Annotated in this window: 191 protein-coding genes, 5 tRNA genes and 6 pseudogenes (2 of these 202 cut by a window edge); 89 read left to right on the forward strand and 113 right to left on the reverse strand. The window is 39.7% G+C overall.

Annotated elements, in window-relative coordinates; translation table 11 throughout:
- Together CMT41_RS16605 and CMT41_RS16610 are read right to left on the reverse strand one after the other, a co-directional pair.
- Positions 1-66, reverse strand: the beginning of a protein-coding gene (locus CMT41_RS16605; protein WP_232299983.1) for a DUF4097 family beta strand repeat-containing protein. Its footprint begins 762 nt before the window's first position; the window shows 66 of its 828 coding nt (coding positions 1-66); the start codon lies at positions 64-66; its stop codon lies beyond the left edge, outside the window.
- Positions 67-192: 126 nt separating this feature from the next.
- Entirely contained in the window at positions 193-1,236 is a 1,044-nt protein-coding gene (locus tag CMT41_RS16610; RefSeq protein ID WP_058027886.1) for a YeiH family protein, read from the reverse strand.
- A 229-nt stretch (positions 1,237-1,465) separates the two neighbouring features.
- Between CMT41_RS16610 and CMT41_RS16615 the strand changes: the two genes are divergently transcribed.
- The gene (locus tag CMT41_RS16615; RefSeq protein WP_057182855.1) at positions 1,466-2,350 is read left to right on the forward strand and encodes a LysR family transcriptional regulator; all 885 of its coding nucleotides are present in this window, start codon (positions 1,466-1,468) and stop codon (positions 2,348-2,350) included.
- 194 nt (positions 2,351-2,544) lie between these two features.
- Here the strand turns inward: CMT41_RS16615 and CMT41_RS16620 are convergent, their stop codons facing one another.
- Positions 2,545-3,633, reverse strand: coding sequence for an extracellular solute-binding protein (locus CMT41_RS16620; protein ID WP_083494315.1), 1,089 nt, complete (start codon positions 3,631-3,633; stop codon positions 2,545-2,547).
- A gap of 640 nt (positions 3,634-4,273) precedes the next feature.
- On the opposite strand from CMT41_RS16620, the gene CMT41_RS16625 reads away from it, so the two are divergent.
- Positions 4,274-5,143, forward strand: a complete 870-nt coding sequence (locus tag CMT41_RS16625; RefSeq protein WP_157466391.1) for an alpha/beta hydrolase — start codon at positions 4,274-4,276, stop codon at positions 5,141-5,143.
- Between the two features lie 81 nt (positions 5,144-5,224).
- Positions 5,225-5,551: a hypothetical protein gene (locus CMT41_RS16630; protein WP_058027888.1), complete on the forward strand. Its 327-nt coding sequence runs from the start codon at positions 5,225-5,227 to the stop codon at positions 5,549-5,551.
- A gap of 132 nt (positions 5,552-5,683) precedes the next feature.
- Here CMT41_RS16630 and CMT41_RS16635 read toward each other — a convergent pair whose 3' ends face one another.
- Positions 5,684-6,082 (reverse strand): Cd(II)/Pb(II)-responsive transcriptional regulator, encoded by a 399-nt coding sequence (locus CMT41_RS16635; RefSeq protein ID WP_057182860.1) that lies wholly within the window; start codon positions 6,080-6,082, stop codon positions 5,684-5,686.
- Between the two features lie 284 nt (positions 6,083-6,366).
- Here CMT41_RS16635 and CMT41_RS16640 point away from each other — a divergent pair, with 284 nt between their 5' ends.
- Genes CMT41_RS16640 through CMT41_RS16650 form a run of 3 tightly spaced genes read left to right on the forward strand, consistent with a single transcriptional unit; the run spans position 6,367 to position 11,947 of the window.
- The gene (locus tag CMT41_RS16640) at positions 6,367-7,767 is read left to right on the forward strand and encodes a TolC family protein (protein WP_058027889.1); all 1,401 of its coding nucleotides are present in this window, start codon (positions 6,367-6,369) and stop codon (positions 7,765-7,767) included.
- A gap of 4 nt (positions 7,768-7,771) precedes the next feature.
- Positions 7,772-8,818 (forward strand): efflux RND transporter periplasmic adaptor subunit, encoded by a 1,047-nt coding sequence (locus CMT41_RS16645; protein ID WP_058027890.1) that lies wholly within the window; start codon positions 7,772-7,774, stop codon positions 8,816-8,818.
- 9 nt (positions 8,819-8,827) lie between these two features.
- A complete protein-coding gene (locus tag CMT41_RS16650; RefSeq protein ID WP_058027891.1) occupies positions 8,828-11,947 on the forward strand; it encodes an efflux RND transporter permease subunit in 3,120 nt (1,039 codons plus the stop codon).
- A gap of 13 nt (positions 11,948-11,960) precedes the next feature.
- Here the strand turns inward: CMT41_RS16650 and CMT41_RS16655 are convergent, their stop codons facing one another.
- From CMT41_RS16655 to CMT41_RS16675, 5 genes are all read right to left on the reverse strand, one after another.
- The gene (locus CMT41_RS16655) at positions 11,961-12,842 is read right to left on the reverse strand and encodes a TIGR01777 family oxidoreductase (RefSeq protein ID WP_058027892.1); all 882 of its coding nucleotides are present in this window, start codon (positions 12,840-12,842) and stop codon (positions 11,961-11,963) included.
- Between the two features lie 279 nt (positions 12,843-13,121).
- Complete coding sequence (locus tag CMT41_RS16660) at positions 13,122-13,487, reverse strand: YdbL family protein (RefSeq protein WP_082606597.1); 366 nt, start codon at positions 13,485-13,487, stop codon at positions 13,122-13,124.
- Positions 13,488-13,495: 8 nt separating this feature from the next.
- Positions 13,496-13,678, reverse strand: a complete 183-nt coding sequence (locus CMT41_RS16665; protein ID WP_057182871.1) for a YnbE family lipoprotein — start codon at positions 13,676-13,678, stop codon at positions 13,496-13,498.
- 281 nt (positions 13,679-13,959) lie between these two features.
- On the reverse strand, positions 13,960-16,584 hold the full coding sequence (locus tag CMT41_RS16670; RefSeq protein ID WP_058027893.1) for an intermembrane phospholipid transport protein YdbH family protein: 2,625 nt from the start codon (positions 16,582-16,584) through the stop codon (positions 13,960-13,962).
- A 136-nt stretch (positions 16,585-16,720) separates the two neighbouring features.
- A complete protein-coding gene (locus CMT41_RS16675) occupies positions 16,721-17,446 on the reverse strand; it encodes a hypothetical protein (RefSeq protein WP_058027894.1) in 726 nt (241 codons plus the stop codon).
- A gap of 273 nt (positions 17,447-17,719) precedes the next feature.
- On the opposite strand from CMT41_RS16675, the gene CMT41_RS16680 reads away from it, so the two are divergent.
- On the forward strand, positions 17,720-20,578 hold the full coding sequence (locus tag CMT41_RS16680; RefSeq protein WP_058027895.1) for a CHASE domain-containing protein: 2,859 nt from the start codon (positions 17,720-17,722) through the stop codon (positions 20,576-20,578).
- A 118-nt stretch (positions 20,579-20,696) separates the two neighbouring features.
- Here CMT41_RS16680 and ahpF read toward each other — a convergent pair whose 3' ends face one another.
- The 4 genes from ahpF to CMT41_RS16700 all read right to left on the reverse strand — a co-directional run bounded on the left by ahpF (position 20,697) and on the right by CMT41_RS16700 (position 25,411).
- Positions 20,697-22,268, reverse strand: a complete 1,572-nt coding sequence (ahpF, locus tag CMT41_RS16685; RefSeq protein WP_057182878.1) for an alkyl hydroperoxide reductase subunit F — start codon at positions 22,266-22,268, stop codon at positions 20,697-20,699.
- Positions 22,269-22,502: 234 nt separating this feature from the next.
- Complete coding sequence (gene ahpC / locus CMT41_RS16690; protein WP_057832855.1) at positions 22,503-23,072, reverse strand: alkyl hydroperoxide reductase subunit C; 570 nt, start codon at positions 23,070-23,072, stop codon at positions 22,503-22,505.
- 670 nt (positions 23,073-23,742) lie between these two features.
- The gene (locus CMT41_RS16695; RefSeq protein WP_058027896.1) at positions 23,743-24,423 is read right to left on the reverse strand and encodes a hypothetical protein; all 681 of its coding nucleotides are present in this window, start codon (positions 24,421-24,423) and stop codon (positions 23,743-23,745) included.
- Between the two features lie 124 nt (positions 24,424-24,547).
- Positions 24,548-25,411, reverse strand: coding sequence for a hypothetical protein (locus CMT41_RS16700; RefSeq protein ID WP_058027897.1), 864 nt, complete (start codon positions 25,409-25,411; stop codon positions 24,548-24,550).
- A gap of 213 nt (positions 25,412-25,624) precedes the next feature.
- Between CMT41_RS16700 and CMT41_RS16705 the strand changes: the two genes are divergently transcribed.
- Positions 25,625-26,539, forward strand: a complete 915-nt coding sequence (locus tag CMT41_RS16705; RefSeq protein WP_231733113.1) for a tyrosine-type recombinase/integrase — start codon at positions 25,625-25,627, stop codon at positions 26,537-26,539.
- Positions 26,532-27,596 (forward strand): IS91 family transposase, encoded by a 1,065-nt coding sequence (locus CMT41_RS16710; protein ID WP_057183656.1) that lies wholly within the window; start codon positions 26,532-26,534, stop codon positions 27,594-27,596. The genes CMT41_RS16705 and CMT41_RS16710 overlap by 8 nt, the downstream gene beginning before the upstream one ends.
- Before the next feature lie 281 nt (positions 27,597-27,877).
- On the opposite strand, the gene CMT41_RS16715 is transcribed toward CMT41_RS16710, so the two are convergent.
- A complete protein-coding gene (locus tag CMT41_RS16715; protein WP_157466392.1) occupies positions 27,878-28,675 on the reverse strand; it encodes a hypothetical protein in 798 nt (265 codons plus the stop codon).
- 1,076 nt (positions 28,676-29,751) lie between these two features.
- Between CMT41_RS16715 and CMT41_RS16720 the strand changes: the two genes are divergently transcribed.
- Positions 29,752-30,063: a type II toxin-antitoxin system HigB family toxin gene (locus tag CMT41_RS16720; RefSeq protein ID WP_057182896.1), complete on the forward strand. Its 312-nt coding sequence runs from the start codon at positions 29,752-29,754 to the stop codon at positions 30,061-30,063.
- Positions 30,063-30,479: a helix-turn-helix domain-containing protein gene (locus tag CMT41_RS16725; protein WP_058027899.1), complete on the forward strand. Its 417-nt coding sequence runs from the start codon at positions 30,063-30,065 to the stop codon at positions 30,477-30,479. The genes CMT41_RS16720 and CMT41_RS16725 overlap by 1 nt, the downstream gene beginning before the upstream one ends.
- Before the next feature lie 223 nt (positions 30,480-30,702).
- Here CMT41_RS16725 and CMT41_RS16730 read toward each other — a convergent pair.
- Positions 30,703-30,978, reverse strand: a pseudogene (locus CMT41_RS16730) (MarR family winged helix-turn-helix transcriptional regulator); the annotation flags it as partial.
- 205 nt (positions 30,979-31,183) lie between these two features.
- Between CMT41_RS16730 and CMT41_RS16735 the strand changes: the two are divergent.
- Together CMT41_RS16735 and CMT41_RS16740 are read left to right on the forward strand one after the other, a co-directional pair.
- Positions 31,184-31,606: an organic hydroperoxide resistance protein gene (locus CMT41_RS16735; RefSeq protein ID WP_058027900.1), complete on the forward strand. Its 423-nt coding sequence runs from the start codon at positions 31,184-31,186 to the stop codon at positions 31,604-31,606.
- A 50-nt stretch (positions 31,607-31,656) separates the two neighbouring features.
- Positions 31,657-32,046 (forward strand): DoxX family protein, encoded by a 390-nt coding sequence (locus CMT41_RS16740; RefSeq protein WP_057182902.1) that lies wholly within the window; start codon positions 31,657-31,659, stop codon positions 32,044-32,046.
- Positions 32,047-32,478: 432 nt separating this feature from the next.
- Here the strand turns inward: CMT41_RS16740 and oxyR are convergent, their stop codons facing one another.
- From oxyR to CMT41_RS16775, 8 genes are all read right to left on the reverse strand, one after another.
- Positions 32,479-33,378 carry a DNA-binding transcriptional regulator OxyR gene (oxyR, locus tag CMT41_RS16745; RefSeq protein WP_057182904.1) on the reverse strand — a complete coding sequence of 300 codons (900 nt, stop codon included), beginning with the start codon at positions 33,376-33,378 and terminating at the stop codon, positions 32,479-32,481.
- Between the two features lie 87 nt (positions 33,379-33,465).
- On the reverse strand, positions 33,466-34,083 hold the full coding sequence (locus CMT41_RS16750) for a LysE family translocator (protein WP_058027901.1): 618 nt from the start codon (positions 34,081-34,083) through the stop codon (positions 33,466-33,468).
- Positions 34,084-34,279: 196 nt separating this feature from the next.
- Positions 34,280-34,405: a hypothetical protein gene (locus tag CMT41_RS19760; RefSeq protein WP_257721029.1), complete on the reverse strand. Its 126-nt coding sequence runs from the start codon at positions 34,403-34,405 to the stop codon at positions 34,280-34,282.
- A 295-nt stretch (positions 34,406-34,700) separates the two neighbouring features.
- Complete coding sequence (locus CMT41_RS16755) at positions 34,701-35,750, reverse strand: isoaspartyl peptidase/L-asparaginase family protein (RefSeq protein WP_058027902.1); 1,050 nt, start codon at positions 35,748-35,750, stop codon at positions 34,701-34,703.
- 210 nt (positions 35,751-35,960) lie between these two features.
- On the reverse strand, positions 35,961-37,466 hold the full coding sequence (locus tag CMT41_RS16760; RefSeq protein ID WP_057182910.1) for a Na+/H+ antiporter NhaC family protein: 1,506 nt from the start codon (positions 37,464-37,466) through the stop codon (positions 35,961-35,963).
- A gap of 218 nt (positions 37,467-37,684) precedes the next feature.
- Entirely contained in the window at positions 37,685-37,876 is a 192-nt protein-coding gene (locus CMT41_RS16765) for a hypothetical protein (protein WP_057182912.1), read from the reverse strand.
- 287 nt (positions 37,877-38,163) lie between these two features.
- Positions 38,164-39,366, reverse strand: a complete 1,203-nt coding sequence (locus tag CMT41_RS16770; RefSeq protein WP_058027903.1) for an anhydro-N-acetylmuramic acid kinase — start codon at positions 39,364-39,366, stop codon at positions 38,164-38,166.
- The gene (locus CMT41_RS16775) at positions 39,359-40,837 is read right to left on the reverse strand and encodes a peptidoglycan DD-metalloendopeptidase family protein (RefSeq protein WP_232299984.1); all 1,479 of its coding nucleotides are present in this window, start codon (positions 40,835-40,837) and stop codon (positions 39,359-39,361) included. The genes CMT41_RS16770 and CMT41_RS16775 overlap by 8 nt, the downstream gene beginning before the upstream one ends.
- A 557-nt stretch (positions 40,838-41,394) precedes the next feature.
- Between CMT41_RS16775 and tyrS the strand changes: the two genes are divergently transcribed.
- The 3 genes from tyrS to CMT41_RS16790 all read left to right on the forward strand — a co-directional run bounded on the left by tyrS (position 41,395) and on the right by CMT41_RS16790 (position 47,789).
- The gene (tyrS, locus tag CMT41_RS16780) at positions 41,395-42,594 is read left to right on the forward strand and encodes a tyrosine--tRNA ligase (protein ID WP_058027905.1); all 1,200 of its coding nucleotides are present in this window, start codon (positions 41,395-41,397) and stop codon (positions 42,592-42,594) included.
- A gap of 330 nt (positions 42,595-42,924) precedes the next feature.
- The gene (locus tag CMT41_RS16785; protein WP_058027906.1) at positions 42,925-47,127 is read left to right on the forward strand and encodes an RHS repeat-associated core domain-containing protein; all 4,203 of its coding nucleotides are present in this window, start codon (positions 42,925-42,927) and stop codon (positions 47,125-47,127) included.
- Positions 47,124-47,789 carry an ankyrin repeat domain-containing protein gene (locus tag CMT41_RS16790; protein ID WP_058027907.1) on the forward strand — a complete coding sequence of 222 codons (666 nt, stop codon included), beginning with the start codon at positions 47,124-47,126 and terminating at the stop codon, positions 47,787-47,789. Before CMT41_RS16785 ends, CMT41_RS16790 begins: the two co-directional genes overlap by 4 nt.
- Before the next feature lie 304 nt (positions 47,790-48,093).
- On the opposite strand, the gene CMT41_RS16795 is transcribed toward CMT41_RS16790, so the two are convergent.
- Positions 48,094-48,552: a hypothetical protein gene (locus CMT41_RS16795; RefSeq protein WP_058027908.1), complete on the reverse strand. Its 459-nt coding sequence runs from the start codon at positions 48,550-48,552 to the stop codon at positions 48,094-48,096.
- A 181-nt stretch (positions 48,553-48,733) separates the two neighbouring features.
- Here CMT41_RS16795 and CMT41_RS18810 point away from each other — a divergent pair.
- Positions 48,734-49,007: pseudogene (locus CMT41_RS18810) on the forward strand (nitrous oxide reductase accessory protein NosL).
- A gap of 312 nt (positions 49,008-49,319) precedes the next feature.
- Here the strand turns inward: CMT41_RS18810 and CMT41_RS16800 are convergent.
- Positions 49,320-50,210, reverse strand: a complete 891-nt coding sequence (locus CMT41_RS16800) for a TraB/GumN family protein (RefSeq protein WP_058027909.1) — start codon at positions 50,208-50,210, stop codon at positions 49,320-49,322.
- Between the two features lie 226 nt (positions 50,211-50,436).
- On the opposite strand from CMT41_RS16800, the gene CMT41_RS16805 reads away from it, so the two are divergent.
- The 3 genes from CMT41_RS16805 (at position 50,437) to CMT41_RS16815 (ending at position 52,122) form a co-directional block, all read left to right on the forward strand.
- Positions 50,437-51,012, forward strand: coding sequence for a DUF4136 domain-containing protein (locus tag CMT41_RS16805; protein ID WP_057182921.1), 576 nt, complete (start codon positions 50,437-50,439; stop codon positions 51,010-51,012).
- A 100-nt stretch (positions 51,013-51,112) separates the two neighbouring features.
- A complete protein-coding gene (locus tag CMT41_RS16810; RefSeq protein WP_058027910.1) occupies positions 51,113-51,436 on the forward strand; it encodes a ribonuclease E inhibitor RraB in 324 nt (107 codons plus the stop codon).
- A gap of 23 nt (positions 51,437-51,459) precedes the next feature.
- The gene (locus CMT41_RS16815; RefSeq protein ID WP_057182925.1) at positions 51,460-52,122 is read left to right on the forward strand and encodes a lysophospholipid acyltransferase family protein; all 663 of its coding nucleotides are present in this window, start codon (positions 51,460-51,462) and stop codon (positions 52,120-52,122) included.
- A gap of 68 nt (positions 52,123-52,190) precedes the next feature.
- Here CMT41_RS16815 and CMT41_RS16820 read toward each other — a convergent pair whose 3' ends face one another.
- From CMT41_RS16820 to CMT41_RS16850, 7 genes are all read right to left on the reverse strand, one after another.
- The gene (locus CMT41_RS16820; protein ID WP_058027911.1) at positions 52,191-52,853 is read right to left on the reverse strand and encodes a trimeric intracellular cation channel family protein; all 663 of its coding nucleotides are present in this window, start codon (positions 52,851-52,853) and stop codon (positions 52,191-52,193) included.
- A 35-nt stretch (positions 52,854-52,888) separates the two neighbouring features.
- Positions 52,889-53,854, reverse strand: coding sequence for a cobalamin biosynthesis protein CobD/CbiB (locus tag CMT41_RS16825; RefSeq protein ID WP_057182929.1), 966 nt, complete (start codon positions 53,852-53,854; stop codon positions 52,889-52,891).
- Between the two features lie 63 nt (positions 53,855-53,917).
- Complete coding sequence (mtnN, locus tag CMT41_RS16830) at positions 53,918-54,649, reverse strand: 5'-methylthioadenosine/S-adenosylhomocysteine nucleosidase (protein WP_058027912.1); 732 nt, start codon at positions 54,647-54,649, stop codon at positions 53,918-53,920.
- A gap of 115 nt (positions 54,650-54,764) precedes the next feature.
- Complete coding sequence (locus CMT41_RS16835) at positions 54,765-55,514, reverse strand: pantothenate kinase (RefSeq protein ID WP_058027913.1); 750 nt, start codon at positions 55,512-55,514, stop codon at positions 54,765-54,767.
- A complete protein-coding gene (birA, locus tag CMT41_RS16840) occupies positions 55,511-56,512 on the reverse strand; it encodes a bifunctional biotin--[acetyl-CoA-carboxylase] ligase/biotin operon repressor BirA (RefSeq protein ID WP_058027914.1) in 1,002 nt (333 codons plus the stop codon). The genes CMT41_RS16835 and birA overlap by 4 nt, the downstream gene beginning before the upstream one ends.
- Positions 56,505-57,620, reverse strand: a complete 1,116-nt coding sequence (murB, locus tag CMT41_RS16845; RefSeq protein WP_058028269.1) for a UDP-N-acetylmuramate dehydrogenase — start codon at positions 57,618-57,620, stop codon at positions 56,505-56,507. Before murB ends, birA begins: the two co-directional genes overlap by 8 nt.
- Positions 57,621-57,982: 362 nt before the next feature.
- Positions 57,983-58,639 carry a nitroreductase family protein gene (locus CMT41_RS16850; protein ID WP_058027915.1) on the reverse strand — a complete coding sequence of 219 codons (657 nt, stop codon included), beginning with the start codon at positions 58,637-58,639 and terminating at the stop codon, positions 57,983-57,985.
- 591 nt (positions 58,640-59,230) lie between these two features.
- Between CMT41_RS16850 and CMT41_RS16855 the strand changes: the two genes are divergently transcribed.
- From CMT41_RS16855 to CMT41_RS16870, 4 genes are all read left to right on the forward strand, one after another.
- On the forward strand, positions 59,231-59,584 hold the full coding sequence (locus tag CMT41_RS16855; protein ID WP_058027916.1) for a hypothetical protein: 354 nt from the start codon (positions 59,231-59,233) through the stop codon (positions 59,582-59,584).
- An 83-nt stretch (positions 59,585-59,667) separates the two neighbouring features.
- On the forward strand, positions 59,668-60,330 hold the full coding sequence (gene pspA / locus CMT41_RS16860) for a phage shock protein PspA (protein WP_058027917.1): 663 nt from the start codon (positions 59,668-59,670) through the stop codon (positions 60,328-60,330).
- Positions 60,331-60,430: 100 nt separating this feature from the next.
- Positions 60,431-60,661, forward strand: coding sequence for a PspC domain-containing protein (locus CMT41_RS16865; RefSeq protein ID WP_057182943.1), 231 nt, complete (start codon positions 60,431-60,433; stop codon positions 60,659-60,661).
- Between the two features lie 38 nt (positions 60,662-60,699).
- Entirely contained in the window at positions 60,700-61,041 is a 342-nt protein-coding gene (locus CMT41_RS16870; protein ID WP_058027918.1) for a hypothetical protein, read from the forward strand.
- A gap of 24 nt (positions 61,042-61,065) precedes the next feature.
- Here CMT41_RS16870 and CMT41_RS16875 read toward each other — a convergent pair whose 3' ends face one another.
- The gene (locus CMT41_RS16875) at positions 61,066-61,803 is read right to left on the reverse strand and encodes an enoyl-CoA hydratase-related protein (RefSeq protein ID WP_058027919.1); all 738 of its coding nucleotides are present in this window, start codon (positions 61,801-61,803) and stop codon (positions 61,066-61,068) included.
- Positions 61,804-61,953: 150 nt separating this feature from the next.
- On the opposite strand from CMT41_RS16875, the gene CMT41_RS16880 reads away from it, so the two are divergent.
- The 4 genes from CMT41_RS16880 (at position 61,954) to CMT41_RS16895 (ending at position 65,071) form a co-directional block, all read left to right on the forward strand.
- Positions 61,954-62,397 (forward strand): copper chaperone PCu(A)C, encoded by a 444-nt coding sequence (locus CMT41_RS16880; RefSeq protein WP_058027920.1) that lies wholly within the window; start codon positions 61,954-61,956, stop codon positions 62,395-62,397.
- 33 nt (positions 62,398-62,430) lie between these two features.
- Complete coding sequence (locus CMT41_RS16885; RefSeq protein ID WP_057182950.1) at positions 62,431-63,426, forward strand: DUF2333 family protein; 996 nt, start codon at positions 62,431-62,433, stop codon at positions 63,424-63,426.
- 4 nt (positions 63,427-63,430) lie between these two features.
- On the forward strand, positions 63,431-64,186 hold the full coding sequence (locus CMT41_RS16890; RefSeq protein WP_058027921.1) for a TIGR04219 family outer membrane beta-barrel protein: 756 nt from the start codon (positions 63,431-63,433) through the stop codon (positions 64,184-64,186).
- A gap of 330 nt (positions 64,187-64,516) precedes the next feature.
- Positions 64,517-65,071: a PEP-CTERM sorting domain-containing protein gene (locus CMT41_RS16895; RefSeq protein ID WP_058027922.1), complete on the forward strand. Its 555-nt coding sequence runs from the start codon at positions 64,517-64,519 to the stop codon at positions 65,069-65,071.
- Between the two features lie 111 nt (positions 65,072-65,182).
- On the opposite strand, the gene CMT41_RS16900 is transcribed toward CMT41_RS16895, so the two are convergent.
- Positions 65,183-65,839, reverse strand: coding sequence for a lytic transglycosylase domain-containing protein (locus CMT41_RS16900; protein WP_058027923.1), 657 nt, complete (start codon positions 65,837-65,839; stop codon positions 65,183-65,185).
- A 148-nt stretch (positions 65,840-65,987) separates the two neighbouring features.
- Between CMT41_RS16900 and CMT41_RS16905 the strand changes: the two genes are divergently transcribed.
- The 3 genes from CMT41_RS16905 to CMT41_RS16915 are packed head-to-tail and all read left to right on the forward strand — an operon-like array spanning position 65,988 to position 70,334.
- Positions 65,988-67,841 carry an assimilatory sulfite reductase (NADPH) flavoprotein subunit gene (locus tag CMT41_RS16905; protein ID WP_197410303.1) on the forward strand — a complete coding sequence of 618 codons (1,854 nt, stop codon included), beginning with the start codon at positions 65,988-65,990 and terminating at the stop codon, positions 67,839-67,841.
- Positions 67,841-69,580, forward strand: coding sequence for an assimilatory sulfite reductase (NADPH) hemoprotein subunit (cysI, locus tag CMT41_RS16910; RefSeq protein ID WP_058027924.1), 1,740 nt, complete (start codon positions 67,841-67,843; stop codon positions 69,578-69,580). Before CMT41_RS16905 ends, cysI begins: the two co-directional genes overlap by 1 nt.
- On the forward strand, positions 69,573-70,334 hold the full coding sequence (locus CMT41_RS16915; protein ID WP_057182961.1) for a phosphoadenylyl-sulfate reductase: 762 nt from the start codon (positions 69,573-69,575) through the stop codon (positions 70,332-70,334). Before cysI ends, CMT41_RS16915 begins: the two co-directional genes overlap by 8 nt.
- 1,318 nt (positions 70,335-71,652) lie before the next feature.
- Here CMT41_RS16915 and CMT41_RS16925 read toward each other — a convergent pair.
- Positions 71,653-72,507 (reverse strand): LytR/AlgR family response regulator transcription factor, encoded by an 855-nt coding sequence (locus CMT41_RS16925; protein WP_058027926.1) that lies wholly within the window; start codon positions 72,505-72,507, stop codon positions 71,653-71,655.
- A 145-nt stretch (positions 72,508-72,652) separates the two neighbouring features.
- On the opposite strand from CMT41_RS16925, the gene CMT41_RS16930 reads away from it, so the two are divergent.
- Complete coding sequence (locus tag CMT41_RS16930) at positions 72,653-73,795, forward strand: acyltransferase family protein (protein ID WP_058027927.1); 1,143 nt, start codon at positions 72,653-72,655, stop codon at positions 73,793-73,795.
- Between the two features lie 555 nt (positions 73,796-74,350).
- Here the strand turns inward: CMT41_RS16930 and epmA are convergent.
- From epmA to rplK, 11 genes are all read right to left on the reverse strand, one after another.
- Positions 74,351-75,328, reverse strand: coding sequence for an elongation factor P--(R)-beta-lysine ligase (gene epmA / locus CMT41_RS16935; protein ID WP_058027928.1), 978 nt, complete (start codon positions 75,326-75,328; stop codon positions 74,351-74,353).
- A gap of 337 nt (positions 75,329-75,665) precedes the next feature.
- A complete protein-coding gene (gene tuf, locus CMT41_RS16940) occupies positions 75,666-76,850 on the reverse strand; it encodes an elongation factor Tu (protein WP_057182970.1) in 1,185 nt (394 codons plus the stop codon).
- Between the two features lie 101 nt (positions 76,851-76,951).
- The gene (fusA, locus tag CMT41_RS16945) at positions 76,952-79,051 is read right to left on the reverse strand and encodes an elongation factor G (RefSeq protein WP_058027929.1); all 2,100 of its coding nucleotides are present in this window, start codon (positions 79,049-79,051) and stop codon (positions 76,952-76,954) included.
- Positions 79,052-79,318: 267 nt separating this feature from the next.
- Positions 79,319-79,792, reverse strand: coding sequence for a 30S ribosomal protein S7 (gene rpsG, locus CMT41_RS16950; RefSeq protein ID WP_019030130.1), 474 nt, complete (start codon positions 79,790-79,792; stop codon positions 79,319-79,321).
- Positions 79,793-79,908: 116 nt separating this feature from the next.
- Entirely contained in the window at positions 79,909-80,283 is a 375-nt protein-coding gene (gene rpsL / locus CMT41_RS16955; protein WP_057182976.1) for a 30S ribosomal protein S12, read from the reverse strand.
- Between the two features lie 320 nt (positions 80,284-80,603).
- Positions 80,604-84,830 carry a DNA-directed RNA polymerase subunit beta' gene (gene rpoC, locus CMT41_RS16960; protein WP_058027930.1) on the reverse strand — a complete coding sequence of 1,409 codons (4,227 nt, stop codon included), beginning with the start codon at positions 84,828-84,830 and terminating at the stop codon, positions 80,604-80,606.
- Positions 84,831-84,934: 104 nt separating this feature from the next.
- On the reverse strand, positions 84,935-88,963 hold the full coding sequence (gene rpoB, locus CMT41_RS16965; protein WP_057182980.1) for a DNA-directed RNA polymerase subunit beta: 4,029 nt from the start codon (positions 88,961-88,963) through the stop codon (positions 84,935-84,937).
- 237 nt (positions 88,964-89,200) lie between these two features.
- Complete coding sequence (rplL, locus tag CMT41_RS16970) at positions 89,201-89,566, reverse strand: 50S ribosomal protein L7/L12 (protein ID WP_057182982.1); 366 nt, start codon at positions 89,564-89,566, stop codon at positions 89,201-89,203.
- 117 nt (positions 89,567-89,683) lie between these two features.
- The gene (gene rplJ / locus CMT41_RS16975; protein ID WP_058027931.1) at positions 89,684-90,178 is read right to left on the reverse strand and encodes a 50S ribosomal protein L10; all 495 of its coding nucleotides are present in this window, start codon (positions 90,176-90,178) and stop codon (positions 89,684-89,686) included.
- Between the two features lie 340 nt (positions 90,179-90,518).
- The gene (gene rplA / locus CMT41_RS16980) at positions 90,519-91,217 is read right to left on the reverse strand and encodes a 50S ribosomal protein L1 (RefSeq protein WP_057182986.1); all 699 of its coding nucleotides are present in this window, start codon (positions 91,215-91,217) and stop codon (positions 90,519-90,521) included.
- A gap of 3 nt (positions 91,218-91,220) precedes the next feature.
- The gene (gene rplK, locus CMT41_RS16985) at positions 91,221-91,649 is read right to left on the reverse strand and encodes a 50S ribosomal protein L11 (RefSeq protein WP_057182988.1); all 429 of its coding nucleotides are present in this window, start codon (positions 91,647-91,649) and stop codon (positions 91,221-91,223) included.
- A gap of 921 nt (positions 91,650-92,570) precedes the next feature.
- Between rplK and CMT41_RS16990 the strand changes: the two genes are divergently transcribed.
- Together CMT41_RS16990 and CMT41_RS16995 are read left to right on the forward strand one after the other, a co-directional pair.
- Entirely contained in the window at positions 92,571-93,398 is an 828-nt protein-coding gene (locus CMT41_RS16990) for an ion transporter (RefSeq protein ID WP_058027932.1), read from the forward strand.
- A gap of 141 nt (positions 93,399-93,539) precedes the next feature.
- The gene (locus CMT41_RS16995) at positions 93,540-95,357 is read left to right on the forward strand and encodes a glycoside hydrolase family 9 protein (protein ID WP_058027933.1); all 1,818 of its coding nucleotides are present in this window, start codon (positions 93,540-93,542) and stop codon (positions 95,355-95,357) included.
- 608 nt (positions 95,358-95,965) lie between these two features.
- Here the strand turns inward: CMT41_RS16995 and nusG are convergent.
- The 10 genes from nusG to CMT41_RS17045 all read right to left on the reverse strand — a co-directional run bounded on the left by nusG (position 95,966) and on the right by CMT41_RS17045 (position 101,413).
- Complete coding sequence (gene nusG, locus CMT41_RS17000) at positions 95,966-96,586, reverse strand: transcription termination/antitermination protein NusG (protein WP_232299985.1); 621 nt, start codon at positions 96,584-96,586, stop codon at positions 95,966-95,968.
- Between the two features lie 2 nt (positions 96,587-96,588).
- Positions 96,589-96,969, reverse strand: a complete 381-nt coding sequence (secE, locus tag CMT41_RS17005; RefSeq protein ID WP_058027934.1) for a preprotein translocase subunit SecE — start codon at positions 96,967-96,969, stop codon at positions 96,589-96,591.
- A 92-nt stretch (positions 96,970-97,061) separates the two neighbouring features.
- A tRNA-Trp gene (locus tag CMT41_RS17010) sits at positions 97,062-97,138 on the reverse strand.
- Between the two features lie 413 nt (positions 97,139-97,551).
- Positions 97,552-98,736, reverse strand: a complete 1,185-nt coding sequence (gene tuf / locus CMT41_RS17015) for an elongation factor Tu (RefSeq protein WP_058027935.1) — start codon at positions 98,734-98,736, stop codon at positions 97,552-97,554.
- A gap of 76 nt (positions 98,737-98,812) precedes the next feature.
- Positions 98,813-98,888: transfer RNA gene (locus CMT41_RS17020), tRNA-Thr, on the reverse strand.
- A gap of 16 nt (positions 98,889-98,904) precedes the next feature.
- Positions 98,905-98,979, reverse strand: a tRNA-Gly gene (locus CMT41_RS17025).
- 77 nt (positions 98,980-99,056) lie between these two features.
- A tRNA-Tyr gene (locus CMT41_RS17030) sits at positions 99,057-99,141 on the reverse strand.
- 60 nt (positions 99,142-99,201) lie between these two features.
- Positions 99,202-99,277, reverse strand: a tRNA-Thr gene (locus tag CMT41_RS17035).
- Positions 99,278-99,616: 339 nt separating this feature from the next.
- Complete coding sequence (locus CMT41_RS17040) at positions 99,617-100,300, reverse strand: DUF2726 domain-containing protein (RefSeq protein ID WP_058027936.1); 684 nt, start codon at positions 100,298-100,300, stop codon at positions 99,617-99,619.
- A 468-nt stretch (positions 100,301-100,768) separates the two neighbouring features.
- A complete protein-coding gene (locus tag CMT41_RS17045) occupies positions 100,769-101,413 on the reverse strand; it encodes a dUTP diphosphatase (protein ID WP_057183003.1) in 645 nt (214 codons plus the stop codon).
- 187 nt (positions 101,414-101,600) lie between these two features.
- Between CMT41_RS17045 and CMT41_RS17050 the strand changes: the two genes are divergently transcribed.
- The gene (locus tag CMT41_RS17050) at positions 101,601-102,479 is read left to right on the forward strand and encodes a GGDEF domain-containing protein (RefSeq protein ID WP_058027937.1); all 879 of its coding nucleotides are present in this window, start codon (positions 101,601-101,603) and stop codon (positions 102,477-102,479) included.
- A 52-nt stretch (positions 102,480-102,531) separates the two neighbouring features.
- On the opposite strand, the gene CMT41_RS17055 is transcribed toward CMT41_RS17050, so the two are convergent.
- Entirely contained in the window at positions 102,532-103,554 is a 1,023-nt protein-coding gene (locus CMT41_RS17055; protein WP_058027938.1) for a GlxA family transcriptional regulator, read from the reverse strand.
- Positions 103,555-103,703: 149 nt separating this feature from the next.
- On the opposite strand from CMT41_RS17055, the gene CMT41_RS17060 reads away from it, so the two are divergent.
- The 4 genes from CMT41_RS17060 (at position 103,704) to CMT41_RS17075 (ending at position 112,340) form a co-directional block, all read left to right on the forward strand.
- Positions 103,704-105,599: a beta-ketoacyl synthase gene (locus CMT41_RS17060; RefSeq protein WP_057183009.1), complete on the forward strand. Its 1,896-nt coding sequence runs from the start codon at positions 103,704-103,706 to the stop codon at positions 105,597-105,599.
- A 163-nt stretch (positions 105,600-105,762) separates the two neighbouring features.
- Complete coding sequence (locus CMT41_RS17065) at positions 105,763-106,653, forward strand: DMT family transporter (protein WP_058027939.1); 891 nt, start codon at positions 105,763-105,765, stop codon at positions 106,651-106,653.
- A 557-nt stretch (positions 106,654-107,210) separates the two neighbouring features.
- Complete coding sequence (locus CMT41_RS17070) at positions 107,211-110,189, forward strand: TonB-dependent receptor (protein WP_058027940.1); 2,979 nt, start codon at positions 107,211-107,213, stop codon at positions 110,187-110,189.
- A 195-nt stretch (positions 110,190-110,384) separates the two neighbouring features.
- Positions 110,385-112,340, forward strand: coding sequence for a DNA topoisomerase III (locus tag CMT41_RS17075; RefSeq protein WP_058027941.1), 1,956 nt, complete (start codon positions 110,385-110,387; stop codon positions 112,338-112,340).
- A 12-nt stretch (positions 112,341-112,352) separates the two neighbouring features.
- Here the strand turns inward: CMT41_RS17075 and CMT41_RS17080 are convergent, their stop codons facing one another.
- Positions 112,353-112,775 carry an SRPBCC family protein gene (locus CMT41_RS17080; RefSeq protein WP_058027942.1) on the reverse strand — a complete coding sequence of 141 codons (423 nt, stop codon included), beginning with the start codon at positions 112,773-112,775 and terminating at the stop codon, positions 112,353-112,355.
- 216 nt (positions 112,776-112,991) lie between these two features.
- Here CMT41_RS17080 and CMT41_RS17085 point away from each other — a divergent pair, with 216 nt between their 5' ends.
- The 4 genes from CMT41_RS17085 (at position 112,992) to CMT41_RS17100 (ending at position 116,657) form a co-directional block, all read left to right on the forward strand.
- Complete coding sequence (locus tag CMT41_RS17085) at positions 112,992-113,477, forward strand: potassium channel family protein (RefSeq protein ID WP_058027943.1); 486 nt, start codon at positions 112,992-112,994, stop codon at positions 113,475-113,477.
- Between the two features lie 296 nt (positions 113,478-113,773).
- Complete coding sequence (locus CMT41_RS17090) at positions 113,774-114,520, forward strand: substrate-binding periplasmic protein (protein WP_057183021.1); 747 nt, start codon at positions 113,774-113,776, stop codon at positions 114,518-114,520.
- 13 nt (positions 114,521-114,533) lie between these two features.
- Positions 114,534-115,697: a hypothetical protein gene (locus CMT41_RS17095; protein ID WP_058027944.1), complete on the forward strand. Its 1,164-nt coding sequence runs from the start codon at positions 114,534-114,536 to the stop codon at positions 115,695-115,697.
- Positions 115,698-115,799: 102 nt separating this feature from the next.
- Positions 115,800-116,657, forward strand: a complete 858-nt coding sequence (locus CMT41_RS17100) for a PA4780 family RIO1-like protein kinase (RefSeq protein WP_057183053.1) — start codon at positions 115,800-115,802, stop codon at positions 116,655-116,657.
- Positions 116,658-116,807: 150 nt separating this feature from the next.
- Here CMT41_RS17100 and CMT41_RS17105 read toward each other — a convergent pair whose 3' ends face one another.
- The 3 genes from CMT41_RS17105 to acnB all read right to left on the reverse strand — a co-directional run bounded on the left by CMT41_RS17105 (position 116,808) and on the right by acnB (position 123,295).
- The gene (locus CMT41_RS17105; RefSeq protein WP_058028271.1) at positions 116,808-118,901 is read right to left on the reverse strand and encodes a S9 family peptidase; all 2,094 of its coding nucleotides are present in this window, start codon (positions 118,899-118,901) and stop codon (positions 116,808-116,810) included.
- 462 nt (positions 118,902-119,363) lie between these two features.
- Positions 119,364-120,395 carry an oxygen-dependent tRNA uridine(34) hydroxylase TrhO gene (gene trhO, locus CMT41_RS17110; protein WP_082606602.1) on the reverse strand — a complete coding sequence of 344 codons (1,032 nt, stop codon included), beginning with the start codon at positions 120,393-120,395 and terminating at the stop codon, positions 119,364-119,366.
- A gap of 296 nt (positions 120,396-120,691) precedes the next feature.
- Positions 120,692-123,295, reverse strand: a complete 2,604-nt coding sequence (gene acnB / locus CMT41_RS17115) for a bifunctional aconitate hydratase 2/2-methylisocitrate dehydratase (protein ID WP_058027945.1) — start codon at positions 123,293-123,295, stop codon at positions 120,692-120,694.
- Between the two features lie 482 nt (positions 123,296-123,777).
- Between acnB and CMT41_RS17120 the strand changes: the two genes are divergently transcribed.
- Entirely contained in the window at positions 123,778-126,603 is a 2,826-nt protein-coding gene (locus CMT41_RS17120; protein WP_058027946.1) for a bifunctional aconitate hydratase 2/2-methylisocitrate dehydratase, read from the forward strand.
- Between the two features lie 120 nt (positions 126,604-126,723).
- Here CMT41_RS17120 and CMT41_RS17125 read toward each other — a convergent pair whose 3' ends face one another.
- Positions 126,724-127,104 (reverse strand): hypothetical protein, encoded by a 381-nt coding sequence (locus CMT41_RS17125; RefSeq protein ID WP_083494318.1) that lies wholly within the window; start codon positions 127,102-127,104, stop codon positions 126,724-126,726.
- A gap of 156 nt (positions 127,105-127,260) precedes the next feature.
- Here CMT41_RS17125 and CMT41_RS17130 point away from each other — a divergent pair, with 156 nt between their 5' ends.
- Entirely contained in the window at positions 127,261-127,899 is a 639-nt protein-coding gene (locus tag CMT41_RS17130) for a DUF1326 domain-containing protein (RefSeq protein WP_057183061.1), read from the forward strand.
- Between the two features lie 127 nt (positions 127,900-128,026).
- A complete protein-coding gene (locus tag CMT41_RS17135) occupies positions 128,027-128,659 on the forward strand; it encodes a DUF2182 domain-containing protein (RefSeq protein ID WP_232299986.1) in 633 nt (210 codons plus the stop codon).
- Positions 128,660-128,701: 42 nt separating this feature from the next.
- On the opposite strand, the gene CMT41_RS17140 is transcribed toward CMT41_RS17135, so the two are convergent.
- Together CMT41_RS17140 and CMT41_RS17145 are read right to left on the reverse strand one after the other, a co-directional pair.
- Positions 128,702-129,517: a substrate-binding periplasmic protein gene (locus CMT41_RS17140; protein WP_058027949.1), complete on the reverse strand. Its 816-nt coding sequence runs from the start codon at positions 129,515-129,517 to the stop codon at positions 128,702-128,704.
- 204 nt (positions 129,518-129,721) lie between these two features.
- Positions 129,722-132,940 (reverse strand): glycoside hydrolase family 2 TIM barrel-domain containing protein, encoded by a 3,219-nt coding sequence (locus CMT41_RS17145; protein WP_058027950.1) that lies wholly within the window; start codon positions 132,938-132,940, stop codon positions 129,722-129,724.
- Positions 132,941-133,218: 278 nt separating this feature from the next.
- Here CMT41_RS17145 and CMT41_RS17150 point away from each other — a divergent pair, with 278 nt between their 5' ends.
- Positions 133,219-133,830 carry a hypothetical protein gene (locus CMT41_RS17150; protein WP_058027951.1) on the forward strand — a complete coding sequence of 204 codons (612 nt, stop codon included), beginning with the start codon at positions 133,219-133,221 and terminating at the stop codon, positions 133,828-133,830.
- Positions 133,831-133,914: 84 nt separating this feature from the next.
- On the opposite strand, the gene lpdA is transcribed toward CMT41_RS17150, so the two are convergent.
- From lpdA to ampD, 6 genes are all read right to left on the reverse strand, one after another.
- Positions 133,915-135,348, reverse strand: a complete 1,434-nt coding sequence (gene lpdA, locus CMT41_RS17155) for a dihydrolipoyl dehydrogenase (RefSeq protein ID WP_058027952.1) — start codon at positions 135,346-135,348, stop codon at positions 133,915-133,917.
- Positions 135,349-135,591: 243 nt separating this feature from the next.
- Complete coding sequence (gene aceF, locus CMT41_RS17160) at positions 135,592-137,250, reverse strand: dihydrolipoyllysine-residue acetyltransferase (RefSeq protein ID WP_058027953.1); 1,659 nt, start codon at positions 137,248-137,250, stop codon at positions 135,592-135,594.
- A gap of 25 nt (positions 137,251-137,275) precedes the next feature.
- Entirely contained in the window at positions 137,276-139,963 is a 2,688-nt protein-coding gene (gene aceE, locus CMT41_RS17165; RefSeq protein WP_057183075.1) for a pyruvate dehydrogenase (acetyl-transferring), homodimeric type, read from the reverse strand.
- A gap of 93 nt (positions 139,964-140,056) precedes the next feature.
- Entirely contained in the window at positions 140,057-140,818 is a 762-nt protein-coding gene (gene pdhR / locus CMT41_RS17170; RefSeq protein ID WP_057183077.1) for a pyruvate dehydrogenase complex transcriptional repressor PdhR, read from the reverse strand.
- A 290-nt stretch (positions 140,819-141,108) separates the two neighbouring features.
- Positions 141,109-142,032 carry a beta-lactamase regulator AmpE gene (gene ampE, locus CMT41_RS17175; protein ID WP_057183079.1) on the reverse strand — a complete coding sequence of 308 codons (924 nt, stop codon included), beginning with the start codon at positions 142,030-142,032 and terminating at the stop codon, positions 141,109-141,111.
- A gap of 1 nt (position 142,033) precedes the next feature.
- The gene (gene ampD / locus CMT41_RS17180; protein ID WP_057183081.1) at positions 142,034-142,603 is read right to left on the reverse strand and encodes a 1,6-anhydro-N-acetylmuramyl-L-alanine amidase AmpD; all 570 of its coding nucleotides are present in this window, start codon (positions 142,601-142,603) and stop codon (positions 142,034-142,036) included.
- A 119-nt stretch (positions 142,604-142,722) separates the two neighbouring features.
- On the opposite strand from ampD, the gene CMT41_RS17185 reads away from it, so the two are divergent.
- Together CMT41_RS17185 and nadC are read left to right on the forward strand one after the other, a co-directional pair.
- Positions 142,723-143,244: a retropepsin-like aspartic protease family protein gene (locus CMT41_RS17185; RefSeq protein ID WP_058027954.1), complete on the forward strand. Its 522-nt coding sequence runs from the start codon at positions 142,723-142,725 to the stop codon at positions 143,242-143,244.
- Between the two features lie 13 nt (positions 143,245-143,257).
- The gene (nadC, locus tag CMT41_RS17190) at positions 143,258-144,169 is read left to right on the forward strand and encodes a carboxylating nicotinate-nucleotide diphosphorylase (RefSeq protein ID WP_057183085.1); all 912 of its coding nucleotides are present in this window, start codon (positions 143,258-143,260) and stop codon (positions 144,167-144,169) included.
- A 229-nt stretch (positions 144,170-144,398) separates the two neighbouring features.
- Here nadC and CMT41_RS17195 read toward each other — a convergent pair whose 3' ends face one another.
- The 3 genes from CMT41_RS17195 to CMT41_RS17205 all read right to left on the reverse strand — a co-directional run bounded on the left by CMT41_RS17195 (position 144,399) and on the right by CMT41_RS17205 (position 148,759).
- The gene (locus tag CMT41_RS17195; RefSeq protein WP_058027955.1) at positions 144,399-146,585 is read right to left on the reverse strand and encodes a DUF6351 family protein; all 2,187 of its coding nucleotides are present in this window, start codon (positions 146,583-146,585) and stop codon (positions 144,399-144,401) included.
- A gap of 95 nt (positions 146,586-146,680) precedes the next feature.
- Positions 146,681-147,235 (reverse strand): peptide-methionine (S)-S-oxide reductase MsrA, encoded by a 555-nt coding sequence (msrA, locus tag CMT41_RS17200; protein ID WP_058028272.1) that lies wholly within the window; start codon positions 147,233-147,235, stop codon positions 146,681-146,683.
- A 411-nt stretch (positions 147,236-147,646) separates the two neighbouring features.
- Positions 147,647-148,759, reverse strand: coding sequence for a DUF3083 family protein (locus CMT41_RS17205; protein WP_057183089.1), 1,113 nt, complete (start codon positions 148,757-148,759; stop codon positions 147,647-147,649).
- Positions 148,760-148,855: 96 nt separating this feature from the next.
- On the opposite strand from CMT41_RS17205, the gene CMT41_RS17210 reads away from it, so the two are divergent.
- Both CMT41_RS17210 and rmf read left to right on the forward strand, forming a co-directional pair.
- Entirely contained in the window at positions 148,856-149,101 is a 246-nt protein-coding gene (locus CMT41_RS17210) for a DUF3820 family protein (protein WP_057183091.1), read from the forward strand.
- Between the two features lie 437 nt (positions 149,102-149,538).
- Positions 149,539-149,712 carry a ribosome modulation factor gene (gene rmf, locus CMT41_RS17215; RefSeq protein ID WP_057183093.1) on the forward strand — a complete coding sequence of 58 codons (174 nt, stop codon included), beginning with the start codon at positions 149,539-149,541 and terminating at the stop codon, positions 149,710-149,712.
- A gap of 158 nt (positions 149,713-149,870) precedes the next feature.
- Here rmf and hemN read toward each other — a convergent pair whose 3' ends face one another.
- The 4 genes from hemN to CMT41_RS17235 form a co-directional block, all read right to left on the reverse strand.
- Complete coding sequence (gene hemN / locus CMT41_RS17220) at positions 149,871-151,241, reverse strand: oxygen-independent coproporphyrinogen III oxidase (RefSeq protein WP_057183095.1); 1,371 nt, start codon at positions 151,239-151,241, stop codon at positions 149,871-149,873.
- A gap of 144 nt (positions 151,242-151,385) precedes the next feature.
- Positions 151,386-151,874: a DUF2489 domain-containing protein gene (locus CMT41_RS17225; RefSeq protein ID WP_057183096.1), complete on the reverse strand. Its 489-nt coding sequence runs from the start codon at positions 151,872-151,874 to the stop codon at positions 151,386-151,388.
- 5 nt (positions 151,875-151,879) lie between these two features.
- On the reverse strand, positions 151,880-152,518 hold the full coding sequence (gene yihI, locus CMT41_RS17230; RefSeq protein WP_057183098.1) for a Der GTPase-activating protein YihI: 639 nt from the start codon (positions 152,516-152,518) through the stop codon (positions 151,880-151,882).
- Between the two features lie 124 nt (positions 152,519-152,642).
- On the reverse strand, positions 152,643-152,900 hold the full coding sequence (locus CMT41_RS17235; protein ID WP_057183100.1) for a hypothetical protein: 258 nt from the start codon (positions 152,898-152,900) through the stop codon (positions 152,643-152,645).
- 174 nt (positions 152,901-153,074) lie between these two features.
- Here CMT41_RS17235 and tesB point away from each other — a divergent pair, with 174 nt between their 5' ends.
- On the forward strand, positions 153,075-153,932 hold the full coding sequence (gene tesB / locus CMT41_RS17240; protein WP_057183102.1) for an acyl-CoA thioesterase II: 858 nt from the start codon (positions 153,075-153,077) through the stop codon (positions 153,930-153,932).
- Positions 153,933-153,993: 61 nt separating this feature from the next.
- On the opposite strand, the gene CMT41_RS17245 is transcribed toward tesB, so the two are convergent.
- The 3 genes from CMT41_RS17245 to CMT41_RS17255 all read right to left on the reverse strand — a co-directional run bounded on the left by CMT41_RS17245 (position 153,994) and on the right by CMT41_RS17255 (position 156,805).
- Positions 153,994-154,536 carry an Mpo1 family 2-hydroxy fatty acid dioxygenase gene (locus CMT41_RS17245; RefSeq protein WP_058027956.1) on the reverse strand — a complete coding sequence of 181 codons (543 nt, stop codon included), beginning with the start codon at positions 154,534-154,536 and terminating at the stop codon, positions 153,994-153,996.
- Between the two features lie 26 nt (positions 154,537-154,562).
- Complete coding sequence (locus tag CMT41_RS17250) at positions 154,563-155,834, reverse strand: mechanosensitive ion channel family protein (RefSeq protein WP_058027957.1); 1,272 nt, start codon at positions 155,832-155,834, stop codon at positions 154,563-154,565.
- Positions 155,835-155,905: 71 nt separating this feature from the next.
- Entirely contained in the window at positions 155,906-156,805 is a 900-nt protein-coding gene (locus CMT41_RS17255; RefSeq protein ID WP_058027958.1) for an acyltransferase, read from the reverse strand.
- A 349-nt stretch (positions 156,806-157,154) separates the two neighbouring features.
- On the opposite strand from CMT41_RS17255, the gene proB reads away from it, so the two are divergent.
- Positions 157,155-158,252 (forward strand): glutamate 5-kinase, encoded by a 1,098-nt coding sequence (gene proB, locus CMT41_RS17260; protein ID WP_057183110.1) that lies wholly within the window; start codon positions 157,155-157,157, stop codon positions 158,250-158,252.
- A 79-nt stretch (positions 158,253-158,331) separates the two neighbouring features.
- On the forward strand, positions 158,332-159,588 hold the full coding sequence (locus tag CMT41_RS17265; RefSeq protein WP_057183112.1) for a glutamate-5-semialdehyde dehydrogenase: 1,257 nt from the start codon (positions 158,332-158,334) through the stop codon (positions 159,586-159,588).
- Between the two features lie 543 nt (positions 159,589-160,131).
- Here the strand turns inward: CMT41_RS17265 and CMT41_RS17270 are convergent.
- Positions 160,132-161,106, reverse strand: coding sequence for a transposase (locus CMT41_RS17270; RefSeq protein WP_058027959.1), 975 nt, complete (start codon positions 161,104-161,106; stop codon positions 160,132-160,134).
- Between the two features lie 103 nt (positions 161,107-161,209).
- A pseudogene (locus tag CMT41_RS17275) lies at positions 161,210-161,410 on the reverse strand (Type I secretion system protein TolC); the annotation flags it as partial.
- 226 nt (positions 161,411-161,636) lie between these two features.
- Here CMT41_RS17275 and CMT41_RS17280 point away from each other — a divergent pair.
- Positions 161,637-162,677, forward strand: coding sequence for a GGDEF domain-containing protein (locus CMT41_RS17280; protein WP_198149760.1), 1,041 nt, complete (start codon positions 161,637-161,639; stop codon positions 162,675-162,677).
- A gap of 273 nt (positions 162,678-162,950) precedes the next feature.
- Here the strand turns inward: CMT41_RS17280 and CMT41_RS17285 are convergent, their stop codons facing one another.
- The 3 genes from CMT41_RS17285 to CMT41_RS17295 all read right to left on the reverse strand — a co-directional run bounded on the left by CMT41_RS17285 (position 162,951) and on the right by CMT41_RS17295 (position 166,344).
- A complete protein-coding gene (locus CMT41_RS17285) occupies positions 162,951-163,925 on the reverse strand; it encodes a transposase (protein WP_058027962.1) in 975 nt (324 codons plus the stop codon).
- A 424-nt stretch (positions 163,926-164,349) separates the two neighbouring features.
- A complete protein-coding gene (locus CMT41_RS17290) occupies positions 164,350-165,492 on the reverse strand; it encodes a Fic family protein (RefSeq protein ID WP_057183116.1) in 1,143 nt (380 codons plus the stop codon).
- A gap of 462 nt (positions 165,493-165,954) precedes the next feature.
- Positions 165,955-166,344, reverse strand: coding sequence for a hypothetical protein (locus CMT41_RS17295; protein WP_057183118.1), 390 nt, complete (start codon positions 166,342-166,344; stop codon positions 165,955-165,957).
- Between the two features lie 121 nt (positions 166,345-166,465).
- Between CMT41_RS17295 and yegD the strand changes: the two genes are divergently transcribed.
- A complete protein-coding gene (yegD, locus tag CMT41_RS17300; RefSeq protein ID WP_058027963.1) occupies positions 166,466-167,839 on the forward strand; it encodes a molecular chaperone in 1,374 nt (457 codons plus the stop codon).
- A 95-nt stretch (positions 167,840-167,934) separates the two neighbouring features.
- On the opposite strand, the gene CMT41_RS17305 is transcribed toward yegD, so the two are convergent.
- Complete coding sequence (locus tag CMT41_RS17305; RefSeq protein WP_057183123.1) at positions 167,935-168,396, reverse strand: NfeD family protein; 462 nt, start codon at positions 168,394-168,396, stop codon at positions 167,935-167,937.
- Positions 168,397-168,432: 36 nt separating this feature from the next.
- The gene (locus CMT41_RS17310; protein WP_057183126.1) at positions 168,433-169,404 is read right to left on the reverse strand and encodes an SPFH domain-containing protein; all 972 of its coding nucleotides are present in this window, start codon (positions 169,402-169,404) and stop codon (positions 168,433-168,435) included.
- A 333-nt stretch (positions 169,405-169,737) separates the two neighbouring features.
- Between CMT41_RS17310 and ilvD the strand changes: the two genes are divergently transcribed.
- Both ilvD and CMT41_RS17320 read left to right on the forward strand, forming a co-directional pair.
- Complete coding sequence (gene ilvD / locus CMT41_RS17315) at positions 169,738-171,417, forward strand: dihydroxy-acid dehydratase (protein WP_058027964.1); 1,680 nt, start codon at positions 169,738-169,740, stop codon at positions 171,415-171,417.
- Between the two features lie 370 nt (positions 171,418-171,787).
- Entirely contained in the window at positions 171,788-172,615 is an 828-nt protein-coding gene (locus CMT41_RS17320) for a hypothetical protein (protein WP_058027965.1), read from the forward strand.
- 30 nt (positions 172,616-172,645) lie between these two features.
- On the opposite strand, the gene ppnP is transcribed toward CMT41_RS17320, so the two are convergent.
- Positions 172,646-172,960 carry a pyrimidine/purine nucleoside phosphorylase gene (ppnP, locus tag CMT41_RS17325; protein WP_057183131.1) on the reverse strand — a complete coding sequence of 105 codons (315 nt, stop codon included), beginning with the start codon at positions 172,958-172,960 and terminating at the stop codon, positions 172,646-172,648.
- Between the two features lie 416 nt (positions 172,961-173,376).
- Positions 173,377-174,858: a ketol-acid reductoisomerase gene (gene ilvC, locus CMT41_RS17330; RefSeq protein ID WP_058027966.1), complete on the reverse strand. Its 1,482-nt coding sequence runs from the start codon at positions 174,856-174,858 to the stop codon at positions 173,377-173,379.
- Between the two features lie 207 nt (positions 174,859-175,065).
- On the opposite strand from ilvC, the gene ilvY reads away from it, so the two are divergent.
- Positions 175,066-175,944 carry an HTH-type transcriptional activator IlvY gene (ilvY, locus tag CMT41_RS17335; RefSeq protein WP_058027967.1) on the forward strand — a complete coding sequence of 293 codons (879 nt, stop codon included), beginning with the start codon at positions 175,066-175,068 and terminating at the stop codon, positions 175,942-175,944.
- Positions 175,945-175,959: 15 nt separating this feature from the next.
- Here ilvY and CMT41_RS17340 read toward each other — a convergent pair whose 3' ends face one another.
- Positions 175,960-177,483, reverse strand: a complete 1,524-nt coding sequence (locus tag CMT41_RS17340; RefSeq protein WP_058027968.1) for a YifB family Mg chelatase-like AAA ATPase — start codon at positions 177,481-177,483, stop codon at positions 175,960-175,962.
- 443 nt (positions 177,484-177,926) lie between these two features.
- Between CMT41_RS17340 and ilvG the strand changes: the two genes are divergently transcribed.
- The 3 genes from ilvG to ilvA all read left to right on the forward strand — a co-directional run bounded on the left by ilvG (position 177,927) and on the right by ilvA (position 181,726).
- On the forward strand, positions 177,927-179,591 hold the full coding sequence (gene ilvG, locus CMT41_RS17345) for an acetolactate synthase 2 catalytic subunit (protein WP_058027969.1): 1,665 nt from the start codon (positions 177,927-177,929) through the stop codon (positions 179,589-179,591).
- A 1-nt stretch (position 179,592) separates the two neighbouring features.
- The gene (ilvM, locus tag CMT41_RS17350; RefSeq protein WP_057183140.1) at positions 179,593-179,856 is read left to right on the forward strand and encodes an acetolactate synthase 2 small subunit; all 264 of its coding nucleotides are present in this window, start codon (positions 179,593-179,595) and stop codon (positions 179,854-179,856) included.
- Positions 179,857-180,157: 301 nt separating this feature from the next.
- The gene (ilvA, locus tag CMT41_RS17355) at positions 180,158-181,726 is read left to right on the forward strand and encodes a threonine ammonia-lyase, biosynthetic (RefSeq protein WP_197410305.1); all 1,569 of its coding nucleotides are present in this window, start codon (positions 180,158-180,160) and stop codon (positions 181,724-181,726) included.
- Positions 181,727-181,859: 133 nt separating this feature from the next.
- Here the strand turns inward: ilvA and CMT41_RS17360 are convergent, their stop codons facing one another.
- The 5 genes and pseudogenes from CMT41_RS17360 to CMT41_RS17380 all read right to left on the reverse strand — a co-directional run.
- Positions 181,860-182,339, reverse strand: a complete 480-nt coding sequence (locus CMT41_RS17360) for a YybH family protein (protein ID WP_082606605.1) — start codon at positions 182,337-182,339, stop codon at positions 181,860-181,862.
- Between the two features lie 35 nt (positions 182,340-182,374).
- Positions 182,375-183,253 carry a copper resistance D family protein gene (locus CMT41_RS17365; RefSeq protein WP_058027970.1) on the reverse strand — a complete coding sequence of 293 codons (879 nt, stop codon included), beginning with the start codon at positions 183,251-183,253 and terminating at the stop codon, positions 182,375-182,377.
- 11 nt (positions 183,254-183,264) lie between these two features.
- A complete protein-coding gene (locus CMT41_RS17370; RefSeq protein WP_231733103.1) occupies positions 183,265-183,675 on the reverse strand; it encodes a copper resistance CopC family protein in 411 nt (136 codons plus the stop codon).
- A gap of 311 nt (positions 183,676-183,986) precedes the next feature.
- Entirely contained in the window at positions 183,987-184,370 is a 384-nt protein-coding gene (locus CMT41_RS17375; RefSeq protein ID WP_057183146.1) for a CopL family metal-binding regulatory protein, read from the reverse strand.
- A gap of 250 nt (positions 184,371-184,620) precedes the next feature.
- Positions 184,621-184,847 (reverse strand): annotated as a pseudogene (locus CMT41_RS17380) (hypothetical protein); the annotation flags it as partial.
- Between the two features lie 154 nt (positions 184,848-185,001).
- Between CMT41_RS17380 and CMT41_RS17385 the strand changes: the two are divergent.
- From CMT41_RS17385 to CMT41_RS17415, 7 genes are all read left to right on the forward strand, one after another.
- Positions 185,002-185,427 carry a hypothetical protein gene (locus CMT41_RS17385; protein WP_058027971.1) on the forward strand — a complete coding sequence of 142 codons (426 nt, stop codon included), beginning with the start codon at positions 185,002-185,004 and terminating at the stop codon, positions 185,425-185,427.
- A gap of 187 nt (positions 185,428-185,614) precedes the next feature.
- Positions 185,615-186,211: a DUF411 domain-containing protein gene (locus CMT41_RS17390; RefSeq protein WP_058027972.1), complete on the forward strand. Its 597-nt coding sequence runs from the start codon at positions 185,615-185,617 to the stop codon at positions 186,209-186,211.
- Positions 186,211-187,614 (forward strand): TolC family protein, encoded by a 1,404-nt coding sequence (locus CMT41_RS17395; protein WP_058027973.1) that lies wholly within the window; start codon positions 186,211-186,213, stop codon positions 187,612-187,614. Before CMT41_RS17390 ends, CMT41_RS17395 begins: the two co-directional genes overlap by 1 nt.
- The gene (locus CMT41_RS17400) at positions 187,614-189,380 is read left to right on the forward strand and encodes an efflux RND transporter periplasmic adaptor subunit (RefSeq protein WP_058027974.1); all 1,767 of its coding nucleotides are present in this window, start codon (positions 187,614-187,616) and stop codon (positions 189,378-189,380) included. The genes CMT41_RS17395 and CMT41_RS17400 overlap by 1 nt, the downstream gene beginning before the upstream one ends.
- Positions 189,380-192,511: an efflux RND transporter permease subunit gene (locus CMT41_RS17405; protein WP_058027975.1), complete on the forward strand. Its 3,132-nt coding sequence runs from the start codon at positions 189,380-189,382 to the stop codon at positions 192,509-192,511. The genes CMT41_RS17400 and CMT41_RS17405 overlap by 1 nt, the downstream gene beginning before the upstream one ends.
- A 109-nt stretch (positions 192,512-192,620) precedes the next feature.
- Positions 192,621-193,412: a substrate-binding periplasmic protein gene (locus CMT41_RS17410; RefSeq protein ID WP_058027976.1), complete on the forward strand. Its 792-nt coding sequence runs from the start codon at positions 192,621-192,623 to the stop codon at positions 193,410-193,412.
- A gap of 149 nt (positions 193,413-193,561) precedes the next feature.
- The gene (locus CMT41_RS17415) at positions 193,562-194,143 is read left to right on the forward strand and encodes a hypothetical protein (RefSeq protein WP_057183160.1); all 582 of its coding nucleotides are present in this window, start codon (positions 193,562-193,564) and stop codon (positions 194,141-194,143) included.
- Between the two features lie 189 nt (positions 194,144-194,332).
- On the opposite strand, the gene CMT41_RS17420 is transcribed toward CMT41_RS17415, so the two are convergent.
- From CMT41_RS17420 to CMT41_RS17455, 8 genes are all read right to left on the reverse strand, one after another.
- On the reverse strand, positions 194,333-195,055 hold the full coding sequence (locus tag CMT41_RS17420) for a LytR/AlgR family response regulator transcription factor (RefSeq protein WP_058027977.1): 723 nt from the start codon (positions 195,053-195,055) through the stop codon (positions 194,333-194,335).
- Positions 195,052-195,804 (reverse strand): sensor histidine kinase, encoded by a 753-nt coding sequence (locus CMT41_RS17425; protein ID WP_198149761.1) that lies wholly within the window; start codon positions 195,802-195,804, stop codon positions 195,052-195,054. Before CMT41_RS17425 ends, CMT41_RS17420 begins: the two co-directional genes overlap by 4 nt.
- Before the next feature lie 430 nt (positions 195,805-196,234).
- On the reverse strand, positions 196,235-196,852 hold the full coding sequence (locus CMT41_RS17430) for a hypothetical protein (RefSeq protein ID WP_058027979.1): 618 nt from the start codon (positions 196,850-196,852) through the stop codon (positions 196,235-196,237).
- Positions 196,853-197,148: 296 nt separating this feature from the next.
- A complete protein-coding gene (locus tag CMT41_RS17435) occupies positions 197,149-198,459 on the reverse strand; it encodes a dipeptidase (RefSeq protein ID WP_083494321.1) in 1,311 nt (436 codons plus the stop codon).
- Positions 198,460-198,585: 126 nt separating this feature from the next.
- Positions 198,586-199,128, reverse strand: a complete 543-nt coding sequence (locus CMT41_RS17440) for a hypothetical protein (protein ID WP_058027980.1) — start codon at positions 199,126-199,128, stop codon at positions 198,586-198,588.
- Positions 199,129-199,318: 190 nt separating this feature from the next.
- Complete coding sequence (locus CMT41_RS17445) at positions 199,319-200,023, reverse strand: HupE/UreJ family protein (RefSeq protein ID WP_058027981.1); 705 nt, start codon at positions 200,021-200,023, stop codon at positions 199,319-199,321.
- A gap of 597 nt (positions 200,024-200,620) precedes the next feature.
- Positions 200,621-200,935, reverse strand: a complete 315-nt coding sequence (locus tag CMT41_RS17450) for a helix-turn-helix domain-containing protein (RefSeq protein ID WP_057183175.1) — start codon at positions 200,933-200,935, stop codon at positions 200,621-200,623.
- Positions 200,922-201,254, reverse strand: coding sequence for a type II toxin-antitoxin system RelE/ParE family toxin (locus tag CMT41_RS17455; protein WP_057183197.1), 333 nt, complete (start codon positions 201,252-201,254; stop codon positions 200,922-200,924). Before CMT41_RS17455 ends, CMT41_RS17450 begins: the two co-directional genes overlap by 14 nt.
- Before the next feature lie 139 nt (positions 201,255-201,393).
- Here CMT41_RS17455 and CMT41_RS17460 point away from each other — a divergent pair, with 139 nt between their 5' ends.
- Complete coding sequence (locus CMT41_RS17460; protein WP_058027982.1) at positions 201,394-201,966, forward strand: site-specific integrase; 573 nt, start codon at positions 201,394-201,396, stop codon at positions 201,964-201,966.
- Positions 201,967-202,023: 57 nt separating this feature from the next.
- Positions 202,024-202,590 (forward strand): annotated as a pseudogene (locus CMT41_RS17465) (IS91 family transposase); the annotation flags it as partial.
- A 286-nt stretch (positions 202,591-202,876) separates the two neighbouring features.
- On the opposite strand, the gene CMT41_RS19640 reads toward CMT41_RS17465, so the two are convergent.
- Both CMT41_RS19640 and CMT41_RS17475 read right to left on the reverse strand, forming a co-directional pair.
- A complete protein-coding gene (locus tag CMT41_RS19640) occupies positions 202,877-203,173 on the reverse strand; it encodes a hypothetical protein (protein ID WP_231733104.1) in 297 nt (98 codons plus the stop codon).
- A 224-nt stretch (positions 203,174-203,397) separates the two neighbouring features.
- Positions 203,398-203,577 carry a hypothetical protein gene (locus CMT41_RS17475; RefSeq protein ID WP_057183181.1) on the reverse strand — a complete coding sequence of 60 codons (180 nt, stop codon included), beginning with the start codon at positions 203,575-203,577 and terminating at the stop codon, positions 203,398-203,400.
- Between the two features lie 387 nt (positions 203,578-203,964).
- Between CMT41_RS17475 and CMT41_RS17480 the strand changes: the two genes are divergently transcribed.
- Positions 203,965-204,885, forward strand: a complete 921-nt coding sequence (locus tag CMT41_RS17480; protein ID WP_058027984.1) for a tyrosine-type recombinase/integrase — start codon at positions 203,965-203,967, stop codon at positions 204,883-204,885.
- A pseudogene (locus CMT41_RS19275) lies at positions 204,878-205,724 on the forward strand (IS91 family transposase). The gene CMT41_RS17480 and the pseudogene CMT41_RS19275 overlap by 8 nt, the downstream one beginning before the upstream one ends.
- A 284-nt stretch (positions 205,725-206,008) precedes the next feature.
- Here the strand turns inward: CMT41_RS19275 and CMT41_RS17490 are convergent.
- From CMT41_RS17490 to CMT41_RS17515, 6 genes are all read right to left on the reverse strand, one after another.
- The gene (locus CMT41_RS17490; RefSeq protein WP_057183199.1) at positions 206,009-206,305 is read right to left on the reverse strand and encodes a HigA family addiction module antitoxin; all 297 of its coding nucleotides are present in this window, start codon (positions 206,303-206,305) and stop codon (positions 206,009-206,011) included.
- A complete protein-coding gene (locus CMT41_RS17495) occupies positions 206,305-206,583 on the reverse strand; it encodes a type II toxin-antitoxin system RelE/ParE family toxin (protein WP_058027986.1) in 279 nt (92 codons plus the stop codon). The genes CMT41_RS17490 and CMT41_RS17495 overlap by 1 nt, the downstream gene beginning before the upstream one ends.
- Positions 206,584-206,942: 359 nt before the next feature.
- A complete protein-coding gene (locus tag CMT41_RS17500; RefSeq protein ID WP_057183672.1) occupies positions 206,943-207,968 on the reverse strand; it encodes an IS110 family transposase in 1,026 nt (341 codons plus the stop codon).
- A 121-nt stretch (positions 207,969-208,089) separates the two neighbouring features.
- Entirely contained in the window at positions 208,090-208,284 is a 195-nt protein-coding gene (locus CMT41_RS17505) for a hypothetical protein (protein WP_058027987.1), read from the reverse strand.
- Between the two features lie 457 nt (positions 208,285-208,741).
- Positions 208,742-209,254 (reverse strand): hypothetical protein, encoded by a 513-nt coding sequence (locus CMT41_RS17510; protein WP_058027988.1) that lies wholly within the window; start codon positions 209,252-209,254, stop codon positions 208,742-208,744.
- 150 nt (positions 209,255-209,404) lie between these two features.
- Positions 209,405-209,752 (reverse strand): PDZ domain-containing protein, encoded by a 348-nt coding sequence (locus tag CMT41_RS17515; RefSeq protein ID WP_057180803.1) that lies wholly within the window; start codon positions 209,750-209,752, stop codon positions 209,405-209,407.
- 1,043 nt (positions 209,753-210,795) lie between these two features.
- Here CMT41_RS17515 and CMT41_RS19815 point away from each other — a divergent pair.
- The 13 genes from CMT41_RS19815 to CMT41_RS17580 all read left to right on the forward strand — a co-directional run bounded on the left by CMT41_RS19815 (position 210,796) and on the right by CMT41_RS17580 (position 227,168).
- Positions 210,796-210,891, forward strand: coding sequence for a phage integrase N-terminal SAM-like domain-containing protein (locus tag CMT41_RS19815; protein ID WP_331456604.1), 96 nt, complete (start codon positions 210,796-210,798; stop codon positions 210,889-210,891).
- Positions 210,892-211,413: 522 nt separating this feature from the next.
- Positions 211,414-212,898, forward strand: a complete 1,485-nt coding sequence (gene xdhA / locus CMT41_RS17525; RefSeq protein WP_058027990.1) for a xanthine dehydrogenase small subunit — start codon at positions 211,414-211,416, stop codon at positions 212,896-212,898.
- Positions 212,891-215,314, forward strand: coding sequence for a xanthine dehydrogenase molybdopterin binding subunit (xdhB, locus tag CMT41_RS17530; RefSeq protein ID WP_058027991.1), 2,424 nt, complete (start codon positions 212,891-212,893; stop codon positions 215,312-215,314). Before xdhA ends, xdhB begins: the two co-directional genes overlap by 8 nt.
- Positions 215,315-215,367: 53 nt before the next feature.
- Entirely contained in the window at positions 215,368-216,264 is an 897-nt protein-coding gene (gene xdhC, locus CMT41_RS17535; protein WP_058027992.1) for a xanthine dehydrogenase accessory protein XdhC, read from the forward strand.
- Positions 216,265-216,550: 286 nt separating this feature from the next.
- Positions 216,551-217,918 carry an allantoinase AllB gene (gene allB, locus CMT41_RS17540; protein ID WP_058027993.1) on the forward strand — a complete coding sequence of 456 codons (1,368 nt, stop codon included), beginning with the start codon at positions 216,551-216,553 and terminating at the stop codon, positions 217,916-217,918.
- Between the two features lie 127 nt (positions 217,919-218,045).
- Positions 218,046-219,113 carry an allantoicase gene (gene alc / locus CMT41_RS17545; protein ID WP_057183228.1) on the forward strand — a complete coding sequence of 356 codons (1,068 nt, stop codon included), beginning with the start codon at positions 218,046-218,048 and terminating at the stop codon, positions 219,111-219,113.
- A gap of 91 nt (positions 219,114-219,204) precedes the next feature.
- Positions 219,205-219,726, forward strand: a complete 522-nt coding sequence (uraD, locus tag CMT41_RS17550) for a 2-oxo-4-hydroxy-4-carboxy-5-ureidoimidazoline decarboxylase (RefSeq protein ID WP_058027994.1) — start codon at positions 219,205-219,207, stop codon at positions 219,724-219,726.
- 63 nt (positions 219,727-219,789) lie between these two features.
- On the forward strand, positions 219,790-220,131 hold the full coding sequence (gene uraH, locus CMT41_RS17555; RefSeq protein ID WP_057183231.1) for a hydroxyisourate hydrolase: 342 nt from the start codon (positions 219,790-219,792) through the stop codon (positions 220,129-220,131).
- An 85-nt stretch (positions 220,132-220,216) separates the two neighbouring features.
- On the forward strand, positions 220,217-220,726 hold the full coding sequence (locus CMT41_RS17560) for an ureidoglycolate lyase (protein WP_057183233.1): 510 nt from the start codon (positions 220,217-220,219) through the stop codon (positions 220,724-220,726).
- Between the two features lie 116 nt (positions 220,727-220,842).
- Positions 220,843-222,180, forward strand: a complete 1,338-nt coding sequence (gene guaD / locus CMT41_RS17565) for a guanine deaminase (protein WP_058027995.1) — start codon at positions 220,843-220,845, stop codon at positions 222,178-222,180.
- 327 nt (positions 222,181-222,507) lie between these two features.
- Positions 222,508-223,698, forward strand: coding sequence for a urate hydroxylase PuuD (locus CMT41_RS17570; protein WP_058027996.1), 1,191 nt, complete (start codon positions 222,508-222,510; stop codon positions 223,696-223,698).
- Between the two features lie 63 nt (positions 223,699-223,761).
- Positions 223,762-225,957, forward strand: a complete 2,196-nt coding sequence (locus CMT41_RS17575) for a malate synthase G (protein ID WP_058027997.1) — start codon at positions 223,762-223,764, stop codon at positions 225,955-225,957.
- A 587-nt stretch (positions 225,958-226,544) separates the two neighbouring features.
- Positions 226,545-227,168, forward strand: a complete 624-nt coding sequence (locus tag CMT41_RS17580; protein WP_058027998.1) for a TetR/AcrR family transcriptional regulator — start codon at positions 226,545-226,547, stop codon at positions 227,166-227,168.
- 97 nt (positions 227,169-227,265) lie between these two features.
- Here CMT41_RS17580 and CMT41_RS17585 read toward each other — a convergent pair whose 3' ends face one another.
- A complete protein-coding gene (locus CMT41_RS17585; RefSeq protein WP_057183246.1) occupies positions 227,266-227,736 on the reverse strand; it encodes a hotdog fold domain-containing protein in 471 nt (156 codons plus the stop codon).
- Between the two features lie 401 nt (positions 227,737-228,137).
- The gene (locus tag CMT41_RS17590) at positions 228,138-229,259 is read right to left on the reverse strand and encodes a pyridoxal-phosphate-dependent aminotransferase family protein (protein ID WP_057183247.1); all 1,122 of its coding nucleotides are present in this window, start codon (positions 229,257-229,259) and stop codon (positions 228,138-228,140) included.
- Between the two features lie 199 nt (positions 229,260-229,458).
- On the opposite strand from CMT41_RS17590, the gene CMT41_RS17595 reads away from it, so the two are divergent.
- From CMT41_RS17595 to CMT41_RS17605, 3 genes are all read left to right on the forward strand, one after another.
- Positions 229,459-230,274: a hypothetical protein gene (locus CMT41_RS17595; protein WP_057183249.1), complete on the forward strand. Its 816-nt coding sequence runs from the start codon at positions 229,459-229,461 to the stop codon at positions 230,272-230,274.
- Positions 230,275-230,366: 92 nt separating this feature from the next.
- Positions 230,367-230,585, forward strand: coding sequence for a hypothetical protein (locus CMT41_RS17600; protein ID WP_057183250.1), 219 nt, complete (start codon positions 230,367-230,369; stop codon positions 230,583-230,585).
- Positions 230,586-230,634: 49 nt separating this feature from the next.
- Positions 230,635-230,686: the start of a malic enzyme-like NAD(P)-binding protein gene (locus CMT41_RS17605; RefSeq protein WP_057183252.1), read on the forward strand. The gene runs 1,196 nt beyond the window's last position; only the first 52 of its 1,248 coding nucleotides appear in the window; it begins with the start codon at positions 230,635-230,637; its stop codon lies off the right edge, out of view.

Genomic DNA, 230,686 nt, shown 5'->3' on the forward strand with positions numbered 1-230,686 from the left:
TTTAAAAGTATTTTTAGCGTTGAACATAGGGTATCTCCATATATCTTTATTTGTTTTATCAGTCATTGTCATTGCTAAGTGAGATGCCGCAATAACAAAAAAGGTTTAAATTTACTTTATAATTTATGGATATTTAATTTATATCGGTAATAAAACTAAATATTTGCCTCGGTTTTCCATGAAATTAAGCCTTTAGATTAACCATGAGTTTAAGAAAAAACCACCACAAATTAACATAATAAACAATATCAAGGCCAAGATAAGCGGCTTAGGCCCGGCCTTTTTAATGCTGGCCCACTGGGTTTGCGCGCCGAGTGCCGCCATGGCCATGGCTAAAGAGAACTGACTGGCAAAACTCAAAACTGCTTTCAGTGACTCGGGTAAAATAACAACACTATTAATCATCGCAGTTGCCATAAAACCAAAAACAAACCAAGGGATAATAAGGACACTTTTTTCACGCTGAGCTTTATTGTCAATATGGCAACTGGCACAGCCATTAGCAGTACTAGCGATACGGCTATCGTTTCGATTGCTAAGATGACACAGTACTGAGCTCAGCATTAAAATAAATGGCGCTAACATCATCACACGAATAAGTTTGACAACCACTGCCGTTTGCATGGTTTCATCATTAATACTTTGTCCAGCAGCAACCGCCTGCGCAACTTCATGGGCGGTACTGCCGATATAAATACCAAAAGATTGCTCACTCATATCCACCCATTGATAAATAAATGGGTAACTAAACATGGCTAAGGTACCAAAAAGTACCACTGTCGCTATGGCAATAGTTACCTGTTCTTGTTTCGGTTTAAGCACAGATTCGGTCGCTAGAATAGCCGCAGCACCACAAATAGCGCTGCCGGCAGCAATTAAAATAGCAACATCGCGATGCAGCTTTAGTACCTTGATACCCACAAAAGTACCGACAGAAAACACTGTACCAATAACGATCAAATCAACAACAACGGCTTGCCAACCTACCGCCAATATTTGCTGAAAACTCAGACCAAAACCAAATAAAATAATGCCTAATCTAAGTAGCTTTTGTTTACAAAAGGTCGAAAATTGTTGCTCTCTTTTATCCTCGACTCTTAATGAAAAATGACCATAAAGCATGCCAAAAACAATCGCTAACGGCAGGGCACTCAAACCAAAAGCGGATACTTGCTCTATTTTTGCTAAGGCAATTGCCAACAAGGTAATAATGGGCAGAACTATATAGGTAGGCATAAGGCAGCTCTTTTCTGACAAAAAACGAATAAATAGCTAATAACTAATTGGCAACGAGTTATCACTCTATGGAATATAATATAAGGCAAAGTTTACAATAAGAATAATGGATATATTTAATGTATAGTATTCAAAAAACCGAACTGTTCTTTAGTTTAAATAAAAATCAGAGACGAGTAACTAAGGCCAACTATTCCTAAGGCCTATTGTTGCTGAAGGAAACTTAGTCATGAGTATTTCGATAAAAAAACTACAACTATTTGAAGCCACGGCACGCTTAGGTAAACTCAGCAAAGCCGCCAATGAGCTGGCGTTAAGCCAATCTGCCGCCAGTCAAGCATTGAAAGAATTAGAGCAAAGTTTAGGTTATCCACTATTTGAACGGGTTGGTCGAAATTTAGTGATCACTGAGAATGGTCTTAAATCCCTACCTAAAGTCCGCCAGATAGCCGATTTACTTGCTAGCTTGCAGCTTGCCAATCTAAATACCATGAGTGGTATCTTGCGCATTGTCGCCAGCGCCACCATAGCCACTTATTTGCTGCCTAAATTAATTGCTAAATTTATAAAATCTTATCCTGAAGTAGTACCTGAAATACACATAGGTAATACCCAGATGGTGATAGATCATTTAGACAAGGGCAAAGCCTCTATTGGTTTAATAGAAGGACCCGCGCTACATAAACATTTAAAAATCATCCCGTGGCAAGATGACAAATTACAAATTTTTTGCCAACCTAATCATCCGTTAGCAAAAAACTCGACCATCAACCTAGAGCAACTGCAACAACAGTCTTGGGTATTGCGTGAACACGGCTCTGGTACACGGGCTATTTTTGATGCTGCCACCGAGCAAAGAGGTGTACAAATTAATTTAGCCATGGAGCTAAGCAGACAAAGTGCCATTAAAGAATCAGTTAAGGTCGGTTTAGGGCTAGGTTGCCTGTCACAACTCAGTATTGCTGAAGAGCTAAAAAATGGCGGTTTAGTGGCGCTGAAATCACCACTGGACTTATCAAGACGTTTTTCCTTGGTGACTCATAAAGACAGTCACCATAACTTACTTACGCAAAAATTCATTGATTACTTGATAACAGCAAGTCCGAATAAATAGCAGTGCAAAAGCAATAAACTAGCCAATAAAAAACGGCAATGAATAGTATTCACTGCCGCTGCTATTTAATATCAGCTATTAGCCACTTATGCCGCGCCCTTTATTCATCTACTGTTATTCATACCTAAGCCGCTTTAATAATATTTTTATCGCCACTTTAACTGCTTATTTTAATCTGTTAGCCAGGGTATAATTTATTCACGTTCATCAGTAACTTGTTCAACCATTTGCTGCATTAAGCTATAAGAAAGTTGACTATAGGGCGGCACAAATAAATCCGCATTAAACAGGTTTGGGTAGTGATCTAATAGTCCCCTACTGTCTAGGTTAACCGAGGCCGGTAACATAGAAAGTTCATCGACAATCCTCTGCTGAACTTTTTTATCAATAAAATAATTAGCAACAACTTCTGCTGCTGCTAGCTTGTCACCTTTTAGCTCACGCACAAAATTAATGGTATCAAGCCAAGCCAAATGGCCTTCTTTAAAATTAATTAACTGCCATTTCCCTCCATGCTCATTTTGCCTCTTTATCTCAGGCCCCCAACTAGATACGATTTCAAGATTGTCATTAAACTTTGTTGAGCTTTGCCAAAATCCGCCAGCATTATTATAGAGCTGCTTAAATTTATTGAGCACAACGCCCTGCTTGGCCAGTAACTCCTTTAAAGCACTGCGATCATTTTTTTGTGCTAATTGCTCTAAGTAAAAAGGATGAAAGTCTAACGCTTGCAGTGTTAAGCCGACGTTATACCAAAACTGTCCTTGATTTAATGAGAACTTATTACGCCACTTAGCAGCCCATAAATCCTTGACTGAGGTCGGTATATCCTCTTGCTTAACCTTATTAGTATCGACAAAAAAACCATAAACACCTCCTCCCCAAGGGATATAGAGTGGTTTACCTTGCTGCATGCCCATTGCTATATGAGTTAGTTTGGGATCTAGGTTTTTATAGTTGCTTAATCTAGGCGAATTAATATTTATCGGTTGCAGCAGTCTGGAAATCTGTTCACCGTGCATTTTAATAAAAAAAAGTGTCAGGAAAGTAATATCACATTGCTTATTTCGGATCACGGCAAACATTTGATCGGCATCTTCAGCTTTCGTAGTGATGACTTCAACTTGATAGTTATAACCCTTACTTATCAATATTTCATTTACTTGCGTTATATTTTCAGCGGTCACATAGCCTGCCCAAGTAAAAATCCTTAGTTTTTCCATTGCCAATAATTGCCAAGGCAAAAGTAAAAGAATACTAAATAATGCTAGTTTGCTCACCACAGCGAGCCCCTTCATTGAATACTGATTATTTCAGTATAGAATGCTCTCTAAGTTAAGCTTAGATATTTAGTGGACACAGCCATTTTCAGCTTAAGTTATTTTCATTACTTTTCATGCCTATGTACATGGTTCAGGATCGTCATCCCCGTGGTGTCTTAATCGGGGATCCAGCTTCTAAAAGCAATGGATCTTCGATCAGAGACTTCGAAGATGACGTTTACAACGACGTCCTGAGCTAACTACATAGCCATGTTACTTTTTATTGTTAACGCTGGGCAACTACCAAGGCTCAAATAGGCCATCGCTATTGGTGGTAACCGCTAGATAAAAGAGCAATAGATAACTGACCGACTAGGGCTATATGCTTGAAATTGAGTATTTATCAGGCCAACTTTAAAAAATTTAATCTGCGATTAAAGCTATATATCTTCACTTTTTCAGACCTTTTCTCTGCAGCATAAATGATCACCCCTAGAGCCCAGTAAAATTTTAAATTGAACATATTAACGACATTATTGTCCTAAATAATCAATCATTTAAGATCAACACCATTGATGTTAGCCTAGCGAACAGCTAAATAAACACCGAACGTTAATGCTAAAGATGGCATTAACCTTTCAACAACAAGGAATGTGACCCGATGAAAATATGTACAACACTGTTAATTATAATTTTTATGCTCTCTGGCTGTGCGGTAAATATTACCGCAGACTCTTTTATTTACCAAGATGACAAGGTAGAGCCTTCGCTAGATTTAATACAAATAAATAATAAAATCACTCACGATGCCACGTTAATTGATATATCTAAAATATCCCTGACTACACCAGAAGGTTTATTACTTAATGGCGTAAAATTATTACACAAAAATGCACAGGTAAATGTCATATTCTTTGCTGGCAACGGTATGAAAATAAGCCAGTCTGCTGGCATTCTAGATCAGTTTGCCCTATTACCTGCCAATGTGATTTGGTTTGATTATCGAGGCACAGGGGTTAGTGAGAAAAGAAGCAATTTAAGTGTCAAAGATTTACAAAATGATGCACTGAACATTTTTGATTTCTCAAAGGAAAACTTACCCGACAATCTGCCAACCGCCGTTCATGGTTTATCCATGGGCTCATTATTAGCTAGTTATATAGCAAGCGAACGAGCAATCGATGGTTTAATTCTTGATGGTGCCATTAGTACTGTACCCGAATTAATTGATAATTTAGTACCCGCTTGGTCCACAGTATTTTCAACGGTAACGGTATCACCTGAACTAGCGGCAATAGACAATATTAAACTTATTAGAAAATACACTAACCCTTTATTGTTTCTTATTGGTAAAAATGATTCAACCACCCCTGTTGAATTTTCTCAAGCCTTATATGATGCTTCCAATAGTAAAGACAAAACCTTAACAATCATCGCTGATACCGAGCATAGTCAAACGATGAAAAGAGAGCAAGCCATTAAAGCTTATGCTACTTTTATTAAAGGCTTAATTTGTTGTGAAGATGGCTAACAGCTTAGGCTGAGTAGCTTTACTGTCAATGGACCGCTGGCAAAGATTATGTCAGCGTCAAGGTTGTATCTAGGAGTAAAAATGTATCAAAAAATCACTTGCACCATCATCTTAACGACGCTATTAACGGCTTGTATTATACCCATTAGCTCAAGCTGTAGTAGAGACCAAACTTTTGATAATGGCAATAATGGTTTCCCCCCTAAAGGACAAGATTGTAGTACCGCCGATGCGGCCATTTATCTGGCCAGTGCACTTTATAACGAAGTACAAAATCAACCAGAAAAAGAAGCTGCAACCAGTAATCCTCCCCAAAAAAATGCTAAGTGCTCACACTTGATAGGAAAGTCTCAAAAAGAATGTATCCATTTAAAGGACGATGCATACGATCCTTTAGATGAGTTGTAAATCATCATAAGCAAAGTAAGTACCTTAATTAATTGACCACTTAGCGAGAATCAAAAGGCGGGCTAGAACATTGGCCCAAGTTAGTTATTACTCAATAATAAATAAGTAACCTGAACTCTGGATATGTAGTAATCAACTGGGTTTTTCTTGCTGAAGGTTCTTTAATATCTGACAATCACCGACCTTATCGTTAGGGCAAGAGGTCGCTAGGGTATGCAATGTTTGCTCTAGCAAGGTTAGCTCGGCAATGGTTTTTCTTACCTTATCTAACTGCTGCTCAATCAAAGCATCAACTTCCTGACACGACGACTTTGGGTCAACCTGTACTACTATCAAGGTCTTAATTTGTTCTAGCGGAATTTGTAATTCTCGACAACGCCTAATAAACACCAAACGTTCAATATCGTTATTACCATATTCTCGATAACCATTGTCATTGCGATACGCTGCAGGCAATAATCCAATGTCTTCGTAATAGCGAATGGTTTTACTGGCAACATTGGTGACCTTAGCCAGCTGACTTATTTTCATACTCACCTTACTTTGAGCCTTCATAGTAGTTTTTACACCTCTTTCATACTTGAATTCATACACTTACTCATAATAGTTTTATAACTGTTTTTTTAATCGTTGACCTTACTGTTACTGGAAGGTTTATTATGCCGCCATTATAGCGATAAGCCTTAGTAGGTGTTAGCTGAAAATATCAGAAAATTATAACTATCGGACCAATAAATCGTCGTTATGTAACCGTTAACTTGGCTAAGTAACTCACCTACCTAAGTGAGAAAATTTAGTAAATATTAGGAAGAGCAATGTTTTCATCTTATTACCACTCGTTAGTACTCCATCATGTATGGAGAAAAACTAGCTTATTAACTTATCCAGTAGCCTACCTAGTTATCTGCGTAGCTATATTGCTACTTAGTCCTAACGCAATAGCACAGGGCAATAACGCTGCTACTGATAAGCCAACAATTTTAACCTTAGCCACGGCAATTAAGCGTACCTTAGCTAAAAATCCGGCTTTTAAAGTATTCGCTCTGCGCCAAGCCTCACTGGATGGCCAACATCAAACTCAAGCACTAGCACCTGGCTATCAGCTAGCGTTTGAAGCAGAAAATTTTGCTGGAACGGGAGAGCTAAAAGGTTTTTCTGGCGCTGAGTTTACCGTGTCGTTATCGTCTGTTATTGAAATGGGTGGTAAGCGTGATGCACGTCGTGATTTTGTTAGCCATAGAAGTGCCATGTTAGCTGCTGAACGGAAAATTACCGCGCTAACTTTATTAGCGGAAGTTACCCGTCGCTATATTGATGTACTGACTGCTCAAGCAAACTTGAACTTAGCATATGAAGCAACACAACTGGCAGAAGACACTTTGCTTGCCGTGGAAAAACGCGCCAAAGCAGGCTCGACGCCAAAAGCCGAAATCAAACGCGCCATGGCCGCTGTCGGCAGTGCCCGTTTAGGCGCTGCGACCACACAGCAGCAGTTTTCCGCCACTAAGTTTTCCTTGGCTTTGTTATGGAATGAAAGCTCGCCGAGCTTTACTAACGTTGCCGGTAACTTATATCACTTTGCTGCAGATATCACTTTTGATCGACTCTATGCCAAGGTAAAACAAAATCCTGCCATCCTCGCCTTTGCCAGTGAAGAGCGGCTTAAAAACGCACAAGTGCGCTTAGCCAAAAGCCAATCGAGTACCGATATTCAGTGGACCCTTGGCATAAAACAGTTGCAAGGTATTGGTGATACCGCCCTCGTTGCTGGCTTTAGCATACCGTTATTTAGCTCAAGTAATAATTCAGGCGCTATTATTTCAGCGCAAGCAGAGCGAGATGAAGTACAAGCGAGAAAAATCACCGCTATGTTGCAGTTGCATAACCAATTACAACAAGCCTATGCCAGTCGCAAGCAGGCTATTTACACCGCAAATAGCTTAAGAAATACCATTATTCCACTACGTGCAGAAGCACTTGCTGAAACAAAAATCGCCTATCAACGTGGCTTATATAGTTATCTTGATTATTTAAGTGCGAGACAAGAATTACTTATTGCTAAACAAATACTAATTACCTCGGCATCAGCAGCGTTACATTTTGGCGCCGACATTGAACAATTGATTGCCGAGCCCTTACCTGCCTCACAGCATTTTCAACAACAAGCCTCATATGAAAATATTTCACCGACAAACAAGCGCTTTAGCCAAGGATAATTTAATGAACAAACACTTTTTAGCTCGCCGCCTGAAGGTCGGCCTAAAGAACGGATTATTAATGAGTGCTGTGATGGCTACCTTATTATTTACCCCGCCATTTTCTCTAACAAGTTATGCAACTTACTATGCAGATAAGCCTGTAGATAACCATTCAGCTACAAAAGTAGCTGAACATGCTGATGTTCACGGTGAGCCTATCTCCATTTTAAATAGCAATGAGCACGGCGATGAACATGGCGAAGAGGGCCATATCGAAATGTCAGCTGAGATGATGAAAACCGTCGGTATTACCACCGTAACGGCGAGTTCAGGTGAAATAAAACAGCGACTGACCTTATATGGCACCTCGACTACTGAGCCAAGTAGCGTTAGTCATGTTCGCGCACGCTTTGCCGGCATTATCACCAAGCTCAGCGTCAATGTTGGCGATAAGGTAAAAAAAGGTCAACTTATTGCTGAAATAGAATCCAATAACAGCCTAACGCGCTATAGCATTCACGCTGCTATTTCCGGTGTTATCACCCAGCGTAATGCTAATCCAGGCGAATTAGCCAATGAACAAGTATTGCTCACTATTGAGGATCACCAAAAGTTATGGTTGGAGTTACAGGTCTTTGCTACGCAACAACCTAAAGTCGCCATAGGTCAAGCTGTACGTATTACTAGAGAGCTGCAATTTACCGACTCAGTGATCAGCCAACTTTTACCTACGTCAAAAACTAGCCCTTTTATTATCGCCAGAGTACCACTGGATAATAGCCAAGGTACCTGGTCTGCCGGTAGTCTGCTTTCAGGCTCTGTCGTTATTAACAAAAAATCAGTGCCACTCATTATTGATAATCGCGCCATTCAAGTGATGGCTGGTAAAACAGTGATATTCGTTAAAAATGACCATGGCTTTGCTATGCGCGAAGTGAGCTTAGGACTTAGCGACGGTCAATTTTCACAAATATTGTCAGGGTTAGATCTGGGCGAAGTCTACGGGGTAAAAAACAGTTACTTACTTAAAGCTGATCTGGAGAAATCCAGCGCTGAACATCACCACTAGGAGGGGATTATGATTGAATCACTTTTACGCTTCTCGATTGCCAACCGCAGGCTAATAATCAGCTTAACCTTAGTTTTAATGGCGGTGGGCTCTTGGAGTTATCAAAAACTACCTATTGATGCCGTACCAGATATCACCAATGTACAAGTACAAATCAATACCCGCGCTGATGGTTATTCACCATTAGAAACCGAGCAACGCATCACTTATCCGATTGAAACGGCTTTAACCGGGTTACCAAATTTATCCTATACCCGTTCACTATCGCGCTATGGCTTGTCGCAAGTAACTGTGGTTTTTGAAGAAGGTACGGATTTATATTTCGCCCGCAGTTTAATCAACGAGCGACTGAATACCATCAAGGGTAAACTGCCCGCAGGTCTATCGCCAGAAATGGGACCAGTTTCTACGGGGTTAGGCGAAATATTCATGTATACCCTTGATGCAGATGATGATGCCAGGCAAGACGATGGTAGCCGTTATGATACCACCGCCCTTAGGGAAATACAGGACTGGATCATCAAACCACAACTCGCCTTGGTGAAAGGTGTTACCGAAGTAAATACTATCGGCGGTTTTGATAAGCAGTATCACATAACGCCATCTCCGAGAAAGATGCTCGAATTTGATATTTCTTTCGCCGATATACAGTCAGCATTAGCAGCCAATAATAGCAACCGTGGTGCCGGCTACATTGAAAATAATGGCCAACAGCTGACGGTTAGATCGCCAGGACAATTGAAAACTATTGCTGATATTGAGCAGGTGGTGATCAAAAACCTCAATAATACACCCATTAAGGTCAGTGATATTGCTGAGGTTGCCATAGGTAAAGCATTACGTACCGGTGCTGCCACCCACAATGGTAAAGAAACAGTACTCGGCGCTGCCATGATGCTAGTGGGTGAAAATGCTAGAGAAGTGTCATTAGCTGTCGCTGACAAGCTTGCCCAAATACAAAGTTCTTTACCCCGTGGCATTAAAATAACCGCGGTTTATGACAGAACTACCTTAGTGGATAAAGCCATTGCTACCGTACAAAAGAACCTAGTTGAAGGTGCTTTATTGGTGATAGCGGTGCTATTGCTATTACTGGGTAATGTTAGAGCGGCATTAATTACCGCTGCGGTGATCCCATTAACCATGCTCGCAACAATAACAGGCATGGTACAAGCAGGGGTGTCGGCAAACTTAATGAGTTTAGGGGCATTGGATTTTGGTTTGATTGTCGATGGCGCGGTCATTATTGTCGAAAATGCCACCCGCCGTCTGGCCGAAGCACAGCGTCATAATGGCGCCAGATTGGCAGTTAAAGATAGGCTGCATGTGGTTTTTCAAGCCACGAATGAAGTGATCAGACCGAGCTTATTTGGCGTAATTATTATTACTGTAGTTTATATCCCATTGTTTTCATTAACAGGTGTAGAAGGAAAAATGTTCCAGCCTATGGCGGCTACCGTCGTTATCGCCTTACTATCGGCATTAGTATTGTCGGTTACTTTAGTACCTGCGGCTATTGCCTTATTCATGACCGGTGATATTAGTGACAAAGAAAGTCTGGTAATAAAAGTCAGTAAATCAATTTATAAACCGTTATTACTTATGGCGATGAAAATGCGTTGGTTCGTGCTGTCACTGGCAACGATACTGGTGATATTTTCTACGTGGTTGGCAACAACCTTAGGCACAGAGTTTATTCCGCAACTGAACGAAGAAGATATTTTATTACAGGCTATTCGTATTCCAGGTACCGGCATAGAGCAAGCGGTGGAAATGCAAAAGTTACTTGAACAGAGCATTATTCAATTTCCCCAAGTACTCAATGTGTTTTCAAAAATTGGTACGCCAGAAATTGCCAATGATCCTATGCCACCTAACGTTGCGGATACTTTTATTATGTTAAAACCACGCAGCGAATGGCCAGACGTCAATTTAACTCATGCTGAATTAGCCACTGACATTATGGCTAAAGTAGCAAAGCTGCCGGGTAATAACTTTGAACTAACACAACCCATTGAAATGCGCTTTAACGAACTGATTTCAGGGGTAAGAGCGGATTTAGGTATCAAGGTAATAGGTGATGATCTGCAACAATTATTAACCACAGCCAATGCCATCCGCGAAGTGCTTGAGCAAGTTGACGGTGCTAGTGATATTCAAGTTGAGCAAGTCACTGGCTTACCCATGTTATCGATAGTGCCAAAGCGTATTGCTCTGGCGCGCTATGGTTTAACCGTTGCTGAGTTACAAGATATTGTCGCTACTGCTATCGGTGGTAAAAACGTTGGCTTAATTTTTGAAGGTGACCGTCGTTTCAATATTGTGCTTAGATTACCGGAAACTATTAGGCGTGATGTAAATAAATTGAGTGAGTTACCAATTTCCTTGGCTAGTGGTGGCTATGTACCTTTATCTGAAGTAGCAATTCTTGAGATATCGCCAGCACCGAATCAAATTAGCAGAGAAAATGGTAAAAGACGCATAGTAGTCACCACCAATGTTCGCGGTAAAGATCTCGGCACTTTTGTTAACGAAGTCAAAGCTAAAATTAGCAGCGAAGTTGAAATTCCTGCTGGTTATTGGCTAGAGTATGGCGGTACCTTTGAACAACTTGAGTCGGCCAGCCAACGTTTGTCGATGGTCTTACCGCTAACGCTAGCACTGATTTTTGCACTATTAATTATGGCCTTTAGTTCAGTAAAAGATGCCCTTATCATTTTTACTGGCATTCCATTAGCACTAACCGGTGGCGTGATTTCATTGTGGCTACGCGATATGCCACTGTCTATCTCTGCTGGCGTCGGTTTTATTGCCCTATCAGGTGTAGCGGTATTAAATGGCTTAGTGATGCTGGCCTTTATTAGAGAACTATGTAAAGAACGCACAGAGTTGCTTACTGCCATTATCGATGGCGCCATGATCAGACTAAGACCGGTATTGATGACCGCATTAGTGGCAGGTTTAGGTTTTGTGCCTATGGCACTTAACGTTGGCACCGGCGCCGAAGTACAGCGTCCGCTAGCCACGGTAGTTATTGGCGGTATTATTTCATCAACATTACTGACGCTGTTGGTCTTGCCAATACTTTATCGTATTGTCCATGAGCGAAGTTTTAGCAAAACTAAATAGTTTGCTCTATAAGCTAAAGTAAATCCGCAAGAGCATGTTCAAGGTTACTGTGATTAAAATCAAAACCATGATTGAGCAGTTTTTGCGGATAAATATTTTGGCTAGTCAGTAATAACTCAGCCCCTTGGCCCATTAAACTTTTGAGCATAAAGGCCGGTACACTAAACCAAGTCGGTCGATTAAATTGCTGACCTAAGGCTTTAGTGAAGGCAGCATTGGTTAATGGCTTTGGTGAGGTACAATTAATAGCGCCCTCAATACTGGTTGTTTGTAAGCTAAAATGAATAATGTGCACCATATCATCGATATGAATCCAAGACATATACTGCTGCCCATGGCCAAGCTTACCCCCTAATCCTAGCGTAAAGGGTAAACGCATTTTCGCCAATGCGCCGCCATCACTCGCTAAAATCACACCGGTGCGTAACAGCACTACCCGACAATGTTCACGCGCTTTTAGGGCAATATTTTCCCACTTTTCACATAACGAATGAGCAAAATCTGCCTGGCTGACTTGCGCATCTTCATGAGTGGAAACATTGCCAGTTTCACCATAGTAACCTATGGCTGAGCCACTGATTAAACAAGTCGGCTTAACCCTAGCGCGCTCAATCATGGCAATAATTTGTTCGGTTATTTGCCAGCGACTTTGGCAAATCTTTTCTTTTTGCTTAACGGTCCAGCGTTTATCAATAATGGGCTCACCGGCAAGGTTGATTATCACCTCAAAGCAATTTTGCTCGGGCAGTTGCTCAATAAATTCAACCCCTTGAGGTAAACCTTGCTTAGCTTTTTCGCTATTACGGGTTAACACAGTGAATTGATACGGCTGCTGAAATGATTTGATAAAGTGCCGACCAATTAAGCCAGTACCGCCAGTTATTAAGATTTTCATCTTTGCTCCACCATGATAGATAACACATTAATTCTTTAATAATAGTAGTTATATACCCGTTATCATTCAAGATGCATATTTCAGAGTGCTTGAGCTATTGCAATTCAAGGCGCGGTGATGAAAAACACCAGTACAGCAAAGGTGATTGATTAGTACCTACTGCTCAAAAGATATAAAAAAACCACAGCACTTAGTTAACTGCTGCGGTTTTTTATTGACTATTAAACTAGCTATTATTGAAATAGTTACTGTGCTATGACTTAAGCTAAGACTAGTAAGTTATTTTTTAACCCATTGGCCAGCAGCATTTTTAATTAAATGCCCTGCTTGGGTTTTCGAGATAGATTTTTCACCCGCTAATTTAGTAACTTGCTGCATAGTAATTTTGTTTTTACGCGCTAAGTTCAAGTAAATATCTTTGCGTTTTTTATTCACCATAGTAACTAGGCTGCTTACTTCAGCGCTGGTAACTACCACACCTAAATAGCCATTAGGCAGTTCACCAACAAGGCCTTGCTGTTTTGCTTGGTCAATAGATATTGCCCACGCCGAAAATGCCATGGTTGAGGCAACAAGTACTAGGCATACTTTCCTAATGAAGAGCTTAATTGAATGCTTGATTGAATGCTTTATTACGTTGTTCATACTTGCTCCTAAAAAATATCGCTATCGTCACTGAAAATATCATCAAGTTCTTTATCCACTTTTATCCGAATCTCATGATCAATTTTGAGATTTAAATTAATGGTGATTGGCTCTTTAGCACTCACTTCAATTTTATGAGTACAAGCCGTAAATAAAAAAACTGCTAGCAGAGGTGCCAGTATTTTATCCATAAATGTTCCTTAATAACGAGGGTCTGTTGACCTTTCAGGGTTAAAATTTATTCAATTTAAAACGGGCTTAATCGCGGCGCGAGCTTGGTATCATAGTTATTCTATTAAAAAATCGAGCAACAATGAATAAGTTCGTTTTAAATGAACCCAAAGGGCAGCACTTGTTTGAAATTTATACTACGTTATCGTATGTTCATGTAGCTAGCTACATTTCACATACTCTGCCTTGCCTAAATATCAAACATATTGCTGTAAAAGCAATCTCAAAAGTTCAACAGCCCCTAATGTAAGCCTTTGATTAATTTGTTCTCAAAGTACTCGGTGATATTGAATGACTCTAACAAACCTAATAAGTCATAGCTAAGATTTAAATTTAAATTTACTTCATTATCTAAATCAGGATTTCTGCCCTTGATTTCGGTCACGAGCAACATATAACCGTCATCCGTCATTGATACGGCAGAAGTTAAATGATGATAGTGTAAGTTTTCCAAGGCAGCAAATGCCAAACTAAACTCTGTGCTACTAGCTTTTAGCCCTGCGACCGCAGAGTTATTATAAACTTGGATAAGGCCATCACCAACATTGTGTAAATGCCCGGCTTTAATAAGAAAATGTTCGCCATCATAATATAGAGGCAATTGCCCTGAAACCTTGCCAGTAACAACTATACCTTGCTTTTTATCTAACTCGAGTAGTTTTTCTAAGTCTATTTTAGTTAATTTAAGCTCTACGGCCAACGTTTTACTAAAAGGCCATTGTGCGTGAGCAATAGCAAAAGACCCGCCAAACAAATTACCTTGGCTATTTCTAGCAACCAGGCTTAGCTCACCTTGGACAAAATCAATAGCGATTTGCGTCGAAAATTGACTAATTACCGTGGCGGTTTCGATCTTGGCAATGGTCAGATTATTGACCGCATTAGCCTTACCTTTAACGTCTGCAGCTATGGATGTTAGCTGACCATGTTGTAGCATAAATTGCTGTTGCCAGTTAAGTTCTTGCAGCCAAGTGCCATCTATTTCACCGCTAACATCCTTTACCGACAAAGCCAATAACATCTGATTAGCCATGAAATTTTCATTATTTTTAATTTGCCCTGATAAGTGGTAACTGAGTGTGCCATCAATAAGTTCCATCTCAATGGGCAGCTTTATTTTCAAGGCAAATAAGTCGGTAATTAGTAGCTCTTTGGCGAAGATCTCTATGCTGGGTTGACGTATATCACCGGTTAATTTTACCCTAGCAATGGCTAAGTTGTCGGCAATCACTTCGGCATGTATGACTATATTATCAACACTACCACTGACCTTAGTATTTAACTCAAGCCTGTTAATGTGGATGATATTAGCAAGATGTAGCTGGCTTATCTGGTGGTTAATTTCCAACTCAAAAGTCACAGCCGCACTATTATTTAGCTGACTTTGCCGCTCATGCTTGGCAATAGCGACACTGCCTTGCCAGTGGCTAATAAGCGAGGTCACTATTGCTTTATTTTTTATTTTTTCTTGCTGACCCATACTTGATGGCAGGCTTAGCTGAGTTATTTCAATGGCCGTGTCTTCACCAAGCGTTACTTGCCAAAAGTCATTATGCTGCACCAGTGCACCGATAATATTTAGTTTTACCGGCTGCTTACTAAAAGGCGCTAATTGGCCAACATTTACTTGTCCTGTCAGTGAAAATTGCACTTTTTGTAAGTTAACCGTTATTGCTGGCTTATCATGATAACTGAGTGCTAAATTATTGAGTGATAGTGTTAGCGGTGCATTGATATTGCTAGTGCTGATATTAAAGCCATCGCTTATAATGCGCTGCTTGGTGAAATCTATCTTTACCGAGCCCCTTGGGCTCACACTTACCTCGTTAATAACATTATCGTTAAGGAAATTTAGCACTTGCACAGCAACTCCTTGGGCAGAGAGTGCCTTAAGCAACTGTGGTTGTTCAATAATTAGCTGTATTTTATTGTGCTGATAACTTGCTTGATTCTTATCATGAGTAAAATCCAAGGTTAAATTGCCAGCCGTGAATACTGATTGCCAAGCCAATGTTGCTTCGATTTCAATAGGCCCTGATTGGGCAAAGCCTTGCTCTGTTCGAAAAGAAAAATGACTGAGTGTATTTGTCATAGTCAAGACTTGCTGATGCCAGTCAATTTGGCTGTTAAACGCCCCCATAACGGACCAAGCTTCATTGTCTGCAGTCACTAATGGTGCGACTAATGCTGGCGGTAAAGCCGATTGATGCAGAGTCAAAAAAGTTCTCAAGCTGGCTAAATCAGTGTTTATGTTAGCGCTAAATCCTTGCTGCTTTCGCACGAGTTCAAGGACAAGAACAGACTCTTTTTTAGCGTTAGCTAGGGAAAAATGCAACTGCTCTGCTGTCGCTGATAATTGCCCTTGATAAATAGATTGCTGTTGATTGTATTGATTAGTGAAGACTTGATAACTAAATGCTTGTATATCAAGTTCGACTGGCACAGTAAACTCGACGATATCATTGAGTAACTGGCTAAGTTGAGCAGGAAACTCGTTAGATTTTTGCGCAGCTGAACGGGCTGGTAAAGAAATATCAGCTTTAGCACGCACATTAGCTGAGGCAATGTGTATCGCTGAAATAGCATCCGCTATTTTAGCCGCTGTTAAGTAGCTTGGTTCAAACTGCCACTCTATTCTGGTATTAATTAACTCTAGCTCAGCATAGGGCGTGTCAATACATAAGCGGCTAATCAACAGATCAAAATTGGCATTTATATTAAAATCTAGACACGTTATTGCACTATTATGCGATGTTAGATAATTATTTACCATTGAAGTAACCACTGAACTACGGCTATAAAATACCGTACTAAGGGTAATAACAATGACTAAGCATATCGCCAAGGTAACTTTAAACAAACGCAATTATAATCCCTTACCATCAAATATGAATATGATAGATACACAGCTATTACATGGCCCTAGTATCTTTTCTATCGAGTATATCAGCAAGTCATTATTACTAGGTTAGCATGCTAAACAAAAGAGTCAGCTCAATCGACTAGCGAAAAGATAACTCAATATACTGATTAACTTTGTCGTTATTCAGTCGTTGTGGCGATAGGTGGTCCACAATTTCCAGCGCTTGATGTACCTTAGACAACCCTATTTGATCATCCAAGGGTAAACCTGCAAATGATTGATCATTGATAGTATATTTAAGTAAAGCTAACACACTTTGCAGAGATGACTTAAAATCAGCCTTATGCTTCTGTTCTTCAACATTAGCTAGGATGTCCTTAGCGATATTTAATGCCGCAGTTAACGCAACTATGGTTTCACTTTCAGTGACGACATCATCACCTTGAGTTTCTTCATCAACATCCTCTTTATTCAAACGTTCAATAAAGTCGCCGATATAACTAGTTAAAGTGGTGGTGGACATTTTCTCGCTAACGGCACTATTTTGTTCATTGACAGTGTCACTAGTTAAAGCCGCATAATCACCTTTTGAAATCAGTCCAAATTGGTAAAGTTTTTCTTTTAACTTGCCAACATCATCTAATGTCAGCTGGGCACCGCTAAAAAACTCGCTACTAATGGCATTTATCTTTTGAGCCCTGCTTGATAAAAATAAATTATTAGTCGCTATGCCCGCAGAACCTTCACTTTTAACACTGTTTTCAGTATGATTTTCAATTATCGCTTCTATCTCAGAAGTATTCTGTTGAGCGACAGTTAAATTGTTATTAAATACGGAGCTATACAGGCCTAGACTATTGATCATTTGATAAATCCCACAATATATTGACACTTATATTGCAAGCAATTTACACACCACTTATTTTTGTCGCCTTAGTTACGCTAAAATCAGTTTAAATAAGCCTGGATGGATGACTATTGATACTTAAATAAAAATCCCTGTGCTTAAAAAACACCAAAAAAGACCACCATAAGTACTAGGTTCAAAACATAACAAAAGCTTTGCCTATTGTTGTAAATGCTTACTTTTGCTTTATAGTTAATTAAAAATCTACGTTATAAAAAACAAAGGATTACTGTGGACAACGCCTGCTTATTAAAAGACGAGTATTCATTAGCTAAAACGTGGCCACTATACCTTACTCTTTTTGTTAGCTCTGTGATTTCCAGTTACTTTTTATCGTCCATTTCCTGGCAAAGCCAAATTATTCCTATCTGGTTGCCTGCAGGTATCGCTTTGGTTGGCTGCTATCTATGGTGGTGGCGCTTTTTTCCTGCCGTATTCCTGGCATCCTATATTTTCAATTTTTCAGTAAACCCTAATTTTGACGCCGCAACTTTACTTTCAGTCACCTCGCTACAAAATGTGATGATAGCGAGTGGTGCGGGTCTGCAAGCTATGGTGGGCAGTGCCTTACTTAGATACTGGCTTGATAATCCACTCCGTCAATGGCACAACAAAAAAACACTCTATTTTATCTTTATTGTCGGCATTTTTGTTAACCTCATCTCTGCCAGTATCGGCGTTAGTGCGCTTGCTCTATTCAGTCCTCATTATGCTGTGGCAGACTTGCAGTTAAAGTTTATTTTTTGGTGGTTTGCTGACTCATTAGGCGTATTACTTGCCCTGCCTTTTATTCTGAGTTTACTTAACTTTCGTCAGGTAAAAACCGAGCAACGTAAAGCTAGGTGGATTATTCTCTATTCAGTCAGTGCTTTATTCATTATTATCATTTTACTGACCAAGTTTTTTATTACTAGCTCAAATATCCATGCCAATGAGTTAATCACCAAGGAAGTGAAAGTAATAGAAAACGGTATTTACCGACAAATAAGCAGTAGTATTGAGCAATTAAGTTTATTAGCGGAGTTTCTTCAACAAAACCCTGATGTCAGCCGTGCACAGTTCCATGCCTTTGTTTATAACCTCACTCGCAGCTCTAACACACTTAAAGCCATGTCATGGAACCCGCTAATTAAACAAAATGACAAACTTCAACATGAAAAAAAATTAACACAACTATACGATAAAAAAACCACTATTCGAGGTAAGCCGCTAGCCATTAATGACGATATTGTTTACGTGAAATTTATCAGTCCTGAGCAGAGTAACCGTAAAGCAATCGGCTTTAATGTCTATTCCAATCCATCACGAAAAAAGACTCTAGATAGCACCATGGTAAATTATCAACCGCAAGCCACCCCGATAATTCAACTGGTGCAATCTTTTAATAAAGAACCCGCATTTTTGTTGTTTTTTCCAGTCTTTGCGCAAACTATGCCAACAAAAAACACCGCCGATAAAAAATTAATTGGTTTTGCCACTGGGGTTTTTTTAGCAGAAAAAATTATTGCTAATGCGATTAGTGCTTCACAACAAAAACTCTTTCATTACCAACTGTATGAACAAAACAAAAACAAATGGTTTCTCTCCAATGCCACTGACAGTCAAATTAAGTCGACGGATATTAACCAGTATTTTAGCTATTCCTTCGATGTTGCCGGACAGACCTGGTATATCCATTTATTTGCTAAAAAAAGTTATTTAAACCAACAGCAACAGCAAGAATTCCTGCAGTTTTACTTACTACTGCTCGTCATTGCCACCACAATAGTTACCTCGCTGTTATTAATGCATAACAGGCAATTACAACTTAATCATCAAGTTGAGCAAAGGACAGAATCTTTACAAAAGGCGATGCAAGCGGCCAATTATGCCAATAAGGAAAAAAGTCAATTCATCGCCAATATGAGTCATAAAATTATAACACCAATGAACTCAGTGATTGGCTTCGCGCAACTTGCCAGAGCATCTAGCAACATGGAGGAAATAAAGTCCTACCTGCAACATATAGATGTTGCATCAGACTTACTTCTGCACATAGTAAATAATATTATTGATATCTCAAAAATTGAGTCAGAAAAGTTATATCTCACCGATGCAGCGTTTGATATGCATTTAGTTTTAACTCGGATTTACAGCTTATTTGAGGGTGAAGCCAGCACTAAAAAACTCCGTTGGCACTTAATAGATAATATCCCTGCAGACATGACATTTTTAGGCGATCAAACACGCATAGAACAAATTTTAATAAATCTATGTGGTAACGCGATGAAATTCACCCACAGTGGTGATGTATCCATGAGCGCTGAGTTACTTGCAGTTACCGATAATAAAGCGCATCTGTCGATAAAAGTAAAAGACACAGGTATTGGCATTACGGCAGAAGGTATTGAACAATTATTTAAACCCTTCACCCAAGCGGACGATGCCACATCTCGTGGCTTTGCTGGTACAGGTTTAGCTTTAACTATTGCTAAGAAACTGAGCCAATTAATGGCAGGAGATATATCGGTAGCAAGTAAAGTAGGAACTGGTACTAGCTTTATTTTTACTTGCTGGCTGCCTCTGACGAGCACCAAGCCTAAAGCAACAGTGTTCAGCCATCATTCATGGCAACCGTTAGTCAGACAAAATGAAGAAATTCCACAAGGTAGTGCAGGACTAACAACTCAGCCTGCTAGCTACCCTGATGAAATCTCGGTCTTAAAAGTATTGGTTGCTGAAGATAATCGTATCAACCAAAAACTCATCAAGACCATACTGACTAAGCTAGGGATTGATGCTGTGATGGTCGAAAATGGCCAATTGGCTATCGATTACTTACAGCGTGAGTCGGTGGATGTTATTTTAATGGATTGTCAGATGCCAGTTTTAGATGGCTATCAAGCAACAAAAAAAATAAGAGCTATGCCTGAATATGCTGATTTACCTATTTTTGCTTTAACGGCTGATGTTGATAGCCGTAGTAAAGAAAAAGCTCTGTCAGTAGGTTTTACTAAACACCTAGCCAAACCCATTAACATTGAACAATTAACCGCCTACTTGCTTGAAGTAAGTAAAGTAGTCATCAGCAAATACAATAACTTCAAATAAGTAATTTATAACTAAAGACGCCGCTTAAAAGTAATTTTTAAACGGCGTTCTTTCTTTAAAAAAACAATTGCTAATTAACGCTATCTAACTAATATTTCCACACTCTAGCTATTCCTTATTAAACATCTTGGCGAATAAGATAATCAAAAGCTCCTAGGGCGGCAGTGGCGCCACTGCCCATAGCGATAATAATTTGCTTATATGGACTATCGGTAACATCCCCAGCGGCAAAGACACCCGCTATTGACGTTTCACCACGACTGCCGACGATAATTTCACCGCGATTAGTTAGCTCTATATCACCTTGTAAAAACTCACTGTTCGGCATCAAGCCTATTTGTACAAAAATACCGGCTAATGCTAGCTCATGATTTTCACCCGTGCTGCGATCAGTGTAACTCAAGCTAGTGACTCGCTTACCATCACCTAACACTTCCGTGGTTTGCGCATGAGTAATAATCGTTATATTGCTTAATGAGTTCGCTTTTCTCACTAATACGTCATCAGCGCGTAAGCGGTCAGCAAATTCTAATACCGTCACATGTTCAACAAGACCGGCTAAATCAATGGCCGCTTCAATGCCTGAATTACCGCCGCCAATAACCGCTACTCGTTTGCCTTTAAATAATGGCCCGTCACAATGCGGACAATAGGCCACACCTTTACCACGATATTCATGTTCACCCGGCACATCCATTTCACGCCAGCGCGCTCCCGTCGCTAAGACTACCGTTTTACTACTCAATACCGCGCCATTTGCTAAGCTAACGTCAATTAAACCGGTCTCTTCATTACGCTTCACTTGGCTGGCTTTATTCCCACTCATGATATCAACATCATAATCTCGAACATGTTCTTCTAAACTGGCAACCAGTTTTGGTCCTTGGGTGGCTTTTACCGAAATAAAGTTTTCAATCGCTAGGGTATCGCTAACTTGCCCACCAAACTGGTCAGCGACCAAGCCAGTATTAATGCCTTTTCGTGCCGCATAAATTGCCGCTGCCGCACCTGCTGGCCCACCACCCACCACTAAAAAGTCATAGACTGCTTTATTCTCCAGCGCTTTGGCTTGACGAGCAGCAGAATTTTTATCGACCTTGTTTAAAATATCCGTTAATGATATTCGTCCTTGGCTAAATGACTCGCCATTTAAATAAACACTGGGTACCGCCATGATATCGCGATCAAATACTTCGGTTTGAAATAGCGCACCATCAATCATGGTATGTTTTATTTGCGGATTTATCGCCGCCATCATATTTAAGGCTTGCACCACATCGGGACAGTTTTGACAGCTTAATGAGATATAAGTTTCAAATTCGAACTCACCTTCAAGGTTACGCACTTGTTCTATTTGCTCCGCATCAAGTTTTAACGGATGTGAGCCACTGTGTAATAACGCCATCACCAGTGAGGTAAATTCATGGCCCATAGGTAAGCCAGCAAAACGTATTTCACTCTTGCTAGCGACACTACGCACTAACATAGAAGGGATTCTTTCCTTGCTCGCTTGGGCAGTATTATTGCCATCAATGGCGGTAACTAACGGTGATAACTCAGCAATTTGATTTACTAATTGGCTAAGTTCTTTTGCCTTAGGACTTTCATCAGTAAAGGTGACTAGCTCGACTGGTGTTTTTAAATTGTCTAAATAACTTTTTAATTGTGCTTGTAGATTTGCGTCTAACATAATGACCTCTGAAATATTTACTGGGAAGTGGAAAAGTAATAAGGGAAAGAAACTTTGTAGGTTTTAGAGAGTATTAGTAGCGGCTTAACATCCATGTTTCGCTATTGTTTGAGTTAATTAGCATTAAATGACGCTTATTCGAGGCGTGAAGCATGAGCATAGCTTGCCTATGTGATTGCTGAACAACAAAGAATAAGTGCCATTTAAACTAATTAAAAAAACATAACTAATACTTTAGATTTTGCCTACTAAGTCTAGTGAAGGAGCTAGAGTATCTGCACCTGGTTGCCATGCTGCCGGACATACTTCACCATCATGCTCTGCTACATATTGCGCGGCTTTAATTTTTCGAAGTAATTCAACTGCGCTACGGCCTATACCTAGGTCATGTACTTCAGCAATTTTGATTTCACCTTCAGGGTTAATCACAAACGTACCACGAAGTGCTAAACCTTCGGCTTCAATCATGACACCGAAGTTACGAGTAATTGCGCCCGTTGGGTCACCAATCATAGGATATTGGATTTTTTTAATGGTATCTGAAACGTCATGCCATGCTTTATGAGTAAAGTGGGTATCCGTTGATACTGAGTAAACTTCAACACCCATTTTTTGCAATTCTGCGTAGTGGTCTGCCATGTCACCTAATTCGGTCGGACAAACAAAAGTAAAATCAGCCGGGTAGAAGAAAAATACTGACCATTTATCGGCAACATCTTTTTCGCTTAATTCAACAAACTCGCCATTGTGAAAAGCGGTAGCGTTAAAAGGTAGTAATTTAGTATTAATAATTGATTGGTTCATAATGAACTCCCGTTAAGTGTAGTAATTGTGTTGGAAACCTTTGCTCGGTAAAGAGTTAAAGCGTTTCCTGAAGACGGGAGAATAATAACGCCGAGGCTTAAATTAGTATAATCGATAGTATTTATCAGTTTGATAGGTAAAACCTATCACTAGGTTTGGAGATTTTTTTCCTGCTTGGCGTCGCAGTTGCGACCACACCCAAGGGGCGACGTACCGCCGCGCCTCCCCTTAGAACCCCTGCGACACCCTACTCAGCAGAACATTCAATCACCACCTAGCGTAAACCACGATTCCTGCCGATTTATCTTCCCTGAACAACGGCAGCCCTCGACATCAGCGCCTTTATTTGAAAGAGCCTTGATAACACTTGAGTGAATTGAAGAGTACGTTTGTTAGCAGCGCCGGGGGAATTTCAAAGGGCTTAACTTAGGTGCAGTGCGTTTAGCCCCCATCTATGCTGGGTGCCGTCGCCACCGCGACAAATAATTCAAATTTTCTCTGCCCCCCATTTATTCAATGTTCACTAATACCACACAACGGACTTTAGCATTTAATCAGTAGTGTTGATTTGGATTAGATTTTTTATCGATAACGCCTCAATAACGGGCAGACAAACCGAAGGTTTGGCTGTCCAGCCAAAGGCGACCGTTAATTGATTTGTTATGAATGTTCAAGGAGCGTAAACCTCCATGTACTTTTTGCTTTCACTGCCTCCAAATAATAAGACAGGTTCAGGGCCTCCACCGGGATTTCTAATGGCTGACATCAAGAAATGCTCTTCTTGATATCTTAAAAAGGAGCGCGCTTTTAAAGTTATAACATGTGTTCCGTCACCAGCCCATTGCCGCGATTGATCTTCTCCCCAATAGGGATAACCTGCTCCAACACTTTTAGAATACTGCCTAGGAAAAGTGGCAAATACATATTTCTTTGTAAGGTTGGGTTCAGCAGTACCTATTTCATCTTGAAAGAGAATAAAGCTATCTTTTGCATGCTCTACCGTAACATGGCTTGTTATTTGAACAGAGACCTTTACATTCTTTATTGATTTGATAAATTTGAGCGCACATGTTGCTTTTAGGTAAGGCTTCTCTTCAGTTACGGACGAAGCAAGAACAAAATGATCAACATCAAATATCCTGCGCTTAGTTCTAATCCAAGACCCCAATTTTGAGTACTTTGAGAGCAGATCGGCATATGCAACACCCAACATAAAAATAAGAAGCGCCAAAAACAAATAGCGCCAAGGAAACTCAATATATTTGGTATTTATGTCGTCTATTATCCATTGCTGCCCGAACCACAAAACAAGAGCCAGCATTGCAGGATAACCTGGTATTTTATACTTCAAATCTATTCCTTTATCGAAAATGTAGATAATTCATAACGCCTCACTAAGAGGCAAATAATAAGTTGGTTAAAATAAGCGACGAATGAGCAAAAACCAACTGTTATTTGTCCTTTTGAGTGACTTGTTAGCCCATAACCCTCATGTAGTCATATTCGATATCCATTCTCGTTAATTCGTCTTTATCTCTGATTTTTAAGTTGAACAAAACGAAATCATCCAATCCGTCTATGCTCTTTACTCCACCATTCTCACCAGGTATGCAAATTTGAAAGAGAACGGGAACACCATCCTTGTGTTTCTCTCTAAATAGAGGGAAGTAAGACTGTGGGCCTATTTCACACCTTTTACCTATGATCGTTAATGCAAACATAGGAACATGCACATCGGTCAAACTCTCTGCTTTGCGCCTTTTTTCAATACCTTCATTATGTTTTTTGACCGAATCAGATTCAAGGTTTGGGTAGCAAAGAAAAACGTACTCTTTAGGGTTTAATACAATGGTACTCAAGCATACATTTCCTGCCTCATCATGTGTGCTCCCACCAGCCCAATAAAGTAATGTTTCATGCATCTGATGAGCATATTCCTCATCTTTAACAACAAAGCCCACAATAGGTATTTCTGGGCCACCACTTGGGTTCACTCCGACTCCAAAAGATACACCTAATAATCTTTCTGGATCGTGTTCATAAGTAAGCTGTGGCATAACTAAAAAACTGTTGTAAATAAATATGGTTTGCTCTAAGAAAGTTATCAGCAAATAAACTGTCAAACCAGCAACAAACGCATAAAAAGATTTTTCAAAGACAATGAAAGCTAAAAATAAACTTACTAACGTAAGTAAGCTCTTAAGTAACATAATGTATGGCTTAGCATTCTCATGGACCACTACTCGATAAAAGCTCTCCGTCATTTCCAGTTGAAAACTCAATCGAATTTTATTAATGAACGAGAAGAGTTTAAGTTTAATTTTTTGCCTGCGATTCATTCAACCTCCACGGAAGTATGATTGTTGTGGGCTAACGCCGCGTTAAGCGGACTAAAATTGTTGGTTATAATGTGTAGCGAAGCGAAACCTAACCAACTGTTTTAGTTCCGTTTAAACGCCTTGTTGAACGAAGCCGCTATGCGGCAGAAAAAGCAAACCTCGTCTCTACTTAAACTATCCGTCAACAAAGGCGGTGATTAACTGGAGGTATTCATGATGAATACACAAGAGCAATCTCACTTTAATTCAATCTACCAATCTTACCTTAACGAACTGACCTTACAAGGAAAAAGTAATAAAACCATCGACAGTTATAGTCGCTGTATTCGCCAAGTGGCCACCTTCTTTGATGTCTGCCCTGTTAACTTAACCACCGAGCAACTTAAGACTTATTTTCACTACCTAGTGCTACATAAATCCTGGAGCATGGTTAAAATTAGTCGTTGCGCCATTCAGTTTTTATATCGCCATGTTTTAGGTCGGCCTTGGGTCTGGGTTAACATTGTTAAACCGCCCAAACAGCAAGTCATTCAAGCAGTATTATCCCTTAACGAAGTGGCGGCGATTATCAATACCACCCGTAAATTCCGCTATCAGGTATTTTACCTCACTACCTACAGCTTAGGTTTACGCTTAAGTGAATCGCTCAACTTGACCATTGCCGATATCGACAGTGAATTAATGCAGGTGCATGTACGTAATACTAAATCTAAACGTGACCGACTAGTGCCTTTACCGCAAACAACCTTATTGGCCTTACGACGCTATTGGCAAACTCACCGCCATCCAAGTTTACTGTTTCCTGGCAGGGTGGACCCTAAGAATAACGCCATTAAACCGTGGCTGATGGACAAGGGGGGCGTACAAAAAACCATTAAAATTGTCGCGAAAGACTGCGGTATTAGTAAGAATGTTCATGTCCATACCCTGCGTCATTCCATTGCGACACACCTGTTTGAGCACGGTTTGAGTTTACGTGCTATTCAAGTGTTCCTGGGTCACGCAAGTCCAATCACTACCGCCAGGTATACCCGCATGACCCAAGAAGCCAAACACAACAGTGCGATAATGCTTAATAGCATTATCAATACGTTGAGTATTCATTGGCAGGAGCAAAACCATGATTAACTTAGCAACCATTGCCAATAAATATCACGTTATGTTTGAACAGCGCTACGGTAAAAAGTTACAAGCCAAACACCACTACGCGCTTAAACAAATTATAGCCTGTCATACACCTGCTGCGGGAGCGATGTTATACCACTGCGGTGATTGCCATGAAGATAAAACCCTTTTGCCCTCTTGCGGTCATCGTCATTGCCCATCGTGTCAACATAAGTGCAACAGTCATTGGTTAGCGATGCAGCAACAAAAACTATTGCCGATCGATTACTACCTCGCCACCTTTACCTTACCAGCACAGTTACGCCCTTTTGTTTGGTCTCATCAAAAGTGGGCGTATCAGGCCATGTTTCTTGCGGCAAAAGAAACGCTGGATGCGTTCTTTAAGAACGATAAAAAACTCGGTGAATGCAACGGCTTAGTCGCGGTATTACATACGCATTCTCGGCAGCTTGATTTTCATCCCCACGTGCATTTTATTGTGCCCGCTGGAGGATTAAGTAAAAACAAAATGTGTTGGCTAACCAAAACAGGTAAATACCTTTTTACTGCGGATAACTTAGCAAAGGTCTTTCGCGGTAAGTTTATAGCAATGATGAAAGATGCCTCGTACTACCTACCAAACAAAACGCCTACCGAATGGAATGCTGACTGCGAATATGTCGGCAAAGGCAATGAAGCATTAACCTACCTCGCTCGGTATTTATATCGCGGCGTGATTAGCGAAAACAATATTCTCGCACTTGAAAATGATGAGGTCAGTTTTCAGTATAAAGACAGTAAGAGTAAAACGTTTAAAACCATCACCGAGCATGCTTGTAAGTTTTTGTGGCGAGTAATACAACATGTTTTGCCCAAAGGATTCAGGCGAGCGCGTAATTATGGTTTTTTACACGGCAATGCCAAAGCAACATTAAAACGTTTGCAGCTGCAATTAAACGTTAACTTGCCACCGCTGCAGCCAGTGATTAAAAAACCGGTGTGTTGTGACAAATGCCATCAACCGATGGAGCTTTACCTAATGCGCATTGCCAATAAAATCATCTTAGATGGAACGAGATAAAACAAGGATGTGTATTAACAGAGGGATTTGTGTGCGTAATGCTGTTTATTCACCAGCATCAATATGAATGAATTGAGGGTTATCGATGTAAAAACAACCAGGTTTTGTACCGAAAATTGCAAAGGGTTATGTTGCGATTGTGGCGGTACTCGCCCTAAAAAAACACCAACAACCATGGCATTAAAAGCCACCTACCTCAGTATTTATATATTTCCTATAAAGAGTACAGCTAATCGACCGAGCTTGTTCAACAACAGGATAAAGTTGCGGCTGCGCGCAACCTATCCTTGTTTATTATGTGTTTCTGCTTCCAGTGCCTTGGATAATCGAAGTAATGTTCTTTCATCCATGTGTTGGGCGTAACCTTTAACAATACTATCTATACGTTCATCACTGAATTCAAATAAATGTGAATTCACATTTATTGCCACTTTATCTAAAAATGGTTCAATATGTATTTTTACTCGATTATAAAAGTCAGTTAAAGAATTAAAATTAAACTCATACAAATCTTTAAACTCTTTAATTCCTTTTTTTTGAATCTCGCTACCAATTTCAGAAGAGTGTTTTATATTATTATTCACTATTCTTAACTGATTTACATATTCAAATTCTTTTATAGATGTAAACTCAATTTGTTTAAGTTTAAAAAAAGATTTCATATTATCCCAAGCAAACAAATCTCTTTTTTCTTCGCCAGGAAATGCCGTTCGAATTATTTCTTTTAAAATAATCTCGATATTTTTATATAAATATACAATTTGCATTTCCTTCATTGAAACCATTTGGCCATCAAGAATAAAAATAGTGTGCTGTATATCCGCTTGGTCATTATAAATATCAATTTGATCATTTGTGGGGTACGTATCATCTTCATCCGAATCTAAATCACCAAAATCAGCTAATAATTTTTGCTCATCATTTCTTAATTCGGCTATTCTTTGTTCTATCTCTATTTCTCTTGGTTTAATAGCTTCTTCATATGTAAAATCTATTTGTTTTGCTATATCAGTCAGAGCATTTTTTTTAAAGATAAATTGCCATTTTTTACTGTTCATCATTTCTAATATATTAGACACATTTCACCATACTTAATAAAACACATAACGCCCAAATAACGGGCTAAGTAATACTTGCTAAAATGTGAAACGAAGTGGAACCGAGCAAGTGTTACGTGTCCCAGTTGATTTGCTTGTTAGTTGCAACATACTTTCACCAAGTACAACAATAACTTAAACGCACCGTAATGAAAATACCAAACCGTGAATTTGAGCCATTACACTCACTATTTAGAGTGAATAGTTACGCTAATACACCTTTCAGAAACGTGATAAAAGTGACTAACTTATTCGCGGTAAAGCACCAAACAGTGAATTGGTGAAACTGAATTATTTAGCACTTAGACGATCTTTTTTATTAGCCAACTAACAGCTTATTATGGAGCCGATTCAGTAATGTCCGTTCCATAATTAAAATTTAATTTACATTAATGTCCCACAAATTCAATGCATTAGAAAGCACTGTTACCAATTATTTAATCAAAGGTAGAATATTACTAAGCCCGCGCAGTAATACCCATCATAGAAAACGGTATTAATTACAATAAGATCAATCAAATAGACCTTTATTGGTGTTTTTTGGTGTTTTACTGAGCCGGCTCATTAACATGACATAAAATATTCATTAGAAAATATATGGCAAAAACTTTAAGGCTAACGTCCGTTAAGCGCACTAAGGGAACATTATAATTTATAGCCATGTGTGCCAAATTCTAGACCGCTTAAGGATCAGCTTACCTATTTCATTCATTAGTTTTGTTTATTCGATTGGGTTTCTCCCTAAATAGATCATGTAGGAAACGACATTAGAAAAGGTAATACAAATAAGGCGGGTTACTAGCGGACGAAAAGGCGCACTGAATGGGATTTTGTGCCCATCCCCTCGAAATTAACCTTAAGGCTGTTTTTTGTACAATATGATATTTAGTTTAACGTCCCGTTTTATATAATATGTCCGATACTGCCTAGTATTGGCTTAAGCTATATTGCTTTAATCATTACGGATTAGCACAAATCACATCAAAGATAGTTCACATATTACGAACATCTAAGAGTCCGGTTATAATGTTCACATATTGAAAACCTTTGAGATTTATATGCACGTAATAGCTAGAAAAATTTTCAGTGATGCTATGAAAAAATTTTCCAATGATGCAGATGCTATTGAGGATTTATACAGACTACTTAATAGCGGTAAATTCAAAGAACCAAGTGAATTAAAAAAAGTAACACCTTCTTTAGATAATTTTAAATATAAAGATAAATGGTGGATGATCGATATTGGCGGTAATAACTTGAGGTTAATTGCATTTATTGAGTTTCGTCATAACCGTGTGTACGTAAGACATATTGTTAGCCACGCAGAATACGATAAATTAACTACACGCTATAGAAAAAAGGAACTGTAATGAATATTCAACATATAACAGATCTTGCTCAACAGCTTCAAAATGAAATGCCCTTTATTACTGGCATTAATTCAGCACAAGAAAACGAAGCTGCATTAGAATTGATTAATGAATTAACAGATGATTATGATAACAACTTATTATTGATTGATGTTCTATGGGCTAAAATTGAAGATTATGAAAATAATGCTTCTGAATTAGCAGCGTTTAATCAACGCATAGAAAATCTAAATAATGGCTCTTCAATGTTACGTTTGTTGATGGTTCAACACGGATTAAATACAACGTCCTTTGCTCAAGAAATTGGTGGAAAGAGCACAGTCTCTATGATTTTCAATGAGAAACGGAAATTAACAGTAGAACACATTGAAAAATTATCAGCCCGATTCGAAATCAGCCCTGCTCTATTCTTTTAAGTAGGGATGGGCACAAAACCCCTGAATACACTTTGGAGGCTCTGTTGTAGAACACTGTTGTCTATAATGTAACACACTGATTTAAAGAAAGGTGTTGCTGATGTGATAAGAGCGAGCTTCACAAGCACCCCCCGTGTCAGAATAGTTGTCACCCCTAAAGCGCCTTCTAAAATCAATGTTCGCTTTGTGAAAATTGAAGATTAAAGACCTAGCGCTATGGTTCTTATTTTTGTAAGTTGGCTAATAGCTTTTCACAGCTTGCTTTGAGTTGCTGTAATTCAGCCATTTGAAGTTGGCTTTTACAGAAAATCGCTTCTGGTACTGATTCAGCCTGACTTTTTAACTGCTGGCCTTGAGTGGTTAAAAATACCAATCTAACACGCTCATCTTCATCACTACGTTCGCGCGTTATAAAGCCTTTTGCCTCTAAACGTTTTAGTAAAGGGGTTAATGTACCTGAGTCGAGATGTAAGTCATGGCCGAGAGCCTTCACTTTGACCGCATGCTGTTGTTGATAAGCTCATATTATACCTCTGACTAAAAAGATTGTGCACAATCTACTTGTATTTTTCTTTTGAATCGACCTATAATCACCGAAATTAAATTGCGCACAAGTAAATTGTACACAAATAAATTGCTCGCAAACTAGTTACAGCAATTATAGTAAATACCTACTAATTAAACATGTTCAAAAGGAAATCATTATGACAACGCTATATACAACAACAGCAACTGCTTCTGCCGGACGTAACGGACGAGTAAGCACAGATGATAATATGCTCGACCTTGCACTAAGTTACCCAAAAGAGATGGGGGGAACGGGCGCAGCAACAAACCCTGAACAGTTATTTGCAGCTGGTTACGCTGCTTGTTTTTCAAATGCCATTTTACATGTAGCGGGAGGGCAAAAATTAAAATTAGCGACAGCACCTGTCTCTGCAGAAGTGGGTATTGGTCCTAATGAAGCGGGTGGTTTTGCATTAAGCGTTTCATTAGCGGTAACGTTAGAACTGGATGATGAGCAAGCAATCGCATTGGTTAAAACTGCACATCAAGTCTGCCCATACTCAAATGCCGTTAATGGTAATATAGAGGTGAAACTGACCGTCAATGGCATTGCATTATAATTCGCTTTATTTAGATAGTCATTAGACAGTAACAAACAAGGATTGATAAAATGAACACTCTGTTATTAACGGTTGGACGTGTTTTACTCGCATTATATTTTCTGGTTCCCGGTATCATGAAATTTGTATCTTGGGATATGCATATACAGCTAATGGAAAAACACAATATGCCATTTGTCCCGGTGTTATTAGCATTGGCGGGTATTTTCCAAATAGTCGCTGCTTTGATGCTTATTGCAAATCGATTTACCGGAATCGTCGCATTGTTATTAGCAGGCTTGGTGTTAGTCATTAATATTTCGTTGCATGATTTTTGGAATTTTTCGGGTCTAGATGGCGCACATGAAATGCAAAATTTCATTAAGAACTTAGGCATTTTTGCGGGATTATTGGTACTTTCTGGTCATTCCCTGCCGGCATTTTTACAAAAAGAAAAGTAATGTTTTTAATTTTCATAAAGTTTATGAGCAATGTAGTTGCTTAATAGTTAACGATACATAAAAAACGAATCTATATGATTCGTTTTTTATGGCTTCTTATAAATAATGATTGCGAGTAATAAGTCTATTTACCTCGGTATTTAGCCCCCCGTTGACAGTGTTGTAGCTAAGTGATTTTAGCCACCAATTTAGGGTGAAATTATTCATATTTTCTAAGGCACTAAGTGCCCCTTCCCGCCATAGAAATAGAAATTTATGTCGGCTATATGAACGGAAAGTTGACCTTAACATTCAGTAAGTCTTTATGTCTTCAATGCGCACTAAAGTGAACTTAACGATAGCCTTTTAAAAACAACCGCTAGAAATGAGCCCCTCCGAAATTTGTTCCAAAAAATCCAGGGAGCGTTTAGCTTTAGTCAGTAAAAGGTGCTGTTAGCTGATGATATCGCTAAGCGACTTTCTAACGCTGGCGACAATGGCTCTAACACACTGCATGCGCGAATAGTTTGGCCTAATGACCAAAGAGATACCACGTACCGGTACAGGTGCTTGAAATGCCCCATAATGAATAGTGTCACTGGCGACGTTGCCTTGCGTAGCCAGCGCGGGTAATAAAGTAATGCCCATGCCACTGGCCACCATATGGCGTAATGTCTCTAAACTGGTCGCTTGAAAGCTATTATCCTCTTTAGCGCCGGCAGCAAAACAATAGCCCATGGCTTGATCTTTAAGACAATGGCCATCGGCTAAGGTGAGTATTTTTTCACCTTGTAAGTCGGTCAGTGATAGCGATTTTTTAGTGGCCAGTCGATGGTTTTTTGGTGTTGCCAGCATCAGTGGTTCATCAAACAATTGGTATGATTCAAACTTTTCCATTTCGGCAAGATAAGGCAAAATTAGCACATCTAATTTACCCTCATCCAATTGCTGCAATAACACCTTGGTTTGATTTTCATGTAAGAAGAAATTGATGTTAGGTAAGCTAGTGTTTAGGTCGGCCATAATATGTGGCAATAAATACGGTGCTAATGTCGGGATCAAACCTAGATGCAAATCCCCAGCAAAAGGGTCAAGTAAAGCTTTCGCACAAGACTCAAATTGTCCTGCGGCTTGTAGCACTTTCCGTGCTTCTTGCACTAACTGCTCCCCTGCTGGGGTTAACATAACATTGCGGCGATGACGCTCGACCAGTTGCAAACCTAATTGTTGCTCTAGCTTCATTAACTGACCACTTAAGGTCGGCTGACTAACAAAACAAGCTAGTGCCGCTTTACCAAAGTGTTTGTGTTTATCTATGGCAGTTAAATATTCTAAATCGCGCAACTTAATCATAGCTACAACCTATCAATTAATAAGAAATAAAAGTAATAGGCTATGGTAATAGGTTCAGGTAATGAAAGCGAGTTCGCTGAGTAAAAGCTAGCTAAGAGCAAGCCAGAGGCCAACCGTTACCATTAAGCTACCAGCAATACGATTCAGCCATTTAATGTTATCACCACGACTTAAGAATATGCGTAAGCTTTTACCACCCGTAGCGTAAGCCATCATGCTGGTAAACTCTGTTACCATGATAACACCTAGCAAGAGCATTAATTGTGGTGCTACATCGCGCTCAACACTAATGAAAGGCGGCAGCAGAGATATCATAAAAGCCCAGCCCTTAGGATTGGCAATAGCGGTAACTAAGCCTTGAGAAAATAAAGCATAGCGACTGACATCGTTTAGTTCACCGCCTCCGACTGACATTTTAGCGGTTGAGCGCCACATATTAATGCCGATATAAGCCAAATAAGCACCACCTAGCCACTTCAACACCTCAAAGACACTAGGGTAGTTGAGCATAATACTGGCAACACCAAACACGGCAGCTATCGCAACAATAGCGACACCCAGAAGTTCACCAATCATCATCCACATTGTGCGACGAACACCGATACTCATGCCTAACGTCATAGCCAGCGTCATGCACATACCCGGCGTTATTGAGACAAAAAAGAATGTGGGAATAAATATCGCAAGCACAGCTAAATCAGGCATTTAATAACCCTTAAAATGGAAAGACAATAAAATTTACCGACACTTTAGCAAAAAAATGTGTCATGACTTTGAAATTAGCGATGAATGAAGAAATAAAAAATCCGCATGCGGGCTAGCGTTATAGAATAATCAGCAGAACCCTAATAATCATTACTGTGAGGAGCTAATGCGCCCCTCCAGCAAAGCTGATTATTATTTAACGTAACATAGTAAACCAACCCATAAGCATAGGTAGTAAAGGCATGGCCACCATTACCACAATAACCATTATTATATTAATGGCAGAGGTAGTATCTTTAAAATCTTCTTTGTGGTCTGACATGGTCTAGTATCCTGTACAGCAATTAATCAACTAAAAATAAGGCGCTAATTTTAGCCGATATTTATAATGATAGACAGTAAAACTATAATGATAGACAGTAAAACTTGATGAGGATCAAAGAAACAGCCTAGAATTATAATTGAAAGATCAGGGCGATAATAACAAAAACACTATCTAGCCAATAACTTACCGTAAATATGTCAGTACATTCCATGGCTCGCGCTCATTTTGGCTAGGCCATGGAAAAGTGAGCGTCTCACTTGTTGGCTAGGCTCACTAAGACCTTGTTGGTCGATCAATCCTCTTTAAAAATACCGACATAAGTCGCAGTGGTATTTGATTTAGAGGCGCGATACATACCTTTAGTATTAAATGGCAAGCTTATATTGCCTTGGGTATCTATGATGATCACCCCACCCGTACCGCCAATAGGAAAAAGCACGTCATGGATAACTTCTTTACCCGCTTGCTCAATACTCTTGCCTTGATATTTCACTCTGGCGCAAATATCAGCGGCAACGTTATAACGGATAAAGTATTCACCGTGACCCGTGGCTGAAACGGCACATGAAGCATTATCGGCAAACGTACCGGCACCAATCACGGGTGAATCACCAATGCGGCCATAACGTTTATTGGTCATGCCACCCGTAGAAGTACCGGCAGCAATATCGCCATACTTATCAAGCGCAACCGCGCCAACGGTACCCACTTTATATTCGGTATCTAGGGCAAAGTGCGCCGCTTGGTAATCTTTGTTTCCTTTTTGGCCGCGATTAGCCTCTTCAGCCTTTTTCATTTTTGCTTTCGCGCGCTGTAGAGATTTGTATCTATGCTCAGTATCAAACAGTTTGTTAGCGACTAAGTTTACGCCTTGAGTTTTGGCAAACTCTTCGGCGCCATCACCGCTAAGCATGACATGCACAGATTTTTCCATCACCAAACGTGCTAGGTTTATCGGGTTTTCAATATGTTTAACGCCCGCGACAGCACCTGCTTGACGATTTTTCCCATACATAATTGACGCATCCATTTCATGACTTTCATCATGGGTATAAACCGCGCCTTTGCCAGCATTGAAAAAAGGCGAGTTTTCTAGAATATTTATTGCGGCGGTTAACGCATCTAGGCTAGTTCCGCCCTGTTCAAGAATGGCATAACCTACCTCAACCGATTCTTGCAGCTTTGCTCGATAGGCGGCTTCTTTTTCAGGGCTGAAACGGTCTTTTTCAATAGTGCCGGCACCACCGTGAATGGCAATGGCAAAAGGTGCCTCTTGCGCTAACGTGCTATTAGCAAAAGCAGGCAAAAGTAAACACGTAAATAGCGGTAACATTTTTTTCATTATTAGTCCTCAGTAAGCTCTGCCAGTGAATAGCTAACAGCTAGCTTTGATGGTTAATCATTGCTCAGTAATCTGCATTAAAGTGCTCGATTTTACCACTCATACTCGATAAGTAGCGTCATTTTTCTGTTTAAATGCAGTCAATGACTATGCATTGACTGCATTTAATCGCTAAAGGGTCATGGCCAAAAGTTCAGCGGTAACGTTCAGCTAAATCATCATAATACTGGCAATAATATAAGCCACTAGCGTTAACGTGCCAGCAAAAAGCGCATAAGGCATTTGGGTTTTGACATGCTCAAGTAAATCACAGCCTGAAGCGATAGCCGACACACAGGTTGTATCAGAAATAGGCGAGCAGTGATCACCAAAAATACCACCACCTAAAATCGCAGCGATAACCAATGAAGGTGGTAAACCGAGCGCTTGAATTAAGGGTACACCAATAGGAATTAATATAGCAAAAGTGCCCCATGAGGTGCCGGTACTAAAGGAAATAACCGCACCGGCTAAAAACAACATTGGCACCACTAAAACTAAAGGTAAGTACTCACCAACGATACCGGCAATAAAGAACCCTGTGCCTAGTTCTTTTAAACTTGCACCAAGGGTTAAAGACATCAATACTATCGTCACTAAAGGCAATAATTCCCCTATGCCTTTAAAACCTATATCGATTAATTCTTGATGTTGAAAGCGTTTATAAAAACGCAATAAAGAGTAACTCACCGCCAAAGCAAAACAAGTAGCATAAAGCACAGATTTACTACCGTTGCCTTGGGTGATATCACCATCGCCACTCCAATACATAAAAAAGAACATCGCCAAGATCATGCTAAGCAGTGGTACTAACATAAAGCGTGCTTTAGTGGCTGGCACTATACTTTCTTGCAGCATTTCTTTGGAGAGACTTTGTTGTGGTAGCGCTGGTGCAACCGTCGAATAGTGAGCTTGCTCTTGCTTGGTCGACTCTAGCATTGCCGACTCTGCTACTAACTCGCTCGCGTCTGGCGATTTATTGCTTTGCTCATCCGCATTCAAGGCCAACTCTATCTCTTTCATCGGGCCATGTACTTTATCGGTAACAACCGTATAAACCACCAAAAGCAAAGTAATAATGGCATAGAAATTAAAAGCCACTGAACCCCATAAAATAGAGACCGAAGACTGACCTAGATCATAGTTATTCAATAACGCCAGCACATAGGCGCCCCAACCGTTAAGTAGCACTAAGATACATACGGGTGCACTGGTACTGTCAATAATATAAGCTAAGCGCGCTCGGCTCATTTTAAATTTATCGAATAAATCACGCGATAAAATACCCGCAGTAAGCACACTAAGGTTAGATTCAATAAAAATCACCATGCCAGTAAACATGGTTAAAGCGCCTACTTGTCTTTTACTCTTGGCAATGCCTTTATTGACTAATTTTTCCACGGTGGCGCTAACACCACCAGAGTCGCGAATATAAGCCAGTAAGGCGCCAATAAGTAGACTAAAAATCAAGATACGGGCATTACCGGCTGAGCTAACGACACTAATAATACGTTCAATAAAGCCGATAAAAGCATAAAATATAATATTACTATGCTGTTGTGATGCTAATAATAACTCAGCGGAAAACACGGCTGCCAGTAAAGCAAGAATGACTTCTTTTTTCCAAATAACAATAATAATAGCCACCAAAGGAGGCAACACAGACAACCATTCCATAAAAAACCTTACCACATGAGTTTTGAGAATTAAAAACAACGCAGGCAGTGTGTCAAATAGCTAATACCAAATCAAGTAAGTTTATTGCCACTCAGAAACTTATTTGAATTGGTGTAATATTCAATATATTCGCGAGGGTAAAGCAATAAAAAACCCGACAAAGTATCAATTTGTCGGGTTTATTGATGATGAATCGAATAATAAATTTTAAAAATTAATTAGTAGTAATCATCTTTTCTATTGTGTGCTTGTGGATCTTCAATAATATCGCTGATATTGACTTCAAAATTATTATTATTTTTACAATCAATCATATAAATGGTATGTGTTGAGCCATCAACCCAAGTAACCGTACCACTGCCTTTTTTACTGCCACATTTCATACCAATATGAATGTCTTTAAATTCCATAAGCCCTCCTCGATGCTAGCTTAGCAAGGTGTGCTGAGTTAGAGTTCACCACTACCAAGTAGTTCATTTTTTAACCACTTAACCTTTAAGTATAGTGTTGAAATGATGGACTGCTAGTAGATTACTACCCTGTTTTATCGGATAAATGAGGAAATTTTTCCAACTGACTCTATTGTATGAAAAATTTAAGTGAAAAAGCTGAGTAATAAAGACTCGTAATTAAAGATTAGCGAATAAAGAGATAGCTTGCCAACAAGAGACCTCGGCCATAACGGGTAGGATATGGCTTAAGGTAAAAATTCGCTACCCAGAGTACAACTGGCACTCGCACCCGTTACTGCTGGCATATTACTGATTAAGTTATGATCAAAAGCATAAGCGAGCCAAGCAAACGCCATGGCTTCAAGAATATCGCCATCTATGTTCAAGGCTTGCATAGTGTCTACTTTATAAACTGAGCCTGAGCGATTCAAATTGTCGGTAAGCGCAGCAACTAAGGCGCTATTATGCACACCACCGCCACATAAATAGACCTTAGCTTGTTTAGCCAGTGCCATAATGGCAGTACTAATACTTTGCGCGGTAAAAGCCAATAACGTTGCTTGAATATCTACGGCATTAGGGACGGCGTTAGGAACTGCAGAACAAGCTGGTGAGTTTGATTTTTCTTTAAAAGAGCTCAATTGTTGAGCTAGCCAAGCAAGGTTGAAGCATTCTCTGCCGGTACTTTTAGGGGCGGCAGCTTTGATGTAATCATCCGCCAACATCTGAGTCAATAGTGTTTGATTAACTTGCCCTGTTGTCGCCCAAGCACCATCGCGATCAAATTTATCATCACTGCTGGCATGATGTTTCAAAAACCAATCATCGAGCAAGGCATTGCCTGGACCGGTATCAAAACCTAAGATTGAACTCTTGGCATTTTGCGCTGGCAAAAAAGTAATATTGGCAATACCGCCGATGTTGACGACAAAATTAGCCTCATTACTCTCAGCAAATAATTGTTGATGAAAAATAGGTACTAAGGGCGCACCTTGACCACCTAAGGCCATATCCTTCCGGCGAAACTGACCAACAACACGAATGCCAGTTAAGGTTGCTAAGGTTTGACAACAACCTATTTGCAAGGTAAAGGGGTTAGCACCTGTGGGGCGATGGCGAATAGTTTGTCCATGGTTACCAATAGCAATAATATCGCTAGCGCTGAGATTTTCTTGTTTAAGCAGTGCGGTAATTGCTTGAGCAAATAACTGTGCTAATTCAACATCAAGATGAAAAGCACGATCAATTTCATTGCTGCCTGGTTGATAAAGTGAGGTGATTTTTTCACTTATAGCCGAATTGTAGTCTTGATAATAGCTGGCCACTAAGCGAGTTTGTTGCTTAGGATCCTTAAAGTCTACTAAGGCTAAGTCGATGCCATCAGCACTGGTGCCTGACATCAAACCAATATAATATTTTCCTTGTGCGGTACTTTTTTTATTAGTCATTTGGCGCTATATCGCTTGCTTGGGTCGAAAGTAATGCGTTTTTAGCGCCTGATAAGGCCGCAAGTCTTTCGACCGCCAACAAAGTAAACTTAGCTTTGTATTTCTTGGCAATAGGTCTCGCATCAGGCAGTTTTACCGTACGTGGATTGCGATGCACGCCATGAAGTAAAAATTCATAATGCAAATGAGGCCCTGCTGCTAAACCCGTCGCACCGACATAACCAATAACCTGCCCTTGTTTTACCTTTTGTCCTTTTTTAACGGCTGCCCGTTTATAAAAGTGCAGGTACTTAGTCACTATGCCATTACCATGCTGAATAAAGACATAATAACCATTATACTTACTATAACCTGCACGGGTTACCTTACCATTACCGGCGGCAACCACTGGTGTACCTTTTTTCGCTGCGTAGTCTATACCATTATGCGATTGCACACGCTTTGTTACTGGGTGACGGCGATTACGTTTAAAGCTAGAGCTGATGTATTTAAAGTTAACTGGCGCGCGTAAGAAGGCTTTACGCATGCTTCTACCATCAGGGCTGTAATACTCATCATCCGTAAAACGAATGGCTTGAAAGACTTCACCTTGGTTGGTTATCTCTGCCGCTAAAATATGGCCGGTACCAATATATTCGCCTTCAACATACTTCTTTTCATAGGTAATATGAAAACTATCACCTTCACGTATATCTAATGCAAAATCTATGTCCCAACCAAAAATATTGGCAAAGTTAATAATTTGGTTATCATTCAAACCGGCATGTAGACCAGCATTCCAAAAACTTGAATTGATGGTGCCGTAGCTAAAACTTTCACGTATTTCTACTTCTTTGCTTTCTCGGTGCGATTGATAACTATCACCCACTAAATTAATAAACAAGGTATCTGTTCTTGAAATAGGGTACTCAAGTGCTGCCAATTGCTGTGCGTCATTGCTAGCAACTCGCAATTTATCACCGACATTAAGCCTTTTTAATAACTTAACGTCTTTACCTTTAGCGGTACTCACCGCATACGTTGTTTGCGCGCTAAAACCTAAACGTTTTAATATCAACGCTAAAGAATCACCACTGCGCACTTTCACCGTTTGCCAGCTTAAATTAGCAAGCTCGGCTAAAGAGTCTGATATTTTTGCTTTACGTTGTAATTTTCCAATGGCTAAACTGCCATCTTGCTGGGTGCTGTGGGATTTAGCTAAAGACGGCAGTTGCACTGTTGGCACTTCATTATTAGCATTAGCAATACTGCGCTGTGGCAAAGCGCTTTGTTTGGGTGCTAACCCTGAGGGCACTATGTCTTCTGGCAAGGCGAGCTGAATACGTTGTCCAATTTGAACATTCTTAGTGTCGTAATGTTCTTCACTTGCAGGAAGGATTAATAACAGTAATAAAAAACAACTGCTGGCGATAATAATCCAGCGATGTTGTTTGGGAAGGTTTTGGAATATTTCTAATAATTTTTTTAACAAAGTACGACTCAAAACTTTAATAGGAGAACAGGGAAACTAAATTTACAACAAATTCAGGCAATACCAGTTCCATTAATTAGGTGATCAATTTTATATGTAGAAAAAATTGCAAAACACAAGGCATTTACTTTAATAACTAGTTGTTCTAATTATTAAATAAATAACGAAGTAGTTGGTAATTTTAGCAAATAGAAATGGTCCCATAGTTAGTGGAATTGGTATATTCTACTGACTATATCAAAACTACAGAAAAAATACTGCTATAACTGACCACATTCCTTTTTGCATATCGCACCGCGTTATCGAGCAAGTTATCCTACTCAACAGTTAATAGATTACAATTTTACTGACAAAATCAGTCATTCTTTGCTAAAAAAGCCATTATAAGGTTTTATCCCATCGGCAAAGTGCAGTAGAATTCGGCCATTAAATAAACTTTACCTAGCCAATATAACTACTCACTTACCGAAACTGTGCCGCCTTGTTTTCTGTGCACAGCTCAGTAGTTATCATTTAATAATAAGCTAAGTACCCAAAGCCAGTCAGTGGAGACCTAGATGACCGATGTTAATCAAGCATTTGCCGAGATAAAACGCGGCGCAGCAGAAATATTAGTAGAAGAAGAATTATTAGCAAAACTAAAAACCGGTAAACCACTAAAAATTAAAGCAGGTTTTGATCCAACCGCGCCAGATTTACATTTAGGCCACACAGTACTCATTAATAAATTGAGAACCTTTCAAGAACTTGGTCACGAAGTTATATTCTTGATTGGTGATTTCACCGGCATGATTGGCGATCCAACGGGTAAAAATGTTACTCGTAAGGCGTTAACTAAAGAAGATGTTTTAGCCAATGCTGAAACGTATAAAAAGCAGGTCTTTAAGATTCTTGATCCAGCGAAAACCACAGTAGTTTTTAACTCTACTTGGATGGATAAATTAGGCGCTGCCGGCATGTTAAAACTTGCCTCTCGTCAAACCGTTGCTCGTATGATGGAACGTGACGACTTTAAAAAACGTTACGCCAATGGCCAAGCTATTGCTATCCATGAATTTATGTACCCGTTAGTACAGGGTTGGGACTCAGTTGCTCTTGAAGCCGATGTTGAACTGGGCGGAACGGATCAAAAATTCAACTTACTTATGGGTCGTGAATTACAAAAATCTGAAGGTCAGCGTCCACAAACTGTGTTGATGATGCCATTACTTGAAGGCCTAGATGGCGTACAGAAAATGTCTAAATCATTAGGCAACTACATAGGTATTACGGATAGCCCAACAGAGATGTTTGGCAAAATCATGTCTATTTCTGATGTGTTGATGTGGCGTTATTACGAATTACTGAGCTTTAAACCACTTAGCGAAATTGAAGGCTATAAAACCGATATTGAAAACGGTAAAAACCCACGTGATGTTAAAATTGATTTAGCCAAAGAGCTGATTGCTCGTTTTCACGATGAAGCGGCAGCACAAGCGGCTCATGATGAGTTTATCAATCGTTTCCAAAAAGGCGCTTTGCCTGATGATATGCCTGAGCTAACCATTACCGCTGAAAATGGTGAAATAGGCATTGCTAACTTGCTTAAAGAAGCCGGCTTAGTGACCAGTACTTCTGATGCCTTTAGAATGATCAAACAAGGTGCAGCTAGAATTGATAGCGAAAAAGTTACTGAGCGTAGTTTAGTCATTACTGCTGGCACAACCGCAGTTTATCAAGTAGGTAAACGTAAGTTTGCTCGTATCACGGTAAAATGAAACTACAAGTAAGCATTAGAATTACGCTTACTTTGACTTAAATTATTACTTATCCTTAAAAACTTTATAGCTATAACTAATGCCACTTGTATAAACCAAGTGGCATTTTCATTTTTAGATTTTTTAAATATTGCGCTAGCAGTTATAATTTATGAATTCACTTTATCACCAAGAGTATATGGTATACATTATACCTTTATCAAATCACTAGAAAATCCATAACTTAAAACCTCAATTCGCAAGGATGCGTATGTTAAAAATCAGCGCTCCCTTCCTTATTAAGCATATATGTTATTTCTTTATTCAATAATAAAAATACTAAGGATAAGTATGAAAATCAACTTAATAAGCATTACCTTTTTAAGTATTATGTCCCTATTAACCACTTTTAGTCATACGGTTAATGCAGGTGCTCCGGGTGTCGAATGTGCTAGAGTACGAACAAGCTCGGGGGGTGGCTGGGTTTCTCAGCAAGTTTGTTGGATTAATGGTGGTGGTGGCGGCGGCGGAGGTGGCGGCTCTTACACTCCTCCCCCAAGTGGTGGTGGTGGTTCTTACACGCCACCTACAACACCACCTGTAGAAAATAGCTGTGCCGGTAACCCTGTTTTAATCGCTTCTGGTAAAAAGTATCAGCACAGTGTTGATCATACCTCCTCTAACGGTTGGTTAAATATTGAAAGGTTTTACAGCCAAACACAAAACCGTACAGGTATGCTGGGTAGTAAGTGGCAGACAAACCATGACTTAAGCATAAGTATACAAAAAAATTCACTTGGTGAAGCCGCTTATGCCACCTTATATAGAGCCAATGGTAGTAGTATTAATTTATTTTATAGTACTACTACAACCAACTGGCATTACTTAGATGGTCGAGTAGCTTTATTTAATTTTGTTAATGATGCGCAACTTTGGATATTTCAAAGTGACAAAGGTATTACTGAAAACTATACGTTAGAGGGTAAAATTAGCTCGCAATTTAATGTACAACGCCAAGGAATATTTTATCGTTATCAAGACAATAAGCTGGTTCAAATTAACAGCACTGGCGGTAAGTCTTTAAACATAACCTATAACGAGCAAGAGTTAGTTGCAGCAATATCGGTTGAGGGTGTTGAATATCAATACACATACTCAAATAATCTTTTATCATCGGTAACTCAAGCCGATGGCACTCGCTATCAATATTACTATGAAGATGAACGTTATAACGGGGCACTAACCCGTATTGATATTAACAATATAAACTATGCTCGTTGGCAATATGATGATCAAGCCCGTGCTATGTTCAGTGAACATGCTGGTGGCGCAGAACGCACAGAGTTTACCTACCATGATAACGAAAGTACCACGGTTAAAAATTCTTTAGGTAAAGAAACTACCTACCACTTCACTACCATTAACGGTAAAAAACTGCCTACCTTTATTGAAGGTCATGAGTCAGGTGCATGTTATGCGGCAAATAAAGCCTATAGTTATGACATTTTTGGTAACCAAGACAAAATTACCGACTGGCAAGGTAATATAACCGACTTTGACTTTAACAGTCGTGGTTTGTTAGAGCAAAAAACAGTAGCGTTTGGTACTGCTAATGCGCAAACTACTCATTACCAATGGCATAATCAATACCCCTTGCCCTTAAGTAAAACTACCGACCATACAACAACGTATTATCAATACGATGAAAACTTTAGACTCATTGAAAAAAGCACTACCGCGAACAATACTGGCGAAGTGCGCAGTTGGGCTTATAGCTATATTTTGCATGACAACGGCAATATAAAACAAAGCACAAGCAATGGTCCTAAAAGTGGTGACCAAGATGTCGTCATTCGTTTATACAACGAGCAAGGCTACCTTTTAAAAGTAAGCAATGCTTTAGGGCATCATCAAAAATACGGCAATTATAATGCGTTAGGCAAAGCAGGTTATAAAATAAGTATTAATGGGGTAAAAACCACCTTTAAATACGACAACAAAGGTCGTTTAATTGAATCTAAAGTAAAAGACAAAAACAAAGGTAATCAAAAAACTAAATTTAGCTACAACAGTTTAAATCAATTAATTGAAACTACCGCGGCAAATGGCGCTAAAACCTACTATCACTATAACGATGCTTATCAAAATACAGGGCACACCAATGCATTAGGTGATGAAATTCGTTTTACTTTAGATGCTGCAGGCAATGTCGTAGAAAAAACCGACATAAAAGACGAACAAGCATGGACATTTTCTGAGGGATGCTCTGCTGATAATGACGATGACTACAATCAGGATAATGAAAATGAACTAGCTTGCTCAGCATCTGAAAAACTCGTTCAAGAAACCTTGTTTGATACTAACATCAACAAATCTTATGATGCCCTTAGCCGAATAACTCAAGTGAACAGAGGTGGTGACATTGTTGGCAGCTTTAGTTACGATGCAAATAATAACTTAGTAAGCGCCATTGATGGCGAAGGCAAAGTGACTCGTTACGAATACGACAGCTTAAACCGCAAAATAGCGGAAACGGGTGCCGATAATCAAACGACCTATTTTCAATATAATCAACAAAATCTAATAACGCGTATTACTGACGCAAGAGGTAATAGCACCACTTATAACTACAACGATTTTGCTGAACTTATTGAACTGAATAGCCCTGATAGCGGTATCAGTACTTTTAGTTATAACGAAGCAGGAAACAAGCTGAGCCATACCCGTGCTGACGGAACTACCCTTACCTTTAGTTACGACATACTAGGACGTATTACTCAAACAAATCACAATGAAAATACGCTTTATAAATATAGCTATGATCAGTGTAAAAATGGTACGGGTAAATTATGCCAACTAAACGATTTAAGTGGTAAAACCAGCTATCGTTACCATAAAACGGGCGCGTTAAAGTCTAAAGAAATCACCTTAGCGAATAGTCAATATAAACTCAGTTATAAATACAATACGCAGGGCTTAGTTAGGCAGATATCTTACCCCAGTGGCTTAAAAATTAATTACCGTTACAACGAGTTAGGCGAGGTAATTAAAGTAAAGGCTAATGACGAAACCTTGGTGAGTAATATTGCGTATAAATCGTTTGGCGCAATAAAATTTTGGACTTTTGGCAATGGTCAACAACGTGCTATTCAGTACACCAACAAACAGCGTATTAGTCGTATTTTAGCCACTAACGTACAAGACTTACGTTACCAATACGACAGAGCAAATAATATTATTTCGTTAGAAAACCTGCGTTACGACCGCATTAATAACTTTGCTTACGATGTACTTAACAGGCTTACGGTTATTGCCGGTAATGAGTTCGCTAGCTATCAATACGACAGTTTAGGTAACCGCTTAACGGAAGAGCGTTTTGCCAACAGCGACCAATACCTGCTTGCCGCTGATTCTAACCGCTTATTATCAGTAAGCAATACCAATGGCGAGCGTGTATTTAGTTACGATGTCAATGGTAATATAGTTACTGACAACACAACTAATATTAACAAAGCTAACGTTAACAAAAACAGCGTTAACAAAGCCTTCATTTACAATGCTGAAAATCGCATGGTTAAATCAACCGTAAATGGCAAATCAACCTATTACCAATACAATGCCCACGGAAAACGAGTAAGCAAAACACTTGATGACGGTACTGTAATCCATTATATCTACGGTATTGCAGGTCAACTGCTCGCTGAAAGTAACAACGGCAACATTAGCAAAGAGTATATTTACCTTAATGATCAATTAGTGGCGCTGTATAATAACAAGGGCAACAATAGAAAAGGTAAGTCGAAGAAAAACAGTTCAAAGCACCAATACAAACACAAGAAATCACATAAAGAAATGTTATATGTTCATACCGACCATTTAGGTCGACCTGAAATTGTGACAGACAAACATCAAAACACCGTATGGCAAGCCAATAACAAAGCCTTTGACCGCGAAGTAATTCGTGATGACATAGGTAACTTGAATATAGGTTTTCCGGGACAATACTGGGATGAAGAAAAACAGTCTTGGTACAACGGCTTTCGCGATTACGACGCCACTATAGGTCGTTACTTACAAAGTGACCCTATTGGGGTTAATGGCGGTATCAATACTTATAACTATGTCTTGAGTAACCCGCTGACCTTTGTAGACATTTTAGGATTAGGACCTAAAGGTGGATTTCCGGATGATGGGCCTCGTGATAGTGGTGGGAGTAATTCTCCATGTAGCTATAATTTAAACTCTGAACAAGTGAATACTTTAACGCTTATAGCTCAATTATTAGAAGCATATAAAACGCAAACTAGTGTTTTGATTGCTGTACAAAATGGTTATAACTTGGGGAGTATATCTGCGGGCATACTTAAAAACACATTACTTTTAGGGTTGAGAGATATAGAATATTTTCAGCAAGTTAATATGCATATAGTGAGCGCTCAGGGCTCGGTTATAGCGTGGCAAAACCTTAGAATTGACTGGAACCAATATGGAGCAAGAAACAGCACGCCAGAACAGGTATTACAGAACTTTATCAACGGAGTTAATAAACCATGAAATATTTTTTAATATTAGTCCTATGTATATCGAGCACTACTTTTGCTAAGACTAATTTGGCTAATTGTTATGATTTAAACTTTAACATTGAGGGTAGTGAACTTGAAAAAGTAAAGCTGTATCTCTCGGGGAAAGGTGAAAAGGGTGCATACTGGCCGACTAAAGGAATTCTTGCTGCTTCAATAGGAGATATTGAATTCATTAAAAACAATGACTCCCCAGAGATCAGGTTTGATGCACTTTATATTGCTTTATCTGCTAAACCTGAGCTGTATAACGAGATTATTTCTTTATTTACTAATATCAATGAACGATCAAAAGATGGGCTTAGCCCGCTAATGATAGCGGTAAATTGTGGAAAAATTGAAATTGTTAAAGAGTTAATAGCCAAAGGTGCTGATATAAATCTTAAAGTTAAACCTAAAATTGTAAATTGCGACAGAGTTGAAGATAGTAATTCTAAAGCTGAACCTCATTACTGGAACATTTTAACGTTGGGGATAATGACTAAAAATACCGAATTAGTTAACTTGCTATTAATGGAAGGAGCTAGCTGTAGTGATGTTATATTATCAAATGGTTTAACAACTTTAGATATTGCGAAGAAAATGTCAACCAATGAAATAGTAGGTTTAATAGAGCAGTGTTTATCTAAAAAATAAATTAGCTATATGCTATTGATGAGGGCAATTAAAAATAACCGTTAATTGTCCTCAACTTTTCAGCTAGTTACTAAATTAGGCGTTCTATATCAGTATAAACAAGTGTTCATTTATACCCAAGCCAGCTCAAGATGCAACTGGAATTAGAAACGCCTTTAGGCAATACATTGATTGAAGAGAATAATTATTCAGGAGAATATGCTCCTGCATTCTCTAATAAGCTACATGCAGCGTTATTGTCGAAGTCAATTACGTAGCGTAAAGCAGTTCTAAACCAGTCAAAGACGACTAGTTTTTTATTATGTTAAAACTTTTTCTCTTCGCTCTCATTAGCTCTATTGGGGAGGCTGCTTAAAAACTCGTGAACCTCGACTGTAAAGTTACTGGTTTGCAACCAAGCAATGGCATCGGCTATGCCAAGAAAGACTTGTCGTTGATAATCACCTTCACTTTGCGGAATCATACTTTCAAGTTGCATGTTCTTCGTTGCCGCTGGCGTATAAATATGACAGTCTTTGATACAGCCATTTTTTTTAAATAATTGACAATGTTCAACGATATGCGGTTCTATTTCAGGAACACCTAACTCCCACTCGTAAAAAAAAGAGAGAATGGCCCACTGCTTACCTTTTAAGGGTAATGTCTTTTTGCTAAATTCTTGGCAATATTGCATAGCCGCCTCTTCATTCCAGCAACCACTAAACCACTGTAAGACATAATTACCTTTGACTAAAATCTGCCAATCACCATGTACTGAAAACATATGCTTTTGCCTAACTGGTTGTGCACTTAACTATCTATTAAAAGTTCTTTTTCAGCTGAAGTAAAGCAATGATTGAAAATTAAATATTAAGTTATATACCTATGTCTCTATTCCCATAAAATGTATAAGGTTTTATGAAAGAGCAAGGCGATAAAGTTTTTAAATTTTGTTCAACTAGGACATGTTTAGCTACTACCTTGATCCAGAAAACACCCACAATATCAGCAAAATATTAGTACACGATATGAGCAAAATGCCTTGGGACAGTGATAGCATTGATGATAGATATTTTATGGATGCTAAAACCGCTTGGTTTGTCACTGGCTCGAAAAACCGGCGCCATGGGGGAAACCCTAGCTAGTTTTAGTTTACAAAGTGATGCGCAAGCTTTTGCCAAAGAGTTTGGCGGTAAGGTGCTTAGCTTTAAAGATATTGTTCAAGACGCGCTTTGGTAAATCGTCGATGATTTTACTTGCTAAGTCAATTCACCTTAGATCAGCAAGTTTACCTATTATTCCATGGCTCTGTAGCTAATTCAGGGGTTAGCTGTAATCGTCATCTTCGAGGTTTCTGATCGAAGATCCACTGCCACTTAGACACTGGATCCAGGAGAATATGCTCCTGCATTCTCTAATAAGGTACTTCCTGTACCGTCTGCATTGTCTTCTAAGTACCATCCATGGCACGTCCGATTAAAATACCACGGGCATGACGAACCTGATCCATATACATAGGCACGTATTATTGTTACTACTTGTCATGAAAAATTATAACTTCTCTACGCGATAACCTTTCGCTTTCAATAACGCCAAGACACTTTTATCACCAATTAAATGCGCCACACCAACTAATACGAACTCTTTATCACTGCTTCTGCCATTGCCAGCAAACATACGTTCAATGTGTTGCAGCCAATTTTTATTCCTATCGGTAAGCAAGGTTTTAATGGTTTTAGCATCATCTAACATCGGCTCAATAGCCAATTTGTTAAGTTGCGCTTCGTCTCCTGCTCGCCACGCTTTAAGTAAAGCTAAAAACAGTGATTTAAAGTCTTTCATCTGCTCAAGGTTTGATTTTATAAAACGATCTTCATCACCTATGCCCATGTTAGCAATCATATTCACTTGAAAGTCTGCACTTTCCAAATACGCTATGGATTTTTTATCCGCTTTCGCTTGTTTACTGTAAAAAATATCAACCCCTTCTCCTGATAACTGTGCTTTTTGCGCTTCTAATAACGCCAGCATAGTGATCAAAAAACCCGGTTTAAAGTGTTCAAACATAGCTAAATCAGCGCCTAAGGCAGAAATGTGTTGGCTGAGCTTTTGTTGTGTTTTCGCTGAGATAAAATCGCGGATAGTCTTGCCATTACCATAAGCCATCTGTTGCATCATCTTCATCTGAAAATCGATATCACTAACATCGGGTAATTTCGTTTCTAACACTATGCTATCGCTTTGTTTATACGCTTTATCAAACTCTACCGGTAATGGGAATTCTGATGGTGGTAAAATATGCACAGTGCCGCCAATGAAAATATGATCATTGCCTTTGCTAATTTTCCACACGGATGACTCTGCTAAAGCGGTCAACGAGACCAGGCTCATTGTGGTAAATAATGTGGCAATGAACAAATGTTTACTTAGGGTTTTAATCATGTGTATATCCTTATTATTTACAGGAGAAAATTCTTGCTCGGTGTTATAACGGATCAGGGCTAAGTCTACCAACACCCTAGGGTGTTTACCCCCATATTAAAGGCAATTTCATTTAATACTGTGCCCGTTAAGCGCTAAGTAATTTACCGTGAGTTAAAGGTTTATCTGTTCAAACCTTAGCCCAGTTGTTAGTCTAAGGCTTTACTACTTACTGTGTTATGACTCTGTGTTGAAAAATTTTCTTACCACTATAGTGTCACCGATAAAGCTAATATTCATCTGTCTATTAGTTGTCAGTGTCTCTGGCTGTAGCTCAATTAAAAATCCGGTGATTTATTATAATAACTTCGATTTTTCACAGGTTAAAACTTACAGTTTTTACCGCAGTGGCTCGGCCTTTTTTGATAGTCAAAATTTACCACATGCACAACGTGGTAGCATTGAGCTTGCTATTGAAAAAAACCTAGACGCACAAGATTTTCACTATAGCGATCTCGACAGTGCCGACATCATTGTCACCTATCACCTAGTTAAAAAACAGCCCAAAGATTACTTAAACTATAACAAAGCAGTACTATTTTGTGCCCCTTGTCTTAGGGCCAATGCTTGGCAGAAAAACAATATTGATTGGCATGTCTATCAAGGTGGTTTAATTATTGATTTAGTGGATCCTAAAAGAAAACGCTCCGTATGGCGTAGTATTTATCCATTAAAATTCAAAGTAAAAGATAATAGTCAAGAGCTCAATAAAAAAGTGATGGCCGCTGTTAATAACATGCTAATGCACTACCCAAGAAAATAAAAATCCGTCGGAACAATATTTTTTTACGGTGAGCTCTATTCAAGGCGATTTTACCGCTTTATAATACTCGCCCCTAATAGCATAACTATATTATTTTTATATGAACTTTCCAGATGATGAAACAGGCCAAGTATTAGCCGAAATGCAGCAAGCAGGTATCGACTTGAGTCAATCACATGAGGTGGTATTCTTTCATTTGTTCGAACAAGAAGGCCAAGCACAAGCCATGGCAGATCATATAAAAGAACACCTACCGACAGTAAAGTGTCACGTACACCCTGATGAAAGCCCTAATGTTTGGGATGTAGATTGCACCGTGGTTATGACGCCAACACATCAAGCGATTGTTGCACAAGAAGAAATTCTTGAAAAAATTGCCACCAATTTGTCTGGTTATAACGATGGCTGGGGGATTGAAGCCTAGTTTAGCGCTTCTGCATTCTATTCATGTTTAGCTTTTATTTAAAAAAATACACCATGTATGTCGCCATAGCGGCCCAGTCTGTTGCCTTGTCTTTGTGTAAACGCCATGGCCTAATATTCAACCGATTACGTCGAATTTTTACCACGCTCATTGTACGCAGTGTTGGTGCCCGTGTTAGCCTCATCGGCACTATAGATGCGGATACTGATATTTTAATTGTTAATCATCAAAGCATGTTAGACATCTTCGCCCTTGAAGAAGTCGTGGGCAATGATACACGTTTTATTGGCCGCACCGGTATTATGGACAAATGGCCAGTGTCGCGCATTGTCGATCGGGTTGGCCACATCACCGTTGATCAAAAAGACCGCCGTGCCATTATTAAACTGTTAAAAGACGTAAAAATTTGCCAAGGTAAAAAAATAATCATCTTTCCCGAAGGGACTCGCTCTCAATCAGGTAAAATTGAGCCCTTTGAAGCGGGAGCAAAATTACTGGTTGAAAAGCTTAAGCTTAAAGCGCAGCCCGTTGTTATTAAAAATATTTTAGATGTCTATAACGAGTCCAATAAAACGGCGACTTCAGGCACCATTAAAATAGAAGCGTTACCAGCAATTACCATTACTGAAAATTGGTACGAGCACACTCACCAAGCAATGAATAAAGCTTTTAGCCAGTTAACATAATGGCTTAATTAACTACTCATTATTTTGTTGTGCTCCTATGTCTAGTTGCTAGTAACACTAAGAAATAGTTACTTTTTTTCTTTATCATGGGTTTTTTTCGGCTTTTCATTTTTCGGCTTTTCAATAATATGAAAAGCCGGTAAAGAAACATGCCAATAAATAGCCGCTAAACGAAGAATAAGTGCCGCGGTTATAGAAGTAATAATAGCATTGCTATCAGACCAATTAAGCCAATGTAAAAAGACAAATAAGCCACCGCCTAAAATCGCCGCTAACGCATAAATTTCTTCTCGTAAAATCATCGGAATGACGTTACATAAAACATCGCGAATCATACCACCCGCGACGCCAGTTATAGTTCCTAAGACGATAGCAACAGGAATCGGCGCACCCAAAACTAGCGCCTTTTGTGTACCAAGCACGGCAAATAAGGCTAAACCCAAGGCATCAGCAATTAATAAAAAACGCTTAGGAATTCGTTTCGGTTGTCTGATAAATACTATGGTCAGTATGGCTGTCGCTAAAATCACATAGAGATAGAAAGGCTTAACTACCCAAAATACCGGTGTTTGCAAAATAACATCACGAATAGTACCGCCACCTACCGCAGTGACTGAAGCCAGCACTACTACACCAAAAGGGTCGAGTTGGTATCGTCCAGCCATAAGGGCACCGGAAAGGGCAAAAACGATGATGCCAAAGATATCTAAATAATATAAAAGTTCACTCATGAAAACACCAAATTAACTAAAGAGTTGATCAGTATCTAATTACTGGTAATTAATTGCCAGCCTAGCGCTAACAAAACCAGCAAAAACAAGCTGCTATAGTAAGAAAAATTAACTTTTCTGTTCGCTTTAATAAGGTCTTGTGGCTCGGGCTGCTTGGCAAGATCATTAAAGGTGATTTTTCTTAATTTTTCTTCTTGATACATGGCCACGCCGCCCAACTTTACCACCAGTACATAAGCATGTACGGCAATAATAAAGTTATTATTAAGTTGAAAAAAATGGCCGCGTGTTAATCGCCAAGACAATAAAGTACCTTGCCCTAAGGAAGTCAGTAATATCAATAACGCCATCAAGCGACTAGGTAGCCATTGGATTAGCTGAATAAATAGCTGAGGATAAAAACCAAAATGCTTAAATTTCACTAACTTAGTATTCCAACAGTAATGCATTTCTAGCATTAACCGATAGCTGAAGGCGGCTAACGGGCCACAAGTAACAAAGACCAAGCTAACCACATAAACTTGCTGCAGACTACGTAACAGCTGCATTTCAATGGCGGATTTACTCAAGCCCACTGGCGAAAGCGGCGCTGTGGTTCTTAATAGCCAAGGCTGAAGTATTTGCTTAGCTAAGTAGTTCTGTCTAGCAACCAAAGCTTGGGCTATGGTTTTATTTATTGACCCTAGGTTAAGACTGCCTAGGGCAAAATAAAGTAGTAAACCTTGCCACAGATAATCTACCGCGACAAAGTCAGCGAATAGCCATAAAATAAATGCTATTGGTACCAAGGTGAGCAATAATGCTAACAAACCAGCGATAGTTTGCTGCTGAGTACTATGGTGACTGTTATTGACTTTATTACCTAGCTGTAAGCAATAAAATTGAAATATGCGTAATGGTTCATGGGCGACAAAATGACTTACCGTAAATTTTATCACCAGCACCACCATAAGGATTAACACATGATAGCTAAACGGCATTAACTCGCTAAATACTGTCATTGATTATCCTTTTAAATCACTCAGTCATGATTCGGTAGTTATTCGCCAATACCCGCTAAGGGCTTAAGCAGGGCCTAGTGTTTTACCTTTAAGCTGCTCCAGCATATTCAACACTAACTGCGAGGAATTTACTGCCGCGGTTGCTAAATATTCATCAAAGGTATGAGGAGATTCTTTACCGGCAATATCAGAAAGTGAACGGATAATAACAAAAGGAGTTTTAAGCTGTAAACACGCTTGCGCGATAGCAGCACCTTCCATTTCAACCGCAGCCATAGTGGGGAAATTAGCCCGAGCTTTAGCGACATCTTCTTCTTTGGTCATAAAGGTATCACCTGTGGTGATCAAACCGGTGACCGCCTTAATATTCTGTTCCGCTGTTTTGCTTAATTGCTCAATACCTTGTTGGGCTGCTGCCACCAAGTCCCTATGGGGCATAAATGCCGCTGGATTGCCCGGTAATTGCCCAATTTCATAGCCAAATGCGGTTATGTCCACATCGTGATAACGAACTTCAGAACTGACGACAATATCGCCCACTTTTAAGCTCGCATCAAAGCCACCAGCAGAGCCGGTATTCACCACGTAATCTACTTGAAAACGGTCAATCAATATTAGCGTTGCTAACGCTGCCGCCACCTTGCCGATACCCGATTGCACAATAACCACATCACTGCCCGCTAACTGACCTTGATAAAAGGTATAGCCTGCATGTTCAGTGGTTTTAGCATCGGTTAATTTTGCTTTTAAAATAGCAACTTCTGGCTCCATTGCGCCAATAATTCCTGCTTTCATGGTAATTCCTAATTCTGTTTAATAAAATAAATGATAATTGCTTACTCTAACCCGGCATAAGTAATTCATACGCTATTTTTCACTGCGCTTATGTGAGCAACATACGGTGCTATGATTAGCTGTACTCTTGTAGACCGTAGAAAATAAGGTTATCGATAAATTGGATGTTGTGTACAGCAATAATCTGTTCACTGCTCTGTGCAAGTAATAACTGCGTTAAAGCCAGACCATCACCACCGGTTAAGATAATGCGATCAATGTCAGCTAATTGTTGAGCTTGTACAATCGCTTGGGTAATCATACCCAAGGTTGCTGCCCAACAAGCATTATTAACATTATCACTAGTATTGCTGCCAAATGCTAAGCTTGGTAGTGTTTTATTTTCAGCATGAACTAAGGTGCTATGAGTTAAAATACTGTTAAATAATGCCTTGATACCCGCTAATATCCAACCACCTTGGTGTTGACCATTACTTGCCAGTAAATCGACGGTAGTGGCCGTACCCGCATCTATGATTAGCACATTTTCTTTAGGATAAAGGTGTATTGTGCCTAATAGCGCCAGCCAACGGTCAATACCCAGAGTTGCTGGCTGTTGATAAGCCGACAGCAAAGCATTTTTTTGTTGTTCACTATGCACTTGTTTAAAGCTGATTTTTTGCTCGGTACACCAGTGAGCAAGCTCAGTGGTTAATGCAGACTTAGCCACATTAGCGACTACTACTTGGCTGGCATGGCTAAAGTGCTTAACAAAGTAAACAACGCTAAAGTCTTGATTATTAAGCTGCACGCTAGCGGATAATTTTCCTGCGCTAAGCTGAGCATATTTCGTTCGGCTATTGCCGATATCAATTAATATTATCATTCATCAATCCTAAGGCTCACTTCACCGCCGTATACCGGTTTCACTTGGCCATTAACTTCCAATAATAAAGCACCTTGATTATTCACACCTCGACATATTCCGTGGGTGATCCGTGCTCCGGTAATCAATTTGACCCGCTTATTTAGAAAAGCATCAAGCGCATGCCATTCATCTAACATCGGCGCTAGACCTGTTTGCTGATAGTGGTACAAGCGCTGTCGTAAACAACTAATGAGTTGCGCACTGAGGGCGTTTCGATCAATTTTCACTTTACTGTGTGTTTGTAGATCTGTCCATTTTTGGGTAATTAATTTTCCCGCTGATGAGGGCATATGAAGATTTAAACCAATACCTATAACACTATGGCTAGGCTCTAACGCTTGCCCTTCAAGATCAATTAAAATGCCCGCCAGTTTTACCCCATCAAGGTAAATATCATTGGGCCACTTCAGCTGAACTTGCACATTGCTATGGGCTTTTATCGCATCACTTACCGCTAATGCCGTCACTAAACTTAGCCCCATAGCCGCTGATAAACCTTGCTCTAAGTACCAGTACATAGACAAGTATATTTGCGAGCCAAAAGGTGAAATCCACTGTCTACCTCGGCGTCCTCGGCCAGCACTTTGATATTCAGCTAAGCAAACCTGTCCTGGGGATAATTGATTCGGTAAGCGTCGCATTAAGTAGTCATTGGTAGAATCAATTAAGCTATGCACTTCAACCAGTGGCAAGTCGATTGCTTTGTCAGCCTGCTTACTCGCCTCATTGGTCAATAGACTGATTATTTTTTCTTTATCAAGCAAATAAAGCGGCTGCGCCAGTTTATAACCTTTACCCGTGACACTGTATATATCTAGGCCTATATCGATTAACACTTTAATATGTTTAGCGATAGCGGTACGGCTAATGCCGAGCTGTTCACCCAATAATTGCCCGGAAACAAATTGTCCCGCAGCCAATGATTTTATTAAATGCTCTTTTACCGTTTTAGTCATTGCTACTTCCGTTAGTAGTATTGCCGTTAGTAATATTTCCAGCTGTGCTATTACCGTTAGTGTTATCCCTTATAGGGTTAATATCACTCAGCGATGAAAATGACCTTTCGCCTTGCTCGGTGATCATGCGTACTTCGGGGATTAGCGTTACCGAGAACTGCTGCGCTACTTTTCGTTGGATATATTTCGCTAAGCTAACAATATCACCGCCAACGTCACTGCCATAATTAACTAGCACAAGGGCTTGCTGCCGATGAACACCAACATGGTGATGGCGAAAACCTTTTAATCCCGCTTGCTCAATTAACCAAGCCGCGGCCAGCTTTATCTGGTCATTTGGCTGTGGATAATGTGGCATACTTGGATATTGCTGTTGCAGCTGAGCAAAGTCTGCAGCACTGACAATGGGATTTTTGAAAAAACTGCCCGCATTAGCTAATTCTTTTGGATCGGGTAACTTACTACTGCGCAAAGCGATAACTTGTGCCATTACCTGCTTAGCCGTGCTATCCGTAGCTAAAGCATCTAAGCCCGCATAGCTAAGATTTGCTTGCCACGCTTTCGGGAGTTTAAGCGTTACCTGAGTAATTAAGCCTTGGTTATAGCGCTCTTGCTTAAAAATACTATCGCGATAGGCAAAACGACATTCTTGCTTAGTAAGTACATGCATGGTTTTACTGGCAAACTCATACCATTGTACTTCTTGACAATAATCTGCCAATTCTACCCCATAAGCGCCAATATTTTGTACGGGTGCCGCACCAACGCTACCAGGGATCAAGGCTAAATTCTCTAAGCCATAAATACCTTGTTCGAGGCAAAAACACACTAAATGATGCCAGTTTTCTGCTGCGCCGATCCTAACAACAAAATGATCATCTTGTTCAATGATATCGATACCGGTGAATTTCGGCTGAATAATAATTGGCGCTTGTGGTTCAACAAATAAGGTATTAGTGCCTTCGCCAAGAATATAGCAGTGCTTTGCCGTTAACTCAGGCAATTGCTGTAATTCAGCAAAGCTACTGGGAAAATAAATTTGTGGACAACTCGCCTTAATATTAAAGCTGTTACTGCTTTGTAGGGCGTAATTTAACTTTGAGTGCATAGCCAGATGAATGAAAAATGAAAGAATCATTATTGTACTGAAAAATCAGCTGAATACCAGTTTCATTATGTTGGTGGTCTTATTGTGCTTAAGAAAAATAAATCAAAGTAATACCATTTTCATTAAGTTTGTGATCTTGTTGTGCTTAGGGAAAATATTGCAGGACAAGGCGCTCGATTGAGCAATAGTTGGCTATTAGCATTGAGAGCAACACCACCTGAAGTGTTTTAACTAACACAAGGGTGAACTGGCTAGCAGCAACCTAGCTGCAATTAGCTATGTTGCTGCAACAAACATCCTTGTGCTGCATTATTCATTTTATCGATGATCACAATTCAAGGAAAATTTACTTTTAATAGCCATTAAATACGCACTAATATTTCACTGAGGGCTAAGCGAGATTTGGGTAATTTTGCATTAAAATCTTCCTCCGGGTGATGATAACCAATGGCTAAGGCGACATCACACTGATAGCCATCGAGCTCTTCGCTAAACTCTTTATTAACCAACTCAATATCAATGCCCTCCATTGGCGTAGAATCAATTTTTAGCCGCGCCAGCACATGCAAGGTATTACCTAAAGCAAGGTAAGTTTGTGCTTTAGTCCAAGTACTAGTATCGCCATTTTCAGCGGTATTAAGCTCGGCAAACAGATAAACACCAAATGCTGATGCTCTATTTTCTAACGAGATACGTTTATCTTCAATACCTTTATCCACTACCTTGGCATAATCGTCACGGGTATATTTAGGATTATGAGCAAAAAGAATCACCTGTGAACTATCAAAAACATGTTTCTTATTATACTCATGCATAGTGACAAAGGTTTTGCTCATGCGTGTTTTTGCTGCATCGCTTTCTAAGACAATAAACTTCCACGGTTGTGAATTAATAGATGATGCCGAAAGGCGCATGGCTTCAAATAAAATATCCAGATCTGCTGCTGGAACTTTCCTGCTAGCATCGTATTTTTTTACCGTATGACGGCTAGTTAGATCTTCGATAATGGGGTGAGTCATAGTGATTCCATGTAATAAGTAATATATAGCCATGTTACCTCAAAATGCTGGATTCAGCTGGAATTAAAACGTCTTAAGCAGTATCACGGCGCTAAACATCAGCTAATAGCTCAGCCATCATTGTAGTAGGAAAATCCATGCCTGGTGCTAAACCGCAAGCTGCAACTGCGCCGCCATATTGAATACTGGCACAAACGTTAGTCAGAGTATGACTGCCCAAATGCTTTTAAACGACACCAAAGCCATTGAGTAGCACCTTGTCAGCCCGACATCACAGTCAACAATTTATCGTGACCACTATCGGGGTAACAGCGCAGTTTCTTGTTCAAGGTGGCCAACAAAACACCAGCTAGTCAAATAAACCAAATCGGTAGTCAATTTGGCTAAAATGTTAAACTATCTTTGTCTTTGTCATTTTATCTAAGACGACTAAAAATATATTTAGTATAAATATCAGTCGATTAACATATTTTAAATCTTTGGCACAGCCCTTGTAATACTAAACTCAAGCAAGACGATGTTTAACCATAACATCAAAAAAAATAGCAGTACTTTATAGCCAACAGATACTAAGACAAGAAGGAATTTATTATGAGCACATTTAACATGACTAAAAATACTAGCAGCAAAATTAAAGATATAAGCCTTGCGTTAGTTTTTATCGGATCTTTAATGGGTGTCACGCTAAGCACTAGTGTTAATGCAGCACCAGCCAGCAGTATTGAAAATGCCGTAAGCGACTTTATTGTTGCTCAAGGAGAGAAAATGATTGCTGAGCTGAATATACAATTACAGCAATCCATTGAGAAAGAGATTAAAACATTTTCTGCCAATTTCTCAATTAATAATGCCGACACTTGGCTAACAGCAGATCAAAAAGTAAAACAAGCCACATCAGCAGTTAATGAAAAAATAAAAACTGTTAACAAAGTAAATAGCCAGTAATTAAATGAATATCAAACTAGATGGCTAGTTTGATATCAAAACTAAATACCAAACTAAGTTTCAAAATAAGCAGGAGAAAAAATATGGGATTATTCAGCCGTTTTACCGACATTGTTAATGCAAATTTAAATAGCATGTTAGACAAAGCCGAACATCCAGAAAAAATGATTCGTTTAATCATTGGCGAAATGGAAGAAACATTAGTTGAAGTACGCTCAACTGCAGCCAAAAATATTGCGGAACAAAAAACCTTAGCAAGAAAAGTAACGTCGGCGCAAGAAGGTGTCGCCCACTGGCATAACAAAGCAGAAATAGCCTTAAGTAAAGGGCGCGATGACTTAGCCAAATCAGCACTGGCTCAAAAACATAAGTGCCAAGCTGAATTGACGCAACTAGATAGTGAAAATACGCCATTAACTGACTTATTAACCGCCATTCAAGCAGACGCTCAGCGCTTGCAAGATAAGCTCAATGAAGCTAAACGTCGTCAAGAAGCGTTATTACTGCGCCAAGAATCAGCGGAAGTGAGATTAAAAGTACGTGAAAAAGCCGTTATTCACAATATTGATGAAGCAATGGCTAAATTTGAACGTTACCAACAAAAAATTGACCGTCTTGAAGCGGAAGTTGAATCGTATGATTTAACCGAAAATAAAGACTTATCTACGCAAATAGCTGATTTAGAGCAAGACGATCACGTTGAAGCTGAATTAGCGAAAATGAAAAAAAAGGTCGTTAACGGTTAACGTATTAGCGAGAGCCTAAGCCTAAAACATTAATCTACAGTCCCTCGTTTAGTCGAGGGCTCCATATTGTATAAGTAATATCGTGAACGAAGGAGTTCCCATGAGATACGACAGAGAATATTCAAGTATAAAAAGTGTTCGTCAAACATTATGTAAAGACATATTAAATAAAAAGTTGACTGGTGTCTGTGCCGGTATTGCCAAACATTATGACTACCCACGTTTAGTGGTGCGAATTGCGGTGATTGCCGCGTTAATTATGTTGCCCGTAGTCACTGGTGTCGCCTATGTCGTAGCGAGTATATTGTTACCTAACAGCAAATATTATTAACGGCTGTTGATCTTTCCTCTTTATAAAGTGAGCAAACCATGAGCTTTTTTAAAGCCTTAATTTTAGCCATTGTGGCAACTATTTTCTTAACCTATGTTTTTGGCATTGGCATGTTAGAGCTGATGAACGTGCATGTGATGATGGATGGTGAAGTTATTGAGCCATTAAAAGCCATAGGGGTTTCAGCGTTAGTGGTTGTGCTCATAGTTGTCATTGCGCTAGCGATTGTCTTGAGTGTTTTTGGTAGTCTAATTTTTATTTTCTTAGTGTTATGCGCTAGCATTGCTATGGTGACTATCGGGGTATTTTGGCCAATATTATTAATGGCTGTCGTTATCTGGTTATTTAGTGGTAATAAAGACACTAAGCGATATGCTTAGTGTCTCTTGGCACATTAGCGCAGCTTATTTAAAAAACTGAGCCAGAATGTTTTTACATTCATCGGTATTCACTAAGCGAACAAACTCTTGGCTTTCATCGCTGATGACTTGGCTTAACGCTAATTTATTACCTTGACGAATTAAGCGTCGGCTGGTCATTACCGACTCAACTGGCAACTTGGCAATCGCTTGGGCAATTTCTGCAGTAAGAGCAATAAGTTCATTGGGCTGACAAACTTGGTTGGCAATACCATAACTTAAGGCTTGCTCGGCGTTAAAACTTTGACCCAGCACCATTAATTCAAAGGCTTTATTTTGACCGACTTTTTGCGTTAATAACAAACTAGAGCCAGCTTCGGGACATAAACCGAGTTGGGTAAAGGGCAGTTTAAATTTACTGTTATTGGCAACAATGACCATGTCACAATGTAATAACAGCGTTGTGCCAATACCGACGGCGACGCCAGCAACGCCAGCAACGAGCGGTTTGGTAAATTCTGACAGTACTTTCACAAATTTAAGGGCGGCTAAGTCATCATCAGCTGAACACTGTAAAAAGTCATGCAAGTCATTGCCAGCACAAAAGCAGTTGTCATTGCCTTGAATGACTAAGCAATGAATGTTTGGCGTTTGCTCAGCATAAGAAAAGTGCTGGCAAAGTTGCTGATACATAGCATTAGTTAAGGCATTTTTTTTATCAATTCGATTCAAAGTGATGGTAAAAACACCTTGTTTTTCTGTCGTTAAAATCAAGTTACTCATTTGTCACCAGTTTAGTTATGTGGGCTTACCAATACGGTTGGTATATACCCGTGACCATTCAAGATGCATGTTTCAGAGTACACTTTGATTGGTAACGGGTATAAGTTATAGTCAAACCTTAATATTTGTTAGCAGGGATGTATAGTTACAATGATCAATATTCACTATGGAAAACTCTTTATCTATTTCGCATTATTGCTCAGCATTAGCAATAATGTTTATGCAACAAGCGCAATCACTGTTACCGATGGTTATATTAGAGCCAGTATACCAGGCAGTGACGTTACCGCGGCTTATATGACGATAAACAATAGCGCTAATAAAGCGATAACATTACAAAAAATCACTAGCGAACTTTCTGCTCGCATTGAAATTCACCAACACAGTATGGCTAACGGCATGATGACGATGCGGCAAGTTGAGCAGGTTATCATTAATGCCAAAAGTGAAGTAGTGCTGCAACCGTCAGGTTTACACCTGATGATTTTTTCATTAAAGCAACAAGTTACTGAAAAAGATGTTATCTCATTAACATTACACTTCACTAATGCAACGAAAGTTAATATTCAATTACCTGTTTCTAAATATAAATAGTACAATGCTAACAATTTCATCCTTGGAGTGGCTATGAAAACAATGTTCTCTATAAAAATTATTGCCTGGGCTTTTACTAGCCTATTTTTCCTTCTTTATGGCCTTGGTGTGTATTGGAGTATTGAACCAGAGTCCATTAATCTTCACGCCGAAGTAACAAAAGCTGCCAAAGCTGAAAATGTTGCTCCGGTAATAGGTTACACCACCACCACAGCGTTAATAAAAGTCAGTGAAACATTACTATATAAGCCGGGTGGTTATTTATCAAATGACATCCTGCCGCCATCAGTGTTTTTAGATAATATGCCCGCTTGGGAATTTGGTGTCTTGGAAATGGTGCGTGATATGGCCTTAGTCATGCGTAAAGATTTTAGCCGCTCACAATCACAATCTTTAGTGAATAAACATTTAAAAGAGGCGCAACCACGCTTTAATATCGATAGCAGAAATTGGGCCATGCCCAGCGCTGAATCCGAATATGGCAAAGCAATCGAACACCTTTATGCCTACCGCAGTGCACTCGTAAGCACTAATGGCAAGGATAAAGCACAATTTTATGCTCGAGCTGATAACTTACGTGCTTATCTTGACGAAGTGCAAAAACGTTTAGGTAGTTACTCACAACGCTTAAGCCAAAGTGTTGCTCGTGAACAGGTAAACACTGACTTAGCCGGCGATAATCGCGCTGAACAATCAAGCCAAGGCGATGCTTATGTACAGCTACAAACGAGTTGGTGGCTAATAGATGATGTTTTCTATGAAGCTAGAGGAGCAACCTGGGCATTGCTACAGCTACTGAGAGCCATTGAAATAGATTTTAATAGCATTTTAGAGAACAAAAATGCAAAAATCAGCTTACAACAAATTATTCGTGAGTTAGAAGCGAGCCAAGAATCATTATGGAGCCCAATGATTTTAAACGGTAGTGGCTTTGGTCTGCTGGCCAACCACTCATTAGTTATGGCTAATTATATTTCTCGCGCGAATGCGGCACTAATTGATTTGAATGAACTTTTAACCAAAGGATAACAACATGAAAAAAACTTTATTGGCTGCCAGCGTAGCAGTATTAATGTGTGGAACTGCCCAAGCCGATACCTTATTAGGTTTGTATATCGGTGGTCACATGTGGGCTAACGAAACCAGCGGTAGCTTTGGTGAAGGTTCTGATAATCAAACCGTTTTTGATTTCGATGATAAAAAGCAAGGTAGCTTCTACGTTGCTTTTGAGCACCCAATTCCATTAATTCCTAATATTAAAATAGCCTCAACCACGCTAGATACTGTTGGTGGTACGCAATTAACAAGTAGCTTTACTTTCGACCAAGTATCCTATGCTGCTGGCTCTACGCTAGATACCACCCTTGATGCCAGCTTTGTTGACTACACCCTTTATTATGAAGTATTTGATAATGATTTATTATCCTTTGATTTCGGTATAACCGCACGTGATCTTGATGCCAACATTCAAGTTGCAGATCAGGTAACTCAACTGCAAAGTGATTTAGATGTTTCCGGTATTATTCCAATGTTTTATCTATCAACTATTATCGGTTTACCTTTTACTGGCTTAAACATATTTGCTGAAGCCAATTTTTTAAGCTTCGACGACCAAACGGTTTATGATGCTCAAATTGGCGTTAGTTACTCGATTCTAGATAACCTAGCGGTAGATTTTGACGTGACTTTAGGTTATCGCACCATGAAAATGGAATTAAATGATTTAGATGGCTTTTACAGTGATTTAACTTATGACGGTTTCTTTGCCGGTGCCATTGTGCATTTCTAAGGTATCGCTCACTTATAAGGCTATAGCCCTTGCTAAGACATAAGCAATACAAGTAAAAATATAATCAGGCCGTAGATATGCTAAATATCCACGGCTTTTTATTATCTGGCTCTCAATAATTTTATCTACCGACAACTAAAGTAAATATAATACATTAGGTTAGGGTCTACAGCTAAACGGCTATTTCATCGTATTACCTGTCAATTTTTTTTACAGCTAGTTACACCTCCTTATTTACATAATTAATAAATCCTTTAAAAACAGTGCACTATAAAATTGGAATGGTTTTTGCTACTACGGGTGGAGATATAATCATTTGAAGGACTTTTCATGAAATTTAGCGTGCTATTAACTTTTATCCTCTCCCTATTAATTTCTATAAACGCAAATGCCACTTTACTAACACTTGCCGATGTTGGCGCTGTAGATCGTTTTATTGCGAGCGCGACGTTAGAGAAAAGTAGTAATGATACTGAATTAACTTGGGTACGTGATATTTTAGGCCATGATAATATTTTCTTAAATGATGGTGATAAATACGATTCAGTAGAAAGTGATTGGTCGTTAATTGAAGGTGATATTTATGCAACCGAGCTAAAAATAGACCCGGGCTACTTTTTATTAAAGTTTGGTGGTGGCGTAAAATCAGGAGCTACACATTTTTTATATGAAAATGTTGGCAACCTATCATTTGCCGTTATTGATTTTGCTGATACTGGCTTAATCAGTATTACAAAAATACATATGGGCAAAATTAGCCATGTCGATGAATTTAGCGCTACGCCAAATACACCTCAAGGCACTCCTCCTGCACCTATCCCTGAGCCGATGACCATTTCTTTATTCGCGCTAGCTTTATTAGGTTTAGCTCGACGTAAAAAATAATGAGTAGCCTTGCTATTCAAACAATAAAAAGCCGTGACTATGATGAATAGCCACGGCTTTTTATTGCCCATGTTAAATGGTAACTATACTGAGGTGAGATAATAACTAGCGTTAACGATTAAGGTGGGAAAATCGTCCATAACGCTGGTGTAAAATAGCCACCCGCTCGACATAAACTTGCGTTTCTTTATAAGGTGGAATACCACCATAACGTTTAACGGCCCCCTCTCCGGCATTATAAGCCGCCGATGCAAGTTCATTATTACCCTTATATTTCCTTAATAAGCGCGCCAAATGCTTCACGCCGCCGTTAATATTTTGCTGAGCACTTAAGGCGTTTTTTACCCCTAACTCTCTGGCGGTTGCTGGCATCAACTGCATTAACCCCTGCGCCCCCTGCTTAGAAATGGCCTGTGGGTTAAAATGAGACTCAGCATGAATAACAGCTCTGACAAAGGCGGCATCAATACCATACTTTAATGCTGCTTGATTAATATCTTGCTTATAAGGCTGTAAATAAAGTTTAGCTTGGCGCCAATCAATTAATGAGTCGACTTGACAAGCATAACAATCGACGCGATAACGACTAAAATCGACACCTATGGGTTCAATATCAGAAAATGACGTTACCCCAGCAGAGGATTTATAGGTGTAAATATTGGCTAATTTATTCTCTGCGGCAAAAATATCGCCAGTAATCACTAGCAGCAGCAAGCAGACACTGTCAGTGAATATTCTTTGCCAGCGGTTATTTAAGAGTACTTTCATTCTGCTTCTATTGTCCTGTATTTAATAACAACCAAAAACGTGCCAAAACCCATATTCCATTTTGGAATAAAAAATCGCTATCTATTCCTTTTGTTCTGACTTCAATGTCTCTATTCTTCCCTCATCAATTGTCATGGGTAAAATAGTTATGTTGCCAGAGCAACGCTTATTAAAGCAAAACACATCAAATTCAGCAAATAAAAGTAGTGCCTTAGATGCTAATCAACTGGCTTCACTACAACAAAGCGTTGCTGATTACTCATCACTACAACTTGCGTGGGCAAGCGGTTATTTAGCAGCGAAAAGCGAGCAAGGTCAAAATGCCCAGCTGGCACCAGTTGCTGCAGCAGTAGCAGTAGCGGCCAAAACCTTAACTATTTTATACGCCTCGCAAACAGGTAATGCTAAAGGTGTTGCTGGTCAACTAGAAAAAAGTGCTAAAGCGGCCGGTATAAATGTCGTCCTGAAAAATATAGCCGACTATAAAGCTAAATCAATTAAAAACGAAACGCATCTATTAATTGTCGCCAGTACTAATGGTGAAGGCGAGCCACCTGATGATGCCATTGAATTTCATGAGTTCTTATTAGGTAAAAAAGCGCCTAAGTTACCAAACCTAAGCTACAGTGTTTTAGCCTTAGGTGACAGCAGCTATGAATTTTTCTGTAAAACAGGTCAAGATTTTGATGAGCGCTTACAAGCACTCGGTGCCAAACAGGTTAGCCCACGTGTAGATTGTGATGTTGATTACGATAGTGACAGTGAAAGCTGGACCTTAAACATTGTTGAAACCTTAAAAGAAGAGCTTACCCAAACAGATGCCCCTTTAGCAACCGTCAGTAATATTGGTGATTTACCAACGGCTGGTGCAGCTAGCGTGTATACCAAACAAAAACCATTGGCCGCTGAATTTTCCTTAAGTCAAAAAATTACTGGTCGTGACTCAGCTAAAGATGTCCGCCACATTGAAATTGATTTAGGTGAGTCAGGTTTAACTTACCAAGTAGGTGACGCTTTAGGTGTTTGGTTTGAAAATGATGAACAGTTGGTCGCCAAGTTACTTACCGAGCTTAACTTTTCGGGTGAAGAAAAAATCAGCCTAAAGGTTGCCGGTGAAGTAGAGCAGTTTACTTTAAAAGCAGCGCTGATCAGCCAATTAGAAATTACTCAAACAGCACCATCATTTATTGAGTTTTGGGCTAACGCTTCCAAAAACACTGAATTAGTTGCCGTTGCTAGTGATAAAAATACCGCCCGTGAATTTGCCGGTGTTCATCAAATCATTGATGTTGTTAGCTTGGCAAAGGCAGATATCGACGCACAAACATTTGTTGATGCCTTACGTAAAATCACTCCACGTTTATATTCAATCGCTTCAGCACAAGCAGAAGTTGAAGAAGAAGTGCATTTAACCGTTGGTATCGTCAGTTATGAAGCCAATGGCGATACTCGCACCGGTGGTGCTTCAGGCTTCCTAGCAGAGCGTTTAGCCGAAGGTCAAAAAGTACGCATTTTTGTCGAACATAACGATAACTTTCGCTTACCTCAAGCAGACGATACCCCCGTTATTATGATTGGCCCAGGCACAGGTGTTGCGCCATTTAGAGCCTTTATGCAAGAACGTGAAGCGCGTGATGCTAGTGGCGATAACTGGATGTTCTTTGGTGATCAAACCTTCACGCAAGACTTCTTATATCAAACGGAATGGCAAAACTATTTAAAATCAGGTTTGTTAACCCGTATGGACCTAGCATTTTCCCGTGATCAAGCCGAGAAGATCTATGTACAAGACCGATTAAAAGAGCAAGCCGCTGACGTGTTTGCCTGGTTAGAGCGTGGCGCACACCTATATATTTGTGGTGATGGCAACCGCATGGCAAAAGATGTGCACCAAACCTTGGTAGAAATCATTGCCGAGCACGGCAAGTTAAGTACAGAGCAAGCAGAAGATTATTTAAAATCACTTAGATCTAATAAGCGTTACCAGAAGGATGTTTACTAATGAGCAGCAATTTCACCAAAGTAGAAAACCCTGTATTAATTGTTGAAGGTAAACAAGCCGATAACGAACGCATGAAAGCAGAAAGTGACTACCTTCGTGGTACCATTAAAGAAGATCTAGCCGATAGAATGACCGGTGGCTTCACTGGCGATAACTCGCAGTTAATTCGTACTCACGGCATGTATCAACAAGATGATCGTGATATTCGTGCTGAACGTCAAAAGCAGAAGTTAGAGCCATTACATAATGTGATGCTTAGGGCGCGTTTACCCGGTGGCATTATTAACCCAATACAATGGTTGGCTATTGATAAATTTGCCGATGACTATACCTCGTACGGTAGTATTCGTTTAACCACTCGGCAAACCTTTCAGTTTCATGGGGTTTTAAAGCCAAACATTAAATTAATGCATCAAACCCTACACAGTATTGGCCTTGATTCAATTGCTACCGCGGGTGATGTTAACCGTAACGTGCTTTGTACTTCCAACCCTGTTGAGTCTGAATTACATCAAGAAGCGTATGAATGGGCTACTAAACTCAGTGAACATTTATTACCAAAAACGCGTGCTTACGCAGAAATTTGGTTAGATGAAGTACGTGTTGAAACAACAGAGGGTGAAGTCGTAGAGCCAATTTTAGGCAGTAACTATTTACCACGTAAGTTTAAAACTACCGTGGTTATTCCACCGAATAACGATATCGACGTGCATGCCAATGACTTAAACTTTGTTGCCATCAGTAAAGACGGTAAATTAATCGGCTTTAACGTACTGGTTGGCGGTGGTTTAGCCATGACCCATGGTGATAATTCAACTTACCCTCGTTGTGCCGATGACTTTGGTTTTATCCCGAAAGAGCACACCTTAGCGATTGCTGAAGCGGTTGTTACTACGCAACGTGATTGGGGTAATCGTGTTAACCGTAAAAATGCTAAAACTAAATACACCTTAGACCGAGTGGGTGTTGATACCTTCAAAGCCGAAGTAGAACGTCGTGCTGGTATTAACTTTAGCGATTCTCGTCCATACAAGTTCACCACCCGTGGTGATAGTTTTGGTTGGGTTGCCGGTATTGATGGTAAATATCATTTAACCTTATTCATTGAAAATGGCCGTATTCTTGATTTTGATAGTAAAACATTAAAAACCGGTATGCGTGAAATAGCCAAAATTCATCAAGGTGACTTCCGCTTAACCGCAAACCAAAACTTAATTGTTGCCGGTGTTGCCGAAGCAGATAAAGCCGCTATTGAGCAACTTGCTCGCGAGCATGGCTTAATTAATGACAGTCTTTCTAATCAACGTAAGAACTCAATGGCTTGTGTTTCTTTCCCAACTTGCCCATTAGCCATGGCTGAAGCCGAGCGTTACTTACCCGGTTTAGTCGATGATGTTGAAGCCATCCTGACGAAAAATGGCTTAAAAGACGAAAGTATTATCTTGCGTGTTACTGGCTGCCCTAATGGCTGTGGTCGAGCCATGCTGGCTGAAATTGGCTTAATTGGTAAAGGTCCGGGTAAATACAATATGTATTTAGGCAGTGATGTAGCCGGCTCTCGTGTACCAAAATTATATAAAGAAAATCTTGATGAAGCAGCCGTGCTGAGCGAAATAGATGCATTAACTGCACGTTGGTCAGCCGAGCGTAATGACGGTGAAGCCTTTGGTGACTTTGTTATCCGTGCGGGCATTGTTGAACAAGTGATTGTCAGCTTTAGGGACTTCCACCATGCCTAATGCAAGCGCAAGTATTGCTGAAGGGGTTATTAATAGCTCCATAACCGCACCATTCCCCAGCCCTTCAATAGCGGATTGGAATCAATCTCTTGAAAAAGAATCGCCTATTGCCCGGGTAGAATGGGCAATGGACAACTTACCGGGTGAATTTGTCTTATCGTCTAGCTTTGGTATTCAATCGGCAGTAATGCTGCACTTGCTTACCCAAGTAGATAGTAATATTCCGGTATTAATTACTGATACAGGTCATTTATTTCCTGAAACTTACCGTTTTATTGAACAATTAACAGAGCGCTTAAAGTTGAACTTACACGTTTATCAAGCGAAAGAAAGTACTGCTTGGCAACAAGCAAAGTATGGTGAAGAATGGGCCATAAGTGATGATACGCTGAAAACCTATAACCGCCGCAATAAAGTTGAACCCCTTGAGCGTGGCTTAACCGATCTTAAAGCAAACACTTGGTTTTCCGGCATACGACGTCAACAGTCGGCGCATCGACAAGGTTTATCGGTAGTCAGTACACTGCGTGGTCGTTATAAAGTACACCCAATTATTGATTGGACGAATAAAGACGTACATGAGTATCTAACCAAGCATAATTTACCTTACCACCCACTTTGGGATGAAGGTTATGTCTCGGTTGGTGATGTGCATAGTACTAAACCGTTAACGTTAGGTATGAGTGAAGAAGATACTCGTTTTGGCGCTGGCCAACGTGAATGTGGTTTGCATACAGATGGTGATGGTATTTAATTTTTGTTCAAATATAGTAAATAACTAGATCGTCATAAAAAGCTAAATGAGTCACTCTTTTAGCTTTTTTTGTGTCCTGTATTTCTCCTTATTAACAGCTTGGTGCTTTGTTTTCTGCTTGGCGTCGCGGTGGCGACCACACCCAAGGGGCGACGTACCGCCGCGCCTCCCCTTGGAACCCCTGCGACGCCCTACTCAGTGAAAACATAAATATCAATTTTGAGTTTACAGTCAATACCTGCCGCTAAGCTCATGGTACAAGCCGTCCATGAACAACGGCAGCCCTCGACGACAGGACAATATGCTCCTGCATTGTCTAATAAGTTACATCCATGTAACGTATGTCTCAGGTCGAGGTCTACCTTTGCTAGTTGATGATTGCATTGCTGAGATGGGATTTAGAGTGTTTGGGTCAGCTAGGTTAATTAACCACTGTCATCCTCGTAGTGACTTGATCGAGGATCTCAGTTTAACTGCTCAAGATTCCCGACAAGACAACTCGGGAATGACGGTGGACTTCCCTGCTTATCAACAAGCACCAAGTCTGCTTCTTCAAACGCCAGAGTGAAGTACAATATTCACGTATTGCCATCATGGATGATGGCAAAAGCAATGTGGCACATGACGGTACAGGATGTACCTTATTAGACAATGCAGGAGCATATTGTCCTGATGTGCCTTCATTGCTGTTACATCGATAACACTTGAGTGAATTGAAGAATACATTTGTTAGCAGCTCCGAGGGATTCCAAAGGGAGAAGAAAGAGTGGAGGCAGTCTCACTCTTTCTTCTGGGTGCTGTCGCCACCGCGACAAATCATTTTAATCTACTCTGGTCTACTTATTTAACGATCACTTTTACCACTTTGCGGTCTTAATTTGTTGCTCAAGATCAGCCTATCTAATGACCACTTTGATACGAAACCGGACGTTAGCCTTGGCTTATCTAACGACAAGTGATCCGACAAAGCAGACCTGCATCAGATAATGAAATCATCAAAAATTTCATCCTGAAACTTGGGGGATTAATATTCAGGTTTAATTGAAAACACTGAAAGCGGACATTCGACTAACCTGTATTAGGGGCAACTTAGTGCCTTAGATTTTATGGCAACTTGGTGCGCACAGAAGTCATTAAGCCTCCACGAATATGAAGGTCAACTTTCCGATCATAAAGCTGACAGATTATTGATACTTCTATGGCGCTATGGGGTACAAAAAAAGATAGATTTGAGGGCAGCCTTTTTAAGTAATTATTAAACCTGACTAGTTTTTACTTTAAAACGAGCATATACACCAATTGAACACCTTAAATGAAATTAACTAAACTTTGCTTTAAATTCATCTCTATACCGCCGTGATAAATTTATAGTATTTCCTGATTTTAAGGTTACCTCATAATCACCACTTGGCAGAGATGTAATTGACTCTACTACACTCAGGTTTACCCCATAAGAGCGATGAATACGGCAAAAACCTTGTTCTGAAATTAGGTCAATAAAGTTACCTAGTGTTGAACGAGTAGGATAAATTCGATCTTTAATATGCAAATTCACGTAATTGCCACTCGATTCCAGCCACTCAATATCTTTTATCTTGATAATGAATTCTTTGCCTAGTTTTTTAACTAACAGACGTTCTAACTTCGGAGGTTTTAAACTACCTCCCTCCCCATCGAGAAGTGGTTGCGCTTCACCTATCAAACGACTAGTGACAAACCTAAAGCTGTAAAGGGTGATAATAACAAATATGTATGTCCATGCATCTTTGCGATATTCGTAAAATAATTCAATCGGTAGCTCACCAAACTCATAATGTAAATTTTGACTGATATAAGCTATTTTTCGAAATATCACCATTAAAAACGTATGCAGCAAAGAAAATATAATAGAGCCAATAATATGCCAGATAATGTTTTTCTTAACAAATTGCCAAGTTAGCGGTACTGCCTTTAACAGTAAAATAATCAGTGGAATCAATAAAATCACACTTAGTGCGCTAGAGTATTCCCAAACAAAAGGTTGCCATAGCGGAAAGGGGATTTTTTGTCCGTATCGACTCGCTTCCATCAAAATTGAAGTCGCATTAATGGTATTATTGATGAATAGATAACAGGCAATAAAGAGCAGTTCATATAACTGCGGATGCTTTTCAAACCTAGATGATAATGTCATTAATTATATTCTTATTGTAAAGGATATTTCTAATCCCTGTATACCACCGTTTATCCCTATACACCAGCGGTTAAGACTTTAGGTGTATTATCTTGGCTTAGAAAAAGTTAGTTTACCAATATTGAAATATCCAATGGTAAAGACTATGGCTACGAATAAATGTAATACAATCGATTCAAGGTTAACTGAATTAGACTGGTTAAGAGTTACCTTGATTTTTGCAGTCTTTCTTCATCATGTGTTTATGCCTTTTAATGGTGATGGTTGGCATATCATGAATAATGAATCAAGCAAGATACTTGATGACATTATGGTTTATTTTGAGCAATTTAGATTGCCAATTTTATTTTTTATTTCAGGGGTTGGCTCTGTAATCTTGTTATCAAAAATAACAGTGAAAAAATTTGTCTTAGACAAATTTTTGAGGCTTTTTATTCCTCTTTTGGCTGGTTCGTTATTAGTAATTCCTCCACAGATTTATATTGAAAATATTGCAGAGCTTCAATCATACTGGCAAGAGTATCCTCAACTTGCATTAAAGTTCGAAACTAATCATCTTTGGTTTATTGAATACCTTCTCGTTTTTTTCTTGCTTGCCATCCCCTTAAATAAATTTTTTAGCTCTTCGTTAGGCGTAGCTATTCTTAACTCAGTGCAAAAATTATCAAAGTACAAAATTGGTTTATATTTACTGGTTATATTACTGATAGTGATAAAAGTGTGTTTTTCATTAATGTTTTCAAGTGATAACAACAGTGTTTATTTATTCTTTTTTATCGCAGGTATGGTCTTTATTCAAAACAAAGGTATTTGGCAAGCAGTATGTGAACAACGATTTTATAATTTAATGTTATTATTTTTTAGCACCATATTTTTTTATTCGGCTTATTATTCACCTGATCTTAGTGAATACTTATCATTAGATATACGTTGGTCTATTTGGTGGATAGTATGTTGCTTAGTCGCTTGGTCTGCACTTTTAACTATTTTAGGTTATGCGCAGTTTTATTTAACAAAAACACCTAAATGGCTTCGTCTTAGTAATGAGTTGATTTATCCATTTTATATCTTTCATCAAACTGTAATTGTAGTAATAGGGTATTATGTTATTACTTGGCAAGCACCAATATTGATGAAAATAATTTCACTTTTCGTTTTGTCATTTTCAATCACAAGTGTAATTTGTTGGTTTATTATTAAACCATCTAATACTCTTAGGTTTTTATTTGGCTTAAAGCCTATAAAGCCTATAAAGCCTGTTAAATCAATGTATTATCACGACACCTAAGGCGGGCCACACAAGATTCGATACGTGGTTAAATGGATATGACGCGCTTTGACGATGCGATTTCACAAAGTAGACATTAGTAATAAAAATCCAACAAATTTCTATTTACTAAGCCAGTTTGATTAACCTTTCAATTATTTATGTCCGCTTATGCATCGAGAACGTACCTAAATGTGAGTGGTTTCAGCTAAAAGATTTAGTCCGTTTTTTTGGTAATAGTGACGGTTAGCACTATCTCATTAGCGTCTTAGATTTAATACTCTACTTTATGTAGACCTTAGATGATTCTAATGTCCGCTTTAGAGATTGTGTACATAATCGTATGCTAAATATTAAGTAAGATTTTGGGTACAAATAAATAAAAGCATTTAAATTAGAATGACCGCAATAGGCTCTGAGCTACCGTTAATAACTTAAAAGCTAATGTCAGCTATTGGCTATCAGTTGACCTAAAGAATAACCAGTTGCTAACGTCAACAATGCGCACGAAGCTGCTTTAACAACCCCCTGAGTTAAACTACACATGGCTGCATCTTATTTTTGTGTTATTTACTGCTAGGCTCGTTCTATTGAAAAACTCTGCACTTCACTGATTTTTTTGATATCAAGCGCTAGCATCACTAGTCGGTCAATCCCTAATGCGACACCTGAACACTGTGGTAAGCCATGTTTTAACGCGTCAATAAAGTTTTTATCTATCGGTCTGGCACTCAAGCCTTGCGCTGCTCTTTTAGCATTATCTTGTTCAAATCTGATTTGTTGCTCATTAGCATCAGTTAGCTCATTAAAGCCATTTACCAACTCAATGCCTTTGAAGTAACATTCAAATCGTTGTGCTACCCGTGAATCGTCGATTGAGACCCTTGCCAGTGATGCCTGAGCAATTGGAAAGTCGTAGATAAATTGTGGTTGGTTGATACCAATTGTTGGCTCGATAATTTCGGTGAAAATAAATTGCAGCAGTAAGTCTGCGTCTTGCATTTCAATTAGCCAGTCTGCACTTTTATCATATTTGTTTAATAGCTCAACCAGCTCAGCAAAACTGGCGGTTAAGGGATCAACGGCGACTGTTTTCATAAATATATCTTGGTAGCTAGAAAATAGTACCTTATTACCGCCTAAAACGACTTGTAATAACTCTGCCACCTCTTGCATCAAATCAAACTGATCAAAGCCAATACGGTACCATTCAAGCATTGTAAACTCAGGGTTGTGGTTACGACCTGATTCCTCATGACGAAATGCCTTGGCTATTTGGAAAATACAGCCATATCCGCAAGCAAGTAGACGCTTCATGTGAAACTCTGGCGATGTTTGTAAATATAAGCTAGTTGAATGACCAGCAGGACTGTCTGCTAAAAAGTTATATTTACAGGTGAAAGCATCCAAATAGACATCAGTCACTGTGCCCTGAGATAGCGCTGGTGTTTCCACCTCGACCACTTGGCGTTCAGCAAAAAACTGTCTTATTTGTTGCAGTATCTGCGCTCTTTTTTGTGCATTTTGCCAAGTAAGTGTTGCTTGCCAGTTCATCGTATTTCCTCGTTAATCTACGTGAACAAGTTCCCGCCTACATAAATTCGACCACTGTAGGCTGGATTTCAATCCCGCACATTATTCAGCGCGAACAAGTTCCCGCCTACGGGGATCCTATCACTGTAGGCGGGAACTTGTTCGCGCTATTTACTATATAACAAGATCAAAAAAGGCCGCGTTAGCGACCTTTTTTTAATAATACTGTTTCTTATAATATTGATAGATTAATTTGCTGCTAGATGCAGTGTTAGCAAAGTAGAAGTACGCAGTTGACCTGAGTCAATGAGTACTGCCAATGCCGCTAACACCAACTCTAGCGCAAATTAGTTATCAATTAAGATATAATTTTAGAAACAACACCAGCACCAACAGTACGACCACCTTCACGGATAGCGAAGCGTAAACCTTCATCCATCGCTACTGGGTTGATTAGCTCAACAACAAATTTCAAGTTGTCGCCTGGCATTACCATTTCAACACCTTCAGGAAGCTCTACAGCACCAGTGATATCCGTTGTACGGAAGTAAAACTGTGGACGGTAGCCTTTGAAGAATGGAGTATGACGGCCACCTTCATCTTTGCTTAAGATGTAAACTTCTGATTCGAATTTAGTATGAGGTAAGATTGAACCTGGAGCACAAAGTACTTGGCCACGTTCAACATCTTCACGCTTAAGACCACGAAGAAGAATACCACAGTTCTCGCCAGCACGACCTTCGTCAAGAAGCTTACGGAACATTTCAACACCAGTACAAGTAGATTTTTGTGTATCACGGATACCAACAACTTCTACTTCGTCACCAACTTTAACGATACCACACTCAACACGACCCGTTACTACAGTACCACGGCCTGAGATTGAGAAAACGTCTTCAATTGGCATAATGAATGCAGCATCAATTGCACGTTCTGGCTCTGGAATGTAAGTATCTAAGTGATGAGCTAGCTCAAGTACTTTCTCTACCCATTTTTCTTCGCCGTTCAATGCACCTAAGGCTGAACCTTGAATTACTGGTAAATCATCACCTGGGAAGTCATATTCGCTAAGAAGTTCACGAACTTCCATTTCTACTAGCTCTAATAACTCTTCGTCATCAACCATGTCACATTTGTTCATGAATACGATGATGTAAGGAACACCAACTTGACGAGATAATAAGATGTGCTCACGTGTTTGTGGCATAGGACCATCAGTAGCCGCAACTACTAAGATAGCGCCATCCATTTGTGCAGCACCGGTGATCATGTTTTTGATGTAATCAGCATGGCCAGGACAATCTACGTGGGCATAGTGACGAATTTCTGTATCATATTCGATGTGAGAAGTATTGATAGTAATACCACGTTCACGTTCTTCTGGAGCGTTATCGATTTGAGCAAAATCTTTAACTTCGCCGCCGTATTTTTCTGCTAACACTTTAGAAATTGCAGCTGTTAATGTTGTTTTACCGTGATCTACGTGACCGATAGTACCAACGTTAACGTGCAGTTTGGTACGTTCAAATTTTTCTTTAGCCATTTTTCAATTACCTTAAAGTTTAGTAAACTATATAAATTAAAAGGCGCAGTCAAAATGACCTTGCCAGATGTAAATATCTAATATTCTAGTGAATGGATGCCCTAATGGGTGTCCATAATTTTTTGTGCTACCATTTTCGGCGCTTCATTATACTGCTGAAACTCCATAGAGTAAGATGCACGGCCTTGAGTAGCACTACGCAAGTCGGTAGCATAGCCAAACATTTCAGCTAAGGGTACCAATGCATTTACAATTTTCAAACCGGCAGAACCTTCGTCCATACCTTCTATCAAACCGCGACGACGATTTAGGTCACCAACAACATCACCCATATTGACTTCAGGTGTCGTCACTTCAACCTTCATCATTGGCTCTAGAATAACAGGGTTTGCTGCCAAAGCAGCTTTCCTAAAGCCCATAGATGCAGCAACTTTAAACGCTATCTCGTTAGAGTCAACGTCATGAAAAGAACCATCAACGAGCGTGACTTTAATGTCTAATAATGGGAAGCCAGCTAAAACGCCGCTATCCATTTGCTCTCTACAGCCCTTTTCTATTGCAGGAATATATTCTTTTGGTACTGTGCCGCCAACGATTTCGTTAACAAACTCAAAACCACCACCTTGTTCTAATGGCTCCATCTTCAACACGACATGACCGTATTGACCTTTACCACCTGATTGACGAATAAATTTACCTTCAACCTCTACGCTACTGCGGATAGTTTCGCGATAAGATACTTGTGGATTACCGACATTACACTCTACGCCAAATTCACGTTTCATGCGTTCAACTAAAATCTCTAAGTGTAGTTCACCCATACCAGAAATGATGGTTTGACCGGTCTCATCATCAGTATGTACCCTAAATGATGGATCTTCGGCGGCTAATTTCCCTAGGGCTATAGCCATTTTATCTTGCGCGGCCAATGTTCTTGGCTCTACTGCAACTGAAATTACCGGCTCGGGAAACTCCATGCGCTCTAAGGTAATGACATGGTTGATATCACATAAAGTATCACCCGTGGTGACATCTTTCAAACCAATTGCCGCAGCAATATCACCAGCGCGAACTTCTTTAATTTCTTTTCTATCATTAGCATGCATTTGCACAATACGGCCCAGACGTTCTTTTTTACCCTTTACTGGGTTATAAACACTATCGCCGGTTTTCACAACACCTGAATAAACTCGGAAAAATGTTAAAGTACCAACAAAGGGGTCTGTTGCTATTTTAAAGGCTAAGGCAGAGAAAGGTGCATCATCACTTGCTTCACGAAAACCTTGGCTTTCTTCTTTATCATCATTAATACCGGTAATCGCCGCAACTTCTGTCGGTGAGGGTAAATAATCGACCACAGCATCAAGTACCGCTTGTACACCTTTGTTTTTAAAGGCCGAGCCACAACTACATAAAATAATGTCATTAGCTAAAGTGCGCGCACGTAAGCCAGCTTTAATTTCGTCTTCCGTTAATACACCATCATCAAGGTACTTATCCATCAACTCTTCATTGGCTTCAGCAGCTTCAGCAACTAAGTTCTCACGCCATTCTTCAGCCAATTCAAGCATATCAGCAGGAATTTTTTCGTAAGTAAAAGTCATACCATGATCTTCTTCAGACCAGTTAATCGCTTTCATTTTAACTAAATCAATAACGCCAGAAAAATCGTCTTCAGCGCCAATCGGTAGGTGGATAGGGACAGCATTTGCACCTAAACGATCTTTTAATTGTTCAACAACTGCTAAAAAGTCTGCACCTGTTCTATCCATTTTATTAACGAATACTATGCGTGGTACCGCATATTTTTCCATTTGACGCCAAACTGTTTCGGTTTGCGGTTGCACGCCAGAAGAGCCACATAACACTAATACCGCACCATCAAGTACCCGTAACGACCGCTCTACTTCAATGGTAAAGTCCACGTGACCTGGGGTGTCGATAATATTAATACGGTGGCTTTCAAATTGACCTTCCATACCTTTCCAGAAGCAGGTTGTTGCTGCAGACGTGATAGTTATACCACGCTCTTGCTCTTGCTCCATCCAGTCCATAGTGGCCGCGCCGTCGTGCACTTCACCAATTTTATGAGAAAGACCGGTATAAAATAATATGCGCTCTGTGGTAGTCGTTTTACCTGCATCTACATGGGCACAAATACCAATATTTCGGTAGCGCTCTATTGGGGTGATACGGGCCAAAATGAAATCCTCTTACCATTACAGGTCATTTATTAAGATAAATGAGCCAGTAATTTATGTTTAGTGTTATTAACTAAATATTCGTTAGCGAGCCAAGCTCAAAGTGCAAATATTTAGTTAATAAAACTCTGTTTTTATTTTTCGAATTATCGCGAAAAGCGCTAGCCGATAAAATGAGTATGGCTAGCAAGAATACTCTTACTAGCCATGTACCTGCCTTTTAGCAAAAGCCAAAGACAGGTAATACAATCAGTCAATACTGCTAGCTTACCAGCGGTAGTGAGCGAATGCTTTGTTAGCGTCAGCCATACGGTGAACGTCTTCACGTTTCTTAACCGCTGAACCTTTGCTGTCAGACGCATCTAACATTTCGTTAGCTAGGCGCTGAGCCATTGATTTTTCACCACGTTTACGAGCTGCTTCAACTAACCAACGCATGGCTAGTGCATTTCGACGCACTGGACGTACTTCAACTGGCACCTGATAAGTAGAACCACCAACACGACGAGATTTAACTTCGACAGATGGACGGATGTTCTCAAGAGCTGTTTCGAACAACTCAATTTGGCTTTTTTCAGATTCTTTAGTTGATAAAATGTCTAATGCACCGTATACAATTTTTTCGGCAGTAGATTTCTTACCATCAACCATAAGGATGTTGATGAATTTTGCTAAAAGTTCGTTATGGAACTTAGGATCTGGCAATATTTTTCGTTGCCCTACGACGCGTCTTCTTGGCATCTCAATTCTCCGTGTTATTCAGGTTTAACCCAAAATACATAAATTTAAAATTTTTAATTTGGCCTTACTTAACGTTTTTTATCTCTTACCTATTAACTAGGACAAGAAAGGAAAACTTAAGATTTAGGTCGTTTAGCACCGTACTTAGAACGGCCTTGTCTTCTGTCGCTTACACCAGAACAATCTAGTGCGCCACGAACGGTGTGATAACGCACACCAGGTAAATCTTTAACACGACCACCACGGATTAAAATCACGCTATGCTCTTGTAAGTTATGCCCTTCACCACCGATGTATGAGGTAACTTCGAAGCCGTTAGTTAAACGAACACGAGCTACTTTACGTAGTGCTGAGTTAGGTTTTTTAGGTGTAACAGTATACACACGAGTACAAACGCCGCGACGTTGTGGACAAGCTTGTAACGCTGGAACGTTACTTTTAGTGACTTGTCTAACACGTGGTTTACGTACTAGTTGGTTAATAGTTGCCATTATAGCTCCTGATTAGTTGTTACTAAGGAAAGTAGCCTTAGTAAATTATTGCGTGAACCTTAAATCAATGGAAAAGATTCACACGCTCGTAATATATTTTAACCTTATCAAAGTATAAAATTACCATACTTTTTACATTAAGCACACGAGGTACAGAATATAAGGTCGCGGAATTCTATAGGTCAATGATTGAGCTGTCAAGGTTTAACTGCCCTTGGCGGAATTATGTCTCACTTAAAACAAAAAACCGCACCTTAACTGATAAGAGCCAAGGTACGGTTTTCTAAATAACGCTTTTTAGGGAACCCCCTGATAAAAGGTTATTTATTATCGCCTGATAGTAAATCTGCATTCAAAGCATCTGTTAATGCTTTTTCTGCATCATCTGCTGAAACTTTTGTGTCAGCAACAGGGTTTAATGCTGCAGCTTTACGTCGAGCACGTTCTTGATGATACGAATAACCCGTACCTGCGGGGATAAGTCGACCAACAATAACATTCTCTTTCAAGCCACGTAGACCATCTTTCTTACCTGCAACAGCAGCTTCAGTAAGTACACGTGTTGTTTCTTGGAAAGAGGCCGCTGAAATAAATGATTCAGTTGCAAGTGATGCTTTGGTAATACCCATCATTTGAATTTCATATTCAGCTGGCTGCTTACCGGCAGCTTCAAGTTCACGGTTTGAGATATTCACTCGCGCCACTTCAACTTGCTCACCTTTAAGGAACCTAGAATCACCGGATGCAGTGATTTCACACTTACGGATCATCTGACGGACGATAACTTCAATATGTTTATCGTTAATCTTAACACCCTGTAAACGGTAAACTTCTTGTACTTCGTTAACAATGTAGTTAGCAACCGCAGGAACACCACGTAAGCGTAAAATATCATGTGGCGATTCAGGACCATCGGCGATTAATTCACCTTTAATCACTGGCTCACCTTCATAGATATTTAATTGACGTGTTTTAGGAATCATCTCTTCGTAAACGTCACCGTTAGGCTGAGTAATCAATAAACGTACTTTGCCCTTAGTTTCTTTACCGAAAGCAACCACACCAGTCTTCTCGGCCAGAATGGCTGGAAGTTTAGGTTTACGCGCTTCAAATAAATCAGCAACACGTGGTAGACCACCGGTAATATCACGAGTTTTTGAACTTGCTTGTGGTATACGAGCTAGTGCATCACCAACGCCTACTTCCGCACCATCTTCTAAGTTAACGATTGCATTACCTGGCAAGTAGTAAAGTGCTGGAATTTCAGTACCAGCGATCATTACATCATTACCTTTACTATCAACAAGTTTCAGTGCCGGACGCATTTCTTTGCCGGTAACATTACGTTGTGCTGCATCGGTAATAACAATGCTGGATAAACCCGTTAACTCATCAGTTTGACGAACCATGGTTACGTTATCAACTAGGTCAACAAATTGCACCTTACCTTTTACTTCCGTGATAATAGGGTGAGTATGTGGGTCCCAGGTAGCGACTATGTCGCCAATGGTAACTGATTGACCATCATTTTTAGTCAGCACAGAGCCATAAGGAACTTTATAACGTTCTTTCTCACGACCCATTTCATCAATAATGGTTAATTCTGATGAACGCGAGGTTATAACCAGATTTTTATCTGAATTGATTACAAACTTAGCATTTTGTAACTTCATATGACCAGTATTTTTAACTTGTACGTTATTCTCTGCAGTAGCACGTGATGCTGCACCACCAATATGGAAAGTACGCATGGTTAGCTGTGTACCTGGTTCACCAATTGATTGCGCCGCAACAACACCAATAGCTTCACCTTGGTTGATCATATGACCACGGGCCAAATCACGACCATAACAGAAGGCACAAATACCAAAGTCAGTTTTACAAGTAATGATTGAACGTACTTTGATTTGATCTACTGAATTGGCTTCAATAAGATCACAAAGTGTTTCATCAATTAAGGTATTACGAGGAAGTAATATTTCTTCAGTACCTGGAATTAATACGTCATCACAAACCACACGACCTAGCACACGTTCTCTAAGCGGCTCAACAACATCACCACCTTCGATTAATGGTGTCATTAATAAACCATCTGTGGTGCCACAGTCATGATTAGTAACCACTAAATCTTGGGCAACATCAACTAGACGACGAGTTAAGTAACCCGAGTTAGCTGTTTTAAGTGCAGTATCGGCAAGACCTTTACGCGCACCATGGGTCGAGATGAAGTATTGTAATACGCTAAGACCTTCACGGAAGTTAGCCGTGATTGGTGTTTCGATGATTGAACCATCTGGTTTAGCCATCAAGCCACGCATACCTGCAAGCTGACGAATCTGTGCGGCACTACCACGAGCACCCGAGTCAGCCATCATAAAGATAGAGTTGAAAGAATCTTGTTCTTCCATTTCACCATCTTTGTTCATAACCATTTCTTTCGATAAGTTATCCATCATCGCTTTCGACACTTTTTCGTTCGCAGACGACCAGATATCGATTACTTTGTTGTACTTCTCACCTTCAGTGACTAGACCTTGCTCAAACTGTGCTTGAATTTCAGCAACTTCAGCTTCTGAATCTTCAATGATGGTGTACTTAGCAGCTGGAATAACCATATCTTCAATACCAACCGATGCACCCGCTATCATTGCATAATGAAAACCGGTATACATGATTTGATCGGCGAAGATTACTGTCTGTTTTAAACCTAGGTTACGATAGGCATGATTGATTAATTTCGAAATTGGTTTTTTACCCAATGGTAAATCAATTAAATCAAACGGTAGTCCTTTTGGACATATCTGCCACATAATGGCACGACCGACAGTCGTGTTACGTAACGTTGTTGTCGCTATGGTAAAGTTACCTTCCGCATCTTTAGAGTACTCAGTGATACGAACTTTGACACGAGCATGTAATTCAGCTACTTCAGTACGGTATGCTTTTTCAGCTTCTTTGATGTCGGCAAAGATCATGCCTTCACCTTTACCATTAACACGGTCACGTGTTAGGTAATAAAGACCTAAAACAACATCTTGTGATGGTACTATGATTGGCTCACCGTTAGCCGGTGCTAATACGTTGTTGGTTGACATCATCAACGTACGTGCTTCCATTTGTGCTTCGATAGTAAGAGGTACATGTACCGCCATTTGGTCACCATCGAAATCGGCATTGTATGCCGCACAAACGAGTGGGTGAAGATGAATTGCTTTACCTTCAATCAGCACAGGTTCAAACGCTTGGATACCCAATCTATGTAGTGTTGGTGCCCGGTTAAGCATTACTGGATGTTCACGGATTACTTCATCAAGTACATCCCAAACTTCAGCGCCTTCACGCTCAACTAATTTCTTAGCCGCTTTAATCGTTGTTGCTAAGCCACGACGCTCTAGTAGACCGTAGATAAATGGTTTGAATAATTCCAAGGCCATTTTCTTCGGTAAACCACATTGATGTAGTTTAAGTGTTGGACCAACGGTAATTACCGAACGACCTGAGTAATCGACACGTTTACCTAATAAATTCTGACGGAAACGACCTTGCTTACCTTTAATCATGTCGGCAAGAGATTTAAGAGGGCGTTTGTTAGAACCAGTAATAGCACGACCACGACGACCGTTATCTAATAATGCATCAACAGATTCTTGTAACATACGTTTTTCGTTACGGACGATAATATCTGGTGCAACTAGGTCTAGCAGACGTTTTAAACGGTTGTTACGGTTAATAACACGACGGTATAAATCGTTTAAATCAGAGGTAGCAAAACGGCCGCCATCCAATGGTACTAACGGACGAAGATCCGGTGGTAAAATTGGTAGTACGTTCATGATCATCCACTCAGGTTTGTTACCTGAAGCAGCGAATGCTTCCATTAATTTTAAACGTTTAGTAATTTTTTTACGTTTAGTTTCACTACCAATCTCAGGAAGCTCTTCACGCATTTGCGCTACTTCGACTTCTAAATCAATTTGTTGTAGTAAAGATAAGATGGCTTCTGCGCCCATTAAGGCATCAAATTCATCACCATGTTCTTCTAACGCATCAAGATACTCTTCTTCCGTTAGAATTTGGCTTTTTTCTAATGTTGTCATACCTGGCTCGGTAACAACATATGATTCAAAATAAAGCACACGTTCTATATCACGCAAGGTCATATCAAGTAATAAACCAATACGTGATGGTAATGATTTTAAGAACCAGATATGGGCAACTGGACTTGCTAATTCGATATGACCCATACGGTCACGACGAACTTTAGTCAATGTTACTTCAACACCACATTTCTCACAGATTACGCCGCGATGCTTTAAACGTTTATATTTACCACAAAGACATTCGTAGTCTTTTACTGGGCCAAATATACGAGCACAGAATAAACCATCACGCTCTGGTTTAAAGGTACGGTAGTTAATGGTTTCTGGCTTTTTAACTTCACCAAAAGACCATGAACGCATTAAATCAGGTGATGCTAAGCCGATACGAATACCATCGAAATCTTCGGTTTGATTCTGTTGCTTAAGAAACTTAAGTAAATCTTTCACACTCTTCTCCTGTCGGAGTTAAATCTTAGAAGAAGGCAAAAATTTGCCTTCTTCCCTTACTGACTTTTCATTTAAGAAAAATTCAGCCATTTTTTGCTAAGAAGCTAGTCTTTGTCTAATTCGATGTTAATACCTAAAGAACGAATTTCTTTAATTAATACATTGAACGACTCAGGAATACCTGGATCCATACTGTGATCACCGTCTACTAAGCTCTTATACATCTTAGTACGACCAGCAACATCATCAGATTTCACCGTTAACATTTCTTGTAAGGTATAAGCTGCACCATATGCTTCTAGGGCCCATACTTCCATCTCACCGAAACGCTGACCACCAAATTGCGCTTTACCGCCTAGTGGTTGCTGAGTAACTAAGCTGTATGAACCAGTAGAACGAGCATGCATTTTGTCATCAACTAAATGGTTTAGTTTTAACATATACATGTAACCTACGGTTACTTGGCGCTCAAACTTACGACCAGTACGACCATCAGTTAACCAGAACTGACCACTTTCAGGCATATCAGCAAGTTTGAATAGCTCTTTGATGTCTTTTTCAGCAGCGCCATCAAATGCTGGCGTAGCTATGGTAAGCCCAGCGCGCATATTATCAGCTAAGCGCATCACTTCATCATCAGAGAAAGTTGAAAGATCAACGGTTTGGCGAGACTCACCTACATCGTAAACTTCTTGAATGAAGTTACGTAGTTTATGAATTTCTTGCTGTGCTTCTAACATACGGTTGACTTTTTCACCGATGCCACGACACGCCATACCTAAGTGAGTTTCTAAGATCTGACCAATGTTCATCCGTGATGGAACACCTAACGGGTTCAACACGATATCAACGGGTACACCAAACTCATCATATGGCATATCTTCAATTGGTACTACTCTTGAAATAACACCCTTGTTACCGTGACGACCCGCCATTTTATCACCTGGCTGAATGTAACGTTTAACGGCTAGGAAAACCTTAACTATTTTTAACACGCCAGGTTGCAAGTCATCACCTTGAGTGATTTTACGACGTTTCACTTCAAACTTCTTATCGAAGTCTTCTTGGATGTTGCCCCATTGCTCAGCGATTTGCTCTAATTCGCCTTGTTGACCTTCATCAGCTAAGTTTTGCGTTAACCAATTGTCACGAGACATAGACGTTAAGTCAGACTCATTTAAACCGGCTGATAACAATAACTTTTTAGTACGTGCAAAAATACCATCTTCAAAGATGCTTAATTCATCGCCAAGATCTTTCTTAACTTCTTTAAGTTGCATTTGTTCAATTTCAACTGCACGAGCATCTTTTTCTACGCCGTCACGAGTGAATATTTGCACATCGATGATGGTACCTTTCACTGAATTAGGTACACGTAAAGAACTGTCTTTAACGTCGGCAGCTTTCTCGCCGAAAATAGCACGTAAAAGTTTTTCTTCTGGAGTAAGTTGTGTTTCACCTTTAGGGGTTACTTTACCCACTAGGATGTCACCACCATTTACCTCAGCGCCAATGTAAACCACACCCGCTTCATCTAATTTAGATAATGCTGACTCACCTACGTTGGGAATATCTGCGGTAATTTCTTCACTACCAAGCTTAGTATCACGAGCGATACAGGTTAGTTCTTGAATGTGAATAGTAGTAAATCTGTCTTCAATAGCAACACGCTCAGATAACAACATTGAATCTTCAAAGTTGTAACCATTCCAAGGCATGAAGGCGATACGCATGTTTTGGCCTAGTGCCAATTCACCCATATCTGTTGACGGACCATCGGCTAATACATCACCACGTACCACTGGCTCACCCATACGACACACTGGACGTTGGTTGATACAGGTATTTTGGTTAGAACGGGTGTATTTGGTTAAGTTATAAATATCAATACCCGCTTCACCAGCAAGCATTTCATCTTCATTAACTTTAACAACGATACGTGAAGCATCAACATAGCTCACCACACCACCACGTTTGGCAACGGCAGTAACACCAGAATCAACCGCAACAACTTTTTCCATACCCGTACCGACAAGAGGTTTATCCACTTTTAGGGTAGGTACCGCTTGACGTTGCATGTTTGAACCCATCAAGGCTCTGTTAGCATCATCATGTTCAAGGAATGGAATAAGTGACGCCGCAACAGAAATAATTTGTTGTGGAGAAACATCCATATATTGAATTTCAGCAGACGGTTTTAAGGTAAATTCGTTTTTATGACGACAGTTAACTAACTCTTCCGTTAACATGTGCTTATCATCGCGTTTAGCGTTAGCTTGAGCGATAACAAAGTTACCCTCTTCAATCGCTGATAAGTAATCAATGTCATCAGTCACTAAACCGTCAATGACTTTACGGTAAGGTGTTTCTAAGAAACCGAAATCATTGGTACGTGCATAACACGAAAGCGAGTTGATCAAACCAATGTTTGGACCCTCTGGCGTTTCGATTGGACATACACGACCATAATGCGTTGGATGGACATCACGCACTTCAAAACCAGCACGTTCACGGGTTAAACCACCCGGCCCTAAGGCAGAAATACGACGTTTATGCGTTACTTCTGATAACGGGTTGTTTTGATCCATAAACTGTGACAATTGTGATGAGCCAAAGAACTCTTTCACTGCCGCAGAAATTGGCTTAGCGTTGATTAAATCTTGCGGCATGATTGCATCTAGGTCACCAAGACTTAAACGCTCACGTACGGCACGTTCAACACGAACAAGACCAACACGGAATTGGTTTTCTGCCATTTCACCAACAGAACGGATACGACGGTTACCTAAGTGATCGATATCATCAACTTCGCCTTTACCGTCACGAATATTGATCAAGGTTCTCATTACCGAGATAATATCGTCTTTTGATAAAATGCCGGTACCAACATCATCAGCATTACCAACACGACGGTTGAACTTCATACGACCTACTTTTGATAAGTCATAACGCTCAGAGGAGAAGAACAAGTTAGTGAATAGTCCTTCAGCAGCATCTTTTGTTGGTGGCTCGCCTGGACGCATCATACGATAGATTTCAACTAAGGCTTCTAGCTTGTTAGTTGTACCATCGACACGAAGGGTATCAGACATGTATGAACCAACATCGAATTCGTTCATATATAAAGTAGAAAGTACTTTATGGCCCGCTTGGCTAAGCTCGGCTAATAATTCTAAGGTGATTATAGCATTTGCTTCCGCAATCACTTCACCGGTAGATTTGTCGATGTAAGCTTTTGATAAAACACGACCAACGATATATTCCGCAGGTACTTCTAGTTTATCAAGTTTAGCTTTTGATAAAGCGCGAATATGGCGGGCAGTAATACGACGGCCAGACTCAACTAATACTTCACCTTTCTTGATACAAATATCAAAAACTGCTGTTTCACCACGAAGACGTTCAGGGATAAGATCCATGATCAACTTATCACCTTTAATGGCGTAATTAGTTGTGTCATAGAACATCGCTAGAATTTCTTCAGTGGAAAACTCTAATGCTCGTAAGATGATTGACGCAGGTAGTTTACGACGTCTATCGATACGAACAAATAAGTTATCTTTTGGATCGAATTCAAAATCTAACCATGAACCGCGGTAAGGAATAACGCGTGCGTTATATAATACTTTACCCGATGAATGCGTTTTACCTTTATCGTGATCAAAGAATACACCTGGAGAACGATGTAGTTGTGAAACGATAACACGCTCAGTACCATTAATTACGAAGGTACCGTTTTCTGTCATCAACGGGATTTCGCCCATGTACACTTCTTGTTCTTTGATATCTTTAACAGTACCTGGTGCCGCTTCTTTATCGTAAACCACTAAGCGTAATTTCACGCGTAATGGTGCAGAATATGTCACACCACGTATTTGACATTCTTTAACGTCAAATAATGATTCACCTAAACGATAGCTTACATATTGTAATTCTGAGCTACCTGAATAAGCTTTAATTGGGAATATAGAACGGAAAGCAGCCTCTAGACCGCGTTCACCTGTTGTATCAAGATCAATAAACTTGCGGAAAGAATCGAGTTGAATGGACAATAGAAATGGATATTCCATTACTTGTACACTTTTACCAAAGTCCTTTCTAATTCGCTTTTTCTCAAAGTATGAGTAAGCCATGGGGTTCCTCAGCTTGCTGGTTATGGCCAAATCTGCCTACTGAGCTAAGCTCAGATAGACAGGTTATGCTGTAATATTTACGTCTAAATACTACTAGATGATTTATAACAATCACCTACACGCTAGATAATGCATTGTTTTCGTTAAAAAACATCACTTTTGTTTAGCGCAAAAAGGCCGGTGACGTTTAAATCACCAGCCATGCCTTTTCAGGCAAATAATCTGTTTAAAAACAGATTATTTGATCTCAACAGAAGCACCAGCTTCTTCAAGAATTTTCAAAAGCTCTTCTGCTTCAGCTTTTTCTACGCCTTCTTTAACAACGCCAAGAGATTCAACTAACGTTTTAGCTTCTTTAAGGCCTAGACCTGTAGCACTACGAACGGCTTTGATTACTGCAACTTTCTTCTCACCGAAGCTAGACATAACAACGTCAAATTCAGTTTGTTCTGCAACAGCAGCACCAGCGTCACCGCCAGCAACAACAGTAGCAGCAGCAGCAGATACGCCAAACTTCTCTTCCATTGCTTCGATTAGTGCAACTACGTCCATTACTGACATGTCAGCAACTGCGTTTAAGATATCGTCTTTAGAAATAGACATTTTAAATTTCCTGTTTTTTAATAAACAGCCTTATATAAAAATATAATGTGCTGTTTTGAATAACTATAAATACAAAAAGTGCTTTTTTTTTGCTTACATCAGTAAACAAAAAATAAATTATGCAGCTTCTTGTTCTTTCTGATCGCGAAGTGCAGCAATCGTGCGGACTAACTTGCCTGCAGATGCTTCTTTCATAACGCTCATTAATTGTGCAATTGCTTCGTCGTAAGTTGGTAGCTTAGCTAACATATTTACGTCTACTGTGTTGCCTTCAAATGCAGCTGCTTTTAATTCAAATTTTTCGTTAGTTTTAGCGAAGTCAGTGAATAAACGTGCAGCAGCACCTGGGTGCTCATTAGAGAAAGCGATTAATGAAGGGCCTTTGAATACGTCTTTAACACATTCAAATTCAGTACCTTCTACTGCACGACGTGCTAATGTGTTACGGACAACTTTCATCCATACACCATTCTCACGTGCTTGCTTACGCAATGCAGTAATTGCTTCAACTGGTACACCACGGGCATCCGCGATTACAACTGATTGAGCGCCATTAGCAGCTTCTTGAACTTCAGCAACAATTGCTTTTTTATCATCAAGATTGATAGCCATTGGCTTTAACTCCTGGTTCACCGGCCATATAATATATAAGCACCGGTATTTACAATCCCCAAATACAAATAAATTTGTTTTTGGGCCATTACGGCGAGGACCAGAAAATTTAAGGAAATATCTGGGTAATCACCATCTACGTAGGAAATTAAGTAGCATAAATCTACACCTACGGTCTTGGACGGGGGTTGTCTACTTTAGTCGACAATTAAGCCAAAAAAGTCCACAACTCCTACCAAAATTTAAGGGGCGAAATTATAGAATATAATTTTGCCCTTGTAAAGATTCAATACTCGAAACTTCACTCAATTATATACAGGTAATAATTTACCGGTAAATATTAATCTTGAGAAAGAGTCGATTGGTTGATGACAACGCCAGCACCCATAGTTGTAGAAAGAGATATTTTCTTAAAGTATTGACCTTTAGCATTGGCAGGTTTTGCTTTTTTAAGCGCTTCAAGCAATGCTTCTAAGTTTTCTTGCAAATGTGCAGCATCGAAATCAGCCTTACCAATTGTGGTATGGATGATGCCGTTTTTGTCATTGCGGTAACGGATCTGACCAGACTTGGCTTTTTTAACAGCGCCAGCTACATCAGGAGTTACTGTGCCAACTTTAGGGTTAGGCATTAAACCACGAGGGCCTAAGATTTGACCTAGTTGACCAACAACACGCATTGCGTCAGGAGAAGCAATAACAACGTCGAAGTTCATTTCGCCAGCTTTTACTAGTGCAGCTAAATCTTCCATACCAACAATGTCAGCACCAGCTGCTTTAGCTTTCTCTACGTTTTCGCCTTGGGTAAATACAGCAACACGTACATCACGGCCAGTACCATTTGGTAATACTGTCGCACCACGAACGTTTTGATCTGATTTACGAGCATCTATACCAAGATTTACCGCAACATCTACGCTTTCACGGAAGTTAGCAGTAGCAAATTCCTTTAATAAAGCAACAGCTTCTTTGATATCATATTCTTTTAATACGTCTACTTTTTCACGGATAAGACGAGCGCGTTTTGATAATTTAGTCATTGGTTAGTCCTCTACCACTAAACCCATTGAACGAGCAGAACCCGCAATGGTACGCACTGCAGCTTCCATAGAACCAGCAGTAAGATCAACTTCTTTCATCTTAACAATTTCTTCAAGTTGAGCTGTAGTTACAGTGCCAACTTTTTCAGTGTTAGGACGACCAGAGCCGCTTTTTATGCCCGCTGCTTTTTTCAATAAGTAAGAAGCAGGTGGAGTTTTTGTTTCGAAAGTAAACGAACGGTCATTATATACAGTAATTACTACTGGAACCGGAGCGCCTTTTTCTAAAGAATCTGTTTTCGCGTTGAACGCTTTACAGAATTCCATGATGTTAACACCGTGTTGTCCTAGTGCAGGACCAACTGGTGGTGACGGGTTAGCTGCACCAGCAGCTACTTGTAGCTTGATTAGAGCTTGGACTTTTTTAGCCATTTTAAAATACCTTTAGTTTGGGTAATTAACGCTATTTATTTAACACTAAGTCGGCATCGACCAACTCACATGTAAACTTTAGCTTCCCTGTTTACAAAATTCGCTTTAAAAAATAGTTACTTACATAACATTTCAAAGCGCATTTAGTGCGCGCTAAAAATAAGCGGCAGCGGATTATATATTAAGCAGTAGTACCATTTCAAGTGCTTTATTACTAGACCAGTCAAAATTACTATTTACTTGCCTAGGCTAATGTTAATTTCGCCAAATAATTAAAGTTTTTCAGCCACTTATTTACTAATAGCAACGCTTACTTCAATTCTCCAATTATCCTTATGCGCTACTTCGGTGTCGGCTGGATCCCTCACTTTTTTTACCCTAGCCGACTTAGTTTAAGCGACTCATATCGATATCAACGTTATTAATTAACACAGCATCAATTGCTTGTGCGCAGTAAAGGTAGTGCAGGTTTTACCGATTAGAGGTGTATTTTCACAATATTTTTCGATAAATAATGACAGTAACCGGCAGCTAAAGCTGCGAATAGATTTAATTTTTCAACCGCTAGAAACTTAGATAAACGCTACCCTACTTCAACGCATGAATAGAGGCATGAACACAGGCATAAACAATTGACGAATTAGCATGACTATTATAAAAACGATCTTCAGCCGTTGTTAAATACATAGCGTGACCACCCACCTAAGTGCGCATGCTAAACTTTTTGAGTAAATACTCCATATCACTGGTAAAAAAAGTAATTCATAAGTTAATGTTGAGTGGTATGCATTAGAAAAAGCCCTCAATAATGTTAACATTTAGTCACATTTTTTATTGACCATTAGTGTAGAGTCACCATTTTTACTGCACTTGCATATAACTGCATCTGCCAAAAACATTCTCTATTCGTCGGTAATTACTATGTCATCTCTTAATAGGCAACGGCTTAGCCTAAAAAAATTCGTTGAGAGTAATAATTTTCAACATTTTCTTATTTTCCTTATTCTATTTAATGCCTTTACCCTTGGCCTAGAAACAAGTCAGTTTGGTAAAGCTAATGCCGGTATTCTTCATATCATAGACACAACCATCTTAGTGTTGTTCTCCATAGAGCTGTTGTTAAAACTCATTGTTTATAGAGGTCATTTTTTCCGTTCAGGTTGGAATTGGTTCGACTTTATTATTGTCGCTATTTCCTGGGCACCAACCAGCGGTGCATTATCGGTACTTCGTGCTTTTAGAATATTACGGGTGTTACGTTTACTCTCTGTCGTACCACAAATGCGACGCGTTATTGGCGCTCTAGCCCATTCATTACCGGGTATGGCTTCGGTCGTAGGTGTATTAAGCATCATTTTTTATGTCTCGGCCGTGTTAACGACTAAAATATTTGGTAGTCATAGTGACAGCAATATGCAGGAATGGTTTGGTAGCATTGGCGCTTCGGCATATACCTTGTTTCAGGTAATGACCCTCGAAAGTTGGTCTATGGGCATAGTACGTCCAACTATGGAGTTATTTCCACTTTCCTGGGTGTTTTTTATACCCTTTATTATTGTTACCAGCTTTGCCGTGCTGAACTTATTTATTGGTATTATTGTTGATGCTATGCAAGTCATGCATGAAGAGGAAGGTAAACCAAAAAAAACCATAGCTACTAAAGAGGATATGTTAATACTTGAGGAAAAAATAGATAAGTTAAACCAACTACTACAGCAACAGCATATAGACAATAAGAGACTACTCTAAATATCAAACTGCCTGCAAAAGTATAGTCTTTGCTAAAAATAACAGCAAAAGTACCCGTTACACTAATTAAGCCATTACCAAACATTCGTTATTAGGCTATGGTGAATGCTATAAAAAAAATAACCTTACGGAAATAACACCATGTTTACTCCAGCCTTTTCTCATAGTGGCAAACTTATGCTACTGGCGATGTTAGTGCTAGTCTCTGCTTGTAGTAGTAAACCTCAGCCAAGTAACCCACCAAATTTAGCTAAAGCCAATATTTATATCAACCAAGTAGCTTTCGATGTACAAGCACCCAAGCAAGCGGTGGTTGCTTTACCCATAGGTGAAACAGCAAGTCGCTTCATCGTGTATCAAGCTTCAAACATTATTTTTCAAGGCCAACTGACCGCCCAACCAAGCTTTACTGAATGGGGACAAGGCACACACTATTACCTCGCTGACTTTTCTTCGCTAAAACGCCGAGGTGAATTCCATATTGTGGTCAATACCCAAAAACAACAATTGGCTTCCTCAACATTTATCATCAAACCTAATGCCTATTTTGGCCTAACAGCCAAATCAATCATTAATTACTTTAAAGCTAGTCGTCACACTAACCCGACCGATAAATCAATTCGTATCAATGGTACAGAGCGTTATATTGATGTTTCTGGTGGCTGGGTTGTTTCCGGTAGTGACTCGGGTAAATATTTAAATCACTTTGCTGACTCAAATTATTTAGTTGCACAGCAAGGTGCTATTGTCACATGGGCATTAGCAAAATCGTATGACAGCTTACCTAGACTCTATGACCGAAAAGGTTTAACACTAGAGTTGGCCGAAGAAGTTATGTGGGGCGCTGATTATTTGCATAGAACATTAGCCAGCGCTGGCTATTTTTATACTAATATCTTTGACCAGAAAGGTTTAGCTGATGAACGCTTAGTGACTGGTTATGACACAATCAATGAAAAATACACCAACAACTTCCAAGCTGCCTTTCGGGAAGGCGGTGGCATGGCCATTGCCGCTTTAGTAAGGGCACATGAATTGAGTAATAAAACGGGTGTACAAGGTGAATTTTCTGCTAAGCAATATTTGACTGATGCCGAGCGTGCCTTTGCCCATTTACAAAAGTACAACTTACACTATGTTGATAATGGCAAAGAAAATATTATTGATGATTACACCGCACTTATTGCGGCAACCGAGCTATATCGCCTCACAAAAAAAACTAAATACTTAAAAGCTGCTCGTCTTCGTGCCCGCAACTTAAATAACAGAATGACATCCCAGGGTTGGTTTATCAGTGATGATGACGACAGACCTTTTTACCATGGCGTTGAAGCAGGCTTACCCATTATTGCCTTAGTTGAGTATTTATCCATAGAGCGTAGCCGTAAGCTTAAAAATAAAACTAAGCGTACCATAAAATTATCACTCAATTATCAACTGGCCTTAAACTCTCAGGTCGCCAACCCCTTTAATTTAGCGCGCCAAACATTTAAAACCTATAAAGATGGCCAGTATGCCAAACAACAAGAAGGCTTTTTCATGCCTCATGCCAATGAAACAAATGACTCCTGGCAAGGTGAAAATGCTCGCCTAGCATCCTTAACAGCCGCGGCGATTTGGGGTGGTAAAGTAACACACAGCGATCCCCGTGGCGCTTTTGCTATCAATAGTGAGCTAGCCAATTTTGCCCAAAGCCAAATAGATTGGCTTATGGGTAAGAATCCTTACCAAGTGAGTATGTTATACGGCTTTGGTGTTAATAACCCTCCACACGCTAAAAGCGCGGGTACCATGTTAAACGGTGGTATTTCAAAGGGTATTACTGGCACAACGTTAAACCCAGAAGGTCGCGGCATTACTTGGGCCGAAGGGCCCGATGAAAATAATTGGCGCTGGGTTGAACAAGGGTTACAACATGCTACTTGGTATTTATTAGCCATGACGGCAATGACTGAGTAAGTACAAGGGACTCATCACATTATACGGACTAGGTTTGAAAGCTTAGTGCGTTAATTCCTTATGCTAATCAACCCGTCATCAAAGTAATGAGTCACCTTCGTGCTCTTGGCTAAGTTACCCAGCTATCGCGTTAAGCTTTGAGTCCGTATATGCTTTGTACTGCTAGTAGTAACTTAACCAATTATTTGGCAAAATTTTACAATTAAAGTAAAGCCCTCAAACAAAAAACGCCTGCACAAGGCAAGCGTTTTATATCAAATACTTTTTATATCAAGTAAGGCTAGCTAATTAGCTGCCCTTTTCAACTTGACCTACTTAGCGTATTTAATAACATGCCTATGCACTTGGCTCAGGATCGTCATCCCCGTGGTGTTGTAATCGGGGATCCAGGGTCTAAATAGCAATGGATCTTCGATCAGAGACTTCGAAGATGACGTTTACAAAAAGTTCCTGAGTAAACTACAGAGGCATGTTTAATAAAGAGTTAAATCAACTGGCGTTGAACGACCAAAGATAAGAACTAATACCATTTTATAAATATTTCACCCTATGAAAACAAAAAACGCCTGCACAAGGCAAGCGTTTTTATATCAAGTAAGGCTAGCTAATTAGCTGCCCTTTTCAACTTGACCAAATTCTAAATCAACTGGCGTTGAACGACCAAAGATAAGAACTGATACCTTGATACGGTTTTTCTCGTAATCAAGCTCTTCAACCACACCATTAAAGTCAGCAAATGGTCCGTCAATAACACGAACAACTTCACCAGGCTCAAATAATGTCTTAGGTTTAGGCTTATCTGTTTCTGCAAGGCGCTGTAAAATACGATCTGCTTCTTTTTGGGTAATAGCCGCAGGACGTTCTTTGGTACCACCAATGAAACCAAGAACACGTGGTACGCTTTTAACTAAATGCCAAGATTCATCATCAAGTTCCATTTGAACTAAAACATAGCCAGGGAAGAACTTACGTGAACTTTTACGCTTTTGACCAGCGCGCATTTCTACGATCTCTTCGGTTGGCACTAAAATCTCACCAAACTTATCTTCTAAACCGTGAATGCCAATATGCTCAACCAATGTTTTTTGCACTCGACCTTCATAGCCTGAAAAGGCTTGTACAACATACCAACGTAATTTTGGATTTCTATTTACATGCTGTTCTGCACTCTCTACAGCTGAAATTTCCTCTGGGACATTTTCTTCTTCTGACATATTTTCTTCAGTCATAACTAAACCTGCATACCTGTAACTAAACTAACTAACCAGAATAGAACAGAGTCTAATCCCCAAAGTAGTAATGACATCAATAAAGTCACTACTAAAACAATTCCTGTCGTTTGCACGGCTTCTTGACGTGTTGGCCAAACAACTTTACGTACTTCAGTACGCGCTTCTTTTGCAAATATAGCGGCATTACGACCCTTTTCAGTTTGTAATGCAATTAAGCCAGCAACCCCAACCATTACGACAACGGTAACGGCTCTAATTAACACTGATTCTTCACCGTAAACGTAATTACCTGCAACAGCCCCAGCTAAAAGTAAGAAAATAATCCCCCACTTTAACGTATCGAAAGAACTGCTTGGTTGCTCTTCTGTACTTGCATTCATAATTCTATTCCGTATTTATCTACTTTTTTAATAACACGACTTGCTATCACAAGCCGATAAAATATAGGTAATGTACCTATATCTACACAAAGTGGCAGGGGTGGAGAGACTCGAACTCCCAACCATCGGTTTTGGAGACCGCTGTTCTACCAATTGGAACTACACCCCTACAGATCGCTTATAAAGCATTAGTTACACTTACCGGGTAATCTTAGTTTTTGGGAATTAAGAGATACTCGAGAAGTGAGGCGCCATTATACTCAGCCCAGTGTTTTACTCAAGAAGTATTTGTTATATTGAGTAAGATAAGCAACTTGCTGACCATTGTGTCTGCCAATAATTAGTTAATCTGCGCGAACAAGTTCCCGCCTACGGGGATCCTATCACTGTAGGCGGGAACTTGTTCGCGCTATTTACTATATAACAAGATCAAAAAAGGCCGCGTTAGCGACCTTCTTTAGATATTGATAGATTAATTTGCTGCAAGATGCAGTGTTAGCAAAGTGGAAGTACGCAGTTGACGTGAGTCAATGAGTACTGCCAATGCCGCTAACACCAACTCTAGCGCAAATTAGTTATCAATTAAGCTATAATTTTAGAAACAACACCAGCACCAACAGTACGACCACCTTCACGGATAGCGAAGCGTAAACCTTCATCCATCGCTACTGGGTTGATTAGCTCAACAACAAATTTCAAGTTGTCGCCTGGCATTACCATTTCAACACCTTCAGGAAGCTCTACAGCACCAGTGATATCCGTGGTACGGAAGTAAAACTGTGGACGGTAGCCTTTGAAGAATGGAGTATGACGGCCACCTTCATCTTTGCTTAAGATGTAAACTTCTGATTCGAATTTAGTATGAGGTAAGATTGAACCTGGAGCACAAAGTACTTGGCCACGTTCAACATCTTCACGCTTAAGACCACGAAGAAGAATACCACAGTTCTCGCCAGCACGACCTTCGTCAAGAAGCTTACGGAACATTTCAACACCAGTACAAGTAGATTTTTGTGTATCACGGATACCAACAACTTCTACTTCGTCACCAACTTTAACGATACCACACTCAACACGACCCGTTACTACAGTACCACGGCCTGAGATTGAGAAAACGTCTTCAATTGGCATAATGAATGCAGCATCAATTGCACGTTCTGGCTCTGGAATGTAAGTATCTAAGTGATGAGCAAGCTCAAGTACTTTCTCTACCCATTTTTCTTCGCCGTTCAATGCACCTAAGGCTGAACCTTGAATTACTGGTAAATCATCACCTGGGAAGTCATATTCGCTAAGAAGTTCACGAACTTCCATTTCTACTAGCTCTAATAACTCTTCGTCATCAACCATGTCACATTTGTTCATGAATACGATGATGTAAGGAACACCAACTTGACGAGATAATAAGATGTGCTCACGTGTTTGTGGCATAGGACCATCAGTAGCCGCAACTACTAAGATAGCGCCATCCATTTGTGCAGCACCAGTGATCATGTTTTTGATGTAATCAGCATGGCCTGGACAATCTACGTGGGCATAGTGACGAACTGCTGTATCATATTCGATGTGAGAAGTATTGATAGTAATACCACGTTCACGTTCTTCTGGAGCGTTATCGATTTGAGCAAAATCTTTAACTTCGCCACCGTATTTTTTTGCTAATACCGCAGAGATAGCGGCTGTTAATGTTGTTTTACCGTGATCTACGTGACCGATAGTACCAACGTTAACGTGCGGTTTGGTACGTTCAAATTTTTCTTTAGCCATTTTAAAATACCTCTGGGTATAGAATTAAGTTTAATATTACAATGTTTGAAATATCTGGATAGAATTATCTTAAGAATGGTGCTGATAGGCAGATTCGAACTGCCGACCTCACCCTTACCAAGGGTGTGCTCTACCAACTGAGCCATATCAGCATACATATACAAAGATTGGAGCGGGTGGCGGGAATCGAACCCGCTTCATCAGCTTGGAAGGCTGAGGTAATAGCCAGTATACGACACCCGCTTACTCTATCTGATCATCTCTGTTTTTTGACCTACTCTTATGTTGCAAAATAAGCGCCATAAGCATAAGTCGAAATATGGTGGAGGGAGGTGGATTCGAACCACCGAAGGCTGAGCCGTCAGATTTACAGTCTGATCCCTTTGGCCACTCGGGAACCCCTCCACATTGAGCCGATACCTTTTCACAGGTACCTTATATAAGCAAAGCTTAAATAAGTATTAATGGTGCCGACTGCCGGAATCGAACTGGCGACCTACTGATTACAAGTCAGTTGCTCTACCAACTGAGCTAAGTCGGCACTACATTAAGTGGTGCGAATTCTAGTGTAATGTTTTGCCCCTTGCAATAGCTAAATTGAAATATTTTGCACTTTTTAGCTGTTTATTGTTTGTTTGTTGATTTTTTATTCAAGGAGAGCTTATTTTATCCGCTCAACGGTATATTACCGCGAGCTAAAGTACAAAACGACATTATATTATGTCGGCATATAATGTCGGATCACTGTATTTTATCCTACGGTTACTCTATTAAGTTATTTCAAGTTCAGATTCATTACTATATTCTTAGCGATATATCATAATGCTAAGCAAAATAAAAAATGTATAACTAAAAATGTATAACTAAAAAGTACCAAAGCTTAATGCGATAATGACGTTGCTGGCATAGCGCCTAATTGTCCTGCCGACATTTGCGGTAACACAGGTGATTTTTGCTCACCTTGTGCTTTAGCCGCCGCTGAAGTTACAGCACCTACTGACTTATTTCTTGCTCTTATCATAGGAGCAGGAATGATACGCCCTTTTATTTTTGGCTGAGGGGCAAAGTTAGCCGCTGATTTACCAAACAAGCGGGTATGAATACATGTTCTAATTTCTTCTAGGGTGTAATTCGCTTTTACTTTAATACGAAGATGTGGAATTGAAGCCGCGGCTAAACTACCACTGACAAACCAATCTTTCTTTATTTTATAACCTCGTCCTTGGGTATCCACTAAATCGATGGCACCCAGTAGCTTCATGGTACTGCGTTCACAAATGACAAAGTCTAAGTATTTTGCTTCAGCACTTTTAGCCGCACTTTGGCTAGCACGACTTGAGACACCATTACGAATAGTTACCACATCACTTAATTTCACTCGGTTTAATACCCGGTATTTTGTCCCTAGGGCTTGCTCAACTAAGTTTTGAAAGTTCTTTTCTGCTGGGGTAAATATTGCTTTTTTACTATCAAAAGGAAAAGGAAAGCTATTATCATTTAAACGACTAGCTAACACAGCAACAATAACCACTAAGGTAATCAAGGTAAATAATATCAATTCCATATACTTCTCCGGGATTCAAATTCTTGACGCTTTTCCTGATTCCACCGGATAAACGCACTACTTAAGCAGAATTAAGCAGAATGTGTGCCAAAGTTAAAGATATTATTAGAGGTTGTTCGGGGACGGTTTATTGGCGTGTTGTTGCAGAGCTAGGTGCAGCATAAAATTACTGCACCTATACCCGTGTTACTTCAAAATGCAGGATTCAGCTGGAATTAGAAACGTCTTTAGGCCAGGCATTGATTGAAGATAATAGTTGTTCTATTGTCGAAATCAATAACGCTGCATAAAACGTTTCTAAACCAGCCCTACGGGGATGTATGAGCAAATCATGCTCTTCCTTGTATCTGTTTTTAAGGGAATAACCCTTAATAAAAAGATACGCCTTGATCATGAATCGCTCAGACATCCTGAAACGCGCATTTTGAGGTATCACGGGTATATATATAGGTGGATATAGCGAATTACTTAAGCGGGATATTTTTCTTCTAACGCTTTATATAACTGCTGTTGAAAATCATCGGCGCCAGCATCTAAAGTACTAACAAGTTTAGCTAACACCTCATTGTCTTCTTCACCGTGCCATTCTTTAATATAACTACCTTCTTTATAGCCGTGATCTTGACGGAAAAAGTTTAGTGTGTTTTTGCCGACATATTGTTTAAATAGCTCATCTAAGTCCATATTCATTAAGGACATGCAGTCAGCAAGGGCCTTAGCATCAAAGGTTTTATCGGTCACTGCTGCTGATGCTAAGTTTTCAAGTACAACTTTAAAGTCACTTTCGCCTGTGCCTTGATGTAATTCTTTCGCCAGATCGCGAGCAATAAACTCGGCGCTATCGTTGGACATCAAACGTAAACTTAATCCAAAATGAAAGATATCGACCAGCTCTAATTGCACTTGAGCGATATCAATTTCTTGGTGTTTCCACCACTTCCAACCATGATGATCTAACATCTCGGCACATTCCACCCAAATAGCACGATACCACTCGTAGCCATTTTCACGCCAGGTGTCACTAACACGACTGTTCATCGCATCTTGCATGGTTAGCATTTGACTAATTTGCTTCTCAGCTTTAGAAAGTGCGTTTGATAGTTGTTCGCTCATGTTTTTCTCAAATAATAAATGTCAGGTGCTTATTTTGCCGCAGCTAAAAGCTTGTGACAAGTTTTTGCTCTTTGTTTTGCTTAAAGAGTAACTTTATGACTATATTAATGAGGTAAAAGTAAATTTCACCGACTGCTATTTTGTGGTACTTACACCAAAATAGCAGCCGGAAGAAATAGGAGGATTTATGAAGTATTTAGAGAAAGACTTACTATTAAACTCCGTCATTAATTTAATTGATGATTTGATTTTCTATAAAGATAAAGACTTCAAATATATTGGCTGCAATACCGCCTTTCTCCACTTTATCAATATATCAGCTGATAAGTTAATCGGTAAAAATGATTTCGAAATATTTGATCATGACCTCGCTAGTCTATTTAGGCATCACGATAAACTCATGTTAGCCGAAGGTAAAATAAGAACTAATGAAGAGTGGGTTACTTATCCTGATGGCAGTAGGGTTTACCTATTAACAAAAAAAATACCCTTCGAGTATGCTACTAACCATATTGGTATTTTAGGTATAAGCAGAGACATCACCTCATTAGAAGAAGCGCATCAACAATTAAAAGCGCAAACTTTACTCGATGAACTCACCAAGGTTAAAAATAGAAAAGCCTACAATTTAAAGATAAAAGCATTGCTGGCGGGTTTTGAGCGCTATCAAACGCCCTTTGCTATTATAAGCATCGATATAGATGATTTCAAAAAAATCAATGATAATTTTGGCCATGATATTGGCGATAAAGTATTACAAAGCTTCAGTGCGCTTATTGAAAATCATATTCGACAAACGGATCACCTATTTAGAGTCGGAGGTGAGGAATTTGTTATTTTATCGGAATCCAAAACAAAAATTGATACAATAAAATTAGCTGAAAAACTTCGTCAAACCGTGGCAAGTAAAACCTTAATGCCAGGTATTAACATCACCATTAGTTTAGGTATTTGTGCCGTAATAAAAGGTGACTGCGCAAACTCCATCGCTAAACGGGTAGACTCTCTACTTTATCAAGCAAAAACAAATGGTAAAAACAACATCGTTTTTAAGCCGGTAGAGTAAATATTAAGATAAACACCCGCTAATTAATCAATAGTTTTTTATCCCTTTAGGCTTAACTAAACAACTTTTTCCTTACCATGGCACGATAAACTTTTGGCGTTAAACTTAAATTCTGCTTAAACAAGCGAGTTAAGTGTCCTTGATCTTGATAACCAACCTGATCTGCTATTTCTTGTATGGTCAAATTGCTAGAGGCCAGTAATTCTTTAGCCGTTTCAATGCGTAATTGTTGCCAATATTGGGTGGCCCTAACACCCGTTGCGGCTTTAAATCGCCGCGTAAATGAACGTTGACTCATACCAAATTGTTCGGAAATTTCAGTTAAGGTTAATTCTGTATTTAAATGTGTGCGTAACCAAAATTGAATTTCGGCAATCAATTCATCGGCGTGTCTATCACCCGAACCTTCTAAATAACGCTGCTCTTCATAGGGCTTGCGTATTTCATGGGAAAAATTTCGTTCTACATTTTGTGCCGCGGCTTTACCATAATGCTGGGCAATTAAATGCACAATAATATCAGCCAAAGCATTTAAGCTCGCCGCACAATAAATGCCTTCCGATTGGGTAATAAAGAAATCCGGCTTTAAGTCTACTTGCGGATAATCACGTTTAAATTGCTCAACATAATGCCAATGGGTTGTCGCTGAGTGATTATCTAACAAGCCCGATTCTGCCAAAAAACACACACCAGTACCAACGCCAATTAATGTACTGCCCTGCTGCCAACAATGTTTTAGCCAAGCAATAAGTTTTTTATGATTTTTAAGCACAGGCCGAGGATTACGCCACAAACTCGGCACAATAATAATATCTGCTGGCACGGTGCTAACATTGGCTTCATGGTCAAGGGTGATATCAGCAATCATACTAATACCTGCACGTGACTTTATCTTTGCTGACGACTCACTCAAAAATTTTGTGTTAAGTTTTAACGCTGACTTATCATAACGTCGGGCAAAGGCCTCACCGGCAAGTAACATTTCAACAGGTAATGTTACACCTGTCGCTAAAACGTGAGGATAAATCAGCAAATGAACCATAAGATTTTCTGATTTAATGAGTCTATTAGGCATTTTTATCTCTCAATAACTTACTGTGGCCATTATTACATATTATATGGCCATTCTAACCTATTAAATTTTCAAAGAGTCATTAGAATAGTGAAGATATTAGGCATTATTATTCTTTTGCATTTATTCAAATTCTTTAAGTGGGTTATTAGATGGCACGTTTACCTTTAATTATTGGCATGGGCGGTATTAATGCCGCAGGACGCACCTCGTTTCATCAAGGCTTCCGTCGTATCGTCATCGACAAGTTAAATGCCCAAGCACGTCAAGAAACTTTTGTTGGCTTAGCAAGCTTAATGAATATCGTCAGCTATCAACAAGGCACTTTAGTGGATGTTGATGGTAATACAGTCGCACCTAGTGAGATAGAAGCCAAATTCGGCCAACAAATTCTTGCCGGTACCTTAATTCGTAAAATTGAGAAAAATCATTTTGATCCCGATGCAACCCATTGGCATCAAAAGATGAATATCAGCCCTACTGATAAATATATTTCCTTTGAGTTGCTCAAAAAAGAGTTACCTAAACCCGTACCAAGCTCATGGTTGCTGACTGATATCGGCGAGGCTAGAGTTGCGGTTAAGATTCCTGAGCAATTAACCATTACTCATGATGCCTATCGTGATAACCCCATTAAAGCCGCGGGACAGTTTCCAACAGGCTTTGACCCGGCAAAACTATATAAGAGCCGTTATCAACCGCGTGGTTTACAAGCGACCATCTTCGCTGCTACCGATGCCATTCGTTCAACCGGAATTGAATGGGATGCTATTTTAGACAAGATCAGTCCTGATGAAGTAGGTGTTTATTCGGCCTCGATCGCCGGCCAACTAAATGATGAGGGTTTGGGCGGTTTGATTAAAAGTCGTTTAACCGGCTCTCGCGTCAGTACTAAACAATTAGCCCTAGGGTTAAATACCATGTCTACCGATTTTATTAATGCCTATGTTATTGGTAATGTCGGTACCACATTTACCAGCTCTGGTGCTTGTGCAACATTTTTATATAACCTACGTGCGGCTGTTCATGACATGGCAGCTGGCCGTATACGCGTCGCTATTGTCGGTAGTAGTGAAGCGGCAATCACGCCAGAAGTCATTGAAGGCTTTGGTAATATGAGCGCGCTAGCCAACGAAGAGGGCTTAAAAAGACTAGACGGTACCGACACCGCCGATCATCGCCGCACCAGTCGTCCTTTTGGTAAAAATTGTGGTTTTACTATAGGTGAAGGTGCACAATTTGTTATCTTGATGGATGATGCTCTGGCTTTGGCTATGGGGGCAAAGGTACTGGCCTCAGTTGCCGATGTATTTATTAATGCTGATGGCTATAAAAAATCTATCACGGCGCCAGGTCCAGGTAACTATATAACGATGGCAAAATCGGTTGCTTTAGCCGAGCAAGTTTTAGGTAAAGAAGCACTGCAACAACGTAGCTTTATTCTTGCGCATGGCTCAAGTACGCCACAAAACCGCGTCACTGAATCTTTGATTTACCATAGAGTTGCTGAATGTTTTAATATCGAAAATTGGCCAGTAGCGGCACCCAAAGCCTATGTCGGCCATACACTAGGCCCAGCTAGTGGCGATCAAATGGCCATGGCATTAGGTGTTTTCAGTGATAATATTATGCCTGGCATTACCACCATTGATAAAGTTGCTGACGATGTGCATGACCAACACCTAAATATTGCCACTGAGCATTGGTATTGTCATGACATGGACATCGCTTTTATTAACTCAAAAGGTTTTGGCGGCAATAACGCCACGGCAACCATATTCTCGCCAAAAGTGACCCTAGCCATGATGGAAAAACGCTATGGCGCTGAGGCTATGCAAGAATATCAACAAAAGCTAATTAGCGTCGAACAAGCACAGCAAGTTTATCGAGATAATGCCAATAACGGTCAATTTGATTTGATTTATAAATTTGGCGAAGGCCTGATTAATGAGGATGACATTGAGCTAACGACTGATAAGATAAAATTCGCAGAATTTAAAAACAGTATTGCCTTACCGACTAAAAACCCTTTTGATGATATGGTTTAATAGCCTTAACGATTAAAGTGTTAGCTTGCCAATTTACTAAGCTAACATCTTGATTTTCACCTTTGCTATCGTGTTAACTATTTACTTAGCATCTAGTTAAAAATATAGAGCCGAGTCGCTAACTCCTCGCCACCGTTGCCAAAACAAAGACCAGGACAAATATATGACTCGGCTTAAAATCATCCTAATCACCATAATATCACTGTTAGCTTTTGCCGCTAATTCACTGATAACACGCTTTGCCTTAGAAAAAACCAACATAGATGAAGCCAGTTTCATTATGCTTAGAGTCGTTTCTGGCGCGCTATTCTTATGGCTATTTGTCACGATAAGAAATCATAAAACACCGCTTCAGTCAGGCAGCTGGCTCGCTGCTACTGCCCTATTCATTTATGCGGTTAGCTTCACTTATGGTTACGGTTTAATCGCCGCGGGTACAGGGGCATTATTACTGTTTGGCTCAGTACAAATAACCATGACACTTGTTGGTTATCGCGAAGGAGAACGGCTAAATAGAATACAATTAGTCGGTTTTGTACTTGCGCTTGTTGGCTTAGTGATATTAATGTTACCTGGTATAAGGGCACCGTCATTGAATGGTGCATTATTGATGTGTATTTCCGGTATTGCTTGGGGTATTTATACACTGCAAGGTCGAGGGGCAAGTGATCCCGCAGCAGCAACTGCAGGCAACTTTATCAAAGCAGCGCCAATGGCGATACTCTTATGGTTTATCGTTAACTTAACAACAACCAATGCCCTTAATCTCGACAGCATTAATTTAGTCGGGGCAGGTGCTCTTTGTGCCTTGCTATCAGGTATTGTCACTTCTGCTATAGGTTACATTATTTGGTATAGTGTATTGCCTGAACTCAAGGCTACTCAAGCCGCCATAGTGCAATTAAGTGTGCCTATATTGGTCACTCTCGCGGGGGCTATGTTACTTAATGAAGCTATTACCCTGCGTGTAATACTCGCATCCTTCGCTATCTTATCCGGCACCATTTTGGTACTCACATGCAAAAAAAATAAGTACAGCCTAATCAAAAAGTAATACCTTTCAAAATATCAGTTAAAATTCATCAGAGATAAATTCGTCTAATCATTATCGGTTTAAGCTAATTTTCCTGAACAACCATTATTTCATCACAGCACCTTGAATTGAAATTGCTCAACCACTCTGAAACATGCATCTTGAATGGTAACGGGTATAAGCTAGTCATCATTGCTGTATTAAATTTTGCATTAACCCAACAAATCAGCATTATATTCGAAATAATTCTAAGCTAAGAGTATTTTGTTCTTAGTACACTTTTTACACATGCAATTTATTCTCACCTTCCCTTGAGCAAGCAATTTTACTGATATTTTGTTAATGCAAAGTAACTTCTAGTCTAATTGTTATGCAACTTGTAATACTTTGCAATCATATACTTGTGGATAATATACAATATAACATATATAAGTGTAATTGTACTTCTGTGTTGTTCTATTAAAAGCACCTGCTACTGACGAGTAAAAAGTACAACGGGAGTTCGTCAGATTAAGGACTAAAACAAAAATAATATATAAAAACAAAACAATAGATTAAATTAAAACAGGTATAACAAAATGATCAAATCAAATTTTAAGGCACGTAGAACACTCGCGGCCATTGCCGTAGGTACGGCATTAATGATTTCAATGCCAAGCGCTATGGCGGATGCATTTAACGGTTCTTTAAAAGGTGTTGTTACTAACACAGATAACCAAGTAACTAAGGGTGCGGTTATTACACTGGTCCATAAAGGCAAAGGTGTTACCCGTACTATTACTACCAATGAAAAAGGTGAGTATTCTTTAAGAAAACTTCCCATTGGTGAGTACGAGATGACTATCGTTAAAGAGGGTTTTAACACCATTGAAAAGCATGACTTAATTGTTAAAGTTGGTGGCGCCGTTATATTTAATGGTGTTCTGTTATCAAGTGACAACACTGATGCAGACGTTGAACGTATTTCAGTAATTGGTTCAAGAATAACGCGTGTCGATTTAGATTCATCAACGGGTGGTATTACCCTTACCGCTGGCGAATTAGACAAAATGCCGGTTGAGTCAGGTTTTGAAGCTATGGCATTATTAGCGCCGGGTGCTACCAGCAACTCTGCATTTGGTGGCGCTAGTATCGGTGGTAGTTCTTCTGCTGAAAATGGTTATTACTTAAACGGCATTAACATTACGTCTATTAAAACAGGTATTGGTTCAATCTCAATGCCATGGGAAGCAATTGCGCAAACAGAAATCAAAACAGGCGGTATTGATCCTGAATTTGGTGGTGCTTTAGGTGGTATTATTAATGCGATTTCTAAATCAGGTTCAAATGATTTTGAATTTGGTGGTTATGCACGTGTAGATCCAAATGCAACACGCTCACAACATAATAATCTTTTACAAGCTGATGGTTCGCTTCAGGATGGAACAACAGCTCAAGATGAATCGACCTTTACCCGCTTTAATATTTGGGCAAGTGGTGCTTTCATTGAAGATACACTTTTCTTTTATGCTTTATATGAGCCACAAAAGACAAGCTACAAAAATGGATATAGTTCAAAGTTAAACGATGGTGAAACAACATCAGATCGTTATTTTGGTAAATTAGATTGGTTTATCAATGATAATCACTCTATTGAATTAACGACTATTGGTTTTGCTACGAAAGGAAAAGGTACTACCTTTAATAACGACGGTATAACTGGAGAAGTTGGCGCACAAAGTGCCACTTATACCTCACATTCTGGTGGCGATGTTTACGGCTTTAAATATACCGGTATTTTAACAGACGATCTTTCAATTGAAATGGTTGCTGGTCGTACAACGGATAATACCTACAATACGGTTAGCAATACTGACCCTCTTGTATGGTCAAATTTAACCGGTTCATGGCAACATGTCTCAGCTGAATCTGCAGCTACTGTTATAGACAGTAACTTTACCCGTGATCAAGTTCGCTTTGATGTAAACTGGATACTTGGTGATCATGATCTTCAATTTGGTTTAGATTATACCAATATTGCTGTAGATTATGCTGCACATCCAAATGGTGTAGCTGGTCGTGAAGGTTGGTGGGAGGTAACTTACGCTACGGGATCTGATTTCACAGGATTGCCTCAAGGAACAGCTTACGCTGACCAACGTATTCGTACCGATTTTACCGATTCAAATGTAACATCAACGGCTTTTTATGTACAAGATACCTGGAGCGTAACTGATCAGTTAGTATTAAACCTAGGTGTTCGTGTTTCAAATGTTTCAAATGAAATGACTGACGGCACAAAATACGTAGACGTTAAAGGGCAAATAGCACCTAGACTTCAAGCAATTTATGACCTGACCGGTGATGGTACTACTAAATTATTCGCAACATACGGACGTTACTTCCAACCTGTATCAGCAAATATGAACATTACTCAAGGTGGTTCTCGTCGTGATGTTCATGACTACTACCATATTGACCAACTTGATTCAAATGGCGAAATAGTTCTATTAGCCGATGGTTCTCCTTCTACTGGTGCACACATTAGTCAACGTGTAGTACAAGATGGCAGTACTGATGTAACAACCATTGTTAGCTCTAACTTAGAGTCTATGTACAATGATGAAATTACTATTGGTTTTGAGCAAGAGCTGATGGATGGTGACATGGTGTTCGGCATGCGTGGTATTTACCGTGATTTAGGTCGTTCAATTGAAGATACTGATTACTCTGCACCAATAGCGGCATACTTCGCTAAAAAGGGTATTACTGACGCTAGGATTCCTAGCTACGTGTTAGCTAACCCAGGTGAACCTTTGGAAATGACGTATGACTATGATGGTGATGGTACACTAGACACTATATACCTTTCAAAAGAAGACCTTGCTTTACCAGTAGCTAGCCGTCAATACGGTGCTGTAGAAACAACGTTATCTGGTGTTGCCGGTGATAGTTTCCACTACAATGCATCATACACGTGGTCTCATAGTTGGGGTAACACTGAAGGTTTAGTTAGAACAGATAATGGTCAGGCCGATCCAGGCTGGACAACTTCATACGATTACGCTGGTTTAATGGATCACGCAGATGGTAACTTACCAAATGATCGCCGTCATGCCTTCAAAATTAATGGTTACTATGACATCACTGAAGAACTAACAGTTGGTTTTAATGCTTCAGTGGCTTCTGGAATGCCAATTAACAAGTTTAGTGTACATCCTGACGGCGTAGATAGTTGTGCGGCGGGTTCAGTATGGGAAGATTGTATTAGTAAATACTATGGCCAAGCATCATTTTATGATGCAAATGGCAACCCAGCACCACGTGGTACTTCTGGTACAACAGACTGGACAACTATGCTTGATTTAAGTTTAGCCTATAACATTGATGTTGCTGGTGGTGATTTACAACTTAAAGCCACTGTTTATAATGTACTTGACTCTGACACCCAAACAAGTGTTGAACAGGAACATGCGATAAGTACAAACTCTGGTTTAGAAGTTAACCAAAACTGGGGCATGACAACTAGCCGTCAAACTGCTCGTTACATGAGTTTAGAAGTAAGTTACCGCTTTTAAAGTTAATACTTATTAAAGTAAAACTTATAAGTATTTAACTGATATAAACTGCATAAAACCAGTTTAACCGACACTCAATAATTGGGGATAGGTTAAACTGGTTTTTTATGTCAATTGAAAACAAAACTGTACATAAAGACAGTGTTCAATCTATAATCATAGTAACCTCTACACTTCATTAACGTTCATATACCATTGAAACTCTATATTGCCGAAAAACCTAGCTTAGGGCGCGCCATTGCTGCCGCATTACAACTCTCTATTAAGGGAAGACATAAAAACCATAGAACCCATATAGAGCTCGGTAATGGTGATGTGGTTAGTTGGTGTATCGGCCATATTTTAGCGCAAGCAGACCCTGAAGATTACGATGCGACATTAAAAAAATGGCGTATGGAAAGTTTACCGATAGTGCCTGAGCAATGGCAATTAAAACCCATTAGTCGTACCCGCTCGCAGCTTACTGTTTTACGTAAATTGGTAAAACAAGCCGATGAAATTATTCATGCTGGCGATCCTGACCGAGAAGGTCAATTACTGGTCGATGAAGTGATTGATTACTTCAACATATCAAAAAAGAAAAAATCTACGATTAAACGCCTGCTGATCAGCGATTTGAATTTACCTGCGGTGCAACGCGCACTTAAGTCACTAAAACCGAATAGTGACTTTATGCCCTTGTCTATTTCTGCTTTAGCCCGCTCTCGGGCTGATTGGCTTTATGGTATTAATCTAACCCGCGCTTATACCTTGCAAGGACAAAAAACTGGCTATAACTCGGTTTTATCGGTCGGCCGTGTACAAACGCCTTTATTAGGCTTAGTGGTCAGGCGTGAGCAAGAAATTGCCAAGTTCAACAGTAAAGCTTTTTATCAAGTACAAGCCCACCTTAGCTTGCAGGTAAATGAAGCCGTCAGTTTTACCGCTAAATGGCAACCCAGTGACAATTGTCAGCCTTATTGTGATGAAGAAGGCCGAGTATTGGTGAGGGCACTAGCGGAAAATGTTGTTAAACGTATTGATAACCAGCCAGCAACGGTCAGTAAGCTTGAGAGTAATGAAAAACAGCAAGCAGCGCCGTTACCCTTTAATTTGTCACAATTACAAATCAGCGCGGCCAAGCAGTTTTCTATGAATGCTAAGTTGGTACTTGATGTCTGCCAGACCTTGTATGAAAGACATAAACTGATTACCTACCCGCGCTCAGATTGTCGTTATTTGCCGAAAGAACAATTAAAACAAGCCAGAGGCATTGTTAATACCCTGGCGAAATCATCTTTACCTTGTAATAAACCAGCCCAAGGGGCTAATACCTCTTTGGTCAGTAAAGCGTGGAACGATAAAAAGATAACCGCCCACCATGCCATTATTCCTACCGAAAAATCACCGGAGAATATCAGCTTAAATACCTTTGAAAAAAATATCTATTTGATGATTGTCCGCCAGTATTTAGTGCAGTTTTACCCGGCATATATCTATCAGCAAACCAAGATCAGCCTTTTGATCGCCGGTGGGAATTTTGTTAGCCAAGCAAAAATAGAGAAACAACAAGGTTGGCAGGTACTTTTCCCGAAAAGTAAAAAAACGCAAGCAGCAGATGAGCAAGAACAAACCCTGCCACCTTTAACCAAAGGGCAAATATTACATTGCCAACAAGGCGAACTACTAGAGAAACACACTTCGCCGCCACAGTCTTTTACTGATGCGACCTTGCTTGCCGCGATGACAGGCATTTCCCGTTATGTCAGTGATCCTGCCATTAAAAAAGTATTAAAAGACACCGATGGCTTAGGTACAGATGCCACTCGCGCCGGCATTATTGATTTACTCTTTAAACGGGGATTTTTACAACGCCACGGCAAAGCTATTACCGCCACAGAAGTGGGCATAGCCTTAATTAACGCGCTACCTGAAATGGCTACCTTGCCTGATATGACAGCGCAGTGGGAAGCAACACTCACCGCGATTAGTGAAAAAAATGCCAGTTACTTAAGTTTTATGCAGCCCTTAACCAAGACGGTAACAGAAATGGTCCATGGCGCCAGTCAGCAATCTTTTGCCGGTTTACCCAAGGTGGCTTTTAAACCGAAGCGCGGTAAAGGTAACTTTAAGAAGAAAACGGCAAAGAAGCCCGCTAAAAAATCTGGTTAGCACTGAAGGTAACTAACTTAAGCTGCTTTTTAAAGCGCCAAGCAATGCGGTATAAATAGGGTCGCAAAACTCAATGACCTCACCCTCAGTAGATGAAGTAAAACTCGAGCTCCATTCAACTAAGGTACCAGTTGTACTTTCAGATAACTTCACCACACCTAAGTAATTATCTACTGCAGTCTTAGCTAGTGGGCCGGGTCCATCATCAACAGCATAAGAAAAAGTATAATTATTGTCATCTAGGCATACTAAGGTTTCATGAAAGGCATCATTTAGAATTCTTTTAGCACCTATGTCTGTGCCGCCAGTCTGACCCACTTTAACTAAGGAAGTGATCACGCCTTCCGCCCATGTCATATCATGAAAATCACGTATTTTTTGCCACACTGTGGCAACCGGTGTCGCAATTTCTATATTTTTATAACACTTACCCATGAGCCAACTCCTGTTAGTTTACCGCTTTAACGCTAAGTTTATGCGATAACAAAATAGTTGCCACTAAGGGCAGGATAAAATAGTCAGATTATAGCTTTCATACTATGCACGTCCTTAAATATTACTTTAGCGAACACTAAGCCATAGCCAAGTCTTCTCTATCGTCTCTGATTGTAATATCATCAAAATATTCTGATTAACCCCCTAGAGAACAAGATGATCATTTTGCAAAGTGCCATGGAAAAGAGCAACCTTTATAAAGTTGATGAGTTTGGCGTTAAAAACTATAACTATGGCGCCATAGGCATGCTGTCATTAACTTTGTTTGCTTTGCTTAATGCTGGCTTGGGTTATGTGACGTTTCTCGCTGAAACTAGCGTCGCCAACTCACCGGTGAAAAATTATGCGGACGCTCTTTGGTTAATGTTAATGTCATCAACGACCATAGGTTTTGGTGATGTTTATCCAATAACTTTTATTGGTAGAGCAGCTGTTTTTGTGATGTTTATTTTGGGTGTCGGCATTTTAGCTGGCGCTGGTGCAGTATTTGCCAATAAGATTTTTGGCTTTGCTGATACCAATATCAAAAATAGAGAGCTACGAAAGCAAAATGAACAAATTATGCAGCAGAATATGGCGATTCATGCCAAGCTAGAGCAGCTAGAAAAGAAGTTAGAATTTCTTAACCTGAATTCTGGATAATGAGTACTTTATGTTTAAGTAAAAACAACGACTTACGGTTATTAAGAATAAGATTTACAAGATTAGTCGCGATATACTCTATCAATGTTTCAATTTATTCCATTATCAAGGCAAAACGTTTATGAATAACGGGTTATTTATCGACGTTTTAACGCTGGGAATCGGATAAAGGGGAATATTGAGTAAGTGCTGCTTATCCAGAGTTCAGGTTATCTTAATAAATAGCACCGCTGTTAACCCTATTCTATCTCAGCTACTAACATTTAACTATCATCACTTTTTTTGCTGAATTCGTTATGAAATACTATGTCGTTATATTCAGTTTTTTTTGCCCTTTAGTACTTGCCGACGTTAGCGAACTTAGCGGTGAACTCAGAATTGCCACCTACCTCGAACCTCCCTTCGTCGATTTTGTCGATAATCAATTGGTTGGTCCAAACATAGAAATAGTAAAGTTATTAGCCAAGGCTCTCACACTAAAAGCGGTATTCGTACGTTGTCCATTTGCTCGTTGTTTGTCTATGACGAAACGCGGTCAAACGGATATGATATTAGGTTTAAGAAACTTACCTGAACGACAAAAGGACCTAATATTTATTGAACCGCCTTTATTGGTACAACGGCAACCATTGCGTTTTTTTACCTTGGCAACTAAAGAAATCGTCATAAATAATTTCGAGGATTTAAAAGATTTAATTGTCGGTACAATTCGTGGCGCCACCTATTACCCCCAGTTTGATAACAACCAAACAATAAACAAAGTAGAAATAACCTCCCGAGAACAATTAGTCAAGATGCTACTGAAAGGTCACATTGATGTTATTTTAGAGCGAGAAGAGTCAATCGTACCGCTACTCCCTAAAACTGAATATCTACAAAAAATTGCTTTGGCAAATTACCAGTACGATAAAACCGTCAACAGCTATATTGCACTTTCAAGACATTCAGCCAATAGTCGCTATGCGGCTTTATTATCACAACATTTAGCGGTTGCGATAGAAAATGGTACCATTGACAGTATAAGAGCTAAATACTCTCACTAAAAAAGAGTCTAGGATGACACGCACCACTACTTTATTGATCAGCATAATTACCATTATCTGTATTAGCGCAGTGATATTTTTTATCCGCTTAGTACCAAGTGATAAATCATCAGACATAGCGGTTACTCTACCGATTAAGTTAACCAGTGAGTCTAATGAGATTGAACCAGTATCGGCTTACAAAGCTAATAACAAAGAGATAGCCAAAGAGATCAATGAAGTATCTTTGCCGAGTATAAGAGAGGATGAAAATTATATCCTTGCTTGTCAAACCAGCGTTGATTACGAAGAAATATATAAAAACAATATTACAAAAGAAAAGCTCGACTATTATTATGATTATCTTGAAAAATCTAATACACCTGAGCATCAGCTCGCTTCTATTTTATTTACTTCAGATACTCAACAAGATTCAAAGTTAAAATTGCTGCACGATTATCTTGAAGCGTATCCCAATAATAAATTAGCCTTAATCGATTTAATTGGCCTTTGCTCTAACAATGTAGAGCATAGTGTTTGCAGTAACGTCTTATTCAACAGAGCCAGTCAAGTAGACGGTAACAATGGCGCACTTTGGCTACAAATAGCCAACTTTCATGCTGCCAGTGGTAATAAACAAGCAACCTTGAACGCTATCAACAAGGTAAATAAAGCAAGTAACTTTAATGACTATTATTATCAACACCTTGCGCTCTTCATGCGTGCCTCAAAAGGTACTTTAGATATCAGTGATAATTTAAGAGCTATTGCAAGTCTTGGTTATCATGGAGCAATAGCTATACATATTAGCGACATCACAAAGTTCTGTACTTCAACTGATAACTTGGCCAATAACAAAAAACACACATATTTGGTCTTAGGGAAAACCTTAGAAGAAAGCGGAACAAATCGAGTTCTTAATACCATAGGTCTAGCGATTCAAGAAGCAATTTATCAAACTGAAGGTAATGATGAGCTATCAACGAAAACCAAAGCTAGAAAAGCAGCCTTTCATGACCCTATTGAATCAGTGCTTTTTAACAAAGCTGGAGAGTTGATGATTAGAGATCCGAAATTATTTCAATATTGGCTGAGTAATGCCGTTAATTATGGTGAGGTTAAAGCGGCTAATATGCTGATAGAAGAAGCTATTTTACTATCAAAAAATAGACATTATAACCCTTGCTCAATCGAGTAACATATTGTGATAACAACTGCCAAATCTCAGCTAACTTTCAGCATCCAGCTCACAAACCAGCTTTTACTATCTTCCTTAACGCATCTAAGGTATAACAGCGCAATGAAAATTCCAAAGCGACTATTACCTCTCGTAGAAGAAGGTATAATTGATGAAGTGCTCAACCAATTAATGAGCGGTAAAGAAGCCACAGTTTACCGCGTTCGTTGCGGTGATGAAATTCGCTGCGCCAAAGTTTATAAAGAAGCTAACAAACGCAGCTTTAAAAAAGCGTCGCAATATACAGAAGGTCGAAAAAGCCGCAGTAGCCGACGCGCTAGAGCCATGGAAAAAGGCTCTAAGTACGGTAAGAGCCAACAAGAACAAGCTTGGCAAAATGCTGAAGTAGATGCCTTGTATACCCTTGCCGAACACGATGTGCGTGTACCGCAACCTTATGGCTGTTTTGATGGGGTGTTATTGATGGAGCTTATCACCGATGAAGAAGGAGATGTCGCACCACGACTAAATGATGTTGTTATGCCCGCTGAGCAAGCCATTGAAGATCATGCACTGATGATGATTTACATCATGCGCATGCTTTGTGCTGGTATAGTGCATGGTGATTTATCAGAATTTAATGTTTTAGTTGATGCTTATGGCCCTGTCATTATCGACTTACCACAAGCGGTTGATGCCTCGGCGAATAACAATGCCAAAGCGATGTTACTGCGTGATGTCAACAATATCACCAGCTATTACGCCGAGTTTGCCCCGACTCTAGCCTTAACTAAGTTTGCTGAAGAAATGTGGGCACTCTATGAAGCGGGTGAGTTAACGAATACCACCAAGTTAACCGGACAATTTGCCGAGGATACTCAAAACGCCGATGTTGAAACTGTGCTGGCAGAAATCCAAGCGGCTTTTGAGCAAGAGCAAGACCGACTGGCCTACCTTAAAGAGGCCGCAGAGCAAGAGTAATTAAAACCTAAGTTACTCTTCCAGATAACGCTTGTTTTAGCGCTACCTTTAGAAAATATTAGCTACTTTTTAACTATTAGTTCGAATGAAAAAGGCATATTAACCTAGGTTAATATGCCTTTTTGTTATATACACGTGACCATTCAGCCATTATTTCTTGGTATATTTTTCTAACCAGTTAAATACTTCCTCGTACCAAACCACTAAGTTATCAGGCTTACGAATATGATGATCTTCATCGGGGAACATCACTAAACGGCTATCAATACCTTTACGTTGCAAGGTAGTAAATGCCCCTAAGCTTTGTGCATACGGCACGCGGTAATCTAATTCACCTTGAATGACTAACATAGGTGTTTGCCAGTTATTCACATAAGCAGCAGGATTGAATTTTTCATAATCAGGACTTACCTTACCTTTATTACTACCCGTCTCTTTACCCCAAGAAGGGCCACCCATATCGTATTCTGGGAACCATAATTCTTCGGTAGTTTGATAAAAACTTGGCATGTCGTATAAACCAGCGTGATTGATCAAACATTTAAAACCGCTAGGCCAGTTGCCGGCAATCCAGTTCATCATATAACCACCGTAAGATGCCCCTAACGCACACGCATTATCACCATCTAACCAAGGTTGGTCTTTAACGATAAATTCCAAACCTTTTTGTAAGTCTTCTAATGGTTTACCACCCCAATCACGACTGATTGAATGAGTAAACTCTTGGCCATAACCAGTTGAACCGTGGAAATCGACCATCACTACACCATAACCCTGGGCTGCCCATAATTGCGCATTCCAGCGGTAATGGAACATATTACCAAAACTCCCTTGTGGGCCGCCGTGGACTAAAAAAGCAATAGGGTATTTTTTACCGGCTTCAAAATTAGCCGGCTTTAACCAGTAACCATAGACAGTTTCATCATGCCAACCTTTAAAGCTAAATTGCTTATAATCAGCAAAGTTAACATCAGCGAGTTTATCTTTATTAACAGCAGTGAGTTGCTTTAAATCATCGCCATGATTATCAATGGTAAAAATATCTTTTGGTGAGTTTAAGGTATGACGAGTAAAGTAAAGTTTGCTGCCATGGCTAGTTACATCACCGTTACTACCGACATTGTAAATTTTGCGCACTTCATCAAATTCAGGCGTAATAGAAAAAATACTCTTTTGACCAAGATCCTGGGCCACCACATACAAAGTCTTATTATCAGGTGCGAAAGCTAAGCTACTAATTGAGCGATCCCAATCACTGGCGACAGCACGAGTTTTACCCGTTCTGTTATCGCGAAGTTGTAAGGTAAATTTATCCGCTTCATAACCTGGTATTTTCATTGATTTATAAGCTAAGAAGCGACCATTGGCAGAATAAACTGGATTGGCATCCCACGCTTTGTTTTGTTCGGTAATATTTTTTAAGTTAAAAGCAGCTTGGCCTTTCGATAGTGCCACTTCAAAGATATCAAAGTTAGTAGTCCAAGCATGATCTTTAGCGGCAGCTTTACTGGAAGAGTCTTTCGCTGAAAATGCTAACGAGCTAGCATTTGGGTGAATAGTTACTTGACTGATACCAGCAAAATCACTTTGCCAGTTTGGCATTATATCTTGAGCGCTGTTAAGTAGACCGTCTTTACTTAGATGAGCAACAAATAAATGCTCTTTATAGGCTGTTGTCCAAACATCCCAGTGACGCACCATTAATTGTTCATAGGTGCGGATATTATATTTTTTCTCTTTATCAGCTTTTTTAGCCGCAACAGTACAAGCTAAGCTGTCACAACCTGGCTTAACGGTAAATGACAAAGCAAAGACTTGGCCATTTTTAGCTAACTTAAAACCGTTAATGGCTAATGGAAAGTCAGAGATTTGCTTGGCTTTATTGTCGTTTATGCCCTGTTGCCAAATTTGGCTACTACCACTACGTGCAGAGAGGAAGTACACCGATTGACCGTCATCAGCCCAAACCACATTACTTTCACTTTTCTCATGGTCGGTAAACTGGCTGACTTTGCCCGTGTTAACATCTTGTCGATAAAGATGATTGTCGCTAGCGCCTTTTTTCAAACCATAAATTAAAATATCTCCTTGAGGAGAAACACTAACATCATGTAATTTATTTAATTGATTTAGCTTTTCAACGGTAAAAACGTCGCTATTAGTGTGTGCAGTAGCGTTTACCGACATTGATAGTGATACGGATGCAGCGAGAGAAATTGCTGCCAGGGTAAATAATTTTTTCATTTTTAATCTCATGTAAAACAGCCTAGATTGTGAGTGCAGCCAGAATATACAATCTACCTTTGTTAAGCAATATGGTCGGTGACGGTTAGCGGTTTAACGTTGTAAACTAAAACCACCAATGGCTGACACTAATTACAGCGCAGCTAATATTTAGACCATAAAAAACGCCAGCTTGGTAATCAAGCTGGCGTTGCTATTGTTTTGTACCTTTCTGCTGAAAGCTTATTATTACTTAACCTGAACTCTGGATAATGAGTGCTTGATGGTTAAGTAAAAACAACGACTTACGGTTGTTAAGAACAAAATATACAAGATTAAGTAGCAATATACACTATCAATGTTTCAATTTATTCGATTATCAAGGCAAAACGTTTATGAATAACGGGTTATTTATCGACGTGTTAACGCTGCGAATCGGATAAAGGGGAATATTGAGCAAGTGCTGCTTATCCAGAGTTCAGGTTACTTAGCCGCTTGCTGCGCTTTTTTATCGCTTTTCTCTTGGCGGCGTTCTTCAATAAGGTTTTGAATATCACCACCAATATGGCTTTCACCACGTTGCTCAGCTAAAGAAATTTGACGCTGACGTTCCGCATAACGATTACGTTGCTGTTCAGTGACCTTGTCATGACAACGATGACAGCTTACGCCTTTAACATAATGCTCACCTTCTTTTTCCGCTTCAGTTAACGGAAAACGACAAGCAAAACATTGATCATATTGACCTTTTTCTAAGTCATGATTAACCGCGACCCGACCATCAAAAACAAAACACTCTCCTTGCCATAGAGTCTCGGTACTCGGCACTTCTTCAAGATACTTTAAGATGCCGCCTTCAAGGTGATAAACCTCTTCAAAACCTTGCTCTTTTAAATACGCGGTTGATTTTTCACAGCGAATACCACCAGTACAATACATGGCAACTTTCTTGTGTTTGTTTTTATCTAAGTTGTTCTTCACATACTCAGGAAACTCACGAAAAGTTTCGGTATTTGGGTTAATAGCATTTTTAAAAGCACCAATTTCGATTTCATAATCGTTACGGGTATCAACCAACAGCACATCTGGATCAGAAATTAAGGCATTCCAATCTTTTGGTTTTACGTAAGTACCGACCACGTGATTTGGATCAATACCCTCAACCCCCATGGTGACGATTTCTTTTTTCAACTTCACTTTAGTGCGGTGAAATGGATTTTCTTCACTATACGATTCTTTATGAGAGATGTTATCTAAACCGGGCTGCTTGCCTAAAAAATCCAGTACGGTATCAATACCCACTTGAGGGCCAGCAATCGTACCGTTGATGCCTTCGGCTGCTAATAACAAGGTACCTTTGACCTCAACACTGGCCATTTTATTGGCTAATGGTTCACGTAATGCCTCAAAGTCCGCTAAACGCACAAACTTGTATAGTGCACAAATAGTAAAGGCATCACTTTTTTCTGCGGTAGCTGTGGTAGCTGTCGATAAATGGTTTGCTGATGAACTCATGGTTTCTCCATTGAACTAGCTGGAACGTAAATCCAGTGCTGTAGATTAAATTTTTAAATCAATAATAAACGTAAGCTTGGTCACGTTTTTAGGGAGGCGTATTTTAGCAGATAGTAGGTGATTTTACATGGTTAAATTTCAATCAAAAAAAAACAACAACCAAAAACAAAAAACGCCGCTTTAAGCGACGTTTAAATATAAAAGCATTGCTAACTTAACGCTAAGTTGATCGGCTTTAGAGCAAAGAGCACGCACGGTGTAGCTATTAAGTCGATAAGCGACCAGTTAATGACAAATTAGGCTTCTACTTGCAGGATAACCTTATCCGCTTTACTGGTATAGTTTTCCATCTTATCGAAGTTTAAGTATCTGTAGGTATCCGCAGCAGTCGCATCAATTTTTCTTGCATAGTCAAAGTATTCTGCTGGTGTTGGTAATCTACCTAAAATTGCACTTACCGCAGTTAATTCAGCGGAAGCCAAATAAACATTAGCCCCATTACCTAAACGGTTGGGGAAGTTACGCGTTGAGGTAGAAACAACAGTAGACTTATCAGCAACACGCGCTTGGTTGCCCATACATAAAGAACAACCTGGTGTTTCAATACGCACACCAGCTTTACCATAAATGGCATAATAACCCTCGTCAGTAAGTTGATCTCTATCCATTTTAGTGGGTGGTGCAACCCACATACGGGTAGATAAGGTACCACCACTCTCTTCCATGAAAGCTTCCAGTAATTTACCCGCTGCACGGAAATGACCAATGTTAGTCATACATGAACCGAGGAATACTTCATCAATGGCGGTGTTCTCAACGGCTGATAGGAACTTGGCATCATCAGGGTCATTTGGACAACAAACGATAGGCTCTTTAATATCGGCTAAATCAATTTCAAGGATAAATGCATATTCCGCATCCTTATCGGCAGACATCAATGCTGGCTTGACTAACCACTCTTGCATGCCTTTAATACGACGAGTAATAGTACGGACATCGCCATAACCCTCACTGATCATCCACTTCAACATGACAATATTAGAGTTTAAGTATTCAGTAACGGCTTCTTCTTCAAGTTTAATAGAACAACCTGCAGCAGAGCGCTCCGCAGAAGCATCCGAAAGTTCAAAGGCTTGCTCAACCGTCAAACCTTTAAGACCTTCAATCTCCAAGATACGACCAGAGAATTCATTCACTTTGCCCGTTTTTTCTACCGTTAAGTAACCTGCTTTGATACCGTAATAAGGTATGGCATGTACTAAGTCACGTAAAGTAATACCCGGTTGCATTTTACCGTTAAAACGTACTAAGAAAGATTCAGGCATATCAAGCGGCATAACACCCGTTGCCGCGGCAAAAGCCACTAAACCAGAACCCGCAGGGAAAGAAATACCTAAGGGGAACCGGGTATGAGAATCGCCACCAGTGCCGACAGTATCTGGTAATAACATCCGATTTAACCAAGAATGAATAACGCCATCACCTGGGCGAAGTGACACACCACCACGATTCATCATGAAATCAGGTAAGGTATGGTGAGTAATAACATCAATCGGCTTAGGATAAGCAGAAGTATGACAGAAAGACTGCATCACTAAATCGGCAGAAAAACCTAAACAAGCTAAATCTTTCAGCTCATCACGAGTCATAGGGCCGGTAGTATCTTGTGAGCCTACGGTAGTCATTTTCGGTTCACAGTATTGACCAGGTCGAACACCGTCAAGACCACAAGCTTTACCGACCATTTTCTGTGCTAAGGTATAACCCTTAGTAGACGTTGCTGGCTCAACGGGTTTCTTAAATATATCTGTTGCTGCTAAACCTAGTGCTGCACGCGCACGCGACGTTAAACCACGCCCAATGATGAGTGGAATACGACCACCAGCACGAACTTCGTCTAATAATACTGGGCTCAGCTCAAAGGTAGAGATAACTATCCCCGCAGCATTCTTAACAACACCTTGGTATGGATAAATGTCAATAACATCACCCATGTTCATGGCTTGCACGTCTAATTCAATCGGTAATGCGCCTGAATCTTCCATGGTGTTATAGAAAATAGGGGCGATTTTACCGCCGAGACAAACACCGCCAGCACGTTTATTCGGGATATAGGGAATGTCATCACCCATATACCATAATACTGAATTAGTCGCCGACTTACGTGATGAGCCAGTACCAACCACATCACCAACATAAGCGAGTTGCATACCATCTTTTTGTAACGCTTGAATTTGCGCGATTGGGCCAACGTGGCCCTCTTTATCTGGATGAATACCATCACGAGCAATTTTAAGCATGGCTTTCGCATGTAAGGGAATATCGGGACGAGACCAAGCATCTGGTGCTGGCGATAAATCATCGGTATTGGTTTCACCGGTAACTTTAAATACTTTAACGGTAATTTTTGTCGCTACTTTATTTTTTGAGGTAAACCACTCAGCATCAGCCCAAGATTGCATAACTTGCTTAGCCGCCGCATTGCCCGCTTCAGCTTTTTCTTGTACATCATGGAAAGCATCAAACATTAATAAAGTATGTGATAAACCTTTAGCCGCTGTTGCCGATAATAGCTCGCTGTCTAATAAGTCAATCATAGCTTGAATGTTGTAACCACCTAACATGGTGCCTAGTAATTCAGTGGCTTTTTTAGCTGTTAATATCGGTGAGTTTGTTTCACCTTTAGCAATAGCTGTTAAGAATCCCGCCTTAACATAAGCAGCATCATCAACACCGGCTGGGATACGATTGCTTAATAAATCAATTAAAAAGGCTTCTTCCCCGTCTGGTGGATTTTTAACTAGTTCGACTAAGGCTGCTGTTTGTTCAGCGTCTAAAGCTTTAGGGTCGATATTTAAAGCTGCACGTTCCGCTACGTGATTACGATATTCTTGAAGCACGACATTCACCTTTGATAGGGATACTTACTACCCATCGGACTAATTAAGTATCCGAGATTAAAAATTATCGATACCTTACTGCTAATACGTGTTTAAAGTTAAAGAGCAGCAAGGAAAAATTACTATATACCCAAACTAATAGCTTGCGTACAAATGACTATATACCCGTTCTCCGGCAAGGTGCCTGTTCAGCAGCACCTTGAAGTTGAACGGGTATATCACTAAATATAGACGATAATTAATCTAAACATGTGCCAAGAAACTTGCTCATTTCACTTTATCATATAAAAATATTTACTAGCAAAGTGGTATAACCACTATAACTATATCCACTACCAACTATAACTAACATGAATAGTGCTTATTTAAGCAAATGATTAGTAGTACATAGAAAATCAGGTAAAATAGAGATAAAATTTGTCCCTGCTAGTTACTATTAATTAGCAAATATTATTAGCATCTATTGCCTGAGAGAGTAGCGAATGAGTTTGTATATAGAGTACCTTAAAGAAATTGACAGTCGTAAAAAAGATCTAGCATTGGCTCCTTTGCCAATTGATGGCGCGGAGTTATTATCTGAGATTATTGCTCAAATTAAAGATGTCGCCAATGAGCATCGTGAAGATTCACTTAACTTCTTCATCTATAACACTTTACCAGGCACAACAAGTGCTGCAGGGGTAAAAGCGACTTTCCTAAAAGAAATCATCTTAGGCGAATCTGTACTAGCAGAAATTACCCCTACCTATGCTTTTGAATTGTTGTCTCACATGAAAGGCGGCCCTTCAATTGATGTACTGCTTGATTTAGCGCTTCTTGATCCAACACTGCCTGATAACGCAGCAGTATCAAAACCCGCAGCTGAAGTATTAAAAACTCAAGTATTTCTATACGACGCTGATACCGCTCGTCTGGCAACCGCGTTTAAAGCGGGCAATGTTATTGCCAAAGATATTCTTGAAAGCTACGCAAAAGCTGAGTTTTTCACTAAGCTGCCAGAAATAGCAGAAAAGATTGAAATCGTTACTTATATTGCCGGTGAAGGTGACATATCAACTGACTTACTTTCTCCTGGTCATCAAGCTCACTCTCGTGCTGACCGTGAATTGCACGGCCAGTGTTTGATCACGCCAGAAGCGCAAGCAGAAATACAAGCATTACAAGTTAAGCACCCTAACGCTAAAGTGATGCTTATTGCAGAAAAAGGCACCATGGGTGTTGGTTCTTCTCGTATGTCTGGTGTTAACAACGTGGCACTGATAGCGGGTAAAAAAGCCAGCCCATACGTACCTTTTATTAACATTGCCCCGGTTGTTGCCGGTACCAACGGTATCGCTCCTATCTTCCTAACCACAGTTGATGTCACTGGCGGTATTGGTCTTGACCTTAAAAACTGGGTTAAGAAAGTAGATGCCACTGGCAACAATGTTGTTGACGATAATGGCGATGCAGTGCTAGAAGAAGCTTACTCGGTAGCTACGGGTACTGTATTAACTATCGATACTAAAGCACAGAAGTTATATAACGGTGATAAAGAATTAGTTGACGTATCTTCAGCATTCACTCCACAAAAAGTGGAATTTATGAAAGCAGGTGGTTCTTACGCGGTTACATTCGGTAAGAAATTACAAACATTTTCGGCAGAAACTTTGGGCGTTGAAGCGCCTGCTGTTTACGCAGCATCTAAAGAGATCTCACATGAAGGTCAAGGTTTAACTGCTGTTGAAAAAATATTTAACCGTAACGCAGTTGGTGTTGCTTCAGAAACTCCATTACATGCAGGCTCGAATGTTCGCGTGACAGTAAACATTATTGGCTCTCAAGATACTACCGGTCCAATGACATGCCAAGAGTTAGAAGCGATGGCTGCTTCTACTATTTCGCCACTCGTTGACGGTGCTTACCAGTCTGGTTGTCACACCGCATCGGTATGGGATGACAAAGCAAAAGCGAACATTCCTAAATTGATGAGCTTTATGAATAAATTTGGTCTTGTCACGGCTCGTGATCCTAAAGGCGCTTACCTGCCGATGACAGATGTTATTCATAAAGTATTGAATGATATTACTGTCGACGACCGCGCTATCATCATCGGTGGTGATTCGCATACTCGTATGTCTAAAGGCGTCGCGTTTGGTGCCGACTCAGGTACAGTGGCGATTGCATTAGCAACGGGTGAAGCGGCTATGCCAATCCCTGAATCAGTTAAAGTTACTTTTAAAGGTCACATGCAAGACCATGTTGATTTCCGTGATGTCGTGCACGCGACACAAATGCAAATGCTTAAGCAATTTGGTGGCGAGAATGTCTTCCAAGGTCGGGTGATTGAAGTACACATTGGTACTTTATTAGCTGACCAAGCATTCACTTTTACCGATTGGTCGGCAGAGATGAAAGCAAAAGCCTCTATCTGTATTTCTGAAGATGACACCTTAGTGCAATCACTTGAACTCGCTAAGAATCGTATTCAGATTATGATCAATAAAGGTATGGATAACCAAGCGAAAACACTTAACGGTTTAATTGCTATCGCTGACAAACGTATCGATGGCATCAAATCAGGCACTAGCCCTGCATTAGCACCAGATGATACCGCTAAGTATTACGCAGAAGTGGTGGTTGATTTAGATGCTATTGACGAACCTATGATTGCTGATCCTGACGTAAACAATGAAGATGTTTCAAAACGTTATACCCATGATGCAATTAGACCTGTTTCATACTATAAAGGCAGCAAAAAAGTAGATTTAGGTTTTGTTGGTTCTTGTATGGTTCATAAAGGTGACATGCAAATCATTGCACAAATGTTGCGCAACATGGAGGCGCAAGGTCAGAAGATTGAATTTAAAGCACCATTAGTGGTCGCGCCACCAACATACAACATTGTTGATGAGCTCAAAGCTGAAGGTGACTGGGAAATTTTACAAAAGTATTCCGGTTTTGAATTCGATGATGCACATCCAAAAGGTGCGGCTCGTACTAAGTACGAAAACATCATGTACCTTGAACGCCCAGGTTGTAACTTATGTATGGGTAACCAAGAGAAAGCTGAACCAGGCGATACAGTAATTGCTACGTCGACACGTTTATTCCAAGGTCGTGTGGTAGCAGATACTGCAGAGAAAAAAGGTGAATCATTACTGGGTTCAACGCCGCTAGTTGTGCTGGCAACTATGCTGGGTCGCTTCCCTACCCTTGAAGAGTATAAAAGTGCGGTAGAAGGTATTAACTTAACTAAGTTCACGCCACCGACACATGAGATGACCACTAAGTTCACCGTTGAAGCTGTGCCAATTAAACTAGTCTAGTTCCTTACTAGGAGCTAGCTAGCAGCTCTATTTTAATAGCTCAAAAGAATAAAGCAGGAGGGTTACTTATAGTAAGTAACCCTCCTTTTTTTGCCTAGATATTATTACCGCTTGGACGCATTAATTACTTAATGGACACTCAAGCTTAGCGGTTAAGTTAGGCATAATTAAATTGGGCGAAGCGCGCGAATAATCAAAGCTTTCCACCCCGGTAATTAACTCCAGCTTGTAACCATAAGTACCACAAATTAAGTAACTACGGCGTAATAAAAAAGCAGATAAACGTTCAAAACTGACTTTATTATTTGGCATAACTTCTAGCCGATAATGATTATCATCAAATTGAGTTTTTTTAAATTGCAGCTGGTGATCAAAATCCCACTGTGATTGCGCTTGCCCCAAAGGCACATCACTCGCGCTAGTAGCACAGCCTGGCAGTAAAAAAACAACCGACATCAGTATGATACTTTTACACATTAGCTTGACCATTAAACTGTTCATAGTCATTTCTTCTTATTGAGTTGTTAGTGTTAGCTTAGCATAAATCGTTCTTGGCTAAGTACTTCAGCTCAATGACTTTACTACATCCATAAACGAAATTGCACGAAAAACAAACTATAATAACAACTTGTGTATTAACTTTTTACGGTGGTTCTCATGTCCAGTGAAAAATCTAATGAAAACGTTTGGTCGCTCGCTATGCACCAAATTGAATGCTGTAATTGTAGTCACGGCTGTGGTTGTCAGTTCTCCGGTTTTCCTGATAGTGAGTCCGGCAGTTGTGAAGCATTACTTGGTTTTTATGTTAAAAACGGTCATTTAGACAGTTTAGATCTGAGCGGAATAAAAGTTGTTTTTGCTGCGGCTTGGCCAAAAGCGATTCATCAAGGTGATGGTAAAGCTTTGTTATTTATCGACTCTGCCGCATCTACTGAACAAGTTGCTGCTATTGGTGGTATTTTTTCCGGTCAGTTTGGCGGCATGCCCTTTGAAGCGTTAGCGGGGACATTCTCGGAGATGGAAGGACCCATAGTAGTAAAAATCGACATGAAAACGGATGATAAACACGCCAGTTTTAGCATTGCTGACGTGCTTGCAGTAGAACAGACACCCTTGATAAATCCAATGAATGGCGAAGATCAAAATGTCCATATAACTTACCCTGATGGTGGTTTCTTTTGGAATGATGGCATCATAGGCACCAGTAAAACCATGTCAATCAAACATAATATGCTGTCGTTTGAGCATGTCGGTGGCTTTGCCGCCAAAGCCGAAGTGAATTGGGCTAATAGCTAGTATCGTGATAAGGGCAAGCTTGCACAGGTTACGAGCAACTCATTTGATAAAACACTGGCCACTGTACACGGCTTTAAGCATTATTTTGGCTGCTTGGTATTACCTATTTTTTATAATGACGATGAACATGACTCCTGTTGCCCAATGGAGTTACCTCGATATCATTGTGCTGTTTAGTATGTGGGCCATCATGATGGCGGGTATGATGTTACCTTCGGCCTTGCCGATAATGTATTTAATTGACAAAATTAATAATCAACGTAAGGCGCGCAATGCCCCTTACGCGGCAAGTTTTTATTTTATTGTTGGCTACTTACTCGCTTGGTTTGGCTATAGTTTAGCGATTACCTTGCTGCAATGGTGGTTACATCATTTAGCCCTATTAACTCCGATGATGAACAGCGCACAGCTTGAGTTTACCTGCTTAATACTCTTAATTACTGGAGTGTATCAATGGTTACCTATTAAACAGCGCTGCTTAAATCATTGTCGCTCACCGTTGGGATTTTTAACCTCCTCTTGGCAAGAAGGAATTTATGGCGCCATAAACATGGGCTTTAGCCATGGTCAATACTGTCTTGGCTGTTGCTGGCTGTTAATGGCCTTGCTCTTGGTTTTTGGCGTGATGAGTTTACCCTGGATCATTGCCTTAACGCTGATAGTGGCCCTGGAAAAACTATTTTCATATGGCCTATTATTTAGCAAAATACTAGGCGCATTATTAGTGTTTTTGGCCTGCTATATGTGGCTTATGACTTAAATGTGGCTAGTGACCTGGCGCATTAACACGCTAAACTGCCAGCTAATGACTCTCTTGCCAATCACTTAAGCCATATTTAGCCAATATACGTGCTAACTCACCATTAGTACGTAGTCGAACAATGCCCTTAGACAAGATATCAGCATACTCTGTTGATGCTTCAATAGCAGGAGAAAAAGCAATATAAGCAGGTTTAGCCGGAGCAAGAAGGCCTGCCATATTAAACTTTTCCTGGCGGTTAGATTGCTTACTGGTATACCAAAATACGGCTTCTGTTTCGACCAGCACATCTATTAAGCCCTGTTCCAGTAGCGTTATATTTTCAATTAATGGCTTATTGCCATAAGCGGTATAAATGCGCGTAGCATCGGCTTGATGTAATTTTATATAGTTATCTAGGCTCTCGGTATAGGCATTGGCAACTGCTAGCAGCTGGTTATCCAAGGATGCCGGCCCTTGATAGCGCCAATGGCCTTGCTTTAAGCTAAAGAAACTAAAAGCAACCAAACCCTGCTCATTCAATGGATAAATAAAATCTGGCGCATCGGATATATAACCACCAACTACTGCTGATATGATTCCTGCACGACAAAGTTGCAAGGCTCTTGACCAAGGAATGATTTGATAGTTAATATTGATATTATGCTCAGCAAACACTTGCTGAGCAATTTCAATCATATAACCTGGATACTCTGAATTTGGCTGGCAATTAAATGGACACCAATTATCCGCAGCAAGAGTAAGAGTTACCTGGCCTTGACTGGCGTTATCTTGACCACTTGCTGCTATTAAATGTTTAGGTTTTATAGCAACAGTAAAAATAACAACAATGATAAAAATAATGGCATATTTGTTCATGAAAAAACTAAAATAGCGTCGACCCAATAGTTAGTTAAGCACAAAAAATCTTATAGTGTTAATGCTTTAACATTACTCAGCATAAAGCACAGCTAACCGCTTTAGCTAGCTAGCTAGTCTATGGCAAGTAAAGTTAACGCCAAAGTAAATAAGAGCTAGTGGCGACTAGGGTGTTTTCTTAACTTTCTGCGGTTGCTTGCCACATTATTTTTTCTCTACGCTACGAGCAAGCTTGGCTAAATCATTTTCATCAATAAAAGGCACTAGGGTAAAACCATACTGATAGCTTTTGGCAGGAATACGGTAGGCTGCATGTACTAGTCGCCCCCAAGAAGTATCACCACCGACGCCCATTTGTTTATCATCAATATTGACAGTCACCAAGTCACGCATTATTAATTCTGCACCATGTTTACTGGTCACTGGCACTAGACCTGAAGCGGAAGCGCTGCCGTCCCTTCCGTCAACAAAGTCAATGTCTTGTTGTAAATAAGGCCAAGCACTTACGCTCAGTGGCTTGTCACCTACCGCTAATAAACCAGCACCCGTAGGGCTTATCATTGCCAACCAACGTACGTCTGTTTTATTGGCATTTTCTTGGGGTCTAGCGTAATGGTGAATTTGCTCTTTCACTGCCGCTTGATATAAACCAATAGCGGCAGAGGTTTTTCTGTCAGCGTAGTTTTCGTGTGGCCCACGTCCAAACCAGCTAATAAATTGAAACTCCCCCGGCATAACCAGCTGCATTCCCATACGTGGTATATCAGCTAACTCTTGCTCATCGGCCAAATTTAGCTTGCTGGACACATGTATTCGTCCATTGGCTGATATTTGATAATTTACTTGGTAGCTACCAACAAATAAGTCACTCGAGTATATCGCTTTAACCAAGATACTTGCATTCTCGGTCATACTCGATAGCTTAACTAACTGTAAGCTATGCGCAGCCTGTTGCCATATTTTCGCTCTTTTTTGTAGACCGTTACCTAGATCATTATCGGTTGGTGCCCGCCAAAAATTTACCTTTAACGGTTGCTTAACCAATGGCGATATTAATGACTTTCCTTGATAAGTAAACTTGGTTAACCAGCCCGTTTTCTGACTGAATGCTACCGCTACGTTATCATTAAATAGTGTTAACTGACCGTTAGCATCAATACGCTCTAGTGTTTTATCTGCACCGAGTTGTACCTTAGTTGCCTGATATTTAACTGGCATTTTAAATTGCTCAAAGGCAACTTCATGACCGCTATCTAATAATGGCTGCGGCTTATTTACCACCATTTTAACCGTTAAAAAGTACTCTTTATTACTACTCATAGGTAAATGGGCCAATACTTTTTTCAGCGTCATTACTTTAGTTTTACCGGCAGCAATATCAGCCATGGCACGCTGACCTTGAGCAACCAATTCACCATCCGCCGTTAACGACCATTGCAAGTCATATTGGTTTAGATTACTAAAAGCAAATTTGTTAGTGATAGTAAAGCTAGCTTTAGTTAAATCCTCGGCAGTGAATTTCACTGGCTGATATACTTTTTTCACCTCGAATAAATGTGGATGTGGCTCTCTGTTAGGATTCACTAAGCCATTATTAAGAAAATTACCATCACTGGGTAAATAAGGATGAAAGTCTTTACCATAGGCCCAATATTTCACGCCATTACTATTAGTGTATTCTAAAGATTGATCAACCCAATCCCAGATAAAACCACCTTGCAATACATCATATTTTTCAATAACATCCCAATAATCTTGTAAATTACCCACTGAATTACCCATGGCATGAGCATATTCAATCATAATAGCTGGGCGATGGGGCTTTGATTTGGCGTATTTTTCTAAGCGCTCAATTGATGGATACATAGGCGAAAATATATCGGTGTAGTGCTCTTCACCTGCTGGCTCATATTGCACCAGGCGGCTATCATCATGCTCTTTTAGCCACTTATAGGTCGCTGAAAAAATTTTTCCTACCCCCGCTTCATTACCCAAAGACCAGATAATAATAGACGGATGGTTTTTATCACGTTCAAACATGCGCTTGGTACGATCTAAATGTGCCGGTAACCAACTCATTTCATTACCCAGTTGCGTCTTTTCATTAATGGCTAATGGATGCGATTCTATATTAGCTTCATCGATAACATACAGGCCATATTTGTCGGTTAAATCATACCAATACGGGTCATTCGGATAGTGACTTGAACGGACAGCATTGATATTAAATTGCTTCATCAATTTAATATCCTGCTCCATTAAGGCTTTAGTTACCACATGACCATGTTTGGGTGAGGTCTCATGTCTATCAACACCACGAATATAAATAGCCTTGCCATTAACCGTTAGCTGACTATTTATAATTTCAATATGACGAAAGCCAATATCATCTTTAATCGCGGTGAGCACCCGACCATTTTCATCGGTTAAGGTGATTAATAAAGTATATAAATTAGGTGTTTCCGCATTCCATAACCTTGGCTTGGCAAAGGAGCCTGACAAACTCACTTGTTGTTTACCCTCGCTGTTAATGGTAATTATTTTTTCCGCAGAAATAACTGACTTTAAGTGATTACTGGGATCTAGCAATTGATAAGCCACCGTTAATTTTCCGCTGTTACTTTTCGCCAGGTTGTTAACATCGACAGTGACACTAAATTCTGCTTGGCTAAAATTTTTACTTAACTTTGGTTTAGCATAAAAATCAACAATATGCTGTTGCTCTTGCACATACAGGTAAACATCACGTTCGATTCCTGATATACGCAACATATCTTGGCTTTCTAAGTAGCTGGCATCCGTCCACCGGCGTATTTGTAAAGCTAAGACGTTTTCCCCCTCATCAAGATACGGCGTTAAATCAAATTCTGCTGGTGTTTTTGAGCCTTGACTAAAACCGACTTTTTTACCATTTAACCAGACATCTAAAGATGATTTAGCTGCACCTATATGTAAAATAACCTGCTTATTTTGCCAACTTTTAGGTAAGGTGAATGGTTTTCGGTATGAACCAATAGGATTATACTCTTTTGGCACATCTGGCCATGTGGTGCTAAAAGGGAAGCGTTCATCTAAATAGATCGGATAGCCAAAGCCTTCAACTTCCCAATTACCCGGCACAGGAATTTGTGACCAGTTAGCATCGTCAAAACCCTTTTGTTCGAAGCCCTGCGGTTTATTTTTAGGGGAGCGTTGCCAGTCAAATTGCCACAGACCATTGAGGAGAATAAAGTTATCACTTTGCTCTTTATTGTCATCAAGTGCCGCATTGACTGTGCTAAAGGGGAAAAAGCTCGCATGAGGTGCCAACTTATTGATGGCAAATACTTGATGATCTTGCCAAGGTTCTAGCGCCTGTTTGGCTAAAACACTGGATGTAAGAAAAGTGATGCCAAGGATAACAAACAACAAACTAGCTTTCATTCAAAATACCATATTGTATACAACGTACTTGTATAATACGAATGACCTTAAACTAGTTCAAGTATTTTACCGTTATTTTCTCGTTAAATAATGACTTTATCGCACTGGCAACTGGGACTCTCACAGTAATAAGCCATGGTCGCTGTTTTAGCTCAAATAGATGCTCTACCGTGTTCTTTGAGCAAGTGAGCAAAGCTGTCATAATAAAAGTAGGATAATCAGTTAAAATAAATTAAGCTGTTGCTGGTAAACCAAACAATAAGAAGAAAAATAATAGTATGAAAACTAATAAAAAGACTTACTGGCAGTATATTCGCGCTATAGCTTTCACTGGAGTGAGCATAGTGACATTTTTTAGTTCTATGGCAAACTCGAAGGCTATAACAGATGAAATGAGTGCTGAAGTTACCGCTGAATTTAACAAACAGTTAGCTTTACAGGCCTGGCCAGAGATGCACACTAAATTAGCCTTAATGGATAATCCATACTCGATATTTTACCAAAAAATAAAAATAAGTCTCAAAGAACAGCCCACAGCAGGTCATCAACGACGTTTGATGACTGAAGAAGAAAGCCTATTAGCGGCTAAAAAGAAGCGTTTTGATTATTGCCAAGCATCAGTGCCCTTTTTTGTCGATTTTGCAAAAAGGGCAGATAATTTATCAACACTAGAACACAGTCCGCTCACTAAAAATAAGCTTATGCAAGGCAATGGTGTTAAGTACCCTTTTACTGAAGAGCAAAGTAATAATGGCAATTTTAGACCCACACAAATAGCGCTAACGTTAGGTTGGCAATACCAAGGCCAAGGTGAAATACATGCAGAGGAATTTCTTGCCAGCTGTTTAGCTATCCCTGTTAGTTTTTATTACGTGGAAGATAAGTTTTAATAATAATTTAACCTAAAAAAAACCAGTTACTTGAGGCAAGTAACTGGTTTTTAAATTATTAATATCTTTATAAGCTAAACAATATTATTTTTTCTTTTTAGCTGCTTTAGCATTGGGTAAATCAGTGATTGAACCTTCAAAGATTTCTGCCGCTAAGCCAATTGATTCATTTAACGTTGGGTGAGCATGAATAGTTAAGGCAAGATCTTCCGCATCAGCGCCCATTTCAACCGCTAAACAAATTTCACCTAGTAATTCACCGGCATTGATGCCAACAATAGCGCCACCAAGTACACGACCTGTTTCTTTTTCAAAGATCATCTTAGTTTTACCTTCAGTACGTGCAGAAGCGATAGCACGGCCAGAAGCAGCCCATGGGAAGTTAGCAACTTCGATATTTAAACCTTGCTCTTTTGCTTCAGCTTCAGTAACGCCAACCCAAGCCATTTCTGGATCAGTATAAGCAATTGAAGGAATACAACGAGGTTCAAAAGTATGTTTTTTGCCAGAAATAACTTCAGCAGCTACATGTGCTTCATGAACCGCTTTATGAGCAAGCATAGGTTGACCAACAACATCACCGATAGCGAAGATGTGCGGTACGTTAGTACGTAATTCTTTAGAAACGTTAATGAAACCACGCTCATCAACATTTACGCCGGCTTTATCAGCAGCAACTAAGTGACCGTTTGGCTTACGGCCAACAGCAACTAAAATTTTGTCGTAACGTACTGGGTCGCTTGGTGCTTTTTTACCTTCAAAAGTAACGTATAAACCGTCATCTTTTGCTTCAACCGCGACAACTTTAGTAGACAACATAATGTTGAATTTTTTCTTGTTGTAGTTGGTGTAAATTTTAACAATATCTTTATCAGCCGCTGGTACTAATTGGTCAGCAAATTCAACCACTGATACGTTAGAGCCTAAGGCCTTATATACAGTACCCATTTCTAGGCCAATAATACCGCCACCCAATACTAACATTTCTGCTGGTACGTCTTTAAGCTCTAACGCACCGGTAGAATCAATAACACGTGGGTCATCAGTTGGAATGAATGGTAAGTTAACCACTGACGAACCTGCCGCAATAATGGCATTATCAAAACTAATAGTGGTTGTTTCGCCATCGTTGCCTTCTACAACAATAGTTTTATCAGAAGTAAATTTACCGTAACCATAAACTGTGGTTACTTTACGGCTTTTTGCCATACCCGATAAACCACCGGTAAGCTGTGCAGTGACACTGTCTTTCCAGCTACGAATTTTGTCTAAATCGATTTCAGGCTTACCAAAAGTAACACCGTGAGATGCCATAGCTGCGGCATCGTCAATAACTTTAGCTACGTGAAGTAATGCTTTAGAAGGGATACAACCGACATTTAAACATACGCCACCTAATGTTTTACGGCTTTCTACTAGTACTACATCTAAGCCTAGATCAGCGGCGCGAAATGCTGCTGAATAGCCACCAGGGCCGGCACCTAAAATTACTACTTGAGTTTTGATATCGTTACTCATGCTTATCCTCATTATTAGTTAAGGTTAGCTCAACACTTTGTTCCTTTCTCTAATAGCTGCGTTAAAAGTACTCATTGATGGTCATCAACTTCGTGCTTTCAACTTGCTGTTAAATAAATTAACGGCGTATTGAACTCCCTTTTTATCTATTTCAAATTTTATGGCGAAATTCTACTCTTATGTGTTGAACTTCGCCAATATTAATTGCTTGGTGTCGATATAAAAGCGCGAATAAATTCCCGCCTACAATATCAATTTACGAATGTCAGACATTACACCAGCAAGATGTACTGTGAAGCGTGCGGCCAAGGCACCATCAATGACACGATGATCATAAGACATTGATAATGGTAACATTAGCTTAGGTTCAAATTCTTTACCATTCCACTTAGGTTTCATTTCTGATTTAGAAACACCTAAAATAGCCACCTCTGGGGCATTAACGATTGGCGTAAACGCTGTACCACCAATACCGCCAAGGCTAGAAATGGTGAAACAACCACCTTGCATATCAGTTGCCTTTAACTTGCCATCACGTGCTTTCATGCTGATTTCAAGTAATTCACGCGATAACTGGTGAATACCTTTTTGATCAACATCACGCACTACTGGTACAACTAAACCGTTTGGTGTATCAACGGCAATACCAATGTGGATGTACTTCTTAAGAATTAAGCTTTCACCGTCTTCACTCAAGCTTGAATTAAACGTCGGGAAAGCGCGCAACGCATTTGCGGCTGCTTTTAAAACAAAGACTAACGGCGTAATTTTAAAACCAAGCTTTTGTTTTTCACAAAGTACGTTTTGCTCTTTACGGAAGGCTTCAACGTTAGTGATATCAGCTTCATCAAATTGAGTAACATGTGGAATAGTTACCCAGTTGCGATGTAAGAATGGTCCAGAAATCTTCTGAATGCGTGATAATGGCTTAGTTTCAATGTCACCAAATTTAGAGAAATCTATCGCTCTGGCACTAACCACTTGCAAACCACCTTCACCAGCAGCAACTGAGCTACCCGCATTGGCTTTAGGGCGAGATAATTCATATTTAACGTATGATTGCACATCGTCTTTTAAGATGCGGTTTTTACGACCTGTGCCTTTAACTAAGGTTAAATCTACGCCAAATTCGCGAGCCAAGCGGCGAATTGACGGCGAGGTGTAAATACTACCTTTGTTAACATTACCTAGTTGTGGGTGATGTGGTACTGGCGCAGCCTTAGGTGCGGTTGTTGGGGTAACAGTTGGCGCGGCTACTGCAGGTGCCGGAGCAGCTGCAACAGCGGGAGCCACAATAGCTGCGGCTTCACTGCCAGCAGTTTCAAGCTTGATTACTAATGATCCTTGCTTAACCTTGTCACCGTTACTAATAAATACTTCTTTAACCGTACCGGCATGGGTTGATGGCACATCCATAGTAGCTTTATCGGTTTCTAGCGTGATCAAGCCATCTTCTTCTTCAATGACATCACCAACACTCACCAAGACATCAATGACTTCAACTGTCCCGTCTTCACCAATATCTGGTACCGCGATATCAATTATTTCTACTGTTGAAGGTGCTGGCGTAGCGGCTATCGGAGCAGCGTCAACAACGGGCGCAGGTGCGGCCGCCGGTGTTGCCACTACGGGCGCAGCTGGCGCTTCTTCAGCAGGAGTAGCAGCCGATGCACTTTTCATCTCAGCAATAAGATCCCCTTCTTTGATTTTATCACCAACACTTACTGACAAGCTTAATAGCTCACCGGCAAAAGGCGCTGGAATATCCATAGAAGCTTTGTCAGTTTCTACGGTTATAATACCTTCATCGGCTTCTAAGCTATCACCGACAGCAACACAAATTTCAATAATTTCAACTTCATCGCCACCAACATCAGGGACTAGGATTTTTTCAATAGACATTATATTTTCCTTATCTAGATGCTAATTATGCGTAAAGTGGGTTAAGTTTTTCAGTATCAATATTGAAGCGCTTAATTGCTTCAGTAACGACTGTACGTTTAATATCACCACGATTAGCCAATTCAAATAATGACGCCACAACAATATAAGCGGCATTCACTTCAAAGTGAGTACGTAAGTTGGCGCGACTATCACTACGACCAAAACCATCGGTACCTAAACAACGATATTCAGTGTTGATATATGCACGAACTTGCTCTGAATAGTTTTTGATGTAATCGGTAGCAGCAATCGCAGGACCCGCGTCTTTAGTAATAATTTTAGAGATATAAGCTACACGTTGCTCACTTTCTGGGTGCAGCATATTCCAACGCGATACATCTTGACCATCACGGGTCAGTTCATTGAAAGACGTTACCGAGTATACATCACTAGACACATTATAATCGTTCGCTAAGATTTGCGCCGCTTCACGTACTTTTTCTAAAATAGTACCTGAACCCATCAACTGTACATTTGCTATAGCTTTGCTCTTACCTTTGCTAGGTGCAACTTGCTCAAGTTGGTAAATACCTTTAATGATTTGCTCAGTAACTTCTTTATTTTCTGGCAAGGCCGGATGTTTATAGTTTTCATTCATTAAAGTTAAGTAGAAGAAGATGTTTTCATTTTCTTCGTACATACGACGTAAACCTTCACGAATGATTACCGCAATTTCATAACCATAGGTTGGATCATAAGTGACACAGTTAGGAATTAAACCCGCTTGCACATGTGAATGACCATCTTGATGTTGTAAACCTTCACCGTTAAGTGTGGTACGACCCGCAGTAGCACCTAATAAGAAACCACGTGTTTGGCTATCGCCTGCGGCCCAAGCTAAATCACCAACACGTTGAAAACCAAACATTGAGTAGTAGATGTAGAACGGAATAGTGACGACATTACAAGTAGAATAAGAAGTACCTGCAGCGATCCAAGATGCCATAGCACCTAACTCGTTAATACCTTCTTGTAATACTTGACCTTTTTTGTCTTCACGATAATAAGCAACTTGATCCGCATCTTGAGGAATATATTTTTGCCCTTCGTTAGCGTAAATACCCACTTGACGGAATAGGCCTTCCATACCAAAGGTACGTGCTTCATCAGGAATGATTGGTACGATACGTTTACCAATTTTCTTATCTTTTAATAAGGCATTCAATACTCGCACAAAGGTCATGGTTGATGATACTTCACGCTCACCTGAGCCTTTTAATATCGCATCAAAGACTTTAAGCGGTGGAATTTCTAAACTTTCTTCCGCTTGCTTACGACGCACTGGTAATGAACCACCCAAGGCTTCACGACGGGCTTTCATGTATTTATATTCTTCACTGTCTTCAGTAAATTTAAAGAACGGTAAATCGGCAATCTCATCATCATTAACCGGAATATTAAAACGATCGCGATAATGTTTAATTGACTCCAGATCCATTTTCTTAACATTATGAGCGATATTTAATGCTTCACCCGAAGCACCCAGACCAAAACCTTTCACCGTTTTCGCCAGAATAACCGTTGGACGACCTTTAGTGTCCATGGCTTTTTGATAAGCCGCATAAACTTTCACTGGGTCATGACCACCACGGTTTAAACGCCAGATGTCTTGATCAGACATATTAGCAACCATAGCTTTAGTTTCAGGGTACTTATTAAAGAAATTTTCGCGGGTGTACTTACCACCTTTCGCTTTACAGTTTTGGTATTCACCATCAACGGTTTCATTCATTAACTGCAATAATTTACCCGAAGTATCACGGGCAAGCAGTGGATCCCAGTATGAACCCCAAATAACTTTTATTACTTCCCAGCCTGCGCCACGGAATGTACCTTCAAGTTCTTGGATAATTTTACCATTACCACGTACCGGACCATCAAGACGTTGTAAGTTACAGTTAACGATAAAGGTTAGGTTATCTAAGCTTTCGCGCGACGCCAAACCAATGGCACCTAATGATTCTGGTTCATCTGTTTCACCATCACCAAGGAAACAGTAAACACGTTGACCTGAACAATCTTTAATACCACGATCGGTTAAGTATTTTAAGAAACGAGCGGTGTAAATAGCTTGTAATGGACCTAAGCCCATAGAAACCGTTGGGAACTGCCAGAAGTCATCCATCAAATGTGGATGTGGGTAAGAAGGTAAACCTTTGCCATCACACTCTTGACGGAAATTGTTCATTTGCTCTTCAGTTAAACGGCCTTCCATAAAGGCACGTGCATAGATGCCGGGAGAAATATGACCTTGGGCAAAAATAAAATCACCGCCATCTTTTTCTGAGGCTGCTTTAAAGAAGTGGTTAAAACCTACATCGTATAACGTTGAAGCAGAAGCAAAACTACCAATGTGACCGCCCAGATCTAAATCTTTTTTAGAGGCACGTAATACTAAGACTAATGCGTTCCAACGAATAGCGGCACGGATACGTGATTCAATAGTTTGATCCGCCGGCATATGTGGTTCTTGCCCAGGTGGAATAGTATTAACATAAGCGGTAGTCGCATCAAATGGTAAGTGAGTACCACCACGACGAGCGCGGTCAATTAAAGCTTCTAATAACTGATGAGCACGTTCTGGCCCTTCATTTTCTAATACAGACTCCATTGACTCTAACCACTCTTGGGTTTCTTCTGAATCAATATCGATATTTGGTAGATCTGACATATTGTTTAGTCTCCAATACTTTCTTATTTTATAAAAGTTTATAATTAAATTTTCTAATTATTCATAGTACAAATACGTAATTTCTTCTAGCGACTACATTCTGCGCATAGAGCGTTCCATGCGGCTGTTTTCCTGGCTAAGTTTTAACAGGATTTCTTCAATAAAAGCTAAGTGTCTATGACTTGCACCCCAAGCTTTTTTTGGCTGACCACTGACAATAGCATTGAGCAAACGTTTTCTATAATCGGTTATCTTGCTAAAGATATCCGGACGTTTTGCCAATACTGTTAAATTTTGTGCAATATTATCAGCAAGTAATGCAGACATACTGCGAGCAAGTTGAAATATCACCGCATTATGTGAAGCGGCACAAATAGCTAAATGAAATTCAACCACCGCTTCTGCTTCCACGCGAAAATCATTTTCTAATTGGCTAGTACCAATGTCATCGTGCTTAATTTGAATTTGCTCAAAATCTGCTGGCGTGCCACGCATGGCAGCATAATACGAGGCCATACCTTCAATACCATGACGAAATTCTAATAAATCAAATTGTGATTCATTATCATTAGACATTAATTCAAACAAGGGATCGGAAAACCCGCTGAGTAAATTTTTACAGACAAAGGTGCCACCACCTTGTTTGCGAGTCACTAAACCTTTGCTCTCTAATTTCTGTATTGCTTCACGTAATGATGGCCTTGAAACTTCAAACTGCAAAGCCAGTTCACGCTCGGGTAATAATTTTTCACCCGGCTTTAAACTGCCTTCAATAATCATGGCTTCAAGCTGGGCTAAGATAATGTCAGCCAACTTCTGCGGCTTCACTCGGCCAGTTTTTTTTGATGCTAGCATTGATTTCTTTTCGTTAGGTTGGCATTCATAAAAGTTAATTAACTCATTATTTCCACGAGACTAAAGAGAAATGTCTAGGCAAAAGCCCCTAAAAAACTCTTGGTAAATTGGTAAGACCAATTAATTTATGAGTAATAAAGTAGCAAATATAGCTACTTTTGACAAGTAAATTTAGTTTATGGCTAGGATTTAAGCAAGGTTTAATGCGCTAAAGTAATAAATTACTGTCTAATTTTAGCGCATTAAAGCAAGAAGGACGATTGGTCTGACCATTGGTTTAGGCTGTTTACTTAGTTTAGTAAGCCAGCTAAGGTCAATATTGAAATAACGGCAAGGACCAGTAAGACATTACGTTTTGCTAGTCTGACTAATAAACAAGGCTCAGCTGTGCAGTCGTCCTCATTCACTATAATGTCTTCCGATTTTTGCGCAACATCAATTAAAATTTGATGAGTAGGTTTTTGGCTATCAAATAAACTGTCTAACCAAACGGGCATAGCTTTAGAGAAGTGACCAACAAACATATAACCAAAAGAGGCAACTCGCACAGGTACCCAATCTAGCCAATAAAGTACATCGTGATGGTTTTGACAGCCATTGATAATAGTAGGGGCAACATTCCCTTCATGTTGAGCCTCATGCTCAGTGCCGCTTTTAGCTACCGAGTTAGCCTCTGCTTGTGCTTTATTTTCATTTTCACTGGCAATACATTGAGATTTTTTATGTTCAATAACGCTAGTCAACAAACGGTAAAATACCGCGCCAGCAGCACCAAACACGGTAAAATACAGCATAATAGCAATGTAATAACGGTAGTTTAACCAAATGAGTGCTGGACCAAAGCCCATATTAGGTAAGTTTTTGTCCGATAATAACTGCTGATGGTGCATTGCCGTGGTCGTTTCTTCACCGCGAAAAGCTGAGTGCAGGTAGCTTTTATAACTCTTTCTCGTGGTGGTACAACCAAAACAAACAATAAGCACCAAAGTCGAGATAACTAATTGCATGACGCTGTTATCAATTAGCTCAAGCAAAAAATACGTCGCCATAACAGGTAAGATAATGAAGACCGCACTCGCGACCGTACCTTGTTTAGCGGTAAAGTTTTTGCTAAAAAAATGTAGATAGTGTTGATAATAAAAATTAAATCGCCACACTTTGGCAGATAACGAACGCTCTGCAGCCAGTGCAATTAATAAACTTAATAAACTCATGCTAAATATTATTCCTTGTCGCTTGTTCAGTTAAACACTGACGAAAGTATTGCCAATCAAATACTGGCCCGGGATCGGTTTTTCTACCTGGGGCAATATCACAATGACCCACGATATGACTCATGATAATGCCAGGAAATTTATTTTGCAAACAAAGTGTTAACGCTATTAGTTGTTGGTACTGCTCTGCGGTATAACAAATATCATCTGTGCCCTCTAATTCAATACCAATAGAATAATCATTACAGCGCGGCCTTGCTCTAAATGAAGAAGCTCCCGCATGCCAAGCCTTATCATCAAAAGATACATACTGGCTAATGCGACCATCCCGGCGGATAAGACAATGCGCGGAAACTTCCACCCCCTGCAAGTCATTAAAACTAGCATGGGCGTTACAATCTAATTGCCCAAGAAATAAATCATGGATGCAATTACCACCAAACTGCCCTGCCGGCAGGGAAATATTATGGATAACCAATAAACTAATGTCATCCGCTAATTCGCGCGGAGAAAAATACGGCGAGGGGAAATGTTGTGCTTGTGCTAGCCAGCCAGAAGAAATAGAAAACATGGGTTGCTCATTATTTTAGTGGTATTACTTTTCGGCACTTGGTTAAGGTTACATTTTGGGCTTTATTGCTTACTTAAGACAACATACAATACAGCTAACCTTATCAAGAGCTGCTTAGTATGACTGAAGTTGACCCAACAAACAAAATGGCGAAAATTTTTGTCTGGATTGCTTGGATAATAGCGCTGGCGTTATTAATGTTTTTATTTCAAGATATACTTGATGAACAATATAATCCTAATAGCCAGCCAGAAATGCGTTTAACCGCCGATGGTCAAGCTGAAGTGATTTTAGCGCAAAATAGGCAAGGTCATTATCTTGCTAGCGGCACAATAAATGGCACTGCGGTGACCTTTTTACTCGATACTGGTGCAACCCAGGTATCAATCCCTGCCCATATAGCAGAGCAACTAGACCTAGTAGTTCAAGGGAGTTACCGAGTACAAACCGCCAATGGCACTATCACGGTTTATAAAACTGAAATTGCGCAATTGAGCTTAGGTAATATTTTCTTGTATAATGTCGCTGCTCACATTAACCCGGCAATGAAAGCAGATGAAATACTATTAGGCATGAGCGCACTAAAACAAGTAGACTTTTATCAAACGGGTAAACAATTAATCTTACGAGAACCCCTGTAACAGGAAGCAAACCATGCTTAATGCACAATTAGAAAAATTACAGCAAGATATTAGTAAAACCATTTCTTGGGCCCTTTGTGAAGATTTAGGCGCCGTTGGTGATGCAATGCCTCAAGCAAACCAAGATATTACCGCTATGCTCATTCCTGAACATGAACAAGCCGTCGCTACTGTAATTACTCGTGAAGATTGTATCATCTGTGGTGTTGCTTGGGTCAACGAAGTATTCAAGCAACTAGATGCTTCATTAAATAAATCAACGCAGCAAACCACTAACTCTTTACCTACAAAAATTACCTGGTTTGTTAATGACGGTGAAGCCGTTGCTGCCAATAGCACTTTATTCGAATTAGCAGGTAATGCTCGTATTTTATTAACCGGTGAACGTGTGGCGTTAAACTTTTTGCAAACCTTATCGGGTACTGCCACGTTAACCAGCCACTATGTAAAAGAGCTAGCCGGTAGCCAAACTAAGCTGCTTGATACCCGCAAGACTTTACCAGGTTTACGTAGCGCACAAAAATATGCTGTGCTTTGTGGTGGTGGGGTAAACCATAGAATTGGTTTATTTGATGCCTTTTTAATAAAAGAGAATCATATCGCCGCTTGTGGTGGCATTAGCCAAGCGGTAGCTAGCGCTAAAAAAAATCACAGTGATAAAACCGTTGAAGTAGAGGTTGAGTCTCTCGATGAGCTTGACCAAGCACTTAATGCTGGCGCTGATATTATCATGTTAGATAACTTCACTCCGGCCATGATAGAGCAAGCCGTAACGGCAACTCGCGGTAAAGCAAAGTTAGAAGTATCCGGCAATATGACCATAGAAACGTTGCAAGAATACGCCAAAGCAGGTGTCGATTACATCTCCAGTGGTGCGCTAACCAAGCATGTTAACGCGATTGATTTGTCGATGCGCTTTAAGTAACAGCAAGTCTATACTCGAATAATAAAAAAGCGCTAAGCATCTTATGCTGACCGCTTTTTTTGTATGAAAACGTTCTTAAATATAACTTTAAAAAACAAATGGCTATCCACAATAACAAACCACTGGCAAAAATATATTAGCTAAGTTTGCGCTGTTGCCCTTTAGGTAATCATCTAATAAATCAAGTATTTCAGATAGCAGTATTAAACGAATAAAAATTTAACCGCCCCTAAATATCTTTAGGCCTACCGGCATCGCCCTGGCTATAGTCACACACCCCGCTAGCAAAAATAACCTGCATATCCTTGAGGTGTTTAGTTAAGTCAATAGAGCCATACATACCTTGTTTAATGGCCTGCGCAAGTGGAATTTTATAACATTTAAACACACTCCCCTGCCATGGACCTTCTGCTTGAATACGGCTATTGGAAAAAATAGCATAATGCTCTGCACATGCGCCTCGATTTAACGATTTTTTTTCATAGCCAACTTGATTCCATTTTCCTTGCCAAACCCCCTTGCCTTGCGCTATTACCTCGCCCTTATCATCAAAACAAGTATCTTGTAATTGTACTGGCTTGCTTTGCGCGGCATTGAGCTCAGGAAACTGTTTGCGTTTTAGTAGCCATAAATCCATCAAAACAAAAGCGTTCTTGGTTGGATCAAAGTCGCGCTTTGCCACCCAAATAACTTGGTTATCAAAATGGCCATTGGCTTGTTGTAAACGTAAACGAGTACTAAAAGATGCCGACATATGATGCATATCGAGTTTTTCTTCTAAGTAATGACGAACATCAATGATAGGCAAGTCCAGCTTACCAATAAAAACCTGTCCTCCTCGATAAGCCGCCTCAATAGCGTTGAGTGAAGCACTACGCCGTGGCGCCATTTGGTTATCAATGACTTGAGTTATATTGTCACTGCCCCATAAAGACAACCAAAAAGGCATTTTCCGGCCAAACGGCGTGATAATATTTTCAGCCTTCATTTTGTACTGCTCTTTCCAACTGCCTATGTTTTTATTGAGATGGACAAATTCAGCTAAAGTGATCTGTTTTTGTTTTAAGGCATGCAAACCATATTGCACCCCGTCATTATCCCAAGTACTTTCCACTAAGCCATGTTGATCACGACTGAAAAGCCAAGCCATATCTTCCCAATAATTCCAATTGGTTTGTTTTACCACTTCATCGCTATAAAAATGTCGCAAGAAGCCTTGTCTTGGGTTGTGGATAAAGGTGGATAAGCCAAAGTAACCATTGATACATTCACTATTACCTTGGGGGAAACTCGGTACCATACCCGCCATTAATTGCGCTACTGGTTGTAAAAAGGCTATTTTTTGCGGAAAGTCTTGTAAGCTATTCATGCCTTCAAGTAGTTGTCGCTGATCCCATTGCTGCCAACGGCTATTATCCTTGGCTCTAAAGGTAAAATAATTATTAAACAAATCACAATCTAAGGTATATATAGTTTGGCTGACCATATCAGGATATGAATACTGCGGAATTAAGCCATCAAGAATACCATGACTATTTTGTCCGATAAGATATTGCGCCAAGCCACCACCTGAGCCGCCAATACCAACCGTGTATAAAGGCTCACCAAATAGACTGACAAAATGCAGCTTAACCCTACGAGCGGTATCTTCGGCCAATAACATGTTATAGGTATAACTAGTACGATTACCGCTGGAACTTATGATCGCATAACCTTGCTGTACTTCGCTTAAACGACGAGTAATCGTTCTGGTTGCTTTTTGTCGACCTTGGCGAAAACCTATGCCCGAGCCACCATTAAACTGATATATTAATTTTTTATTCCATAATGAGCTCATCGAACGTGTGCCAAGCTCTTCCGGCGTTATTGCCATAGCAATAGTATAAATAAAGCGGTTAATACTGCCTTGCTCGGCTCGAAACAATTGCAAAGGCAACTGCGCATCTCTTAAAGACGCTAATTGGGAAAACTGCTCAATAGGCAGCTTAACCAAGTTATTATCTAGAGTTAAATAATAAAACTGTAAATGACTTGCCACTAAGCAATCTTTTGAATAACCAATAATTTTACTGCGCTGGGCGAGATTATCATAGACAGGCACACCAAAACCTTCTTGGTTATCAACCAAAGGCTGCTCTAGCTGTGAATCTATGGTCATACAATAAAAAGGATATTGCTTAGGCCCTGAATATAAAGAATTACTGGGGCCAACGTCCCCTAACTTAATAGGAAAATGAAAGGCTTCTTTTGGCCGACTAACTTGACTAATATGCGGAAAAATTGGCAGTAAATAATTTTCTTCTGCTACCGCTATGCGTTTAACTTGTCGATATTTATAAGGCTGCTCTGCCGGATATAACCAGACTAGAACAGCTAATAGCGTGAGAATAGAGAAAATAAGTTTTTTCTTATGCATAGCAGCACCACCGAAAAAAAACAGCCAACACCTAGGTTAAATATAGTGCAGAACATCAGTTAAGGTAGAAAATATTACGCAGAAAACGTTATCGCTTATTTCAATTTAGCCACGAAGGTTTTTCTAAACTTGGCTAATTTAGGTGATACTACTGCTTGGCAGTACTGATTTTCAGGATTATTTTTAAAGTATTCTTGATGATAATCTTCACCACAATAGAAAGTAACTGCAGGGCTAACTTGCGTTACGATAGGATCATCAAATAATTGCTTTGCCGTGATCTGCGCCAGCATAGCTAAGGCAACTTTTTCTTGTTGTGCATCATGGGTAAATATTTCAGAGCGGTACTGGCTACCAATATCATTGCCTTGACGATTTAGCTGTGTTGGATTGTGTAAGCTGAAAAATATTTCCAGTATTTCACCATAACTAATTATCTGGCTATCAAACTGCAGCTGTACTACTTCAGCATGGCCGCTATTGCCCGTACAAATCTCTTTATACGTTGGATCTATACTCTCACCACCCATATAACCAGATGTTGCGCTAATAATACCCTTAACACAGTTAAAAGCACTTTCAATACACCAAAAACAACCTCCAGCCAGAGTAGTCGTTTGTATCGTTTTTTCGTTAACTTGCTCGGTCATTTTACCTGGTACCTTATTCATTAATTTTATCATTTACCTCAGTCTTCTTATTACAAAAAGCTAAGAACTCATGGTTATTTTACTCGGCTCTGTTGATCTTTTAGGGTTAAAATTTATCTAATATAAAGCGGTTTTAATCGCGGCGCTAGTTTCGTAGCAGAGCGACACTGCACGAGCTCTGCCTTGTCTACATAGCAAACAAAGTGCTGTAAAAGTTATGTCAAAATTTCAACAGACCCTAAGAGTATTATTATACTTATTTAACCTATTTGTTACCGAATAAAAGCAGATGCCACACGTTTTAACAATAACCAAACAGATTCAGGCTATTATTGCGCCGCGTGATGATAACAATGCAATGACTTTCGGCCGTTCAATTTATTATCGCCACCATCAGCTTAAATAACTCAATTAAAAATTATAAGCCAGATGTTGATGAAATCTGACCATCAACTCGTCTTTACTCGGCTCTATTTCCAGCTCTACCGCCATCAATTTCATCGCTTGTTCGATTTGATTTAAAAAACGACCAAAACCATAGTCACTATTATTCTCAGGGGTCGCGACAAAAACGAATTGCACGCTATCAGTTAATTCCCTGGCATTCCACTTACTAATAATGCCACAAGGGCTTTGCTCTGGGTTGTAGCCCAACATTTGTAACTCGCCAACACGGGAAACGATCTCATGAATACTATACCTAATAATTGGCACTAAACCATTAGCAATCATAGCACCATTATTCAAGTTATAGCGCTTTGCCGCCATAGTAAAGACGTCAGTTAAATAAGTGTACAAAGGGTTGTAAGGATCTTGTGAGTTGCTATCAATTTCTACCTGCTGCAATAGTTTATTAGTTATATTTAAGGTGACCACGGCATAACTCATGGCACTGTGGTAAGCGGGTAATTGTACACCTTGACTGGCATAACGTTTTTTAATTTCACGTAATTTATGTACTTGTGTTGTGGTACAGCCCTTATTTTTAGCAAATAAATCATAGGTAAGGTGCTGATGATCTCTAAGACGCATGTCACTTTTATCTAGCTGAATCTTTTCGCAGAATTTTTGTACCACTTGACTCACTCGGCTATGGAATTTGGCGGCATTAACTCGAATGTCATTGCCCGTAGCCAAAAAAAGTAAGCAAACTTTCTTTGCTCTTTTACTACCATCAAAGAATGACTTTTTCAGGTGGTGACTTTCGGGATTGTAATAAAATATAATTTGCTGATTGGTTTGCCATTGATGTAATTCCTGGCTATAACGAACACGCGCTAATTTATCGTTGGCAATAAATTGACAATTATCGAGCTCTATTTCATCGGTCAATTCAAAAAACAATGCCGATAATTGCTGATAACAATCAGAGTATGGCTGTGGTTTTAACTCGCTGTATTTTCCTGAAAACTGCTGTATTAACTCATCGGTCAAACTAAACTCAGCTAAAATATATTGATTATCACGCACATTACCTGGTAAGTACGCTTTGTGAGCAGCACTTCGCTTTCTAATAATTGACATCTGTCCTCCCTAATTTTATTAACGCGGTTACCTTTTAAGATAGGAGCAGTATAATGAGCGCCGATGAAGCTTTTGTGACTTAGATATGTCACTAATATGACACGCGCCAGAGAAGGAAGTATTTTGCTAAACGACCAACAAGCACTGATTGATGCCATTAATCAAACCATGCCCTTTGGAAAATATGCTGGCAGAAAGCTGTTACAACTGCCGGAGCCTTATTTGGTTTGGTTCCATGGCAAGGGTTTTCCCGAAGGGAAATTAGGGCAACAGTTAGCTTTAATGTATGAAGTAAAGCTCAACGGGCTAGAAGCTATGCTGCAACCTTTATTAAAAAGTTAATGCTTAATTAAACCTTGCCAAAGTGAGCTAAGTCCCTCAGCAATTAACCTGCTATCAGACTGTCCAATATTAAAGCCTGCCATGCTATTTTCTTTAGAGTAATTTTGTCTAAAAAACAGGCTACTTAATATCTCAAGTAATATCGATTCTCATGACAATTTGTTAAGCAGTTGTTTTAACAAACAATCTTTCAAGGTAGTAAAGTAGCTATTAGAACTTTCTCTTTCGGTCTTTTTTTCAGGCTGGTAATTTAGCTTTTTCCGCTTGCATCACTTGCCAAAATCCTCTTAAATAAACTGTCGATTAAATAAAATTTATGCGAAATATAAGGCAAAGTTAGTAAATCGACCACTCTGTAGTATTTAGAAACCTTTAGCTAATTAGGGTTTCTAAATTTGTTATCAATAAATTTATAAGATAATTACGAGGTGTTGTAGATGAAAAGACAAAAAAGAGATAAATTTGGCAGAGCCCATGCTAATGGCTATCAAGCTGGCTTAGGTGGCAAAGCTAAGGAGCAGTGCCCTTATCAAAATATTGAGGTGAAATCGCACTGGTTAGGAGGTTGGCGAGAGGCCATTACCGATAGGAATATGGGCTTATTTCGCTAACTCAACTTGCCCGCCTAAATAAGCAGAAAATTACCGTGCTAAGCCCCGAACTTAAACATTCGGGGTCATTACCTTCAATAAGTATCTTTAGTAAATTACCTGCAACACGTTAGCCTCAACAAGCAAATCGCAAAGTCTATGCAGGTATACCCAGTAGATTAAATTACCCGCGAGAAGCGCTGTTGATTAATATGTTTTTTCATATAAGCATCAAAGCTCATGCAAATAATACGAATTAGTAAACGGGCTTTTTGCTCGACTTTGATAAAATCTTTATTATTTTCGAGCAAACCATCATCAATAAAGCTATTTAATAACAGTAAATCTTCCGCAAAGTATTCATCAAAGTTAATGTTATATTTTTTATTAATTACCTGTTTATCTAGATACAAGTTACACATTAATTCACCAATAACTTCGCCGCGTAAAATATCATCTTCCGACAAGCTAACACCTTTAATTTGTGCATGCTGGTGTTGTGTAATCGCTCGGTAATATTCGTTCAAATCTTTAATATTTTGGCTAAAGCTATTACCAATGGCACTAATTGCTGACACCCCTAAGCCTAATAGATCACAGCCGCCCTTGGTGGTATAGCCTTGAAAGTTACGATGCAAAGTTCCATCATTTTGCGCGAGTGATAACTCGTCATTAGGCTTAGCAAAATGATCCATGCCAATAAAGTCATAGCCAAAATCACAGAGTTTCTCAATAGCCAACTTCATTAAGGCAAATTTTTCTTGCGTATTAGGTAGCCATTCATCACGCAATTTACGCTGCGCAGCAAAACGACTGGGTAAATGGGCATAGCTAAACAATGAAATACGATCCACATGCCATTGATGTGCTTTCACTAAGGTTTTTTCAAAATTCACTAGCGTTTGATGTGGTAAGCCATAAATAAGATCGATATTAATAGATTTAAAGCCGACCGCTTTAGCATGCTTAATAAAGTCACCAATAAACTCAGTTGACTGTACGCGGTTAATGGCTTGTTGTACCTTTAAATCAAGATCTTGCACACCTAAGCTTAAGCGATTAAAACCTAAAGCATATAAGTGATCGGCTAAGTCCATTTCGATTTCACGAGGATCAATTTCAATACTCATTTCTAAATCATCAGAAAAATCGAACTTTTCTTTAAGCAAGCTGACCAATTGTGTTATTTGTGGCTGGGTTAAAAAACTTGGTGTACCGCCACCCCAATGTAACTGTTTAACTTTATAGTCTTTAAATAATGGCGCTTGTAAGGCTATTTCTTGCGCTAAATATTCCAGGTAAGTATCCGCTTTATCACGATGGCGAGTTACCACTTTATTACAACCACAGTAATAGCAAAGTGTATGACAGAAAGGGATATGTACGTACAATGACAATTCACGGCTTGGTGAATTTGCTATCGCTTCAATAAAATCGTCATGGTTAAAATCATCATGGAACTCTAACGCCGTGGGGTAAGAGGTGTATCTTGGTCCACTGGTGTTATATTTATTTAATAGCGTATTATCTAAAAATTGACTTACTTGCATGTTTTCTTACTCTGTTATTTAGTTAACGAAAACATTATAGCCAGTTGAGATATAGGGTTATTGATCAAGCGCAATAATAGCCTTAATAAGAAGAGCAATAGCGAGAGATTGCCGCTATTGGCGGCAAATATAAAAAGGGGATAACTAAGCAGTTAAGCGAGTGAGCTGCTCTGAGGTGAACTGATGCAGCACATCTAAGTCTGCGACGACTTTATCATGCATTTCATTTAAAGCCTTCATGCGTTGATAGTCTTCGCGCATGCGCTCTTTTTTTGTTAAGGCTTTACGTGCATCACGTATGGCAAAGCCTTTAATTTCATCATATAGAGTATAAATTCCGGGGAACTTGCTCGTTACTTCAGTCACTGTTTTTAAGGATGATAACAGTACCGATAAGCGCCAGCAGCCTTCATCAAATTCACATTGCTCTTGCTGCATAGCGCGAGTAATTAATAACACACTATCAAAAACTTTCTTGTCGTGTTTATTCAATGCTTGTTGCTGTTTTATTTTTGCTTGAGCTTGTTGCTGCTTTTGCTGTGCTACTTGCTTTAATAGCTTGCCCGCATAAAATGCTAAAACCAAGACTATTATCACAGCAAGCAACAAAGCATAAAGCCAAAAATCACTCATTCAGGCTACTCTTTCTCTTTAAAATCGGAAAAGTCAGGGTTATCTAACTTATCCCATAACTCTTCTTCACTACCACTGTTGTTAGCTTCATCGCTAACTTCTTCATCATCTTCTTCATCAAGACCTAATTCAGTCGATAAAGCTTGATGACGCGCCATCATGTCATTGTAGTAATTAACTTCTTGCTCAGTTAAGGCAATATCATCTTCTTGCTTAGCTAAAATACTTTGCAATGCTTCATCTTGCTCAATGGCATCAAGTTCTTGCTCTGCAGACAGTTCATTGTTAACCGGGAGTTCACTCTCAGCATTTTCAACATTTTCAACATTTTCAACATAACGAATACTAGCGATACCTGCTGACTTCTGGCTTTTTTGTGGTGTTTTTACTTGTTTTGTTTTTTCTGCTTTGGCGACAATTTTTCCCAAAGCAATAGGGGTTTTATTCCCTAAACGAGAGTCTGTGTTAGTCACTTGCTGATTGCTATTTGTTTTTTCTTGCACAGCTTCTTTTTGGCGATTGCCCGCCGGTTTACCCGTAGTTTTACGAGTCCGTTTTTCAACTTTAGATAATTCTTGCTTACTTAACTTAGGTTTAGCAGTCGGTGCGTTACCTGGCTTTCTTGATTTTTTTGAACGAGACATAGATACAATTACTTATTTACCAATAATGCCGACTATTTTACGTTATTAAACGCCGAAAAACCTTAAAAAGTAGAAAAAAGACACAAAAAAAGCGCCAATAGGCGCTTTTTTCTGTCTCGCTAGCTTAATGACGAATTTGGATATTAGGGTGAGTATTGATTTCTCCCCCTTTAGAGATAATCGCAATATTGTCATTACAGCTTAACACGGCAATATGCTTATCATGAAAATCTCTAATAAAGTTAAGTTGATAACCAAATTGCGTTAAGCTGCTGGCCGAAAATTTTTGTGCCAGAGTTAATTCTTCCCAGAGATCATCTGCATCACTCGGCATGTTTTGCCGACGTTCCAACAAATTTTCTCTTCGCATTGCTACAGCCATAATTACCTCTTCCCAGTCCAATTATGATTTAATTAAAATTCTGTTATTTGTATTATTATTATTATTTTGCACAAAACTTAACCTACTTTGCATGTAACATCAATAATGATTACACTAGATACCTTAAATAAATTGCTATTTAGGCAAATAGCCTTTGAAATGTAAGGTAAAAAAATGTCACGTGTACTAGACGAATTATCGGCGTTATTAAAATTAGAAGTAATTGAGCAAGGTATCTATCGCGGACAAAGTCAAGATTTAGGCTATAAGGCACTCTTCGGTGGTCAAGTAATGGGTCAAGCCCTTTCTGCCGCTCAAGAGACCATTGCCGCTAATCGCTTTGTTCATTCGCTGCATTCATATTTTTTACGCCCAGGCGATGCAAGTATGCCGGTTGTTTATCAAGTAGAAGTCATTCGTGACGGCGCTAGTTTTAGCACCCGTCGTGTGCAAGCGGTACAAAATGGTAAAACCATCTTTTATATGACCGCCTCTTTTCAACATACTGAAACGGGCTTTGACCATCAAGATACCATGCCAAAGGTTACCCCTCCTGAAGAACTGTCATCATTTACCGATTATATAAAAGCGAATCAGCAGTATATCCCTGAGTCACTGCGCGAAAAATTTTTAGCCGAAAAGCCTATCGATGTTCGTCCCGTGCAACAATATAACTGGTTACAACCAAAGCCAACCAATTCGGCCAGCCAAATGTGGATCAAAGCCAACGGTGATTTACCGAATGATCGAGGCATACATACTTATATGTTGGCTTACACCTCAGATTTTCACTTTTTACCGACTGCGCTATTGCCTCATGGGGCAAGTCATTGGCAGCCAAACTTCCAAATAGCCACCATAGATCACGCTATGTGGTTCCATCGTCCATTTCGCTTCGATGATTGGTTACTTTATTGTATGGACAGTCCGTCAGCGAGTAATGGCCGAGGACTGGTTCGAGGACAGATATATAACCGTCAGGGTGAGTTAGTCGCTTCAACCATGCAAGAAGGGGTGATTAGACAGCGGTAAGGTTTATGGCTATAAAGTTTATAGCCATATCATTTTTGATAGCTAGTTTAACGGACGTTACTTAGCGCGCTTTTGCTAAGGCTTTACGCTTTTCAATCGCTAATGAAGTAATATTTGCTTTTAATACTGGCTCTAAACCAAGCATAAAATACACTTCAGCCATTAAAAATAATGGTCCAATAACAATCTGGCTCAAGTCATCCATAAAAGCCGGTTTCGCTTTTTCATAATGATGACCCAAAAATTGAATAAGCCAACCAACAACAAACAAGCCAATGGCAATATAAAATACCCCCTCAACGCCACTAAATAATTGCGCGATAGCTAAGTTAACTAAAATATACAGCAACATGCCCAAGGCTAAAAAACGGTGTAAAGCCAGATAGTAAATTGCTATTACCGCAAAAATCACCATAGCTAAAGTAAGGTGTAGGGTGAACGGCATACTCAAGATATCATTGATACTTATTTCAAAGCGAATGGTATCCAGCATCAAGGTGACTGCCAACACAATTAAAGGTACACCAATAAAATGGGTGTTAATATTTTTTTGATTTAAATGCACGCTTTTATATCGTGCTAATTGCTCTTCTATTGATTTCATCTTTCACTCTATTGTATGAATTATTTTTATGCGTTTTTTTGCCAATCATAACCACTTGGGTGCTGGAAAATACGTAAATCAAACTGTGGTGCAATGGCAAAAAGATGATCAAAAATATCGGCTTGGATAGCCTCATATTCAGGCCAATTTGTGGTATTAGCAAAACAGTATATTTCTAAAGGTAGTCCAGTTTCCGTGGCAGCCAGCTGTCTGACCATACAGGTTAGGTCATCACGGATACAACTATTTTGTTGTAAGTACTTGGTGATATAAGCACGAAAAGTACCGATATTAGTCAGCTGTCGATTATTGAGTGAATGCAACGATTGCGCAACTTCATCACTATTACTCTCTTGGTCACTATTATTATCTTGCTCATTTTTCGCGAGTTCTTGCTTTTTATCACTGAGATAACCCTGTAATAAGTGGGCATTAGTCAGCTTATTTATTTGTGCTGCGCTATAAAAACCAATACTGCCGATATCAATAATAATCGTGCGCTTAATACGGCGCCCGCCAGTGTTATACATATTACGCCAGTTCTTGAAAGAGTCACTAATCAAGGCGTAAGTTGGTACCGTGGTAATGGTTTTATCAAAATTCTCTATTTTAACCGTACTTAAACCAATTTCTATGACATCACCATCGGCACCATATTTAGGTAATTCAATCCAATCACCGGCAACCACCATGCGGTTCGCTGATATTTGAATACTGGCCACCAAACCTTTAATGGTATCTTGAAAAACCAACAATAAAACCGCGGTTAAAGCCCCTAAGCCACTGAGTAAATAAACCGGTGACTTGTTTATAATAAGCGAAAGAATGACAATAGCAGTCACTAAATATAAGGCTAATTTGATGATTTGAATAATAGCACTTAACGGTAAAAAACGTTGTTTGGCACTTTCTTGGTATATATTTTTACTGACATTTAGCAAGGCGCTAATACAACGAGATATTTGAAAGGTAAGCAATACCTTACTAAATAGCATAAGTAAGGTACTAGCGACACTGCTAGTGTCTATAATAAGTGGGGTTAAAAAGAGTACTAACACTAACGGCAACAGCAAGGCCATTCGACTCAATACGCCATGCTCCATCAAGGTGTCATCCCAGGTGTTTTTGCTATTAATAATGACCTTGTTTATCAACGCTAATACTTGATGTTTTGCCAGATAATAACTTAGCGCGGCAAGCAAAAATATTAAGCAGATGCCTAGGCTAATGGCGCCACTGGCTAAATATTTAGCGCTAAGGCCTTGCTCACTTAACCAAATACTGATCAGTTCATTCATATAGGTTTCCGGTCATAGTCTGGCTAAGTGAATTGACTCGCTGGCAGCAAGCGCTCAGTTTTATTAAATAGTTAATCGTTATACTGCTGGCTAATTTTTTCAAGACGAGCATCTTTCTCATGCCAAAATTGAGTTAACCACTTTTGAAAAGCAATTTTATCATTACGATCTGAAAAGTCGATATGCCCTAAGGCACTACGAATATCCAAAACATGTACTTCAATATGCACCCTTTCTACTTCCCCGCAGACAAAATCACTAAAATTAGGGATGCCGTCCGGGTAATAAATAGTAACATCAACAATTTTAGTTAAATGCTCGCCCATGGCATCCAATACAAAAGAGATACCACCTGATTTAGGTTTCAGTAAATATTTAAAGGGTGAACCTTGCTTATCATGCTTATTCTCAGTGAAGCGAGTACCCTCAATAAAGTTCATCACACTAACAGGTTTGTGTTTAAACTTAGCACAGGCTTTTCTGGTCGTTGCTAAATCTTTACCACGTAAATGAGGGTTCTTCTTTAAAAAAGCTTGGCTATAGCGCTTCAGAAAAGGAAAATCAAGTGCCCACCAAGCTAAGCCCAATAGTGGTACGTAAATAAGCTCTCTTTTTAAGAAAAATTTCAAAAATGGAATATGGCCATGTAAAGCCCGTTGTAAAACGACAATATCAACCCAGCTTTGATGGTTTGCTAACACCAAATACCAGTCCTTAATTTTAAGTTCTTCTAATCCAGTTATCACTATGGTGGTTTTAGTGAATACTTTTTGAATTACACTATTGGTCGCTACCCAATTACTTGCCATCATGTCGAGTAAGTAACTAAAAAACTGTTTAGAAAAACGCAATGGTATTAATGCTTTAAACAATGAAAACACTAAAATAGGCAAGAGCCAAAATATAGTATTAAATATATAGAGGGAAAAAGATAAAAAACCGATCAATTTTGCGGGTAAAAAATTTAGCATATCTTAATAATTACTAATAATAGATAAGTCACACGGATTACGTTATTTAATCATGATTTAGCTATAAATTATATTTTTTTATTCTCACTTCTTAAGGCAATTCATTTTAATATAACGCTATCAGTATAAATCACGCATGGGTGAAAAATGATCGCTTTTTTTTTATCGGTCTTTCTTTGCACTTTTTTAGTTAAAATAAAGGGATAAAATGCATGTTTAGCTGCATATACGTTATTAAACAGCTAAAAACATACTTTTCACACTTGCAACTTTACCTAATCACCGTTAATAATTGAGTTTTTACTCAGTTTATCGCATACTCAAATAATCAACAAAAACAGGAGATAAAATGAACTTTCATAGAGCCGTAATCAAGGTTGGTAGTGCCTTAGTTGCACCCACTAGCGATGGTTGTAGTGGCCAATATATCTTAGCAATTGCGCAATTTATTACTAAATGCCAACAACAAGGTAAAGAGATCATTTTAGTTTCCTCTGGCGGTGTCGCAGCTGGCCGTGCTCTTATTCATCATGGTTCACCAAAGCTCTCTGTCGCCACTAAAAAGGCCATGGCAAGTGTTGGTCAGATGCAAATGATGGCTAATTGGCAGCGATTTTTTGATAGCCCTTGTAGCCAGATACTGGTCACCCAAGAAGATTTAACCGATAGAAAACGTTTTGTCAGCATCCAAGAAACCATTAAAATTCAATTGGCCAACGGTATACTGCCTATCGTTAATGAAAATGACACAGTCACCACTAAAGATCTTACCATAGGTGATAATGACAACCTTGCGGCTTTAGTTGCTCAGGTATGTGAAGCCGACAGTTTATTCATCTTAAGTGATATAGATGGCGTTTTTACCAAAGACCCAAAAATCCATGATGATGCGGTATTAATTCCTAATATTGATAAGATTACTGATGAAATTTATGCCATGGCCGGCACCAGTCGTAATCATTTGGCGACTGGTGGTATGAAAACCAAAATCCAAGCCGCAGAAAAAGCGGTTGAACACGGCATCAATACCTATATTATCAACGGTACCAAAAGTGAGGTATTTAGCTCTCTGTTAGCTAAAGTTAATCCAGGTACTCGTTTTGCCGCAGATAAAGATATTATTCGCGCAAAAAAACACTGGCTCAAACATACCTTAAAAAGCCAAGGTATCATTAGCCTAGACCCAGGCGCCGTTAATGCCTTAGTTAATAAAGGCGCCTCTCTATTACCTGCTGGCATAAAATCGGTAACAAAAGAATTCAAAGCCGGCGATGCGGTCGAGCTTATTGATGCACAAAATAATGCCGTAATCGCGAAAGGTATTTCGTTATATAGCTATCATGATTTAAAACGAATTATGGGTAAACATAGTAACGATATCAGCACTATTTTAGGCCATGACCAAGGTGATGTAGTAGTACACCGCGATGATATGGTTATTTTATAAAGAGCATGGTAAAGAACCTTATAAGCCACTTTATAATTACCCATAAATACTTAAAACAACTTTTCGAAAGAGTAGCAAGATGACCGACTTTAATATCGCCACCATGGCACACAAGGCTAAAATAGCCAGCAGAGTTGCGGCACAACTTAACAGCAGTAAAAAAAACACCTTGTTAAATGCCCTGGCCACGGCTATTGAAAATAATAGCGACATTATTATTAAAGAAAATAGTAAAGATATTGCCGCCGGTAAAGAGAAAGGTTTATCAGCAGCCATGCTTGATCGACTGGTATTAACAGCGCAAGGCATTAAAGAAATTGCTGCCGCTATACGTGAAATTGTTGCCTTAGCCGATCCTATCGGTGGTATTGATAAGCTCTCATTACGCCCGAACGGTATTCAAGTCGGTAAAATGCGTATCCCTCTTGGTGTTATTGCCATGATTTACGAAGCACGGCCCAATGTTACCGCCGAAGCTGCCGCTTTATGTATAAAGTCGGGTAATGCGGTGATTTTACGAGGTGGCTCAGAGGCAATTCACTCCAACTTAGCAATTGCTCACTGTTTGCATCAGGTATTAATTGCTCATGATGTCGATGAAAATATTGTCAGTGTGGTACCGGATACCAGTCGTAGTGTTATTGAGCAATTGTTAAAACAAAGCGACACCATAGATCTAGTCATTCCACGTGGCGGCGAAAGTCTTATCCGCTATGTCAGTGAAAATAGTCGTATCCCAGTGATTCAGCACTTTAAGGGCGTTTGCCACTTATACATAGATAAATATGCCGATTTAACGAAAGCAGTTAATATTTTAGTGAACGGTAAAACACAAAAGCCCAGTGCTTGTAATGCCTTTGAAACGGTCTTAGTACATGGAGATATCAGTGCCGACTTTTTGCCATTAGCGGCTAAGGCACTTGAAGAGGCGGCACAAGTGAAAATACATGCCTGTAAAAATAGTATTGGTTATTTTGCTCATGCTGAATTAGCAACCGAAGAAGATTATCAAGCCGAGTATTTAGCGCAAGAAATCGCCGTTAAGGTGGTCCGTAGTTTTGATAAGGCCATTAGCCACATCCATGAGTTTACCTCTGATCATACTGAAGTAATTATCAGCCAAGATATTTCGCGTAGCCAAGCATTTATTCGCCAAATAAATTCCTCGGTAGTGATGGTCAATGCCTCTTCACGTTTTTCAGATGGTAATCAATTAGGTTTAGGCTCAGAAATAGGCATCTCAACCAGTAAATTACATGCGTATGGTCCAATGGGACTCGAAGCATTAACCACAGAGAAATTCGTCGTTTTTGGTGATGGCCAAGTACGAGCATAAATAATATATAACAAATATATATAACAAAGACAGCCACTTTAATTTTAAGCCTATGAGTTAAGAAATAGCAGCTAAAATCTAAAGGGTTATGCAACTATAACGATGGCTGTCTTAGTTAATTCTAGTCTTAGTTAATTCTAGAAAATGAACATGTTCGGGTTAACGGGCTAAGGAGCACTGTTACCACTTTGGAGACATTAGGCAACTAGCGTGAATAGCAATTTGGATTAGATTTTGTATCGATAACGCCGTTTTAAGCGGTAAATTGCAGTTGGCTAAAATTAGTGCGGAACGAACGAAAGCCAACTGTTTTTCGTCCGTTTGAACAACTTATAGAAAAAAATCACCAGACACCCACTCAAAATAATTAATACATAAGTTCAATAAATCAACGTTTCTGATTTACATTGGGCCGAATTTTACTTTGATTATTATGGTGACGAATAGAATATTAATAACAATGCACAAAAACAGAGAATTCATCAAATTAAAGGCACAACTAGCCTTAAGTGAGTAATTTATCCCGATGAGTTATATGGATTATTAAGCAAGCAACTTTTGGCAAATTGACACCGTTGCGCGTTTTTTTAAGTGCTGATGCTCACAAAAATCCGTGAGTGCTTGCGCTCTACCCACTGCGCCATGGAAACACTGCCTAAATTGTGTAGTTAACACCAACCAGTTTTCGTGACTTATGCCTAAGCGGGTTAATATTTCAGGTTGAGCTTTGTCAATATAACCGCGTTTATCGGCTCGAATACAACGACCAGTTACATCAACCAATTGTATATAGTCACTTAATTCAAACGGTAAACCTGTAGGCATGTTCTTTCTTGGGTTGCCAATAAAGGGCAGTAATTGTTGGGCTTGTTGCCCTTTAATCGCTGCTTGTATCCGTCGTTGAATGCTGGTGTAGTTTGATGTTTCTGGGGTTTTAGCACTCTTAGCTCTAATTGGGTTTAAATCAACATAAGCCATACAAGCTATTAACGCGGCTTCATCAAGCAAGGCTTGAGATTTAAAACGTCCTTCCCAAAACCTGCCAGTACACCCATCTTCAAGATTGGCTTGTTTAGCGATAGTTTCATTTAAAATACGCATAAACCAACTGATATCCATCAAGCGCTGACGATAAACCTTGGCGGTTTCGTTTACAACCTGTTGTAAGGTATCAATAAGTGGCTCACCGCGTAAATATTGTTGCGTTAGCAAGGTCCCTTTAAATAACTGATGCCAACGGCTAATCACTTCATGCATTGTCCATGACTTCGCTTGTTGCTCATCAATAAATAATACCAAATGGGTGTGATTACTCATGACCGCATACGCACAGACATCGATAGCAAACACCTCACTTAATGCCTGTAGTTTATCGGCGACCCAAGCACGTCTATGTTCATAACTTTGCCCGGTGTGTTTATCTTCTCCACAAAGATACGCCCGCCGAACACAACGAGAAACACAATGATAATAAGGCGTATCAACTAAGCTTATTTGTTGTTTTCTTGCCGTGGCCATAATAACTCTCAATGGAAATTTATTGATTGTTATTTAAGCATAGTAGAGTCACTCATTATTTCCATTTGAGTGGGTGTCTGTTATATTTGTACTATCACCTAAACAGGGCATAAGCACAGACATCAATCGCAAACACCTCACTTAATGCCTGTAGTTTATCTGCGACCCAAGCACGTCTATGCTCATAGCTTTGCCCGGTGTGTTTATCTTCCCCACAAAGATATGCCCGCCGAACACAACGAGATACACAATGATAATAAGGCGTGTCAACTAAGCTTATTTGTTGTTTTATTGCCGTGGCCATAATAACTCTCAATGGAAATTTATTGATTATTATTTAAGCATAGTAGAGTCACTCATTATTTCCATTTGAGTGGATGTCTGTTATATTCTTGTAAAATATAATAAGATTTAAGAGGTAATGTATGTGGCTCAAATTTATTGGATTTACGGACTATTTCATACCACATATAGTTTCGAATAATCCAGAATCAAATCTATTGATCAGGCGCTTTAAGGGCGCATCTCGAATGCTTTGGGCCATTAATTTTAACATTCTCTTCATGGTTGTTATTTTTTATGTTTTTGAAGATATATCTAGCCCAGTCCCCGTCATTCTAATTATAGATGTTTTATGTATATTTTTAGGTATTCTGATGATGTATGTATTTCGTTCTTTAACCGCTCCGATATTATTTACTCTCATTAGTACCGTTTTTTTACTGAGCTATGGAATGGTAATAACTGGAGGGATATCATCCCCATTTACCTTTCTTATCATTAGTTTACCTATAGTAGTATTAACTTTTGGTGACTCACGTATTTTTGTTTCTTTATGTATCTCAATTGCGATTTTTCTAGTCACTATCTTTTTAGCTCAATCTATCGGGTGGATACCACCAGAACACCCTGAAACCTTGACAAAAACAGGACAGTTCATCTTATTGACAGGAGCATTAAGTCATAGCTTATTTGGAGGCCTAGTTGCAAAACAACAAATCAAAGATGTGCAAAGTCAATTACAAGACGAGCGAGAAGTTGCAATAAAAGAATCGCGTGTTGATTTGCTAACAGGTCTTTTGAATCGTCGTGCATTCGTAGAGGATGCTGGCAAAATCATCGCAAGAGAAGAACGTAATAATTTAGAAAATAAAAAATATAATAATAAACTAATTTATTTGGCTATGATCGACATAGATTTTTTTAAGAAAGTTAATGATACCTATGGTCATTCTGCTGGGGACGATGTACTTATTGAGGTTGCTAAATCACTAAAAGGGTCAACACGTGAGTTCGAAGTTCTCGCTAGACTTGGAGGTGAAGAATTTGTCATTTTATTAGAGTGCAATAATCCACAAAGAGCAATTGATGCTGGGGAAAGAATAAGAGCAAACGTTGAAGGTCTTAAATGTACAATTAATGAAACAAATGTTCGCGTTACTATTTCCATCGGTATATCTTCTTGGGAGGTAGGTGAAAATTTAGATGTATTATTAATAAATGCGGATAAAGTACTTTATAAAGCAAAAGATTCGGGAAGAAATAGAGTGGTTATGTATTACAGAGACTAAAAGTTTATTAAGGTACTTTAATTTAGAAATTAAATCTGAGCTTTTCAGTTCGTCAAAAAATAGGAACATAAAATCACCAGACACCCACTCAAAATAATTAATACCTAAGTTCAATAAATCAACGTTTCTGATTTACATTGGGCCGAATTTTACTTTGATTATTATGGTGACGAATAGAATATTAATAACAATGCACAAAAACAGAGAATTCATCAAATTAAAGGCACAACTAGCCTTAAGTGAGTAATGTATCTAGATGAGTTATATGGATTATTAAGCAAGCAACTTTTGGCAAATTGACACCGTTGCTCGTTTTTTTAAGTGTTGATGTTCACAAAAATCCGTGAGTGCTTGCGCTCTACCTACTGCACCATGGAAACATTGTCTAAACTGGGTGGTTAATACTAACCAGTTTTGGGTACTAATGCCTAAGCGGGTTAATATTTCAGGTTGAGCTTTGTCAATATAACCGCGTTTATCGGCTCGAATACAACGACCAGTTACATCAACCAATTGTATATAGTCACTTAATTCAAACGATAAACCTGTAGGCATGTTCTTTCTTGGGTTACCAATAAAGGGAAGTAATTGTTGGGCTTGTTGCCCTTTAATCGCTGCTTGTATCCGTCGCTGAATACTGGTGTAGTTCGATGTTTCTGGAGTTTTAGCTACCTTAGCTCTAATTGGATTTAAATCGACATAAGCCATACAAGCTATTAACGCGGCTTCATCAAGCAAGGCTTGAGATTTAAAACGTCCTTCCCAAAACCTGCCGGTACACCCATCTTCAAGATTGGCTTGTTTAGCAATGGTTTCATTTAAAATACGCATAAACCAACTGATATCCATCAGGCGCTGACGATAAACCTTGGCGGTTTCGTTTACAACCTGTTGTAGCGTGTCAATGAGTGGCTCACCCCGTAAATATTGTTGCGTTAGCAAGGTCCCTTTAAATAACCGATGCCAACGGCTAATCACTTCATGCATTGTCCATGACTTAGCTTGCTGCTCATCAATAAATAATACCAAATGGGTATGATTACTCATGACCGCATAAGCACAGACATCAATAGCAAAAACGTCACTTAACTCCTGTAATTTATCGGCGACCCAAGCACGTCGATGTTCATAACTTTGCCCGGTGTGTTTATCTTCACCACACAGATATGCCCGCCGAACACAACGAGATACACAATGATAATAAGGCGTGTCAACTAAGCTTATTTGTTGTTTTCTTGCCGTGGCCATAATAACTCTCAATGGAAATTTATTGATGATTATTTAAGCATAGTAGAGTCACTCATTATTTCCATTTGAGTGGGTGTCTGTTATATTTTTAGGTGTCTGTTATATTTTTTTTGAGTGGGTGTCTGTTATATTTTGTTATTTCCATTTGAGTGGGTGTCTGTTATATTTTTTGTGGCCATAATAACTCTCAATGGAAATTTATTGATGATTATTTAAGCATAGTAGAGTCACTCATTATTTCCATTTGAGTGGGTGTCTGTTATATTTTTCTCATTATTTCCATTTGAGTGGGTGTCTGTTATATTTTTATATTGTTAATAGGCATAACGCCCCCTTAAGCGGCAAATTGCAGTTGGCTAAAATAAGTGAGGCACGAACAAAAAGCCAACTGTAATTTGTCCGTTTGAATGGCTTGTTAAGGCGACTAATCTATAGCTGGAATGAAGTTCTCTTTCTCTAGTATCTGAATAAGACTCCTCATTAGAAAGTTATTCATGAAACTAACGTAATAAGTTCGACCATTCTCTTTTAATGGTCTAATAAACCCAGATTCTTTCATCTTTGATAGAAGATGTGTTCTCTGTCGACTAGTTAAACCTTCAAGTGCTTCATCAAGTTCACTTGCCTTGAAGCTTTGTTTTAATATTCCTATATTCAAAACCTTTGCTTCTTCTTTATTAAGATATCCTCTTTCCGCACCTAAGCTAATAGTAGGCACTAGAATATTCTTATATAGAAAGTCAAAATCTAGCAGTTTATTAACTTTAGTTACTTCTTCTAAAATTCCGGTTAATACGTAGTCACACCAATTTAATAAGCTTTCATCAGTACCTAAATCAGCTTCAGACAAACGTTCATAATACTTGTCTCTATCATTGCAAAAGACTGCCGTTGGGTTAATAATCTTTCCATCTTTGACATTGAAACCATACTTAATCATTAAAGCATAAGTAAGCAATCTTACGACTCTGCCGTTACCATTTCCAAAAGGGTGAATCCAAGTGAACCTATGGTGTGCTATAGCAGTTTTTAATAAATCGTATTTATCCGCTCCATCTTGATTGATAAAGTCAATAAATTCGTCCATATACGATTGAACTTGAATATGATCCGGTGGCGTATGATCAGACTGAGATATTTCTACATTCCAAGTTCTATAAGCACCTGGAGTTCGATCGCCTTCGTCGGTTAATTCTCCAACGACTAACTGGTGCAACTGTTTAATAAAGTGGTGAGTGAATTCAGTCCCCTCACTAATGCTATCTTCAATAAATTCCATAGCAGCTTCAACATTTGCAATCTCTGAAAACCTTTCGTTCGATCTTTCTTTATTTTCGATTTTTCTTTCAATATATTCTGAAATCGTAGTTCTATTTCCTTCAATCCTTGCAGACCCCACACTCTCCAAAATATGAAATATATGTTTTAATTGAAAAAATATCCAAGGGGCTGTTGTACCTTGTAATTTTAATTTTCTTAAATGATTTAACTCAATCAAAGAATCTGTCAACTCAGAATCAAAACTTGGACTAACCACTCTGAGGTTAAACTCGTTTCTGCTATTCATTTATCTACACCAAAGCCACATAAGTGATTGTTTTTATAATTAATTAAGCACACACACATAAAGCATTAACTACAAAACAACCCGTTCAATAACTACATAATAGTAGATCTACTAACTACATACAAAGACTTTGTTCATTACTACAGATATATGATTAATACAGTGGAATATGAGAGAGCTTTAACAGCTTATTACTGAGCCGGCTCAGTAACATGACATAAAATATTTATTAGAAAATATATCGCAAATATTTTTAAGCTAACTTCCGCAAAGCGCACCAAGTTGAGTTAGAAACACAACCTAAAATATTCTACTCAATTATTTTAATTATCATGCAACTATAGCTTGGTGATAAAAAATTAGGCTGGTAGATGTGTTCAATTCCTTACTATCAATAGCTATTAATAATCAAGAAAGATTATCATCTTTGAAGCTATTATTACCCTATATTAAAGACGGCTCTTAATGAACACGTCGAGCATTAGGTTTTTGTTTTACTACGCTCAATGCTAGGCGATCAGCCCATTCCCCGCGGTGTTGTCGCTGACAAGCTTCCTCACTATCAAAGTGCACACTCTGTTTAATATTTTTAACCACTACGCCCACTTTTAATAATTGCTTTTGAATACTCAAGCGTAATACTTCATCTTGCTGCTCTGCTTTCATCGCAGCCACTTCTTCATCGGTATTAAACACACAAGTGATCACTAAGCTGGCCGGAAAATTAGTATAATTCGCTCTATGGGTTAACCAAACAAAACCGGCAACGTCATGCAAAGATGACTCACAAGCAACAGTTAACGCTTTACAGACATTATTATCAATTTTTTGATTGGTTTTACTTAATTTCATTATAGAGACCCTTGAATTTTCGAGATTATTTTTGCCATTTTAACTGACAAAGTCTTGTGAATCACTGATTAACTGAGTATGCTACGCGACCTTTTTCTCCCAGGTATTCTCATAGGTATTAATGATGATAGGTTTCGATTACGGTACGTCTAATTGTAGTGTCGCCACTATGCGCAACGGCCAACCCCACATTATTCCTTTACTCGGTAATAAGTTAGGTAATGAGTCATACATTGCTTCTAATCTATATGCGCCAAGCCGCGATGTTATTAGTAGTTGGCTATCGCAACAATTAGCGGCGCCACAACAAGCAGACTATATAGCTGAGCGTAGACATCAGCTACAAAAAGGCCAATCGGCACTACGCGAGTTAAAATTTGACGGTATCTCCAGTGAATTACTCTTTGGTAAAACCGCCTTAACACAATACCTTCAAGATCCAGAAGAAGGCTACTACATCAAATCGCCTAAATCATTTTTAGGTGCTAGTGGTTTAGCAAACACACAAATTCAATTTTTTGAAGATATTGTCGCTTGCATGATGAGCAATGTGAAAAATCTCACCGAGCAAGCCTTACAAAAAGAAGTGACCCAAACGGTTATCGGTCGTCCGATTAACTTCCAAGGTTTACATGGCGAGGAAAGTAACCGACAGGCCATTAGTGTCTTAACTAAAGCGGCAAAACGTGTTGGTTTTAAAGATGTTGAGTTTCAATATGAACCCGTCGCTGCAGGTTTTGAATTTGAAGCATCTCTTACTAAAGAAACTCGGGTATTAGTGGTAGATATTGGTGGTGGCACCAGCGATTGTTCAATGTTACTAATGGGCCCAGATTTCGCTGAACATGATAATCGTAACGAGCATCTGCTCGCGCATGCGGGTGTTCGTGTTGCTGGTAATGACTTTGATATTCAATTAGCCTTGCAAGGTATCATGCCAAGCTTGGGCATGAACAGTTTACTAAAAACAGGTAAACCTATGCCCAGCGCAAACTTTAGACAAGCTCTGGCAATCAATAATATTAATGCACAAACCGAGTTTTATAGCGCCAAAAATAGACGTGAACTAGAACTATTAAGCCTAGATGCGCAAGAAAGCGAGTTGGTGTCACGTTTACTAACTGTCCACGATCACAAACTCAGTTATCAACTAGTCAATGCCGCTGAGCAAGCCAAAATTGGCTTATCTGATCATGAAGAGCAAATCATTCATCTAGATGATATTCATGAAAACTTAGCGATAACTGTCTCTCGAGCAATGTTAAAACAAGCAAATATTCGAACTCTCGATCAGATAGCTCAGTTGATGACATCGGCCGTGACCGAAGCCCAATGTCAGCCTGATGTTATTTTTGTTACCGGCGGTACAGCAAAATCACCGGTGCTGAGTGAGTTTTTACAGCAACAAATGCCTGGCATCCCACTGATTGTAGGTGACCATTTTGGTAGTGTCACCTCAGGCTTAGCCCGCTGGGCTGAACGTATTTATAAGTAAATACGTAAGAAATTGACAATAAAAAACCAGTACGAATAATGATATTCGTACTGGTTTATAATAACTCTGATAAATTACTTTAAAAGAATAGTGAGTTAGTTAATTGGCGCAACCAACATAGTGTTTCCCGTAATCGCCACAATAGTACATTGGCTATTACTTTCAATTACCTCAATATCAACATCATCAGCTAAACGCGCCGGCCAATTAAGTCCTGAGTAACGAATACTACCACTAGCTTTGGTAATATCATCACTTACCGGTACTTGCAAACCTATCATATCGCTGGAATCATCGGTTTTGCTGCGGGAGTTTTGCATCTTCTTTAACGGCTTCCACAGCAACAAGGTAATAACAGCAGATAATACCCCAACCACCAATATTTCATTTTGCCAACCGTCAATAAGTCCGACACTGATTAACACCCCAGTGAGAGCGCTGGCGATAGCAAAGAATAATAACGGGCCACTTAAGCCCATAATACCTAACTCAAGCACTAGACTTAAACCCGCGATGGCATACCAGATAAGTTGATGGTTTTCTAAAAAGGTCTGCATATTAATATAATTCCTTACCTTTAACTCTTAGCAGCATTAAAGCTTTAAACTACTCGATACCGCAATCGCTTGGGCAACAGTATTGGCAATGTTATCACCGGTTTTACCATCGGTTAGCACTATAGTACTTTCATTCGCTATGGCAAGATGCGCCTTAATAGCATCTTGCGCTAAGGTCAAGGTTACCGCCGCTCGACCTTGTTCAGTATTGGCGACATTACCCACCACCTCTAAGGCACTAGCATCGGCTTCAGCCACTAATCGTATCGCTTCAGCTTTACCGGTTGCCTCTAATATTTGTGATTCTTTAGTGGCTTGTGCCGCTAATACTTGCTCTGCTTTTGCCGCTTCTGCATCTAAAACACGCGCTTGTTTTAAACCTTCAGCTTCGGTAATGGCGGAGGTTTTAACCCCTTCAGCGGTTAAAATCACCGAACGTTTTTCTCGCTCTGCCGTCATTTGTTTTTCCATATCTTCACGAATGGTTTGCGGCGGGGTGATATCTTTAATTTCATAACGCGTCACCATAACGCCCCAAGGTGCGGTCGCTTCAGTCATAGCACCTAAAATTTGCGCATTGATAGCATCACGATTTTGGAAACATTCATCTAACTCCATCGAACCAATAGCATTACGCATTGAGGTCATGGCAAGTTGCACAACGGACGTTTTATAATCGGTAATGTTATTGGTCGCGGCAGCGGCATCGATAACTTTCATAAACAAAATACCGTCTATATCCAAGGTGATATTATCTTTGGTGATGGCTGGCTGAGAGATTATTTCTAACGATTGCTCTTTTAAATTTCGATCAGCCGCCACTGTTTGTACGTAAGGAATAAGAAAATTTAAACCCGCCGATAGGGTTTTGGTGTATTTCCCTAAGGTATAAACAACATAGCCACGGTTTTGCGGCACAAAATAGACACCCTTTTTTAGGGTGTATAAAATAACAATCGTCACCCAGACAAGCGGGTTAGTGAGTAAGCTTAACAAGATATTGTCCATAAATAAATTTACCTTCTAATGATATGAATTTAACTGAGAATTATTTCTGATCACACGTTAATTGACTGTTAACTGCAAAGCAAGTTATTTCTAGCTAGGCTCTTGGTTACACTGTTCTTTTTGCCTGTATGATATTAAAGGTTTACTAGCAACCAGCGCACACGTTAATACGGTCTGCCTCAAGCTGTCTTTTTATCACTGACCACTTATTGTTCACCTTTAAGTCACTGGCTCTGGTTATATCTCAGAAGAAAAAATGCCCGCTATCGGCTAGTTTTATTTAAGAGAAAACTCTATGATGGTGGACATTAATAAGCCAAAACACTAATACTCATGTCAGAAATTAATAAATATTCAAAAACAATCACTTTAGACGAATCACAACCTGCTTCACAAGCCATGCTATATGCCATTGGTTTGACCGAAGAAGACATGAAAAAAGCTCAGGTTGGTATTGTTTCTACCGGATGGGAAGGAAACCCGTGCAACATGCACTTAAACGACCTGGCTAAACAGGTCAAAACCAGCGTAAAAGCAGCTGACTTGGTGGGCTTAATATTTCACACCATCGGGGTAAGTGATGGTATTGCCAATGGCACTGAGGGCATGAAATATTCGCTGGTTTCCCGTGACATCATTGCTGATTCTATCGAAACGGTCGCTGGCGCTCAGTATTATGATGCCATTGTGCCAGTGGTTGGCTGTGATAAAAACATGCCCGGGGCTATGATTGCTTTAGCGCGTTTAAATCGTCCGGCTATTTTAGTTTATGGCGGTACTATCAAAGCAGGAAAGTGGAAAGGTGAAGACTTGAACATTGTTTCTGCTTTCGAAGCTTACGGCAAAAAATTACAGGGCGTGATCACTGACGAAGATTATAAGGGTATCATTCAAAATGCTATCCCCGGCGCTGGCGCCTGTGGTGGCATGTACACGGCTAATACCATGTCTTCCGCCATTGAAGCGTTAGGCATGAGTCTACCCTACTCGTCTTCCAACCCAGCGGTTAGTGATGAGAAAAAAGTTGAATTGACCAAAGTGGGTGCTGCCATCAGAAACTTGATGGAAAAAGACATCAAACCAAAAGACATTATGACCAAAAAGGCCTTTGAAAATGCCTTGCGCATCATCATGATTTTAGGCGGTTCCACCAACGCCACTATGCACATGATTGCCATGGCGCGTGCCTGTGGCGTTGACTTAACCCTAGATGATTTCCAAGCTATGGCTGACAAGACCCCCTTCTTGGCCAACTTAAAGCCATCGGGTGAATACTTGATGCAAGATTTACATGCGATTGGCGGCATTCCGGCAGTAATGAAATATTTATTGGCTGAAGGTTTATTGCACGGCGATTGTTTGACTGTTACCGGTAAAACAATCGCGGAAAATCTGGCTGATGTACCTGGTCTGCCCGCAGGCCAAGATATCATCCGACCTATTGATAATCCTTTGAAAGCAACGGGTCACTTACAAATTCTTTATGGTAACCTGGCGGTTGAAGGTTCGGTAGCAAAAATCACCGGTAAAGAAGGCGAAATATTTGAAGGTCCGGCCAGAGTTTATGAAGATGAATTTGCCGCCATTAAAGGTATCTCAACAGAGGTGCAAAAAGGTGAAGTGATTGTTATTCGTTATTCTGGACCCAAAGGTGGCCCAGGTATGCCAGAAATGCTTAAACCCACTTCCGCAGTAATGGGTGCTGGCCTTGGCAATGACGTGGCTTTAATCACCGATGGTCGATTTTCCGGTGGTTCTCACGGTTTTGTTGTTGGCCATATTACCCCAGAAGCTTCTGAAGGCGGCTTGATTGGTTTGGTACAAAATGGTGACATTATCCGCATTGATGCTATCTCGAACACTTTAGAGCTAAAGGTAGATGAGGCTGAAATCGCCAAGCGAAAAACTGCTTGGGTAAAACCTGCTTACCGGGCAACCAGCGGCGTACTAAGAAAATATATCGCCACAGTAAAATCAGCATCGCTGGGCTGTGTTACCGATGAAATAGACTAATTCGCGGGATAGGTTTGCAGCACCTGATGCTTTATCGGCTCAGGTGCTCGCTGATAGCAGGCCCACTCTTGCGAGACAAAATCAACAAGTGCTGCGTTGCTTTCAATCGCAATGAGGGAGCGGAAGTCAGGTATTTCTCGCCTAGTAATGAAACATCGAGTTTTATTTTTGCTAATTAAATAATATTAAAGATGAATTTTAGCGATGTTAAATTTTATTAAAGCCATGTTTTTAAAGCTCTACAGGACGATTACTGAAAAATAACTTTTGCATTTTTTAAAGTATCATTTAGATTAGTCATTAAATTTTAAAGCTATGCTCTACATTAAATTTCACTAAATGCTTAATAACACATAAAAAAGGACTTTTAATGCTTAAAAGAATAATAATATCACTTGGCTTATTGCTTCCCTTATTCACTCACGCCAACAACTTCCCAGAGTTTTTCACTGCTGAATCAAATAAAGAGTACATTGCCACTTTAGACCATTTTAAAGAGCTACTGCCTGCTAACGGTCCTGTAGCGTTTTTAACAATTATAGCCGCACCTTATGGCTTGTTAGATATACAAGCAACAAAGCTTGCACCTGAAAATAGAAACAAGTTTTCTAATTTTAACTTAGGTGCGATGGGTAACGTTATTTTTAATGCGGATCAGACCCTGCTGACAAAACTGCCTAATTTAGTTTTATGTCATCAAGATAATTGTCGTAATGATAGAATTGCGACAATCAGCGTTTTGCATGAAGAAGTTACCGCGATAGAGAGTTTTTTTAAAGAGAATCATGAGGTGAAAATTATCAAGCCGCTCACCGAGCATGTATATCGTATTAATAATGCCTTTTTTTCACCACCTGAAATTTTGCTTTACCAACCATCAGCTGTCGCAGGTTTTATTCCCTCAGCTAACTTTAGCCGATACAAAAAAGTTACTGACTTACCTAAATACCAGAGTTATGTAGAAAACTCGACTCATATAAGAGAACTGATGGTAAATAACAATATAATAGCCATAGTAAGAGAAAGTGATTCTTTAACTAATATTATTTTGGGTGGTATAAGTAATAACCACTGGGGCATAAAAATAACAACTGAACCGAGTGAAGTCCCAACGATTGGAACAAGAAACTCCCTTGGTTATAAGTATGATGATGTAATAAAAATATCGGCTAACACTTATTACTATCAAACCAATTAAAGCGAATAAATCCTTAATTGGTTTATTAACTTAACTTATATAAGTACAACAATAATCCACTAAGGTTTTAGCTTTGATCTCAAAGGAGCTATTAGCTTCAACGTTAAAAGATTGTCCGGCGCTGATACTTTGCCAATCACTGGCACCGCTAAGTAAAACTTCACACTCTCCGGCGGTAATTTCCATCAGTTCTTGTTCATTGGTGGCAAACTTATAATCACCTGGCATCATAATGCCTAAGGTTTTAAAACTACCATCACTAAAGGTAATTTTACGGCTGGTGACTTTGCCATCGAAATAGACATTGGCGGCTTTGCTTATGGTAACTTGTTTGAACTCTGACATAGGTTTGTTCCTTGTTAAGACGTTTTTAATGTTCGGCAATTAATAGCAAAATTTTCACTTATACCAAATTGATTAAGTTCTTTCCCACTCAGCGAGAGATAAAAGGCTTAGAGGCAAGGCATTGTTTGAAGAGAATGGTTATTCCCTTCTCAAAAATCAATAACGCAGCGTGTAAGCCTTTTAAACTCGCCCTTGGGAGCTTACTCGATGCCCACTAACTTCGTTAAATTCATTTGATTTAGAGTGACTAAACCGAAACGAGTTTGCCTAATTATTGAACATCGAGTATAGCTCTGAGTTGGGAAGAAATTTAATCAAATTGGTATTAAATATCCAGGCAATAAAAAACGGCATTGACGTTGAATTCAGCTGCCGTTTTTAGTTACTTATACTCGCTCTACTTCAAGATACGAGTATTATTTTGCACTAGCAATTTTCTTCATATCTTTCATGTAACCACGCAATTTTTTACCAATCACTTCAACACCATGACTGCGAATAGCTTCGTTTACTTCAATTAAACGAGCATTATCAACATTATTCGAACTGTCTTTGAACCCTTCGCCTAATTCTTCAAGGGTTAATTTTTGCGTAAAATCTGCAAGCAAGGGCACTGCCGCATGAGTAAATAAGTAGTTACCGTATTCGGCAGTATCAGAAATAACCACGTTCATTTCGTATAGCTTGTTACGCGCAATACAGTTAGCAATTAATGGTGTTTCATGCAGTGACTCGTAATAAGCCGACTCTTCAACAATGCCAGCCTCAACCATAGCTTCAAAAGCAAGTTCAACGCCGGCTTTGATCATAGCAATGACGAAAATTCCCTTGTCGTAATACTCTTGTTCAGTAATTTCTGTTGCGCAATCAGCGGCTAATTCAAAGGTAGACTCAGCAGTTTCTGCACGCCATGTTAATAAGTTAATATCATCATTAGCCCAATCTGCCATCATAGTTTTCGAGAAGTGACCTTCAATAATATCATCCATATGTTTTTCAAATAACGGACGTAAAATCACTTTTAATTCTTCTGACATATCAAAGGCTTTTATTTTCGCCGGGTTTGATAATCTGTCCATCATGTTAGTGATGCCACCATGCTTAAGACCTTCAGTAGTTGTCTCTAAGCCGTATTGTAATAATTTACGTGCATAAGCTGCATCCATGCCTTGGGCGACTAATTGCTGGTGACCTAATACCGCAGCCGTTTGCAACATACCACAAAGAATAGTTTGCTCACCCATTAAGTCAGACTTAACTTCAGCAATGAAAGATGACTGTAAAACACCCGCTCTATCACCACCAGTGGCACTGGCGTAAGCCTTCGCAATGGCTAAACCGTTACCTTGTGGATCATTTTCTGGATGAACGGCGATAAGTGTTGGTACACCAAAACCACGTTTATACTCTTCACGTACTTCAGTACCTGGACACTTAGGTGCCACCATAACCACGGTGATATCAGGGCGAACTTGCATGCCTTCTTCAACAATATTAAAACCATGTGAGTAAGACAGCGTAGCGCCTTGCTTCATCAACGGCATGACCGCAGTAACGGCAGAAGTATGTTGTTTGTCAGGTGTTAGGTTTAATACTAAATCGGCTTGCGGAATCAATTCTGCATAGTTGCCAACAGTAAAACCATTTTCAGTAGCCCACTGCCATGATTGACGTTTCTCGCTAATCGCTGCATCACGTAGCGCATAAGAAATATTTAAACCAGAATCACGCATGTTTAAACCTTGGTTTAAACCTTGTGAACCACAACCAACAATAACAATGTTCCAGTCTTTGATGAAGTTACAGCCATCACTGAATTCTTCACGTTGCATAAAACGACATTGGCCTAATTGACCTAACTTTTCACGTAGGCTTAAGGTATTGAAATAATTGCTCATGTTGATTCCTTTAAATTTTGTTCTGGATATTAGTTAAAAACAAAGTCAGCTTTCTGACGATACTTTTTACCATGCTTTTTACCATGTAAACATCATAACCTAGCCTTCTTGTTGCAAAAAGTGATATATTCGCACCATCACGTTGCGTTTTTTGCAACGAACTATATAAATATACCTGCGCGATTAAAATCACGCCTACGGAAAGTCATGGATCAAAAAGCACTATCGATGTTTAGCCATTTGAGCCAAAGTTTACACTTTGCTAAAACGGCACGTGCTCATCACATTAGCCCATCCACACTGAGTCGGGCAATTCAACGACTGGAAGATGAAGTCGGCGGTGAGTTATTACATCGCGACAATCGCACTGTGGTACTTACCGAGATTGGCAAGAAATTCAAAATTTATGCCGAGCAACAGCTTGAGCAATGGCATAGTTTTAAGCAATCTCTTGCTGAAAAACAAATTGAGCTAACCGGGAAACTTCATATTTACTGTTCCGTTACCGCGGCGTACAGCCATTTACCGCCCTTGCTGGAACGATTTCGTGCTCGCCATCCTTTGGTAGAGATCATGTTAACCACGGGTGATGCTGCTGATGCCCTGGAACAAGTACAAAATCAATCCGTTGATTTTGCTATCGCTGCCGCACCAGAGCAGTTACCTCGTAGTGTTTACTTTCATCACTTAGATACCATAGCCATGGCGGTGATTGCGCCAACTATGGCGTGTAAAGTACAGCAGCAGCTGAGTGAAAACGTACTTACTTGGTCAAAAATTCCGATAATTTTGCCCGAACATGGTGCCGCTCGAAAACGATTTGAACTCTGGTATCGTAAAAAACAGCAAGGCAAACCTATGATCTACGCCACGGTTTCAGGACATGAAGCCTTGGTCAGTATGGTTGCTTTAGGTTGTGGCGTTGGCATAGTGCCGCAAGTGGTGGTGGATAACAGCCCGGTAAAAGATAAAGTGAGAAATCTCGCGAATATCGGCGAAATAGAGCCGTTCGAACTTGGCGTTTGTTGTTTGAATCAATCAAAAGCCCAGCCACTCATTAAAGCCTTTTTTCAGGCGATTTCTTAACATACCCAGCTTAAATCAAACGGCAATTGCGCTGGTTAAGTGACGTAACAACCGATCCATCGCCCGATAAGATAACGCTTCGGTCAAGTGCTTGCGAAGAATTTCTGGCGATTTTTCCATATCCGCTAGCGTACGAGAGATTTTTAAAATTTTATGGTGTGCACGGGTTGATAAACCCAATTTTTCTACCGCTAGCTCTAAAAATTCATTGTCATCAGCAGTTAACTGGCAATATTGTTTCAACTCCCGACTGCTGATATGAGCATTAGCTTTGCCTTGTCTTTGTAACTGAATCGCCCGACAGACTTGCACTCGCTGTTGTATTTGGACACTTGTTTCATTTTTTTGACTGCTCTGTGCCCAGGTACCGCGAGGTAATCTGGCCACTTCAATTTGAATATCAATTCGATCAAGAAATGGCCCCGATAAACGATTTAAATAGCGCAACACTTGCTCTGGTGTGCTGCGTTTATCGTTATAAAAACCCGTTGGGCTAGGGTTCATCGCGGCAATCAGTTGAAAACGTGCTGGAAAACATTGTTTGTGTAAAGCTCGCGAGATAGTGACTTCTCCCGATTCCATTGGCTCACGTAATACGTCTAATACTTTTCGTTCAAACTCAGGCAATTCATCTAAAAAAAGCACGCCATTGTGCGCTAAAGTAATTTCCCCAGGTTTAGGCTGACTGCCACCGCCCACTAAAGCAGCTGACGAAGCCGTGTGATGAGGGGCACGAAACGGTCGAGTAAACCAAGAGTTACGAGTAATCTCATGATGGCTAATCGATTGAATAGCAGCGACTTCTAGTGCTTCTTGCTCGGTCATTGGCGGTAGAATTCCTGCTAAACGACTGGCTAACATGGTTTTCCCTGTTCCCGGCGGACCGATAAACAATAAATTATGACCCCCACTGGCGGCCATTTCTAAAGCACGTTTTGCCAAGGGCTGGCCCATGACATCACTCATATCTAACCCTTGTCCACCCAACTCTTCGGCAATGAGCTGTTCAGTAACCAAGGGTAAAACTTTTTGACCGGCAAAGTGTGGAAACAACTGGGTTAAATGGCTAATGCCATGAATTTTTGCTTGCTTGACCCAACTAGCTTGCTCGGTGTTTTGCATGGGAATTATCAAGGTTCGCTGACTTTGACTACATGCCATAGCGACAGGGATTTCACCAACAATGGCTCTGAGTTCACCCGATAAAGCCAATTCACCGGCAAATTCATATTGGGATAAATCCACTGGTGGTAACTGCTCGGACGCCGCGAGAATACCAACAGCAATAGGTAAATCAAAGCGGCCGCCTTCCTTGGGTAGGTCGGCCGGTGCTAAGTTGATAGTGATGCGCTTAGCGGGAAACTCATAGCCGCAGTTGATAATGGCACTACGTACTCGGTCTTTTGCTTCTTTTACCGAGGTTTCTGGTAAACCAACAATATTGAATGCCGGCAGGCCATTCGCTAGGTGAACTTCAACAGTAACGAGAGGAGATTCAAGACCAACTCGAGCTCGACTATACACACAGGAAAGTGACATAAAAGTTCCATTTTATTGATTCCATTTTTCCAGTGTAGTTCAAATATGATGAAATGGGTTTATTACCTATTGTCGATTAGCACACAAAAAAGCTATAACAAAAAAACTTGCACATAGGATTAGAGCTATGGTACTAATTTAATAAGTAAGCGACGCTGAACATAAAAATAACAAAAATTAGACGACGCAAAATAAATCCAGTAAAGAGATAAAATGCATAAATTCAACTCAATTATTATTAACCTTCTCGTCGTGGTGATTATTAGATCATCTCGAGGGTTTTGTTGAGCGAAAGAAAAATATGCAAACAAATAACAAACCCTCGCTTCGCAAGAACCGAGGGTTTTCTTTTTAGTACTTTGTTACTAAATTTTATTATGCATTTTATTAAAATATAAAACGCTGACAATATAGACATTAACAAGATAACAGTTGGAATCATCATGACCGAGAGTAAAACGCTAACAGGCAGCGCATTATTATTTGAAGTGTTAAAAGAACATGGCGTACAGCACGTTTTTGGCTACCCCGGTGGCGCCATAATGCCGATTTATGACGCTTTATACGACAGTGATGTGAAACATTTTTTATGCCGTCATGAGCAAGGAGCAGCATTTTCTGCGGTTGGTTATGCCCGTGCTGCCGGCAAAGTAGGTGTCTGTTTTGCTACCTCAGGTCCAGGGGCAACAAACTTAATCACTGGTCTTGCCGATGCATTGGCCGACTCAATTCCTATTGTTGCCATTACCGGTCAAGTTCCTACTTCTGCTATGGGTAGTGATGCGTTTCAAGAAATTGACATTTTTGGTTTATCCCTTGCTTGTACTAAGCATTCTTTTCAAGTAACCGATATTAATGATCTTGAAGAAGTTTTATATCAAGCCTTTGAAATTGCTCTGGAAGGTCGCCATGGCCCAGTACTGGTAGATATTCCAAAAGACATACAATTAGCCGCAGTAACTCAACGTTTCGACAAATTATCGCACTTAAAAAACAAGGTTAAATTACCGCTGGCTGATATCAGTAAAGCCCTTGAATTATTAACCCATGCCAAACAGCCTATATTGTACGTAGGTGGCGGTGTCGGTATGGCCAGTGCTATCGATGAAGTTCGAGAGTTTGCTAATAAAACCGGCATGCCAAGTGTCTCAACCTTAAAGGGCTTAGGTGCAATTAACCCTGATAATGACAACTACCTGGGCATGTTAGGCATGCACGGTACTAAAGCGGCCAACATTGCCGTGCAGGAAAGTGATTTATTAGTGGTGGTTGGCGCTCGTTTTGATGACCGAGTTACCGGTAAACTAGATGAGTTTGCTCCACATGCCAAGGTTATTCATTTTGATATTGATACCGCTGAAATTAATAAACGCCGCACCGCTGATGCTGCCATTTTAGGTGATTTAAAAGGCAATTTACCACTACTAACTATGCCGCTAGCAATCAAAGCATGGCAACAGAAAGTACAGCAAATGAAAACTGATTTTGCTTGGCGCTATGATCATCCAGGCGACAATATTTATGCCCCAGCGCTATTAAAAACCGTAAGTGATTTAATGCCAAGTAACACGTGTGTAACCACGGATGTTGGCCAACATCAAATGTGGGCTGCACAGCATATGAGCTTTGATGATCCAAGTAATTTTTTAACCAGTGGCGGCATGGGTACTATGGGTTTTGGTTTACCGGCAGCGATTGGCGCGCAAATATCACGACCGCACGATACCGTTATTGTTATCTCGGGTGATGGCTCAATTATGATGAATATTCAAGAGCTGGCTACGATCAAACGCTACCAAATCCCGGTAAAAATTGTGCTGATTGATAACGCAAAATTGGGTATGGTGCGTCAATGGCAAGACCTGTTTTTTGACGGTAGATTAAGTGAAACAGATTTATCAGATAACCCGGACTTTGTTATGTTATCGAGGGCGTTCGATATAAAATCACAGCAGATCACTAAAAAGAGTGAAGTCAAAGCTGCCATTGAAGAGATGCTAGATCATGATGGTCCTTATTTTTTACAAGTGAAAATTGATGCCACAGAGAATGTTTGGCCATTAGTACCGCCAAATACCGCAAATGATAAAATGATGGAGGGTGTTTAAGATGAATAAGTATCAACTAGTCATTATGGCTGACGATAAACAAGTGGTGCTAGAACGAATTTTACAAGTCACTCGTTATCGCGGCTTCTTAATTAATGCCATGAATGCCGAAGTAAATACCGGTAATAATGTTGCTACTATTACTATGACTGTCAGCAGTGATCGCCCTATTTCTCTGCTTATTGATCAAATTAACAAATTGATCGACATCAAGGATGTCAAAGTAGACGCTAGCCCAACAAAAATACCGCAATGTAGCGCTTAAAAACCAGCAGTGCCATACAGGTTAGCACCAGTAACATAGCTGAAGTTTTATTAGAAAATGTGCTGACCACTCATATCCTCATCTAGGTATAAGAACATGGCTGGCTAATTTATACTTGGGTATGGCTATTTAATTGCCACGGCGCAAAAACAGACATGGCTCATCGTAGCGAAGCAATGTTAGCTATGAGCGTTGCTAAAGCTGCGCTTAAGCCAAATAATTAACCGTGTTCTACTTGAGCTTAGTTGATACGTAACGACTCCAATTGATCGCTATGGCGATATATTTTTTAGGCAATACTATGACAGAAACACAGGCACTACTCTCGGCACAAGAAGCAAAACATGCAACGCAACTAGATTACCTTAGACGTATTCTATTAGCGCCAATTTATGATGTTGTGGTTGAAACCGAGTTAACGCAGCTCACTAAATTATCTGCTCGCTTAAATAACCAAATTTATTTAAAACGTGAAGATCAACAAGCTGTGCATTCGTTTAAGTTACGCGGTGCCTACAATAAGCTCAATAGCCTAAGTGAAGAGCAATGTATTCATGGCGTGATTGCCGCCTCTGCCGGTAATCACGCGCAAGGCTTAGCACTGGCGGCCAATAAGTTAGGCATTAAAGCGACCATAGTTATGCCTAAGACTACCCCAGAGATTAAAGTCGATAATGTCCGACGTTTTGGCGCTGAAGTACGCTTAGTTGGTAATAGCTATAATGAAGCACAAACCGCTGCTATTGAGTATGCCAAAGCCGAAAATAAAACCCTTATTCATCCTTTTGATGATATTGAGGTTATTGCCGGTCAAGGCACAGTCGCTAAAGAACTATTACAGCAGTTACCCAATGCCGATGTGGTTTTTATTCCTGTCGGCGGCGGTGGCTTACTTGCTGGCATGGCAGTATATTTAAAACAATTAAGTCCAAGTACAAAAATCATCGGGGTGGAAGCTCAGGACTCAGCTTGTTTAAAAGCTGCCCTTGACGCTGGCAAGCCTGTTGACCTGGAACATGTTGGCTTATTTGCTGATGGTGTCGCGGTTAAACGTATTGGTGCACACACTTTCGAGTTAATCCAGCATTATTGTGATGAAGTCATGACAGTCTCTACCGATGAAATTTGTGCCTCAATAAAAGATATCTTTGAACAAACCCGTGTTATTGCTGAGCCTGCCGGTGCTTTATCATTAGCTGGCTTACAAAAATATTGTCAAACTAGCAAGGGCGACGAAAAACTAGCAGCGATTTTATCCGGCGCGAATATGAACTTTCATACCTTGCGCTATGTCTCCGAGCGTTGTGAACTCGGCGAGAAAAAAGAAGCCATTTTAGCGGTGACTATCCCAGAAGAAAAAGGCAGTTTTAAACGTTTTTGCCAAGCATTAGGCAACCGCACAATTACTGAGTTTAACTATCGCTACTCGGGTAAACCGAGCGCAGAAATTTTTGTTGGTGTCCGTTTAGACGGTAGTGTGCAAGAGCGCCAAGAGTTACTGCAAGGTTTAGTTAGTGCTAACTATCAAGTGAGAGACTTTACCGATAATGAGTTAGCCAAATTACATGTTCGCTATATGATAGGCGGTAAAAATCCGAGTAATGCAGAAGACAGTAAAAAAGAGCGACTATTTAGTTTTGAATTTCCTGAACATCCAGGCGCCTTAGAGAAATTCTTAGATGCTATGGGTGAACATTGGAATATCACGCTATTTCATTATCGTAATCATGGCGCAGCTTTTGGGCAAGTACTTGCCGGCTTTGATCTAGATAAAAATCAGCAAGAGGCATTTTTTAAACACCTTGATGCACTGGGTTATCAATGGCAAGAAGAAAGCGATAACCTTGCCTATCAAACCTTTTTAAATTAACTATGCTGCTATCGCTAGCTTAATCCTTGTATTTAACTCAACCGATATCCACCGGCAATAGCAAGTCTATTGCCGGTGAATTAAACGCAACCGTTAGTCAAAAATCGGCTAGCGTAACATCTACCCAGATTGTTTAATTAGACCAATGGATACGAATTATTTTCCATTCACCCTGTTGTTTTTCTAAGACCAGCGTCTCCATGCTTTGGTAATTACGCTCTTTGCCTTTGAACATCCCTGTAGTTTGACTACGAAACATTGATACCGCGGTGTTACCCATAACCTTGACATTATGCTCTAATGTTTTGCTATTTACTGCTGCTAGATATTTCATATCTGACAACATATGATGACTGGCATATTCATCAGCCGAACGCTCTACTCCGCCCCCTTCAAATATTTGTACATCGTCTGCCAGTAACTGCCGAGCAGTAACTTTATCGCCAGACTTTAGTGCCTGATGAAAACGCTGAACGACCTTAGCCGCCATGGTATCGACGCCGATAAACATACTAGACTTTGTCTGTGCTTTTTTAGCATCGTCATGGGCATAAGCGGTCGGTACCAGGGCCGAAAATAGTACGGTGAAACATAGTAATTTATAACTTTTCATAGCTTCTCTCTTTTGTGTGAATTTTTAATTTTTATTTAATAATCAGGTCCAACGACAGTAGTAAGCCAAGTGGTGGTCAGTAAAATTCCCAAGGCTAAAATCATCTCCCATTGAATAGAGCGAGCTAGGGCTTGTTTACCCTGCTCATTTTTTATTAGTTTAGCGACCAAGTTAAATTTATGCTGCGCAGCGATCAGCAATATGCCCATGACTAAAGCAAGTTTTAATAAAAAACTTTGCCCATAACTTGTAAAAAACAAGCTAGCTATTGAGCCAAACAGTTGATAAGCCACCATCAAGCCACAAAGTATCAAGAGCGAAACAATATAGCTGGCATAGTAGCCAAACTGCTGCATAACATCATGTAAAACAGGTGCAGATAAAGCTCCACAGGCTTTCCACAGCGGCCAAAGTGAGCCTAGCCAGCAGAAAACGAGTAGCACATGTAAATTCAATAACAATTGCCAAACCAAATTCATCTCGGCGGTATGACCAATAACACTGAACGAACGCACCAGTAGTAAAGCACTTAAGGTAAAAGTAACTAAAAATATCCGACGATATTGCCCAGTTGCTATGCCTTTAGACACTGAAATTAATGCCAGTATAAAGCCGGCAAGGCGATATAAAAGTGACTCACCAGCATTTGATTGCCACAACAAGGAGTTATAAAAGGCGTCAAAAACACCTGATAGCCCTGCTTCGGCAAAAGCCCCTACTTGCATAAAGAAATTCAAAATTGTGCCAAAAACACCGAGTAAGAGCAGAAGTTGACAGTGCCGCCGTAAATTGAATGGGTAACCTCGTTTGATAACTAACCAATAGATGAAAATACCACCAACAGCACCAGATATGCCAATGTATATCATTAGTTTACTGATAATAATTGCGATGTCCCAAGGTGATATTTCCATGTTAACTGCTCCTAATGATTATGCTGACCATTAGATGGCTTTTCTTTATGGTTGTTCATTACCTTGGTAGCTGCCCCATGAACCATAAAGGTAAATTTTCCTTTCATTTTATGAGCATCCATGCCCATAACAGTCCAATTAACTTGGTAGTTGCTGCTCGGTAAATTGGGTAAAACAAGCTTATAAGAGCTCGCTGCTGTGGTTGAAGGTTTAAACTCAATGGGCAGCAGAGCACCACTTTTATCGGCCAGGGTAAGTTTCACTAAGCGAACATCCTTAGTAAAAACCAACTGCAACACTTTTGGACTTGCCATTAACATAGCGCCGTCTTTTGGTAATGAAGTTTTTAAGCCGGCATGTGCTAATACCGATGAAGAAATAAATAATAAAGTAATCGTAAGTAATAATTTAATGGTATTCATGTGTGTTCCTAGGTGTTGTTTAACAAGGTAAACGTACTGCTATAACGTGCAGTTTTATAAGTAATGTCAGTGCTAATATTGCTTTAAAGAGCAATAAAAAACATGGCGACAAGGCAAGTTATCAAATATGGGTTGATAACCTATTTTTTCAAAAGCTACTATTAAAAATAGCAGAGTTTTCTTTAGAAAAACTTTGAATTGACGTAGCCGTCAAGGTGCCTGAGGTAATACCAATCGGACTAATATATTGCTCTGTTTGGTATGAGCTAGCGCAGTAAATGAACCAAATTCTGGACACATTTATGCTCTATTTAACTCAATATTGGCGGTCGGTATAGGGAGGTTAGGTATTGGCTCAGAGCTGATGTGGTAATGCAGTGAATCTTCGAAGCAGAGGCCATATTAAACTCTGTTTGAGCAGTTTGGCTCAATGCTGCAAATGTTGAGCAACCAGCAATTAAACATTCACAGTCATTGGTGCAGCAATCATTCGTTGCAGTTGCACTATCACTCGCCATTTGCTCAGCATTGTCAGCCATCATGGCCATATCATGAGATTGTTGCTGCATTGTCACTTCATTCATATTCATCATATTCATCATATGATAAGGCATAAGGGTAGACGCCATGACTTGACCGATAAAGGTCAAACACAGTAGCAATACCATTAAGGCTTTAGTGAACGTTGGTAACATGGTAACTCACGAAGAATAAGAATCACTTTTATGTTACACAAAAAATCACGTCATTCAAGCAACTTTTTTCGGTAATAGGTCAATTTATAGCTTATAAACGCTAATTCATTAAAGCTAAATCATAACTAAATCTAATCAAAACAGCAGCTAAACAGTTATCCAATAGCGGAGTTGAAAATATTATTTATACCCTCAAAATTCACTGCCCAGCGAGACATTATTCGCTGCGATTACTGCTAATTAATCAATATTAGTCAGCTGGCAAGGCGGCATCAATTTTCTTCAACGAGCGTAAAAACAAACCTAAGCCACCCATTGCCAAAACTAAGATAACAATTAAATCAAATGACGTCATGGTGCTAAAGCTAAGACTCAGCCAATGGGGTTTTTACTGTTATAAAAAATAATACCAACACCAAACATAAACGGGATCATCACCATACCACTGGTGATGCTGTAACTACCGCCCATAGCCGAAAAGCCCTTATTTATTAACTAGTAGCCATTGTAATTAGCATGGGTATTACCTGAGCCAAGGTAAAAATGGCAAGATAACAAATAGCTAGTTATTGATATTATGTTTTTATTAATGCTAGAATAATAATAGTTATTTCATAATTTAAGTGTGCTTGTGCCTACATTTTTAAATAAAACATTGCTGGTGATATTACTGTGTTTGATCTTTATTGCTCAATCAGTGGCATCAATGACTATGTTTTATAGCATGACCAGTATGCAGTCTATGCCTGGTATGTCATCGGCAAAAAGTCCACATCAGCATATGGCAATGGCAGTTAACTCAAAACACCAAATGAGCGCTATGTCTGAGTGCGATGAATCAACACTCAGTACAACATCTTGCGAAACAACAGCTACAGAAGAATGTTGTGCGCAAGAATGTGACTGCTTAACCAGTGGTTGCTCTACCATCTCAGCATTTACAGCCATTATTAATTACCACACTGAAATTGCCATAGCGAATAAGATAGTTTCCTCTAGTGCTTTTATTGCCAGTAATACCCTTACCTCCCTTTATCGACCTCCTATTCTGAGCTAAACACAGCCTCATTACGTCTAAAGTTTATTGCTAAAGTATTTAACAAAGCACACCTTATCGGTTGGCCGTTAAGCAGTTCCAGCATTAAACGTATTAAAAAATATATAAATTTTAGAATCAATCACGACAAAGTACGGTAATTACCTTAAGTACTCATATTGTTAAATTTTCCCCCAAGGAGGGAGTTATGTTTTCATTTTCTTTTCCCGTTAAAGCCACTATAGCTATTAGCCTTTTCGCTAGCTTATTACTGCTTAGTGCTTGTTCAGAACAAAACACGCAATCAACGCCCGTAGCTAAGCAGAAAGTGACCCCGCCAAAAATTGACCGGGCAACGCCAGTAGCTTTCACATCAGCAATAGCAACCACGCAAACTACGACACTGCACCCGATACTTACAGTGTATAAAAGCCCTACTTGTGGTTGTTGTGAGAAATGGATAGATCATATTGAGCAACACGGTTTTACCACTAAAGCTCATAACCACGAAAATTTATCGGCCTTCAAGCAAGCTAAGGGCATAGCGCCGCAATATCGTTCATGTCATACCGCAGTGTCAAAAGACGGCTATGTTTTTGAAGGTCATGTACCGGCTAAATTCATTCATCAGTTTTTAGCTCAGCCACCCAAAAATGCCCTTGGTTTATCGGTACCCGCTATGCCAATTGGTACACCTGGTATGGAAATAGGGGATAAATTTATGCCCTACCAAGTCATTTTACTTAACGCTGACGGTAGTTATGGTATTTACGCCGAGCTTAATAATTATCAGGAGCAATTCTAATGATTAGCAATAAACCAAGTCAGACCAAAATAAGCTCAGTTGCCAGTGCCATAGCCTTAAGTTGCCTTTTTAGCGTTAGCCCAATGAGTCAAGCGGCTAACAATGAACAAATTTTGTCATTTAATAGCGCAGTGACAACCGCGCAAAAAAATGACCCTTGGCTAACGGGAAATAAACATCTGCAACAAGCAGTTGAGGCCATGAGTCATGCTGCGGCTAGTATGCCAGATCCCAAAATGTCCATTGGGCTGGCAAATTTACCAACCGATGGCTTTGATTTTTATCAAGAAGGTATGACCCAGCTTAAGGTAGGTATTACCCAGATGTTTCCACGTGGCGATAGCCTGGCCATTAAAAATCAACAATTACGTATTGAAAGTGAAGCTTACCCTTTTCAACGGGCCGACCGAAAAGCTAAAATCGCCGTTACCGTAGGTACCTTATGGCTTGATGCCTTTCGGGTTCAGCAAAGTATTAGCCTTATTGAAAAAAATCGTTCTTTGTTCGAACAATTAGCTGATGTCGCTCAAGCCAGTTACTCTTCTGCCTTAGGCAAGACCAGCCAACAAGATATTGTTCGAGCGCAACTTGAATTAACTCGCCTCGATGACAGGTTAGATATATTAGCGCAACAAAAAAATGCCTATTTGGGTATGTTGGCGCAATGGCTATCGACGGCTTTTACTACCAGTGCCAATAGCCAGCAAGATGCTATTAGCCAACTGCACAACATACAATTAGCCCAGCAATTACCACAACTTGATTTACTCAATAACAAGCTTGTTTATGGTAAAACTTGGTTGTCTGTGGAAGTGCTCGCAAAACACTTTGCTAATCACCCCGCCGTATTTGCGCTGGATAAAAAAATATCTGCCAGTAAAACCGGCATTCACTTAGCCGAGCAGCAATATCAACCCGAGTGGGGAGTTAATGCCAGTTATGGTTATCGTGGTAATGACCCTATGGGTAATAGCCGCTCAGATTTCCTCTCTGTTGGCATCACCTTCGATTTGCCGCTGTTTACTGAAAACCGCCAAGATATGGTGGTAAAATCCGCAATTTCAAAAACTGAGGCGGTGAAAACAGAAAAAATACTGTTATTACGTCAACTACTGGGTGCTTTTTCAAGTGCCAAAGGCCGTTTATTACGCTTAGAAGAACGAAAAATTCTCTACCGAACGCGACTTTTACCACAAGTTGAAGATCAGGCAGAAGCGTCATTAACCGCTTACACCAATGATTACGGTGACTTTGCTGAAGTAGTGCGTTCACGTATTGCTGTGCTCAATGCCAAAATTGACGACTTAGGCATTCAGGTCGCAGAGCAAAAGCTTATTTTAGAATTAAATTACTTATTTGTTGGCTCGTTAAGTACCGCCAATAACATAGCGGGAGAACAATAATGACAGCAACTAAAACCTCAACAGTTAAAGCCAGTCTAGTTGGCTTAATTTTTGGTGCCGCTCTTACCGTAACGGCTTACACCATATTCACGCCCCAAAGTAACCTAACTAATAGCGACAGTAGTGCCAGCAGTGAGCCGCTTTATTGGGTTGCCCCTATGGATGCTAATTATCGTCGCGATAAAGCCGGAAAGTCACCTATGGGTATGGATTTAATCCCCTATTATGCTGACGATGGTTCAGGGCCAGATGAAGGTGTCGGCACTATTCGTATTTCCCCCAATGTCGTTAATAACTTAGGTGTTCGTACCGTAATTGCCGAAGTTAAAATATTACATACACAAATTGATACCGTAGGTTATGTCACCTTTGATGAAGATACCTTAGTACATATTCATCCTAGAGTAGAAGGCTGGATAGAAAAACTTTATGTTAAAGCCATTGGCGATGCAGTAAAAAAAGGCCAGCCACTGTATGATATTTATTCTCCTGAGCTAGTCAATGCCCAAGAAGAGTTTTTACTCGCCATAGACCGAAAAAATAGCCGTTTAATTACCGCGGCAGAAAACCGCTTAGTGGCGCTACAATTACCAAAATCAGCCATTAAAAAGCTTAAAAAAACGCATAAGGTGCAACAAAACATTACCTTTTATGCGCCACAAAATGGCGTCATTGAAAGCCTAGAAATACGGGAAGGTTTTTTTGTTAAGCCTGGTTCAACCTTAATGTCTATTGGTGATTTATCACAAGTTTGGGTGGTTGCCGAAGTATTTGAGCGCCAGGCAAATCAAGTAGTACAAGGCACAGCGGTGACCATGAGCCTAGATTATTTACCGGGTAAAACCTGGCAAGGTAAGATAGATTACGTTTACCCCATCTTAGATGCAAAAACCCGCACGGTAAAAGTCAGGTTGCGCTTTAACAATGAAAATGGTGAATTTAAGCCTAATATGTTTGCGCAAATTACCATTCATACTAGCAGTGATGAAAAAGCACTATTAATACCCAAAGAGGCGCTAATTCGCACCGGCAATCAAGACCGTGTGGTATTAGCCCTGGGCGAAGGAAACTTTAAATCTATCGCCGTTAGTGTTGGACGTTTTGATAGCCATCATGTGGAAATATTATCCGGCCTGAGCGCAGGTGAAAAAGTGGTTAGTTCGGCGCAATTTTTACTCGACTCTGAATCGAGTAAAACCTCTGACTTTAAACGTATGAACCATGATTCAGTGCCCAGCACAGTGTGGGTCGATGCCAGCATAGTTAGCCTAATGGCAGATCATAAGATGCTAACTTTAGCTCACCCGGCTATCCCAGCATGGGACTGGCCAGAAATGACCATGGACTTTATCGCTTTAGACTCAGTCGACTTTTCTCAACTAAAAGCAGATATGACTATCCGTGTTGAGATTGAAAAAGTCAGTGACAACGATTATCGCATTATTAATATTGAACAAAATGGTGACAAACCCGTCAGCAGTGCCACGGTAAATGGCACAGTAAGCTCGGTTATGTCAGCCCACCGCATGGTTACTCTACACCGTGAAGCCATCGAAAAATGGGGTCGAGCAGCGGCGACTGTTGACTTCATAGTCGCAGAAAATGTTGATATGACACTTTTTACTGTCGATGCTTATTTGATGTTCACCTTCGAAATTCATCACGGTGAATTCATTATTGTTAGCGCTATGGCAATGAACTCAAGCATGAAACATAACATGCCTGAGGAAATGCCTCAGGCACTCATGCTTAAAGGAGGTCTGTAATGATTACAGCTATTATTCGCTGGTCGGTAAACAATCGCTTCTTTGTCATACTGGCCACCATGATACTCGTGGGTGTTGGTTTATATTCAGTAAAAAACACCCCGATTGATGCCCTGCCTGATTTATCTGATGTGCAAGTTATCATCAAAACCAGCTACCCTGGCCAAGCACCACAAGTTGTTGAAGAACAAGTAACTTATCCATTAACCACTGCCATGTTATCGGTACCTGGCGCGGTAACTGTACGTGGTTACTCCTTTTTTGGCGATTCTTACGTTTATGTTATTTTCGACGAAGATACCGACCTTTATTGGGCACGCTCTCGCGTTTTAGAATATTTAAGCCAAGTAGGCCCTAGTTTACCTAGCGAAGCTAGGCCACAACTAGGCCCTGATGCCACAGGAGTTGGCTGGGTTTACCTATATGCACTGGTTGATAAAACGGGTCAACATGATCTAAGCCAACTACGTAGTTTACAAGATTGGTTTTTAAAGTTTGAATTACAAACAGTAAAAGGGGTTTCTGAAATAGCCACACTCGGTGGCATGGTTAAGCAATATCAGGTACAAATTGATCCCGATAAATTACGCGCCTTTGGTATTCCTCTATCGCTGATCCAAACGGCGATCCAACAAGGTAACCAAGAAATTGGTGCCTCGGTAGTGGAAATGGCCGAAGCCGAATATATGGTGCGCGCCACCGGTTATATCAAAAGTGTTGAGGATCTGGAAAACATTCCCCTTGGCGTCAATGAAAATGGTACGCCTTTATTATTAAAAGATGTCGCTCAAATTGGCACAGGGCCACAAATGCGCCGCGGTATTGCCGAGCTCAATGGTGAAGGTGAAGTCGTCGGTGGTATTGTGGTAATGCGCTTTGGCGAAAATGCCCAAGAGGTTATTAAAGGCGTTAAAGCTAAGCTTGAGCAGCTAAAAAAAGGCCTACCTGATGGTGTAGAAATTATCACCGTTTATGACAGATCAGCCTTGATTGAGCGTGCGGTGGAAAACCTAGCGATGAAACTGTTAGAAGAATTTGCTGTCGTTGCCTTAGTCTGCGTTATTTTTCTCTTTCATTTTCGCTCATCTTTAGTGGTGATAATTAGCATTCCTGTCGGTATTTTAACGGCCTTTATTGTCATGCATGCCCAAGGTTTAAACGCCAACATTATGTCTCTTGGTGGTATTGCTATTGCCATTGGCGCTATGGTTGATGGCGCTATTGTTATGATCGAAAACATGCATAAACATATAGAGAAGACGCCATTAACCGATGAGAATCGTTGGCAAATTGTCACCGATGCCGCTTGTGAAGTAGGCCCAGCACTGTTTTTTAGTTTGTTGATTATCACGGTCAGTTTTGTGCCGGTATTTACTCTTGAGGCGCAAGAAGGTCGAATGTTTTCGCCCCTGGCCTACACCAAAACTTATGCCATGGCGGCATCGGCGGCCTTAGCTATTACTTTGGTACCGGTATTGATGGGCTATTTTATTCGCGGCAAAGTGCTCGCTGAGCATAAAAATCCGGTCAATAGATTTTTAACATCACTCTACATGCCAGCGCTCAAGGCAGTGTTACATTCGCCTAAGATTACCTTATCAGCCGCCGTTGTGGTGCTGCTCATAGGTTTATATCCGTTAGATAAAATAGGTAGCGAATTTATTCCGCCCCTTGATGAAGGCGACTTAATGTATATGCCAACTACCTATCCGGGTATTTCTATTGGCCAAGCAAGGCAGCTGTTACAACAAACCAATAAGCTGATTAAAACCGTACCTGAAGTAAAAACTGTTTTTGGCAAAGTGGGCCGCGCTGAAACGGCCACGGATCCGGCGCCCTTAACCATGATAGAAACCTTTATCCAGTTCAAGCCAAAAAGTGAATGGCGAGAAGGCGTTACTACCGCTAGCTTGAAAAAAGAGCTTGATTCCTTAGTGAAGTTACCTGGAGTCACCAATGCTTGGGTTATGCCGATAAAAACGCGTATAGACATGTTAGCAACCGGCATCAAAACTCCGGTAGGTATCAAAATAGCAGGGCCTAAACTCAAGGTTATTCAAGAAATAGGACAGCAACTGGAAGTTATTTTAGCTGACGTACCCGGCACAGCTTCGGTCTACTCGGAACGTGTCGCGGGTGGTCGCTATATTAAAGTTGATATTCAACGAGCCAAGGCGGCTCGTTATGGCTTAAATATTAGTGATATTCAGCAAGTAATCGCGACGGCAATTGGCGGCATGAATGTTACCACTACCGTTGAAGGCTTAGAGCGTTATCCAGTCAATTTACGTTACCCGCAAGATTATCGTAATTCCCCTGAGCAGCTATCGCTATTGCCGATAGTTACCCCCAATGGCCAACGGATTTCCCTTGGTGATGTTGCTCATATATTTATTGAAGATGGTCCTCCAGGTATCAAGTCAGAAAATGCGCGCTTAAATGGCTGGACTTTTATTGATATAGAAGACATAGACGTTGGCACTTATGTTGAAAACGCTCAGAAAGTGGTTGATGCTCAGCTAAAATTACCCGCTGGCTACTCTATTACTTGGGCGGGTCAATATGAATACATGCAACGGGCAAAAGCTAAACTCACTTATGTGGTACCGTTAACATTAGCCATTATCATAGTATTGCTGTATTTAAGCTTCCGTAATGTTATTGAAGTGGCGATGATTTTAGGCACACTACCCCTCGCTATGGTCGGCAGTATTTGGCTAATGTATTTACAAGGCTTCAATTTCTCGGTTGCAGTAGGTGTCGGTTTTATCGCCTTGGCCGGCGTAGCAGTAGAAATTGGTGTCATCATGCTGGTGTACTTAAACCAAGCTTATCACGCCTTATTGGCTGACAATGCGGCCCAAGGAAAAACCACCACCAAAGAGCAAATATTACAAGCCGTGCTGCGTGGTGCGGGGTTAAGAATTAGACCTATTATGATGACCGGCGGCACAGTCATTGTCGGTTTATTACCAATATTATATGGCTCAGGTACCGGCTCAGAAGTGATGAGTCGTATTGCCGCCCCTATGGTTGGTGGCATGGCAAGTGCTATGTTATTAACCTTGCTAGTATTGCCTGTGCTTTATTATTTATGGCGTGCAAACAGTATAAAAACAGTGGCAGCTTAGTTCATTAGCCGTAAGTGGCCTCGGGGCTACTTACGGCTATCACTTATCTTTATCAGCAACATTAGTAGTTACTGATAGCACGACAACACTTTAGCTTGAAAAGAACATCATGATTAAAATCACTAACAAGTTATTACCGGGCTGCCTGATATTGTGCTTGCTATGGCTAACTTTGTCGAACGCTGCTGTACAAGCTAAGGCCTTAGTAGTTGTCTCTGATGAATGGTGCCCTTATGTGTGTGACGAGCAAGATTTACCGGGTTTCTTGGTGGAAATAGTCAAGGAGATAGCTAGAGATAACGAAATAAAGTTAACCTTTTCTTTAATGCCATTAGCTCGAGCATTAAAGCTAGCGCAAAAAAACAAAGTCGATATAGTACTCGCCTTAACACCACAACATATTGAACGTTATCAACTTCAGCAAAGTCAGTTAAACTTTGCTGGCTTATATAATGATTTTTATGTCAGAGCAGATAACCCTTGGCGCTTTCAGAGTATGACTCACTTATCAGCGACATTAACAGGTAACGCTATTTTAGGTACCATTAATGGTTATCAATATGGCGCAGAATTCAGCCGTTTTCTCAAAGCACAAAGCGAACATGTTTTTGCGGCCAGTGGTAACTCGCCACTAGTAAAGCAGTTAAAAATGCTACAAATGGGCCGATTAGATATATTATTAGACTCTCGATTTACCGTGCAATACCAACTAGCCAAAGGAGAAAAAAAAGGCATTATTTATGCCGGAACCCAAGGTGATTTTACTCCGCTGTATTTAGGCTTTTCATCTTTGCTCAGTAAAAAACTAGTAAAGATATTTGATAGCGGCTTAATAACGCTGAGGCAAAGCGGCAGGTTAAAGAAGATATTAGCAAAATATGGCCTCACCGACTGGCAATAGCAGAATATTAACGCGCACATTGCTCGTGCCTGCGGCAAAAAATCACGCGAGTGCTAGTAAAACAATGTGCCCGTATTTTGCTAGAGTATAACGTACAAGACCAGCTTATTTTTTATCACCCAGTTCGCACCTTACTTTACAGGATTAATATGAATTTTCTCAGCGCTACACTGCGTACTAGCATGGTGAGTTTACTACTTTTAGCAGCAACTGCCGTCCAAGCAGAGACTACTTATGCCGCACTAGATAGAAACCAATGGACTTATGACACTGACCCTTATGGCAGTGAGGCTATCATTAATGAAAAACTCATTAGACATGGTGGCATCTGGATAAAATTTAAGCGTGTACCGCGTATTGATGAAAAGCGTAATTCATGGATTGAATTGATTCATAAATTACCTAGCGCTTCATTAACGGGCATAAAAAAAATACGTCTAACGTATCAATGTGATACGCCACTGTTAATTAAGTTATCACAGCAAGAATATGGCAAAAATGGTGATCAAAGTTATGCCCATTATCAAATAAAATTGCCGCCCGCGCGACAATGGACTACGCAAGAAGTCGATTTAAAAGACTTCTATCGACCAGAATGGACCCCTGCTAGTTCAACAGATATTGGCTTATTACCCGAACATATAGATGCTATTTATTTAACACCAAGTTTGACCGACAAAGACGGCGGCGAAGCAATATTACAAGTTCGCGCCATTGAGTTGTTACCTTAAGGATGACCTTCGCATAACTTTAAAACAGCGGTAACTCAGAAATTTATTAGTTTGAGCGATTGTACTTAATAAGTTTAATTTTTCAGTGACACCGTCAAGCAACCGTTTGTCTTGTAAGTAAAAACCATCAAATAGTTCATCGATTACTTGATATAACGGAATAATGCTAAACTTGCATTCGCCAAACTATTAAGATGGAAAACCTAGCTGTAACTTTAACTTACTCGCTTGTCGGCGTGAGAGCTCCACTTGGCTACCATCGGTTAAATATGCCAGTAACCCATTGCTCACCGTGAGTTCTAATTTTCCAATAGCATCTAAGCGTATTATATCCGTACGGCTGGCACGAAAATAACAGCTATCACTTAAGCGTTCTTCAATTTTATTTAAAGAGCTATGTAGATAGGCTTTACCTTGAGGCGTATAAATTGCTGCATGATTACCAATACTCTCAAAGCGAATAATGTCGCCGAGGCGGATTATTTTCATAACATCTATAAATTTAACCATCAACTTAAAGTCATCACCAAGAGATGTTTTTTCAGAGGTGTTTTCAGCTATTGATAGTTTGGCAATTGTGTCAGCGAGACGAGCAGGAACAACAGGTTTAACTAAGTAATCAATAGCATTTAATGAGAAAGCATCCACAGCAAATTCATCATAAGCGGTACAAAAAACTATCGGTATTTCTCCGTTTAGCTGCTCTGCTAAGGTTAGCCCTGTACCTCCGGGCATTTCAATGTCGAGAAAAATAACATCTGGCTTATGCTTTTTAATTACCTCATCACCCTGTTCTATGTTTTCGGCCTGTGCGACCACCTCAATTTCTGGATGTTTTTTTAATAGCCTAAGCATTTCTTGGCGCGCTATGCGTTCATCATCAATAATAATGGCCTTGATATTACCCGTCATTTTTCATGCCTCAAATAAGGCAACGTGATCATAACGTTAAAGGTACTGTTTGTTTTATTAATTAAAATGCTCCCAGCATCGCCATAGATCAATGCGATACGCTGCTTTAAATTAGCCAAGCCAATTTCAGTTCCCGATTCAAGTAAGTCGATGTCATAAGGGTTACTTACCTCAATAATAACTTTATCTTGGTCAGTTGTTGCCTGAATAGTTAATAGCCCACCGCTTTTCAGCTTAGCAATACCATGCTTGATGGCATTTTCAACTAAGGTCAGTAGCCCCATTGTCGGTATTTGTACTGCCAAAGTATTTGGTGACATATTTAGTTCTACTTGCAAGCGTGAACCTAGCCGAGTAGCTTCAATAGCAAGATATTGCTGGCACACTTCAAGCTCGTTTTCTAGGCTAGTAACCCCTTTAGTATCAATGGCTAAATTGTAGCGAAATAAACAGGATAACTGGGTGACTAAATCAGCAGCTTTATCTTGATCTTCATAAATCATTCCTCGTATTGTATTGAGTGAATTAAACAAAAAATGAGGATTGATTTGATTTGTCAAACTGGTAAGTCGTTGTTCCGTTAGCTGCTGCGTCAATAGTTTTTTGTCTCGGTTAGACGTTATTCCTAAATACAGCAGTAACCAGAGTAAGTTCACTAAAAAACTTGCAAAAACACCTTCTGCAAACTTACCCAACAAACCATACTCGGCTAAAAAATAATCGTCTTTTTTACTAGAAATGTTCTTCATATCAAATATCTGTTCTAGTACGAAATCTAAAGTTATTACAAAGAAAGTAAGGGTAATCGCAGCGATAAGTACTAATAAAAAGTAACTAATCAGCTTGGTTTGATCATTTTTTTTAAGGTACTTACGTATAATAAAATGTGGTATGGCTGTTATTCCTATTATTACGATGAGAAACATCTTTAGCTGCTGCGCTACAGAATATATTTCTTCTTTTTCTGAACGAGCCGAAAAGAAAATAAAAGCCCAAAATAGCAGCGCCCCCGAGAGTAGGTAGAAGTAATACAGTTTATTCATTTTTATTGGTGTATTCATTAGCGTTTTATTCGGACCTGTTGATTAATGATATCGTGAATAATAAATTAACACTTACAATGGCTTGGTTAGCATTATCATAACCAAGCCTTTCAGAATAAAGTAGTTTTTATTTGGCTTAAAAACGCTTATTAACGTTTAACATTAACGACTGGTAATCACCTACGTCGGTATAACTGAGAGTAAACAAGCCATCACGTGTCGTTAACGTTGCACGGTAACCGGTATCGCTTGTGATGCTATTACGATGCTCTAATGCAACATTAACAGTTAATATATCAGTCCAAACGTCAACACCCGCTCTGTAAACATAACCATAATCTTGCCAAAGCTTGGTATTTCCTTGTTCAAAATTCTGCCTTATATCTCCCGCTTCTATAAATAGTTTATATTGTTGGCAGCATAAGTATTCCACACCAAGTACTAGCTCGGTTTCATCAAAGTAGCTATTATTTTCGCTGTCATCATGGCTGGTTTGATAAGAAAACTTTCCATAAAAATTCACCGGGATTTCTTTATCTTTACTGATTAATCCTTCGAGTATATTTACCTTGGCTGAAATATTATAACCTTCCCCGCTAAACCCTTTTAGCTGGGTGTAACTACCGCCTAGGCTTAGCTCAATCCCTAATGCTTCAATAGAAGTAGCTGCATTGTTAGCTGGTATTTCGTCTGCGTTAGCCATTGAAGATAAACATGAAGCAATTAAGCTGATGACTAAAAATGTTTTATTCATAATATATTTCCTAATATTTAAGTGACTTCCTTTGTTAAAAGCCATATTAAGTGAAAATATAAAATTACCTTGGCAAAAGTGATAAGCGGCTAAATAAAATGATGGGCGGTAAGTTGCCGACATTTACTAATGAATGACATTGCCACTGAGAATAATAGGACTTAGAAGATAGAGGGCATTCGATTTACCAATATCAATGCTTCGTAAGCAAAGTGATTGGCAATTATTAATTTGTAAAAAAGCCCTCATCAACTCTGGTTAACATGAGTTAATGAGGATTAGTAACTTTCTAACACCTAATGCTGTGCAGCATAAGCCTCAGCAGCTTGCCAGACACGCAGCACGTTACCCGAAAGAATTTTTACAATATCTGCCTCGCTATAGGCACGCTTTAACAAGCCTTCGATCAAGTTAGGATACGAAGCCACATCTTTTAGGTTAGTAGGCAAGCTATCACCAACTCCGTCGTAATCAGAGCCAATACCAACATAATCAATGCCAACTAATTTCACCACATGGTCAAAATGATCAAGCACATCGCTTAGGCTAGAAAAAGGGTATGGATTGCTAATCTTGTATGCTGCTTTAAAGGTGGTAACTTCATCACTATCCTTTTCAAGGTTGTTTTCCGTGATAAAAGTTTTTATTGCTGCTTTACGTAACGTGCCGTAATCAATAGCCTTTTGAGAGATAAAACTAGAGCCGAAGTTGATTTGAATAACACCACCATTTACCGCCAGTGCCTTAATCATCTCATCACTCATATTACGTTCAAAGCCTGGAGTAAAATGACGTGCTGAAGAATGTGAAGCGATAACAGGTGTCTTAGTTATCGCCATGACATCATAAAAAGCCTCATCTGAGATATGAGCAACATCAACCATGACGCCAATATTATTCATCTCTGCAACTAAAGTTTTACCAAAATCAGTTAAGCCGCCAGCGGGGCGATTTTCATCATAAGAGGAATCAGAGATATGATTCGCTTTTGAGTGGGTTAAAGTAATGTAACGAATGCCGCGGTCATAAAAGTGTTTAAGGTTAGCTAAATCACCTTCAATAGGGCTACCATTTTCCATACCCATAGGCAGTGAAATGATACCTTTAGCAAAGTTAGCTTTAACATCAGCCGTTGAATAAGCTAAGGCAAATTTATCAGGCGCTGCTTTTACTATATCTTCAACCATAGTGATCAATTTATCAGCAAGCGCTTTACTGCCACCGCTTTTCTCAAGTCTGGCTGGAATATAAATCGACATAAATGGCGCATCTAAACCGCCAGAAACTGCTCTTGGAAAATCGAAATCGCCATGTTCAGTATGTTCAGCAACATTTTCAAATTCATCTTCTAAACGATATGGCACATCAATATGGCCATCAGTAATAATGTATTTTTTAGCGATTTCTTGGGCTAATTCGGCATAATTTACTGCGACTACTTGTTCAGTATTGCTGGTCGATTCAGCTATATTGGCGCTGCTTGGTGTCACGGTTTTAGCATCTTGACAACCACTGACGACTACGCCCAAGGATAAAACAATGCCAGCCATTAATGGCGATAGCTTAAAGGGATGATTTTTAACTGACTTACTGCTTATTTGATTCATTATTATTATCTTTTTGCATTTAAAAAATTACTTTGCCAATGCTAGGCGTTAATGTCAAAACATATGCACTTAATATAGATAAAATTGTTAAGCGCTTTCTTTCGATCACCAGCTAATTTGTAATAACTATTTTTTTAAGCCAATAACACTATATTCACCACTGACGGTAAGTGTGATCACTACCGCTTGAGCTGATTTATTTTTCCAATACCAACCATGCACACCAGCAAAAGGTGTGGTAAAGCTACCCTGCATATCCGCTAACGTGGCAATAGCATAACTTTCATAATAACCTGTGGTATCACCTTCAGGCTCGCCGTGTAAATCAAAGAAAATCGCTGCGCCATCAGTCTGCCATTGATATTCCATTTTTTTAAACTTTTCCATGGCAAATTTAAATTCAAGGCCACGCCCTGCAGGGATAATGACCTCAATGATATCGGCAGCTTGAACACTTTTCGGAACGTCAATAGTTGCCTTTGTCTCAGCACCGCTAACCACAGCAGCTTTAGGATTAGCTAAAGCGGTTAAGCCCAATTTAGCGCCAATACCTGTTGGGTCGATATTGTATTCTGCCGGTAATATAAAACTTACCAGCACTAAGCCGGCAATAAACACCGCGATAACGGTGGCTTTGAGCAAAGCTTTGTTTGATAAGGTATCTTGCATATCTATTTCTCTTCTTTATATTTCTTAATACTTAAATTGAGTAATTTCGTTCATTAATCTGGTTTTTATTTAGCCTTTACGGTCATTATTACTCAAAAACGCTGTAAATATATCCCTATAAACTTTACTTATTCGTCCCTGAATAAGAAATTTTGCTTCATAAGACCGCTTCATAGCTACTACTTTTACTCTAATTGAGGTTACTAAAATAACCGGTTAACTGAAAACCTATCAGCATAAAACCCGCGCTCATCAATAAAGTATTACTTACCGTTGAAAACTGCACAAACGATGGGTGTTTCCGCCAAAAGCTAATAACCAGTAAGATAAAGGTTAAGGCGGCAAACTGTCCTAGTTCCACACCTAAATTAAAGGCGATTAAATTGGTAAAAAGGCCATCTTGTGGCAGTTGAAACTCTTGTAATTTGCTCGCTAAGCCAAAGCCATGGAATAGGCCAAAGATCAACACCGCAGCTTTAGCATTAGGAGTAAAACCTAAGGTACGCTGAAAACCACCTAAGTTATCAAAACCTTTGTAAACAACCGACAAGCCAATAATTGCATCGATAATATAGGCATTGACTTGTACGTCCCACAGCACACCAAATAACAAGGTTAGGCTATGGCCTAAAGTAAACATACTGACATAAAGTAGAATATCTTTACTCTTGTATAAGAAGAAAATGACGCCGGCTAAAAACAGTAAATGATCATAACCGGTCACCATATGTTTCGCGCCAATATACATAAAGGCAAAAAATTGTACGCCGGTATTATTTTGTAAAAACAGTCGGGTACTCTCATCAACGCCATGTGCCATGGCATCGAGTGAAAACAAACCCAACAGGCATAACACCATAACCATTAAAGTTAGGCGCTTACTACTAGAAAACATTGATGACTCCGCTAGAATAAGGCTATTTTGAATGCCTAATATGGCGCTATAGAGCCAAGCAAGCAAGATAAAATGATGACTACATCATGCCAGTTATATTTATTGTGACAAGCCTTTAGGCTAAAGTTGTTAAGTTTCGAGTGGAAATATATTTAAACAAATTGCGCTCACCTTGGCCAATTGCCTTTTGATGCCCCTAAATCAGCCATTGAGGCCACCACAATGAAAAAAACAGCAGAAAAAGTCCTATTAAAAAGCTAGTTATTGCTAAAAATAGAAAAATCCTAGAAAAAAACTTTTTATTAAGCAGTAATGAACATTGATAATATTTTGTTTTATCCAACTTAATTTGAGCCATTACACTCACTATTTAGAGCGAATAGTTACGCTAATACACCTTTCAGAAACGTGATGAAAGTGACTAACTTATTCGCGGTAAAGCACCGAACAGTGAATTGGTGAAACTGAATTATTTAGCACTTAGACGATCTTTTTTATTAGCCAACTAACGCCCAATTAACGGGCTAAGTAATAGTTGGCCATACTTGTGAACGGAGTGAACGCGGCCAACTGTTGCGTGTCACGTTGAATTGCTTGTTATAGCTCTGCAATGTGCGTGAGAGTTTCTGGATGACGTTGCACTAATTTCAAAAGTGTTATTGCTTGCCCATTTGGAGCACTGCGTCCTTGCTCCCAGTTCTCTAACGTACGAGAAGATGTATGAAGCAAACTAGCAAACACACCACGTGACATATTAAATTTTTCTCTAATATGTACAATTTCATTAGGTGAAATATCAAGTTCACTTACATCGTTGACATGATGCGTTTTAAGGGTGATTTTCCCCTCTGAATGTTCTTTTGCTTCAACAAGAGCGGAACTTAATTCTGTAAATAAATCACGATTGCTCATTACGCCATACCTCCATAAAAACCTTTAACTGTTTCTTTTGATCTGCGGTTAAATCCGACATTTCACTTTTTCCATAAATAGGAAGTAAATAGCAACGTCGCTTTTTATCAAGGAAGTAATAAATAACACGGGAACCACCACGTTTTCCTTTACCCTTACTTGCAACTCGAACCTTCCGCAAACCACCAGTACCTTGAATCACATCACCCTTCTTCGGGTTTGACATTAGCTCAGCTTGAAACAGTCTAAACTCTTCATCACTGAGGTGGTCATCTCGGTATTTCTCAAATATTTTTGATTCTACAAATATACATTTCATGAGGAAAGTATACGCAAATCGCGTATAGAAAACAAGATGGGATATGATTGAGCTATAACGCCCAATTAACGGGCTAAGTAATAGTTGGCCATAATTGTGAACGTAGTGAGCGCGGCCAACTGTTGCGTGTCACGTTGAATTGCTTGTTGAACGAAGCCGCTTTGCGGCAGAATACAATAAAATCATCTGTACTTACCTTAACGAACTGACCTTACAAGGAAAAAGTGATAAAGCTATCGAGTGTTATAGTCGATGTCTTCGACAAACAGCATCGTTCTTTGATCTCTGCCCGGACCAATTAACCATTGAAGATCTTAAAACCTACTTCCTGCACCTTGTTGAGCATAAGTCATGGAGTCACGTTAAGATCACCCGTTGTGCCATTCAATTTTTCTATACCCATGTGCTACAACGCCCTTGGCAGTGGGTGGATATCGTCAAACCACCCAAAGTACAAGCACTTCAAGACGTTTTATCTTTAGCTGAAGTAGCCGCCATTATTAATACCACACGCCAATTGCGCTACCAAGTGTATTACTTAGCCACCTACAGTTTAGGCTTAAGATTATCTGAAACCTTAAATTTACAGGTCGCTGATATTGACAGCCATTTGATGCAAGTTCATTTGCGCTTCACTAAAAGGAATATAGCAGACACCCACTCAAATGTTCGTGATCACAATCAAAGTATGGTTTTGTTCAATGTTAATTAATAACACTGTTTTTTTGCGATATTGTTTATTGATTATTTTGGGTGGGTGTCTGTTATATTGGATAAAAAACACAAGTGTTGGAAGAAAAAAACGGGAACGTACCTGTTTAACGCGAATAACTTAGCAAAAGTATTTCGAGGTAAATTTATCGAAAAGATGTGTAATGCGCATTATTACTTACCCTCGAATACACCCACCTCTTGGGTGAGTGATTGTCAGTATACTGGTAAAGGGGATAGTGCCTTAACCTATCTGGCCAGATACCTTTATCGTGGGGTGGTGAGCGAAAAAAATATCTTGTCACTGACAAATGGCCAAGTAACGTTTCAATACCAAGAAAGTAACACCAAGGAGTTTACAACCATAACGGAGCCAGCGACGGAATTTTTATGGCGAGTGCTGCAACATGTTTTGCCGAGAGGTTTTCGACGAACACGAAACTATGGCTTTTTACATGGCAATGCTAAACGAACATTACATTGGTTACAGTTAATGCTAAAAGTTGTACTGCCGCCCATCGTAATATCGGATAAAAAAGGCGTCTGCTGCCCTCACTGTAAGACGATAATGACCTTAGCTCTAATACGAATAGGGCATCGAATTATTAGTGGCCAGTCGATTTAAAACAAGGAGGTGCTTAAGCAGAGGGAATTGTTGCGTGCTAAATATTAACTAACCGAGGGTTTTAACAACAAGAGAAAATATAGGGTGAGTGACGATATTACCAAACTCAGTTTAGTGATAATGGCTAAGTTTGGCCTGAAGTTTACCCATAACAAAACCACCAAAACACCGCCAACCTCAATTTTATTTATTTACTTATAAAGAGTACTCATCAATATCGGGCTTGTTCAACAACAGGATCAAGTTGCGGCTGCGCGCAACCTATCCTTTATTTATTATGTACCGTTTAAGACTTAACAACTATATACATTGTAGTAAGCTCATCAATTGCTGTATGCCTGATTAGTACTTTAAAACCCTGTGCTTCGTAGAGTGATATTATTTTAGGATCGTCATTGCATTCAAGGATTACAGTTCGGCCTCCAACTAAATCTATTGCACTGTGGATTATCGACCAAATACACTCGAAAATCCCTTGTAGGTTTATAGAGTTATCTTGGATACTGAAGTTTTTTCCTATTTGACCTATCAGATAGGTTTTAACTTTTTCAGGTTTACTAAAACCTCCTGAAAGTTTTTTCATCTTAGTTGTAGATAATGTGAAGTTTTCTAAAGACAATTCTTTGAAGGTTATAGAAAAATAAGCAAGTATATCCCCTGAAACTTCTGAGAGTATTAGGTAAGTTCTTGCGTTTGATGATTTTTCAAATCTGATAGATTTATTTAGGAGGAAATCTTGAACATCTATATTTAACGGGCATGTGAACGAAGAAAAGAGTTTACTGATTTGTTCTTCGGTAAACTCTTTTAGCAGGTCTCTAAGGCTGACAATTGTTGTTTTAATAAGCTGATGCCTTTTTTCCTGTCGGTATTAAGATTGTGGGAATTAACCTTAACTCTTACAGGGTTGTTTAAGTTTTGGTTAAAAGCTTTAATGCTTTTCTGATCAGAAACAACAAAAACTTTATCGAACGAGGTAGTAGCCATAACAGCCCTCCTTAAATTTAATTACCAATAATTATAACAATTATTTTACTGACATTCCAGCAAATTATTTAATGTGCTGGAATGTCAGTATTTAAAAGCACTCACCTAAAGAGTAAATTGCATAACTACATTGGTGCGATTAACTTAGGGACATAACGAGCTTGTAGAATAACTCGTTTATTATGAATTACCCCCTAAAATCGGGGTGGTAAATGTATTACCTATATCGAGTTAATCGTCTACAGTTCAATATAGGAGCACAAAGTTTTAGTAGTTTTTACTGAATTAGTTATTCTACAGCCTCAACGCCCACTTAAGCGGATAAAAATAGTGGGTTAAAATGTGTAGCGAAGCGGAACCTAACCAACAGTTTTTGTTCCGTTTGAAGTGCTTGTTGAACGAAGCCGCTTTGCGGCAGAATACAATAAAATCATCTGTACTTACCTTAACGAACTGACCTTACAAGGAAAAAGTGATAAAACTATCGAGTGTTATAGTCGATGTCTTCGACAAACAGCATCGTTCTTTGATCTCTGCCCGGACCAATTAACCATTGAGGATCTTAAAACTTACTTCCTGCACCTTGTTGAGCATAAGTCATGGAGTCACGTTAAGATCACCCGTTGTGCCATTCAATTTTTCTATACCCATGTGCTACAACGCCCTTGGCAGTGGGTGGATATCGTCAAACCACCCAAAGTACAAACACTTCAAGACGTTTTATCTTTAGCTGAAGTAGCCGCCATTATTAATACCACGCGCCAATTACGCTACCAAGTGTATTATTTAGCCACCTACAGTTTAGGATTACGCTTATCCGAAGCCTTAAACCTCCAGATTAGCGATATTGACAGCCATTTGATGCAAGTTCATTTGCGCTTCACTAAAAGTAAAAAAGACCGCTTTGTTCCTTTGCCACAAGCCACCTTACTGGCATTGCGGCATTACTGGAAAACACATCGCCATCCCAACTTATTATTCCCTGGTGGTAAACCGCCACATAGTCGCGAAGGTAAAACGCTGGTGATGGATAAAGGCGGCGTACAAAAAACCATTAAAATCGTGGCTAAAGCCTGTGGTATCACTAAAAATGTTCACGTTCATACCCTGCGACATTCGATTGCTACTCACATGCTTGAGCGTGGCGCGAGTTTGCGCTCAATTCAAGTATTCTTAGGTCATGCTTGTCCCAAAACAACCGCACTTTATACCCGTATGACTGAGGAGGTCGCTCACAATAGTCAATTGCTGCTGAATGATATTGTCGACTCGCTTGATATTCACTGGCAGGAGCACACTCATGATTAAACTTGCCACTATTGCCAAAGGCTATCAAGACCAATTGGTGTCTCAGTATGGTCACACAATGCAAGCAGTGCATCATCGTGCGCTCAGGCAAATAATTTCCTGCCATACACCACAAGCAGGAGCCATGTTATATCATTGTGACAATTGCGGGGCGAATAGCACGTTATACCCCTCCTGTGGTCACCGACATTGCCCTGCTTGCCAGCACCAAGCCAACAGTGATTGGCTTGATTTACAACGACAAAAGTTATTGCCCGTTGATTATTATCTGGTGACCTTCACCTTACCTTATCAATTGCGCCACTTTGTTTGGACTCATCAAAAATGGGCTTATCAAGCAATGTTTGAAGCCGCAAAACACACCCTCGACGCCTTCTTTAAACGTGATAAACGTTTAGGTGACGTCAATGGCTTACTCGCGGTATTGCACACGCACTCACGACAACTGAAGTTTCATCCTCATCTCCATGGCCAGATACCTTTATCGTGGGGTGGTGAGCGAAAAAAATATCTTGTCACTGACAAATGGCCAAGTAACGTTTCAATACCAAGAAAGTAACACCAAGGAGTTTACAACCATAACGGAGCCAGCGACGGAATTTTTATGGCGAGTGCTGCAACATGTCTTGCCGAGAGGTTTTCGACGAACACGAAACTATGGCTTTTTACATGGCAATGCTAAACGAACATTACATTGGTTACAGTTAATGCTAAAAGTTGTACTGCCGCCCATCGTAATATCGGATAAAAAAGGCGTCTGCTGCCCTCACTGTAAGACGATAATGACCTTAGCTCTAATGCGAATAGGGCATCGAATTATTAGTGGCCAGTCGATTTAAAACAAGGAGGTGCTTAAGCAGAGGGAATTGTTGCGTGCTAAATATTAACTAACCGAGGGTTTTAACAACAAGAGAAAATATAGGGTGAGTGACGATATTACCAAACTCAGTTTAGTGATAATGGCTAAGTTTGGCCTGAAGTTTACCCATAACAAAACCACCAAAACACCGCCAACCTCAATTTTATTTATTTACTTATAAAGAGTACTCATCAATATCGGGCTTGTTCAACAACAGGATCAAGTTGCGGCTGCGCGCAACCTATCCTTTATTTATTATATTTTTTATGCCACTGCAAAATTTACTAAGTGGACATTAGTTAAATTAACCTGTTGCTTAGCATGCCAGAGATCATAGTTATCTTGCATTGATAGCCAGCTTTCAGGTGTTCTGCCAATTGCTTTTGACAAGCGAAGTGCCATTTCTGGAGAGATTGCACTTTGACCTTTTAGAACTCGATTTAAAGTAGATGACGCTACATCTAATTGTTTAGCTAAATAACGACAGCTATAACCAGAAGGTTCTAAATAAACGTCATAGATAAACTCCCCTGGATGAGGTGGATTATGTTGCATACTCATTAGTGATAGTCCTCATAATTAAGAATATAAGCATTACCATCGATAAATTCGAAAGTAACACGCCAGTTAGCGTTTACAGTAATTGACCAAGTCCCATCTCGATCACCTTTTAATGGATGTAATTTAAATCCGGGTAAATTGATGTCATCAATTTCTTGTGCGGTATCGATTGCGGTAAGTTGCATACGCAATTTACGTTGATGTTTTGCCTGAATTCCTGAAACACTACCTGTTTGGAAGTATTTCTTGAGGCCTTTATGTTTAAAAGATTTAATCATGTGATAATTGTAGCGTGATGCGCATCAACTGTCGATAAAAATATAACGCCCTGTTAACAGGCAAAATGCAGTTGGCTAAAATGTTTGAGGAACGTATATGGACTCCTCGTGTATAGCAACACGCTTTATAATAATTTTTTGTGTAATTTGCAAGTTCACGTATATTCGGTTTCTAATGGGGAGCTACCCCGAACCTTAATGGCTTAATCCACTTACAAAGCTCCTTAACGAAATAAAGGTATTTAAGTACCGTCGTTCCTCACAGGTTTGGCCTCGCGTGCGTTGATACACTTTACATTATTACTTTACGATTGCTTTTACTCGGCTTACATTAGTTATTTTTTATCATTTATCTTAAGCTACACAGCTACGGGCTCTCGATAAACTTCACCACTGCTCAAAATAGCCCATGCCATTCTAACCAGCTTATTGGCGTAAGCAACCGCTGTTTTGTTTAAATGATTCTTCAATAGTTGCTTTCTTATCCAACAACTCAATCCATCTTGCTTGTCTTTAATCCGACTAACAACTGAACGTGCGCCATGAATAAGTAATGAACGTAAACACCTATCACCTCTTTTTGTTATCCCTAACAACTTATTATTTCCACCCGTTCCTGAATGTGCAGGAACCACACCAACACTTGCGCTGGCATCACGCCCACATTTATAAGCTGAGCCATCACCCAATCTTGCGTAAAGTGCACTGGCTATTATCCAAGCAACTCCTGGCAACGCAATCAATCGTGTGCAAACAGGCACTTCCTTAGCTCTAGCAACTAATCTATTCGTTGCCTCTTCAACCTGACTATCTAATAACAAAAGCTGATCAAGTAAATTCCTTAAAATGAATCGACTAGACGTCGTCAATTCATTCTCTGCATCTTCAAGAAAACACGGTAAATGTTTACGTATTTTAGCAATACCTTGAGGGATTTTAACACCATATTCAAGACCTAAACCTCTTGCTCTATTCGCTGTTTGGGTACGTTGTTTTACATAACCTTGCCGTAATTTAAGTAAACTCGCTAAGTCTTGCTGATCAAGGCTTTTTACTTGAACAAAATAAGTATTAGGTCGTTTTATTGACTCATAAATAGCTAATGCATCGTTCGCATCATTTTTATTGCCTGTGCGGTACTTAGCGGCAATATGAGCGGGAACAAGTAAGACTTTATGGCCGCGTTGTTGAAAGTGACGCCCCCAATAATGAGCGGTTCCGCAAGCTTCCATGCAAATTAATGCTTCTGGATGCAGGGCAATAAACTGAACCATTTTAGCTTGGCTCATTTTATTATTGGATTTTAAAATACCGTATTTATTAAATAAGGCAACTTGAAAAACAGTTTTAGCTAAATCGATACTGATAGTGGTAATATTTTGCATGGTATTGGCTCCGTTTGGATTGGCGTCTTCACCTTAGCCTATTAGGTCAAAGGTGAGGAGTCCATACCATTGAAAACAACCAACTGTTATTTGTCCTGATTGATTTGCTTGTTAGCAGTATTTACGATATTGAGTCGTTGTTGACCCGTCCACCTATAATACTTGCTGAAACTGCACACCATACAGCTGAAACCATTCCCATTAACGCAGGAGTAGATTCTATTGCTGATGACATGTGAAGACCGAATAATGTTCCTAATAGCCCAACTGATAAGCCAGCAATAGCAAAGGATTGATTCTGTAATTGAATTTTCATGTAACACTCCATGTTTTGATAAATGATTATACTGCTAACGCCCAAATAACGGGCTAAGTAATACTTGCTACAATGTGAAACGAAGTGGAACCGAGCAAGTGTTACGTGTCCCAGTTGATTTGCTTGTTAGTTGCAACACACTTTCACCAAATACAACAATAACTTAAACGCACCGTAATGAAAATACCAAACCGTGAATTTGAGCCATTACACTCACTATTTAGAGTGAATAGTTACGCTAATACACCTTTCAGAAACGTGATGAAAGTGACTAACTTATTCGCGGTAAAGCACCAAACAGTGAATTGGTGAAACTGAATTATTTAGCACTTAGACGATCTTTTTTATTAGCCAACTAACGCCTTGCTAAGAGGCTAAAACGGTTGGCTTGCTTTTTTGCGGTACTTTGCAAAAAACGAGCTAACTGTTTTAGTCCTTTTGAGCAACTTGTTAGGCTTTAACCATGAGCAGCAGAAGAACGACTGGAACCTTCTTGAACACAAGCTTTAAAGTTACCCATTGATATTTCTTTAGCATGCAACTCTATACCACCTGAGTTCTTATATGTTGTATAGTCTTTATTTGGCATTTTGGTAGAAATATACCATGCATTACCATCAATATTACTTTCGCAGGAACCAGGAAATGTTATTGTCCAAGTATGTCGAAGAAAACACTTTTTACTAGTTTGTATGTAAGTATCTTCGGTTTTTACAGTGTCATCTTTAGAGCCAAAAATTTGCGTAATTGTAACTTCGGTAGAAGGACCATCTATGCCCCCTGCGTGTTTGTTTATAAACAGGTTCCAGCCACTTTTCAATTTACTGTTTTCAATAATAAAAGCATCACACTTTTTGATCCCATAGTCATGAAATTTCTTCAACAGCAATTGATTATCATTTGCGTAAGCAGGTAGCGCTGATATAAAAGAACTCGACAAAACCACCGCTAATATTGATCTAATTTTCACTTTTTATTCCTTATTGTTGACATGATTGATTATAAATTTAATAAGCCTAACGCCGTTTTAAGCGGTAAATTGCAGTTGGCTAAAATAAGTGAGGCACGAACAAAAAGCCAACTGTAATTTGTCCGACTTGAAAACACTTGTTAGGCTTACTTAACCCACTGTAATTACGATATTTACAATTTCACCTTTATTATTTTCTATAACAAAATGAAGTTCTGTACCTGAGTCTGATTTTAAATAAGCTTTTGCTTTTGATGCAGAGCATCCAGGTATATCACAACCTTCGACAGATAAAACTTTGTCGCCAACCTTTAACCCAGCTTGTTCTGCTGGGGAATTAGCAAGCACTTTTTTAACCATTAGCTCGTCAATTTCAGGCGAAAAGAAGCCACTTGCGGTGTAACCCCAAGTAACTCCCATTTTTATTTTTTTATCAGCAAATGAATTTGATGATAAAAGTACGAGTAAAAATAAAATTATGATTTTTTGATATTGCATGATACTTCCTTGTGAGCCTAACGCCCAAATAACGGGCTAAGTAATACTTGCTACAATGTGAAACGAAGTGGAACCGAGCAAGTGTTACGTGTCCCAGTTGATTTGCTTGTTAGTTGCAACACACTTTCACCAAGTACAACAATAACTTAAACGCACCGTAATGAAAATACCAAACCGTGAATTTGAGCCATTACACTCACTATTTAGAGCGAATAGTTACGCTAATACACCTTTCAGAACGTAATAAAAGTGACTAACTTATTCGCGGTAAAGTACCAAACAATGAATTGGTGAAACTGAATTATTTAGCACTTAGAAGCTTTTTTTTATTAGCCAACTAACGCCCTGTTAACAGGCAATAAAATAGTTGGTTAAAATAGGCGACGAAGGAGCAAAAACCAACTGTTTTTTGTCCTTGTTGAACAGCTTGTTAGGCTACATTTTCACCATTAGATCAGGAGAGTACACTGACCAATACACTACTATATCAAATACAAAAACAATAAAGACAGTAAACATTGCTAGCCGTTTTTTAGAATAAAATAGTGATATTGACATTAAAATTAAACTGATAACAGGAAGTAGCCAAAACCACATAAAATGCTTGAAGATAAAAATTGAATATTCTGTCTGTATAATACCGAAGCTTTTCCATGTTTGAAGGAATTGTTCCGCCATCCCACTATGTAACCCATACAGAAAGATACTTTGATGAGTGATCAAAGCTAAAACGATAAGAATAAAAAATACTTTTTTGAGCACGGTACGAATCCTTTCTTGTAGCCTAACAGCTTAATAGAGAGAATAATTCCGTGTTTAAACACGGACTTTTTCCTTCTATCATGATATTTAATTCATACTAAAATACTCTCTTTAATATTTAATATCAAAGACTTTAATAAAACTTTAACTTTTTCATTATTACGTGCATTACGGAAATATTCCGTCTATCAAAGACACATTTACAATTCCAGCTATACTGTATACAAACACAGCCATTAAATATTTATTTTTACTATGTCTGAATCGTTTTTTTAAATAGCATAGGTGAATTTTTGAACACACGTAGATTTGCTAAAAGGACTATTCAAACTTACATTTATTGGATCAAGCGATATATTATTTTCAACCAAATATAACAGACACCCACTAAATGGAAATAATGAGTGGCCTCAACTATGCTCGAATAACCATCAATTAAATTTATATTGAGAGTTATTATGGCGACGGCAAGATTTTACTAAATTAATTTGAATACCTTCTTCGTCACCATAATACTCAAAGTTAAACTCTGCCCAATGTAAATCTATAACGCTGATTTATTAATTATTTTGAGTGGGTGTCTGGTGTTTTATCCAACTTAATTTCACATAGTGAAAATCGCTACTAAACGTAGTGGCTAACAAAACGGCCTGAACAAAAGCATTTTTTTATCCAACGGAACTTGGTTGAAAGCGCTGTATTGCAAAGAATTCATTGCTAAAAAGCAACTATTTATCGCCATTTTAAAAAGTAAAAGACAAGCATAAGTTCACCTGTACCAATAACACAGTAACAAAAAAATCAAACCTGACACTTGTGTCAACTATTCATTCTGCTATAGTAAAATCATACGAATATTCAAATCGACACTAAAAATCAAAATTAAAGCGGAAAGAATAATGGTAGAAAATACAATAAAATTCCTGTTAAACAATAAGCTAGTAAATATTGAAAACCTAGATCCTAATACCACAGTTTTACAATACTTACGTGAAGAACAATTTAAATCTGGCACAAAAGAAGGTTGTGCTTCAGGTGATTGTGGTGCTTGTACCGTAGTTCTAGCCGAGCTTGATACTGAGAATAGCGGGCAACTTAAATATAAATCAATTAACTCATGCATCACCTTTGTCGGTAACTTACATGGCAAGCAATTAATTACCGTTGAAGACTTGAAAGACGGCGCTAAATTACATCATGCCCAACAAACTCTAGTTGATAACCACGGTTCACAATGTGGTTTTTGTACACCAGGTTTTGTTATGTCTTCCTTTGCTTTACATAAGCACAACAAGACGCCAAATCGGGCCGAGGTACTTGCAGCCTTAGCCGGTAATTTATGTCGTTGTACCGGTTACCGTTCAATTATTGCCGCTGCCATGACCTCGAGTGAAGCTGTTGCCGAAGATTCATTTGCTCAGCACTACCAAGAAACTGTGGCCGCACTGAGCGAATTAGAAAAATTACCAACACCTGCTTTAACGGGTAATGGTCATAATTTTATCGCGCCAAAAAATATCGATGAATTAGCCACTGCCTTAATCAATGAGCCTAAATCTACCTTAGTTGCTGGTGGTACCGATTTGGCACTTGCGGTTACGCAAAATTTAGCAATAATCGATAAGCTTGTTTACCTTGGTAATGTGGCCGAATTAACCACTATCAAGGAAACAGACACTGAAATAATTATTGGTGCAGCACTACCTTATAGTGACTTCATTGATACCTTACATCACTACTACCCTGAATTGGGTGAGATGATTGAACGTATTGGTGCTAAGCAAGTACGTAACACCGGAACTTTAGGTGGTAATATTGGTAACGCTTCACCCATTGGTGATATGCCGCCAGCGCTGATTGCTTTAGGCGCGACCATGACACTCCATGTTAATGGTCAAGAGCGTACTATCCTAGTTGAAGACTATTTTGTTGATTACAAGAAAACCGTACTTAAAACCTCTGAATTTATTAAATCTATTCAAATTCCAAAACCTACCGCGGGCCAAACCTTAAAGATTTATAAGATTTCTAAGCGTATTGATGACGATATTTCTGCGGTATTAGCTGCATTTTTTATCGAACAAGAAGTCGATGGCAAGGGTCAGAAAATTATTAATATCCGTTTAGCTTTTGGTGGTATGGCGGCTATTCCTAAACGTGCACCTGCTGCTGAAGCTGTATTACAAGGTAATAGTTTAAGCAAAGAATTAGTAGCGCAAGCAAAAGCAGCGTTAGCGACCGACTTCCAACCCATGTCTGATGTTCGTGCTTCGGATAAGTACCGCATGACAGTGGCGCAAAACCTTATTGAGAAATGCTATTTAGAGCTACAAAGCGCCAATGCAAGAGCAGTTATTGAAACACGAGTGGTAAATTATGCGTAGCCTTATTAATGTAGAAAAGTTTGCTGTAAAGAAAGCCGATACCCTAAAAACACAAAGCAATACCAATAAAAGCCTTATTGATGGACAAAAAAATGTTGGCTTAGGTGGCGTAGGTCGCTCGAAAAAGCATGATAGTGCTGATAAACACGTCGCCGGTGAAGCTATTTATGTTGATGACCGTCCATCACTGCGTGGTGAACTACATGCGGCAGTTGGGCAATCGGCTTATGCACATGCCAATATAATTTCTATGGACTTATCAGCCGTTAAAGCTGCGACAGGTGTTATCTCAGTCATTACTGTTGAAGATGTACCTGGACATACCGATATCGGTCCAGTATTTCCTGGTGACCCAGTACTTGCTATAGGTAAAGTTGAATTTATCGGACAGCCACTTTTTGCCGTGGCAGCAACAAGCTTCGATTTAGCCAGACGCGCAGTTAAATTAGCAAAAATTGACTATGAAGAACTTGAAGCGGTACTAACGGTAAAAGATGCGCTAGCAAAACAAAACTTTGTCCGGCCACCGTTTACCATGAAACGTGGCGACTCTGATGCGGCCATTAAGGGTGCTACCCATCAATTATCGGGTGAAATCAACGTTGGTGGTCAAGAGCATTTCTATTTAGAAGGTCAAGTATCAACCGCCGAGCCAACTGAAGATGGCGGCATGAATATTTTCACCTCGTCACAACATCCCAGTGAAGTACAAAAATTAGTGGCTGAAGTTTTAGCTATTCCACTAAACAAAGTTTTAGTTGATATGCGCCGTATGGGTGGTGGTTTTGGTGGTAAAGAAACCCAAGCAGCTCAATGGGCTTGTATTGCGGCCTTACTTGCCAATGAAACTAAACGCCCAGTTAAATTTAAATTAGCTCGAATGGACGATATGATCATGACAGGTAAACGTCATCCATTTGAAAATAATTACACCGTTGGTTTTGATGCTCAGGGTCAAATCAAAGGTATTAACATCGAAGTTAATGGTAATTGTGGTTACTCACCCGATTTATCAGATGCCATTGTTGATAGAGCTATGTTCCACTCAGACAATGCTTACTACTTAGACCAAGCAACCATTACCGGTAATCGTTGTAAATTAAACACAGTGTCACACACTGCTTATCGTGGTTTTGGTGGCCCTCAAGGCATGATGACCATTGAAATGATTATGGATGATATCGCCCGTCATCTTGGTAAAGATCCCTTAGAAATTCGTAAAATTAATTTATATGGTAAGGATGATCGTAACGTAACCCACTATCATCAGACCGTTGAGCATAACAATTTAAGCGAGATCATTGATTCGTTAGAGACCAGCTCTGATTATCAAGCCCGTCGCCAAGCGATTACCGAGTTTAACGCCAATAACACTATATTAAAGAAAGGACTGTCATTAACGCCGGTTAAATTTGGTATTTCATTCACGGTACAGCATTTGAACCAAGCCGGTGCACTGGTCCATATTTACACCGACGGTACCATTCACTTAAGCCATGGCGGCACTGAAATGGGTCAAGGTTTGAATATTAAAGTGGCGCAAATTGTTGCCGAAGAATTTCAAGTTGATGTTGATACTATAGCCATATCTTCGGCCCGTACCGATAAGGTACCAAACTCATCACCAACCGCAGCCTCTTCAGGTACTGACTTAAATGGTAAAGCGGCACAAGCGGCGGCTAAAACCATCAAACAACGTCTAATTGATTTTGCTTGTGAGAAATATCAAGTCGAAGCAGAACAAGTTCACTTTGAAAATAGTAATGTTATTGTTGGTGAACAAAGCTTTAGCTTTGCTGAATTTACACAACTTGCTTATATGGGCCGTGTTTCCTTATCGTCTACTGGTTTCTATAAAACCCCTAAAATTCATTTTGACCGTGCTACCGGTAAAGGGCGTCCGTTCTTCTATTACGCCACGGGTGCTGCGGTATCAGAAGTTATCATTGATACCTTAACCGGGGAATATAAAACCTTACGTACCGATATCTTACAAGATGTCGGTCACTCCATTAACCCCGCTATTGATATTGGCCAAATTGAAGGCGCATTTATTCAAGGCATGGGCTGGTTAACCACGGAAGAATTAGTGTGGAATGAGCAAGGTCGGTTACTTTCTAACAACCCAGCGACCTACAAAATACCCGCAATTAATGATACCCCTGCAGATTTCAGAGTGGCATTAGTACCTGACGCACCAAATCGGGAACATACTATCTACAATTCAAAAGCCGTAGGTGAACCACCATTTATGCTGGCTATTTCAGTTTGGGCCGCACTTAAAGATGCCATCTCAAGTATAAATGATTACAAAACTAGCCCAGCACTCGACACCCCCGCAACACCAGAGCGCGTCTTGTTTGCTGTTGCAGCGGTTAAAGCATCTCAAGCACAAGCAGCTGCTGCGGCGAAGTAATTCGCCCTGTGAACCTGTAATAGCTATAGCTAGGAATAAATAGGAATATCATCATGAAAATAAATTGGACCGGTGCAGTACACCAACTAAACAAACAAGGCAAAGCCTATGTTGTCGCGACAATTGTCGGGGTAACCGGTTCAACGCCACGTAATAGTGGCACCAAAATGGTGATAACCAATGACGATATTTTTGACACTATTGGTGGTGGTCACCTTGAACATAAGGTGATTAAACATGCCCATCAACTGTTAACGTCCGGTGAGGCTTGTCAACAACTAGAACATTTTCAATTGGGTGCTCAACTAGGCCAATGTTGCGGTGGTGATGCCAGCGTATTATTTGAATGTTTTAGCGCCAGTGGTGCCAATATCATCTTATTTGGTGCCGGTCATGTTGGTAAAGCCCTTATCCCTATCTTAGCGGGTTTGCCTTGTAGTATTACTTGGGTGGATAACCGCGCGGAGCAGTTTCCTGATGATATCGATAGTTACGGCAATGTCACTGCTGTTATTAGTGAAAACCCGGCGGAAGAAGTGGCGGCTATGCCGACAAACAGCTACTACATAGTGATGACACACAACCATCAGCTTGATTTTGACATTAGTCATAATATTTTAAAACGCGCTGATTTTAGTTATTTAGGTTTAATAGCCTCGGCTACCAAATGGCGTCGTTTTCAACAAAGGTTTCAACACCGAGATATTGAAAAGAGCTTAGTCGAAAAAATGAATTGCCCTATTGGCTTAGCACAAGTGCAAGGGAAATTACCCATGGAAGTAGCGGTATCAGTGGCGGGTGAAATAATTGAGCTTTATCAAGCACAATTGACTGCCAATGCCATCGCCAACCCCAGCGCCAATAAACAAAAAAATGCCAAGCCACAAAGCTCAAAAAAAGGTATTGCTTGGCAAGAGCTGAAAAGTTTAATCAACGAAGAAGTTAACTAATTAGCTCTTGCCAATCAGTTAGCAAAGAAAACTTAAAGGCTATGGCTATTCGATCAGTAACCTCGAAGATACGCTACATGGATGTAGTTTATTAGACAATGCAGACGGTACAGGAAGTACCTTATACGGATAATGCAGGAGCAATTATCCTGAGCATATTGTCCTGACGTTTATCATGAGCTTCTGAGTAAACTGCATAGAGATAAATAAAGATATGCTCGCACATATTTAGCAATAAAAACACATGCCACACGTTCACGTTTATCAAATTTAGAGGAGAAGCAAGGTGTCCCATTTTGCCCTGCAAAGTAAAAAAGTAATTGTCCATGCTGGTGAAAAAAGCGAAATGATCGCGGCCTGCATCGAAATTAAAGATCAATTAATCCATGCCATTCACCCCTATGGCCAAGCCCTTACTTGTCCAATCACGGATGTCGGCGAACAAGTGATCATGCCGGGTTTGGTCGACTCTCATGTGCATATCAATGAACCTGGCCGTACCGAGTGGGAAGGTTTTAATACCGCGACACAAGCTGCGGCAGCCGGTGGTATTACTACTTTAGTTGATATGCCACTTAACTGTATTCCGGTAACAACGACCAAAGCAGCCTTTGAAGAGAAGCTTGCCGCAGTGCATGACAAACTTTGGGTTGATTGTGGTTTTTGGGGTGGCGTTATTCCTAGCAATATCGATGACCTTGATGACTTACTTACCGCCGGTGTTTTAGGGGTTAAATCTTTCTTAATAGATTCAGGTATTGCCGATTTTCCACCGGTGGAAGCCAAGGACATGCTGGCGGCTATGCCTATCTTAGCCAAACATGATGTGCCTTACCTTATCCATGCCGAACTAGATTGTGGTGGTTTTCATGATGTTGAAATAACCAAAGAATATAACTCTTTCTTAGCGTCGCGGCCAAAAAGCTGGGAAAACGATGCTATCTCGTTAATGGTAGAGATGGCGCGTGCATCTAAAAAAGCCGGTGATAACTGTAAAATTCACATTGTGCATTTATCTTCTGCTGAAGCCCTTGCAACCATTGCTCAAGCAAAAGCAGAAGGTTTACGCTTTAGCGCAGAGACTTGTCCACATTATTTAACGCTGGCGGCAGAAAACATTCCTGATGGCAAAACCTTGTTTAAATGTTGTCCTCCTATTCGCGAAAATAAAAACAGAGAACATTTATGGCAGGCCGTTACCGATGGTCGTATTAGCTTTATCGTTTCAGATCATTCGCCTTGTACCCCGCAGTTAAAACATATTGATACCGGTGATATTGAAAAAGCTTGGGGCGGTATTTCAGCATTGCAATTTGGTTTACCCCTAATTTGGACTGAAGCCAAAGATCGTGGTTTCACCCTAGTTGATTTAGCCCGTTTAATGTCGCACGAAACCGCTAAGTTTGCGGGTTTAGATAAAATAAAAGGCCAAATTTCAGTGGGTCATCATGCGGACATATTGGTCTTTGATGACACAGCAAGTTTTGTTATCAGCAATGACATGATCAAACACAAACACAAAATTACCCCCTATGTCGGCCGCAAAGTAAATGGCCAAATAATGCAAACCTTTGTTCGTGGCCAGCAAGTTTACTGTAATGACCAATTTATCAACACGCCTATTGGCAAGCCGTTACTTAAAGGTCAGCTGTAAGCTGCTATCGCCAATGGCGAGAACAAACAAATAACTAAGAAAAATAATTAAAAAAACAAGAAGTCACGCACCTTTGCTACGCCGATAACCAGGCTGAGCAAACCTAGCGTTTACAGGAGATAAAGTAATGATTGAAGATTGGTTAGCACAAAATAAATTATCGGCAGAAGATGCGACTTTAGAACAAAAATTAAAAAATCAATATGTTGATTTAGCCAGCGAACGTGTTGGTGGCGAAACATTGTCTTGTAGTGATGATTTTTTTGCCGAAATGGAAAACTTATTAAAAGTAGGTCGTGGTATTTTTATCGAAGATAAGTTTACTGAACGTGGTAAATGGATGGACGGTTGGGAATCACGCAGAAGTTATGGCCGTAATAATGGTCGTGATTCTGACTGGTGTATTATCCGCTTAGGCATCAGTGGTGTTATTCGCGCCTTTGATATCGACACTAACTACTTCCGTGGTAACGCGCCAGAGAAAGTTTCGGTAGAAGCCTGTGTGAGTGAAGTTCAACCAAATGAAGATACGGTTTGGCAGACTATTTTAACCGCTACCGACGTTAAAGCCCATAGCCAAAACCTGTTTGTGCTCGACTCTGAAAAAAAACTCAATAATACTGCTTTTACCCATGTGCGTTTAACCATGTTTCCTGATGGTGGTATTGCCCGTTTCCGTGTTTATGGTGAAGCAGAGGTAAACTGGAATGACTTTGTTGACGGTGAACTCATTGACTTAGCGTCGATTAAAAACGGAGCAAAAGCGTTATTAGTCAGCGATATGTTTTTCAGTGATAAAAACAATCTAATCATGCCTGGCCGTGGCGCCAACATGGGTGATGGTTGGGAAACTAAACGTCGTCGTGATCCCGGTCCAGATTGGTCAATTGTTAAACTTGCCGCTACCGGTACAGTAAATAAAGTCATCATAGATACTTGTCATTTTAAAGGTAACTTCCCTGATACCTTTATGCTTGAAGGTTGTATCAGTGATAGCGATGATTTCACCGCAGGCGCAGCACCGGTAACGTGGACCGAAATTATTCCAAGCACTAAATTATATGCTCATAGGGAACATCTATTCACTAAAGAAATCGTAGTGGCAAAAGATCAGCCTTTCACTCACGTACGTTTAAGTATCTTCCCTGATGGTGGTATTTCTCGCATGCGTGTTTTTGGTAAGCGCCAAGGTTAGTTAACAAAAACTAGGGTTAAGCTTTGAACTCCTTAGCCCGAGCTGCAATTGATTAACGGTATTTACTAGAAAGCGATTAAAGGAAACGAAAATGTTATTAAACGATTTAAACCAATTACCAGTAGCAGATGCTAAGCATAGGTTTATGCAATGCTGTACTGCAAGTACTTGGGTAAACAACATGGTTGCGGCTCGCCCCTTTGCTAATACGCCAGCGATAAAAAAAGCTGCTGATGATGCTTGGTTAGGTTTAACTGAGCAAGATTATTTTGAAGCTTTTGAAGGTCATCCAAAAATTGGTGATGTCAGTAGTCTGCGTGCTAAGTATGCCAATACCAAAGAATTGGCCGGTAACGAGCAAGGTTTAGTGAAAGAAGCTAACGACGCTGTGCTGGACGTGCTGGCGCAAGGTAATACTGATTACCAAGCAAAATTCGGCTTTATCTTTATTGTGTGTGCAACGGGTAAAAGTGCTAAACAAATGTCTGATTTATTGCAAGCACGCCTGCCAAATAACAGAGCTCAAGAGCTTGTTAATGCTGCTGAAGAGCAAAGAAAAATATTTCAACTACGCATTACTAAGGCCTTCGGAAAATCATTAGCTGAAGACTAAGCCACTGAACCCGTTAATAAAAGTTTTAAGGCTATTTATTTTAAGGATTTTTAAGGAAAGAATATGAGTCAAATTACTACCCACATATTGGATACTACCCGTGGTTTACCTGCACAAAATGTACCTATTACTTTGTTTGCTCAAGACGGCGAAAGCTGGCAAGAGATAAACGGCGGAGTTACCAACGCTGACGGTCGTTTACCGGGTTTATTAGCTGCTGATGAAAAATTACCAGCAGGTGTTTACCGCATGCATTTTGCCACCGCGGTATATTTTAAAGCGAATAACGAAACAGGGTTTTACCCCTACGTTGATATCGTTTTTGAAATAGATGCCAGCGGTACTCATTATCATATTCCATTATTGCTAACCGCCTATGGTTACTCTACTTACCGTGGTAGCTAATTTCTATTTAACCAATAGATAACAACAGTTTCACGCCAGTAGAAAAATATTAACCGCTAACATTACCAGTAACAGAGAGATTAAGATGACCAGTAAAATCATTAATGTTATACCCCAAGAATTAACGGCAGCAAACTTTGCCGCTTTTGGGGATGTTATTTCAGTGTCCGAAAGTGCTGAACATTTCGCCATTAATGATGGCCACACCATGCGTTATCATAATCTTGCTGACGTTGACGTTGCTGAGCAAGCGGGTAAAACCTTACTTAATATTTTTCGTTCCACCCCGCTGGCTTTTCCTTTACCAGTCAAAATGATGGAACGCCATCCTTTAGGCAGTCAAGCATTTATCCCTATGGGCAATCATCCTTATGTGGTTGTCGTTGCACCAAAGGGTGAGCTTGATACTGCTGCTATTAAAGTATTTTTAGCCCGCTCAGACCAGGGGGTAAATTACCATAAAGGTACTTGGCATCACTTTTGTTTAGCACTTAATGAGGTCAGTGATTTCCTCGTGGTTGATCGCGGCGGCGAAGGCGATAACTGCGATGTAGAAAAGCTCGACGGCTCGCTCGTTATCACCCTTGCAGAATAATCAAAAATTTGATTCAAATTGATGAATCGAATGATAAACAATCAATTAATTTAGTGCAGCTAGTATAAATAGCAGCACAAATACATAGCAATAACATAAGTAATAGGTTTACCAATATGTCTCACAGTACTTCAAACACTCCTTCCACTAGTGAAGTAACAAGCACAGCTACCAAAGCGTTTCGCGGGGAGATACTGCATTTTTTAGCCGACCCAGCAAAAGTCGCGGAAGAAGAGAGTTATCAATACTTTGAAGATGGACTTTTGCTAATAAAAAATGGCTTAGTGGTCGCCGTAGGTAACGCCACTGATTTATTGGCAACATTACCCGTAGGCCTTGAAGTCACTCAATATGACAATGGCTTAATCATGCCAGGCTTTATCGATACCCATGTACATTACCCACAAACGGAAATGATCGCCTCCTATGGTGCACAATTACTTGAGTGGCTAGAAAACTATACCTTCCCTGAAGAAAAACAATTCTCCGATTTCGAACATGGTAAACGTGTCGCTGAGTTTTTCTTAACACAATTATTAGACGCGGGTACTACCACAGCTTTAGTGTTCGGTACTGTCCATAAAGAATCCGTAGATGCTTTTTTCACTATCGCCCAACAGAAAAAATTACGCATGATTTGCGGTAAAGTTTTGATGAATCAAAATTGCCCAGAGGACCTGCAAGATACCACAGCATCAGGCTATACCGACAGCAAGGCGTTAATTGAGAAATGGCATAACACCGACAGATTACAATATGCGATCACTCCACGTTTTGCACCCACCTGTTCAACGGAACAATTGCACAAAGCCGGTGAGTTATTAAAAGAATATCCAGGTGTTTATTTACATACTCATTTATCAGAAAACAAAAATGAAATTGCTTGGGTAAGCGAATTATTCCCCGACAGTGACGGTTACCTTGATGTGTATGATAAGAGCAATTTATTAGGCCGACGTAGTATTTTTGCTCACGGCGTACACTTACACGACCATGAATGTCAGCGTTTAAGTGAGACTAACTCTGCCATTGCTTTTTGCCCCACTTCCAACTTATTTTTAGGCAGTGGTTGTTTCAACCTAAAACAAGCGGAAGAATTTGATGTGAATGTTGGTTTAGGCACAGACATTGGCGCTGGCACTAGCTTTTCAATGTTAACGACATTAAACGAAGCCTATAAAACCCAGCAATTACGTGGCGATAAGTTAAGCCCGTTTAAATCATTCTACCTAGCCACCTTAGGCGGCGCGGTTGCTTTAGATTTAGAGGGGACTATTGGTAACTTTACTAAAGGCGCTGAAGCTGATTTTATCGTACTTGATTACCAAGCAACGCCACTAATGGCAAGACGTATTGCCCGTTGCAAAACCTTAACCGAAAAACTATTCGTCTTGAGCATACTTGGTGATGACAGACATGTTAAAGCCACCCATATCATGGGAGAAAAAGTTTAATCAACAAATTATTTAATAGTTGAAATCTGCGAATACAGCATCAGAAGTACTCATTTATAGTTATAAATTCCGTGCTTCTTCTTTGTACTCAAAAACTTCAATCATCAACTAATTCACTAATGGTAGATTAAAACGCTTCACTTACTAAAGGCTAAGCAGCTAATAAAAATACCAGTACTACATATAACAGACGGTTGCCTAGCTGGGTCTAAGGCAACATCGCTTAAGAAAGCTAATGTTTAATGAAATTATTAAACAACGTAATTAGCTAGTTAATCATAAAATTATAAAACTTTTACCTTGGGTAAAAGTACAAAAGGAAAGACTATGGACCCGTATATTACTGAGTGGTTAAATTTAATCATTCGCTTCGCACATTTGGTCGTTGGTATCGCTTGGATCGGTGCCTCATTTTATTTTGTTTGGTTAGATAACCATCTGGAAAAACCACCCGAGTGGAAAGCAGAAAAAGGCATTTCCGGTGACCTTTGGGCTATTCATGGTGGTGGCTTTTATGAAATTGCTAAATACAAACTTGCGCCACCAAAAATCCCCACCACATTGCATTGGTTTAAGTGGGAAGCTTATACCACCTGGATCACAGGTTTCTTATTATTATCACTGATGTTTTATGTGGGCGCTGAGTCTTACTTAATTGACCCACGGGTGAAAGATTTAACACAATGGCAAGCGATTGGCTTAGGTATAGGCGCTATTGTTATCGGTGTCGGTAGTTATGAATTATTAGTAAGAACAAAACTTAAAGATCACGGCTTAGTATTAGCACTTATTTTGTTCATTATTGCTACCGCTTTATCTTACGGTTTAACACAAGTATTTAGTGCTCGTGGTGCTTATATGCATATGGGCGCTATCTTAGGTACCATCATGGCTGGCAACGTATTTTTTGGCATCATGCCATCACAACGTGCCCTAGTAAAAGCGGTAGAAGATGGCGTTACTCCTGATTCAAAGTATGGCTTAAATGCTAAATTACGCTCTACTCACAACACTTATATCACCTTGCCGGTGTTATTTATTATGATTTCAAATCATTATCCCATCACATATAACCACAGTGCTAACTGGTTAATATTGATGGTAATCATAGTAATCACCGCCGCGGTGCGTCAGTATTTTGTCTTACGTCACGTTGGCAAGCATAAGCCGCTAATATTGGTTGCTACCATTGTTGCCACTGTGGTACTTGCCTATTTAATTGCCCCTAAAACGGTGGAGTTATCAGCAGAGCAAAAGCAGCAAGTTATTAGCCCGGTGCAAGTTCAAAAAATTATTGCCGACCGTTGTGCGGCCTGCCATTCAGTAACACCCACCGATGATGTTTTCACCAGCCCTCAAGGTGGCGTTATTTTCACAGATATCGCTTCTATCAAACAATGGGCGCCAAGAATTGAAGCACGGGTTATTAACTCAAAAGACATGCCCTTTATGAATAAAACCAAGATGACTGACCAAGAGCGCTTAACCTTGTCACTGTGGTTATCCCAAATAAAGTAAGTTTGCATAAACGTATCTACATGGCTATTAAAGCAAGATAAAGACCAAGAAAAAGGATAAGAAATGCAGAAAACAACAATCAAACACGGTTATCAGGTGGCAGGCTGTTTATTTAATTTAGTCAATCATGAAGTGTTACCTGGCCTTAATATTAAGGCCGAGCACTTTTGGGATGCTGTGGCCGAGGTTTTAACTGAGTTTACCCCGCGTAATCAACAGCTATTAGCCACCAGAGCTAGCTTGCAAGCACAAATTGATGTTTGGCATAGTGACTCGGCCAACCAGCCTTTTAACCAAGAGCGCTATGAGTTGTTTTTAAAGGAAATAGGCTATCTGCTAGAAGAAAAAGCTGATTTCACGATTTCCACCAAAAATGTTGATGATGAGGTTGCCCGCATTGCGGGTCCGCAACTTGTTGTGCCCTTAATGAATGCCAGATTTGCCCTAAATGCGGCTAATGCTAGATGGGGCAGTTTATATGATGCTTTATATGGTACCGATGTTATTGGTGATGATAATGGTGCCCAACAAAGCAAAGACTTCAACCCTGTTCGCGGCCGTAGAGTACAGGCCTACGCGCGTAGGTTTTTAGACGAGACTTTACCGTTAACCTCTGGCAGCCATATTGATGCGGTGCTTTACCATATCATCAATAAAAATTTCACCGTGACCTTGTTCTCCGGTGAACAAGTTCAGTTACAAGATAGCGAGCAATTTGTTGGCTACAATGGCGCAACCGATGCACCAACGGAACTACTCTGTCGACATAACGGTTTACACATTGAAATCCAAATCGATAAAGACAATATTGTTGGTAAAACAGATGCCGCGTTTGTGAAAGATGTGGTGTTAGAATCCGCCTTAACTACGATTCAAGACTGCGAAGACTCCATTGCCGCGGTTGATGCCATGGATAAAACTGCGGTTTATCGTAATTGGTTAGGTTTAATGAAAGGTGATCTTGCTGAGATTATTCAAAAAGGCAATAAAACCATCACCCGCACCCTGAACCCTGACCGAAGCTACTTATCACCAAACCGAGAAAAGATTTCTCTCTCGGGTAGAAGCTTGCAATTTATCCGCAATGTCGGCCATTTAATGACCACAGATGCTATTGTCAACAAAAATGGCGACAAGGTACCTGAAGGTATTGTTGATGGCCTTATCACCAGCTTAATTTCATTGCATGACTTAAACGGCAATTCTAAATTTAAAAACTCTCAGCAAGGCAGTATTTATATAGTCAAACCGAAAATGCATGGCCCTGAAGAAGTAAAATTCAGTCATGATTTATTTAGCGCTATCGAGCGTCATTTAGGTTTAGCGGAAAATACCATTAAAATGGGTATTATGGATGAGGAACGTCGTACCTCAGCCAATTTAAAGGAATGTATTCGCGCGGCACAAACTCGTGTCGCCTTTATCAACACCGGCTTTTTAGATCGTACCGGTGATGAAATACATACCAGTATGCTCGCTGGAGCTATGGCTCAGAAAGAATTGATGAAAGATGAGCCCTGGATCAAGGCTTATGAATTGAGAAATGTCAGAATTGGTTTGCAAGCAGGTTTTCAAGGCAAAGCGCAAATAGGTAAAGGCATGTGGGCAATACCTGAGCAAATGTCAGCCATGGTAAACAGCAAAATTGCTCACCCACTATCAGGAGCAAATTGTGCTTGGGTACCTTCACCTACCGCAGCCACTTTACACGTAATGCATTATCACAAAGTGAATGTGCAAGCCGTACAAAATGCTATGCAAGCGGAGTTTGCCTTACCTGGGGCTATCGATGATTTAACCGATTTATTGACTATTCCTTTACTGAAAAACCAAGCTGAATTATCAGCAGCGGCGATTCAAAAAGAATTAGACAATAACATTCAAGGGCTACTGGGTTATGTTGTCCGTTGGGTCAATCAAGGTATTGGTTGCTCAAAAGTACCTGATATTGATAATGTTGCCCGTATGGAAGATAGAGCGACGTTAAGAATATCGAGCCAGCATATCTGTAATTGGCTTCATCATGGTGTTATTAGTGAAAGCCAAGTGCATGAGTCCTTGCAACGTATGGCACCCATTGTTGATCAGCAAAATTCTGCTGATGATGGCTATATCGCCATGTCGAGTGACCTTGAAAATAGCATTGCTTTTAAAGCAGCTGGAGAACTTATTTTTCAGGGCAAAGAGCAAGCCAGTGGTTATACTGAGCCGTTATTACATAAAAGACGTCTGGAAGTAAAAGCTGAGCATTTATCTTAATCGTTGAACTGTTAAAGCTGAACATTACCAATATTTGGTGACAGCCAATACTTTCAAAGAAGGTAATTGAACACCAAACAAGCAAAATGCGCCGAACCTGCGTGGTAAAACCCTGAAATGATTGAAAGTGCACAGGTGTTTTCATCAGGGATGATGAAAAAGCGGCGTTGTACAAGGACGTACATTAACGCGACTCCTCGAAGCACTTGATTGAATGAAAGATTAGGCTTTACTCGCAGCGCTGGGAGAGTCCAGAGAGGGTTCGGCGATAGCCCTCTCTGGGTGTAGTCGCCACCGCGACGCGAAAGAAATTAAGAATATAGCTGATTTTAAAGGCTGTAATATATCAAATCATACATAGTAAGGGCTTAAAATGCGCTAGCAGTGCTCCACGCCTCTATTACACAATCACCAGTTAGCACACTCGTCATGACAGCCATGAGCAATCACCAGTGATAGCCAATTACTCGCTATATTTCCCATTTACTGCAATTAATTATTCCATTTGTCATAAAGCGATGGCTGTCAGTTAAAACTTGTTATAAAGTTATTCACTCTACTATGAAGAATGAAGTTATGAGGTATTTGTGTCGGTAAAAAAAGAATCTGTCGGACAAGTTCGCCAAAAGAATGTCGCACTTATTTTAACGGCGGCTAAAACAGAGTTTGTTACCCACGGTTTTAAAGGCGCCTCTATTAAGCGAATTGCCGAACGAGCAAATATTCCCCGAGCGAACATTCATTATTATTTCAATGATAAAACCGAGCTTTATCAGCAATTACTCAGCGAGATTATTGTCAGCTGGAATACTAGCTTTGATACCTTAAGTGTTGATGATGATCCTAAAACGATTCTTACCGCCTATATTCATGAGAAAGTAATGCATGCCAAGCATGATCCTGACGGCTCAAAAATATTTGCCAGTGAAGTGATTCATGGTGCGCCCATTCTTAAAGACTATTTGCATACCGAATTCAAACAATGGTTAGATGAAAAAATTTCCGTAATAGAAACCTGGATAGAAAAAGGCCAAATAGACGCCATTAACCCTTATCATTTGTTATTCCTTATTTGGAGTTCTACCCAGCATTATGCTGATTTTAATGTGCAAGTATTAGCCGGTCTTGGTAAAGAAACGATGAACGATGCTGATTTTGATGAGGTCATCCATTCACTGACCACGATTATATTAAAAGGCTGTGGCTTATAGCCTAAGCTAAGTAATGGCGATGGGGATGGCAATTGTACTGTGCCCGTTTAGCGGGCAAGTCGCAGACTTTTATGCACTTTGTTAATTCGAACAATGCTCAGACTGTTGGCTTTTCAGATATCCACAGTTTAATATGCCCCTTAACCACGACAATATTATTTTCATCATAGGCGGTGATGTTAACGAGCATATCACCAGGCTGCCAGTCTTCTTGCTTTACGTTTGCTACACATCGAATATCACTACCCGCTTTGGCCGTATAAGCAACCGTCATTCCTTTTGGGATCCAGCGAAGATGCTTGGGAATTGAAGCTTCTGCCATGACGCCCATTGCCATTTCTAAACCATTACAAATAGCTATCACATGCACTGTTTTTATATGGTTAAAGACCTTTTTCTTTTTTTTGATTAGACAGGTGCATTGGTTCGGCACTAGTTCTGAAATCTTAGGATTAATCGTGGCGAAGTAAGGTGCGACACGACTGACGATAATTGAGAATATTTTTTTGCCAAAAGGGTACTTTTCAAGTTTTTGATATATCGATAATGTTTTATTAGTCTGCTTCATAATGGAGTGTTACAAGGGTAGGTTAATAACAGGGCTAATTTATCATTAGATAAACGTCTCCACAAACAATTATTGATGGTCTTGAATAACACCTTGGTGAATTAGCTTTAGCTGATAAATATTAACCCCATAGACGGTAAAATCTCTCCTTCAAGGCTGCATTCGAAATAAAACAGTCTTTCACCGGTAATAAATAGCAGTCTATTGGCTTTTATCATCTAAAAAAACCTTGTATAAATGCCGCAGCGACTATTCCTATGCCACAGGATGAAAAAATTAGCCAAAGATTTACCAGAAACGGCGCTTTAGATTTCATCATGCAAAAAAAAAGACCACCAAAAGGTGGTCTTTTTTCATCAATAAAACTATTTATTGAGTTTTATTACGTTTTTAATAAGCCCTTATTGATTCAAGGCATCTTTTAAGGCCGTTAAACATAAGGCCACATTTTCACTTTTAGCGGTATGTCCCATCAAACCAATGCGCCATGCTTTACCGGCAAAAGCTCCTAAACCAGCACCGATTTCCAAGTTATAATGCTCTAGTAAGTAGTTTCTTACTTTAGCATCATCCGCACCGTCAGGAATATAGATAGCATTGAGCTGAGGTAAGCGCTCTTCTTCAGGTACGATAAACTCAATACCTAATTCTTTCAGACCCTTAGCTAGTACTTGGTGTTGTGCTCTATGACGCGCCCAGCTATTTTCTAGACCTTCTTCATGTAGTATGATTAACGCTTCATGTAGTGCATATAAAGAGTTTACCGGCGCGGTATGATGGTAAGTACGTTTACCTTTACCAGACCAATAACCCATGACTAACGTTTGGTCTAAGAACCAGCTTTGTATTTTAGTCTTACGGTTTTGTACCACTGCTACCGCTTTAGGACTGAATGAAATAGGTGACATACCCGGCACACAAGATATACACTTCTGCGTCCCAGAATAGATAGCGTCAATACCCCACTCATCCACTCTAAGCTCAATACCACCCAATGACGTCACCGCATCGACAATAGTTAAACAACCATGTTCCTGAGCCATTTGACAGAGAGTTTTAGCGTCTGACACTGCACCTGTTGAGGTTTCAGCATGAACAAAAGCTAAGAACTTGGCATCAGGGTGGTCGTGCAATGCGGCTTTCACCTTATGTGTTTCCACAGCTCGTCCCCAAGGAGAGTCAACAACTACGGCCTCGGCACCAAGTCTGATAACATTTTCAATCATACGGTCACCAAAAACACCATTGCGACAAACAATGACCTTATCGCCCGGTTCTACTAAGTTTACAAAACAGGCTTCCATGCCGGCAGAGCCCGGCGCTGATAAGGCAATAGTGAATTCATTCTTGGTTTGAAAAGCATATTGCAGCAAGGTCTTAACTTCATCCATCATATTGATAAATAAAGGGTCAAGATGACCTATAGTTGGTCTAGACAGTGCTGAACGTACTCGCGCACTTACATCGGAAGGGCCAGGGCCCATTAAAATTCTTTCTGGTGGATTGAATGATTTAAACGTCATAATTGCTTTACCTTCTATTTTAGTTTTAATTTTTAGTTGTGTTTATAAAACAACCTGATGTATCTTAGTTAATCGCAACCTGACACATGTGTCAAGTTACGATAAAGAGTGAAATATATACATCTTGAAAAAAATTAAAACAAAAATTAATATGACTATTAAATAAATAAATAAAAATAAATTACCTAAGAGAGACACTATGAAAATTTCAGCATCACTTACCGCCCTTGCATTAACAGCCGCATTAAATGCGCCAATGGCATCAGCAGAAATATGGAGCAATACCGAAATTCAAATTCAAGCAGGTGGTGAATTTGAAAGTGCCGGTGCCCCAGGGCAATCAACGGGAACGATTACTACCTTCCAACATGCGGGTGGCTGGGAATACGGCGATAACTTCTTTTTCATCGACCACTCACAGTATTCAGGTAAAAATGGCGCTCCTGATTCAGCCGAATTTTACGGCGAATGGTATTCACACTTTAGCTTAGGTGCTCTGACGGGTAGTGACTTATCTTTTGGTCCAGTGAAAGATATTGGCTTAGTGGCTGGCTTTAACTACGCACCCGAAGTAGACAGCTCTTGGGTATTACCTGGTATGCGTTTATCGTTAGACCTACCTGGCTTTGCTTTTGCCCAATTCGACATTACCGCATTTATCCATGCCAGTGGCGCAGACGTAAACTCTGGCGGTTTTGGTATTATTGATGAAGATACCAGTTTTATGGTCGATTTTTCGTGGGCTTATCCCTTTAAAATTGGTTCAACGAGCTGGAGTATTGAAGGTCATTTAGAGTATATCGACGGACGTACACAAACACATACCTTCGGCACTACCGAGCTAGAATCTTGGATTCTATTTCAACCACAAGTTCGCTTAGATGTTGGTGAATTAATTGGTACGCCATCTAACCGCTTATTCGCCGGTATTGAATACCAATACTGGAAAAACAAGTTAGGTGCTAAAGGTGTTGATGACAATACCGTGCAATTCTTAGCAGTATGGCGTTTCTAAGCAAATAAGTTGATTTCGTCTTTTATTTAAAAATAAGCCGCTTTATTGCTAGGTATTAAAAAATAGCAATAAAGCTTTTACGAGGAGGCACTATGAAGACAGAAAGTAGCGAATATAAACTTTTTCATCGAAGTGGTCTCAGTGCCTTTTGGCCGCTTTTTACCGATAACGTAACCAATGTTATTGCCTTAAGTGCTATCTGTATATTTGTTTTTAATCTGCCCACTGAAATTGTCTTTGGCCGTATCGTACCCAGTGCAGCTATTGCTATCTTTGCACTCTGCATAGGCCGCACCCAACCGGTATGTTGAATACCGCCCATATACCTTTAATCTTAAAACTATAAAAAGTAGGTCACACATGTCTGATTTTAAACAAGCAGCTCTGGATTATCACGCCTTGCCCACCCCAG

It is taken from the genome of Colwellia sp. MT41 (genome assembly GCF_001444365.1).
Taxonomy (GTDB): Bacteria; Pseudomonadota; Gammaproteobacteria; order Enterobacterales; family Alteromonadaceae; genus Colwellia; species Colwellia marinimaniae.

Coding starts and splice junctions, on each gene's coding strand:
- CMT41_RS16720 (WP_057182896.1), top strand. CDS start 29,752: ATGCACGTAATAGCTAGAAAAATTTTCAGTGATGCTATGAAAAAATTT.
- CMT41_RS16725 (WP_058027899.1), top strand. CDS start 30,063: ATGAATATTCAACATATAACAGATCTTGCTCAACAGCTTCAAAATGAA.
- CMT41_RS16750 (WP_058027901.1), bottom strand. CDS start 34,083: ATGCCTGATTTAGCTGTGCTTGCGATATTTATTCCCACATTCTTTTTT.
- CMT41_RS16870 (WP_058027918.1), top strand. CDS start 60,700: ATGAGCTTTTTTAAAGCCTTAATTTTAGCCATTGTGGCAACTATTTTC.
- CMT41_RS16785 (WP_058027906.1), top strand. CDS start 42,925: ATGAAAATCAACTTAATAAGCATTACCTTTTTAAGTATTATGTCCCTA.
- CMT41_RS17490 (WP_057183199.1), bottom strand. CDS start 206,305: ATGAGTATGCAACATAATCCACCTCATCCAGGGGAGTTTATCTATGAC.
- CMT41_RS16990 (WP_058027932.1), top strand. CDS start 92,571: ATGTCATCTCTTAATAGGCAACGGCTTAGCCTAAAAAAATTCGTTGAG.
- CMT41_RS17410 (WP_058027976.1), top strand. CDS start 192,621: ATGATTAAAATCACTAACAAGTTATTACCGGGCTGCCTGATATTGTGC.
- xdhB (WP_058027991.1), top strand. CDS start 212,891: ATGCGTAGCCTTATTAATGTAGAAAAGTTTGCTGTAAAGAAAGCCGAT.
- CMT41_RS16810 (WP_058027910.1), top strand. CDS start 51,113: ATGAACTTTCCAGATGATGAAACAGGCCAAGTATTAGCCGAAATGCAG.
- CMT41_RS17135 (WP_232299986.1), top strand. CDS start 128,027: ATGACTCCTGTTGCCCAATGGAGTTACCTCGATATCATTGTGCTGTTT.
- CMT41_RS16880 (WP_058027920.1), top strand. CDS start 61,954: ATGATCAATATTCACTATGGAAAACTCTTTATCTATTTCGCATTATTG.
- oxyR (WP_057182904.1), bottom strand. CDS start 33,378: ATGATTAAGTTGCGCGATTTAGAATATTTAACTGCCATAGATAAACAC.
- CMT41_RS16755 (WP_058027902.1), bottom strand. CDS start 35,750: ATGAAAAAAATGTTACCGCTATTTACGTGTTTACTTTTGCCTGCTTTT.
- CMT41_RS17505 (WP_058027987.1), bottom strand. CDS start 208,284: ATGAAAATTCAATTACAGAATCAATCCTTTGCTATTGCTGGCTTATCA.
- nusG (WP_232299985.1), bottom strand. CDS start 96,586: ATGACTGAAGAAAATATGTCAGAAGAAGAAAATGTCCCAGAGGAAATT.
- CMT41_RS17255 (WP_058027958.1), bottom strand. CDS start 156,805: ATGCTAAATTTTTTACCCGCAAAATTGATCGGTTTTTTATCTTTTTCC.
- CMT41_RS17455 (WP_057183197.1), bottom strand. CDS start 201,254: ATGAAATGTATATTTGTAGAATCAAAAATATTTGAGAAATACCGAGAT.
- CMT41_RS17205 (WP_057183089.1), bottom strand. CDS start 148,759: ATGTCAATTATTAGAAAGCGAAGTGCTGCTCACAAAGCGTACTTACCA.
- CMT41_RS17095 (WP_058027944.1), top strand. CDS start 114,534: ATGACACGCACCACTACTTTATTGATCAGCATAATTACCATTATCTGT.
- CMT41_RS16995 (WP_058027933.1), top strand. CDS start 93,540: ATGTTTACTCCAGCCTTTTCTCATAGTGGCAAACTTATGCTACTGGCG.
- rplA (WP_057182986.1), bottom strand. CDS start 91,217: ATGACTAAATTATCAAAACGCGCTCGTCTTATCCGTGAAAAAGTAGAC.
- hemN (WP_057183095.1), bottom strand. CDS start 151,241: ATGCAAGTAAGTCAATTTTTAGATAATACGCTATTAAATAAATATAAC.
- ilvD (WP_058027964.1), top strand. CDS start 169,738: ATGTCAGAAATTAATAAATATTCAAAAACAATCACTTTAGACGAATCA.
- CMT41_RS16650 (WP_058027891.1), top strand. CDS start 8,828: ATGATTGAATCACTTTTACGCTTCTCGATTGCCAACCGCAGGCTAATA.
- CMT41_RS17270 (WP_058027959.1), bottom strand. CDS start 161,106: ATGGCCACGGCAAGAAAACAACAAATAAGCTTAGTTGATACGCCTTAT.
- CMT41_RS16850 (WP_058027915.1), bottom strand. CDS start 58,639: ATGACTCACCCCATTATCGAAGATCTAACTAGCCGTCATACGGTAAAA.
- CMT41_RS17365 (WP_058027970.1), bottom strand. CDS start 183,253: ATGGAAATATCACCTTGGGACATCGCAATTATTATCAGTAAACTAATG.
- CMT41_RS17125 (WP_083494318.1), bottom strand. CDS start 127,104: ATGAACAGTTTAATGGTCAAGCTAATGTGTAAAAGTATCATACTGATG.
- msrA (WP_058028272.1), bottom strand. CDS start 147,235: ATGACCGAGCAAGTTAACGAAAAAACGATACAAACGACTACTCTGGCT.
- CMT41_RS17595 (WP_057183249.1), top strand. CDS start 229,459: ATGAAAATTTCAGCATCACTTACCGCCCTTGCATTAACAGCCGCATTA.
- CMT41_RS17150 (WP_058027951.1), top strand. CDS start 133,219: ATGAAAACTAATAAAAAGACTTACTGGCAGTATATTCGCGCTATAGCT.
- CMT41_RS16700 (WP_058027897.1), bottom strand. CDS start 25,411: ATGAATCGCAGGCAAAAAATTAAACTTAAACTCTTCTCGTTCATTAAT.
- rpsG (WP_019030130.1), bottom strand. CDS start 79,792: ATGCCAAGAAGACGCGTCGTAGGGCAACGAAAAATATTGCCAGATCCT.
- ilvC (WP_058027966.1), bottom strand. CDS start 174,858: ATGAGCAATTATTTCAATACCTTAAGCCTACGTGAAAAGTTAGGTCAA.
- CMT41_RS17120 (WP_058027946.1), top strand. CDS start 123,778: ATGAGTTTGTATATAGAGTACCTTAAAGAAATTGACAGTCGTAAAAAA.
- CMT41_RS17435 (WP_083494321.1), bottom strand. CDS start 198,459: ATGAATCAAATAAGCAGTAAGTCAGTTAAAAATCATCCCTTTAAGCTA.
- birA (WP_058027914.1), bottom strand. CDS start 56,512: ATGACTAAAACGGTAAAAGAGCATTTAATAAAATCATTGGCTGCGGGA.
- CMT41_RS16895 (WP_058027922.1), top strand. CDS start 64,517: ATGAAATTTAGCGTGCTATTAACTTTTATCCTCTCCCTATTAATTTCT.
- tuf (WP_057182970.1), bottom strand. CDS start 76,850: ATGGCTAAAGAAAAATTTGAACGTACCAAACTGCACGTTAACGTTGGT.
- ppnP (WP_057183131.1), bottom strand. CDS start 172,960: ATGTCAGAGTTCAAACAAGTTACCATAAGCAAAGCCGCCAATGTCTAT.
- CMT41_RS17245 (WP_058027956.1), bottom strand. CDS start 154,536: ATGAAATCAATAGAAGAGCAATTAGCACGATATAAAAGCGTGCATTTA.
- rmf (WP_057183093.1), top strand. CDS start 149,539: ATGAAAAGACAAAAAAGAGATAAATTTGGCAGAGCCCATGCTAATGGC.
- tuf (WP_058027935.1), bottom strand. CDS start 98,736: ATGGCTAAAGAAAAATTTGAACGTACCAAACCGCACGTTAACGTTGGT.
- mtnN (WP_058027912.1), bottom strand. CDS start 54,649: ATGAAAGCAGGAATTATTGGCGCAATGGAGCCAGAAGTTGCTATTTTA.
- CMT41_RS17500 (WP_057183672.1), bottom strand. CDS start 207,968: ATGCAAAATATTACCACTATCAGTATCGATTTAGCTAAAACTGTTTTT.
- CMT41_RS17340 (WP_058027968.1), bottom strand. CDS start 177,483: ATGTCACTTTCCTGTGTGTATAGTCGAGCTCGAGTTGGTCTTGAATCT.
- CMT41_RS17050 (WP_058027937.1), top strand. CDS start 101,601: ATGAAGTATTTAGAGAAAGACTTACTATTAAACTCCGTCATTAATTTA.
- CMT41_RS17290 (WP_057183116.1), bottom strand. CDS start 165,492: ATGAATAGCAGAAACGAGTTTAACCTCAGAGTGGTTAGTCCAAGTTTT.
- CMT41_RS17440 (WP_058027980.1), bottom strand. CDS start 199,128: ATGCAAGATACCTTATCAAACAAAGCTTTGCTCAAAGCCACCGTTATC.
- CMT41_RS16635 (WP_057182860.1), bottom strand. CDS start 6,082: ATGAAAATAAGTCAGCTGGCTAAGGTCACCAATGTTGCCAGTAAAACC.
- CMT41_RS16890 (WP_058027921.1), top strand. CDS start 63,431: ATGAAAAAAACTTTATTGGCTGCCAGCGTAGCAGTATTAATGTGTGGA.
- CMT41_RS17145 (WP_058027950.1), bottom strand. CDS start 132,940: ATGAAAGCTAGTTTGTTGTTTGTTATCCTTGGCATCACTTTTCTTACA.
- CMT41_RS16905 (WP_197410303.1), top strand. CDS start 65,988: ATGTTGCCAGAGCAACGCTTATTAAAGCAAAACACATCAAATTCAGCA.
- CMT41_RS16705 (WP_231733113.1), top strand. CDS start 25,625: ATGATGAATACACAAGAGCAATCTCACTTTAATTCAATCTACCAATCT.
- CMT41_RS19640 (WP_231733104.1), bottom strand. CDS start 203,173: ATGAAAAAACTTTCAGGAGGTTTTAGTAAACCTGAAAAAGTTAAAACC.
- murB (WP_058028269.1), bottom strand. CDS start 57,620: ATGCACTCAAAGTTAAATTACGCCCTACAAAGCAGTAACAGCTTTAAT.
- CMT41_RS17100 (WP_057183053.1), top strand. CDS start 115,800: ATGAAAATTCCAAAGCGACTATTACCTCTCGTAGAAGAAGGTATAATT.
- CMT41_RS16825 (WP_057182929.1), bottom strand. CDS start 53,854: ATGACAGTATTTAGCGAGTTAATGCCGTTTAGCTATCATGTGTTAATC.
- CMT41_RS17370 (WP_231733103.1), bottom strand. CDS start 183,675: ATGAATACCATTAAATTATTACTTACGATTACTTTATTATTTATTTCT.
- alc (WP_057183228.1), top strand. CDS start 218,046: ATGATTGAAGATTGGTTAGCACAAAATAAATTATCGGCAGAAGATGCG.
- rpoB (WP_057182980.1), bottom strand. CDS start 88,963: ATGGCTTACTCATACTTTGAGAAAAAGCGAATTAGAAAGGACTTTGGT.
- CMT41_RS16710 (WP_057183656.1), top strand. CDS start 26,532: ATGATTAACTTAGCAACCATTGCCAATAAATATCACGTTATGTTTGAA.
- uraH (WP_057183231.1), top strand. CDS start 219,790: ATGAGTCAAATTACTACCCACATATTGGATACTACCCGTGGTTTACCT.
- CMT41_RS17425 (WP_198149761.1), bottom strand. CDS start 195,804: ATGAAGAACATTTCTAGTAAAAAAGACGATTATTTTTTAGCCGAGTAT.
- rplK (WP_057182988.1), bottom strand. CDS start 91,649: ATGGCTAAAAAAGTCCAAGCTCTAATCAAGCTACAAGTAGCTGCTGGT.
- pspA (WP_058027917.1), top strand. CDS start 59,668: ATGGGATTATTCAGCCGTTTTACCGACATTGTTAATGCAAATTTAAAT.
- CMT41_RS17450 (WP_057183175.1), bottom strand. CDS start 200,935: ATGAGCAATCGTGATTTATTTACAGAATTAAGTTCCGCTCTTGTTGAA.
- CMT41_RS16615 (WP_057182855.1), top strand. CDS start 1,466: ATGAGTATTTCGATAAAAAAACTACAACTATTTGAAGCCACGGCACGC.
- CMT41_RS17060 (WP_057183009.1), top strand. CDS start 103,704: ATGGCACGTTTACCTTTAATTATTGGCATGGGCGGTATTAATGCCGCA.
- CMT41_RS17420 (WP_058027977.1), bottom strand. CDS start 195,055: ATGACGGGTAATATCAAGGCCATTATTATTGATGATGAACGCATAGCG.
- CMT41_RS17515 (WP_057180803.1), bottom strand. CDS start 209,752: ATGCAATATCAAAAAATCATAATTTTATTTTTACTCGTACTTTTATCA.
- xdhC (WP_058027992.1), top strand. CDS start 215,368: ATGAAAATAAATTGGACCGGTGCAGTACACCAACTAAACAAACAAGGC.
- CMT41_RS17105 (WP_058028271.1), bottom strand. CDS start 118,901: ATGAAAAAATTATTTACCCTGGCAGCAATTTCTCTCGCTGCATCCGTA.
- secE (WP_058027934.1), bottom strand. CDS start 96,969: ATGAATGCAAGTACAGAAGAGCAACCAAGCAGTTCTTTCGATACGTTA.
- ilvG (WP_058027969.1), top strand. CDS start 177,927: ATGACCGAGAGTAAAACGCTAACAGGCAGCGCATTATTATTTGAAGTG.
- CMT41_RS16735 (WP_058027900.1), top strand. CDS start 31,184: ATGACAACGCTATATACAACAACAGCAACTGCTTCTGCCGGACGTAAC.
- ahpC (WP_057832855.1), bottom strand. CDS start 23,072: ATGAACCAATCAATTATTAATACTAAATTACTACCTTTTAACGCTACC.
- yihI (WP_057183098.1), bottom strand. CDS start 152,518: ATGTCTCGTTCAAAAAAATCAAGAAAGCCAGGTAACGCACCGACTGCT.
- CMT41_RS17475 (WP_057183181.1), bottom strand. CDS start 203,577: ATGGCTACTACCTCGTTCGATAAAGTTTTTGTTGTTTCTGATCAGAAA.
- CMT41_RS17055 (WP_058027938.1), bottom strand. CDS start 103,554: ATGCCTAATAGACTCATTAAATCAGAAAATCTTATGGTTCATTTGCTG.
- CMT41_RS17280 (WP_198149760.1), top strand. CDS start 161,637: ATGCTTTGGGCCATTAATTTTAACATTCTCTTCATGGTTGTTATTTTT.
- CMT41_RS17415 (WP_057183160.1), top strand. CDS start 193,562: ATGAATTTTCTCAGCGCTACACTGCGTACTAGCATGGTGAGTTTACTA.
- CMT41_RS17080 (WP_058027942.1), bottom strand. CDS start 112,775: ATGGGTAAGTGTTATAAAAATATAGAAATTGCGACACCGGTTGCCACA.
- ahpF (WP_057182878.1), bottom strand. CDS start 22,268: ATGTTAGACGCAAATCTACAAGCACAATTAAAAAGTTATTTAGACAAT.
- cysI (WP_058027924.1), top strand. CDS start 67,841: ATGAGCAGCAATTTCACCAAAGTAGAAAACCCTGTATTAATTGTTGAA.
- CMT41_RS17570 (WP_058027996.1), top strand. CDS start 222,508: ATGGACCCGTATATTACTGAGTGGTTAAATTTAATCATTCGCTTCGCA.
- CMT41_RS17185 (WP_058027954.1), top strand. CDS start 142,723: ATGACTGAAGTTGACCCAACAAACAAAATGGCGAAAATTTTTGTCTGG.
- ilvA (WP_197410305.1), top strand. CDS start 180,158: ATGACAGAAACACAGGCACTACTCTCGGCACAAGAAGCAAAACATGCA.
- trhO (WP_082606602.1), bottom strand. CDS start 120,395: ATGAGTTCATCAGCAAACCATTTATCGACAGCTACCACAGCTACCGCA.
- guaD (WP_058027995.1), top strand. CDS start 220,843: ATGTCTCACAGTACTTCAAACACTCCTTCCACTAGTGAAGTAACAAGC.
- CMT41_RS16630 (WP_058027888.1), top strand. CDS start 5,225: ATGTATCAAAAAATCACTTGCACCATCATCTTAACGACGCTATTAACG.
- CMT41_RS16625 (WP_157466391.1), top strand. CDS start 4,274: ATGAAAATATGTACAACACTGTTAATTATAATTTTTATGCTCTCTGGC.
- CMT41_RS16760 (WP_057182910.1), bottom strand. CDS start 37,466: ATGGAATGGTTGTCTGTGTTGCCTCCTTTGGTGGCTATTATTATTGTT.
- CMT41_RS17295 (WP_057183118.1), bottom strand. CDS start 166,344: ATGAAATTAAGTAAAACCAATCAAAAAATTGATAATAATGTCTGTAAA.
- CMT41_RS17305 (WP_057183123.1), bottom strand. CDS start 168,396: ATGCAGACCTTTTTAGAAAACCATCAACTTATCTGGTATGCCATCGCG.
- nadC (WP_057183085.1), top strand. CDS start 143,258: ATGCTTAATGCACAATTAGAAAAATTACAGCAAGATATTAGTAAAACC.
- CMT41_RS16640 (WP_058027889.1), top strand. CDS start 6,367: ATGTTTTCATCTTATTACCACTCGTTAGTACTCCATCATGTATGGAGA.
- CMT41_RS17250 (WP_058027957.1), bottom strand. CDS start 155,834: ATGAATGAACTGATCAGTATTTGGTTAAGTGAGCAAGGCCTTAGCGCT.
- CMT41_RS17140 (WP_058027949.1), bottom strand. CDS start 129,517: ATGAACAAATATGCCATTATTTTTATCATTGTTGTTATTTTTACTGTT.
- CMT41_RS16820 (WP_058027911.1), bottom strand. CDS start 52,853: ATGAGTGAACTTTTATATTATTTAGATATCTTTGGCATCATCGTTTTT.
- CMT41_RS17065 (WP_058027939.1), top strand. CDS start 105,763: ATGACTCGGCTTAAAATCATCCTAATCACCATAATATCACTGTTAGCT.
- CMT41_RS16790 (WP_058027907.1), top strand. CDS start 47,124: ATGAAATATTTTTTAATATTAGTCCTATGTATATCGAGCACTACTTTT.
- CMT41_RS17395 (WP_058027973.1), top strand. CDS start 186,211: ATGATTAGCAATAAACCAAGTCAGACCAAAATAAGCTCAGTTGCCAGT.
- CMT41_RS16925 (WP_058027926.1), bottom strand. CDS start 72,507: ATGACATTATCATCTAGGTTTGAAAAGCATCCGCAGTTATATGAACTG.
- CMT41_RS17040 (WP_058027936.1), bottom strand. CDS start 100,300: ATGGAATTGATATTATTTACCTTGATTACCTTAGTGGTTATTGTTGCT.
- xdhA (WP_058027990.1), top strand. CDS start 211,414: ATGGTAGAAAATACAATAAAATTCCTGTTAAACAATAAGCTAGTAAAT.
- CMT41_RS16645 (WP_058027890.1), top strand. CDS start 7,772: ATGAACAAACACTTTTTAGCTCGCCGCCTGAAGGTCGGCCTAAAGAAC.
- CMT41_RS17045 (WP_057183003.1), bottom strand. CDS start 101,413: ATGAGCGAACAACTATCAAACGCACTTTCTAAAGCTGAGAAGCAAATT.
- CMT41_RS16660 (WP_082606597.1), bottom strand. CDS start 13,487: ATGAACAACGTAATAAAGCATTCAATCAAGCATTCAATTAAGCTCTTC.
- CMT41_RS16885 (WP_057182950.1), top strand. CDS start 62,431: ATGAAAACAATGTTCTCTATAAAAATTATTGCCTGGGCTTTTACTAGC.
- CMT41_RS17195 (WP_058027955.1), bottom strand. CDS start 146,585: ATGCATAAGAAAAAACTTATTTTCTCTATTCTCACGCTATTAGCTGTT.
- yegD (WP_058027963.1), top strand. CDS start 166,466: ATGATGATAGGTTTCGATTACGGTACGTCTAATTGTAGTGTCGCCACT.
- CMT41_RS17430 (WP_058027979.1), bottom strand. CDS start 196,852: ATGAATAAAACATTTTTAGTCATCAGCTTAATTGCTTCATGTTTATCT.
- CMT41_RS16930 (WP_058027927.1), top strand. CDS start 72,653: ATGGCTACGAATAAATGTAATACAATCGATTCAAGGTTAACTGAATTA.
- CMT41_RS16740 (WP_057182902.1), top strand. CDS start 31,657: ATGAACACTCTGTTATTAACGGTTGGACGTGTTTTACTCGCATTATAT.
- CMT41_RS17085 (WP_058027943.1), top strand. CDS start 112,992: ATGATCATTTTGCAAAGTGCCATGGAAAAGAGCAACCTTTATAAAGTT.
- CMT41_RS17590 (WP_057183247.1), bottom strand. CDS start 229,259: ATGACGTTTAAATCATTCAATCCACCAGAAAGAATTTTAATGGGCCCT.
- CMT41_RS17375 (WP_057183146.1), bottom strand. CDS start 184,370: ATGTTACCAACGTTCACTAAAGCCTTAATGGTATTGCTACTGTGTTTG.
- CMT41_RS17360 (WP_082606605.1), bottom strand. CDS start 182,339: ATGAAAAGTTATAAATTACTATGTTTCACCGTACTATTTTCGGCCCTG.
- pdhR (WP_057183077.1), bottom strand. CDS start 140,818: ATGCTAGCATCAAAAAAAACTGGCCGAGTGAAGCCGCAGAAGTTGGCT.
- aceF (WP_058027953.1), bottom strand. CDS start 137,250: ATGTCTATTGAAAAAATCCTAGTCCCTGATGTTGGTGGCGATGAAGTT.
- CMT41_RS17585 (WP_057183246.1), bottom strand. CDS start 227,736: ATGAAGCAGACTAATAAAACATTATCGATATATCAAAAACTTGAAAAG.
- CMT41_RS17560 (WP_057183233.1), top strand. CDS start 220,217: ATGACCAGTAAAATCATTAATGTTATACCCCAAGAATTAACGGCAGCA.
- tyrS (WP_058027905.1), top strand. CDS start 41,395: ATGACCGATGTTAATCAAGCATTTGCCGAGATAAAACGCGGCGCAGCA.
- rpsL (WP_057182976.1), bottom strand. CDS start 80,283: ATGGCAACTATTAACCAACTAGTACGTAAACCACGTGTTAGACAAGTC.
- CMT41_RS16875 (WP_058027919.1), bottom strand. CDS start 61,803: ATGAGTAACTTGATTTTAACGACAGAAAAACAAGGTGTTTTTACCATC.
- CMT41_RS16815 (WP_057182925.1), top strand. CDS start 51,460: ATGTTTAGCTTTTATTTAAAAAAATACACCATGTATGTCGCCATAGCG.
- rplL (WP_057182982.1), bottom strand. CDS start 89,566: ATGTCTATTTCTAAAGACGATATCTTAAACGCAGTTGCTGACATGTCA.
- CMT41_RS17575 (WP_058027997.1), top strand. CDS start 223,762: ATGCAGAAAACAACAATCAAACACGGTTATCAGGTGGCAGGCTGTTTA.
- CMT41_RS16655 (WP_058027892.1), bottom strand. CDS start 12,842: ATGAAAATCTTAATAACTGGCGGTACTGGCTTAATTGGTCGGCACTTT.
- CMT41_RS16610 (WP_058027886.1), bottom strand. CDS start 1,236: ATGCCTACCTATATAGTTCTGCCCATTATTACCTTGTTGGCAATTGCC.
- CMT41_RS16770 (WP_058027903.1), bottom strand. CDS start 39,366: ATGACTAATAAAAAAAGTACCGCACAAGGAAAATATTATATTGGTTTG.
- lpdA (WP_058027952.1), bottom strand. CDS start 135,348: ATGAGTAACGATATCAAAACTCAAGTAGTAATTTTAGGTGCCGGCCCT.
- CMT41_RS16835 (WP_058027913.1), bottom strand. CDS start 55,514: ATGATAATATTAATTGATATCGGCAATAGCCGAACGAAATATGCTCAG.
- CMT41_RS19760 (WP_257721029.1), bottom strand. CDS start 34,405: ATGTCAGACCACAAAGAAGATTTTAAAGATACTACCTCTGCCATTAAT.
- CMT41_RS17495 (WP_058027986.1), bottom strand. CDS start 206,583: ATGATTAAATCTTTTAAACATAAAGGCCTCAAGAAATACTTCCAAACA.
- CMT41_RS16900 (WP_058027923.1), bottom strand. CDS start 65,839: ATGAAAGTACTCTTAAATAACCGCTGGCAAAGAATATTCACTGACAGT.
- CMT41_RS17390 (WP_058027972.1), top strand. CDS start 185,615: ATGTTTTCATTTTCTTTTCCCGTTAAAGCCACTATAGCTATTAGCCTT.
- CMT41_RS16800 (WP_058027909.1), bottom strand. CDS start 50,210: ATGATTAAAACCCTAAGTAAACATTTGTTCATTGCCACATTATTTACC.
- CMT41_RS17400 (WP_058027974.1), top strand. CDS start 187,614: ATGACAGCAACTAAAACCTCAACAGTTAAAGCCAGTCTAGTTGGCTTA.
- CMT41_RS16795 (WP_058027908.1), bottom strand. CDS start 48,552: ATGTTTTCAGTACATGGTGATTGGCAGATTTTAGTCAAAGGTAATTAT.
- CMT41_RS17265 (WP_057183112.1), top strand. CDS start 158,332: ATGACCGACTTTAATATCGCCACCATGGCACACAAGGCTAAAATAGCC.
- CMT41_RS17445 (WP_058027981.1), bottom strand. CDS start 200,023: ATGTTTTCTAGTAGTAAGCGCCTAACTTTAATGGTTATGGTGTTATGC.
- proB (WP_057183110.1), top strand. CDS start 157,155: ATGAACTTTCATAGAGCCGTAATCAAGGTTGGTAGTGCCTTAGTTGCA.
- CMT41_RS17600 (WP_057183250.1), top strand. CDS start 230,367: ATGAAGACAGAAAGTAGCGAATATAAACTTTTTCATCGAAGTGGTCTC.
- CMT41_RS16665 (WP_057182871.1), bottom strand. CDS start 13,678: ATGGATAAAATACTGGCACCTCTGCTAGCAGTTTTTTTATTTACGGCT.
- tesB (WP_057183102.1), top strand. CDS start 153,075: ATGTCACGTGTACTAGACGAATTATCGGCGTTATTAAAATTAGAAGTA.
- CMT41_RS17130 (WP_057183061.1), top strand. CDS start 127,261: ATGTCCAGTGAAAAATCTAATGAAAACGTTTGGTCGCTCGCTATGCAC.
- CMT41_RS17090 (WP_057183021.1), top strand. CDS start 113,774: ATGAAATACTATGTCGTTATATTCAGTTTTTTTTGCCCTTTAGTACTT.
- CMT41_RS17320 (WP_058027965.1), top strand. CDS start 171,788: ATGCTTAAAAGAATAATAATATCACTTGGCTTATTGCTTCCCTTATTC.
- CMT41_RS16865 (WP_057182943.1), top strand. CDS start 60,431: ATGAGATACGACAGAGAATATTCAAGTATAAAAAGTGTTCGTCAAACA.
- CMT41_RS17405 (WP_058027975.1), top strand. CDS start 189,380: ATGATTACAGCTATTATTCGCTGGTCGGTAAACAATCGCTTCTTTGTC.
- CMT41_RS17235 (WP_057183100.1), bottom strand. CDS start 152,900: ATGGCTGTAGCAATGCGAAGAGAAAATTTGTTGGAACGTCGGCAAAAC.
- uraD (WP_058027994.1), top strand. CDS start 219,205: ATGTTATTAAACGATTTAAACCAATTACCAGTAGCAGATGCTAAGCAT.
- CMT41_RS16915 (WP_057182961.1), top strand. CDS start 69,573: ATGCCTAATGCAAGCGCAAGTATTGCTGAAGGGGTTATTAATAGCTCC.
- ampE (WP_057183079.1), bottom strand. CDS start 142,032: ATGAGTTTATTAAGTTTATTAATTGCACTGGCTGCAGAGCGTTCGTTA.
- CMT41_RS17310 (WP_057183126.1), bottom strand. CDS start 169,404: ATGGACAATATCTTGTTAAGCTTACTCACTAACCCGCTTGTCTGGGTG.
- CMT41_RS16855 (WP_058027916.1), top strand. CDS start 59,231: ATGAGCACATTTAACATGACTAAAAATACTAGCAGCAAAATTAAAGAT.
- rplJ (WP_058027931.1), bottom strand. CDS start 90,178: ATGGCTATCAATCTTGATGATAAAAAAGCAATTGTTGCTGAAGTTCAA.
- CMT41_RS16675 (WP_058027894.1), bottom strand. CDS start 17,446: ATGATCAATAGTCTAGGCCTGTATAGCTCCGTATTTAATAACAATTTA.
- CMT41_RS16765 (WP_057182912.1), bottom strand. CDS start 37,876: ATGGAATTTAAAGACATTCATATTGGTATGAAATGTGGCAGTAAAAAA.
- CMT41_RS17285 (WP_058027962.1), bottom strand. CDS start 163,925: ATGGCCACGGCAAGAAAACAACAAATAAGCTTAGTTGACACGCCTTAT.
- aceE (WP_057183075.1), bottom strand. CDS start 139,963: ATGTCAGATCTACCAAATATCGATATTGATTCAGAAGAAACCCAAGAG.
- CMT41_RS17070 (WP_058027940.1), top strand. CDS start 107,211: ATGATCAAATCAAATTTTAAGGCACGTAGAACACTCGCGGCCATTGCC.
- ilvM (WP_057183140.1), top strand. CDS start 179,593: ATGAATAAGTATCAACTAGTCATTATGGCTGACGATAAACAAGTGGTG.
- epmA (WP_058027928.1), bottom strand. CDS start 75,328: ATGAACTGGCAAGCAACACTTACTTGGCAAAATGCACAAAAAAGAGCG.
- CMT41_RS17210 (WP_057183091.1), top strand. CDS start 148,856: ATGACACGCGCCAGAGAAGGAAGTATTTTGCTAAACGACCAACAAGCA.
- ampD (WP_057183081.1), bottom strand. CDS start 142,603: ATGTTTTCTATTTCTTCTGGCTGGCTAGCACAAGCACAACATTTCCCC.
- ilvY (WP_058027967.1), top strand. CDS start 175,066: ATGGATCAAAAAGCACTATCGATGTTTAGCCATTTGAGCCAAAGTTTA.
- CMT41_RS17225 (WP_057183096.1), bottom strand. CDS start 151,874: ATGAGTGATTTTTGGCTTTATGCTTTGTTGCTTGCTGTGATAATAGTC.